The sequence below is a fragment of the Paenibacillus foliorum genome (assembly GCF_013141765.1).
Lineage (GTDB): Bacteria > Bacillota > Bacilli > Paenibacillales > NBRC-103111 > Paenibacillus_S > Paenibacillus_S foliorum.
Genome location: NZ_WHOD01000082.1, coordinates 1 through 186,953 on the forward strand (window position 1 = coordinate 1; position 186,953 = coordinate 186,953).

Annotated in this window: 156 protein-coding genes, 2 pseudogenes, 1 riboswitch and 1 other annotated feature; of the genes and pseudogenes, 38 read left to right on the forward strand and 120 right to left on the reverse strand. The window is 45.0% G+C overall.

Annotated features, from left to right (window positions below; all coding sequences use genetic code 11):
- Positions 1–90, forward strand: a 90-nt coding sequence (locus tag GC093_RS21630; RefSeq protein WP_171653992.1) for a small, acid-soluble spore protein, alpha/beta type, incomplete at its 5' end; no start/stop codon positions are given.
- A 288-nt stretch (positions 91–378) separates the two neighbouring features.
- On the opposite strand, the gene GC093_RS36945 is transcribed toward GC093_RS21630, so the two are convergent.
- The 7 genes from GC093_RS36945 to GC093_RS21665 form a co-directional block, all read right to left on the reverse strand.
- Entirely contained in the window at positions 379–549 is a 171-nt protein-coding gene (locus tag GC093_RS36945; RefSeq protein ID WP_171654120.1) for an S-layer homology domain-containing protein, read from the reverse strand.
- A gap of 56 nt (positions 550–605) precedes the next feature.
- Entirely contained in the window at positions 606–2,702 is a 2,097-nt protein-coding gene (locus tag GC093_RS21640; RefSeq protein WP_171653993.1) for a dockerin type I domain-containing protein, read from the reverse strand.
- Positions 2,703–2,728: 26 nt separating this feature from the next.
- Positions 2,729–4,531 carry an S-layer homology domain-containing protein gene (locus GC093_RS21645; RefSeq protein ID WP_171653994.1) on the reverse strand — a complete coding sequence of 601 codons (1,803 nt, stop codon included), beginning with the start codon at positions 4,529–4,531 and terminating at the stop codon, positions 2,729–2,731.
- Between the two features lie 69 nt (positions 4,532–4,600).
- Positions 4,601–8,914 carry a fibronectin type III domain-containing protein gene (locus tag GC093_RS21650; RefSeq protein WP_171653995.1) on the reverse strand — a complete coding sequence of 1,438 codons (4,314 nt, stop codon included), beginning with the start codon at positions 8,912–8,914 and terminating at the stop codon, positions 4,601–4,603.
- Between the two features lie 610 nt (positions 8,915–9,524).
- Positions 9,525–11,633 (reverse strand): ABC transporter ATP-binding protein, encoded by a 2,109-nt coding sequence (locus tag GC093_RS21655; RefSeq protein WP_171653996.1) that lies wholly within the window; start codon positions 11,631–11,633, stop codon positions 9,525–9,527.
- Positions 11,630–13,468 carry an ABC transporter ATP-binding protein gene (locus GC093_RS21660; RefSeq protein WP_246314991.1) on the reverse strand — a complete coding sequence of 613 codons (1,839 nt, stop codon included), beginning with the start codon at positions 13,466–13,468 and terminating at the stop codon, positions 11,630–11,632. The genes GC093_RS21655 and GC093_RS21660 overlap by 4 nt, the downstream gene beginning before the upstream one ends.
- Before the next feature lie 105 nt (positions 13,469–13,573).
- Positions 13,574–13,900, reverse strand: coding sequence for a hypothetical protein (locus GC093_RS21665; RefSeq protein ID WP_171653998.1), 327 nt, complete (start codon positions 13,898–13,900; stop codon positions 13,574–13,576).
- A 240-nt stretch (positions 13,901–14,140) separates the two neighbouring features.
- On the opposite strand from GC093_RS21665, the gene GC093_RS21670 reads away from it, so the two are divergent.
- Positions 14,141–15,121, forward strand: a complete 981-nt coding sequence (locus tag GC093_RS21670) for a metal-dependent hydrolase (RefSeq protein ID WP_171653999.1) — start codon at positions 14,141–14,143, stop codon at positions 15,119–15,121.
- A 235-nt stretch (positions 15,122–15,356) separates the two neighbouring features.
- Here GC093_RS21670 and GC093_RS21675 read toward each other — a convergent pair whose 3' ends face one another.
- Positions 15,357–15,581, reverse strand: a complete 225-nt coding sequence (locus GC093_RS21675) for an alpha/beta-type small acid-soluble spore protein (RefSeq protein WP_171654000.1) — start codon at positions 15,579–15,581, stop codon at positions 15,357–15,359.
- A 153-nt stretch (positions 15,582–15,734) separates the two neighbouring features.
- Between GC093_RS21675 and GC093_RS21680 the strand changes: the two genes are divergently transcribed.
- Positions 15,735–15,914: a DUF5325 family protein gene (locus GC093_RS21680; protein WP_171654001.1), complete on the forward strand. Its 180-nt coding sequence runs from the start codon at positions 15,735–15,737 to the stop codon at positions 15,912–15,914.
- A gap of 503 nt (positions 15,915–16,417) precedes the next feature.
- Positions 16,418–17,017, forward strand: coding sequence for a ligand-gated ion channel (locus tag GC093_RS21685; RefSeq protein WP_246314993.1), 600 nt, complete (start codon positions 16,418–16,420; stop codon positions 17,015–17,017).
- Between the two features lie 693 nt (positions 17,018–17,710).
- Here the strand turns inward: GC093_RS21685 and trpS are convergent.
- The gene (gene trpS / locus GC093_RS21690; protein WP_171654002.1) at positions 17,711–18,694 is read right to left on the reverse strand and encodes a tryptophan--tRNA ligase; all 984 of its coding nucleotides are present in this window, start codon (positions 18,692–18,694) and stop codon (positions 17,711–17,713) included.
- Positions 18,695–19,133: 439 nt separating this feature from the next.
- Positions 19,134–19,412 (reverse strand) — a binding site (T-box leader).
- 162 nt (positions 19,413–19,574) lie between these two features.
- On the opposite strand from trpS, the gene GC093_RS21695 reads away from it, so the two are divergent.
- The 13 genes from GC093_RS21695 to GC093_RS21755 all read left to right on the forward strand — a co-directional run bounded on the left by GC093_RS21695 (position 19,575) and on the right by GC093_RS21755 (position 38,144).
- Positions 19,575–20,741: a permease gene (locus GC093_RS21695; RefSeq protein WP_171654003.1), complete on the forward strand. Its 1,167-nt coding sequence runs from the start codon at positions 19,575–19,577 to the stop codon at positions 20,739–20,741.
- Between the two features lie 30 nt (positions 20,742–20,771).
- The gene (locus tag GC093_RS21700) at positions 20,772–21,752 is read left to right on the forward strand and encodes a TIGR03943 family putative permease subunit (RefSeq protein ID WP_171654004.1); all 981 of its coding nucleotides are present in this window, start codon (positions 20,772–20,774) and stop codon (positions 21,750–21,752) included.
- Positions 21,753–21,986: 234 nt separating this feature from the next.
- Positions 21,987–22,946 (forward strand): aldose 1-epimerase, encoded by a 960-nt coding sequence (locus GC093_RS21705; protein WP_171654005.1) that lies wholly within the window; start codon positions 21,987–21,989, stop codon positions 22,944–22,946.
- A 328-nt stretch (positions 22,947–23,274) separates the two neighbouring features.
- Complete coding sequence (locus GC093_RS21710; RefSeq protein WP_171654006.1) at positions 23,275–24,045, forward strand: IclR family transcriptional regulator; 771 nt, start codon at positions 23,275–23,277, stop codon at positions 24,043–24,045.
- Positions 24,046–24,344: 299 nt separating this feature from the next.
- Positions 24,345–25,109 carry a fumarylacetoacetate hydrolase family protein gene (locus tag GC093_RS21715; protein WP_171654007.1) on the forward strand — a complete coding sequence of 255 codons (765 nt, stop codon included), beginning with the start codon at positions 24,345–24,347 and terminating at the stop codon, positions 25,107–25,109.
- 63 nt (positions 25,110–25,172) lie between these two features.
- Entirely contained in the window at positions 25,173–26,750 is a 1,578-nt protein-coding gene (gene aceB / locus GC093_RS21720; protein WP_171654008.1) for a malate synthase A, read from the forward strand.
- A gap of 309 nt (positions 26,751–27,059) precedes the next feature.
- Complete coding sequence (locus GC093_RS21725) at positions 27,060–27,896, forward strand: FAD-dependent oxidoreductase (protein WP_171654009.1); 837 nt, start codon at positions 27,060–27,062, stop codon at positions 27,894–27,896.
- Positions 27,877–29,754: an FAD-dependent oxidoreductase gene (locus GC093_RS21730; protein ID WP_171654010.1), complete on the forward strand. Its 1,878-nt coding sequence runs from the start codon at positions 27,877–27,879 to the stop codon at positions 29,752–29,754. Before GC093_RS21725 ends, GC093_RS21730 begins: the two co-directional genes overlap by 20 nt.
- 136 nt (positions 29,755–29,890) lie before the next feature.
- Positions 29,891–31,480, forward strand: coding sequence for a type 2 periplasmic-binding domain-containing protein (locus tag GC093_RS21735; protein WP_171654011.1), 1,590 nt, complete (start codon positions 29,891–29,893; stop codon positions 31,478–31,480).
- Between the two features lie 76 nt (positions 31,481–31,556).
- Positions 31,557–32,462 (forward strand): ABC transporter permease, encoded by a 906-nt coding sequence (locus GC093_RS21740; RefSeq protein WP_246315003.1) that lies wholly within the window; start codon positions 31,557–31,559, stop codon positions 32,460–32,462.
- Positions 32,463–32,537: 75 nt separating this feature from the next.
- Complete coding sequence (locus GC093_RS21745) at positions 32,538–33,365, forward strand: carbohydrate ABC transporter permease (RefSeq protein WP_171654123.1); 828 nt, start codon at positions 32,538–32,540, stop codon at positions 33,363–33,365.
- A 54-nt stretch (positions 33,366–33,419) separates the two neighbouring features.
- The gene (locus GC093_RS21750) at positions 33,420–35,702 is read left to right on the forward strand and encodes a helix-turn-helix domain-containing protein (RefSeq protein WP_171654012.1); all 2,283 of its coding nucleotides are present in this window, start codon (positions 33,420–33,422) and stop codon (positions 35,700–35,702) included.
- 201 nt (positions 35,703–35,903) lie between these two features.
- Positions 35,904–38,144, forward strand: coding sequence for a PAS domain-containing sensor histidine kinase (locus tag GC093_RS21755; protein WP_171654013.1), 2,241 nt, complete (start codon positions 35,904–35,906; stop codon positions 38,142–38,144).
- Between the two features lie 32 nt (positions 38,145–38,176).
- On the opposite strand, the gene GC093_RS21760 is transcribed toward GC093_RS21755, so the two are convergent.
- Positions 38,177–39,937 carry a Rieske (2Fe-2S) protein gene (locus GC093_RS21760; protein ID WP_171654014.1) on the reverse strand — a complete coding sequence of 587 codons (1,761 nt, stop codon included), beginning with the start codon at positions 39,935–39,937 and terminating at the stop codon, positions 38,177–38,179.
- A gap of 34 nt (positions 39,938–39,971) precedes the next feature.
- Positions 39,972–40,451, reverse strand: coding sequence for a hypothetical protein (locus GC093_RS21765; RefSeq protein WP_171654015.1), 480 nt, complete (start codon positions 40,449–40,451; stop codon positions 39,972–39,974).
- A gap of 200 nt (positions 40,452–40,651) precedes the next feature.
- Between GC093_RS21765 and GC093_RS21770 the strand changes: the two genes are divergently transcribed.
- Positions 40,652–40,879 carry an alpha/beta-type small acid-soluble spore protein gene (locus GC093_RS21770; RefSeq protein ID WP_133226880.1) on the forward strand — a complete coding sequence of 76 codons (228 nt, stop codon included), beginning with the start codon at positions 40,652–40,654 and terminating at the stop codon, positions 40,877–40,879.
- 102 nt (positions 40,880–40,981) lie between these two features.
- Here GC093_RS21770 and GC093_RS21775 read toward each other — a convergent pair whose 3' ends face one another.
- The 8 genes from GC093_RS21775 to GC093_RS21810 all read right to left on the reverse strand — a co-directional run bounded on the left by GC093_RS21775 (position 40,982) and on the right by GC093_RS21810 (position 46,052).
- Positions 40,982–41,443: a hypothetical protein gene (locus GC093_RS21775; RefSeq protein WP_171654016.1), complete on the reverse strand. Its 462-nt coding sequence runs from the start codon at positions 41,441–41,443 to the stop codon at positions 40,982–40,984.
- A gap of 70 nt (positions 41,444–41,513) precedes the next feature.
- Positions 41,514–42,740: a cation:proton antiporter gene (locus tag GC093_RS21780; RefSeq protein WP_171654124.1), complete on the reverse strand. Its 1,227-nt coding sequence runs from the start codon at positions 42,738–42,740 to the stop codon at positions 41,514–41,516.
- Positions 42,741–42,744: 4 nt separating this feature from the next.
- On the reverse strand, positions 42,745–43,236 hold the full coding sequence (locus GC093_RS21785) for a cation:proton antiporter regulatory subunit (RefSeq protein WP_171654017.1): 492 nt from the start codon (positions 43,234–43,236) through the stop codon (positions 42,745–42,747).
- A gap of 105 nt (positions 43,237–43,341) precedes the next feature.
- Positions 43,342–43,524 (reverse strand): hypothetical protein, encoded by a 183-nt coding sequence (locus tag GC093_RS21790; RefSeq protein WP_171654018.1) that lies wholly within the window; start codon positions 43,522–43,524, stop codon positions 43,342–43,344.
- A gap of 43 nt (positions 43,525–43,567) precedes the next feature.
- Positions 43,568–43,921, reverse strand: a complete 354-nt coding sequence (locus tag GC093_RS21795) for a hypothetical protein (protein WP_171654019.1) — start codon at positions 43,919–43,921, stop codon at positions 43,568–43,570.
- A 217-nt stretch (positions 43,922–44,138) separates the two neighbouring features.
- Positions 44,139–44,528 carry an O-methyltransferase gene (locus GC093_RS21800; protein ID WP_171654020.1) on the reverse strand — a complete coding sequence of 130 codons (390 nt, stop codon included), beginning with the start codon at positions 44,526–44,528 and terminating at the stop codon, positions 44,139–44,141.
- Between the two features lie 201 nt (positions 44,529–44,729).
- Positions 44,730–45,458: a stalk domain-containing protein gene (locus GC093_RS21805; protein ID WP_171654021.1), complete on the reverse strand. Its 729-nt coding sequence runs from the start codon at positions 45,456–45,458 to the stop codon at positions 44,730–44,732.
- A 201-nt stretch (positions 45,459–45,659) separates the two neighbouring features.
- Positions 45,660–46,052, reverse strand: a complete 393-nt coding sequence (locus tag GC093_RS21810) for a VOC family protein (protein ID WP_171654022.1) — start codon at positions 46,050–46,052, stop codon at positions 45,660–45,662.
- A 174-nt stretch (positions 46,053–46,226) separates the two neighbouring features.
- On the opposite strand from GC093_RS21810, the gene GC093_RS21815 reads away from it, so the two are divergent.
- Positions 46,227–47,483, forward strand: a complete 1,257-nt coding sequence (locus GC093_RS21815; RefSeq protein ID WP_171654023.1) for a methyl-accepting chemotaxis protein — start codon at positions 46,227–46,229, stop codon at positions 47,481–47,483.
- A 399-nt stretch (positions 47,484–47,882) separates the two neighbouring features.
- On the opposite strand, the gene GC093_RS21820 is transcribed toward GC093_RS21815, so the two are convergent.
- Positions 47,883–49,670 carry a M3 family oligoendopeptidase gene (locus GC093_RS21820; protein WP_171654024.1) on the reverse strand — a complete coding sequence of 596 codons (1,788 nt, stop codon included), beginning with the start codon at positions 49,668–49,670 and terminating at the stop codon, positions 47,883–47,885.
- A 156-nt stretch (positions 49,671–49,826) separates the two neighbouring features.
- Between GC093_RS21820 and GC093_RS21825 the strand changes: the two genes are divergently transcribed.
- The 3 genes from GC093_RS21825 to GC093_RS21835 are packed head-to-tail and all read left to right on the forward strand — an operon-like array spanning position 49,827 to position 51,400.
- Positions 49,827–50,021 (forward strand): YycC family protein, encoded by a 195-nt coding sequence (locus GC093_RS21825; RefSeq protein ID WP_171654025.1) that lies wholly within the window; start codon positions 49,827–49,829, stop codon positions 50,019–50,021.
- 3 nt (positions 50,022–50,024) lie between these two features.
- On the forward strand, positions 50,025–50,264 hold the full coding sequence (locus tag GC093_RS21830; RefSeq protein WP_171654026.1) for a hypothetical protein: 240 nt from the start codon (positions 50,025–50,027) through the stop codon (positions 50,262–50,264).
- Between the two features lie 44 nt (positions 50,265–50,308).
- Positions 50,309–51,400 (forward strand): GGDEF domain-containing protein, encoded by a 1,092-nt coding sequence (locus GC093_RS21835; RefSeq protein WP_171654027.1) that lies wholly within the window; start codon positions 50,309–50,311, stop codon positions 51,398–51,400.
- 115 nt (positions 51,401–51,515) lie between these two features.
- Here GC093_RS21835 and GC093_RS21840 read toward each other — a convergent pair whose 3' ends face one another.
- Positions 51,516–52,220, reverse strand: coding sequence for a DUF2225 domain-containing protein (locus GC093_RS21840; RefSeq protein WP_171654028.1), 705 nt, complete (start codon positions 52,218–52,220; stop codon positions 51,516–51,518).
- 41 nt (positions 52,221–52,261) lie between these two features.
- Entirely contained in the window at positions 52,262–52,654 is a 393-nt protein-coding gene (locus tag GC093_RS21845) for a globin domain-containing protein (protein WP_171654029.1), read from the reverse strand.
- A 415-nt stretch (positions 52,655–53,069) separates the two neighbouring features.
- On the opposite strand from GC093_RS21845, the gene GC093_RS21850 reads away from it, so the two are divergent.
- From GC093_RS21850 to GC093_RS21860, 3 genes are all read left to right on the forward strand, one after another.
- Positions 53,070–54,326, forward strand: a complete 1,257-nt coding sequence (locus GC093_RS21850) for a nucleoside recognition domain-containing protein (RefSeq protein ID WP_171654030.1) — start codon at positions 53,070–53,072, stop codon at positions 54,324–54,326.
- A gap of 49 nt (positions 54,327–54,375) precedes the next feature.
- On the forward strand, positions 54,376–56,931 hold the full coding sequence (glgP, locus tag GC093_RS21855; RefSeq protein WP_171654031.1) for an alpha-glucan family phosphorylase: 2,556 nt from the start codon (positions 54,376–54,378) through the stop codon (positions 56,929–56,931).
- 171 nt (positions 56,932–57,102) lie between these two features.
- Positions 57,103–57,930, forward strand: coding sequence for an NAD kinase (locus GC093_RS21860; RefSeq protein ID WP_171654032.1), 828 nt, complete (start codon positions 57,103–57,105; stop codon positions 57,928–57,930).
- A 47-nt stretch (positions 57,931–57,977) separates the two neighbouring features.
- On the opposite strand, the gene GC093_RS21865 is transcribed toward GC093_RS21860, so the two are convergent.
- The 5 genes from GC093_RS21865 to lipA form a co-directional block, all read right to left on the reverse strand.
- Positions 57,978–59,000: a FecCD family ABC transporter permease gene (locus GC093_RS21865; protein ID WP_171654033.1), complete on the reverse strand. Its 1,023-nt coding sequence runs from the start codon at positions 58,998–59,000 to the stop codon at positions 57,978–57,980.
- Positions 58,997–60,073, reverse strand: a complete 1,077-nt coding sequence (locus GC093_RS21870; protein ID WP_171654034.1) for a FecCD family ABC transporter permease — start codon at positions 60,071–60,073, stop codon at positions 58,997–58,999. The genes GC093_RS21865 and GC093_RS21870 overlap by 4 nt, the downstream gene beginning before the upstream one ends.
- Positions 60,070–61,077, reverse strand: coding sequence for an ABC transporter substrate-binding protein (locus GC093_RS21875; RefSeq protein WP_216624752.1), 1,008 nt, complete (start codon positions 61,075–61,077; stop codon positions 60,070–60,072). The genes GC093_RS21870 and GC093_RS21875 overlap by 4 nt, the downstream gene beginning before the upstream one ends.
- Before the next feature lie 241 nt (positions 61,078–61,318).
- Positions 61,319–61,855, reverse strand: a complete 537-nt coding sequence (locus tag GC093_RS36070) for a YutD family protein (protein WP_312886589.1) — start codon at positions 61,853–61,855, stop codon at positions 61,319–61,321.
- A gap of 172 nt (positions 61,856–62,027) precedes the next feature.
- The gene (gene lipA, locus GC093_RS21885) at positions 62,028–62,900 is read right to left on the reverse strand and encodes a lipoyl synthase (protein ID WP_171654036.1); all 873 of its coding nucleotides are present in this window, start codon (positions 62,898–62,900) and stop codon (positions 62,028–62,030) included.
- A 162-nt stretch (positions 62,901–63,062) separates the two neighbouring features.
- On the opposite strand from lipA, the gene larB reads away from it, so the two are divergent.
- Together larB and larC are read left to right on the forward strand one after the other, a co-directional pair.
- Positions 63,063–63,854, forward strand: coding sequence for a nickel pincer cofactor biosynthesis protein LarB (larB, locus tag GC093_RS21890; RefSeq protein ID WP_171654037.1), 792 nt, complete (start codon positions 63,063–63,065; stop codon positions 63,852–63,854).
- Between the two features lie 3 nt (positions 63,855–63,857).
- Positions 63,858–65,012, forward strand: a complete 1,155-nt coding sequence (gene larC / locus GC093_RS21895) for a nickel pincer cofactor biosynthesis protein LarC (RefSeq protein ID WP_171654038.1) — start codon at positions 63,858–63,860, stop codon at positions 65,010–65,012.
- Between the two features lie 72 nt (positions 65,013–65,084).
- On the opposite strand, the gene larC2 is transcribed toward larC, so the two are convergent.
- Positions 65,085–65,573, reverse strand: a complete 489-nt coding sequence (larC2, locus tag GC093_RS21900) for a nickel pincer cofactor biosynthesis protein LarC2 (protein ID WP_171654039.1) — start codon at positions 65,571–65,573, stop codon at positions 65,085–65,087.
- A gap of 244 nt (positions 65,574–65,817) precedes the next feature.
- Here larC2 and GC093_RS21905 point away from each other — a divergent pair, with 244 nt between their 5' ends.
- Positions 65,818–66,855, forward strand: coding sequence for a M23 family metallopeptidase (locus GC093_RS21905; RefSeq protein ID WP_171654040.1), 1,038 nt, complete (start codon positions 65,818–65,820; stop codon positions 66,853–66,855).
- Between the two features lie 52 nt (positions 66,856–66,907).
- Here the strand turns inward: GC093_RS21905 and GC093_RS21910 are convergent, their stop codons facing one another.
- From GC093_RS21910 to yunB, 3 genes are all read right to left on the reverse strand, one after another.
- A complete protein-coding gene (locus GC093_RS21910; protein WP_171654041.1) occupies positions 66,908–67,732 on the reverse strand; it encodes a phosphotransferase family protein in 825 nt (274 codons plus the stop codon).
- A gap of 53 nt (positions 67,733–67,785) precedes the next feature.
- On the reverse strand, positions 67,786–68,571 hold the full coding sequence (locus GC093_RS21915) for a class I SAM-dependent methyltransferase (RefSeq protein WP_171654042.1): 786 nt from the start codon (positions 68,569–68,571) through the stop codon (positions 67,786–67,788).
- Between the two features lie 101 nt (positions 68,572–68,672).
- Complete coding sequence (gene yunB / locus GC093_RS21920) at positions 68,673–69,455, reverse strand: sporulation protein YunB (RefSeq protein ID WP_216624753.1); 783 nt, start codon at positions 69,453–69,455, stop codon at positions 68,673–68,675.
- 403 nt (positions 69,456–69,858) lie between these two features.
- Here yunB and GC093_RS21925 point away from each other — a divergent pair, with 403 nt between their 5' ends.
- Positions 69,859–70,812: an alpha/beta fold hydrolase gene (locus tag GC093_RS21925; protein ID WP_246315006.1), complete on the forward strand. Its 954-nt coding sequence runs from the start codon at positions 69,859–69,861 to the stop codon at positions 70,810–70,812.
- 34 nt (positions 70,813–70,846) lie between these two features.
- Here GC093_RS21925 and GC093_RS21930 read toward each other — a convergent pair whose 3' ends face one another.
- The 18 genes from GC093_RS21930 to clpP all read right to left on the reverse strand — a co-directional run bounded on the left by GC093_RS21930 (position 70,847) and on the right by clpP (position 89,716).
- Positions 70,847–71,650, reverse strand: a complete 804-nt coding sequence (locus GC093_RS21930; RefSeq protein ID WP_312886590.1) for an ABC transporter permease — start codon at positions 71,648–71,650, stop codon at positions 70,847–70,849.
- 34 nt (positions 71,651–71,684) lie between these two features.
- Entirely contained in the window at positions 71,685–72,479 is a 795-nt protein-coding gene (locus tag GC093_RS21935; RefSeq protein ID WP_171654043.1) for an ABC transporter permease, read from the reverse strand.
- A complete protein-coding gene (locus GC093_RS21940; RefSeq protein ID WP_171654044.1) occupies positions 72,472–73,512 on the reverse strand; it encodes an ABC transporter ATP-binding protein in 1,041 nt (346 codons plus the stop codon). The genes GC093_RS21935 and GC093_RS21940 overlap by 8 nt, the downstream gene beginning before the upstream one ends.
- 102 nt (positions 73,513–73,614) lie before the next feature.
- Positions 73,615–73,914 (reverse strand): hypothetical protein, encoded by a 300-nt coding sequence (locus tag GC093_RS21945; protein WP_171654045.1) that lies wholly within the window; start codon positions 73,912–73,914, stop codon positions 73,615–73,617.
- On the reverse strand, positions 73,914–75,131 hold the full coding sequence (locus tag GC093_RS21950) for an MFS transporter (RefSeq protein WP_171654046.1): 1,218 nt from the start codon (positions 75,129–75,131) through the stop codon (positions 73,914–73,916). Before GC093_RS21950 ends, GC093_RS21945 begins: the two co-directional genes overlap by 1 nt.
- Before the next feature lie 594 nt (positions 75,132–75,725).
- Positions 75,726–75,920, reverse strand: coding sequence for a helix-turn-helix transcriptional regulator (locus GC093_RS36075; protein WP_246315049.1), 195 nt, complete (start codon positions 75,918–75,920; stop codon positions 75,726–75,728).
- Positions 75,921–75,961: 41 nt separating this feature from the next.
- Positions 75,962–76,246 (reverse strand): hypothetical protein, encoded by a 285-nt coding sequence (locus tag GC093_RS36080; RefSeq protein WP_246315008.1) that lies wholly within the window; start codon positions 76,244–76,246, stop codon positions 75,962–75,964.
- Between the two features lie 267 nt (positions 76,247–76,513).
- Complete coding sequence (locus tag GC093_RS36085) at positions 76,514–76,684, reverse strand: hypothetical protein (RefSeq protein ID WP_246315010.1); 171 nt, start codon at positions 76,682–76,684, stop codon at positions 76,514–76,516.
- A 325-nt stretch (positions 76,685–77,009) separates the two neighbouring features.
- Positions 77,010–77,555 carry a DoxX family protein gene (locus GC093_RS21960; protein ID WP_171654047.1) on the reverse strand — a complete coding sequence of 182 codons (546 nt, stop codon included), beginning with the start codon at positions 77,553–77,555 and terminating at the stop codon, positions 77,010–77,012.
- 774 nt (positions 77,556–78,329) lie between these two features.
- Positions 78,330–78,671 (reverse strand): hypothetical protein, encoded by a 342-nt coding sequence (locus tag GC093_RS21965; protein WP_171654048.1) that lies wholly within the window; start codon positions 78,669–78,671, stop codon positions 78,330–78,332.
- A 518-nt stretch (positions 78,672–79,189) separates the two neighbouring features.
- The gene (locus GC093_RS21970; RefSeq protein ID WP_171654049.1) at positions 79,190–80,497 is read right to left on the reverse strand and encodes a Gfo/Idh/MocA family protein; all 1,308 of its coding nucleotides are present in this window, start codon (positions 80,495–80,497) and stop codon (positions 79,190–79,192) included.
- Between the two features lie 17 nt (positions 80,498–80,514).
- Positions 80,515–82,035: an extracellular solute-binding protein gene (locus GC093_RS21975; RefSeq protein ID WP_171654050.1), complete on the reverse strand. Its 1,521-nt coding sequence runs from the start codon at positions 82,033–82,035 to the stop codon at positions 80,515–80,517.
- Positions 82,036–82,060: 25 nt separating this feature from the next.
- On the reverse strand, positions 82,061–82,933 hold the full coding sequence (locus tag GC093_RS21980) for a carbohydrate ABC transporter permease (RefSeq protein WP_171654051.1): 873 nt from the start codon (positions 82,931–82,933) through the stop codon (positions 82,061–82,063).
- A gap of 27 nt (positions 82,934–82,960) precedes the next feature.
- Positions 82,961–83,854, reverse strand: a complete 894-nt coding sequence (locus GC093_RS21985; protein WP_281365292.1) for an ABC transporter permease — start codon at positions 83,852–83,854, stop codon at positions 82,961–82,963.
- Positions 83,855–84,191: 337 nt separating this feature from the next.
- Entirely contained in the window at positions 84,192–86,507 is a 2,316-nt protein-coding gene (locus tag GC093_RS21990) for a helix-turn-helix domain-containing protein (RefSeq protein ID WP_171654053.1), read from the reverse strand.
- A 511-nt stretch (positions 86,508–87,018) separates the two neighbouring features.
- On the reverse strand, positions 87,019–88,092 hold the full coding sequence (locus GC093_RS21995; RefSeq protein ID WP_171654054.1) for a lactonase family protein: 1,074 nt from the start codon (positions 88,090–88,092) through the stop codon (positions 87,019–87,021).
- Positions 88,093–88,196: 104 nt separating this feature from the next.
- A complete protein-coding gene (locus GC093_RS22000; protein WP_171654055.1) occupies positions 88,197–88,487 on the reverse strand; it encodes a hypothetical protein in 291 nt (96 codons plus the stop codon).
- A gap of 593 nt (positions 88,488–89,080) precedes the next feature.
- Complete coding sequence (gene clpP / locus GC093_RS22005; protein ID WP_312886595.1) at positions 89,081–89,716, reverse strand: ATP-dependent Clp endopeptidase proteolytic subunit ClpP; 636 nt, start codon at positions 89,714–89,716, stop codon at positions 89,081–89,083.
- A gap of 172 nt (positions 89,717–89,888) precedes the next feature.
- On the opposite strand from clpP, the gene GC093_RS22010 reads away from it, so the two are divergent.
- Positions 89,889–90,626 (forward strand): RNA polymerase sigma factor, encoded by a 738-nt coding sequence (locus tag GC093_RS22010; RefSeq protein ID WP_171654056.1) that lies wholly within the window; start codon positions 89,889–89,891, stop codon positions 90,624–90,626.
- An 89-nt stretch (positions 90,627–90,715) separates the two neighbouring features.
- Here GC093_RS22010 and GC093_RS22015 read toward each other — a convergent pair whose 3' ends face one another.
- The 6 genes from GC093_RS22015 to GC093_RS22040 form a co-directional block, all read right to left on the reverse strand.
- Positions 90,716–91,831, reverse strand: coding sequence for an oligogalacturonate lyase family protein (locus GC093_RS22015; protein WP_171654057.1), 1,116 nt, complete (start codon positions 91,829–91,831; stop codon positions 90,716–90,718).
- A 31-nt stretch (positions 91,832–91,862) separates the two neighbouring features.
- Positions 91,863–93,608, reverse strand: coding sequence for a DUF8769 domain-containing protein (locus GC093_RS22020; protein ID WP_171654058.1), 1,746 nt, complete (start codon positions 93,606–93,608; stop codon positions 91,863–91,865).
- A gap of 109 nt (positions 93,609–93,717) precedes the next feature.
- Positions 93,718–95,292, reverse strand: a complete 1,575-nt coding sequence (locus GC093_RS22025; RefSeq protein ID WP_246315033.1) for an extracellular solute-binding protein — start codon at positions 95,290–95,292, stop codon at positions 93,718–93,720.
- A 65-nt stretch (positions 95,293–95,357) separates the two neighbouring features.
- Positions 95,358–96,254, reverse strand: coding sequence for a carbohydrate ABC transporter permease (locus tag GC093_RS22030; RefSeq protein WP_171654059.1), 897 nt, complete (start codon positions 96,252–96,254; stop codon positions 95,358–95,360).
- Positions 96,255–96,307: 53 nt separating this feature from the next.
- Entirely contained in the window at positions 96,308–97,282 is a 975-nt protein-coding gene (locus GC093_RS22035; RefSeq protein WP_281365291.1) for an ABC transporter permease, read from the reverse strand.
- A 194-nt stretch (positions 97,283–97,476) separates the two neighbouring features.
- The gene (locus tag GC093_RS22040; protein ID WP_171654060.1) at positions 97,477–99,789 is read right to left on the reverse strand and encodes a helix-turn-helix domain-containing protein; all 2,313 of its coding nucleotides are present in this window, start codon (positions 99,787–99,789) and stop codon (positions 97,477–97,479) included.
- Between the two features lie 376 nt (positions 99,790–100,165).
- Here GC093_RS22040 and GC093_RS22045 point away from each other — a divergent pair, with 376 nt between their 5' ends.
- Positions 100,166–100,837, forward strand: coding sequence for a hypothetical protein (locus tag GC093_RS22045; protein ID WP_171654061.1), 672 nt, complete (start codon positions 100,166–100,168; stop codon positions 100,835–100,837).
- 460 nt (positions 100,838–101,297) lie between these two features.
- On the opposite strand, the gene GC093_RS22050 is transcribed toward GC093_RS22045, so the two are convergent.
- The 24 genes from GC093_RS22050 to GC093_RS22165 form a co-directional block, all read right to left on the reverse strand.
- Positions 101,298–102,107: an inositol monophosphatase family protein gene (locus GC093_RS22050; protein WP_171654062.1), complete on the reverse strand. Its 810-nt coding sequence runs from the start codon at positions 102,105–102,107 to the stop codon at positions 101,298–101,300.
- Entirely contained in the window at positions 102,104–102,913 is an 810-nt protein-coding gene (locus GC093_RS22055) for an HAD family hydrolase (protein WP_171654063.1), read from the reverse strand. Before GC093_RS22055 ends, GC093_RS22050 begins: the two co-directional genes overlap by 4 nt.
- 25 nt (positions 102,914–102,938) lie before the next feature.
- Positions 102,939–103,709, reverse strand: a complete 771-nt coding sequence (locus GC093_RS22060; protein WP_171654064.1) for an MgtC/SapB family protein — start codon at positions 103,707–103,709, stop codon at positions 102,939–102,941.
- Between the two features lie 27 nt (positions 103,710–103,736).
- Complete coding sequence (locus tag GC093_RS22065) at positions 103,737–104,903, reverse strand: ABC transporter ATP-binding protein (protein WP_171654065.1); 1,167 nt, start codon at positions 104,901–104,903, stop codon at positions 103,737–103,739.
- A 4-nt stretch (positions 104,904–104,907) separates the two neighbouring features.
- Positions 104,908–106,746 carry an ABC transporter permease gene (locus GC093_RS22070; protein ID WP_312886591.1) on the reverse strand — a complete coding sequence of 613 codons (1,839 nt, stop codon included), beginning with the start codon at positions 106,744–106,746 and terminating at the stop codon, positions 104,908–104,910.
- Positions 106,747–106,790: 44 nt separating this feature from the next.
- Positions 106,791–107,675, reverse strand: coding sequence for a sugar phosphate isomerase/epimerase family protein (locus GC093_RS22075; protein ID WP_171654066.1), 885 nt, complete (start codon positions 107,673–107,675; stop codon positions 106,791–106,793).
- A 25-nt stretch (positions 107,676–107,700) separates the two neighbouring features.
- Complete coding sequence (locus tag GC093_RS22080; protein WP_171654067.1) at positions 107,701–108,939, reverse strand: ABC transporter substrate-binding protein; 1,239 nt, start codon at positions 108,937–108,939, stop codon at positions 107,701–107,703.
- A gap of 60 nt (positions 108,940–108,999) precedes the next feature.
- Positions 109,000–110,226 (reverse strand): ABC transporter substrate-binding protein, encoded by a 1,227-nt coding sequence (locus tag GC093_RS22085; RefSeq protein ID WP_171654068.1) that lies wholly within the window; start codon positions 110,224–110,226, stop codon positions 109,000–109,002.
- Between the two features lie 106 nt (positions 110,227–110,332).
- Complete coding sequence (locus GC093_RS22090; protein ID WP_171654069.1) at positions 110,333–111,544, reverse strand: ABC transporter substrate-binding protein; 1,212 nt, start codon at positions 111,542–111,544, stop codon at positions 110,333–110,335.
- Positions 111,532–112,440 carry a phosphatase domain-containing protein gene (locus GC093_RS22095; RefSeq protein ID WP_171654070.1) on the reverse strand — a complete coding sequence of 303 codons (909 nt, stop codon included), beginning with the start codon at positions 112,438–112,440 and terminating at the stop codon, positions 111,532–111,534. Before GC093_RS22095 ends, GC093_RS22090 begins: the two co-directional genes overlap by 13 nt.
- Positions 112,441–112,556: 116 nt before the next feature.
- Positions 112,557–113,564 carry a LacI family DNA-binding transcriptional regulator gene (locus GC093_RS22100; RefSeq protein WP_171654071.1) on the reverse strand — a complete coding sequence of 336 codons (1,008 nt, stop codon included), beginning with the start codon at positions 113,562–113,564 and terminating at the stop codon, positions 112,557–112,559.
- 148 nt (positions 113,565–113,712) lie between these two features.
- Positions 113,713–115,854 (reverse strand): methyl-accepting chemotaxis protein, encoded by a 2,142-nt coding sequence (locus GC093_RS22105; protein ID WP_171654072.1) that lies wholly within the window; start codon positions 115,852–115,854, stop codon positions 113,713–113,715.
- Between the two features lie 37 nt (positions 115,855–115,891).
- Positions 115,892–116,809, reverse strand: coding sequence for a TIM barrel protein (locus tag GC093_RS22110; RefSeq protein WP_171654073.1), 918 nt, complete (start codon positions 116,807–116,809; stop codon positions 115,892–115,894).
- 40 nt (positions 116,810–116,849) lie between these two features.
- The gene (locus GC093_RS22115) at positions 116,850–117,740 is read right to left on the reverse strand and encodes a protein-tyrosine phosphatase family protein (RefSeq protein ID WP_171654074.1); all 891 of its coding nucleotides are present in this window, start codon (positions 117,738–117,740) and stop codon (positions 116,850–116,852) included.
- A 25-nt stretch (positions 117,741–117,765) separates the two neighbouring features.
- Positions 117,766–119,130, reverse strand: a complete 1,365-nt coding sequence (locus GC093_RS22120) for a sulfatase family protein (RefSeq protein WP_171654075.1) — start codon at positions 119,128–119,130, stop codon at positions 117,766–117,768.
- 351 nt (positions 119,131–119,481) lie between these two features.
- Entirely contained in the window at positions 119,482–120,432 is a 951-nt protein-coding gene (locus GC093_RS22125; protein WP_171654076.1) for a metallophosphoesterase family protein, read from the reverse strand.
- A gap of 706 nt (positions 120,433–121,138) precedes the next feature.
- A complete protein-coding gene (locus GC093_RS22130; protein ID WP_171654077.1) occupies positions 121,139–122,110 on the reverse strand; it encodes a substrate-binding domain-containing protein in 972 nt (323 codons plus the stop codon).
- Positions 122,107–123,885 (reverse strand): cache domain-containing sensor histidine kinase, encoded by a 1,779-nt coding sequence (locus GC093_RS22135; protein ID WP_171654078.1) that lies wholly within the window; start codon positions 123,883–123,885, stop codon positions 122,107–122,109. Before GC093_RS22135 ends, GC093_RS22130 begins: the two co-directional genes overlap by 4 nt.
- Positions 123,882–125,498: a response regulator transcription factor gene (locus GC093_RS22140; protein ID WP_171654079.1), complete on the reverse strand. Its 1,617-nt coding sequence runs from the start codon at positions 125,496–125,498 to the stop codon at positions 123,882–123,884. The genes GC093_RS22135 and GC093_RS22140 overlap by 4 nt, the downstream gene beginning before the upstream one ends.
- Before the next feature lie 193 nt (positions 125,499–125,691).
- Positions 125,692–126,732, reverse strand: a complete 1,041-nt coding sequence (locus tag GC093_RS22145) for an ABC transporter substrate-binding protein (RefSeq protein ID WP_376768672.1) — start codon at positions 126,730–126,732, stop codon at positions 125,692–125,694.
- 103 nt (positions 126,733–126,835) lie between these two features.
- Entirely contained in the window at positions 126,836–127,825 is a 990-nt protein-coding gene (locus GC093_RS22150; RefSeq protein ID WP_171654080.1) for an ABC transporter permease, read from the reverse strand.
- Positions 127,826–127,840: 15 nt separating this feature from the next.
- The gene (locus GC093_RS22155) at positions 127,841–129,340 is read right to left on the reverse strand and encodes a sugar ABC transporter ATP-binding protein (RefSeq protein ID WP_171654081.1); all 1,500 of its coding nucleotides are present in this window, start codon (positions 129,338–129,340) and stop codon (positions 127,841–127,843) included.
- Positions 129,341–130,323: 983 nt separating this feature from the next.
- A complete protein-coding gene (locus tag GC093_RS22160) occupies positions 130,324–131,514 on the reverse strand; it encodes an MFS transporter (RefSeq protein WP_171654082.1) in 1,191 nt (396 codons plus the stop codon).
- Positions 131,515–131,524: 10 nt separating this feature from the next.
- Positions 131,525–132,022 carry an ADP-heptose synthase gene (locus GC093_RS22165; protein ID WP_171654083.1) on the reverse strand — a complete coding sequence of 166 codons (498 nt, stop codon included), beginning with the start codon at positions 132,020–132,022 and terminating at the stop codon, positions 131,525–131,527.
- 145 nt (positions 132,023–132,167) lie between these two features.
- Here GC093_RS22165 and GC093_RS22170 point away from each other — a divergent pair, with 145 nt between their 5' ends.
- Positions 132,168–132,464, forward strand: a complete 297-nt coding sequence (locus tag GC093_RS22170) for a hypothetical protein (RefSeq protein ID WP_216624754.1) — start codon at positions 132,168–132,170, stop codon at positions 132,462–132,464.
- A 40-nt stretch (positions 132,465–132,504) separates the two neighbouring features.
- Here GC093_RS22170 and GC093_RS22175 read toward each other — a convergent pair whose 3' ends face one another.
- The 4 genes from GC093_RS22175 to GC093_RS22190 form a co-directional block, all read right to left on the reverse strand.
- A complete protein-coding gene (locus tag GC093_RS22175) occupies positions 132,505–133,293 on the reverse strand; it encodes a DeoR/GlpR family DNA-binding transcription regulator (RefSeq protein ID WP_171654084.1) in 789 nt (262 codons plus the stop codon).
- 154 nt (positions 133,294–133,447) lie between these two features.
- On the reverse strand, positions 133,448–134,491 hold the full coding sequence (locus GC093_RS22180; protein WP_171654085.1) for a galactitol-1-phosphate 5-dehydrogenase: 1,044 nt from the start codon (positions 134,489–134,491) through the stop codon (positions 133,448–133,450).
- 5 nt (positions 134,492–134,496) lie between these two features.
- Positions 134,497–136,011, reverse strand: coding sequence for a xylulokinase (locus GC093_RS22185; protein ID WP_312886592.1), 1,515 nt, complete (start codon positions 136,009–136,011; stop codon positions 134,497–134,499).
- A gap of 22 nt (positions 136,012–136,033) precedes the next feature.
- A complete protein-coding gene (locus GC093_RS22190; protein WP_171654087.1) occupies positions 136,034–136,888 on the reverse strand; it encodes a class II fructose-bisphosphate aldolase in 855 nt (284 codons plus the stop codon).
- 223 nt (positions 136,889–137,111) lie between these two features.
- Here GC093_RS22190 and GC093_RS22195 point away from each other — a divergent pair, with 223 nt between their 5' ends.
- Entirely contained in the window at positions 137,112–137,789 is a 678-nt protein-coding gene (locus GC093_RS22195) for an HNH endonuclease (protein WP_246315036.1), read from the forward strand.
- Positions 137,790–137,857: 68 nt separating this feature from the next.
- Here the strand turns inward: GC093_RS22195 and GC093_RS22200 are convergent, their stop codons facing one another.
- From GC093_RS22200 to GC093_RS22215, 4 genes are all read right to left on the reverse strand, one after another.
- On the reverse strand, positions 137,858–138,457 hold the full coding sequence (locus GC093_RS22200; protein ID WP_171654088.1) for a TetR/AcrR family transcriptional regulator: 600 nt from the start codon (positions 138,455–138,457) through the stop codon (positions 137,858–137,860).
- Between the two features lie 137 nt (positions 138,458–138,594).
- On the reverse strand, positions 138,595–140,430 hold the full coding sequence (locus tag GC093_RS22205) for a hypothetical protein (protein WP_246315038.1): 1,836 nt from the start codon (positions 140,428–140,430) through the stop codon (positions 138,595–138,597).
- Between the two features lie 28 nt (positions 140,431–140,458).
- Positions 140,459–141,673, reverse strand: a complete 1,215-nt coding sequence (locus tag GC093_RS22210) for an HlyD family secretion protein (RefSeq protein WP_246315040.1) — start codon at positions 141,671–141,673, stop codon at positions 140,459–140,461.
- A 22-nt stretch (positions 141,674–141,695) separates the two neighbouring features.
- Positions 141,696–142,868 carry an ABC transporter permease gene (locus GC093_RS22215; RefSeq protein ID WP_171654089.1) on the reverse strand — a complete coding sequence of 391 codons (1,173 nt, stop codon included), beginning with the start codon at positions 142,866–142,868 and terminating at the stop codon, positions 141,696–141,698.
- A 260-nt stretch (positions 142,869–143,128) separates the two neighbouring features.
- Between GC093_RS22215 and GC093_RS22220 the strand changes: the two genes are divergently transcribed.
- Positions 143,129–143,380: a hypothetical protein gene (locus tag GC093_RS22220; protein WP_171654090.1), complete on the forward strand. Its 252-nt coding sequence runs from the start codon at positions 143,129–143,131 to the stop codon at positions 143,378–143,380.
- 30 nt (positions 143,381–143,410) lie between these two features.
- Here the strand turns inward: GC093_RS22220 and GC093_RS22225 are convergent, their stop codons facing one another.
- The 24 genes from GC093_RS22225 to GC093_RS22340 all read right to left on the reverse strand — a co-directional run bounded on the left by GC093_RS22225 (position 143,411) and on the right by GC093_RS22340 (position 174,105).
- Complete coding sequence (locus tag GC093_RS22225) at positions 143,411–144,181, reverse strand: sugar phosphate isomerase/epimerase family protein (protein ID WP_171654091.1); 771 nt, start codon at positions 144,179–144,181, stop codon at positions 143,411–143,413.
- Positions 144,182–144,210: 29 nt separating this feature from the next.
- Positions 144,211–145,227: a zinc-binding alcohol dehydrogenase family protein gene (locus tag GC093_RS22230; protein ID WP_171654092.1), complete on the reverse strand. Its 1,017-nt coding sequence runs from the start codon at positions 145,225–145,227 to the stop codon at positions 144,211–144,213.
- Between the two features lie 24 nt (positions 145,228–145,251).
- A complete protein-coding gene (locus GC093_RS22235) occupies positions 145,252–146,829 on the reverse strand; it encodes a response regulator transcription factor (protein ID WP_171654093.1) in 1,578 nt (525 codons plus the stop codon).
- A complete protein-coding gene (locus tag GC093_RS22240) occupies positions 146,829–148,619 on the reverse strand; it encodes a sensor histidine kinase (protein ID WP_171654094.1) in 1,791 nt (596 codons plus the stop codon). The genes GC093_RS22235 and GC093_RS22240 overlap by 1 nt, the downstream gene beginning before the upstream one ends.
- A gap of 75 nt (positions 148,620–148,694) precedes the next feature.
- Positions 148,695–149,540: a carbohydrate ABC transporter permease gene (locus tag GC093_RS22245; RefSeq protein WP_246315042.1), complete on the reverse strand. Its 846-nt coding sequence runs from the start codon at positions 149,538–149,540 to the stop codon at positions 148,695–148,697.
- Positions 149,541–149,550: 10 nt separating this feature from the next.
- Positions 149,551–150,450 carry a carbohydrate ABC transporter permease gene (locus GC093_RS22250; RefSeq protein WP_246315044.1) on the reverse strand — a complete coding sequence of 300 codons (900 nt, stop codon included), beginning with the start codon at positions 150,448–150,450 and terminating at the stop codon, positions 149,551–149,553.
- 30 nt (positions 150,451–150,480) lie between these two features.
- Positions 150,481–152,256 (reverse strand): ulvan lysase-like protein, encoded by a 1,776-nt coding sequence (locus GC093_RS22255; RefSeq protein WP_171654096.1) that lies wholly within the window; start codon positions 152,254–152,256, stop codon positions 150,481–150,483.
- A 46-nt stretch (positions 152,257–152,302) separates the two neighbouring features.
- Positions 152,303–153,643: an ABC transporter substrate-binding protein gene (locus tag GC093_RS22260; RefSeq protein ID WP_171654097.1), complete on the reverse strand. Its 1,341-nt coding sequence runs from the start codon at positions 153,641–153,643 to the stop codon at positions 152,303–152,305.
- Between the two features lie 195 nt (positions 153,644–153,838).
- On the reverse strand, positions 153,839–154,534 hold the full coding sequence (locus GC093_RS22265) for a FadR/GntR family transcriptional regulator (protein WP_171654098.1): 696 nt from the start codon (positions 154,532–154,534) through the stop codon (positions 153,839–153,841).
- 200 nt (positions 154,535–154,734) lie between these two features.
- A complete protein-coding gene (gene garR, locus GC093_RS22270; RefSeq protein ID WP_171654099.1) occupies positions 154,735–155,616 on the reverse strand; it encodes a 2-hydroxy-3-oxopropionate reductase in 882 nt (293 codons plus the stop codon).
- A gap of 52 nt (positions 155,617–155,668) precedes the next feature.
- On the reverse strand, positions 155,669–156,559 hold the full coding sequence (gene dapA, locus GC093_RS22275) for a 4-hydroxy-tetrahydrodipicolinate synthase (RefSeq protein ID WP_171654100.1): 891 nt from the start codon (positions 156,557–156,559) through the stop codon (positions 155,669–155,671).
- 32 nt (positions 156,560–156,591) lie between these two features.
- Entirely contained in the window at positions 156,592–157,956 is a 1,365-nt protein-coding gene (gene gudD, locus GC093_RS22280; protein WP_216624756.1) for a glucarate dehydratase, read from the reverse strand.
- Positions 157,957–158,069: 113 nt separating this feature from the next.
- Positions 158,070–158,387 carry a hypothetical protein gene (locus GC093_RS22285; RefSeq protein ID WP_171654101.1) on the reverse strand — a complete coding sequence of 106 codons (318 nt, stop codon included), beginning with the start codon at positions 158,385–158,387 and terminating at the stop codon, positions 158,070–158,072.
- A 106-nt stretch (positions 158,388–158,493) separates the two neighbouring features.
- Positions 158,494–159,555, reverse strand: a complete 1,062-nt coding sequence (locus GC093_RS22290) for a rod shape-determining protein (protein ID WP_171654102.1) — start codon at positions 159,553–159,555, stop codon at positions 158,494–158,496.
- A 349-nt stretch (positions 159,556–159,904) separates the two neighbouring features.
- A complete protein-coding gene (gene glsA, locus GC093_RS22295) occupies positions 159,905–160,849 on the reverse strand; it encodes a glutaminase A (protein ID WP_171654103.1) in 945 nt (314 codons plus the stop codon).
- 485 nt (positions 160,850–161,334) lie between these two features.
- A complete protein-coding gene (locus tag GC093_RS22300) occupies positions 161,335–162,903 on the reverse strand; it encodes a response regulator transcription factor (RefSeq protein ID WP_171654104.1) in 1,569 nt (522 codons plus the stop codon).
- Positions 162,900–164,654: a sensor histidine kinase gene (locus tag GC093_RS36675; RefSeq protein ID WP_171654105.1), complete on the reverse strand. Its 1,755-nt coding sequence runs from the start codon at positions 164,652–164,654 to the stop codon at positions 162,900–162,902. Before GC093_RS36675 ends, GC093_RS22300 begins: the two co-directional genes overlap by 4 nt.
- A 192-nt stretch (positions 164,655–164,846) precedes the next feature.
- Positions 164,847–166,841 (reverse strand): LTA synthase family protein, encoded by a 1,995-nt coding sequence (locus GC093_RS22310; RefSeq protein WP_171654106.1) that lies wholly within the window; start codon positions 166,839–166,841, stop codon positions 164,847–164,849.
- Between the two features lie 374 nt (positions 166,842–167,215).
- Positions 167,216–167,998, reverse strand: a complete 783-nt coding sequence (locus GC093_RS22315) for a (2Fe-2S)-binding protein (RefSeq protein ID WP_171654107.1) — start codon at positions 167,996–167,998, stop codon at positions 167,216–167,218.
- Positions 167,999–168,787, reverse strand: a complete 789-nt coding sequence (locus tag GC093_RS22320) for an ABC transporter ATP-binding protein (RefSeq protein ID WP_171654108.1) — start codon at positions 168,785–168,787, stop codon at positions 167,999–168,001.
- Positions 168,788–168,811: 24 nt separating this feature from the next.
- Positions 168,812–170,533 (reverse strand): nickel transporter permease, encoded by a 1,722-nt coding sequence (gene nikC / locus GC093_RS22325; RefSeq protein ID WP_171654109.1) that lies wholly within the window; start codon positions 170,531–170,533, stop codon positions 168,812–168,814.
- Positions 170,526–171,494 (reverse strand): nickel ABC transporter permease, encoded by a 969-nt coding sequence (nikB, locus tag GC093_RS22330; RefSeq protein ID WP_216624757.1) that lies wholly within the window; start codon positions 171,492–171,494, stop codon positions 170,526–170,528. Before nikB ends, nikC begins: the two co-directional genes overlap by 8 nt.
- Positions 171,491–173,092, reverse strand: coding sequence for an ABC transporter substrate-binding protein (locus GC093_RS22335; protein ID WP_171654110.1), 1,602 nt, complete (start codon positions 173,090–173,092; stop codon positions 171,491–171,493). The genes nikB and GC093_RS22335 overlap by 4 nt, the downstream gene beginning before the upstream one ends.
- Before the next feature lie 198 nt (positions 173,093–173,290).
- A riboswitch (cobalamin riboswitch) is annotated at positions 173,291–173,486 on the reverse strand.
- A 76-nt stretch (positions 173,487–173,562) separates the two neighbouring features.
- A complete protein-coding gene (locus tag GC093_RS22340; RefSeq protein WP_171654111.1) occupies positions 173,563–174,105 on the reverse strand; it encodes a hemerythrin domain-containing protein in 543 nt (180 codons plus the stop codon).
- A gap of 485 nt (positions 174,106–174,590) precedes the next feature.
- Between GC093_RS22340 and GC093_RS36950 the strand changes: the two genes are divergently transcribed.
- Entirely contained in the window at positions 174,591–174,821 is a 231-nt protein-coding gene (locus GC093_RS36950) for a UTRA domain-containing protein (RefSeq protein WP_376768673.1), read from the forward strand.
- A gap of 373 nt (positions 174,822–175,194) precedes the next feature.
- On the opposite strand, the gene GC093_RS22350 is transcribed toward GC093_RS36950, so the two are convergent.
- A complete protein-coding gene (locus GC093_RS22350; RefSeq protein ID WP_171654112.1) occupies positions 175,195–175,848 on the reverse strand; it encodes a M48 family metallopeptidase in 654 nt (217 codons plus the stop codon).
- 209 nt (positions 175,849–176,057) lie between these two features.
- Between GC093_RS22350 and GC093_RS22355 the strand changes: the two genes are divergently transcribed.
- Positions 176,058–176,267: an alpha/beta-type small acid-soluble spore protein gene (locus GC093_RS22355; RefSeq protein ID WP_171654113.1), complete on the forward strand. Its 210-nt coding sequence runs from the start codon at positions 176,058–176,060 to the stop codon at positions 176,265–176,267.
- A gap of 629 nt (positions 176,268–176,896) precedes the next feature.
- On the opposite strand, the gene GC093_RS22360 is transcribed toward GC093_RS22355, so the two are convergent.
- From GC093_RS22360 to GC093_RS22380, 5 genes are all read right to left on the reverse strand, one after another.
- Positions 176,897–177,523 carry an NUDIX hydrolase gene (locus GC093_RS22360; protein ID WP_171654114.1) on the reverse strand — a complete coding sequence of 209 codons (627 nt, stop codon included), beginning with the start codon at positions 177,521–177,523 and terminating at the stop codon, positions 176,897–176,899.
- A gap of 203 nt (positions 177,524–177,726) precedes the next feature.
- Positions 177,727–178,392 carry a VOC family protein gene (locus GC093_RS22365; protein WP_171654115.1) on the reverse strand — a complete coding sequence of 222 codons (666 nt, stop codon included), beginning with the start codon at positions 178,390–178,392 and terminating at the stop codon, positions 177,727–177,729.
- Between the two features lie 3 nt (positions 178,393–178,395).
- Positions 178,396–178,650 carry an RNA polymerase sigma factor gene (locus tag GC093_RS36955; RefSeq protein WP_171654116.1) on the reverse strand — a complete coding sequence of 85 codons (255 nt, stop codon included), beginning with the start codon at positions 178,648–178,650 and terminating at the stop codon, positions 178,396–178,398.
- Positions 178,651–179,804: 1,154 nt separating this feature from the next.
- A complete protein-coding gene (locus GC093_RS22375) occupies positions 179,805–181,511 on the reverse strand; it encodes a DUF4179 domain-containing protein (protein ID WP_171654117.1) in 1,707 nt (568 codons plus the stop codon).
- Positions 181,489–182,079, reverse strand: a complete 591-nt coding sequence (locus GC093_RS22380) for an RNA polymerase sigma factor (protein ID WP_312886593.1) — start codon at positions 182,077–182,079, stop codon at positions 181,489–181,491. The genes GC093_RS22375 and GC093_RS22380 overlap by 23 nt, the downstream gene beginning before the upstream one ends.
- 819 nt (positions 182,080–182,898) lie before the next feature.
- Between GC093_RS22380 and GC093_RS22385 the strand changes: the two genes are divergently transcribed.
- Complete coding sequence (locus GC093_RS22385; RefSeq protein WP_171654118.1) at positions 182,899–183,444, forward strand: DoxX family protein; 546 nt, start codon at positions 182,899–182,901, stop codon at positions 183,442–183,444.
- 182 nt (positions 183,445–183,626) lie between these two features.
- Here GC093_RS22385 and GC093_RS22390 read toward each other — a convergent pair whose 3' ends face one another.
- Positions 183,627–184,178, reverse strand: coding sequence for an SRPBCC family protein (locus GC093_RS22390; RefSeq protein ID WP_216624758.1), 552 nt, complete (start codon positions 184,176–184,178; stop codon positions 183,627–183,629).
- 32 nt (positions 184,179–184,210) lie between these two features.
- A pseudogene (locus GC093_RS22395) lies at positions 184,211–184,495 on the reverse strand (epimerase); the annotation flags it as partial.
- A gap of 271 nt (positions 184,496–184,766) precedes the next feature.
- Between GC093_RS22395 and GC093_RS36960 the strand changes: the two are divergent.
- Positions 184,767–184,847, forward strand: a pseudogene (locus GC093_RS36960) (VOC family protein); the annotation flags it as partial.
- Between the two features lie 896 nt (positions 184,848–185,743).
- On the opposite strand, the gene GC093_RS22400 reads toward GC093_RS36960, so the two are convergent.
- Positions 185,744–186,613, reverse strand: coding sequence for an AraC family transcriptional regulator (locus tag GC093_RS22400; protein WP_171654119.1), 870 nt, complete (start codon positions 186,611–186,613; stop codon positions 185,744–185,746).
- Between the last annotated feature and the right edge of the window lie 340 nt (positions 186,614–186,953).

A 186,953-nucleotide genomic window follows, 5' to 3' on the forward strand; every position in this document is an offset into this window, starting at 1 on the left:
GCTACACGCGATGCAGGAGCAATTGGTGGCAATATCACAAGACGGCTAGTTCAAATTGCAGAACAGAATCTTTCGAGCTTTAAACGCTGATCCAGCTTCATTCTGTTGAAAATATATGAACGAAAAGACTTACATTACTCTTATTCCTCCAAGAGTAACGGTAAGTCTTTTTGGTTAGTAGCCCAAACACTTCCTGTACCGCTAGTAAATTCTGGCATGTAATGAAACGCAATAAACCTATCAGCTCCCCATCCAGTTTCTGTTCAAAGAAAACCTGTCGAACGTGCCCTTCGCTACTCCTTCGATGATATGCTAAGCAGTCATGGAGGCGATCGCTTCCTTCGCCCATGGTTCGAACTTCCCGGCATCCAAGAATTCTTACGATGACGAATTCTTATCCGTTTTTACGATGCCTGCAAAGGTCATAGCCCGGTAAATCATCGCCGCCATTTCTTGACGGGAGATCGTTTGGTTCGGGCGGAACGATTGATCGGCATAGCTTGTACCTGGTCCCCTTTTGGGGTCTTTTGTATTTAATAAATGTGATATAAAAAATCCCTTTCAGCGACTGTTTGCCGGCCTGCTGAAAGGGATTTTTACATTGTCTATTCGATTTTATTTGCCACTAGCTGCAGATCAAGCTCGTTGATGACGTTATCTTTATTGACGTCCGCCGCTTTATGAGCTTCCCAGTTCGGACTGCTGGAAGTAAGGCCAAACAAGCTGGCTGCAATACCGAGGTCGCCGATGTCAACCTTCTGGTTACCGTCCACATCCTCAGGAATTGTTGTGTCAGGGAGCGTTTGCCCCGAGATTGTGATTGCAGCGCTGCCTTGTACGTTCGAACCGTCCTTCGCTCTGGCGACGACCTTCACCGTACCGTTCTTGGCAGCCTGCAGTAATCCGCTGCCGTTGATCGTTGCTTTGTCAGTCGCCGTAACTCCGTCAGCTTCAAAAACAAACCAGTCAACTGAAGCGTTCGTCGCATTGCTTGGCAAGACCGTTGCTTGAAGCTGCAATGTTCCGCCGGCAGCAGAAATCGCTGTTCCGCCTGTAACCGTAATCGAGCTGATCCGAATACTGGATGGAGTCCCCGAAGGCTCAGCGCTTATTTGAGCGGAATTGCCACTTTCTCCATTTGCATTACGAGATGTAATTACATAGTAATACGTTAAACCGTTCGTTACATTCGTATCTAAATAAGTAGCAGCATAGACACTGGAAGCTATCGTTGTATACGAGCCTCCGGATGACATAGCGCGTTTAACGCTGTAATAGGTAGCATCGGTCACTGTGTTCCATGATATCGTTACCTGTCCGTCTCCCGGAACCGCTGTTACTCCCGTCGGAGCGCTTGGAGGGGTAGCGTTTGTTTGACCGGTGATGGTGATAGTCGTGCTGCCCTGTACATTCGAGCCGTCTTTTGCTCTTGCTACAACTCTTACGGTGCCGTCCTTGGATGCCTGCAGTAATCCGCTGCCGTTGATCGTTGCTTTGTCGGTTGCCGTTGTTCCGTCAGACTCGTAAACATGCCAACTGACGGATGTATTCGTCGTATTACTTGGCAAAACATTCGCCTGCATTTGCAGAGTACCGCTCAAGGTCGATATGGTGCTGCCTCCCGAAGAGCTTACCGTGATGGAGCTCACTGGGACAACTGCCGCTTGAGGCCTGGCACTCTTTTCACTTGAGTTCTCACTTTCCCCATTCGCATTTACAGCACTCACGACGTAGTAGTAGGTCGTGTCATTGCTTGCGGTCGTATCCGCATGAAAGGTACCGGTAACGTTGGATACAAGCGTACTGTAAGGCCCGCCCTGCCCTTTGCTGCGCTTCACCGTATAGGAGGATGCGTCTTGAACAGCCGACCAGGATAAGCTAACCTGATTATCCCCAGCTGTAGCCTGCAATCCTGTTGGAGCAACGGGCGCTGTTCCCGGGTTCGGATTCGTGGTTGAAGACGCTGAATCGAAAATTGTTCCACTTGCATTTACAATCTTAACATTATCAAATTTAACCGTTGCATGTGTAACAGCTAAACCTACATTTAATGCTGCTGAAGCCATTGTGGTAGTATCTGCTTGTGTAGCATACGGACTATTGTATGTTACTCCATCCGCTGAGTAGGAAGCAGTGAATGTAGTACCTAACTTTTGCAGCTTCAGATATACCGGTGTTGATACACTGCTAACAGAACTACTATTGCTGTTATTAGCAGCAAAACGTCTGTAATAACCTAAACTACCCGTATTTGGCGTCGAAATCGCAGGGAAATAACTAGCTGCAAACGACGCACTTGTATTTGATACCCCATTTTTAACCATCAAAGCAGCACGTGAATTTGCATTTATAGCTGAATTATCTGGAGGTCCAGCTACCGAAACTAATCTTGCTGTTATAGTGAAATCGCCTTCAACCGGCATATACAAGAAATATACTGTATCTCCGTTTGCAGTTCCGCTTACACTTTGCTGTTTTCCGTCTACAGCTTCAATATCGAATTGTCCGTTACTATAGCTTGACGCCTCTTGTTTCACTATTGAGGTGCCTGTAGACGTCCCATTCATCGTCGTCGCCATCCAGCCGGTCGGCAGTGCGCCAGCAGCCTTTGCTGCGGGAGGAACCGCCAGCTGCCACGATTGCAATGCCATGATGATCGTTAGCAGCATAGCCATTGCTCTTTTATTGATAAAACCCTTCATGATCAGCGTACCCCCTATGAGGTTGTTTAGTTAATAAACTCCGCGTATTGAAGCAATCGTTTCAGTACGACAGCAGCTTCTGCGCGAGTCGCATTCGACGAAGGCTCGAACGACTGCGATGTTTTACCATTCATAATGCCTGCTTCGATGGACTGGGAGATTGCTTCTTTCGCCCAACTGCTCATCGAGCTTCCATCTATTAAGCTCTCAACACGTTTTACATTCGCGGCTTTAGGCTTGCCAACCATTTTCATTGCGCGGCCGATCATTACAGCCATTTGCTCTCGGGTGATATTGGCGTTCGGAGCAAAGCTGCCATTATCAAGACCTTCCACAAGGCCGGCTTTCGCTGCCGCACCCACATTTCCCGCATGCCAGTCAGTAGCGGCTACATCCTTAAATACTGCCGCCGACTTATCCTGAGATAAACCTAGACCCTTCACTAGCAGTGTTGCAAACTCGGCTCTTGTAATCTCCCCTAGCGGAACGAACGATTGATCCGTTCTGCCGTTGACGACAAGCTTGGAAGCAAGAAGCTCAACATCCGCCTTCGCCCAATGACCGTTCATATCAGCAAACGTTTTGCTGTGTTCAATCACGGTATAAATACTATTGCCCGGACGTTTGATCGTCGCTACAGTTACACCACCGGCATTCTCAAATGTTGTTGGAACGAAAGTAAGCTCTCCGGTGGCCGGGTTAAACAGTACCCCTGTCGCTTTGCTGCTGTCGACTGCAGAAGTTAGTTCAATTGTACGGGTTACATATGTACCGCCAAAATTATCAACTGAACTGGACGAACTGCCGCTCTCTACAAAGACATTGAACTTAACTGCACCTCCGAGAAGTTTCACGCCGGATTGCTGCGCACCTGCAGAGACTTGATCCGCATCCTTGCCTGAGACCTTCTCAATTTGCACAACGACCTTCAAATCTTTAACATCCACGTTCATGGACTGAGCCAGCTTCGTGAAGTCAATAGCAGAAACAGGCAGATCATACGTTGAATTACCGTATTTAACCGATACAACCGTTTCCTTTGTTTGCTTCGATGCATCAGCCAACGATGCTGCAGGCAGTTCTACTCGAGCTACAGGCTCGTTACCTTTAACCTCGATTCCAATCTTGCTCCGAGCCGTGCCGCTAGCCAATTCAATCGCTTTAGTAAATGTCTCTGTGTTTACCGACACAACTACCGCTTCTTTGCCGTCCGTCGTTGTCGTTTTCACAGCCTCCGAAAATTTAATATCCGCTCCGCTATTGTTCTTTTCTACAGTAGGCTGATTCGTTACCGTGCTGCCTCCCGAATACGAGTTGCCTCTCGAATGCGAAGTGCCTGTACCAGAATCGATCTGTGTCGAAACCGTTCGAACTGCATTCCACTTGGACTCATGCTCTTGGGAAGAAACTGCTATTAGGCTAATCAGCTTTATTTCAGCAGAACCTGCGGTAAACGGTATAAACGTAATTGTTGCAAGATCGGCATTCCCGCTTATTCCCGCTACCTTTTCCACCTTGGTATAAGCAAAAGTTATCTTGTTTCCGCTGGCTAAAGGGGTGATTGAAAATCCCGAGCCTGAGATAGACGATTTTGCTTCTTTAAAAGAAAGCTTGCTATTGTCATACTCAATGACCGCTTCATATCCATACAAATCCGCTAAATTTTCGCCTTGCAAGGTAACCGTCATTTCCTCATTAACTCTTGATACCGATGTTGATACCGCTAACGAGTAAGCTGAATTGACTTCAGCTCTGGACACTTCCGGTCCTATAGACAGCGAAAGAAGCATGAACATTACTAAGCATGTAATCCATATTTTGCGATTCATTAATGTGCCTTCCTTTCTTAGAAAAACAGGGAAGGGGAAGATCGCTCCCCCCACTGTTCTCTTGGCTGATTACGGGATAAGTTTAACCAAATGCACAAGATCAACAATGTTAATGACGCCATCATTGTTAAAATCCAAATGCTTTTTGTCATTCCATCCCGCTTGACCGGAGTTAAGTCCATAAGCTGCTGCAAGAATGGCAAGGTCGCCTACATTGACTACTTGATCGCCATTCAAATCGCCCTCTATCGGTTTATTTACCTTCACTTTAAACGACTCCAGCGCCGCATTCAGTGTTGCTGCCGCTCCGTCTAACTGCTGCTGCGTCGAGGCTTCGTTCGCCAAAACAGCCTTCGCTGAATCGATTGCGGCCTGCAATGCAGCCTTTGATCCTTCAGGGTATTGGCCTACGCTCGTTCCTTCCACAGCGGAACTATGATAAGCTTCAGCATTTGTAATTGCCGCCTGCAATGCAGTCAAATTCACTCCACTTGCCAGCTGAACATATACAGAGGCTGCTGATGCCTGTGTAATATTTCCGCTGCTTCCCGCAAGCATCACGTTTTGAGCAGTAATCGCTGCCATTGCATTTTGGGTAAGTGATTTTGCTTTCCAATTCAGTTGGATCAAAAGCCCATCCGCAGAAACAGCAGCCGTTTGGCCCAAACTTGCCACTATAAGACGAACTTGGCCCGGCGTATCCTGCTTCACCTGAACAATGGATAATCCAGCCTTTAACGACTCCGCAGATACAAACTCTAATTTGTCACTGTCGTAATGGAGCGTGATGTCTTGTGCAAAAATAGCGCTTGAAACGTTGTTCAAGCCATACTTCGTATTAAAGGTTGTGCCGAATGCAACCGGCTGTACGCTAGGTAGCGATACACTCGGCGTGTTGCCGACAGGTGCCGCAGGCGTTGCACTTACTTGACCCGACGGCAAGCTTTCGCCGTTCGCATTAACAGCTGTTACTACATAGAAGTAAGCGGTGCCGTTCGTTAAGCCTGAATCGACGTAAGATGTCAACGTTACATTAGAAGCAATCGTTGAAAACGTACCGTTTTGGCTAGTGCTTCGCTTCACGGTATAAGACGTTGCACCTGAAGAGGCTGCCCAAGAAAGAGTAACCTTGGCATCGCCCGCTGAAGCAATGACGGAGCCTGGAGCGGATGGTGTCTGCGTTGGCGTTGGTTCTGTTGAATTGCCCCCTACAGATAAAAGTTGAGCTGTGTAATTTTTTATTTTATTCATCAGTGCTGTATTAATGCTATACGATGCGTCATCGATCGAATTATCAAATTCCCAAGTAAAGTCTCCCTTATTTAGGCGTCCAGCTTTTACCGTAACCATTTGTTCAACATTGCTTACGGCATCAATGTTAGCTACATTTACTCCCGTATCGGTCAAGGTATCAAAGTTATTATAAGCTGTTCCACCCTTTAATGTTATGTATGAATTTGGAACCGCTTCACTTCTTGACGCTGCCAGATATGCATCAAATGATGTTGCATTAGCCGGAGCTGTTCCTGCATTGGAATTTGCATAAATAAGATTTCCAGGATCAACAATAATATTATTGTAGGCTTTAATCATACCTCCAGGTTCACCGGAGAATGTGCCATCAGCAACACCATTTTTAATATCCGTGCCTTGTAAAGAAATCATCATTGGATTTTTAGCATTTCTAAAATAATTTGATTCTACAAAGATTGAACTTCCTGTTGTAGCGCCAACACCATATTTTGCGGTTCCATCATAGAAGTTATTATAAACATGAATAGTTCCCGTTCTTACACGTGGATGACGAGAGTCTGAATGATCAAACCAGTTATGGTGGAAGGTTGCAAAAAATTCAGATGATTCACTCAAACCGACTAGAGCAGATTTTCCGGAATCCCAGTAGTGATTGTAAGAGATTGTGATATACGTCGATGCGCCTTTAAGGTCAGTTGAACCATCGCCTTTTGCTTGGTCAGCATCTCCTCCTGCAGTTCCATAGAAAATATCATTATTATGCAGCCAAACATTAACATTACCTGTATCAAGTGAAATTCCATCGTCAGGGAATAACGCCACGCCAAAGTTTCTTATTTCTACATTACCGGCAGCTCTAACCAGGAATCCCCATCCATACGCATAAGCATCTTCTCCGATGCCTTCAAGCGTAACATTCATTTCGTCATAATTTGATTTACCTTTTACTTCAAGATATCCACTGCTGTTAAGTTGTCCACTCATGTCAGAAGCTGTAACTTTTCCAATAAATCGGAATGCAAGCGGTGTTTTATCATAGCCTTTTTGTCTTAGTTTTAAAATTTCACCTATACCAACGCCTTTTGTTACAGCACCTTTGCTGCTGGTTATTACATCAAGGGTAACTGTTTTTGCAGTCGCAGGTGTTACATAAACAACTTGAGCGCCACTCTTAAGTGTACCATCGTTATTGTAAGCACCTGAACCCGTTTTAAATGGTGAGTTTGCTGAAAAAGCAAATCCAGATCTGTCATGCTTCGCTACTGATAGTATATCGGAAACAGCACTTGCTCTTGAACCATCTGACAGTACTGCTTCAACTTTCATTACATAATCTCCAGCTGCAAGCCCTGCAGCGTCAGCTCTCCAATATGCCGCGTAACTGCGGATTAATTGAGTATCAATTTGCACATATTGAGAATCCGATGCGCTTGCAGGTTTAACGTATACATTATATCCCTGAGCACTACCAGGCGCCCATTCCACATAGGCTGTTTCAAACCAGCCTCCGCTTCTGGATAATGCGGGACTAAACGCACCCAGCGGGACAGGAGCAGCGGAGACAGCAGTTGAATTTACACTCTCACCGTCGATGTTGACAGCCGTAACAACGTAGTAATAAGTCGTGCCATTAGTCAAGCCGTTATTCGTGTAGTTAGTCGCTGTCACGCCTGTAGCCACAGTCGTAAAGTTCTGGCCATCCGTACTCCGCTTCACATTGTAGCTGGTCGCTCCGTTTACAGCGCTCCACGATACGTTTACCTTAGCGTCAGCTGCAGTAGCCTTTACACCTGTAGGCGGCAGCGGCGGCGGTGATTGCACCGGTATTGCCTGCACTTCTGTTGTGTCTCCGCTCGGGCCTACATCATTCACAGCGGAAACCGTAAAGTAATAAGTTGTATTGTTGGTTAAGCCTGTTACCGTGTACGAGTTGGATGCAATGCCCGTTACAGGGGTGTAAGGACCTCCGCTGGTCGTTGCATATTTAACCGTGTAACTTTGTGCTCCGGCTGCAGCATTCCAGTTCAATATAACCTGGCTGTTTTGCGCTGCGGCAGTCAGCCCCGTAGGCTTGGCTGGCGGTTGCGGCTTCTGCGGCGTAGCCGTAGCCTGCGAGGAGTCCGCACTCTCCAGACCGTTACTACTAGCGGTCACCACATAGTAATAGGTCGTGCCATTGTTTAGCCCATTGTCCACATAAGAACCAGTTGTAATGCCGGACTGAACGCTGGTGTATAGGCCGCCGTTTGTATCCGAACGCTTAACGGTATAGCTCATTCCACTTATTGCTGTCCAGGACAAATTAACTTTTGCATCCCCCGCCGCAGCCGTTAAGCCGGTCGGTGCGGATGGACGGACGATTTTCGTATACACCTTAATATTATCGTAGTACATGTTCGATGTTTGTTCCGTCGTTGTAAAGCCCGACAACTGCGAAACTTCAGCCGCCGAATTTGCTTCCGTCTCCGAGAATTCGAACTGGCCTGCTGTCAGGTACGCTCCAGTTGAGCCTGCCCGCGCGTACGCCTGGGCTTTTTTGGAATTGGTATCGATTTCAAGCTTAACCTGATACCAAACGTCCTTCTGATAGCCTGCAATAACCTTTTTATTAGATTTGGCGCTGTACAAATAATGTGACAAGTTCGTCCCATTATCGCTGAGCCTCAATTCTATCAGCGCATTACCGGCCTGATTCTCAACCCTCATTACTTTATAGCCGTGGCTGTCCATTGCTGTCTTCTCGACGCGCCAATCGAATTCGACAGTTACAAGACCGGTAGCGGATGAAGGCAGCTTGCGGACAAACTTGGTGTCGCCCGTGGTACCCGCATCCTTCACCAGCAAAACTTTACCCGTCTTGTCATTGTTAACCGTCGGGTTTGCTATGCCGCTCGCATCAATAACTGCTATATCATTAGTAGCCGTTCCCGCATTAGGCGTGATCGCATATCCGTTGGCTTCCAGATCAGTACGACCTGTCATACTTTCATAGCCATCGTTAATGATATCGTTTATTTCGTATTCATCGGCGGCTTGTACTGCCGGAACGAACACAGGAATCCCCGACAATAGTAAATTTAAAACAAGCGCCAATGTGACAACCATACTTAATAGGCGTTTCCCGTTCATTGAGTCCTCCTGTAAGCTTTAGTTTGTTTGCATGTGTGATTTACTTTCACTCCATGCTGCTCCCCTCGAAATCATTCTTCTGACGACTGACAATCATCCCCATGTAACCCCCCCTTCTTAACTTCATCGCCTTTGACTCATTGATTATATAAGCTGGTATTTATAACAACAATATTCTTTTCTTAGCACCATTACATGTCAGAGCAAATATCTGAGGTAATGATTATCGTTGTTACAAAAGGCCCGAATACATAAAAGCCTCACCCCGGTTAAACCGAGATGAGGCTTATCGTACTTACACAATATTACTGGCCTGAGTTGAACTTAAGCTTATGTGCTTTAAGCTCTGCGCCTATATCTTCATAGGTAGGAGAGGATTTCGAATTGAAGATGTGGCTACTATTTATTGCAAACCTGCACCCTTATAAAGCCCATTTGAGACACTCTTACCATTGACTTGTTCATTAAGCATCCATTTATCTCCTCCTGCATAATAACAAGAGGTCCGCCTCAACTTATAGTTGGACGAGCCTCTTGTTATATATTTATTCACTTTTTCATAAAAAATTCTGATGATTAGTAGTGTGTGTGTATCAGGCTCCCAACAACGTCACTTAGCTGCAGGCATAGGCTTCTGTTCCTTATACTGAAGCTCATACAAGCGATAATAATAACCGCGCTGAGCCAAGAGCTGAAAGTGGTTTCCAATCTCCCGCAATTTCCCCTTGTGCATAACGATGATTTGGTCGGCATGCTGAATCGTCGATAATCGGTGAGCCACGATAAGTGTAGTCCGTCCCTTCGAAATGTTATGCAGAGCTTCTTGAACAACCAGCTCGGTTTCTGTGTCGATGTTTGAGGTCGCCTCATCGAGAATTAGAATTTCAGGCCGGAAAGCAATCGCCCTCGCAAAGGATAACAGCTGCCGTTGTCCGAGCGACAGGTTTACTCCGCGCTCGCCGAGAGGGGTCTGATATCCCTGCGGCAAATGCTTAACGAACTCGTCGATGTTCACCATCTTCGCCGCTTCTTCTACCTGAGCCTCACTAATATCATGGTTGTTCAACCGGATGTTCGAGGAAATATCGCCAGTGAACAGAAATACGTCCTGCTGCACAATACTGATGCATCTCCGCAGCTCATCCAGCGGAATATCGCGGATATCAATCCCATCCAGCTTAATGCTGCCTTTTTGAATGTCATAAAACCGGTTAATCAACTGAATAATTGAGCTTTTACCTGCTCCTGTTGCGCCAACGAAGGCAATAGTCTGACCGGGCTGAATCGTAAAGCTCACATCCTTGAGCACCCAGTCTTCTTTATTGTAGGCAAACCAGACATGGTCGAACGTAATTTCCCCACGAACATGCTTCGGTAAACTTTTAGGCTCAGCTGCATCGTTAACTGTCGATTTTTCATCCAGCATATCGAAAATCCGTTCCGCTCCGACCATCGAGGTTTGGATCTGGTTATACTTCTCCGCCAAGCTCATCAAAGGCTGGAAAAACTGTCTGACATAGTGAGTAAAAGCATAAACGATACCGAAGGTGATGCCTCCATCTATAACACTGCCTCCCCCATACCAAAGCAATAAAGCAATGGCAAGGTTACCGAGAAAACCAATGGCAGGCTGGAAGATCGAGTTGATCACCGTTCCGCGCATTCCAGCACGGTAGTATTGGGTATTATGATTGTCGAATTGCTCTTGCTGCCGTTCTTCTCGAATGAAGAGCTGAGTGATACGAATTCCTGATAAATTTTCAGCCAGAAAAGAATTTAACCGAGACAAAATGACACGGGAAGTACGCTGTGCCTCCCTAATAACACTACGGTACCAGAAGGTCAGTACAGCTAGAAACGGAATCACTGCGAACGATAGAAACGCCAGCTTCATGTTCAGCTGCAGCATAATAATGATAATGCCTATAAGCACAATGACATCCTTCACCAGATTAACAACAACTTGGGAGTACAATTGATTCAATGCCTCTGTATCCTGCGTTACACGCACTACCAGTCGTCCAACTGGATTACGGTCAAAGTAGGACATCGGCATGCGGCTTAAATGTTTAAATAACTGTTCCCTTATGTTGAAGATGATAGTTTGTCCTGTATACTGCAGCAGATTGCTTTGCAGATAGCTCAGTATGGCCGCTGTGATTACCGTCAATAAGAATAAAATTCCTAGCTTTAAGAAACCGACATAATCCTGCGTGCGAAACAGCTCCGATGCTTGCTCGTTAAGCTCTAACGCTTCGAAGCTCTGACCCTCCGCTGTGATAAGCGGTTTCCCTCCAGCTTCTGATAGCTTCAACACGGCTTGCTGCGAGGGCAGCCAGCCGTAAATCATATACTCCTTGCTGTCTACCTTGACTATTTGCCGCTTATCCGCCCCAGCTGGAAAGCTCCCTTGCTCCACAGCCTCCGCTTCAAGTCTGACATATTCGCGGTTGTCCCAAGAGGTTGATGAACCATAAGCCTCCAGCATCTTCGCATTACTGCTCTCAACAGCCAGCATTGGCTTTTGAAGCCCATTTATATGTCCGTCAATCGCAACTTTTATCAAATAAGGTCTTGCCAAATCGGCGACAACTACCAGAAAAGCCATAGCTATACACAAGACGATCATTTTCCAATAAGGCTTGGCGTAACCTAACAGCCGGTACAGGAGCTGCGAGTCCTTGTATTTTTTAACGTCTTTCTCTACATGAATATTCATGCGCCCGCTCCCCCCTGCAGTGTATGTACTTTGGTCAGAGGCTCCTGGTCCTGTCCATCCTGCCGTTCCGCTTCTTGATCCAATAATTGCTTATGATACATATCCGCATAAATTCCGTTACGGCGAATAAGCTGCTCATGCGTACCCCGCTCAACGATTCTGCCTTCATCCATAACGACGATCTGATCTGCTGCTTGAACCGATGATACGCGATGTCCGATGATGATCGTAGTCCGTTTGTTCATTACGGATTGCAAGCCTTCCAGGATCAAATCCTCGGTTATAGTGTCTACCGCCGATAAGCTGTCGTCAAAAATTAATATCGAAGGCCGCTTAATAATGGCACGTGCAATACTAACACGCTGGCGCTGCCCACCGGACAGAGAGATTCCCCGCTCACCCAAGGCTGTATCGAACTGTTCCGGAAACTCAAGTATATTGTCATAAACCTGAGCTACCTTCGACGCTTCAATAACTTGATCGTCTGTATAAGGGTGCGGATCGAATCCAATGTTATCGCGAATGGTCGAGGAAAATAAGAACTGATCCTGCGGTACGATCCCAATTTGTCCACGCAGGGTTCGCAATGGAATCTCATGAATATCATGTCCATCCAAGAAAACCGTTCCCTCTGGAGGGTTATACATCCGGACCAACAAGTGCACCAATGTGCTTTTACCACTGCCAATCCGTCCAACAATCGCTAAACTGCTGCCCTTGGCCACCTTCAATGAAATGTCCCTTAAAGTAGGTCGGTCTGCTTCAGGATAAGAGAAGGTCAGGTTGCGAATTTCAATATCCCCATCTATGTGTTCAATTTCCTGATTGGCGACAACATCGTCAACAACCTCCGGCTGCGTCCTGAAAATTTCCATAAGACGAACCTCGGAGGCCTTGCCGCGCTGCAATAGATTGACCACTTTCCCCAAATTTTCGATAGGCCCCATTAGAAGGGAAAGATAAGTATTGAAAGCAACAAATTCGCCAAGTGTAATAATGTTCTTCAAAACCATAACCCCACCTAGTACAATGGAAACCAGAAAGCTAAAGCCTACAATCCCTGTGCTCAGCGAGCTGAACATTGAGTTCGATCTAGCAAATATACGGTTCATATTCACAGCATGCTGATTATCCTTCGTAAAAAGCTTCCGCTCCTCCTTCTCCTGTACGAATGCTTTTACCACACGTATGCCAGCTGTAAATTCCTGCACTCGGCTGGTTAGGTCGGAAACCGCAGCCTGCACATCCGTAGACTGCTTCTGCATCCTTTTATTGAACCGGTAAGCCAATATACTAAGTAAAGGAAGCGGCAGCATCGTTAGCAGTGTCAGCATCGGATTCACTGAATACACCATGGCTATCACTGAAATGATAATCAGCATTATGGCTTCCATAATGTTGAAATACCCCTGCATCGTCACCTCACGTACAACACCCACATCGCTAATCGCATGCGACATAAGATCGCCAATACGCTGATTATTGAAATATTGTGCCGATAGCTTCTCCCAATGCTTGAACAGCTCTCCTCTCACCCGAGTTTCGAGCATCCGTGATAAACGAAACAGATAAATTCGGCTCGTTGACCGGAAAAAGGCGACTCCCAATCCAACTGCAGCCATCCACAATCCAAATGTAATCGTTTCCTTGTAGGTCAGTGTCGAACTCTGCAGTTTGTCTGTAAATTGTCCCAATAATAAAGGAATGAACAGCTGGAGCAGACTGGATATGGACAATAATGCAAAGCCAATCAAGTAAGACCATCGGTTTCTTTTAATATGGTTTCTGAAAATATTCTCTCTCTCCATCCGTTCTCCTCCGCGTGCTTTCAGCATTGAAAGCTTTCTTTTGTTAGCAAAAGCCGTATCGTTTGATGGCTATTGTAAGATTACCGCGATTGGAAGGAACTTACCATGGATATAATTATCTTAGATTATGGACTATCTTACTTTTCCAAAATGCCATATATGGATTTTTGCCACGCCTCCTATAGCCCAATTATGCAGCTCATTCCAATCGATTTTGTCGAACCTTCCGTTATTCGGCTGCTCCTTTTCCTGCTCAGAGGATTGCTTAACACGAGCTTCTTTTAGTACACAAAAATCTTGGTGGGATTGTCCGTTCCAAAGCTCAACAAATAAGCCTGGCTGATCCGTCCCTTCATAAACTTCAAGCTCAGGGTAATTCGCCCTCACCCGCTTCATCCAATCTGAATAAGCTGCCCTATGTTCAGGTGATACTTGATATTCGATAAAAGTAATAGACATTGTTTTTCGCTCCTGTTACTTTATTTTTCAGAAGAATTTTATAGAAGAAAATGATAAACTATTACTACGTGTAGAAAGTAAATCAGCAAATGCTCACGAAGGATACATGGCTTCGCCTTCCTCAAGGAGGAGAGCCTTTGTCAAGGTTGAGCGCAGCTTCAACGAAGCAAACTTTGCTAAAGATCAGTTTATGCTTACGAAGTTAGTTTTCCTAATGGAAAACTCTTAGGAGGATCCCCCATGGACAGCGGAACACATCTTGTGATCGGATTTGGTTTGGCTGGCTTGGCCTACATCGATCCTATCGTTGCAACAGACCCTACGGTCTCCACCGCCGTTCTAATCGGAACCGTTATCGGATCGCAAATACCCGACGCCGATACCCTTCTCCGTTTAAAAAGCAACGCTTCTTATATCAAAAATCACCGCGGCCTTTCCCACTCCTTGCCCGCATTAGCTCTATGGACCGCATTGATTACATTTGCTTTAATGCTGGGATTTGAAGATCTGCCATTGGGACATGTTGCCTTGTGGGTGTTTGTCGCTGTAGCTTTTCATGTATTTACAGACCTATTTAATACCTACGGCACTCAAGCGATACGGCCATTGTCAGAGAAATGGATCTCATGGAACATCATCCATATCTTTGATCCCATTATTTTTCTTTCTCATATCGTAGCTATTTTCATGTGGTCTGTCCACATTGTCCGTCCAGAGCTATTGTTCCCGATCCTTTATGCTTTTTTGGCGGTATATTATATATGGAGATCGTGGTATCATTATTATCTGGAATCAAGGCTGTATCAGAAGGATTCGAGCTACGTACCCGGTGATCGCTATTATCTGATTCCCACCATTCACTTGCGTGCATGGCAGCTTGTAAAAAGAAAGCCGAATGATCACTTCGTATTGGGAGAATATAAGCATGACAGGATTAGATGGGTGGAAGAAGCAACATCCGCCGTTCATCCAGCTGTAGAAGCTTCCAAAAAGCACACCGATGTCGCTGCATTTCTATACCTGAGCTCCTTTGCTTGTGCAGATTTGCGCAGCCATGATTGGGGTTACGAGGTATACTGGGTGGATGTGCGTTACAGTCATCGCAAGCAATATCCTTTTGTAGCCGTTCTGCTGCTCGATAACGATCTAGTGCCGCTTGATTCTTACGTTGGTTGGGTAAATGATTCTCGTCTGAGTAAAAAGCTTCGCGTCAATTTGTGAGCTTATAAGTAATGCAGTTCCTGAATTCAATAGATAAAAATGATGATGGGCTGTTATGGCAGCCCTTTCCTTATGATTAAACTCTGCCCTTCATAATTGGCTTCACTCAACACGTCCTTGAGGGACAAGCACGTGTTTGAGTTGAATAGAAAGTATAGAACATATACTTCTATTCAACTCAAAAAGCCCAAGGATTTCTCCTTGAGCTTCTATGATGAAGCCTACTTTACGATAACTAGCGTTGGCCGCCTGCAAGTGATTGCTCTGCAATTTGCACCAGACGGCGAGTAATGTGACCACCGATTGCACCTGTGTCACGAGTTGCCATATATCCGTAATAGCCATCTTGCGGAATTTGTATACCCAACTCTTGAGCTACCTCATACTTTAATTGGTCTAGAGCTGAAGCTGCTTGTGGAACCACCAATACGTTACTGCTGCGGGATTGTCCTTGTGCCATGATGATCAGCACTCCTTTCAATCTGAATGAATATCTTTGATGTATTTGCAAGCTTGCAAACTTATTATGTGATGTAGGGAAAAAAGTATACGCACATTCTGAAAAATCTTTTTATATTTTCAAATACTCTGTAAGAAAGGCGGACAACCCCCTATGAACAAAGGACTTGCTCTCTTATTTGCCATTTGCGGCACTGCGCTCTTAGCCTGTATAAGCTATTCAATAAGCCTAGGAAATGTGTGGCTTGTATTGCTGTTCTCCATATTATCTATTGCATTCATCGGCTTCGGCTTCATTGTTAAAGCTAAGCTTAGAAGACGAAACGGCGGATAAAAGAATTTAGAAAACCTAATGGGAAACCGTAGATTAACTTCATGGTTAAAAGGACTAGACAGTCAGGTAGAAAATCCGATAGTTTGGGTTACCATGGATCCGCGTTCGAACATCTAGTCCCCTAAAATGGTAAGGCGAGCAAAGCATGTGAAAGCATGTCGAAAAACTCTCATTAAGGAACTCGGCAAAAAAACGAAACTTAAATCGATTTCATCCTATTACAGGCAGTTCAAAACCAATTAATCAGCTATCTTCCTCCTGTTTAAACCAATGTATGGTTAATGGTTGAACCTACTTCATTTGTAGGATATGATAAATAATAAGTCATTCTAACCTTGAGTCGTGAAGCACACGCCACTCGTTCCCACTATTGATGGGGATGAAGTGGCTTTTTGTTTTACTGTTGCAGTCGAAATCTAATTAGGAAGGTGAGTGGAAGCTTGTTCGAATAAGAATATGGGTCATTTATTCAAAAACAAGCAGAAGGGCGTTCAGGTGAATCTTTGCGCCGACTACAGGAAGGACATGGACATGCGGAGCGCCGCTTCTTGGAGCAGGTTTGGTGGCCAGCTACAGGCAGTTTCGATCATCTGCATCCCGAATATGAGGTGCATGACTTCAAGGATGGCACACGGTATCTCGATTTTGCCTATCTCCGATTCCCGATGCGGATATGTATCGAAATCGATGGGTATGGTCCGCACAGCAAAGACGTGTCCCGTTGGCAATTCGCAGACCAGTTGATGCGTCAAAACCATCTAGTGATCGATGGTTGGCGAATCATTCGCTTCTCATATGATGACATTTCAGAGAAGCCCAGACGCTGCCAGCAGCTTATTCAACAGCTTCTCGGCATCTGGTTTGCTGAGGAATCGCAGCAATTGTTACTGTCACCGAAAGAGCAGCAGATCATCCACTTCATGATCCAAAAACAAACAAAATTAACTCCTCTAGAAGTGTCCCAGCATATCGGAATCACTGACCGCCATGCACGAACGCTGCTTCATCGTCTTGTGCAAGCAAAGGTACTGATGTCAGCATCAGGTAACAAACGCATTCGATCCTACAAGCTGAATCCAGGAGCCAAACATTTGTCTTGGTAATTGCTGTTGCTGCTCATCCACGGGATGGAAAGCAATGGTACAGAAATAGAGGAAGTAATTGTTCCGTTATGCATTAGAAGCACGGCCAAAAGGATCGATAAAGGAAGAAATACTTCCTTTATCGATCCTTTTCTTTACAAGATGCGCATAAATCTCACTAATAAAGGAATTCGGACTTCCGCTATGGCCCTAAATTGGCAGTGATAGGTGGAATAACGGAACAAAAGTTCCGTTATCTCGTATTTAATGGCTATTAACGGGCTTCATACTATCAGAAATCCATCCACGGCTTCTTTTTTCCAGCATACAAAACCCAGAGCCCACCATATCGAATTGATCATCCAACCCGAGGTTATCCTATCTAAATTAATTTAATCCAATCTAACCTAATCTAACCTAATCTAATCCAATCTAATCTAATCTAATCTAATCTAATCCCATCTGATCCTATTCATTCTAACCTAATCTAATCCAACCTAATCTAATCCAACCTAACCTAATCTAATCCAACCTAATCTAATCTAATCTAATCTAATCTAATCCCATCTGATCCTATTCATTCTAACCTAATCTAATCCAATCTAACGTGGGGCACTTCAGACTATCTACTTACTGGCCAAGCTTTTTTATTGCATGTCTACAAATCCAGGTTACCATTCAGTTCAATTTGAGCCTAGAGGGCTCCTATATCATTTATAGCACCAAAAATCCCATTTTCTCTTTTGTTGCGCGAAGCATTTTTTCTGCTTGCTCTGAGGCACGCTCTCCACCCTCACGCAGTATGCTGTGAAGTTCTCCTGAAGCGCGAATATCGCGATACCGTTGTTGAATAGGCTCAAGAAGACCTACTACTTGCTCTGCTAAATCCTTCTTGAACGGCCCGTAGCCCTGTCCATCGTACATAGCTTCTATCTCGGCAACTGGCTTTTTCGAGCACTGTGAGTAAATACTCATCAAATTACTGACCTCAGGCTTGTTCTGTGGATCGAACTTAACTTCACGGCCGGAGTCGGTAACCGCACGGCTGATTTTTTTGCGAATGACGTCTGGAGCATCCAGCATCGCGATAGAGCTACCTTGGTTCGGATTGCTCTTGCTCATCTTGCTGGAGGCATCATCCAGTGACATAATGCGTGCTCCTACTTGGGGAATATAAGGCTCAGGAATAGTAAAATTATCTCCAAAACGCTGATTGAATCGATGAGCCAAATCGCGCGTTAGCTCCAAATGCTGCTTCTGATCATCACCAACTGGAACCAAGTCAGCATTGTACAATAATATGTCCGCAGCCATGAGGGAAGGATAAGTAAACAGCCCAGCACCGATCGAATCTTTGCCGGCTGACTTATCTTTGAATTGCGTCATCCGCTCCAACTCGCCCATGTAAGTAAGCGTAGTAAACAACCATCCTAGCTCGGCATGCTGCCGTACATGGGATTGAAGAAATACATTCGCCTTGGACGGGTCAATGCCCGCTGCAATATACAACGCCGTCACAGCTTCACTTTGCTCGCGGAGCGCTGCCGGATCTTGTGGAACCGTAATCGCGTGCAGATCAACCACCATAAAGTAGCAATCATGGGTATGCTGAAGCTCTGTGAAATTTTTCAATGCCCCAATGTAATTACCTAAGGTTAGATGCCCGCTTGGCTGCATTCCGGATAGTACTCTTTTCATTATTGTTTCCTCCGTAATAATTATTTTTATTTTTGCTCTTGCTCTTGTTTCTACCTGCTCGTGCTCGTGCTCTGCTCGTGCTCGTGCTCGTGCTCTGCTCTTGCTTTTGCTCTGCTCGTGCTCTCTAGTAATCCCCCACTTTTCGTTTGAAAAACGTGCGGGGGCCCCTCGCGAGAGAGCCAGCGAATCTCGCCCTCCTGAGCTTTCCTTAGCGTTGAAAAGTGTGATTGGAGGGAGCAAGGGAGTGTGCGGAGAGTTTACGTGCCGCCTTTGAAAACGGGTTATTACCCTAATCGAGTCTAATCAGATAACCCGTTTTCAAGAGCGGCCGCAGCACATCCCTTCTCCCGTAGATCACACAACTTTCAACACTAAGGTTTTAATGTGGTTCCCCGCATCCCGCCCCAAAGCACTTTTTTGAACGCAAAAAGCCCTCCGCCAAAGGGACGAAGGACCGTGGTGCCACCCTATTTCGCTTTCCGCCGGACATCAGCCGCAGCAAAAAACCTTAAGCTCCTGTAACGGGGAGCCCCCGGATCGGCATTAGACTCATCGTGTTAAGCCGTCGTCTGTTAGGACAACGTCTCCCGCACGTATCATGTATCGTTCAACCGTCAGCTCGAGGATCCATTCGACGTAAGCTATCTACCGGTTCACAGCTGCCACCGGCTCTCTGAAAGAATCGCTATCGTTTACTTATTCCTGTCATTGCTTGTTTGTTTTATAATCATAATCAATGCCATCCGTTCTGTCAATTCTTCCAAAATACCGCTCATGCCATTCCCAGGCTTGGGCATTTTTTTCGTTCTGCATGTCCTATGTACGTACTTTTTGACATAAGCTATAATAATAATTACGAATACGGGAGGAGAAATGTCCATTGCATCCGAAAGTCCAACGTATTACGACTAATGTACTCGCACTTATTTGCCTTGTTCTATTGTTCCTTATATTCACTCAAAAGCAGCAGCCAACTTTATCTTTTATAAACAACGACAATCTCCAAAACTTCAAAACCTTATTTTTGAGCATCATTCTCGAAGCCTTCCCCTTTATTCTGCTCGGTGTACTCGTATCAGCCTTGCTGCAAATGTTTGTTTCTGAGCAAACGATACGTAAGCTGGTGCCCAAAAACCCGCTTCTCGGTATTTTGTTCGCCTGCGTAGTCGGTATAATTTTTCCATTGTGCGAATGCGGTATGATTCCGGTAATCCGAAGATTGCTGCGTAAAGGTATGCCTCTTTATGTGGCAATTGTTTTTATACTAGTCGGTCCAATTATTAATCCTGTCGTCTATGCATCTACCTTCATGGCCTTCCGCACCCGTCCGGAAATTGCTTATTCCCGAATGGCACTCGCTTTCATCGTTGCCCTTGTAATCGGATTGCTCATTTACCGCTATTTCAAATCAAATCAGCTACGCGGAACGCTTTCATTGGGACTTGCAGACCAGCACGGACACCACGATCATAACCACAACCACGACCACGGCAACCATAAAAATCATGAGCATCATCAACCACATTTAGTTGACAGCAAGCCGCATCAAACACACAACCATGAGGCTGACCACAGCAGCAACAAACAACCCACTCATCAGCATACTCATCACCACGATCACAGCCACTCAGGCTTTACCGGACGATTGTTCGGAGTGCTTGGGCACGCCTCGGATGAATTTTTTGACATGGGTAAATACTTAATGTTCGGTGCGTTCATTACAGCGGTCATTCAGACACTTGTCGATCGGGAAAGCCTAGTCGCAATCGGGCAAGGTACACTTGGATCTCATTTGTTTATGATGGGCTTTGCTTTTATTTTATCACTATGCTCCACCTCGGATGCGTTCGTAGCCTCTTCCTTCGGCACAACGTTTACTACGGGCTCTCTGCTGACATTTCTCGTTTTCGGTCCGATGCTGGATATCAAAAGCGTGCTAATGCTGCTGTCCACGTTCCGTACACGGTTTGTTTTGGCGTTATCTGGGTTAATCATCGTTGTAGTGTTAGTCTGCTCCCTGTTGTTTGAACGAATCTTTTTTGCCTAATCCACCCTTTCAAAAAAGGAGCGTGCTGTTGTGAGTCCGCGTATCTATAGCTTGCATCATTTTATCAAGGCTACCATCCTGTTTGGCTTTGCCATGTACATAGTCCATTTGGTCAAAACGGATAACATCCTGTTTTATATTGCGCCGCGTATGGTTGATTATGTGAAATGGTCTGCTGTCGCTTTTTACGCCATTGCCGTGTATCAAGTGTACCAAGCCATTCGTGCTTTCTTCGGCTCTGCCGCCGCCTGCGATTGTGATCATGACCACACCCCCTCTTCATCCTTGCTCAAAAACACCGTCATCTACGGGTTGTTTTTCTTCCCATTGCTGCTTGGCTTTCTTCTTCCCGATACGTCGATGGGCAGCAGTCTTGCGGCTAAGAAAGGGATGAACCTGAGCAGCTCGAGCAATGTGAAAAAGGATGCGTCCACCCCTGCTCCTAACCCATCATCTCCATCATCAGGAGCTACCGGATCGGGCAATGGTTCTGCTGCCGTGCCAGGAGCTCCTCTAACACCCGGTGATTCTGCCGGTAAGGCTGCCGCATCATCTACAGGAAATCAAGACGCAATGTTCCCATCTGACAAATTCACAGAGCACTATGCCAAACTTGCTAAGGAATTGTACAAAGCCGCAACAATCCCGGTCAAAGAAGACATGTATATCGAAACATTGACTACTGTAGACTTGTATTTAGATCAATTTGTTGGGAAAAAGCTCGAGCTAACCGGTTTTGTATACCGTCAAGAGGATATGAAGGATAACCAGTTCGTTGTAGGCCGTTTCTCTATCCAATGCTGCTCTGCCGATGCCTCTCCATTTGGAGTCCTTGTGGAATATGACCGCGCCAAAAATTTTGCGGATGATTCATGGGTAACCGTAACAGGCACGATTCAAAAAGCCAAGTTCAACGATATCGATGTAATTATGCTAAAAGTAGAAAAAGTCGCCAAAGCCGAACCAGCTAAAACACAATACGTTTACCCTAACATTGACTTCGGCTCCTAAGACCGCAGACAAATCCACATACATATGCACAGACACAGGAGACTCATTCCATTTTGGAGGATGACATCTATTCCTTCCTTTTGTTACAATAAGAACGACAGTTGTTAGGTTAATTATGGAACTGAGAAAACCTATTTTGAGGTCTCTAAAGGACGAGCGACTGCGATCTAACTGTAAGTTTTCTTGAAACACTTTTATGTTATAAAATACAGTCCTACAAAGGAGCCCAAACTTATGGCTAGACAAATGGATTGGCAGGGAACTCCGGCTTACATACTGGAAAACGATCAATTAATCGTATCCATTTGCCCTGCTATTGGTAACAATGTTTACAGCATTTGGGACAAAAAACTTCAGCGTGAATTGCTTCGCACACCTGAAAGTTCTGCTGCATTGGCAGAACAATTTGTTCAGTACGGCACTCCGATTCTAATGCCGCCTAATCGGATTCGCAAAGGAAATTTCCAGTTTGACAACCGAAATTACCAATTCGACATCACACAGGTTAATACAGGCAACCATATCCACGGAGTGGTCAGACAGCAGCCTTGGACGGTAACTCAGGCTGGTGAGACGGAAGACGGCAAGCTGTTCATAACATCCTCATTCAATTTGTCCGATGATGCTAATGTACAGCGCCAGTACCCTCATGCAGTGGAATTGGAGATCACTTATGTGCTTGATGGCAGTAATCTCAGTCACTCGTTGAAAGCTACCAATAAAGGTGAGGAAACCGCCCCTTTCGGCTATGGCCTGCATACATGGTTTTTGTTGGACGGCAAGCCGGAAAGCTGGAAGCTGCAGCTTCCAGTTAGTGGAATTTGGGAGTTGGATGAGCAGAATATCCCAACAGGTGAGATCGTTCCATTAGGACGCTATGAAGCCTTGATCGAGGGAGATTCTCTGAACGGACATGACATGGATACCGTTTTCCAAATTGGAGACAATCCATGCATCGCCATTCTATCCAGAGATGACGTCGAGATACGTTATAGCGGCTCCGAGCTCTTTAAGCAGTGGGTTATCTACACTAAGGGCGAAGCCCATGATTTCATTTGTTTGGAGCCCTATACTTGGGTCACCAATGCCCCAAATATTGATCAGCCAGCAGAAGTAACAGGTGTTCGCGGAATCCAGCCGGGAGATACTTTGGAGCTGGAAGTTGCCTTAAAGATTGTTTATAAAACGCTCTGAACCAGCTGTAGCTGACACAAGTAATTGCATCTTCAACAACAATAACAACCTTGGCAGCATGCCAAGGTTGTTATTTGTTAGGCCTGGCTATAAATAGCCCTGGCATCCCCCCTCTAAACCATCATTCCGCTCGTAGGCTGCCCTACTATTCCCTGTCCATTAATTTGCTCATTGAAATAGCTCTATAATCCATTGACGTTCCAAGCATCTTTATCGCAAAAGTGAATCGTTTGACTACAATTGAAAAGTGATGATAAGATATCGGTACATTATAATGAACTAATTTCACTATTTAATATAGAAGCTCAGGGGAATGGATGGGACTTGAATGGACAGAAAATATTGGGTGCCGGCACTAGAAAAAGCGCACGCAGTCACTCGGCTTGTGGCAGAAGAGCCTGGCCAACTGAAGCTGACGGATTTATGCAAACGGCTCGAAATTAGCAAAAGCTCCATGTTCTCGCTGCTGCAAACCATGGAAGCTCTCCATTGGCTGGCCCGCGACCGCTCCGATACTTACACTCTCGGCATGCATTTTGGAATGATGGGCAGCGCCTTCTTCCGGCAGTTCGATTTAATTGATGCCTTCCGCAAGGAAGCTCCAGCTTATATGCGAGAGGTTAATGAATCGATACAGCTGGCAAGCTTGGAGGGTAAAGAGATTGTCTACATGGCCAAAGAAGCGGCCCCTTCTCTTGTTCAGATGGTATCGGGTCCAGGAACGCGGCTGCCAGCCCACGCGACGGGGCTCGGCAAAATGCTGTTATCCGCCCTCGATGAAACTCAACTCGGGCTGCTTTATACGGAGGACTCCTTGTCAAGCTTGACTCCGTTTACATTAAGGACTAAGCAGGAGCTGCTCAAGCAATTGGCTGCCATACGGCAACAAGGCTATGCCCTTGACCTTCAGGAAGGGGTTATGGGCTTCAATTGTATTGCAGTGCCCATCTACCAATCAGGCAATAAGATGATAGCAGCAATCAGCTTCTCTATGCCTTTGCATAATTGGGAGGAGAAGCGTGAACAAGCTCTGAAGCTCATCCTCAGCTTGGCAAACAAGCTCTCCTTCAGCACGAATGCTGCAAGCGAGAACAACTAATTCACAAAGAGCTCTCACGTTTGTACTTAGAAACTTGAGGGCTTTTTTTCTACGGTACACGACTTCAACTACGGCGTAACCCCCACACACTAGCTCCTTCCAACGCGCAAACGTAGATTATAAACCACACGGACCCCACTTAAGACTTTATTGTTCTCTCTACGGCTCAGCTGCTATCCCAAAAACATTCTTACCTTTATATTGACCCTGCATATTGAAGGTGATATGATTATTTCATAATTTTACTGAACCAAGTTCATTATATTGAACTTATACTAATAAAGGGAGCTGATGAGCCGATGAAATTCGCCCGTTATCAGGAAAAACAAACTGGCTTAATAAAAAGCGCTGTCCTGAGGGAGCAAACCCTGTATGAAATCGAAGGCAATCTGTTTAACGGCCGGACCTATTCCGGTCCCTCCAACCATTTAAGTAATGTAACCCTGCTCCCTCCACTGGAGCCTCGTTCAGTTATTGGAGTCGGAAGTAATTACATAGTACCAGGAGGCGTTAAACCGGAGCAGCCTCCGCAGATTCCTGTATTTTTCTATAAACCTGTTAGCTCGGTCATCGCTTCTGAAGAACCTATCGTCATTCCTTCCGGCATAGAGGAAGTTAAGTTCGAATCGGAGCTGGCGGTAATTATCGGCAAAACTGCGCGCCATGTTTCTGAGCAGGACGCATTGGATTACGTATTCGGCTACACCATAGCTAACGATGTGACAGCTCCGCAATTTTTTCATCCTAATGGTCATTGGATGGTAGGTAAATCATTCGATTCCTTCACACCTCTCGGTCCGTATATTGAAACGGAGCTTCCGTTGGATTCGATACGAGTTCAAGCCGTTCACAACGGAATTAAGAAGCAGGACAGCGGCATTGATTTAATTATTTTAAACGTCCCTTTCCTCATCTCTTACCTATCCCGCGTTATGACTCTGCAGCCAGGTGACGTTATATTATCCGGTTCACCATCAGGTGCTGAATTTATGAGAAAAGGCGACGAAATCTCTTGCATCATTGAAGAAATCGGCATTTTGTACAACCCTGTTGTTAACGCTTAAAGCTTGACTTGGAAATCAAGTAATGTAACCTTCATAAAACCGACTTGAGAGGGTGTTAATTCGATGCGCGTTGAAATAAAAGGAAAATTAAACCCAGCATTTCAGGAAATTTTGACTCCAGAAGCATTGGAATTTGTAGCCAGCCTACAGCGTAAGTTCGGCCCAATTCGTAAGGAATTGCTGCAAAAGAGAGCGGAAAGACAAGCGAAAATCGATGCAGGAGAGCTGCCTGATTTTCTTGCTGAAACCGCAGCTATCCGCTCAGGTGACTGGACAGTAGCCAAGGTGCCGCAGGATTTGCAGGACCGTAGAGTCGAGATCACCGGACCTGCCGGGGACCGGAAGATGGTTATCAATGCGCTCAATTCCGGAGCAAAAGTGTTTATGCCTGATTTTGAAGATGCTAACTCTCCGACTTGGGAGAATTCTGTACAAGGTCAAATCAATCTACGCGATGCCATACTCCGTTCGATTGACTTTGTCAGCCCTGAGGGGAAGACCTACAAGCTGAATGATGAGGTTGCTGTGCTGATTGCAAGACCCCGTGGCTGGCATTTGGAAGAAAAGCATCTGCAGCTAGACGGTCAACCGGTTTCGGCCAGTTTATTTGATTTCGGTTTGTACTTTTTTCATAATGCGAAGCAGCTATTGAATAACGGCAGCGGTCCTTACTTCTACCTTCCGAAGCTGGAAAGCCATCTGGAAGCCCGCTTGTGGAATGATGTTTTCGTATATGCCCAACAAGCGCTAGGTGTTCCGCAAGGAAGCATCAAAGTTACGGTATTGATCGAAACTATTCTTGGTTCGTTTGAAATGGACGAAATATTGTATGAGCTTCGCGAGCATATTGCAGCATTGAACTGCGGACGCTGGGACTACATTTTCAGCTACATCAAGAAGCTTCGCAACCAGCCTGATGTCATTTTGCCGGATCGGGGTTTAGTTACTATGACCTCCCCGTTCATGAAGGCTTACTCCCTTCTGGCTATCCAAACCTGCCATAAACGTGCTGCACATTGCATTGGCGGTATGGCTGCGCAAATCCCTATTAAGAACAATCCGGCAGCTAACGAAGAAGCCATGAATAAAGTACATGCCGACAAGCTGCGCGAAGCAAGCAATGGCCACGACGGAACATGGGTTGCCCATCCCGGTCTGGTTCCTATTGCCTTGAAAGTATTTAATGAAATCATGCCGCAACCTAATCAGGTCGGCAAGCAGTTGAACGACGTGGTAATTACAGCAGCCGATTTGTTAGAGGTACCTACCGGTCCGATTACAGAAACTGGATTACGACTTAACGTAAGCGTGGGCATTCAATATGTGGAAGCTTGGCTGAGAGGCAATGGCGCAGTTCCTATCAACAACCTCATGGAGGATGCGGCAACTGCGGAAATTTCACGTGCTCAAGTGTGGCAATGGATTCGACATCCGAAGGGTGTGCTGGAGGACGGGAGAAAAGTGACCGTTGAGCTATTCGAGCAAATTCTTCAAGAGGAGCTTGAGAGCATCAAGCAGGCTTGGGGAGAGGATGCTTTCAATAAAGGCAAGTTCGAGCTGGCCAGCAGCTTGTTTGCCAAGATGACCACAGACTCGGAATTCGTAGATTTCCTTACGCTGCCGGGATATCGATACTTGTAATGCAATTCTTCCTTTTAATTATAGCCTCTGTCTATGGTTCGGCACTAAGCCGTCCTATGGATGGAGGCTTTTTTTGGGCATATAACGGATGTGCATTTATCAAAAGAATTTCCATGTGGTGACATAGTTATCAAATGAACATCCCTAAAGGAAATGCAGATTGTCATCCCCTCAGGCGCCTGCTTATACTGAAGCCACATTCGTTGATTCCTTGTCAGCTCCATACACTCTTCACAGATTTTGCAACAAAAGGGCATCGGGTATCTTCAAAGGAAATAACAGCAAATACTTGAACTTTGGGGGGAGAACATGAAAGAAACGATTGAGACGCTCATTATAGGAGCAACCTTCACTGGAATTGGCTTAGCTCACAGATTAGGACATCAAGAAGCGCTGCTTGTGGAACGAACAACCTTGGTTGGTCATGAATTTATTAACTGTTATCGAACAGGCACAAGCTGGAGCCGACTGCCGGAACATCAGCTTACCCGAGATTTCCAGCAGGAGCTGCTGGTGAGACAGCTGCTGACTTCTGACGGTAAGGTTCATTTGGGTGGTATCCCTCCTATCCTGTATAAGCTTTTACTCAAAGCCGGTCTATCGGAAGCTGTCCAATTTATGACGGAGCTCATAGAAATTAAGAAGCAGGCAGATGGTTATGACGTAACATTATTCGATGTGAGTGGTATCCGGACAATACGCGCACATCGGATCGTCGACACAACATCCGATTGCAGATCTGCACCAGGCAGATTTCCCGCTAAGGCCAAGTCGATTAGTGCAGTGCTGCATCATGTTAAACCAGCAGGTGGACAGCTTATACCGGATGTATTAGATAACCGTATGACCGCAGGCGCCTTTGCATCTGAGGCTTACCTACAGCTGCCGCTTCCCGCTTCTGCCGATTGGACCGGGGCGAGACAGACATTGCACAATGTTTGGAAGGATAGACCTGAGGAGCTGAAGGGCTGGACCATCGCTGCTGTTGCGGACGAATTTACCGTTACACCGACGAGCCGCTTCGAGGAGCTGAAAGAAGGCTGGGTGTGGCTCCCCTCCTGTGCTTATGACAACCCGCTGGTTGCAATGGATGCAGGCTATGCATATGGAAAAGGAGGCTACCGACATGATGTTGTACCAACGTGAGCAAGGAAATGTGATAACCAAGCCATCAGAAAGCACAGCCTTCATTCAGACTTATGACGTTATTGTAGTAGGACTGGGCACAGCGGGCGCTATTGCTGCTATTACCGCCGCCAGGAATGGACTGCGCGTGCTTGGACTGGAACGTCTAACCGCAATGGGCGGCGCAGGCACAGTCGGTGCGATTGTAGGGTATTATTACGGCTCAAAGGGTGGTCTGTTTGAGGAAATAGATACTGAAGTACATCATTTGGACTCCGTTGGCTATACAAAAGCCGGAGGCATAAATGCCGAGCTAAAGAAATATGTACTGGATCAGCACGCCTTGGACGCAGGCGTAAGCCTGAAATTTGAGAGTACCGTGATCGGGGTATACATGGAGGGCGCTGCCGCGCAGGGCGTCAGATGGATCGGCCCCTGCGGAGTCGAGGAGGCCCGGTGCCATATATTGATCGATGCGTCAGGAGATGCAGAGATAACAACGATGATCGGAGCTGCCAGCAAGATGGGGCGAGCTATCGATGGCAAGGTTCAGCCTTATTCTAATCCTGTTATAAGCATACAGAACGAAGCGGTCCGTGTTTTCTACACTGACTCCGGGTATGTCGATCAAACGAATGCAAGCGATCTGAGTCAAGCTATTATCCGTTCTGCCTGCATGGCTACCCATCTGCCTGATCGTTTCGAGGAATCATGTAAATTCCTTAAGCTTGCCCCGCAACTGGGAATTCGCGAAGGAAGATTCATCGAAGGAGAGGAGCAGGTTACCTTTGCGAATGTGCTGGAGGACCGACTGTCCGATCAACCCTTGTTTTACGCTTATTCCAATATTGATAACCATGGTAAAGACATTGCTTTCGAAAGCGAGCTGCAGCAGGATTGGGCCGTAGCTGCAAGCATGTGGGGCATTACGATGTCCGTTCCTATTCCACTTGGGGCCATCATTCCCAAAGGTTATGACAATGTCATGGTTGCAGGCCGCTCCTTGGCCATTGACCATGATCTGGCTGCTTGCGTGCGGATGAAGCGCGATATGCAAAAATGCGGTGAAGCCGCAGCGCTAGCCGCGTTAGTTGCTATTCAGGATCAGCTGCCCTTACGCGATATCCCCTACGCGCGCCTGAAGCCGCTGCTGCTGAGAAATGGATGTCTGCGCCCTTCCAATCACGTCCGATTCAAGGAGAGCCTGTCCACTCAGGACGATAGCATTACTTCCTTCGGTTGGCTTACTAAACACGAGGAAATTCATGAGGGATTGCGAAGCCTTAAGCCGGGTATCGCAATCTGGTCATCCAAAAGAATAGGCGCTGCGATCAATGCCACTTTGAGAGGATGGATGTCTCAGCAGGATGATGAGCATTTGCGCAAAAACAGTGCCTTTGCTCTGGCGCTGCAAGGAGATGCCTCAGCCATCCCTGTACTGAGAGAAATGATGCGGGAACGGGACACATTCGTACCCCAAACAAGCCGTAAATACAATCAAGTACGCGGCTATGCCTCCATATACATGCTTGGTAAGCTCAAGGATACAGAAATTGTGACCGAGCTGCTGGACATTATGCTGAACCGGGAGCAGTTTGTAAATCTCTCTACAGATGTAGAGTTTATTAATCATAATGATGAATACTTTTTCCAATACTTCTCCTTCTCCCTTATGGCATTATTCCGTATAGCGGAGCAGCATCCAGAGATTAGGAAGTCTATAGCAGAGGTTATCGTCCCCCTAGTCCAAGACCCTGAATTCTCTATCATGGTCACCTTGAAGCCAACCAAAGACCTGAACTTCGACATGGCGGAAACCGTTCGCAGCATTGTGCTTGAGCAATTAGAAAGATGGCAGACGGAGGCTGTACACAGCTAACTTATTCAGCTCCAAACCAGACATTGTCATGAATTGCAAAGCCTGAGTAGACATTGAATATCGCATTCCAAGTATACCTAAGTATACTTAGAAGAAGGCCTGTATAAAGAAGAAGATAATCAGGGAGGTCTCGAACTTGAAACGAAAAATTGGAATCTATACGGTCCTTGTGGCTTTAACAGGAAGCCTGCTTAGCGGATGCTCAGCCTCTAATCAAACAGACTCTGCAGCAGACAAAGCACAGCAACCATCGAAAGGCCCGGTTAAGCTCACTTATTGGGTTGCGATGCCTGCCGATGCCGCTCGCTCCTTGAAAAGCTTCAGTGAAGCTTTGGTCTATCAAGAAATGGAAAAACGTACAGGCATAAAAGTGGATTTTCAACACCCAGCAGTCGGCAGTGAGAACGAGCAATTTAATCTTATGATCGCCTCCGGTAATCTTCCTGACATCATTGAGAGTGATTTCACCAAATATCCGGGAGGTCCTGAGAAAGCGATTTCGGATAAAGTGCTGATCAAATTGAATGAAATTATAGACAAAAATGCTCCCAACTTAAAAAAATTCTTAGATGAGCATCCCAGCTTCAAGAAAGAAATTGTGACCGACGACGGCAGCATCTATGTCTTTCCTGGCATCGGAATCGGCAACAACGCCGTATCCAGCGGTCTAGTCCTGCGCAAAGATTGGCTTACTGACTTAGGCTTAACCGTACCTGAAACTATAGATGAATGGACGAATGTACTGCGGCAGTTCAAGGAAAAGAAAGGCAGCAAAGCTCCATTTACGATCCGTCTATCTGACTTCAATAAAGAGCTGTTTAATGGCGCATATGGTATTGGGTGGGAGTTTTATCAGGACAATGGGAAAATTAAATACGGTCCTTATGAAGCTGCTTATAAAGATTATTTGACTCAATTGAATGCTTGGTATAAGGAAGGTCTGATTGACCCTGACTTCGCTACTCAGGATGCCAAGTCCCTGGATGCCAAAATAACGAATAATACTGCAGGCGCCCTTACTGCGGCGGTCGGCGGCGGAATAGGCAAATATTTGAACGCCATGCAGAGTAAAGATCCGAAATATGATTTGGTCGGAGCTCCCTATCCCGTGCTTCGTAAAGGCGATGAGCCTAAATTCATCAACAAGCCATATGAATACCGCGGTGGCGGCAGCGCAGGAATAACGCCCTCCAATAAGCATGCTGCTGAAACGGCCAAATGGTTGGATACCTTCTATTCCAATGAAGGCCATATGTTGAAATCATTCGGCGTGGAAGGCCAAACCTACAATATGGTGAATGGATATCCTAAATATTCAGAACTGATTACTAACAATCCAGATAAGCTATCTATAGGCGAAGCGATGTCCAAATATTTGCGTGTCGCCCAACCTTCACCTGGACTTGTCGGGGATGATCGCTATGCCGATCAATATTTTGCTCTTAAGCAGCAGAAGGAAGCTTCCGCCATCTTCAGCAAGCACCAGAAGAATGCAGATGCAATATTGCTGCCACGCATATCCCAATCACCGGAAGAAGCCGGTGAATTATCTTCCATTATGGCTGAAATCAATACGTACCAAAGCGAAATGTTCCTGAAATTCGTCATGGGCGCCGAGCCTCTTAGCCAATTTGATAAATATAAAAACCAATTGAAAAATCTCAAAATTGAACGCGCCATCGCCCTCAAGCAAGCTGCAATGGAGCGCTATAACAAACGTAAATAGAAGGCATGTGGCAGGGCGACCGCACCGGATGCCCTGCCAGCTTGTTTTCAAGATATTTGGGGGTGAACCTGACATTATGAGAAGTTTGCGGCTTGACTACAGAAAGCATAAGTATTTATACCTGATGATTTTCCCCGTATTGCTTTATTATGTATTGTTCCACTATGTGCCGATGTATGGGGCGCTTATCGCCTTTAAGGATTACCGGGTCGCACAAGGCTTTATGGACAGTCCATGGGTTGGATTCAAGCATTTCCAAAGCTTCTTCGACAGCTACTATTTCGTACGCCTGCTCAAAAATACTTTGCTGCTGAATGTATACCAGCTGTTGTTTGCATTCCCGGCTCCTATTCTATTCGCACTGCTGATCAATGAAATAGGAGGCCGTTACTTCAAACGCATGGTTCAGACCATTACTTATCTGCCTCACTTTATTTCCCTTATTATCGTATGCGGAATGATCACTCAATTCGTCGCGAGAGAAGGCGTCATTACCGATCTGCTGGTTTGGTTCGGCATGGAACGCACGGCACTGCTCGCACATCCAGAATACTTCCGCACCGTCTACATCGCATCGGATATTTGGCAAAGTGTCGGCTGGGGCTCAATCATATATTTAGCGGCTATTACCGGCATTAACCCTGAGCTATATGAAGCTGCCAAAATCGATGGAGCTAACCGTTGGAAACAGACCTTGAATATTTCACTGCCCGGGATTGCACCTATCATCATCATCTTATTTATCCTGAAAATCGGCCATATGCTCGATATCGGTTTTGAAAAAATTATTCTGCTCTATAATCCAAACACCTACGTCACCGCCGATGTTATCAATACCTTCGTTTACCGCAAGGGTCTTGGCTCTTCGTTCGAGTTCAGCTATGCGACAGCCGTTGGCTTGTTCCAATCCGCAGTCAATTTCTTGCTGCTGATTGTAGCAAATAAAATAAGCCGTAAGCTTAGCGAAAGCAGCCTATGGTAAGGAGGATGACCTATCTTGAACACCATTCGTAAAAGCACCGGAGAAGTGACGTTCTCGGTTATTAATACCTTATTCATGCTGCTGATGGTTGCCATTACACTATATCCCTTTGTTTACGTGCTAATGTCTTCCTTCAGCGATTCCAGGTTGCTTATGTCACATAACGGAGTTCTACTCTGGCCGCAAGGGTTTACCGTTGAAGCTTATAAGCTTGTATTTCAGAATCCAAACATTATCAGAGGCTATAGCAACACCTTAATTATTGTTGCACTCGGCACGCTGCTGAACTTAGTATTAACCTGCATGGGAGCCTACGTGCTATCTCGTAAAGGGGTGCCTTGGACAAACAAAATAATGCTTCTGATTGTGTTTACGATGTTTTTCTCAGGAGGCATGATTCCTTCTTATCTATTGGTAAATAACTGGCTGCATCTTGGCAATAATCTGCTTGCTCTGATTATACCCGGCCTGATCTCAACCTGGAATTTGATCATTCTCCGCACATCCTTCGGCTCGATCCCTGAAAGTCTCGTTGAATCGGCTAAAATGGATGGAGCACAGGATTTTACGATACTGTTTCGTGTTGTGATCCCATTGTCCATGCCTGTCATTGCAGTTATGATCCTATTTTATGGAGTGAGTCATTGGAATGCCTGGTTTTCAGCTATGCTGTATTTGCGGGATAGAGATTTGTTTCCGCTTCAGCTGATTCTACGGGAAATTTTGATCCAAAACAGCACCGATTATATGACCAGTCAATCCTCTGCCGGAGAGGTGGAAGCAGTCGGCGAAAGCATCAAATATGCGACGATTATGGTAGCCACGCTGCCCATTCTATTCATCTATCCCTTTATGCAGAAATACTTTGTAAAAGGTGTTATGATTGGGTCTATAAAAGGATAATGCATAGAACTACGGAGAGTGGTAGCAGTGAACGGTCGAATAACTAACAGTGTGATGAATAGATGGCTTCGCTCATACGCTCTGGTGCTGCTGATTCCCATTGTGATGATGCTGGTGGTATATTTCCAAACGAAACAAGTGATCGAGGACGAAATTAACCGAGCTAATACAGCCTTGCTCTCACAGCTTCAACAAGATATCGACGGTCATATAGATTACACCTACCGCCTTAGCGAGATGATTGCGTTTAACCCCAAAATACGTCAATTGATGCGAACGCCCGAGAATCTTGAAGCTGAGGACCGGATTACTATGGTGCAAGCTCTTACTGATTTCAAGGTATATAACAATACCAACCGGTATGTCGATCACTTCTATGTATATTTTCGGACTGGCGGCTTTGTATTGACGGAGACCTCCTATTATGACACACCCATGTATTATGATCTCATGCTCTCCTCATCCGGTTTGGCTTTGGAAGAATGGAAGCGATTCCTTGAGCAGAAGTACAGGGGACAGTTTTTCAATATGCAGGAAGTAGAGGGGCAAGCAGCAGCTGGTATCCTATTCGCTCAATCATTACCCATTGATGAACGGAATACACCGCTCGCTACTTTGGTCATTGAATTAAATGAAGAACGCCTGCTGTCGGCTATTCAGAACATTCAATCTTATAATCAAGGCAAGGTTTATATTGTCGATGGATCGAACCAAATTCTTGCCTCCTCTGAAAAAAAGAAACAAGGACCGCGCAGCTTTGACCAATTGAACGGAGATCTTGGAGTCGTTCACAGCAGGTGGGACAATGAAAATGTGGTCATTTCCTATATTCAATCCAATCGGACCAATTGGAAATATGTTTACGTCCTCCCATCCCGCCTGTATAGCGAGAAAGCCGAGTATGTCCGCAATTTAACCCTTCTTACCCTTTTCATTGCTTTACTCATAGGTACCGTACTTGCCGTACTGCTGGCTAGGCGTAATTATTATCCGCTCCGGCAGCTTGTCCGTGCATTAGCTGAACGCTCTAAGCTGGACCCGCACTCAGCTCTCAATGAATACGATTATATCGAAGAAGCCATAGAAAACACCATGGACCGTAACAATGAAATGAATCAGATGCTCGAAAAGCAAAAAAATGTGCTGCGTTCGAGTCTGTTCGTCCGACTGCTGAAAGGAAGAATCCAGCATGATTTTCCAGTTCAGCAGGTTATGTCGGAATACAAGGTAGCCTTTCGTTCGGAGGACTTCACGGTTCTTTTGTTCTATTTGGAGGATTTCAGCGGCTTTTTCCGTCAGGATGAAACGGACGCTGAGAAGAAACGTGAATTCGTTCGACTGATTGTTTCCAACATCGTGGAAGAATTGACCTGTCAGCAGCATCAAGGCTGGATGGTGGAAATCGACGAAATGCTGGCCTGCATCGTCAATTTTAAGTCAGGCACGGGGCCTGAGGATGCCAAGCAGGATTTAGTGAGAATTGCCGAGGAAGCGCAGCGTTTCATCGGCACCCGGTTTCACATCTATTTCACCGCAGCAGTCAGCACTCTGCATAGATCAGTCGCGGAGCTTCCGGCCGCTTATCAGGAAGCATTGGAAGCGATGGAATATAAGATGCTGCTCGGAACGCAGACGATCATTTTCTATGACCAAATCAAGAATCAAGGGATGTCGTACGTGTATCCTATGGAGAAAGAACAGCAGTTGATCAATTATGTCAAAGCAGGCGAATTTGATCAGGCCAAGGGAGTTTTGGACGAGGTCATCCATTTCAACTTGTCGGAGGTTAACCTTTCCATAGAGATGGTCCGGTGCCTGATGTTCGATATGATAAGCACGATGATGAAAGCAGCTATTGAGGTCAATTTAGGCCAGTCCGAGCTGTATGAAGAGAACATGAAGGCTATCCAAGATCTTATGAACGGCGTTACCGTATCTGCTATGAAGGATCGAATGACCGTTTTCTTACGAAAAGTTTGCGGACATGTAGAATCTAAGAAGAAGAGCCACAATTTCCGACTCAAGGAGGACATCCTCGACTTCATCAACGATCAGTATCGTGATCACAATCTTTCAGTAAATACAATCTCGGAACGCTTCGGAATTCATCCCTCCTACCTATCCCGTTATTTCAAGGAGCAGGTTGGTGACACATTGACCGACTATCTCAATAAGCTTCGTGTCGAGAAATCCAAGCTGCTGCTGCTAAACGACGAAATATTCATCAAAGATATATGCGATCTGGTTGGCTTTTACAGCATCAGTACCTTTATTCGTCTGTTCAAAAAATACGAGGGCGTGACTCCAAGCTCTTATCGTGAAAGCAGTAAATACTAATAAGAAAAGCCTGAGGCTTCGCCTCAGGTTCCTTTTTGTCTGCGATCGTTATGCCCCCCTCATGGTGCTCAACGTTTATGCCAGTTGTATACACCAAATATTTCTAAATAATAATTATTCAAAGTTTTCATATATGAGAAGGAAAACAGTTCAATTGCTAGAAGCTCTAATTAACTAAGCTTATTTATTAGGAGGATGGTTATGGCGGTTGAGATACAGCTAGCAAGTCAACAATTATTCGTTCAAGCATTTCAATATGCTCCAATTGGCATGACACTATTAGCATTGAATGGGTCCATCCTTAAAGTAAATCCTGCTGCTTGCGCAATGCTAGGATTTTCGGAGAATGAGCTGCTTCAAATGACTGTTTCAGATATTACCCATCCCCATGACGTGGCGGCGGATCTGGCATTCACGAACCAATTAATTGAGGGTTCCCTTGAATTGTACCAATCGGATAAACGTTTATTAAATAAACAGAACGATACTATATGGATAAAATCCACATTATCTTTAATTAAGGGAGAGCATGGAGACCCCTTATATCTTTTATCACAATTTATGGAGGCAAATGATCAAAAGCTGGATGAAGAAGAATATCAAGATGAAGGCTCTGAACGAATCCCAAAAGAGCGCAACTTACAGTACGATATTCAGCACCATAGCTCCTTATTTAATCACCATCCTGATTTGATCTACTCCATGGATTTAAATGGAAATCATGTCTTTGTTAATCAATCCTTTTTGAACACGATGAAATATACATACCAAGAAATCGTTGAAAATGCGATGAACTTTCGTGCCCTCACAGATCCCGAATGCCTTCCGCAGGTGGAATACCATTTCAATCAAGCGACAAAAGGGATTGCACAACGTTATGAAGCTGTAGCTATTAATAAAAATAACAACTATACAACTTTTGATGTGACCAATATCCCGATCATTGTTGACCAACAAGTCATAGGTGTCTATGGAATTGCAAGAGATATCACTTATCAAAAAGAACTGACAAAAAAGCTGGAAGAAACCCAACAATTATACCAGCTCTTTTCAGAAAATGTACAAGATATTATTTCATTTGCAACGCCTGACGGTATAACTCGATATGTTTCTCCCTCTATAAAAGCTTCACTTGGTTATGAGCCTGATGAATATGTAGGTAAAGTAGCGATAGAATTTTGGCATCCGGATGATGCAGCCCCGTTGGTCAATAATTGCCTGATGCAAAATTCAGATATTGATATCTTTATATGCCGAATTCGTCATAAGCAGGGTCACTATGTATGGTTTGAAACAACCGCCACAATCATACGGAATGAAGCAGGAGAAATCATAAACATACTAGCCGTTGGTAGGGACATCACTTCTCGTAAACAAGCGGAAAATGTGTTAAAAGCGGCAAAGGAGCAGCTGGAATCGTTTATTGATCATAATGTGGATCCCATTCTTATTATGAATTTAGAAGACAAAGCAGTCAGAATCAATCAAGCTTTTGAAACTATGTATGGTTGGACAGAGTGCGAGATCGTTGGACGGAATATAACGGATTTACCCATTATTCCATCCAACCTAAAGTGGGAGGTCACTCAAAATCTTGTCCGAATAAAATCCAATGAGACCTCCCAGGGGTACGAAACCGTCAGAAATAGAAGAGATGGCGTTGATCTAAAGGTTACTTTATCAAGCTTTTGTATTCGTGATGAAAATGGCAATATAAGTGGATGGGCCGTTATTATGAGAGATATCACCGACAAAAAGAAAGCTGAGGAATTAATGATACAATCCGAAAAGCTATCCATTGCCGGTCAGCTCGCAGCAGGTATCGCTCATGAAATTCGCAACCCGATCACCGCAATTAAAGGGTTTATTCAGCTTATGAAATCGGGAGTTTCCGAGAAAAAGATGTATTATGATATCATAACCTCCGAAATTGAGCGCATTGAAGTGATTTTAAATGAACTTTTAATACTGGCAAAGCCTCAGGTGGTTCAACTGGAACGTAAAGACATCCGTGTGCTGTTAGCCCAAGTGACTACCCTGTTAGAAACTCAGGCTATCATCAATAATGTCCAGATTATAACGGAATTCGATTCATCGATTCCCCATATTCAATGTGATGAAAATCAATTGAAGCAGGTGTGTATCAACTTTATTAAAAATGCGATTGAAGCCATGCCAAGCGGCGGAACTTTAGTTATTCAATTGACCAGTAAAGCAAACAATACCTTATTGCTTCGTTTCATAGATCAGGGATGTGGAATTCCCGCACATATCCTATACAAATTAGGGCAACCCTTTTACACGACTAAAGAAAATGGAACCGGCTTGGGCTTCATGGTTAGTAAACGGATTATTGAAAATCATCATGGTGAGGTTACTGTATTTAGTAAGGAAAATATAGGGACAACCATCGAAGTTAGCTTTCCAATTGTTCAGGATTAGAAATAGGCTGCAGCAGCTGCAGCCTATTTCTATTATTCTTCCTCAAACAGCCGTTCCCCCCGATATAATCGCCAAGCAATTTTTGCAGTGTGAGGAAGCTCCCTCGCAGTTGGTGCATGAGCCGCTAAATAACGGGTACAGGCAAGTAAAATGGTTTCCTTGGCATATTCAGCAAATGCATCGGAGCGTGTCTCCCAATGTCCGTATTCCGCTACAGCTGCTTCGTACATCTGGAACGTATGAAATTCAGCATCCTCCCGAAGCAAACAGTGGCCTAACGTATTGAGCAGTACTTCCGGGCTTCCCTTAGCGCGTAAGTATTCAGCAACCCAGCTGGCTGCTTCATTGACCTGCTGCCTCTGATCCAGCAGCCCCAGCAGCTCCTCCGGAGAGCCACCGCCACCTCTGCCGTCTGTCTCCTCCTTGTCACTGATCTTAGGCCTGTTCGCCCTAGGGACGTTTAGAAACCGGTCATGGTAAACCGCCATCGCTCCATAGAACAGCGCCCTGTTTAGCAGAGTCTCTTGAGAGCGATGCAGCCGCTCATGCACGGCATGGGCATAAGTAAATGTATGCAGCACCGCTACCCAGTCCCGGAAATCGTTTTGCGTATGGAACCGGACGATACGTTCCGCAGCGGCTACGGTAATAAGTCGGGCTAGACGTACAGGAGCTTCCCCTGCAACAATGAGCTCCACTATTCGTTCAACGGTCTCGATCGGACGATCACTTAATACAAGCTCTACAAATGCCTCCTCATCCAGAAGATCTTCTTGCTCGGAGATGTCCCGCTGCTTCTGCTTCTGAATCCGCTCAAATGCTTGTCTTAAAGGGCTAACTAAATCGACTGGCGCCTGCCAATGGTGCAATTCCTCGCTGCGGGCAGGATCACCAACTAACGGAACAAGCGAAGCCAGAATCCGTTCAACCGAGTCGGCTCCTGTATACTCCAAGGCCTCGAATGCCTTGTTGTGAAAGTCAAAGGTATGCCCGCCGTCCAAATAAAAATGATCGGTCACAGAAATAAGCATCATTTCTGCCAGCCTTTCTATTGGGACGCCGTTGGAGATTGCGGTCAGCAGTACTTTCTCTGCGCCCTGTGTATCCCGGACCTCAACGCAGCTTCTGTACCATTCCAGGAGTCGATCCGCATGAGCTCCTGCTGTTGGCATGGGACCGAGTAGATGGCGGGGAGCGCGTCCGGAGCTGGCTCTGGCAACGTGCACAAGACCATGATACAGGGCAAGAATCTGTCCCGGTTTGTCCAGCTTAGACAATACGCTGCGCATAGCGGTTAGAATCGTCAAGCCTGATCCCCATCCTGTACCTTGTGACGTGCCGAACTCAATCCCAATACGAACGATAGCATCCGCTGGTACACCTGATTCAACCAGTCCTACTACAGCCTTCGCTATTACAATTCCGATGTTCTGCTCCAGCCCTTCCTGCAGCCTGCGCTTTAGCTTCTCTATCGTATCGGTATTCCTTGACTTGGCATTAACCCAAACTTCATTCCCCTCAATCTTAATGTCGTACGCCGGAACATCATCCGCCCATGGATCCAATGTCCCCCCGCTGCAAACATCAAAGCGAGCATGATGCCAGTGACAGGTCAGAACCCCATTGCAAACGCTTCCCAAATGAAGCGGAAAACCAAGGTGAGGACAGCGGTTGTCCACAGCAGCCACCTTATCCTCATGATAAAAGACAGCTATTCCTCCTTTTATCACCTTGGAGCCGCTGGTTTTCAATTCTTCCAGCGTTCCCGCCAGCACCCATTCTGCCGAACTCATTCTACTCGCCACCTTCCAGAAACTTCCTCTTTAATTAGTATACACCTTTTACCAATTGTTCGACCACCTTAGTTGTATCCGTATAATAAGGCCTATATTCCAAACCCTTTACGAAAGACAGGTACTCGAGGGCAATGGGAATAATTTGAGTCTTGTATGCCTCCAATGGAACCAAGTAGGTGCCCAATATTCTAGGCTCTGCATGCTGTCTTTCCTCTATTTCCGTCAGCTCCAGCATTCCTTCATTCAGATGTCGGGCACGAAACGAAAATGCCCTGCACTCCGGGTCACCACAACCGCAACAGAAAAAAGGCATCCGAAAGCAGTCATCAGGCGATGCCCAACGATTCGGTTCTACATCCCGATATATACTGTACAGAAGAGCAGGCAGCCCCACATCCACACATAACGGCTCGTCTATGAGTACTTCCCCATCCACTTCAAGGTATACATCGGCATGAATAATTTGCAGGTCCTTATCCCATGACCAGCCTTTGCACTGTAAAGTAAACATAAGTCACAGCTCCTTTATTTCCCCTCTGGTTCCGTTCCGGTACAAACCATATCCTTCATTATAAGCATACTAAAATAGGATGTATAGCCGCCTTGCTTTTGTATTAAATAACTAAATTTTAATGGATTCATTTTCCATTTTTTCCTATGTGTATATTTCATCTTTTGACACATACTACCTAAGGAACGGAGGTGATAACTATGGCACAAGGACAATCCCGCAGCAGCAACGTTTTGGTTGTACCTCAGGCTTCCCAAGCTTTGGAGCAGCTCAAATACGAAGTAGCACAAGAATTGGGCATTCAAATTCCGCAAGATGGTTACTATGGCTTCATGGCAACTCGTGACACTGGTGCAATCGGTGGCCACATCACCCGTCGTCTTGTACAGATCGCAGAACAACAGCTTGCAGGCAAGTTTTCAAGATAATGATTGGCTTCCATACTTACACGAGGTGACTCCCCAGGGGTCGCCTTTTCCAATTGAAAAGCCCCGCCAACAAAAGCTGTCAGCGAGGCTTTACATCCATTTCTATCTGCTTCCACTTTCCCCATACAAGGAAGTAACCGAAAGAATCTCTATATCTGCCTCTTGGTCGATTGCTCGTATTAAATCATATAGCATCACTTCCTCTAATCTGTAAATCTCCAACCGAAGCGTTTGCACCGGCAATCCCTTGTTGCTCGATTTACTGCCAAGCAATACTGCCCTGCGACCTGTAACGCTTGTAATCGCTTCACTAATCTCAACAATCCGACAGCTGCTAACTCTTAGTATTCGGACTATAGATGAACGTTTAGAAAGTCGGCTCACACAATAAAGCGCAGTAGCCATTGCAATGACATAAGCTGCTACGGTACTCGTTTCCTGCATATGCTCCAGTACCGAGCCCCCATCGATTAGCTCAGTCTCATAGCTTGTTAAAGTAAACAGTGCCTGTTGGCCCAGTCCTACCCCATCCCAATCCCAAACATACTCTTTTAATGTTTTCATCCAACTCCTCCTCACCCACAAAGGAATAGAAGTCAAGTTCCGATTTACTTATTTGAGGCACATGATAGCGTCACTGTGTTTCAGCTTTTTTAGCCTTTTTACTGCCTATGGCCGATATTTTAAATAGAAAGTCCAAGACTGCATAAACGTGCTTATTTTCCTTTGTCAGCAGCGGTCCAAGCACAGCCAGAATAAGAACATACAGTGCTGCAAACGGCTGTATAACCGGCAGTAGATGCCCGGACTTAGCTAAATTAGCCATAATAATGGAAAATTCTCCTCGCGCAACAATTGTGAGACCAATATTTACCGAGGCCTTCGGAGAAAGGCCAGCCGAGTGACCCGCCCACATACCAGCGGCAAAATTTCCTGCAAGCGTCAGCAGCACAGCTCCCAGAGATAACCACACGGCTCCCCCAAGTGAGAATGGGTCAATCGTCAGCCCGAAGCTGAAAAAGAAGATCGCCCCAAAAAAATCACGGAACGGTAAAATCAAATGCTCAATTCGTTTCATATGCTCCGTTTCTGCAAGCACCAGCCCAACTAACAGCGCTCCAATCGCTTCTGCCACATGGATCGTTTCGGAGAAGCCCGCAACAATAAACAGTACAGCAAATATAACGAGTAGGAACAGCTCATTGGAGCGTATTTGCAAGAAACGATTGAGAAAAGGGACGGATTTACGCCCTACTACGAGAACTAGCAGCATAAATCCAAGCGCGATTAACGCTGAGAGAACAACCCCGCCAATCGAGGTAGAGCCACTGAGCACAAGCCCGGACACGATAGAAATATAAATGGCAAGAAATATATCCTCAAACATAATGATGCCCAGTATCATTTCGGTCTCAGGGTTTGCTGTTCGTTTTAAATCAACCAGCACTTTAGCCACTATCGCGCTCGATGAAATGGTCGTAATTCCCGCAACAATCAAAATTTCAAGCATCGGCAGCCCGACAAGCCAACCAAACAATAAGCCAAGCGTGAAATTGATCAGGATATAAATGGTTCCACCCAGAGCAATGGATTTTCCAGACTTGATAAGTCTCCCCACCGAAAACTCAAGCCCCAAATAAAATAATAAAAACAAAACCCCGATTCTTCCGAGAAACTCAATGACCTCAGCGCTTTCTATAAAACGCAAATCAAAATGCCACCAATTAATGGAATGAGGCCCTACTGCCATACCGACTAATATATAAAAGGGGATGACCGAGAAACGCAATTTAGCCGACAGTAATCCAGCAAGCGCAATAAGTCCGATCGCCAATCCTATTTCAAATACCATATAGTTCATACGTTCACCCACGTCCATTCATTAAAATATTTTTAAAATGCTTTTGCTGCCCCCTTTCTCCAGCTACTACTAGGGTAGACTCTGCAGTTATGACAATATCCGGTCCCGGATTTATAACTTTTTTTTGCTTCTCTACAATGGCAATTATCGTAGCGCCTGTGTTTTGACGAACGCGTAAATCGCCAATCGTTTGGCCTACGCATTTATACTCGGATTCCACCCGATACCATTCGATAATCAAATCATCCAACGCAACTTCAATAGTCTCTAGTGCCTTCGGTTTGTAGTTCATACCGCCAATAATACCGGCAACCAGCCGCGCCTCATCATCATCCAGAGTAACCAAAGAGATGCTATCCTCAGCGTTTTGATGATCAAAATGGTAGCATTCTCTTCTTCCATCATCATGGATAACAATTACTAACTTATCGCCTCCTCGCGTGGTCACCTGAAACTTTTTACCAATGCCCGGAAGCTCAATTTCCCGAATATTCATAGATATAAATCCTCCTAAAGGTTCTTCTGAACTATTTGAACTATATAATGCAGCTTCAAAAATTACTTATATTAAGCATGAGTAGGGGATGCCAAGCCAATAAGGCTAACCATTTATGCGCAGCACTAAATAGACCCTCACATCCATGTTTTTTTCAAAAAAACAAGATATAGGCAGCATAAATAAACCCTCATGTCCATTATTTTCGGTTTCAAACAAAGCATAGGCAGCATCAAATAAACCATTGGCTGCATGAAAATTTTCAGATGCAAACAGCTCAAACAGCATGTTCAAAAATGGACGTTATAAGCTTACTGAGGACTAGAAAAAACTACACGTTAAGTGAAGTGAATTTGATGGGGAGCAACAGCATACGAGTTAAACGACGGGCAATCTGGGGGCGAAACGAAGCGCGGGTTGTTGGCAATGCACGTAAAGATAAATGAAGTACAACGCATAACACAAATAATAAGGCGGGGACATAGGAGGCAAATCTTTTACTCTCAGAAACCGTGTTTTTCCGAACAACCAGGTTGGTATTGTACTCAATTCCTTGAGAAGAAGAGGTTCGAACGGTTTCGCCAGCATGAATTTCCAGACTAGGGGTTGGTGTGGTGAAAAGCATAAATACAGCAATCATAATAATAGAAAACAAACGATTGGACGACCTATGAAGAGATATCATTCAATTACACCTCCTTTCCTCGTGTTTTCAATGAAATTATACCATAAATCGTCGTTTTCGGCAAATTTCAAGACTTACATTAGGCAAAAATCACAGATAAAAATATGTAAAACACCCCTCCGCCAGTACCGTCAGCTTAACGCTTCCAAATACCAAGACGAAGAGGTGCTCTCTTTAAATGAATAAGGAATAAGTGCGGAATAATAAAAATTAAACCTTATTTTCTGTGATGATCTCTGTCTTTCCCTTTATCCGTGAAGATACTTGCCATGTTGTAATTTGACTCGAAGGCCACGCTTGTACACAGCTTGTCCTGCCGCTTGGCGAATTCGAACAGGATTTCACCATGACTCCAATTTTTGAGCTTCAAGGATTCCATAGCCGTCATTCTAAACGTCTGCAGCTCCGGGTCCGAAAGCCCCCTTTCCATTTTGTGCAACTGGCTTCCTTTACTCTCAAGTGGAAACGCCCTAACCCCGAACTTGCCAATAACATTGTTTCGGATTTGCACAAATACTGTTCCTGAGGTCAGTTGAGCCAGCTCCTCCTTTATTTCCCGGAATACAATCTCAAGCTGTCTGGCCAAAGGTACATTTTCTAATATCATTAACATCCTCCTACCTAGTTTTGAATTATATTTCCTACAGCCTCTAGGGCTGTAGCCCCATTATATGTAATATATTTACTATATTCAACAAAAATTTACAATATTCAGAAAACTTCCTAAATTTCAACATTTAGATACAAAAAGTGACACAAATAACCCCTGCCAGCATTAGCTGCAAGGGGCTCTAATCCTATAATGATCTTATTCAACGGTTATTTCTATTTCAGTTTTTAGTGTTATTTCGTCCTTATAAGCATGATTGAGAATATAACGAGCTTCAACGCCTATCTTGTAAGTACCTGAAGGTAAAGTGGTTGGGAATAAGCGTGTATCCTCGATCCTGTTATCAAAATTATGATAATCAAAGTTATATTGCTGCAGTAGCCACAGTGGAAAATTTTTTTTATGTTCAACGCCTGGCTTTAATACTGAAGGAAACACCGCAAAGGTCCTTCCCAGATCGCCCCGATTTCCTTTCTCATCCTTAATATAGAAGCTAGTAATTTGACCTGTATGTTCAATATCGAGATCCGAGTTGCCTTTATATCGCAGATTGGCCCAAATATTCATAAATTCATTCTTCTTGTAAGATGTTTTATCTGAAAAGAGAGACAGGGTGAAAATATCGTTTTCATTATTTGAATGCACATCTGATTTAACTTCTAATAGCGATGGAAATTGAACGTTAATCGTTTTGGCCGCTTCATCATACGCAACATAGGAGCCCATATTTTCTGCTAAAAAACGTGTCGGCACATAAGTATCTCCATCGATATTTAAAGTCTTATAATTGGATGGAAGCTTTCGTTCCGTGCCATTAAATGTGTACTTTACTGGGAATAAGATAGCTTTAATCGATTCAGAAGCATAAGCAATATTACAGATAGAGATAATTAAGCCGCAGCTTAGTCCGATAATAAACTTTTTCATCCAAAACCTCCATTGGGTAATCATGCGGGGACCACACTAATATTACCATAATTTGATTAAATTGTTATCCTCTTTCAATGACTAATAGTGCTCGTGATGAGCGATTACTGCAACGCATACATTTCTGTAATGACGCAAAACTAAAAAATCCTAGATCATCGATCTAGGATAAATTGTAAACTACAGTTCTATTGCACCATCTTATTCCCCATCATACTGCTCCGCATTGAATTCAATGATATTCCGGTCCGGATCGAGCACATAGATTTGCGGAAAGCCTGCTTTGGCAAACGGTCTGGCCTCATACGGAACACCTTGCCGGTCCAGCCAAGCAATCGCCTCTTTGTAGCTGCCAACCCGAATCGCGAAATGTCCATCACGTGTATTAATCTCACCTTGCCGCAGCGTTTCCCCTTCATGAACAATTAAATGCAGCTGCTGACCACCCTCGCCAACCGCATACCACGCTCCAGCAAAATCAAAGGGCGGACGCTCAATTTCGTTTAAGCCAAGCACTTTTGTATAAAAGGCTTTGGCACGCTCCAGATCCCGCACGGTCAAACTTACATGATGAATTCCTGAATAAGTAATCATAGTCCACATCTACTCCATTCGTTATTAGTTTTTTGCATCCAAAGTCCTATTGTGACTAAAAAGGTCGAAGCATGTTGAAGTATCGGGATTCGGACTATAGACCATGGTACTATTGGGTGATATAATGCTGACATAAGTAAGATTTTTACATACATTCCAAAAGGGGATATGCTGATGAATTTTCAAGCCTTGTCATTTAAAAAGAAGCTGCAATTCGGTTGTTACGCGATATTCGCTCTTTATTCTATCGCATTAATTATTATGATTACAAAATCTCCTGATCTTATGGTTTTAGGCATTATCTTCTTGGTGGTCATGATAGGACTTAGCTTTCCTTTTATCAGCTGGTTCGAGAGAGCGCTTACAGAACCGATAAGTAATATCTCCCGGATTGCATTAAACATTTCTAAAGGTGATTTTTCACAAAAGGTTATCGTTCAATCTGACGATGCATTAGGCGAGCTGGGTACATCCTTTAACAAAATGATGGACAAGCTTCGTGAGATTTTGCAGGATACAGGTACGATGTCGAAGCATGTTTTTGACTCAAGCCGAGATATTTTTTTCAAAAATGAAAATTTAAAGGTTGTTTTGGAGCAGGTTGCGGTTTCCTCTAATGAGCTCGCATCTGGTGCTAACCAAATTTCTGAGGAAATTTCAGATATCTCTATCGCAACCAAAGATATTGAACAGAAAGTAACAGGCCTAACGGCTTCAACACAGGAAATGAATTCACGATCCGGGCAGATGCTTTCTTTAGTAGAAAAAGGTATCCAATCCGTTGAAAATCAAGGAACTGGTATGAAACGTAACGTAGAAGCAACCTCTAACGTTTCACGGACAATTGATCAGCTCGCTTCCAAGGCTAATAATATTTCCCAAATTACACGATCCATTTCTGAAATTGCGGAGCAAACCAACCTGCTTTCACTTAATGCCTCTATTGAAGCGGCTCGGGCAGGGGAGCATGGAAAAGGTTTTGCCGTTGTAGCACAGGAAGTGCGTAAGCTGGCCGAGGAGTCCACAACCTCTACCAGAGAAGTGTTCGAACTGGTACGCAGCATCGAGGAAGGTATCCGCCAAGCACTGACGCATATCGCCGAGAACGAACAAATCGTTAACAGACAAACGATATTGATCTCTGAAACGGAGACTGTCTTTGCTGAAATCGTTAGCAGCGTCAAATTTATTTCAGAGCAGATAGCCTCATTTGCGAGCGAAAGCCAACAAATGCTGAACAGTGCCCAACAGATTTCCGGCACTATGGAAAGCATTTCCGCCATAACTGAGCAATCGGCCGCAGGGACTCAAGAGGTTTCAGCATCAATGAATGAGCAAATTCATGCTGTTCAAGACATTGTTGATCAATCGGAGCAAATGACTAAGCTGGTTACTAAGCTACAGCAGACTATGCAGCTCTTTAAATTGTAGAAATTTGTCCAGCTTTTGGAAGAAGTTCGCGCTGCCGCGGAAAGGGATGTACCTTCGGTCCCTATTGAAGCCGTGTTCCTCTGATTAGACTAGTTGGCTGGAACACGGGCTTCAAAATGGGACTCGTAAACTCTACGGTACAATCCCTTTCCGCTCTGCGCTCGCTTCTTCACAGGTAAGCCTGACAAATTTCCTCTCATTGGTAGAAAGAAGGCCGGGGGCTTGGTAGCCCCGGCTTCTTTTTTATTTAGGTCAAGAGCCTAGCCCATAGACCATTAACCCATAACCCTCATAAACCTTAAACCTTAAACCTTATACCTGAACCTGAACCTGAACCTGAACCTGAGACCTGAAACCTGAGACCTGAGACCTGAGACCGTAAACCTTAAACCCTACCTACTACTCCGTCAAACGAAGGAATTCTACGACATCTTCCACAGACAAGTCCATAGCACGCTGCCAGAAATCAGGCTGGCGAAGGTCAACTCCCAAATGCTTTTGAGCCAGCTCCTCTACAGTCATACGACCGGTATCACGAAGCAATGCGACGTATTTCTCTTCAAATGCGTTACCTTGACGCAACGCTTCTGCGTAAATCCCTGCGCTAAACATATAGCCAAATGTATACGGGAAGTTGTAAAATGGAACTTCAGTTATATAGAAGTGAAGCTTAGAAGCCCAGAAATGCGGGTGATATTCCGCTAGAGCATCGCAGTAGCCTTGCTTCTGCGCCTGCACCATCAGCTCATTCAACCGTTCCACACTGACTAGCCCTTTGCTGCGCTCCTCGTAAAACTGAGTTTCAAAAATAAATCTAGCATGAATGTTCATGTAGAAAGCTACAGACCTTTGAATCTTATCTTCCAGGAGTGTCAATCGTTCTTCCTCGCTGGAAGCCCCTTTCATGGCTGCATCAGAGACAACCAATTCGGCGAACGTAGAAGCCGTTTCCGCAACGTTCATGGCATAGTCCTGAGCTAGAGCAGGCAGGTCATTCATTACATGCTGGTGGTAGCCGTGACCCAGCTCATGCGCCAAGGTCGCCACATTGGAAGCCGTGCCGGCATAGGTCATAAAGATGCGCGTTTCCTCCGCAATCGGAAACGATGTGCAGAACCCGCCCGGCCTTTTACCTGGCCGGTCTTCGGCCTCGATCCAGCGCGACTCGAACGCTGCAACGGCGAAGTCCGCCAGCTTCGGACTGAAGCGGCGAAACTGCTCGACGATTAGCTGCGCGCCTTCGTCGTAGCTGAAATGCTTGCTCCCCTGTCCTACGGGAGCATCCACATCGTACCAGCTCAGCTGCTCGATTCCGAGCAATTTGGCTTTACGCTGCAGGTATTGCACGAAGATGTCCTTCCCTCGGTCGATCACGCCCCACATGGCGTCTAGTGTCTCCTTGGACATCCGATTAATCGCCAGCGGTTCCTTATGTATGCCTTCCCAGCCGCGGCGCTCATACAGCTTCAACCGGAAGCCTGCCAAATGGTTCAAAGCATCGGCGCAATAATCCGCGTGATCCGCCCATTTGTCCTCCCACAGCTTGAACAACTGCTGCCGGACGGCGCGATCTGGGCTATGCATCTTGTTCGCAGCCTGCCCAGCGGAAAGTTCAAGCGTCTTGCCGTTGTCCTCGAACAGAATACGGAACTTGCTGACCGTAGTGTTGTAGGCTTCGCCCCATCCATGATAGCCGTCGATGGCAAGCTCATTCGCTAGCGCTTCCTGCTCTGGTGGCAGCTTCTCTGCAGCCAAAGCTCGTCGTTCCTCGAGCGGGAAAGCAATTTCTTGCAGCTGTGGAGATTGCAGCAGCTCTTTCCATACATCATCGCTGATTTCAGTCAGCTGCTGATCGAACCTCGTCAAAGCCGAGGTATACGCTGCCGATAATGTTTTGACTCGGCCCGCCAAAATGACCGCTTGTTTGTCAGCCTGATTTTCAGCTGCTAAGCAAGCTACGAACGAGTCAGCTTCTCTGATCTTTTTGGCGATGGACTGCAGCAGCTCCAATACCGGTTGTAAATCCGCTGCCTTTAGGATTTGCTCTGCTTTCAACTCATGAAGCAGATCATTAAAGCTAGCTACATCCGTTCCAAGCTGCTCCAAAAATGCCCGAAACGCCTCCGAGGTGCTTCCACCCGGAAAAAATACAGATAAATCCCATGTTTGCTGCAATTGCTTCTGCATGTAAACATCGCACCTTTCGAAGAAATTATATACAATCTAATTAAACCATAAATTAAGTCACAGCCAAAATCCCAAATCCCCAAATTTTGGTTGTATTGTTACAGCCCATATGATTAAATGGTGACTATAGATCTATTGACAGGAGTTGACAGCAGCATGAAACCTTTACAGATCTCGCCTGAAACTGCACAAAAGCTAGCCAAGCAGTTAAATATCCCTTTGGAGCATTTGATGCATATGCCTCAACATATTTTATTACAAAAGTTAGCTGAGCTTGCCAAAAATACACCAGCTCCATCCGAGCAAGCAAACCATGATTCTAGCACGGATTCACCCAAGCAGGAGTCTTAATTTATGATTCCATTCGATTGTACTTGGCCTTATGAATTGATTCAGCAGGATGTATACGTGCACGAATGTCCTTTCTGTAATCAATCTAATGTTCTTCTCCCGCTGAAACGCAAAGATTTACCCGACATTAGCAGAGGCGCGAAGCGGCTGCTCGTATTTCCATGCTGCCACAATAAGATTACGCTTGTGGACGCTGATCCGGATTATTTACTTGCCAGTAAACCATTAAGAACCCGACGCTGAGAATCTTCAGCGATTGCCGGCTTTTATCAGGAGTGGAAACAGTCATGTACCTTATACCGTTTGCCAATGCCTGCGTCTTAATTGCACTCAGCTATATCGCATTGAAATTAAAAAACAGGCTGTTTATGGAGCGATACGAATCTGTTAGCGCTCCCCTCTTAACGGGCTTGGCATGCGTCATCATGATGCTCCAGCCCAACCCTAACTACGCATTGGCAACTGACTTATCTTTTGCTCCCATAATAATGGCGGGTTTACGCTTCGGATGGCTGATATCACTTCTGTCAGCCATTATTCCCTCCCTCTACATCTATGCGATACAAGAAACCTATGGGTGGATGCGTATTGCGCAGGATTTCATCATCCCTGCCATTATTAGCTCCATGTTCCACCGTAAGGAAAATGAATCCGGCTATGCAATCATTCCCTTTTGGGACGGAATCAAAATATGCACCCTTCTAGCGATTGTCCATATAGCCATTAGCGGGTTCATACAGCCAAATGTATTGTCTCCTTCCTTTTTCGGAACACATCTCATTATTCTTATGCTTTCAGCTTTAGCCGTAGTTATCTTAATTGTTATGTATAATGATGAGAATCGCACTTGGATGCTCCAACGCCGTTTAGAGCTCCAAGCCAATCAGGACGGTCTAACCGGTCTTCCCAACCTAAGAAGCTTTATGAATATTGCTAGCAACACTGTACGGTTCAGGCCGGTTACCATCATGATGGTCGATATTGACAACTTCAAGAAATATAATGATACCTTCGGACATCTTCAAGGGGACCTGCTGCTGCAAGAGATCGGACAGACCCTAAGGACTACCATTTACGAGCACGACTATGTAGCCCGTTATGGCGGTGAAGAGTTTATTATTATGAGTCAAATAACGGACTATTCGGAGTTAGAACACTATGCCGGAAAGCTATGCCACGCTGTGAAAGCATATCAATCCACTGGTTTGGAAGAAACAACTACGACGATATCCATCGGTATCTCCATCTCAGGGAGCAAGCATGACGAGCTTTTGCACATTATATCTGAGGCCGATGAAGCACTGTACTTCTCCAAAGGAAATGGAAAAAACCGCCACACCTTTTTTAGTGACATTTTGGCAACAGCAAAAAACACTTGATGCAGGATTCCATCGCCGGAAGCTGTAACAAGTGTTTTTTATATGTATGTACCTAATAATTGTACCTAAGCATGTCCTAAATAAGTGTTATGTATGATTCAGGCTTGTCCTATTGCTACTTCTTCTCACTAAGCATTTCTTCAGGCAGCTCTATTTGTCGTGCCAGCATATCTTCTCTGGTTGCAACCCACTGCTCTCGAGAAGCACGAATCATAGCCGCGTCCATAATCCGTTTATCATTGATAACTCTGCCGAACCATTTTACCGCATCTTTATAGTTTCTTACCCTACGGTTCAGTTCACCAATTAAATACATGAGACGCGCATTGTTAAGCTCCCCAGCTTCTGTTTCAAAAACACGCGTATAAGCATCCAAGGCAAACTGCAGAAAACGCAGCTCCTGCTCCTCTTGTTCACGATAACGGTACAACCAAGCGATATGATGCAGCAGGCCAGCGATTACGCGCCCTTTCTCGTTTCGAATCTGGGCACATACCAGCGCGAGCTTGTAGGTCTGCATGGCCTCCTCCCAGGAACGCTCATTGCCAAAGTCCTTCTGGACCCAGTTATCCGTAACCTTCTCACGAAACTCCAGTTCTTGAGCATTAGTGAGCTTGGTGGTTGAATTCTCCGAATCGGCATATCCGCAAAAGGGGCATACGCGAACTACATAATAGTCGGGATTTATTTCCTTGTAGTGAATGCAGAAATCAGTGTCTGTATGCTTGGCCTTTTTAAAGCTGGGTCTAACTCTCGAGGTTTGGTAAGTAGTCTTGCAAAATATACACTCCACTTTCACATGAAATAACGGTTCGACCATTAGCTCACTTCCTTATGATAAAAGTAATTCCATCTCTAGCCTTAATTATCCGTATTCACAAAATGATACGCAGGAGCTTGCAGCCGCTGAAGCAGCAGATTTCTCAATTCAGGCTCTATTCCGATGTTGCTAAGCGCCTGCTCCATGCAGCCAAGCCAAGCGTCAGCACGCTGCGCCGTAATCTCAAACGGCATATGGCGGGCCCGCATCATGGGATGTCCATATTGCTGAGAAAATAACGGAGGTCCTCCAAAAAACTGTGTTAAAAACAAATATTGCTTCTCCATTACTGGATCTATATTTGTGGGAAATAATGGCCCGAGCAATTCATGATCCTGAACCAGCGGGTAAAATGCTTCGACGATGCGGCGGACTGCTTCCTCCCCACCGATCATTTGGAACAATGTATTCTCATGCTGTGAATTTTCGGACATATCTTTTTTTCACCTAACTTGTGCATATATTTTTGAAACAAAAAGATGCTAATGCCTCGGCGATTAGCATCTTCTAATTAGTGAAACAAACCTACAAGCTTGCTTCTTACAAATCCTCCTCGCCGGAGGTCATCAATGTTTCCTTAATTACATATACGAACGCACATACGAGAATCCCAGCAATTACACCCATCACGAGGATCAACTCCTATTCTCATATTGGTACTATTGTACCATAATCATTCTGATAATTCAGCAAATTTACGGCAATACGCTATTTTTTTATGCCTGTTCGTCCTACTTCGTCAGGCATGTCTATATAGCCTTGTACATATAGTTACGAATGAGGCTTTAAAGCCTTGAAAAGATTCAGGACGGTCTCAAGCCCTGCTCATGAACTCTCAGGAGGACACCCATGCTATTAAAAAAGTTTCCAACCGTATATGCAATCGCCTTTGTTGGTCTCGGGTTATTAAGCTTGATGTTATTCTTCCCAACAGAATCATTCCATGCATCGCTAAAGGGGCTTTCCATATGGTGGGAGGTGTTGTTTCCAGCCCTTTTTCCCTTTTTCGTTATTTCCGAAATGATGCTAGGTGTCGGTCTTGTCCATTTCTTTGGCACACTGCTCGATCCGATGATGCGTCCTGTGTTTCGGATTCCCGGAATCGGCGGCTTTGTTATGGCGATGGGGTTCGCCGCGGGCTATCCCGTAGCTGCCAAGCTTACGTCTCAGCTCTGGGAACAGCGGCTCATCAATCGTGAGGAAGGCGAACGCCTCGTCGCATTCACTACTTCCTCCGATCCTATCTTTCTGATCGGAGCCGTATCTTTAGGCTTTTTCCACGATGCCAGCTTAGCCGGGATTTTAGCCGCCGCTCACTATGGAACAGCGGTACTGCTAGGCTTACTGATGCGATTCCATGGAGGAAAGAGCGCCGTCATGACCCCGGAACCACTCCCGATCATGCAGAAGGGGAACAAAGCTTCTCGTAGCATTTTGATCCGAGCATTCGATGCGATGCACACAGCCCGTATGCTGGATGGTAGGTCATTGGACGAAATGCTGCAGCAGGCAGTGCGAACAGGGCTGCAGCTTAATTTAGTCGTAGGAGGGCTCGTAGTATTCTTCTCTGTTGTGATGGAGGTTATGACTTCCGCGCATATTATGAGTATTTTTTACATAGGCATTAATTCGGTGCTGCAGTTGTTTAACGTGCCAATTGAGCTATCGAAAGCAGTTGCTAATGGTATATTCGAAGTGACTCTGGGGGCCAAAGCTGCTGGAGGGGCTGGTGCCCATATCGACCTCGTGTTCAAAACAGCAATCGCCGCTTTTGTCCTATCATGGGCTGGTTTATCTGTACATGCACAAATCGTCAGCCTGCTGCATCATACCAATCTGCGCTACCTCCCCTTCATTACAGCACGATTGCTTCACGGGTTGATGGCCTCGACTGCGGTGTTCATCCTGTGGGAGCCTATGCAGCCCTATCGGGCTACTGTAGCAGCTTTCATCCCCCAAATAGACGTTACATCACCAGTATCCACCTTGTGGCGTTATACGATTCCCTGGGGGATCGCTTCGTTTGCCGGGGCATTCATTGTATTGGCACTTTTATATCTTTTGCATGTCATCGTGAAGCAATGTATGAAGCCGTTGGGTAAATAGGATAATAAGAACCAAAAGATTATTCCAAAAGGTTGGTGGAACAAAAACCATGACTACCATGTTTTCTTATCGAAATATGAAGCTGCCGCAGACCATTGAACGATTGCCGGAACTGGCATACAACATGTGGTTCAGTTGGAATGATGACGCCTTGGAATTGTTCAGCAAAATCAACAGAGAGCTGTGGGATCAGTTTCTCCACAATCCTGTCCGGATGTTAGCTGAAACCCACCCTGATGTATGGGAGCCTCTGAGCAAGGATACTGCTTTCGTAAAGCAGTATGAGAAGGTCATCCAGCAGTGGGATGAATACTGCAGCGGAACAACATGGTTTCAAAGGACTTATCCCGAATTTCTTAACCATCAAATTGCTTATTTCTCAGCGGAGTTCGGCTTTCATGAGTCTCTGCCCATCTATTCGGGCGGGCTTGGCGTGCTTGCCGGTGACCATTGTAAGTCTGCCAGTGATTTAGGCATCCCTCTGGTTGGCATTGGCCTTTTATACAAAAAGGGATACTTTAATCAAAAGATTAACAAGGAAGGCCAACAGCTAGCCGAAGCTGTCAGCTATGATTTCTCCAAGCTTCCGATCCTTCCCGCCTTAGATGGCCAGGGACAAGAATTAATCGTGCCCATCCAGCTGGCAGACCGCACGGTACAGCTGAAAATCTGGCAGGTGCAGGTGGGGCTCGTCAGTCTCTACTTAATGGACGCCGATATTGAAGGAAACAGCCAATGGGATCGCGATTTGACGGCCCAGCTGTACGGCGGCAATCAAGATATCCGCATTGCACAAGAGATTCTGCTCGGTATGGGCGGAGTCAAGGCTCTACGAGCTCTGGGTGTGACAACGGCCGTTTATCATATTAATGAAGGTCATGCGGCCTTTCAGGCCTTTGAACGGATAAAGGAACAGCTGGATGCAGGCCTGCCATTCCATATAGCGGTGGAAGTGATCCGCGCCAGCTCAGTCTTTACAACCCATACCCCTGTTCCAGCTGGTCACGACGCGTTTCCAATGCCCATGGTGGAGCATTATTGCAGTGCGTTACTGTCAAGATGGGGCGAGCACAAGCAAGCATGGACTCAGCTTGGACTGGATCCAAGTAAGCAGCTGTTTAATATGACCAATTTGGCGCTTAACACCTCGGCCCTGCGCAATGGCGTGAGCAAACTGCACGGTCAAGTATCACGAGAAATGTTCCGTTCATTCCATGGAAACATTGCTGCCAATGAGGTGCCTATCGCTCATATTACGAATGGTGTTCATATGAACACTTGGCTGGCTCCTGAGCTTAAAGAGCTTTACAACCGATTTCTTCCCGGGACATGGGCAACGAATCAAACTAATGAAGATGCGTGGAAGCTGCTGGATATCATTCCAGTAGAATCTCTATGGGAGGTCCACACCCATCTGAAGGAGAAGCTAATCCGCTACGTCCGTTCCAACCTTCGCGAACACCGCTGCAGAAACGATATGCCGGCCGATAAAGTGGAAGAAGTGCGAAGTTACTTATCCGCTAAAGCACTAACAATTGGCTTCGCCCGACGGTTTGCCACTTATAAAAGGGCTAACCTGGTATTCAATGATCTGAATCGTTTGGACCGGCTCGTTAACAGCACCGATCGGCCTGTGCAATTCCTATTCGCCGGCAAAGCTCACCCTGCTGACCTTCCCGGTCAGGAGATGATTCGTGAGATTTATCGAATTTCCCAGATGGATCGTTTCCGCGGTAAAATCGTTTTACTAGAAAATTATGATATGAATATGGCACGGTATCTGGTCCAAGGAGTAGATGTCTGGCTAAATAACCCACGTCGTCCTTATGAAGCAAGTGGCACAAGCGGTCAGAAAGCTGCAATGAATGGGGTCATTAATTTTAGCGTTCTGGATGGATGGTGGGAGGAAGGCTACGACGGAACTAATGGTTGGAGCATTGAAGGAAACAGTGGCGCTGACGGGGATATTCAAGCACGCGAAAATACAGAGTCCATATACCGACTGCTCGAGCAAGAGATCGTCCCACTCTATTACAATCAGGGTAAGCTGCCAGCACAGTGGGTGTCGCGCATGAAACGTTCGATCGGGACGCTTGCTCCTGTTTATAACACAGATCGAATGGTTATGGAGTACACCAACACAACCTATATTCCAACCATAAAACGAACGATGTCTCTTGTCGCTAACCAATATGATCTGGCTACCAAGGTCGCCGACTATAAGAATTTTATCAAAGCGAACTGGCACTTTGTTAAATTTTTGGAGGTTAATGATGGTTCGGTAAAAAGACCCCTTAATTCTACTGACCGAATACCCGAATTAAGTCAGTTAACCAAGGAAATCACTTCTACCCTTAAATTCGGACCGATCTGGTATAAAGATACAGTTGTAGAACTTCTCTATTATGTAGAGCAGCCCAATCATCAGTGGCAGCAGGTTACGGTTACCATGAATGCTGTGAAGGAGCTTGATAACCGTGTTGTACAATACAGTGCTACCGTCCCTGCCCATCTACGTCATGGGTCCCATTTCTCACTCCGCGTCCGGCCAGTCAGTCCAAATTTCGCTACATCCTTTGAAATGCCAATCGTAACTACTTTTTAAAAACCGTCAGCAAATCGCTCCCTGTACAGCCAATAAGGCTGTTAGGGGGTATTTTTGCTGTTATAATGTCCTGCTATTGTTGTGTTATTGGGAAATATTTATTATGATGGAGTTAATATTATTGTCTAATGATATCGAAGACGCAAAAGCAATGCTTAGGAGGATTCCCCCTTGAAATATAACGTTGTACATCGCGGTGACGATATATCTATCCAATTGATGCAAACCTTCCACCGCCTCGTTCAGCAGCACGGCTTGATTCTAGAGGAGGAAGCCCCGGATATCGTGCTTTCTATCGGCGGTGACGGGACATTGCTTCACGCTTTTCATCAATATAAAGAACAGCTGGACACCGTCGCTTTTGTCGGCATCCATACCGGTCGGCTCGGATTTTTTACCGATTGGAAGCCTGATGAAGTAGAATTGCTGGCTGATATGATGGGAGAAAGCGCAGCGGTTAACGACCTGCGGGTTGTAAAATATCCGTTGGTTGAGATTCAAATTACAACAGCACAAGGAATCGAAACGCAGCTGGCTCTCAATGAGTTTACTTTAAAAGGCGTCGACGCTACCTTGGTGGCCAAGCTTCACATTAATGACGAGCTGCTGGAAACATTCCGCGGCGACGGCATCTGTATCTCCACACCTATGGGCAGCACAGCTTACAACAAAAGCTTGGGTGGAGCTATCGTCCATCCTTCTCTTGATGCCATTCAGATAGCCGAGATTGCTTCAATCAATAACCGCGTATTCCGTACTTTGGGATCGCCGATTATATTGCCCAAACATCATCATTGCGATATTTATCCAAGAGCTAATCAAAATATATTGCTATCCCTTGATCATGTTTACTTACAGCGTAACGACATCTTGTCGATTAGAAGTATGGTAGCCGCCGGAAAGAAGGTTAAGTTCGCCCGTTTTCGCCAGTTTCCTTTTTGGAACCGGGTACGTGAAGCATTCATCGGCTACGAACCGATTAACGAAAACAGATCCTGACAATAGTCGGGGTCTTCTTTTTTTTGATTACATAGCTGCCTCTCCCTCTACCTTCGGGTTAGCAGATACAGAAAGTAAGGAGCACCGATACCAGCCGTCACAATGCCAACGGGAATTTCAACAGGCTGAGCAATAACCCTTCCTATCGTATCTGACAAAAGAACAAGAATAGCGCCAATCATTGCCGAGGCCGGGAGCATTACCTTGTAATCTCGTCCTAGTATTTGAATCGCCAGGTGGGGAGCAATGAGTCCGACGAAACCAATGCTTCCGGCAACTGCTACACAAGAGCCAGCCAAACCAACTGCTATCGCCATTAGAACGATTCTTTCCCGCTGAACGGAAACGCCTACCCCTTGGGCAATTTCCTCCCCCATAAACAGCAAATTGATTCGGTGAGACTTATATACAGCTACTGGAAGGAGTACGACGATCCAGACTAGCACAGCTAACACATACTTCCAATTAGTCCCCCATATGCTGCCTGATAACCATATTTTCACAAAATCATAATTATAGGCATTCATCCGATAGGTCAAAAACAACATACCCGCACTTATGCCTGCACCTGCCGCTATACCAACCAGCAGTAAACGAACCGGCAGCAGCTTGCCGTCTTTATACGCCAATGTAAAAACAAGCAGCGCTGCTGCCGCCGCCCCCACAAAAGCTGCAATAGGCAGCATGTAGACAGGTGCGAACTGGATCTTCCCATAAAAATAAGCGATATATACGACAACGGCTAACCCTGCCCCAGCGTTAATGCCAAGTATACCCGGATCGGCCAAGCCGTTCTGCGAAACTCCTTGCATAATTGCTCCCGTAACGGCAAACCCCATTCCTACAAGAATGGCAACCGTTATCCGAGGCAGCCTGATGTCAACCAGCACAATGGAGGAGGGCCCGCTCTCGATACCGAGAAGAGTTTGAATCACTTCTACAGGGGTGAGCCGGATCAAACCGGAGTTCAAGCTAATCAACACAGCAGCCACGAAACATATCGCAAGCAGCAGAAATTTACTCGTAATCGTTTTCGTATAATTCCGCTTAAGTCTAATGTCCGTTTTCATAGATTTGCTTTGCCATCCTTTCGAGCCAAATACAGAAAAAAAGGCACCCCAAGCAGAGCCGTTATAATACCAACCGGTGTCTCCTGAGGAGGATTGACCAACCGTGCAACGGTATCAGCCGTTAATAATAGCCAGCCTCCGAATAGGCCCGAGCAAGGAATGACCCAGCGGTAATCCACACCGATCAGAAAACGAGTAAGATGTGGAATAATGAGCCCAATGAAGCCTATCGGTCCTGCTACAGCAACAGCAGCGCCTGTAAGAGCGAACACAGTAAGCGCCCCAAAGAGTTTTACCCGTTTCACTCGTTGACCTAAGCCTGCCGCAACCTCGTCACCCAAGCCAAGCAAATTTATATTTTTGGATATAATGAGTGCGAGCAGAATACCCGCTATTGCCCATGGGAGAACAGATAGCACATCAATCCATTTCACTCCGGCTATTCCTGCAGCGTACCAGTACATAACCTCTTGAGCGATGCCAAAATATATTTGGATCCCCTCGGATAATGAAGCCAGGAGCGCACTAACTGCCGCACCTGCTAATGCCAGCTTTACATGTGAATAGTGTTGAGCAGCCTTATAAGATGCAAGAACACCAATCCCATAAACCGTTAAAGTGCCCAAAGCGGCTCCGAGGAAGGAAACGCCTATCATCTGGTGGTAAGAGAGCTGTGGATAGAAAGCAAAAGCAAGTACAATCCCAAAACGAGCGCCAGAGGATACACCCAGAAGACTCGGGCTTGCAAGAGGATTGCGAGTCATCCCCTGCATGATTGCACCGGATATGGCAAAGCACGCTCCTACAATTACAGCAGTCAATGCCCTGGGAAGCCGTACCGCCATCACGGTATAATGCTGAACCTGTGATTCATTATAATGCAGCAGAGCTTCAATAACCGTATGGAGGCGAATATCGGCGGCTCCCGTAGTTACAAACAGCAGGATACCCGCTATTATTCCAACGCTTAATAGCAAAATAAGAAAAGAAGGTCTTAGCCTTCTTTTCTTTGCTTCGGTAACGGCTGCTTTCCCAGAGCCTTTACTCACACTAAGGCTTGAGTCCGAGATCATGAGCCCAGCAGTTCCTTTTTAATCTCGTCTACAAATACGTTGTACATGATTAAACCGAACCCCGTTTTCGTCCCTCTAATAGGTTTCATATACATGTGCTGATTTTTTACAGCCTTCAAATTTTTCCATAAAGGTGTCGCGATAGCTTCTTTCATCTTAGCCTCATAGTCAGGTACGTTCGTATCCAGCAGGAAGATGTGGTCGGGGTTGATTTCCGGTAATTTCTCAATGGCCAGCTTTATTTCTCCGTCCTCTTCAGGCAAACCAGCCGGATACTTGAGTCCTAATTGCTCGTAGGCGATTTTGCCTAGAGGGCTTTTGCTCCCCATTACGCGGGTATCCTTATCTGTAACCTTGAAGAAAACAACTGTCTCGTTCCCTATCTTAGCAGCCAGCTTTTCCTTCAGGCCTTTGGTTTTCGTATCAAACTCCTGCAGCTTTTCTTTGGCTAATGAACCCTTGCCGACGGCTTCCCCAACACTTAGAAATACTTTGGTCCAATCGCCCTCCATGTCTTTGGTGGAGTATATGAGGGTTGGAGCCATTTTGGACAGTGCCTCATAGGGCTTGGAATGATTCTTTTCTTCACCAAAGATCAGCTCAGGCTTCAATTGGAGCACTTTTTCCAGATTGGGGGCAGACGACTGACCTACCGATTCCGTCCCCTTCAACAGGGCTGCTGTATAAGGCTCAAAATCCCCTGCTTCACGCACAACAGAGCCTACCGGACGAATTCCCAATGCCAATAAATGGTCGGCAAAATGAGGGGTTAAAGCTACAACGCGTTCGACCTTCTCCGGTACCACCGTTTGCCCCAAGGCATGTGTGATGGTTTTCTTCTCTGCAGGAGCCGCGGCTGGTGCAGCTGCGGACCCTGTTTCTGTCTTCTTGGCTGTTGTTGCCGGTTCTGTCACTGCATTCGGCTTGGAGCTGCATGCGCTTACTGCAATGGAGAATATCAGGATCATACATAAGGAAATAAGCGTTCTCTTTTTAAGAAACATAAACATACCCCTTTAATTATAATTGATTTACATTGATAATGATTATCATTATTAGTAGTATATGATTGAAAGCCAATTAATGTCAAGACTTATTCCTATGAACCTTCAAAAAATAAGCCTTGTGCAACTTGGAATGCGCGTCAGAGATTCGCTAGGAATGAAGAATTTAGGAACAACAAAAAAACTTACACCTATGTAAGCGTATAAGTTTTAGGATATGCTTTTAATAATGGCCGTTTTCTTATTTCGTATTGTTACTGGACTGCTGCTTTGATGAATTGTGATGGGGCTTGCGATGCGGACGCTGCTGGCGGTTATTCTGCTGTTCCTGATGCCGCTGCTGATGGCGCTGAGGTCTAGGCTGATGCGATTGGGACTGCTCTTGCTTGGACTCTTGTTTCAGCTCTTGCTGAACCTGCTGTTCAAGCTCAATTTGATCCTGCTCGTCCAACTCAGTCAAGATGTCCTCTGAAACACCATTTTGCTGATCGCCAGGCTGATGCTTAGATGCGATCCGTTCAATAATAAAATACGCGCAGCCAAAATTGCAGTACTCATTCAAGTAATCTTGCAACGTGGCGATGGAAGATTCCTTCGTCGCTTTGGGATGAACCTCCTTGAAAAAACCACGTAGGCGAAGCTGATTATAGCCCCAATCCCCCACGATGTAATCATACCGTTCCAGCACCTCGCTGTAACGTTCTTTGAACGCATCTGGCTTCCAACCGTTTTTATGGTCAACTACCACTTCGTATGTTTTATTGGCAATGTGGATCACTCTGTTATATCCCTCCTAAGAGTTTCGCTTTAGCGAAACTGGCGTCGTAAGCATGTGCTGGGTTTGCGTAAGCAAAAACCGGCGTAGTAAGCATAGTCAGGACTTTGCAACAGCAAAGTCCCTTCCATATGGTTCAGCCCATACTCTATGGGGCATGCTAAGGTAATTCAGCTTAAGCCTGCTGAGCGGATTTCACTTGCTCATGTGCGTGGTAAGAGCTGCGCACGAGCGGGCCCGACTCAACATGTTTAAAGCCCCGCTTCATTCCCTCCGCTTTTAGCTCAGCGAATTGCTCCGGTGTATAGTACTTTTGAACCTTTAAGTGCTTGAGTGTTGGCTGCAGATATTGGCCGATTGTCATGATATCGCAGTTAATCTCACGTAAATCATCCATGGTTTGTATAATTTCTGCCCATTCCTCTCCTACTCCGAGCATGATGCTCGATTTTGTAGGAATCCCTGGCGCAATTTGCTTCGAGCGAGCAAGAAGCTCTAACGATCTGCGGTATTTCGCTTTGGAACGCACCTTATCGGACATGCGCTCTACGGTTTCCACGTTGTGGTTCAAAATATCCGGCTTCGCTTCCAATACCGTTCTGAGCGATGACTCACTGCCCAAAAAGTCCGGGATCAGAACTTCCACACTACAGAGTGGCAGTCTTTTCCGAATAGCCAATACTGTCGCCGCGAATATAGAGGCTCCCCCATCCGCCAACTCGTCCCGAGCCACAGAAGTTATAACTACATGCTTAAGTCCCATCTGCTCCGCTGCTTCTGCAACGCGCTCAGGCTCTTGTAGATCTAACTCCGTCGGAAGTCCGGATGTTACCGCACAAAAACGGCAAGCACGGGTACAAATATCGCCTAGTATCATAAAAGTAGCGGTACGGTTGGCCCAGCATTCATGAATGTTGGGACACTTCGCTTCTTCGCAAACAGTATGCAGCGTTTTATCGCGCATCATATTTTTTAATTCCTTGTAATTTTCACCTGTTGTCAGCTTAATTTTTAGCCACTCGGGCTTACGCTCTACTGGAGTAGACATTCATTTGTACCTGCTTTCTGCTTCATTGTCCATACTCTTGAAGCTATTATATCAACCAAAGCCATAACAATCCACTTTCCTTTTGATTTATGATAAACTAGGAAAGTATATGAAATTTTAACGGTACTTCTATGTACACCGTTTCGGAGGAATACGCCTTATATGATTAATTTAGAAGCTATCCTAAAGCTTGTTCGCACTGGAGACTTGGATATTTCCGAGGCTCAAAAGCACATTGACGAGCTAATGAATAAGAATAACGAACAATCTTTCCGAATTGAGGATCTTGGCTTTGCTCAATTGGATATTGACCGGGAGCGCAGAACCGGCTTTCCTGAAGTTATTTATGGGGAAAGTAAAACTGCAGAGCAAATTATTTCTATTTATCAAAAACTGATGGAGCATTCGCAAAAGGTATTGGCTACTCGGGTAAGCCAAGAAAAAGCCGCTTTGATCCAGCAGCAAATCGCCGGCGTTACATATAATGAAGCAGCGCGAACGCTAGTTTGGTATCAAAATGAGGAAGCGCGTTCATCCAATAGCAATACCTATATCGCTGTCGTTTGCGCAGGTACTTCCGACCTTCCGGTTGCAGAAGAAGCCGCTATTACTGCGGAATACATGGGCTGCCGTGTAGAAAGGGTTTACGATGTAGGCGTGGCCGGTATCCATCGGCTATTTCGCAGGCTCGAGCTCATTCGTGGTGCGACAGCGATAGTCGTAGCCGCTGGCATGGAGGGCGCGTTGACCAGTGTTCTCGGCGGACTTGTGGACAAGCCGGTTATAGCCGTGCCAACGAGTGTCGGTTACGGGGCAAGCTTCCACGGCGTAGCAGCTCTTCTAGCTATGCTTAACTCCTGTGCGCCTGGTGTCTCTGTAGTAAACATTGATAATGGATTTGGTGCCGGATATAACGCTGCACTGATACATAAAACCATGGTAGAGAGGGATTAATCGATGAAAATAGCTTACTTGGACTGTTTTTCTGGAATTAGTGGAGATATGACGCTGGCCGCGCTTGCAGATGCTGGGGCAGATCGGAATTATATCGAGGAAGAGCTTCGTAAAATTAAGATCGATCCTTTCACATTGGAGTGGAAACGGGTTAACAAGAAAGGGATATCGGCATTAAAAATGGATGTCCTGCTGGACCCCAACACGCCCCCCACCCATCATAGACATTATTCAGAAATTGTGAAAATTATCCACGGTTCCGGCTTCAATGATCGCGTTATTAAGCTTAGTCTTGCCATCTTTGAGAAAATCGCGATTGCCGAAGCAAAAATACATGACGTCCCTGTGGAAACGGTTCATTTTCACGAAGTCGGTGCAATTGATTCCATTGTTGACGTAATTGGAGTAGCACTTGCTCTGGACTCGCTGGAAGTAGAGAAAGTCTTCTCTTCCCCAGTAGTGCTGGGCTCCGGAACGGTTCGCTGCGATCACGGCATATATCCCGTTCCTGCCCCTGCTACCTTGGAGATGATGCGTGGACTTCCCATTGCACCAACCAATTATTCATTAGAAATGACAACTCCTACGGGTGCAGGAATTATTGCAGGTGTGGTCGATGAGTTTACCAAAGGCTACCCACCTATGATCGTAGAAACCATCGGCTATGGCGCTGGTACACGTGACCTGCCTAACCAGCCTAATGTACTGCGTGTTGTAATCGGCAAGGCGGATCCGTTCGCACATAAGTTCCAGGTTCAGCATTTTGAAACTATTCATTCGCACACTCACCATTCCGAGCATGAACAGCATCATCATCATGAACATAGCCATAGTGGTGGGCATGAACATAGTCATAGCCATGATCACGATCACAGCCACTCTCATGACCATGGACATAAACACGATCACGATCATGACCATACCCACTCTCATAGTCACAGCCATGCTCACGATCAAGGTGGAGCAGATCAGAAGCATGAGCATACTCATACTCACGAACACAGCCATGCTCACAATGACCATGACCACGACCATGATCATGATCATCACGGACATAAACATGACCATCAGCATGAAGAGCACGTACATAAGCCGCATACTCATGATCATCATGTTCACGATCACAGCAACCATGTTCCTCCCGGCCTTAAGCAATAGCTAAGGGAGGCTCAAAGAAAAAGGACACTGCTAATCCAGTGTCCTTTTTTCTTTGCTATTTAAAGTTTGCCATCATTTATTGATGCCGCCTTTTTGTCCGTTCAAGAATAGCCTTCTGACCTCTTCATAAACCTTCTTCAGTGGAACCCCATATTGCCTCGCGGCTTGCTCGCATTCTTTAAATTCTGGGGCAAATTGCACCAAACGCCCTTGGTGGTAGCCGACTTTCACATGTATTCCACCCCATGGTGTCTCAACTTGCTCGAATTCGCGAGCCAGTCGATGGCAGGACGCATGCAAATAACGCAACCCAATTGTAGTTGTTTCACGAAAAATAACTTCTTCCATCAGCTCAAGTCCTTTTTCATCAACAAGCACATTCAGCATAACGCCCGGGCGACCTTTTTTCATAATAATCGGTATCCAATATACGTCGTTTGCCCCAGCTTCAAATAAACAATCACTGACATAAGAGCATAATTCCGGATTCATATCGTCAATATTAGCCTGCAGCAGCAGCATTCCTTCGTCAACATGCTCTTCCCTATGCTGAAATCCCATAGTTCAACCTCCACCCGTTACCTTCTAGTAAAAAATTTTGCTTCAAAAGCAATTCCTTACGCATTATAAGTTATTCCTTTACGCATCATAACAAAAAATCAAACTGCTGGATACGCACCCTATTTTCGAGCTGTCTTTTGGATAAAAATAACTCGTATTTCACATGCTAGTACTATGTAAAAAGTAGATCTAAAAAAGCATGGACACCCTAGCTATGATGGCCAACTATGGAGGTTAACTGAGCATGGCAGCACAATGGAAGCGTTCGATCCTCACTCTATCGTTATGCGGAAGCATCCTACTCGGAACCGTGTTACCGGTGCAAGCCGCCCCTGCTAGCAAGACACCCCCAGCAGGTACATACAGCAAGACCATGAAAATCATATTTACCGAACGAAAGGATATATTTGACAAGGTTAGCGCATTAACAGGAATGCCCTGGTACTATCTGGCCGCTGTCGATCAATACGAACGAACAATTAATATAGCCAAAAAGCGTTCGAGCACAGACGACTATATAGGTATACACTTCACTGAGCTTCAATGGTGCGGCATGATGAATCCTGACCATGAGGATACCAATGAAATGAGCATCCAACAATTTGGAGGTGTAGGCAGAGACGGCTCCGGGGACGGTATCGCGGATCGGAAGAACGGTCTTGACGTACTATATTCGATGGCCATGCTCTTATTAAAACACGGAACCGCCCAAGAGGATCTCCGAATCGGTCTGTGGGAGTATTATCAAAACACACGAAGCGTTGAGAGAATCGAGCAATTTGCTTCTATCTATTCTAAATTTGATACTTTGGATTTGCATGAGCATACCTTTGTTATGCCTCTGCGCGCCGATTACACTTTCCGCAGTACGTGGGGCGCAAGCCGCGGCTGGGGAGGCTTCCGTATTCACGAAGGTACCGATATATTCGCTCGTCATGGGGTGGCTGTTCGAAGTGCTGTCTATGGCATCGTTGAGATTATGGGTTGGAACCCTTATGGGGGCTGGCGAATAGGGATTCGCGATTTGAATAACGTTTATCACTATTTTGCTCATTTATCGGGGTATAGTAAAGAGATTAAAGAAGGAGATCTTATCAAACCCGGTCAAGTAATCGGCTGGGTCGGAAGCTCAGGGTACGGCAAGCCGGGTACTTCGGGTAAATTCCCTCCTCATCTCCATTATGGGCTTTATCGCGATAATGGTTTAACCGACTGGTCATTCGATCCTTATCCTCATCTGCGAAAATGGGAGAGGGAGGAACGGATGCGAAGTAAAAAATAGCATTCGGTACTAAGCAGAAGAACCGTCCAATTGACCGGACGGTTCTTTTCGTTCAGAAATCCTGAGGGATTGCTTGTAAGCGTTCTCTAACCAACGAAGTCAACGCATCTTTCTCTTCCTCGGGGATCCATTCTGTTAATCTGGCCGCAGCAACAGGCAATGTCCACTTATCGATATCGTCGAACTGGAGATCCGAATAAGAAAGATATTGTTTGATATACTCATCTCCCATTCTGTCCCTCATGTGAAGGAGAGCTTCCCTTATGTGGCTCGGTGTGCCCTCAGGCAGCGTACCCAAACGAAATAAGAGCAGTGTGCGTGCAACATCCCCAGCAGGATTGCCCATCATCCCAGTCATCCAATCGATGATCCATTTCTGCTCTCCGAGCATAGCGTTATCCGGGTGGAAATCTCCATGACAGAGATAATTACCGTTCGGCAGCTTCTCTAAATAACTAATAATCGCATTTTTTTCATCGTTCGAAAGCGCAGAAGCCTTATGTATGTTTTGTGCCAGCACTTCTTTTTGTTTCCGAAAATGAATGCCAACATCCTCTGTATTTATTCCATGTGTGTGAATTTGGAAATGCATCTCAGCCAGCATGTCGGTGAAATAATTTAATTCAAGAGGATTTTGTACAATCTTTTGAATGAGAGAATTACCTTCGATGTAGTGGAATATAATTCCAGCCCTTTCCTCAAGCTCTATCAGCCCATAAACCTCAGGTACAGAAATGCCGAGAGAGTGTACAAGTTTATTTATCTCAAATTCGTACTTGATAGCATCCTTCGGGAATCCGATACGATAAAGCTTTAGCACCCTTTCATCTCCATATTCAAATATTTCTGCCGTTCTTCCTTCAGCTATAAATTTCATTTGCCTACTCCCCATTCTCATCACAGATCTATAAATACAGCAAACATTTGACTTCACTTCATAGCAGTAATAACAGATACCGACAGCTCTTCAGTAAACACACCAGCAGAATTAATTTCTAATAAAGCTGATCTTAAATCATTTTCAAATCGTTCTAAGTTATCGCCAAAAAGACGTTTAGAAGCAAAAGATGTGGAGTAGAGATTTCCAATAATCGAATCGATTGTCCATGTGTAAGAATAACTAGGTAAAGCATGTCTTTCTACATTTTTAAAACTTGATTTCGCTACGGTAACCTCGAACCTTTCTTTCGGAGGAGTATAAGTGCTGTTGCCTGCTATTCTTTCGTCTCCCAGCCATCGTTTCACAACTTCATTTACCTTGAGCTGCCAAATTGACGGTTCCTGATTTTCATTATTAATAATAGCTATACCGCCATTATCATCACAGCTGTTATATAGGATTTCAAGAATCAACTCTCTGTCCATCCAATGAAACGCCTTTGCTATTATTATGAGGCCAAAGGAACCCCAGTCAGCTGCTCTCTCTTCCGCTCTTCCCTGTACCCAAGTCACATTGTCCACCCTGTTGTCATTGGATAAGCGATTTGCTTCTTCCAGCATCTCGGGTTCCGTATCTATACCTATTATTTCTTCAAACCAATGATTAAAATTTAGAGCTAATTGACCCGTACCACATCCCAAATCAAGCAACCGCCCTTCACCATTAAGCGAAAACTTGTTCACCAAAAACCGAATAAGCGATGAGGGATATAGAGGTCGATATCTAGAATAGTACCAAGCCGTTCCTTTAAATAAATCTGCACCATAGTCGCTCATGCTCTACCTTCTCTCAAATAAATATAAGAGTAAAAAATATTCGCCGCCGCGACTTTTTTTCCTTTTTTTAGAAGGTAAAAAATTTAATTCAACAAATATAATCACTTCTTATCCTGTTTGGTCTGACCTTCATCATGCGGTGGGGCCATATTTTGTATCTTAGGCACACTTAGCTGAGGTAGAGAAACTCCCGGTGGAAGTGCCTGACTATTTCCGGCAGGGTTACCTTTTCCATCAAAATAATAAGTTGGGACGTCACCAACAACAAGCGCATAAGAGATCGGCACCTCGGTTTCTACAACCTCTGGTACAGTATCCAAAGGAATGATTATGGATACCTCAGCAGTGATCCGTATATAAACCTCCACTAGAATCATATTAATCCCCGCATTTTGATAACGAGTATCCAAATCCACCTTAACAGCACCCGCCGGTACTAGCCGGATTGGAATATCGGGACCGAAAGATGCCAGAATCGAGCTGTTCATCGCCTGCCCCAGAGGGATATGCTCGGGAATGGTTTTCAAGCTGTTCAGTTGATTTTGGACTGTTTTAATCGTGTCTGCTGTAATTTTCATATGCTCCGCATAATTAAGCATGAAGCCTGTAACCTTGCCGTTACGGTCGGTTTGCCAGTCAATCAGCCGTTCGAAATTAGTGTAATTCGCAATCCTATCGGAGATGGCCGTGTTGATGGACTGTGTCGCTATCTGCTTCACACGAACTTTCGCCAAATTCATCAGCGGTGGCTTTAAATTTTTCTCAAGATAAACGAATGATTGCATGACAAACAAAAGCACGATGAAAAAAATCAACACAGCATTACGCTTGAGCTTCTTAGTACCTGTAGGCCGGCTTCTCCACCTTCGTCTAAGCACAATCATGTTTGTGGCTCCTTCTAAGAGTTTTGCTTTAGCAAAACTTACTTCGTAAGTGTCTGCCGAGTATCGTTCCCGCAAGCCTTACTCCGTAAGCACCTACTGTGTTTTGGGCACCCAATGAAATTAATTTCATCCTCAGCCTGTACGTTACAGCTTATGCCGAGCTCAACTAAATAATCCCCCCTAGAAGTGACGGAATCCCCTGCAGTTAATTGATCAGATAATTTTCCCAATACAAAAAAACCGGCCTTAGGCCAGTGACTTATCTACTCTCATATACATTTATTCGTGATGGAGGAATCTGGGTATGGGATCACCTTTGAAAAATCGGGCTTATTATGTGATTTTAACCAAAACGATCATTGGGCATATAGTGATGTATCCAATTTTAAAAGGAACGTGAAACATGCGACAAAATGATAAAGAATTGAATTACACTTATTACCGCCCTCTTGCCGAACAGTCAGCTTATCCTGCTTATCCGTGGCCTTATTACCTCACTCCAGTCTATTCTGCCGAGATGCGTTGGGATCAAACCAATTATCCACACGATCCATCCCATTTGCCTACCGCCCCCATTGCTCCTTCGGGATTCATAAATCAAGAAGATTATTGGGAAAGGCAGCAGCCTCTTACCTTTGTTCTTATCCATGGTTCATGGGCTGACTCCAGCTTCTGGAACGGAATAGCCAATGAATTGCGTAAAAAGGGCCATACCGTTTACACACCTGAATATCCGGGACATGGAGCTGACCCTAATAAGGATGTATCGCACTCCATGATGACCAAGTCCATTGCTGACTTCATTATCTCGAAAAATTTGCACAACGTCATTCTCCTTGGACACAGCTTCGGAGGTACATTAGTTCAAAAGGTAGCTGAGCTCGTACCGGATCGTCTCAAACGGTTAGTTTTCCTAAATGCCTTTGTTCTGAATGACGGCCAGAATCTTGGAGATGAGTTACCGGCTCCCGTTCGCAATGTCTTTGTGGGGCTCGCTCAAAACTCTAAAGATAATACCATTATGCTCCCGTTTCCTCTGTACAGGGATGCATTTGCCAACTTAGCAAGCTTAGAGCTCGTTCAGCAAATGTACAACGAGATCTCTCCAGAACCCGCAAAGCCACTTCTAGAAAATTTAAATCTAAAAAAATTCTATTCCTTGAATATTCCCAAGAGCTATATCTATCTTACAGTGGATAACGCGTTACCCCAAGGTGAAGGATTTGGCTGGCACCCGCATATGTCCAGTCGTCTAGGTCTATTCAGACTCATTAAAGGGCATGGCGATCATATGTCTACAGTAAAAACCGAGCCTAAGATGCTAGCACAAAAAATTTATGAAGCGAGTAGAGATTGAATCGTTGCAATACAGAATAAAAAAAGAGCGGGTATCAGCTTCCCGCTCCTTCGTACTGACTCAAACCTTTTCTAAATATAGCTATGCCGAGAACCACACAGTAGATTGCAGCCAGTGGAGTCAGCAATCCTATCCAGCCCCAGCCCTGCTTGTCGAACAAGAAGGCCGCCGGGAAAAAGCTTACAAATGCATACGGAATAATTAAGGAGAAAAACAGCTGTACACCGAACGAATAGATCGTAATAGGAAATTTCGCGAACTCGGCCAAGCTGCTTACCATCATCGGCAATGCATTATTAGGGGCATGCGTCCAAAAGGCAAGCGAATTAGATATAAGATTAATTGCAGTACGCGTAACCGTAGCTGAGATAAATAATACAACGCCCATAAGCGCCTTATCCCAAGTCCAATCGATATGAACATAACGAAGAGCATTTACAAGCATAATACCTCCGACCACCATGTTGCCTAAACCGTTCATTCCTACAGCACCGCTTAGCACCTGAAGCACCGGCGATATGGGGCGAAGCAGCATCCGGTCCAATTCCCCCGAGTTCACCAGAAATCCGATCCGCCATGTCCCTTCAAAAAAGAACTGAGAAACGCCTGTCGTAAAATTAATGATCGCATAAATAAAAATAACTTCCCAGAAATCCCAACCGTGGATTTGAGGTATTTTCTGATAGATGACCCATATAAAAATAAGTCCCATCGCTTGCGTCAACCCCGCCGCAATAACCAGAAGCAAGAAGTCCGCCTGGTATTCCAATATGGCTTTCAGTTGCTGGCTCATTAACCGTACATACAAATACATGGATCGAATTATTTTTCTTTTCACCGGCCACCTCTTTCCCTTTTCAACTTCCTTTCCTTTATCCACCGTGTATCGTCACTTTTTTCACCGCTATACTCCACAGCAGTTTACCAAGCAACCACAGCACCACGCCCCATACCAGCTGAACAGCCACCATGCGGAGAGCTTCCCATGATGAAGCCTGTCCCAAATAGATCGAAGCCGGAATGTGAACGATACCTTGGAAGGGAAGTAGCAGACAAAGCGATTTCAACCAATCAGGGAAAAATGCCAGAGGAGCCAACGCTCCTGATAACAGGTTGGTGATAGCTGCTCTCGCCAGTGAAATACCGTAGAAGCTGTCCGTCCAAAAGCAGCATAAGCCCGCGAGATAGACCACTCCGAATTTTACGAGCAGCGCGGCCAGCAAACTTACTGCAAATAATAACCAGGCGATGAAGCCTACAGGCATTTGTACTCCCGAGAAAAAGGCGAGCACCGAGATGGTCAGCAGAATGGTCACCGTTCCCTCAAACAAGCTCGTCCCCAATGTTTCGGCAAAACGTGCTTTTTGAAAGTCCAATGGCTTCAATAAATCCAAGGATACGCTGCCATCGCGTATTTTCCCAGCAATACGGCCCTCCGAGGTAAAGGACAAAACAGAGTTTGAAATAAACGTTATTAGTAAATACGCTTTCATAGCTTCCCAAGTAAACCCGCCTACCTCAATCCTCTCGGCATAAATCGCCTTCCATAAATACATCATGGATACAAGGAGGAGAAGACTACCTACAATATTGATGATAAAAGAACTGCGGTAAGCAATGCTATTCTGCATGGACATCTGGGCTAGTGTCACATATTTTCTAATCATTCGCCACCATCGCTTTCGGCGGCTCCGAAGCTGTTAATACAAGCTCTCCTTCGTATACCCTGCGAATCACATGCTCGATCTTCGGTTCATCTATGCGGAAGTCAATCACTTCACCCAACCGCATGACACGGCTCACTACTTCACTTGCCGATACCTCAAACCGGTCAAAGCGAATCGCAATGTGCTGGCCATCCTTCTGTTCTACGAAGGCTCCTGTCCAATCGGTTAACGCGGGTCCAATGCCGGTTAGCGGCTCACTCAGCTGGAAGTGAATTGTCCTCTCACGAGCAAATGCGTCCTTAACAGCCTGTAGGCTCCCATCATAGATGATCCTCCCCTGATCGATAATAACAAGCCTGCGACAAATATCCTCGATGTCTTCCAAATCATGAGTCGTTAAAATAATCGTCGTCCCCTGCTCACGGTTGATCTGCTTAATAAACTCACGAATTTTTACTTTCACCGCAATATCCAAACCGATTGTAGGTTCATCTAAATAGACAATTCGAGGGTTATGTAGCAGAGCAGCAGCTAAATCAGCTCTCATCCGTTGGCCCAAAGACAGCTTGCGGGTAGGTAGATGCAGAAATTCATCTAGTGACAGCAGCTCTGTAAAACGGTCCATATTGAATCGGTAAACCGCTTCCGGAATCTCGTAAATATCCTTAAGCAGAGCAAACGACTCTATAATCGGGAGATCAAACCACAATTGAGTCCTTTGGCCGAATACAGCTCCTATTTTGCGCGCATTGTCCGTTCTTTGTTTATGGGGAACCACTCCATCAACCTTTACACTGCCCGATGTCGGCACCAAAATGCCTGAGAGCATTTTAATGGTGGTGGATTTCCCGGCTCCATTAGGCCCCACATAAGCTACGGCTTCCCCTTCTTCAATACTCAGGCTAATACCGTTTACAGCCTGCTTCTCCCTGTATTCCTGAGTAAACATGTGTTTAACCGCACCTAACAAACCGGGAGCTTTGACCGCTTGCCGGAATGTTTTGGTTAGGTCCAGAACTTCGATTAGACTCATCCGTTCACCTGCCATCCTTATTGTGCTTACAGCACACTTGGTTATTTTTCCATATTATAGAATAATACCTTAAGGATGGATATTTCGACAATCATTATTATTTCATATGAAAAAAGGCAAAATAAGCAGCAGCAGCGCTATGTATAGTAGTATCAGCGTAGTTCGCTTCGACAATTTACGATTGACCGGACTTTTGAACCACCCTGAGAATTGCAACCGATTGTGGTAAACGATAAGCATAAGCAGTACATTAGCTAGCCCGGGCATCCACCATAGGCTCCCCAGCATCTGGATTCCCGCCGCTTGGTACAAGACTTGCTCCAGTTCGCCTAATAAGATAAACCCAAGCATAAATATTATGAGGAACCTTATAAACTCCAATAAGAAAGTTACCCCTTTCATCAATGTATGCTCGCCCCCAATTGTTCATCCTTTTGCTTAGCACGCCGTGAGCTTAAGTACACAACAGTGCCGGTCCCAATCAGAGTCATCCCTGTTACAACAAAGATCCAGTGGATGTTAAGTCCAATCCCTAGCACACCGCCGATCAACGGTCCTGCCATTGCACCGAATTGGTTAGCGCTTGTTGTCAGTCCGAATGAGCGTCCCCGAAATCCAGCATCTGTATTATTAATCACCATGGTATTAATGGAAGGTGTGACCCCAGCCATGAAAAATCCGAATATAAACTGCACCACCGTAAATAACCACAGCTGCTGCACAAAATATTGAGTAGAGCCAACACTACCAGCAATGAGCAGACAAATACTTAGGATGATGGTGTAGCTGTACTTTTGACCAATTCTCCCCCAGAAGGGCGAAGCGACAATACCAGCAATGCCGATAATGGAAAATATAATGCCCGAAGTAAGCACGGCCCCCTGGAGCTTCCCTTGAAGTGCCGCTATGTGCAGTGTGAGAAACGGCTGGATCATGTTAATGGACAGTTGGAAAACAAACAGAAGCAGCAGCATAAGCAGAAGGGTTTTGTTTCGTGATGCTTCCTTCCACGTTTGCAGTACGCCGACTCTCGCATTAGTTGTTGTATTTCCGGTTTTCCCTTCATCCACCCAGATGATGACAGCAATAGAAGCTAATAAGATAATACCCGCAGCTACGACAAAAGACATGCGAAATCCGAACCACTCCGCCAGAATCCCGCCGAATAGAGGTCCTAAGATGCCACCGGACATCGTCCCAGCCTGCATCATGCCAAGGCTCCAGCCCATATGCTGTTCTGGAGTTTTCGAAGCGACGATTGCCATCGAGGCTGGAACAAAGCCGCCGACAAACCCGTGAAGAAGTCTTGCGCCAACCAGCTGCCATGGGCTTTGTACAATGGAGAACAAAGCGTAGATGACCGCAATGCTCAGCCCTGCGCGAATAACCATCTTCCGCTTCCCATAACGGTCAGCGAGCGAGCCCCAGAAAGGCGCCATAATGGCACCAATTAAAAAAGCCGAGGAATATACGATCCCCGCCCACATATTAACGCTTCCTTGATCCACGCCGAGGTCGAGCAGAAATAACGGTAGAAAGGGCACCGACATCGTATAGCTCGAACTGCAGAGAAGCACTCCTCCAAATAATATCCACATCGTACGTTTCCATGGTTCCATGCTGACCACTCCGATACGTTATATTAATTTATTGTTAATGGTACCCCTTTCATTGGTAAAATAAAAGATCGTTTCTAAATTGTTAGTTAGTTACCTTGATGTTAGTATGAGACAAGTATTCAACGAAAAATAAGTGCGGGCCGACTGCATCCTTGCAGCCAATCTACACTTAAAACGCCCTTTTTTTGGTTCAACCTCAAAATCAGCGCTTAACCCTCCTCCGATCATCAGCCTGCAACAATCCTGCAAACATGCAGTTATTCTCTACTGAATTTGCTTGTAAGAGGAAAAAACTGCAAAAGTACAGCAATTGAATGCAACACGGTCCGGTTTCAGCTAAGAATGTAAAAAGAACTGCACATTTGCATGAATTCACCAACACTGCCGATAAAACGGCCAAAAGGCTGTATACATGCAGGATTTGAGGGCAGCGAATAGCTTCGAATGTCTCGTGCGCTGTCATTGCCGTTAGTAAGGTCTTGTCAAGCGCTGAGCTGGGAATGGAGCCGAAATCGTATGATTTCGTCAAGCGCTGATTTCAGTTCTAAGCCCCTTTTTTAATGCTAAAAACGGATAGGGTAGGGAATTCACTTGTTATTTATCTAATGTCTGCCTGTAGTGACCTGGTGTTACTCCATAGGTTATTCGGAAGCTGCGGATAAAGGCGCTTATGTTCTTGTACTGCAGCTTCTCTCCGATTTCTGATATTTTCATATCTGTCGTCTCTAACAATACCTTGGCCATATTCATCCTGTAATTAGATAGATAATCGTTAAAAGGGACTCCCATCTCTTTCTTGAACACACGGCTTAAATAAAAGTGGTGGAAATTCAAGGTAGATGCGCAATAATCCAAGGTGATATCTTGATCGTACTGGGATGAATCATATTCACCATCCGATGTGCAATGTTGATATACTGGGATTCCGCTCTCTCCGAAAGAATCCTAATAACTGGGGCAAAGAGTCTGGATTGAAACCATAGCGTAATCTCTTCTCGGTTTTGCATTCGCAAAAAACGCTCCATGATTCCTACCCCATCCAGTACTTGCCTCACAGATATTCCTTGATCCTGCACAATATGCAGGATTCGCGATAACAATTGAAGCAGTATCATTTGCTGCTCATGAATGAATGAAGCCGTCTTTACTTAACACGGCATCCAAATATTCCTCGAACGCTTCTGTTGCCGTACTGAACTGGTTCTCCCTCAAAGCCTGCAAGATATGTTCCTCTTTGACTTAAATGGGAATAAACCTTAGTTCCAACACCGGAATCCTGATTCTCGATATCCTCATAATGCACGATAATATCAGGCCCTAGATTAATGCGGCATTTCAGTGCGGTTAAGCTTTCTCCATAAGCTTTAACGGTATCAGTCAGACTATGGAAGGGCTTGCTGATGCCTAATGCTCACTTGAAGCTGAAGATATTGCTCTACCTTCGACTTAATCAGCTCTGCTGTCTGATAAAACTCCGCCTTAATGGCTAGAGGATCCTCTTCATCTGAAGTCAGAAGCGTAACCTGTGATTGCCCCCGCATAACTCCACCCATTATAATCAGAATATCGATAGGTTACGCCTACCTTCTCCCCCAATCTTCTCTATGATCCTTCGATTAATTTCACTATAACTATCCTTCTCTGCCTCTGTAAAAAGGAAAGGGAAACCGCTCTCATCCAATATGTAATGCTGTCCAGATTTTTGTTTTGAAATCATATCTCCCCCAAGGTTTGATGGGTCCATTTGAAGTTCAGCAGAAAGCTATTGATGATTTACACTTAATTCTTTAACTTATCTGCTCGTTTATTGATATCGTGTATATCCAAAACGTCAAAACCGCAGCCCCAATGGAGCTGCGGTTACGAAAGGGATTTAGATTAAGCGTGTATGGGTTTGTGTTTATTACCCTTTCCAGTTGTTAGGTCTGTAGGATTTTTCTTGTGTGTAAACAGCTTGCGAAGGTAGGGCATCAGGTAATGGTCAATGCCGAATCTACCGGTGTTCGCACCCGCCATGAACAAGATCCCGCCGATAAGAATGAACCAAGGATTCGTGCTTACGGTACCCGCGAACATGAACATGAAGTTCATCATGAGTCCAAAGAATGCTGCCGCAGTAGTCAAAACACCTAGAATCAAACCAAGACCGACTAAGAATTCGCCGAGCGGAATCATGATGTTTATTATTTTAACATTCGGCAGGGCAAAGTTTTGTATGAAAGCGGTGAAGGTCGGATACACAAGTTCATTAGTTGCCTTGTCAATCACCGGTTTGGCGACTGCGTTATTTAAGAAGCCACCGGCATTAAATCCACCCATTAACTTTTGCCATCCGTGTGTGAGCCATTCATATCCAAAGTATAACCGTACGAAAAGCAGGATTCCTGCTGCATATTTGTTTTCTCTAAGCCATTTTCCTAGCATGATAATCAGCTCCTATTTTAGTTAGTGAAAACATTCACAATGTTATTCAAAAAATATGGAGTAATTTATTTAGGCCAAGATCGAGATCGTTTATGAGGTCTCATTTTACATCAAGTCCTTCCGTTTAATGTCTTACCTCTCTTACATCTTTAATTTAACACGTCGAGAATCAAAAGTAAGTGACTAAAATCACAATCGGCATATATAGATTACGGTGAACCAGTTTACGTGTAGGTTAAAGATGTAAAGGATATAACCAAAAAGATAGTCACATTAAAGACGGAATTTGGTGAATTTATTCCCGGGAGGATTTGGGTATGGATTAAATGATCTCCCAAACGATCTCAGAAGATTTGACTCGGATGAAATTTCCCTTTGTCTCGGGCCTGCAGTTTTTCGCAAATTTAATAGGGACCCCCGCCAGCTAACGGAGATCCCTATCGCATTCCAGTATTCAATTTTTATACTCCTTCCTGATACTCATGGATACCCGCGCTCTACACGCTTCGACTTACGCTTTCCCATTGGACTATCCCCTTCCGATCATTGGTTGGTTGTGAACCGACATACCCGTTAACTGGATACGCTTCGCCTATCGGTGGCCCATCGGAATCCGTCTCCCCTCGTCTAAGTTGCGGTTAGTTTAAACTTAGCTATGGTCCCATTCTGGTTACCTCCGTTTTCTGTGGGCTGTTGTTTCATGGCTTTATATTAACATATTACTATTATTTTTGCAATATTCAGAATATTCTAAAATATATTCAAACTTCTGCTTTAACGATAGCCCTCACTAGAGTTCTTATTCTGTAGCTTGTGATGTGTGAATGTCCACAAAAAAATCCAACCCGTAGCGCTATGGCCATGGATTGGATTTCTGCTTGGTGCTTTTATGTGCTTCTCTCCGCTTTTTAATAAATTGCAAGCCGACATTTCCATCGACTTCAAGTTCTCCTCTACTCCCATCTGAGTTTGGATCAACAACTGCATCTTGCTCTCTCTGGCATTCTCTATAATATCCTTTGATGCACTATAGTAGGATACAATACCTATGAATACAGTGGGTAGCCCACCAAGAAGTAAACTAAATAAAATTAACCTCAGCATATATTTACTCATGTATTAGCTCCTTTCGTAAAACTGAGGTAGAATAAGCCATTTGGCAAAGGCAATCTCTAAGTCAAAACAATTTACCTTAGATTTCCTGCTGATAAGTTTATCTTACAACATTCCATCTTGTATTTTACAAAAACATCAATAACTCTCTGATTTTCGACATTTTTTTAATACACATATGGAAATTTTTACCACTAGATTTCTATATCGTGAGGACGAATTCCGCCTGCTAAAGGCTTGTGCTCCTATTATCCATTCGGATCTTCATGTATGACTATACCTATGATATAACTTCTTAATCATTTTCTTAATGAAGAGCTGTGTATCCGGTGATAGCTCCATAATAACTTTATATGCAGCACCAAATAATTACTGACGCGTAACGTCTGAATATGTCGATATTTCCCGGGAAACTATTTATACGCTTTCAGATTCAATTCAACGCAAAAAGAGCTTCATGCCGTAATCAGCATGAAGCTCTTTCATCCTTATATGCAAGCTATTAATGGGAAAAGGTTACCCTAGCTTTTTATTAATTCAAGCTTACCTGACAATACTTCGTCTATGCGTACAGCTCTTTTTTCCTTAACGGAACGCCATACCGCTTCGCCGGTTCCGATAGAATCCGCGCCGTCCTCACTGCCTGACAAGATGGTGTAAGGTCTCTTCGGATCGGGTCCAAGGAACAGATCCTCCAGCAATACCGGATCGCCGCCGCCATGTCCGCCTTCGCGGTGAACAACATGGATCGTTTCCTTCGAGCCGAACATCGGGAAGTAATCGATGGTTTGCACAGGAGTTGGGAAAGGCACCCTTGCTGGCATATGGAACTCCGTGGTTTCCAATCTGCCTTTGGTTCCGTTAATAGCTAAACGATAACCTTCATATGGAACTGAGAAGTTAACGGAATAGCTGAGCAACGCTCCTTGATCATACCGAATCGTAGCAGTATACGTATCCTCGATATTGATCTCAGAGTCGTAAATACAGGCATCCGGACGGTAGTTGCTATAAGCTTCCGTAGGTCTCATATTGCCCAATGCTCCCAAGTGATCATCCTTGATGTTCATATCCCTGCTGCGGGTGGACCAGCGTGTATAGTAATTGCAATCCTGCTTCACATCACAAGTGCTGCAAAAACGGCCGTCCTCTTTCTTAGGGTTCAGCTCGCCTTCTGGACCATAATAATTTAGTGCTCCAAAAGCAAATGCTTCAACAGGCTTTTGACCGATCCACCAGTTTACCAAATCAAAATGATGCGAGCTTTTATGAATGGACAAGCCGCCTGAAACTTCACGAACTCGATTCCAGCGTTTGAAGTAGCTTGCTCCATGATAGGTATCGATATACCAGTTAAGGTCAACGGATGTAATGCGACCCAGCTTGCCTTCAAGAACCATTTCCTTAATCTTTGTATGGATCGGTGCATAACGATAGTTGAATGTAACGGTTACTTTCCCTTTGCTTTTAGCTTCGGCATCCATAATTCTGCGGCAATCTGAGCCAGTTGTAGCCATTGGCTTTTCAGTTAGAACGTCTAAATCATGCTCCAGTGCGCTGACAATATAGCCAGCATGAGTGTCATCTCGTCCTGTCACAATAATGACATCCGGTTTCGTCTCTGCAACCATACGGCTAAAATCATCAGGTCCGTATTGTTGAACAGCGGCCAACTCGGGAAATTTCTCTTTACAAATTTCATGACGCTTCGGATCAATATCCAACAATCCTACTACTTCCGTATGATTGTTAAATGTTTTCAGCATAGGTCCGATAAACATTCCCATTGCTCTGTTACTCACTCCGCATATAGCATATCTTTTTTTCATTTTAGTTCCACCTCTTATTAGTTATATGGTTTGTTTTCCAATTTATTGTAATCTGCCTTATACTCTTCCATTATTCTGGAGCCGCCTGCTTGCATCCACTTTTCGATTTCGGCCTTCCAACCGGCTTCATCAATTTTACCCATTATGAATTTCGTTTGAGCATCCCAGATGATTTGCTCCAAGTTCTTGCCATGCTCGGAATAAGTCTGAGACCATAAATTAAGCGCTGGATTAGGAACTAAATATTGGAAATTATTCTCAGCGATTTTTTGACTCTTCTCACCCAGCAGCGTATCCTTCAATTCCGCTACATGATAACCCTCAATCTGCGGCAAGTTATCACGGTAGGGCTTCACTTCTCTTTGGAAGGCGGTAAAATTTAAATACTCCGTTTTATCCCCGGATTTCACATAGTGCTTATTCTCAATCCCTCTAAGAAGAAGCGTAGCCATCGGGGGGTCCATCATTTGGTCTAAGAAGGTAAGCACCTTCCTTACTTCCTCCTCGGTCTTAACAGAGGATTTAGGAATGACATAGAAGCCGTTATTGCCTGTTTCACCAGCAACTCGGATGCCTTGCACCCCTCGCATCGGCTCAACATCTACAATTGACTTTGGATCCGTCTTGGATAAGCGATCCTGCTGGCTTTTTGCGTTTTGGGCAACCGCTACGCGGATACCCACACGACCTGAATCGTATAGCTTCTCCGCTTCCGATAGGTCGAAAACAGCGAAATCCTGATTGATCAGCTTTTCACTATACAGCCTTCTGAAAAGCTTCAGCATTTCATTATATTCTTTGGACATGAATTCAGGTACGAAGCTTCCTTTTTCAATAGACCATTTATTAGGGGCACCGAGACTAACTCCCATACGTGTGAATAGAGAAGCTTGTCCTTCGTTGTACTTTTTATATAAGACCATGCCGAATGTGTCGTTTTTGCCGTTTCTATCAGGATCGTTCAGTGTCAATGCTTTGAGCACCTCATACCACTCATCGATAGATTTCGGCTGCTGCAATCCCAGGTTGTCCATCCAGTCCTTCCGGTAAATGAATGCAGCTCGACCCATTTCTCGAAAATTAGGGATACCGAATATTTTCCCATTCACAGATACATTCTCATAATATTGGGTGTTCTGAGCGCTGAGATTTTTATAATCCTTCAAGAAAGGTCCCAACTCCCAAAACAACCCCGTTTGAATCGCCCCGATAATAGTCGGTGTACTCTCTGCTCTTAATAGCTTTGGCATCTCATTGGATGCAATTATTACATTGATTTTATCGGTGTAAGCTGCGTTCGGAATCCACTGAAAATCAAGCTTCGTATGGGTATATTTCTCAATGAGCTGCTCAATTTCGTTTCCTTTATCTGGGATATCCCCGACTTGAGGTATAGCAATAGTGAGCCTCATTGGAGAACTGCCCTCATTTACTGAAACCTCGGCCTGTTGAACAGGAGATGTTTCGCCACAAGCGGCAAGGGATGCCGTTGTAACCAAAATTGCGCACCCCATAGCCATCCTTGACTTTACACTCATTCCTGAACCTCCCTACCTTAAGAGATCAGCCTTTAACCGAACCTAACATAACTCCCTTGGCAAAATGCTTTTGCAAGAACGGATACACCAGCATAATTGGAACTGTTGCGAACACGATAACCGCCATACGAATAGTTAAAGGTTGAATCTCTGATTCCTCGAAGCCTGTGTCACCGATCCGGCTTTGCGCCAAGATTACGATTTCACGAAGAAGTACCTGTACCGGCCATTTGTTGTTGTCGTTAATATACATAATAGCGTTAAAGAATTGGTTCCAGTGCGTCACCGCATAGAACAGACCGAATGTAGCCATAGCTGGCAGTGACAAAGGAAGCACGATTCGGAACAAAACGCCTACGTCGCTGCAGCCATCGATTCGAGCGGAATCTTCAAGTCCATCAGGTATTTGTTGGAAAAAGTTTTTCAGAACAATCAGGTTAAATGCACTGATAGCATTAGGAATCATCAGCGACCATAAAGTGTTCGTTAATCCCATAGCTTTAACAACAAAATAGGTTGGAATCAAACCGCCGCTGAATAGCATGGTGAACAAAACAGCCATCATGATCGTTTGACGCCCACGCAATGTTTTACGCGCCAATGGATAAGCCATAAGTGAGGTTAACAACAAGTTAATTGCCGTTCCTACCACTGTGATGTAGATCGAAACCCCTAAGCTTTTAATAAGCGTGCTTGTTGAGAAAATGTATTTGTAGGCCGACAAGGAAAACTCTTTGGGAAATAAGATGAATCCACCCTTGGCCACTTCATGCGGGCTCGTAAAGGAAACAGCAAGAATATAGATAAATGGAAGTATGGTTATAAGACTAATTAGAGTAAGCACTGTGTAGTTAACGCCGTCGAATATTTTATTGCCTAATGTGTTGTCGTGGTTCATACGTTTTATCCTCCTTACATCCTATTTTTAGTAGACGCCTTCTTCACCGAATTTTTTGGATAGCCAGTTAGCACCCATAACAAGAACTAAACCAACAACTGATTTAAATAATCCAACCGCGGCGCTATAACTGAACTGCGACTGCGTCAAACCTTTTACATACACGTAAGTATCGAACACTTCCCCAACCTCACGGTTTGTAGGGGTCAACATCAAGAAGATATGCTCGAACCCTGAGTCCAAGAAGGAACCCAAGCGTAGAATTAGCAAAATAACAATTGTGCTTCGGATAGCTGGAAGTGTGATATGCCACATCTGTCTCCAACGGTTGGCTCCGTCCATCCTTGCAGCTTCATACAATTGCAGGTCAACACCGGATAAAGCAGCCAAGAAGATAATCGTTCCCCAACCTACCTCTTTCCATATCGATTGAGTAACAATCATGGTACGGAACCAATCCGGCTCCAAGAGGAATGCTATTTTTTCACCCGTAATAACGAAGAGTAATTCATTAAGAATACCGCCTTCCGTGGTAAGCAACATGTAGAAAACACCTACAACTACAACCCAGGACACGAAATGGGGCACATAAATCAATGTTTGTACAAAACGCTTGAACTTCTCTCTTCTAACCTCATTCATCATCAAGGACAATACAATGGGAAGCGGGAAAAAGAAGGCCAAATTGTAAACTGCAAGCAAAGCAGTATTTCGGAACAAGTCTAAAAACTGCGGCTCACTGAAAAAGCGGGTAAAGTGTTTTAAGCCTACAAAAGGACTGTTCATCATACCTAAATGCGGTTTGTAATCTTGGAATGCAATGATCAAACCATACATCGGGACGTATCTAAATATGATAAAAAACAGCACCCCCGGCAGTAACATAAAGTACATCCATTTGTCCCTAATAAGATCTTTCATCAAAGGGCTGCGTTGTTTAAGCTTTACTTTTGCTTTTGTATCATTAACTAGTAAACTCATAATCTGTCCTCCCAACATGCTTTGTTCTGATTTAACTTTATTATCACACCTCTTTTCAGAACAGGCTATCGCCTTAATTAAACTTATTTCAATGCGGTGCCTTTACTTATGAATAATGGCGTTTTTAAAGCCTTCTAAGGGCATTTTAGGAGGGGCAATAGCCGAATTTCAACCTGTAATCGACTTTATTTAACTTTATTCCCCCTTGTAAAATCAGTATATTTAGGGATTAAAATGCAAAAAAAAGATCCGGGAGCTATCTCCCGAATCTTCAATTTCATTGCTCTCTATTGTACTGCTCCCGATATTGCCCTGGTGTCACTCCAACAATCTTCCTAAAGGTACGGATAAAGGCGGTCGTATTTGTGTAGCTGAGCTTCTCCGCAATTTCCGAGATCTTCCAGCTCGTGTTCTCAAGCCACGTCTTCGCCATATTCATCCGGTACTCCGCTAAATACTCGCTGAAGTTGATCCCCATCTCTTTCTTGAAAACCCGGCTTAAATACACCGGATGGAAGTTGAGAATGGAAGCGCAGGCTTCGAGCGATATTTCCTGATCATATCTTTCATGAACCAGCCTCACCATCTGAGTTGCAATATTTAAATACTGCGATTCAGCTTGTTGGTTCAAGAATGAGATAATCGGTTCGAAGAGTATGATCTTAAACCATTTGATAATATCCTCCAGCGTGTTCAGCTTTAGGAAATGCTCGATTGAAGCTTTATCACCAAGTACTTTTTTTACAGCTCCACCCTGTTCCTGAACAAGTTGAAATGCTTTTGAGATGAGCTGCATCATCAGCACCGGATATTCATTAAAGTGAATGTCTTTATTCACAATGGCTGTGATGTATTTATCAAAAATTACATCAACACGCTCTACATCACCCAGCTTCAAAGCATTAACCAATTGATCCTCCAGCAGCTTCAGCTGAGTGTACACCGTAACTTCCATTGGCTGCTTGCCCGCATCAATATCCTCGAAGTGGACAATAATAGTATGACCCAAGCTCATTCTGCACTTAAGTGCCTCCAGACACTCTCCGTAGCCCTGAACGGCTTCCGTCACTTTATGGAAGGGCCGGCTAATCCCTATGCTAACCGGAAGCTGTAAAAATTCATCAATTTTATTCTTAATGAGTTCGGCTGTTTGATAGAAATGTACTTTTAGCTCATCCTCATTTTCCAAGTCACTAGCTATCAAGGTTACCTGCGACTGATCTAATAAGACAGGACTAAATCGTTTATTTTGCGGGACGAGTTCACCTACAATATTATTGATGGCGAAGAGCAGAAGCTCCCTATCATGCTCCTCATAACGGGTTTCATCCAGCGAATCTATCTGTACAGTCAGCACTCCCAGCCTGCTCCATTCGGTAGGAAAGCCATACATCTGAGAACGGTAAGCGAAATCATTATCCGATAGCTGTCCAGTGAACAGTTTAAGTACAAAAAACTCTTTTAGCTGCGTGAACTGACCGCTAACCTGCTGCTGCAGCTGCTTCTCTGTACTAAACATAGTTCGGAAACGTTTCTCTAGTGAAACAAATTCATCTCTATTGTCTTGCCCTTCAACATGAATGTCTTTCGTAAACTCTGACAATCTTTTTATAGGAGAATACATTTTTCGACTTCCATAGAAAGCAAACAGAGCAATTAATGCGAACAAAATCGTACACACGATAAACGTAATCCAAGCTATTTTCTTAGATTGCTTCGTAATATCCTCAATGGATACAGATGAAACATAGATCCACCCATTATAAGGAGAGGACCGATAAGAAACTCCCAGCTCTGTACCATTAACCTTGGTATTAAAAAATCCGAATTCATCTTGGCTTGCGTGAACCTTTTGTAGAACAAGCTCGTGGATGGCCTTGTTATTTTCCGACTCGTTATTATCTGCCAAGAAATTATTGCCCTCTCGGTCAAGAACAAACACATCTCCAAGCTTCTTATTGTTAGAAAGCAGGCTGCTCACCTGGTTGTTTAATATTTCAACGACTAGCAGCGCTTTGGGCTGACTCAGTGTGGGAACAACAGGAATTTTGTAAACCATACGAATAGCGGGAAGCGCAAATGATTCCTCCGCAGCTCCGGCCGAAGAATCAGCCGTTTTATCGTTTTTCCCAGTGCCTGTGTCCCAGAATAAGCTGGTGTTAGGTCTCTTGGCGTATTCCGCAAACTTATCACGTTCAGCAAATGTGCTGTATTTTCCAAAGGTGGAGAAGCTAATCATCCAGTCCTTTTGTATATTAACAAAATAAGCTTCTCGAACACTTGTAAAGGTTTGCAAATTGTACAAGCCCGTTGATAAGCTCCGTACCTCCGCAAAGTCATCAGAGGTCAAGTTCGCATTCAAAGCATTAATGACCAGCGGTGAATTGATATATTGCAGCGAGGTCAGCTCCAACGTCTTCAATACTTGCTCCACACGCATTTGCGTCTGCAGCAGAACCTGCATATTCCCTTCCTTTACTTTCTCTTCAATATCATTGGAGGATATAAAATAAGAAATAATACCAATGGAAATAACAGGGATCGCCGCAAGAATAAAGGTAAAACTAAAGAGGCGCATTAGAAATTTTGGCATCGGATGACTTTCCCTTCTTGTAGGGGCTGGCTTATTTCCTTCTATTTCAAGCAAGACAAGACAAAACAAACAAATTCGGGGAGGTGGAACCTTCCAGCCATCTTTATCTTTTTTATGAGTATCGCCCTAGACAAATCATGCACTCGGCGGTTACATAGCAATTCCTATAATATTTGACAATAAGCGATAGTTCGGTGTTCATTATACAGCAAGGTATTTCTTACTGCAAACAAACATACGAATCGAATTGGGCATAATGGTTAATTTATACATATTTTTGACATACCTTGTCTACAACCATCCATCTGAGGATTGGGAGAAAATAAGGGACAAAAATACGTATCAAATGCAAAAATGGGTTAAGAGCAAAATGCCTCTCAACCCATTCTTTCAACGGCCCCTGCGGACCAGATACCGATTTGGTCCATACTGAGACTTAGACCGGTACTATATTACTAAGGTGCTGTGACTAGTGTAAGTTTACCTTTTTCCAGAGGAAGCCCTGCTTCGTTCACAATGGATAGAATCGTACGCATGTTGGCTGCGATATGCTGATATGCTGACCGGTTGAACTCAGCTTGCCGCTTTCTGGATCTACCTTAAATAGCTGAACCGAGTCGGAATCTTTATTGGCTGCGAACAAATAACGGCCGCTTGGAGTCAGGCTGAAATGACGAGGATGACTGCCCAATGTAGAGGTATGATCAACGAGTGTCAGCATACCGCTTTCTGGGTCAATAGAAAATACAACAATACTGTCATGTCCGCGATTGGATCCGTATAAAAAGGAGCCGCACGGTGAGACTTGTACTTCAGCAGTGCTGTTATCAGAGCCTTCATAGTGTTCAGGAAGCGTATTGACGATTTGTACCGGCTCCAGCTTGCCTGCTTGACGATCATAGGATAACACGGTCAAAGTTGAGCTGAGCTCCTGTATGACGTAGGCATAGTCCAATGTCGGGTGAAACGTCAAATGCCGCGGCCCCGATCCAGGTGTTAAGTGAACCTCATCATGTGGATGCAGCTTGCCTTCTGCTCGATCCAATCGGTACACCATGATTTTGTCCATACCAAGGTCAGGAACAACTACGAATTGATCGGTCGGATCTGTGTAAATCGAGTGCGGATGCGCGCTTTCTTGACGCTTAGGTGTGATGCTGCTGCCCTCATGCCTAACTTGATCAGACAATTCGCTAATTTCGCCGTCTTCACCCAGCGGAAGCAGGGAAAGTGTACCTCCTGAATAGCTGACCAGCATCAAGAATTGCTCGGCGTGATCTGTGTTGATGTGAGTCGAGCTTTTATCTGCCGTTAGCTGCTGTCCCAAATAAGTAAGCTTGCCTGTGCCCGCTTCAATCCGGTAAGCAACCGCAGCCGACTTTGCTGTATCCCCTTCTGCCTGAGAGAATGCATAAAGAGTCTCATGCTTGGGGCTTAGTTTCATGAAGGATGGATCCTTCAAGCCCGATACGAACTCTATGAAAGACAAATCCTCATTTTCTTCGTCAAAATGATAAATATAAATGCCCGGCGTCTCTTTACCCGCATAGGAACTGAAATAAGCTATGTACTTCGCTGCTTCCATACTTTCATCTCCATTCTTCTTACAATCATCCCCCTTATTGTATCCTAAATGATTGCTAAATAGGAACTCTGTATTCGAATCCTCTCTTGCATAAATCTATGGGATTAATGATTCTTGACAAGATCTTGACTGCAGTCGACATAGAAAGGGTAAACTAGCGTTTGATCGCGGTCCGTTGCCTTTTGGGATTGAGACTGGGACTGGGATTGAGATTGAGACTGAGATTCTTCTACTAATATGGTAATTTTTTCGTTTTCCAAAGAAGGAACGGTTTCAATATTTAGAGAAAGAACTTTTTCATTACCTTTTCTTACAACATCCATAAATAGAATCAGCATTAAGCCAATAAATAATACCACAATTCCATAAATCACTAGCTTCTCATGAAGTATCATTAATTAGTCCTCCTTAGAGTTTCGCTTTAGTGAATCTTTCTTCGTCAGCATAGTCCTTAGAGATAGGAGTCGGAAAAGTTGAGGGGCGGGCGTCTATAAATCTACTCTTTTTAATAGATTACCTATTAACTAGTAAAAATGTACTCGAAAGCCGCTGTCAATATCTGACTTTTATTGTTTATAAATCGAATAATAGCATCAGACATCACTGATAAGCGATACAACTCTAATCGACGAAAAAGAACGCCTTGAGGCGTTCTTGGTGTACAAGTTGCGTTTGTGCTTGGGTTCATGCTATCCTATTTTCCTGTAAAATTGTACATCAGATATCCAAGATAAAAATTAACTGGAGGAATTCCCTTTATCCCATCGCATTTCCTTCAGCGGCCATCGATAATCACAATCTCCTATGAAGAAAAATCTCCTGCTTCCTGTATAGAGCGCAAAAAAGCTGTGGTTACTACCGCTGCCCCGCCATTCGCTACTTGAGCCCTAAAAAAACACCGCAAAAAAGGGGTAAGCATTCGCCCACCCCAAACCCTAAATTCAAAACAATCTTCTCTAGCTTTTTATATTGATTCGAATAGCTATGTCTACAAGGAGGTAATCACCTGATCGATGATTCCGTATTCTTGCGCTTCCTGAGCCGACATGAAGTAATCGCGATCCATATCTTTCTCGACCTTCTCAATCGGCTGACCGGTCCGTTCGGCTGTGATTCGATTCAGCCTCTCCCGAATTCCGACAATCCGCCTGGCTGTGATGGCAATGTCACTCGCTTGCCCCTGCGCACCGCCATGCGGCTGGTGAATCATGATCTCGCTGTTCGGCAGCGCGAAGCGTTTCCCTTTGGCTCCTGCGAGCAGCAGGATCGCCGCGAACGAAGCGGCAAATCCTGTACATATGGTATGAACAGGAGGCTTCACGAACTGCATCGTATCGTAGATAGCAAACCCCGCCGAGGTAGAGCCGCCCGGACTGTTGATATACATCGAAATTTCTTTTTCCGGGTCCTCTGCCGCCAAGAACAACAATTGAGCTATGATGCTATTAGCCAGGTGGTCATCGATTTCTGCTCCTAGAAACACGATCCGGTCCTTCAACAATCGGGAGTAAATGTCGTAAGATCTTTCACCACGGCCGGTTTGCTCTACCACATAAGGAACATAAGCACTCATCTCTTCTACCTCCGTTTTCGTTGATTCATCACTTTCATCCTGTAAACGAATCGAAGCTGCCAAAAGATACGGTCCATCACTTTCTGATGATATAATGGAGAAAACGGAGTGGCCGAAAACTTTTTCTGAAATTTGCGTATCCTTTAATAAGCTTTATTCGTTTCCATTTAACAAGGATAAATTTCATTGTCATCAATAGGAACATGGCAAAGGAGAATGAAGGATGATCTTAACGGAGTCGCTAGCAAACACTGGGATTACAGAAAACAAGGAAGATGATAAAAGCCTGGAGCAGCTTCAAGCCCTCGTTAACCGCTACTGCCTATCACTCACCGGATCAAATTGGGATGCCGAGGACTTGGCTCAGGATACATGGCTAAAAGCGATAGAAAGTTTAAAAAGCAGTGGACATACGAACCCCGAGGCCTTTTTACTGCGAATTGCGAAGAACACCTGGATTGATCAAACACGGAGAAATAACGTCTTGGACCGGATTTTAAAGAAAGATCAGCCCAAGGCAACTATGCCGGATAACGGTCCTTTTGAGATCGAAATGGCTTTCCAATCCTTAATGAAGCATTTGTCACCTCTCCAGAGAACTGTTTTTTTGCTGAGAGATTTATTCGGGTTTTCAATAGGGGAGACGGCCATCCTGCTTAATACGACCGAAGGCGCTGTAAAAGCCGCACTCCATAGGGCTCGCCATGCTCTTGAAGCCGTAAAGATTGATCTGGAACAAGGCGCGCTTCCGTTGCCTGAAGAAGAAGATTTAAGGGATTTCCTTCGTGCCATCGCCACTGCCTACCAGATGGGGGATGTTGCCACACTAATGGAGCTCTCCCTGCGAGGTGCGGCTGCACCTGCTGTTGTCATCGGAATCGTCCAATACAAGCTGCTCCATAGCTACCGTTCCTCCATACCGCGTACCAATACCCAGCCTACTGCACGGATGGCGGCATAGCTTAGTAACTGAGAGCTTGCACCTCAATAAATACAGCAAACAGAAAACGGCCCTTTCGTATTCAATACGAACGGAGCCGTTTTCATGCTTTATTCCAAATCTACTTTATAAATGCAGGGAATGCCTTCCATATCTGATGTGAAAATAATAAACGAGCCGTCTGGAGCAAAAGCGGGATGCGGATGAGCGTCTTGGGTATTTCCATAGGATTTCCAGCTTGTTCCATGGGAGCATAGCCTTTCTTCGCGCCGCTGCTGCATATCAATCAGATATATAAAATGCTGCTCCCTAAGCTGACCATCCCCTACGATCTTTGAATTATCATAATTAGAAATGAAATGACAATATTTAGAGCTATCCATCCAAATCTCCTCTTCCAGAGTGAATGGATCCATAAACCGGATGCTTTCGTGCAGCTCATAATCCTTGTGCCTGTATACAAAAGCAAACTTGGAACCGTCTGCAAGCCAATATTCATGCGTGATCAATTCGTCATGCGTCTGCGGTTTGGCGCAGCGCAGGTTCGTTCCGTCTGCTTGAATGAGCCACAGTCTGGCATCAATCCGGTGGCCGGGACCTTCATGGCAGAATAGAATTGTCGCTGGATCATGCGGTCGAAGCTGCGGATGCCCTAGCCAGCAATTCAACTCCTCATGAACGATATGACTGGTCTGACGCACCATATCGACATAGACGATTCGACAGTGCGGCTCATTCGCCCACTGAGGCTCGAAGGTCGACCAATCCCCTTTATTAGGAACGACATCCCCCTCATTCATTTCAACCAACACCAAAAACTTGTCGTCCGAGCTTAGTCCGGGATTCGCATTTGGCTTCCAGCCATCCGGCGATTCGTAGAAGGCTTCCTCCGTCAGCGTATCCATATCCAATCGAATGATCTGTTTGTCTCGGCAATAAATCAGATAGCGGTCATCACTTGTGAGGCTGCAGCCAAAATCATGAACACCCGCTCCTTCAGTTAGTTGCAAGGCTGATCCGTCGCGCAAATCCATTCGATATAGATTGCGCTGATTATTCCTCTCGCTTGCATAGATCAGAAAACGGTTATCATTAGTGATCATCTTATAATAGAAATAAGGGTGATGGTTCACTTGCTCTGGAGCCGTAAGCCGGGTCAGTATTTTTCCGGTATATGGATCCTTGACCGTGTGAAATTCATTGTTTATAACAGAGCCCTTGGCCATGATGACGCCGCCTCCTATCCTTAATTCCTACTTATCGCAACCGCATCATTTCTTGTTTGGCCGCTGGCTTCAGCGGTAATTCCAGCTTCAAATTGATTCCGTTGACCGTCCGAAATTCAGCATGCACCTCATTGGCTTGGGTGGACCCGTCAAGGGCAGCATTCGCCTCGTCATCAGCATAACCAGCCGAAGCATCCAACATTCCTCCATCCCCTTCGCTTAAGCGGAAGGCAAATACCAGCAAAGCCTGCTGTATCGAGCGGAAATCGAACGACTTCCTCTCCCCTGCATACAGAACATAATCGAGATACAGCTTCTGCTCGTCTCGTGTAAGCTCCCAACCTAGCTGTTCTCCATCAAACGCGGCAAACAATGCTTTCACATTCATCGTTGAAGCTGCGACTTGCACTGTTATTGATTCCGCATTGGTTTCAAAGTTTTGAGCCTCTACCTGCTCCAAGCTGCCTCCTATTTCAAATCGAAGTCTTAGATCTGACGTTTCTATCACCCCGTCAATGAGATCGAGACTGATATGGGTATCCCCTCCATTGGTGCAGAAACCGATCCCGAACAATATGTCCCCCTGCTGCTGAGCGCTTGAATAAATCGCTGATGAATAATCATAGCCGTCATGCAGGAACCGCAGGTGAATATAACTAAAGCTCTCGCTATTCTGGACATAGCCAAGCAGATTACGACGTTGATTCCACATCACGTCCTTACTGAAAGTGCCCACGCTTATGGGGCCGTTCATATAAGTAGTAGCACCGTTCACTGTACGGCCCGACTCGTCTTTATGGATAGCTTGCAGGATCGTTGATGTTTCTGTATGTTGAAAAGCAGGCAAATACATTTCCGGGCAATGAATCTCATTGCCATACCAGTCCAAATTATAAATAATATCCTCGTTGGCTCTTAAAGAAAGGACACCTCCGCTCGCCATTTGCAAGAAGGATAACACCTCCGGTGTCATCACCGTGCTGTAGCTGCGACTGTGCGGCCCGGACCATTGCCGGCTCGGCGCGTGGAAATGCTCTGCAACCATGCGCCATGCGACATCCAGCATGCCAGCGCTAAGCTCCTTCGCCTCTGCAAGGCTTGTTGCAGTATGGATGCTAGCCAGCTCTTCAATCGCTACGATCGTATAGGTCGGGCTATTATACTCCTGGAACGTCCCCAGCTCCTTCGTATAATCGCTGAATTTGCGCAGCCTTTCAAGACCATAATCAGCATATGGCTTGTGCCCATATACTTCCCCTGTAAGTAAGGTGACGAACGCGCCCATGATGGCGATATTCGTGTAACCGGGACCGACGTTGCGTTTAATGATCGCGTCGCAGGCGCAGAAGAGAGCATACCGAATCTGCTCTCTTAAGGCAGGGCTGAGCAGCTCGGAATGCCTCTGCTCGGCGAGTACCAGCCGCTTTCCGCAGAAATCGGCCCAGTTCCAATCAGGAGGAGCCATCATGGTGAGCGGCTCCTCCATGAACCAGGACCATATACCGAACGTGGAGTTCTCACGATTCTGATCCTGAAGCCCGATCACCTTCTCCAGAATCTCAGAAGCCCGCACAATATTGTCCGGCAGCCCACTATCGAGCAGGGCCAGCGCGTAAATAAGTGCCTCACGTGTTGGATGGGTATAATCCACATTTTTCAATGTACTGTGGTAGCCAGGGGTGCGGAAGGGCTTGCGAACCATCTTTACCTCAGGGGTATATTCCTTGTGCCAGCTGTCCAACCGCCTTAGAAGCATTTGTTTATGATCGAAAGACATAATTGAGTACTCACTCCTTATTGGGATTATTAAAACAGATCCAACAGCTCACAAACAAACAAGCCCCCTGCTCCTTTTGGAGCGGGAGGCTCCGCAGAACTTCTAATGCTTACTTGCCTTTCACATTCTTCTCATACCATTGCTGTGCCAGCTTATCGACATTATCTCCGCCGAGACGCTTCCATTCCTTGCGCAGCTGCTCAATACCCCATTGAGCATTGTACTGGCTGCCGCCTGTGATGACCTTCGTTTCGATCTCCTCGGCTAACGGCGTGAAGGAGGTTGCCGTCTCGCTAAGCTCAGGGAACGTCGGGTTGAAGGGAATATCCCGCCTGAATTTATTTTTCATCGCGACCTTAAGCGATTCACCCTGCACCTTCGCATAATCCTGAGAAATAGCATCCTGCGCGGCCATAATCGGGAAGTCCTCCGGTTTCGGGCTCCATTGGTCAAGCACTGCATACTCAGGAGCGTAGATGGTTTCTTTTTTGTTTTTGTCCGCATCAATCGCCTGCGGCACTCCATTCACCAGCTTGTAATGGACTCCCTCTTGACCAAATCTGACATCAAACCAGTTTTTCTCGACCATCCAGTCCAACAGCTTCACAGCTGCTTCGGGATCTTTCATGTTCTTGTTAAATACAATCAGCTTATTAGCCGGAGGCTCTTGAAACAGCCCGAACTTACCATACTTCGTAGATACAGGCTCCAAAGGAACAAGCTTGGAGTCGGGCACATTTTGCTTCAGCTCGCGATATTCAGGTGAAATGTTCCAGCTCGCCATATACACACCGGCTTTTCCCGTAACAAACAGCTGTCTTTCCTTTTGATAGTTTTTGTCCGTAATGTATTCCTTGTCAACCAACCCTTCGTCAAACGCCGTTTTCAAAAGCGCCAAGACATCCATATAGCGGTCGGTAAAATTACCTTTTACCATCTTATCGTTCTCCAGATACCACAATCCGCTGTGAGCGGCATACATCGCCTGAATAATACCCGTGTAGTTAAAGTTAAAGGCTGCGCCAAGCGTATCATTTTTTCCATTGCCGTCCGGGTCCTTTTCCTTAAATGCCCGCATGACAGTCAACAACTCATCCATGGTCGTGGGCGCTTTTAAACCCAGCTTATCAAGCCAATCTTGGCGTATCCACATCCCATGGTTAGCAATCGCATCAATACCGCGGGCACTCGTAGCAATATAGGTTTTGCCGTCAAATTGTGTATAAGGCTTCAATTCTGGATGCGCTTTCAAATAGCTTTTGTAAGAGGTGCTGTATTTCTCAATATAATCGTCTATCGGTTGTATCGCCCCTTGGTCCTTCAAGGTCGACATATAGTCGCGGCCAAATTCCCACATCAGATCCGGCGCTTCACCCGCAGCAATCAATGTGTTAAGCTTCTTTGTTGATTCTGTCCGTACGACAGGTACCCATTTCACGTTAATACCTGATTTCTCATTAATATACTTGGTTGTCCGGTTGCTTTCGTAAGTCCCTTCGTCACTTGCCACTTGACCTCTGTCCAGGATCGAAACGCTAACTTCAAGCTTCTTCTTTTTGTCGGTCCCGCCGTCCTTCTTGCCTGTATCTCCGCTGCTGCCCGTACCGCCGTCTGAGGAGCATGCTGCAATTGTGAATAGAGCAGCCACTAGTATTAGCGCCATGTTTTTTCGTTTCAACATCATCGTTCGCCTCCGAATATGAATTTGGAACCGTAACAGACCGGCTGGCCGCCTGGTCGGCATCCCCTCTAACCTTTTATGGACCCGATCAATACACCTTTAACAAAGTACTTTTGCAAAAATGGATAAATACATAAGATCGGCATGACGGAAATGATGATAGCTGCGGCTCTGATTCCTTCCGGTGTGACCAGATTTTGCATCGTGGCTCCTTCGCCACCACTCGTAGCATTCGAATTGAGAAGATTGAGACTGGTCGTATCAATCATCTGCAGCAGCTTGACCATAAGAGACAATTTGCCTGAGCTCGTAATGAACATCAGCACATTCATATACGAGTTCCACCAGCTTACCGCGTAAAATAATGTCAGAGCCGCTATGATCGGCATCGATAAAGGCAGAATGATTTTCCAAATAATAACTAAATCATTAGCGCCATCAATTGCTGCCGATTCTTCCAATTCCGCGGGCAGGTTCTCAAAGAACGTTTTCATAACGAAAAAATTATACGTGCTAAGCAGCCCGGGAAGCCAAAGTGCCCAGTAGGTATTCATAATCCCCAAAGTTTTGATCAGAATGTAATTAGGAATCAGCCCACCGCCAAACAGCATCGTGAAGGTAATGATCATCAGAATGAGATTTCTTCCCTTCAACCGTTTCCGGCTTAAAGGATAGGCTGCTATGATCGTTGCCACAATATTTAAAGCTGTCCCCACCACAGTGATCAATAGAGTATTTTTCATCGCATTAAACAACTGACCATCATCAATCAAATTAGAAAATGATATAAAAGTGATTTCCTTTGGCCATAAAAACACTTCTCCGGACATGATAGCCCGAGAGCTGCTCATGGATGTAGCCAGCACATGAATGAACGGAAATAACGTCATCATGGCAAGCACAGCCAATAGTACATATACAAGGCCGAAGATCAGCTTTACCGTAAACGACTGAGTGCCGGACATCGCATTCCCCTCCTAAGAGTTTTCGTTAGAAAACTTGCTGCGTAAGCATAGACTTACCATAGCCCGTTTTCACCCATGGCTTTAATAATTTTATTAACACTTACGACCAAAATAAGACCAATAATCGATTGAAACAAGCCAAGGGCGGTAGTGTAGCTGTACTGTGAGCCTTCCAGACCAACATGATACACATAAGTGCTGATAACGTTGGAAACTTCATAAACGGCTTTATTCTGCATAACAAAAATATGCTCAAAGCCGACATCCATCATCTGTCCCACACGCAAAATGAGCAGAATAGCAATCGTGCTGCGGATACCTGGAAGCGTTACATGCCATATCCTGCGCAGCTTGCTGGCCCCGTCGATCTTGGCCGCCTCATACAGCTGAGGATCAATCCCTGCAATTGCCGCGAGGTAAAGAATCGTACCCCAGCCGGCATTTTGCCAGATTCCTGATAAAATGAAGGCGATTGGCCACCAAAAATTACTGGCCATAAAATAAATTGGCTCAATTCCTAGCAGCTTGACAAGCACAATATTAACGACGCCCGTAGAAGGGGACAAAAGCGCAATGACGATACCGCCAAGCACAACCCATGAAATAAAGTGAGGGATGTACAGCAGGTTCTGGATCGTCCGTTTGTACCACTCGATTCGAACTTCGTTCAATAGGATTGCCAATACAATCGGAACCGGAAAAGCGAATACGATGCTGTAGATGTTCAGCAGCAGCGTGTTTTTTAATACCTTGAAAAAATCAGGACTTGTAAAGAGCCTCTCGAAATGCTTAAGTCCAACCCATTGACTCCCCCAGATTCCATCGGCAAACCGATAATTTTTGAAGGCAATGATCTCGCCGAACATCGGGGCGTACTTGAAGGTGAAATAATACGCTAATATAGGAAGAAGCAGCAGGTACAAATATTTATCCCGCTTCAGGTATTTCCATACCAGCTTCAGCCTGCTCGGCTGCACCGATTGCCTGATTCCTGCTTGCGCGGCTGCCCCGCCCATTTGTGATTTCATAGCTACACCTCCCTTCTGTTCTGCTGCTTACAACCTTCATGGTAGCCGCAGCAGTACTGCTTTGGAAATATTCCCTTTTTATGCTTTGATCCATTTTTAACCAAATGAGTATATTCAATTTTTATCCTCTTCACTTTTTTTAAGATATTGGGGGCTCCCCCGAAAATAATTGGTATACACTGCATAGGCTCTCATCACTTTCGGGGGACTTTGTTATGGTTTTCCCTGAACTCCCCTGGCGTTTGCCCGGTATATTTCTTGAAGATACGAATAAAGCTTTGCGTACTGTTGTAGCCTACACTTTCGGCAATCGCATTTACCTTCCGCTTCGGATCGAGCAGCAGCTCCTTGGATTTCTCCATACGGAATTGAATTAAGCAATCCATAAAATTCGTTTCTGTTGTTTCCTTGAACAGCTTGCTCAAATAAGGAACGCTTAGCTGGAACTGCGAGGCTAACAGATTGAGCGACAGGTCACTATCCATGTAATGCTGCTCCAGATATTCCATCACCTGCTTGATCGTATCGTTATTACCCCTGCTTATCCGTTTCTCTTCCGTGCGAACAATCAATTGATGCAGGAAGGCGGAGATGTAGCTCTTGATGTCGTCCACATTGGCGCAGGATTCGATCCGGTTATAAATATTTTCTTTAGGGTCCAGAAACTCCTTAACCTCCAGTCCTTTATCCGATATGACTTTAATTGATTTCATAATTAATTGCATACACATTTGCTTGATCATTTCCGGAGGGACGTTGCTAGCTATAATTTCTCCGAAAATTTTGTCCAGCTGCGCCTCCAGCTTCACCTTATCGGTGTCACGAATGAAGTTAACCACCGAATCGCTCATCCCTGAAATGCGATAAAATTTATCGTTATGATTGTTACCTGCAATATCATCAATCGATACAACCGAGTTGTCGCCCATGATCAGCTTGTATTTCAGAGCATTTAACGCTTCCTGATACGAATTATGAATCCCTTCGAGATGTAATTGAGGACGGCCTACTCCAATCGTAACTGTTTGCTTGAAATGGCCGGCCACGTAATCCTTAACAAGGTCAGCCACCTGCAGGGCTTGTATCTGGTTGCCTTGGCTGTCATCCTCTTCAAAGCTCATGATCAAGGCCACTCTTCCATCCGTTAATTCCACCGACACTCCTTTGCATACACCAGCAACCAGCTCTTCCGCAACATTGCTAATCGCATAAGTGAATAGATAGACGTCACGCGGGGTCGCTATATCCTGAATGCGATCCAGTTCAATGACCAGCACAACAAAACGTACGTCATACAGGTTAATGCCAAGCATGTCAAAATACGGCTTCATCCGGCTATAATTGGTCTTATCCCCCATCAATAAGCTCATAATAGAGCGCCATTTTAGGGCGGGTAAGCTTTCATTCATCTGCTTTTGCAAGGTTTCATTATCTGAAATAATTTGTTTGAAAAACTTTTCCATATACGTAAGGTCGCCAGGACGGCCAATCTTCTTCTCAGTAAACGAACGGAAGAACAGCTCCAACGGACGGAATGTGTAGTTGCTTACTGCAAACACAAGCGCGATGGCAAGCAGAAACATCCCAACCGCAATGGTCAGCAGCAGATTACGTATGATTTGCAGCGGCCGGTTCATCTCCGGGTTCGGGATAATGCTCACATACTTCCAACCGTTATAAGCGGAGGTCAAATAAAACGTAGTATAGCTGCCGTTATCCGTATTTTGGGTTAAATAACCGCTATCTGTTAGCTGATCTAATCTCGGAGCCCCTTCAATGCTGCTAACAGGCTGAAACAGCTGATTCTTGTTTTGGGACGATATGATCATTCCCTGCTCGTTAATAACCAAGGTTTGCCCAGCCCTTTGTTTATCCACATTCTGAATCAGGTTGGAAACTGTATTCTCAGCTACATTGACAATAATTGCTCCTTTGCGAAACTGCGGCATGCTGATGAGCGGGTATGAGCGGACGAGAGTGATAACATTTTTATCAATATGCAAGCCAGAGCTAATCTCTGTAATTTTCCTGGTGTCGAGCCACTTCTGATAACTTGTCATAGATGTAAAAGCCTCACGCCATTTCATATCATAAAAGTCAGCTTCGTCGGAAAAAGTAGTATCGGTCAGCAAGCTTTTGTTCTCCAGAGAATATAAATAGAAGGATGAAATATTGCTGTTAGCGAACATCAGAGCCTTAAATCGGTCATTCAAAACCCGAAAATGGTTAAACCGCAAATCGTCATTAGCGTAACGTCCATGTAGAAAAAAGGAGACATCCGGCGCTTGAATAAAGTTAATCGTATTCGTATCGATTTCCCGAAGCATCATCTCGATTTTTTGCTGAATCAAATTGAGCAGCGCGACATTCGTGCTTCGCACTTGATCCTCCAGACTTCCTTTAGAGCTTAAGTAGGATAGCCACACGGTTGAAGAAATAATTAACAAGAAAAATATTCCATAGATCACTTTAAACCTTGCAGAAATGTTCCCCTGTAAAAAGTGCATGACGATGGCTCTCCTTTCAAATAAAGTCGATGTAAGTTTCAAATTATTTATGGACAGAGTCTTTGTAAGCGCATTCAAATCGTTTGATTTTGTTGTTATCTTTGTTATCCGATTTATTTATTTCTTTAATTCCACAATATAACATCCGCATAGCATACTCAACCAGAGTTTATTGAAACCATCGGCACACAGGAAAAAAACTGTGAGTGTTTAGAAGAATCGAGCCCTAATGTGGGGTTCGACTGCCCACCATGCACCCCTCCCTTGCTTGACTGCATTCACTGCCTTATAATAAAAGCAAGTGACGAAGAACGTCCCCTTTCCATTCCGACGAGTGGAGAGGGGACGTTCTTTATTTTTCTGGAGGGATGAGAAAATGACTTTAAAAGAAGCGCACGACGTATTTATCCGTCATCATCTAAAAAGCAGGTCAGGGGAACGCCGCAACCGACTGGAGAGGGGACATCTTCATGGAGAATCGCTGTTTCTAAAAAATGTCTGGTGGCCGCTCCGGGGAAGTTTCGATGATCTTCATCCAGAATATGAAGTTCTGGATTGGCGGGGCAGGTCTTACTTTGCCGATTTGGCCTGGCTGCCGGGATTCGTGAAATTATTATTTGAAATAAAAGGCTTCGCTGCTCACGTGCGGGATATGGACAGGCAAAAATACAGCAACGAATTGAATCGTGAAACGTTTCTTCATGCGATGGGATACTCCGTTATTTCCTTCGCTTATGACGATATCGAACAGCGTCCCGATCTTTGCATCGCATTGCTTCGCATGGTGCTGAGCAGATATCAAACTAGCCAAGTGCCGATCTCTCGCGCATTGATTGCTGAAAAGGAAATCATCCGACTCTCAGTTCAACTTGCTCAGCCTATTCGACCGAAGGATGTGGAGCGTCATTTTGAGATCGATCATAAGACGGCCGTCCTTATGCTGCAAAGGTTGTGTACAAAAGGTTGGTTGCGTCCTACTTTTCGCGGTAAAGGAGAAAGGATCGTCCGGTACGAATTAGCTCGTGGTGTACTGGATTACTTAGATTAAAGGGAAAATATCCAGTTAATTTTTTGCTTTAATTATATTTATAACGAATTAACTGGAAACAATCCCGTTAATCATAACGAATCCGGTCCATTCTTGCACAAACACCCATTTAGGTGGAGGATTTCCAGTTAGTCTTACATTTTTCGATGTAAAGGCCTCATTAGCTGGAGGGTTTCCCTTTAAATGAATTCTCCCCGTAGCAAGCTGAGGGGGGAGGGGCCATCTTCAGAATTAAAGCAGGGATCATCGCCGGATTTGGAGCAATCGCTAGCAATAGGGACTCCGATCGTTACAAAAACATTTTGTTTGGTATCCATTATTACTATATTCTTCTGGACAGCAATAACATTTATCCGGTATCCGCAACACTCTAATTCTATAATCTCCAAGACAGAAAAAACCTGCCACCACTAAACGTGGCAGCAGGTTGCTGATGAAGCTTCTTCCGTATACTTAGCTCTTAAATGCCCAAAGGCTTCAACGTTTGCATCATAGCATCATGAATGTTACCGTTCGTACCGACAATATGCTTCACCGTCAAACTGTAAGGATTGCCGAGCGTATCGGTCACCGTTCCTCCTGCTTCCTCGATGATAAGTACCCCTGCAGCGATATCCCATGCGTTGAGGCCATATTCCCAGAAGGCTGCCAGCTTGCCTGAAGCAACGAAAGCCAGATGCTGTGCGGCCGAGCCAAATGCACGAATGGTACGGCATTGAGGGCCGATCTCCTGCAAGCTTTTCATAACGGCATCACGCGTTTTCTTTTTCGATGGGAAGCCGGTTGCAACTACACTTTGTGCCAGCGTCTCTACACGAGAAACCTGGATCGGCTTCCCATTTAGTGTGGCTCCCTTGCCTCTCTCCGCCGAGTACATGTCATCCCGGCATGGATCATAAATGACTCCGACCATAATCTCTCCGTTGCACGCAAGAGCTATAGAGACCGTAAAGCCCGGTATGCCCTGCACGTAATTGCTAGTTCCGTCAATCGGATCCACGATCCATATGAAGTGCTCGGATTTGGCTCTCTCCAGCCTATCTTCCAGCAGCTCCTCATTGGCAAACGATTCTTCCTCTCCCAGAAATGCATGGTCGGGGAACACCTCAGCCAACCGCTCACGAATTAACTGCTCAGAGGCCCTATCGATTTCTGTAACGACATCGAATGCCGAGCTCTTTTCCTCGGTAACAAAGTCTGTGTCCATCTTGGACTTGATCATGATACCCGCTTCTCTTGCAATCCGTTCAGCTGCCTCCAAATAACTCATGCTAGCTCTCTCCTCTTTTCCTTAAATTCCCCAATAATAGCTGCTATAGCATGACTTTCATGATGGACGGTCACGGCATCTGCTGCATCCGTTAAGAGCGGATGAGCATTTCCTACAGCATAACCCAGGTCGGCCTCTATGATCATGGTTAGATCGTTTAAGTTATCACCAACCGCTACCGTATATAGCTCGTCTACTTTCAACAGCCTTACCAGCTCCCGAAGAGCCGTCCCCTTCGTAGCATGCTGCGGCAATATTTCCAAGTAATTCGACTCAGAATAGACCATTTCGCAGGGCAAGCTACTATCCCTTACGGCCTGTTCAATTTCTTTAGCAGCTTCAATCCTTTCACTAATAATAAGCAACTTAGTAACAGGTCCGAGCATAAGCTTGTCTTCAAAGGTCAAGCATTTCACTGCATCCTTAAGCTCATGCTTTTCTAATAAGGCATTCCGAAGCGGAGCATACACTTGACCTCCTTGGTAGACCAACAATACCAGGTCATCCGATAGGCGTCTCATAATAATGTCCCACAAAGCCTGCGGGAACGTTAGCTTCCGCTCATAAAGCACCTTGTCTGTAACCGGGCAATAAATTTTGGCTCCATTATACAGAATCACAGGCAAGTCCAGACCCAGCTTATGGATAAAGGGCATAACCGCCTCCTCCATACGTCCCGTTGCTAAGGTAAACAAGCCTCCTTTTTCAATAAAACGTTTAATCGCTAATTCATTTTCCGAGCTAATTTGCTGTGAAGCATTCAGTAAGGTTCCGTCCAGATCAGAAATCAGTAGTATATTGTTCACATGCTCCAACCACCCAGCTACTAAGTTATGTGGATAACGTACTCTCTTTTTGTCCAAAGCTTTTCATTGCAGATATATGGTTCGACTCCATCGAAAGAACCACATCCATTGCGGCGATTTGTTCCAGTGCGGCGACTAGCTTCTCCTGCTTTTGTATCTTAAGACTAAACTGCATATGCATGGAAGGGGCTTTGGAATGATCTGCTGTATCCACTTCATCCGAGCTCATTTTCAAACTCACAATTTGCAGATCATAATTTCCAAATATCGATGCGATCCTGCCTAGAGAGCCCGGATTATCAACAATTTGTATCTCCACCTCATGGTATCTCCGATTTCGCAGCAGATGCTTTTCCCATTTATTTAATAAAAATAAGCTGATCAACACAAGAAATGTAGCGAGGAGCGCACCTATATAGAAGCCTGCTCCTACGCTCAGCCCAATGCCAGCCACAACCCAGACGGAAGCTGCTGTCGTTAGCCCTTTGATCATATTTCCATTGCGCAGAATCGCTCCTGCGCCAAGGAAACCAACGCCGCTTATTACTTGAGCAGCCAAACGCGCCGGATCCATACGGACGTTGCCTTCGTTGACGAATTGTGAGAAACCATAGATGGATAGCAGCATAATGGTCGCAGATCCCAAGCATACAAGAATATGAGTACGGAAGCCCGCGGCATGATTGCTCCATTCCCTTTCAATACCGATCAAGCCACCCAATACCACTGCCAGAATCATCCGCAGCACCAATTCCCAATGCGTTATTTCCCATACACTTAAGCTAGCTGTCCCCATACATTTCTACCCTCCAACACCGACACGTTAAAATGATGATGCACCCAGCTTAGCTCCAAGATTAGCTGCTGGTGCCGATGGTGCAGAGCCTTCTCCGTTGCCCCGCTCTACAAGCACCCCCGTCTCCTTGTCATACACATTTACCTTCTCGAGCGGGAACGTCACCCATACCATTTTGCCGATTGGCAAATCCAGCTCCCCGATAACCTTGGCCAGGATCAGGTTCTCACCGCTGGTGGTCAGCTGAAATAAAGTTTCTGATCCGGCTGGCATAACCGAATATACCGATAGAGGTATGCCTCCCTCGACCTTTTCCGATGAAATTTGGATGTCCTCAGGGTAGATAGCTAAGGTTACCTTTCCGGAAGGAGGCTGCGTGCAAGGAACCACAAGTGCCCCCAGCTCCGATGTCGTAATTATCATCCCGTTGGAATACTTGCAATCAGCATCGACGAAATTAATTTTGGGATTACCGATAAAATCCGCAACACGGATATCTATCGGATGCCGATAAATATTACGCGGTGTATCGACCTGAACCATATTGCCCTCGAAGAAAATAGCAATCTTCGTGGATAAGGTCAAAGCCTCAACCTGATCATGGGTAACATAGACGATCGTTGTTTTCAATTCGCGGTGCAGCCTTTTCAGCTCCGCTCTCATCTCTAGGCGCAGCTTGGCATCGAGGTTGGAAAGCGGCTCATCGAGGAGCAATATCCTCGGCTCCGTTACTATTGCCCGGGCAATAGCAACACGCTGCTGCTGACCGCCGGATAGCTCTGAAGGATAGCGGTCTTTATATTTGCTGATCCGCATTTTCTCCAATGCGTTTTCCACCTTCGTACGAATCTCCGCCTTAGGCATTTTGTTAATCGATAGTCCAAAGGCAACATTGTCGAACACCGTCATATGCGGCCATAACGCGTAGCTTTGAAACACCAAGTTCAACCCACGCTTGGACGGGGGAGCGTAAAAGCCCTTGGCCCCGTTAATCATTTCCTTGCCGTTGATGGTCAGAATCCCTTCTTCGGGATTCTCCAATCCAGTTATAACCCGCAAAGTGGTCGTTTTACCGCAGCCGGATGGACCGAGCAGCGTCATGAAGTCTCCATCCTCAATATACAAATCGAGGTTTTTTAGAATATGATTTTTATCAAAATATTTATTGATTTTCTCAAGCTTGATTCCACTCATATGGTTAGCCTCCTATGCCCTTCGAAAGATCTGCTTTGCCGTACTTGGTTGCCACAAAATGCGTGATCATAATCAGCGCAATAATAACAATGACGATGGCATTAGCGTATTGCTGATAACCCTTTTCCGCATAGCGGAACGTAAGCGTCGTAAGTGTGCTCGTCTTGGGAGTCACAAGCAGTATAATCAAGTCCAGCTCCTTCATTGCGCTTATAAACAAGAGCAGGAAGGCGCTAATTAATCCCTTGCGGCTCAACGGCATCATAATGCTGAAGAATCTTCGCGGCCATGAAGCTCCATGAAGCTTCGCCGCTTCCTCCAGTTCACCGCTGATTTGGAGCATGGTGCTCGTACCTGAGCGTGTTGCGAAAGGCAGCTCTTTGACTATCGTTATGAGGATGACGAGCGCCAAGGTTCCATAGAGAGCAGGCAGCAGAAATTTAGGCTGGGCAAACATGGACAAGTAAATCGCTGCAAAGGAAATGCCTGGAATCAGATAAGGCATGAAGGACAACTGCTCGACAAGCTTTCCGGAAAGCGTTTTTCTTCCCTTCGAGATTACGTAACCGAATACAAGTCCCATTACAGCAGCTATAGCAGCAGCTACAAACGCAATAGTCAATGAATTTTTCAAGCCTAGCAGGATGGAATCATTCTTCAGAATTCCCACTTCACCGGAAGCGATACTGAAATCTGAATCCCCAAACCAATAATGCGTAGTCAAATTGCTTAAGCTGTAATTGCCGTCCTGCAGCATAAACGTTTGCCATAACAGCAGTAGAAGTGGGAATATACCGGCCAAAAACATGAACAGGAATACAAGAACAATGGCCGGAACTTTCCATACACCAAGCGGATTAAGATTTTTCCTTGAATCCTTGCCGCCTATGGTTGCGTAGCTTTTTCTCTTGCCAATGGCACGCTGGTTGAAATAAATAGTTAACGCAGAAATGATAATCAGAATCAAGCTTAGTACATAAGCATCGGAGATCATCCGGTTCTTCATACTGCCGTACAGCATCGTTGCAATTGTGTAATACTTAACTGGCAGTCCAAGAAAGGCGGCGGCTCCGAACGTCCCCATACTTTTGGAGAAGGTCAGAATCAGTGCGGACAGAATGGCCGGCATAACTAACGGGAACGTAATCTTTTTCAAGATCGTAAAGCGGCTTGCTCCCAAAATATCGGCTGTTTCCTCCAAGCTGCTGTTGATCGAACTTAGTGAAACGGCGATAAGCAGGTAAAAGAAAGTGTAATAGTGACCTACAAGCACGATGGAAATCGGGAAAAATCCGTAAGAAATCCAATCGGGTGGATTGATGCCAAACAAGTATTGCAGCATGCCCTGTGTGCCGCCGACCCGGTCATTCTTGAAGACGATCAGCCAGGCAAATGATTTAATCCAAGAAGGCAGCATATAAGGAATGATGGCTAGAAAAGCAAATGTCTTCTTGAAAGGCAGATCGGTACGAGTAACGAGCCAAGCTAGCCCACCTCCGACAACCATGGAGAAAAAGGATACAAACAGCGCAATGTTGAACGAATTCAACAGCGGTTTATAGAAGATCGATGAGCTTATATCACTGTACAAGACATGCAGCCAGTGGTTCAGGGTAAGATCCCCCGGTACCGCTTGGGGATTAGCCCGAATATCCTCGGGATGCCAGGTCAACGTATGCGAGATGATTTCCCACATTGGGATGACAATCGTATAGCCTAAGAAAATAATGGCAATGAGACTGATTAAATGCAGAGGATTCGTGAGGCTGCTCTTGATCATATTCATTAAACGAACCAAAGTGAATTTGGAGGCGGATCGGTTAGTATATTCGATGTTGTTCACCCGCTATTCCCCCCTTCTAGTTCCGGTTCGACTAGGATGTTGTTTCATGTTGTTGCCTCCTTCAATCGTTGAACGGATGCCAGCACATGCTCGCTGAGGGATCTGTCCTTATCAAATTTATCCATGGTGAGCTCCAAATTATATACACCTTGGTATCCAGCACGCTGCAGGCTTCCAACATAGTGCTCCAGGGGCAAGCTTCTCGCTTGAGTCAACGGGTTGTGCGTACCGGTTAGTCCGAGCCCGTGAATATGCGTATGATAGACTCTTTCTAAAAAAGAGGGAGGCGGGAGATCCTCCATGTGTACCTCGGGTGCAGCTTTCAGACCGCGTTCATCCATTAGGTTTGAGTAATAATGACCCATATCCCATGTGATGCCCACATAAGGACTCTCAACCTCATTCACTATCCGCTGTACACCGCCTATCGAATCTCCCGGATCTACCTTGCTTGTTTTCTTCCGGTTATTTTCGATGCCGATTCTCAGCGGAAGCTGCTCCGAATCAATCACTGCGACCCATTCGTGCAAGAGCTTGACTGTTTGCTGATGCAGCTCTTCCTCTGACCCCGACTTGGCGTCAAAAGCGTGCAGCGCCATCGTCAAGCCATCTTGATACTTATGAAAATGGTTCAATATATAACTCATGGAAGGGTAAATCTCTGAGAATCGCGTACCTGGATGCTCCCCGGCCACATGACCGTGAACCGTTAGCTTCAGGCCCGCGTCCCAAATCTGCTGTATAAGCCCCCGATACGCCTGTTCATCGGCTCCGCGTGGAAGAATTCTAACCTCGATCGAGCCTACGCCTGCTGTCTTCAAGGCATCTAGCAGCAGCTCCACCTTTTCATAATGTGCGATCAGATCGTTGGTGCTTTCTCTACTGAACTTGCCTAAGAATACAGGACTTTGCAATGAAAAGCCTAGCATGGTTTCAACACTCCATTCCGAATGGCTACTGATTTTTTATCCAAAAATTAACGACATCTTGATAAACCTTATAAAACTTTTCGCTGTCATACTGCCAAATATTAAGCTCATTGATGTTTTTCGAATTTTTATGCTGGACATCCGATCGGGTCATCCAGGAACCGATTTCATTAAACGGTACCGTTCCCTCGCCCTTGCCGTCCGTTTCTCCAGCCATCCAACGAACTAACAGCTTTGCAGCATTCGGGTGAGGCGCTTTATTGCCTACAAACAACAGACCTTCGTCGGCAACGGAAAGCTTGGGCTTCATATCCCAGATGATGTCTGCCTTTAAGCCCTTTTCCGACATTTTGCGAATATCTCCAGATACTCCGATGAACACAGGCGCTGGTTTGTTGGGAGCAGCTTTGCCTACAGCATCCTGACCGTCTCCGCTGCTTTTGACAAGAATCACATTCTTATAAAACTGCTGCAAAAATTCATAGCCTGCGTTTTTCGTGCCGTTAAGGACGATATCTTTGCCGAACTTCTCCTTGTACGCTTTGGCCATATCATCGGAATTGACGACGAAGGCTACGAACATATCCATTTGGGCCGGTGACTGCAAAGGATCGACCATAAGCACTCTGTTCTTCCACTCAGGTGTGGTCAGATCCCACCAGTTTGTAACCGGCGGCGTTTTATTCTGCTCCGTGTTATAGAACAAGGTGCGGAATTCCATGTAAGGTACAAAAGCAATGCCTTCGCTCTTGTAAGGCTCATGGATCTTGGAAGCAATGTCGCTCGGCAAATACTTGAAGAGCATTCCTTTCTTGACGAGCTCTTCTTCAATAGCGCCTCCCACTTCTTTGGTCAACACAAGATCGGCGTTGAATATGCCTGCGGCTTGCTCCCGGATCACTTTATCCATAATGACATTGGACTTGAGATCAAATGCCTCGATCTCGACGCCCGGATACTTTTTCTCGAACGTTTTCTCAACATCGTTAATTCGACCTGAGGTGGAGTATACAGTCACTTTGCCTTCTTTTTTAGCTTTTTCGTACAGCTCATCGACGGTTTCAGTTTTGTATAATCCTGCGCTTTCGGCCCATTCGGATTTTACGGCTCCTGCTGGACTGGCGGCTGCGCCGGCGACCTTTTTATCGGCTGATGCTGGTGTTCCTGTTGATGTCGGTGATGGAGTTGGAGTTGAACTGCTGCAGGCTGCGAGTACAATGGTGAAAGTTAGTAATAATGCGGAAATATTCCTCACTTTTTTCATCTAACTACCTCTATTCTCAACGAATTAGTACTGCGTTACATCCTTCATTCCATCTCACCATCACTGCATCTTTAACCAGAACTCTCTGAACTTAACGAAATTTTTATAAAAATAATCGGAATCATAATCCCATACGGAAAGCTTGTCGATAGCCGGTTGATCAGTACGCCCATTATCGATTCGGGTGGACCAGGATCCCATAACATTAAATGGTTTGAAGCCATCTGCTTTCCCGTCAGCCTCTCCTGCCATGTAACGGATCATCAGCTTAGCTGCATTAACATTCGGTGCTTTATCCGCAACGTATAAGTAGGAAGGACCCACAACTGAAATTTTGGGCTTAACATCATACGTAGCTGCAATGCTTAGCTTTTTCTCAATGACATCCCTTAATTTACTGGAAGCACCAATGCCGATAGGCGGTTTGCCTTGGGTTGATACTCCTACTGCCTCAACAACCTCATCGCTTGACTTCATGAGTACCGGATCATTTTTCAGAAATTGCTTGATGAATTCATAAGCCGCGTTCTCCGTGCCATTTAGGACAATATCCTTGCCGAATTTATCCTTGTACGCCTGCTTCATTTCATCTGAATGCTGCACCATAGCCAGGAATAAATCCATCATATCTGCGGAATCGATCGGATCGTTCAGCAGCACCTTGCCCTTCCATTCCGGCTGAGTCAAGTCCCACCAATTGGTGATCGGAGATGTTTTGTACACATCGGTATTGTAAAAGATCGCTCGCAAGCTAAAGTACGGTACCAAGCCACTGCTCTTGCTCTTATACGGCTCGACCATTTTATCGGAAAGATCCTTTGGAATATACTTATGCACCAGCTTTTTCGTAGTCAGCTCAGTTGTAACAGCTCCGATGGCATCTTTGACGAAAATAACATCCGCATTGTAGATTCCTGCCCCCTGCTCTCGAATGACCTTCTCCACGATGTCGTTGGTGGACATATTAAAAGCCTCGACCTTCACACCCGGATATTTTGCTTCAAAAGTGGCCTTAACATCTTTAATCCGACTTGATTGGGAATAGACCACAACCTTGCCTTCACCCTTCGCCTTAGCGTACAGCTCGTCAGTTGTTTCCGTCTTATTCAGCCCGTTCTTCTCTGCCCAGTCTGATGCTGCTGCTACATTACCTTCTTTGGCTGCAGGCTTGTTGCCTTCAGCCGTAGTAGCGCCGCCTCCCGTTGTCTTACTGCTGCACGCCCCAAGCATAACCAGTAATCCAAGCCCGACTAAAAGCGAACTGGCTGCCTTCCCCTTTTTCTTCATTTCCATAAAACCTCCGATTTGGTTGTGATTTAGAAATCATCAATATGAAGGCGTTTTCATGTTGTTTTGTAAAACAAAACTTTAGTAAGGGAAGTCCTAGTTATCACTACTGCTGCTTCAACCAAAAGTCACGTACCTTAGGAGAATTCTCATAAAAGTATACCGGATCGTACTTCCATACATTTAGCTTAGATAGCGGTAATTCTTCCGCCTGTGCAACATCTGAACGCGTTGACCATGCGCCTGCAATATTGAATGGCTTCAAGCCTGCAGCTTTTCCGTCCGCTTCGCCTGCCATCCATCTAATTAATAATTTGGCTGCATTAGGATGCTTCGACTGATCGCCTACATATAACAGAGCCTGCTCAACCTGAGAAACCTTAGGCTTCACATCATAGGAAACACCCAGCTTCAATCCTTGGCCTTGTGCTTCTCTTAGCTTTGTAGAAACGGCTAGCCCGATTGGCGGCTTCGCTTGACCCGTTTTACCTACCGCTTTGACAATATCTCCACCTGAATTAGTTAGAATAAGGTCGTTTTTAGAAAGTCTCTTAATAAATTCGTAGCCGGCATTAGGCGAGCCATTCAGTTCGATATCCTTGCCGAATTTGTCCTTATAAGCCTGTTTCATATCATCCGCATTTTGAACCATCCCTAGAAACAAATCCATTGTATCGGCAGATTTCATCGGGTCGCTCAGCATCACTCTGCCCTTCCATTCGGGTGTCGTAAGATCCCACCAGTTGGCGATCGGCGGCGTTTTGTATACTTCGGCATTGTAGAAAATGCCCCTAGCTTCAACATAGGGTACTAAGCCTTCAACTTGACTTTTATAAGGCTCCGCCATTTTACCGACGATATCACTTGGCATATACTTGTGTACGATACCCTTTTTCAACAGCTCCATTGTGAAAGTGCCGCCCGTATCTTTGGTGAAAACAACATCGGCATTGTAGATGCCGGCTCCATGCTCTCTGATCAGCTTCTCGAGCATATCGACGGAGCTGATGTTGTAAGCCTCCAGTTTAATCCCCGGATATTTGGCTTCAAAGGAATCCTTGACATCACTGACCCGGCTCGACATCGAGTATAGAACAACAGAGCCCTCACCCTTGGCCTTGGCATACAGCTCATCCGCCGTTTCCGTCTTATTAAGGCCGGCGCTCTCCGCCCAAGACGATGACGCAGCACCGGGTGCTGCTGCTTTCTTATCCCCGCTGCCTGTTGTACTGGAGCCGCAGGCGCTCATAGCTAATACGGATGCGCACAAGCCCATAATAACCGCCGTTCTACCAATAGTTCGCTTTACGTGTTGCATGGATAGTTTTCCCCCTTTTCATTAGCAATCCATTCGGTCCATGAGACTGTATATCCATCTCCAATATTGCTTACACAGTATTCATAAAATTGCCTTACATAGGTTAATCGATCTACAGCAGCTTGATATTTATAGACGTCCTTCGGATCCATTCTCTGAAAATCTCTGCCCCCAATTTGCATTTGACGCCTAGTATGATCCTCAAAGCCTACTTCATCCGCATTTCTCATCATATCGTACATACAAAAGAAGGTACTGGCTCGCCCAACGCCGCCACGACAATGAAAGTGAAGCCAAACGTCGTCAGGAAGCGCTTTCACCCATTCGATAAAATGATCCACTTCTTGATCCAAAGGACGATGGTGGTCGGTAACGAAGAACCGCTTATACTTAAGCCCCTCCGCCTCCGCAAGCTCCTCCTCGCTCAGAATCTGCTTTGGATCCTGTACAGGGCCGCCTATATCGACCGACTTGCCCTTCAGTTCATCAAAGGTGATCGAAGGCTGATTTTTTAAACCGTTCAACAATTGCTGTTCCTTGATGATAACCTCATCATTGCTTAAACCTTTGTTAGCTCCGTTATGCAAACCAAACCAATTGACCGCCATTCCATTGACAAAGCCATGATTCTCTTGCCGCAAATCAACAAGAATGATGGGCAAATCACCGATAGCTTCTTTCATCGACTGCAATTCACGCTGCGAGTATTGTCCGCTGGCTGATGCCTTCAGCTCCACGAAGCCTTTCAGATCCGGGATTTGAGCATTTACTTCGTCAACGATTACGGCATCTCTTGACATTCGGAACCTTTTTGGCAGCTCGCTGCTGTCATTATTTCTTTCGACCACTAAATGAATGGGTGAAGCTTCAACTTGTTTATCAGCACTTTCTAGCATAAGGACCTCTTCCCCCTCTAATGCTTTTCATTCTAAAACAAATTCTGCCTCGCCCAAACAAGTATGCGCTATCATTATGTTTATATCCTGTGCTTTTTCAGCATGGATATCTCTTCTTATATTTTTGCCTCCGAGCAGGTTTGCCGGATGATCAGCTGAGTATTTAGAAGGATGGAATCAGCTGTCAATCGGTTATCCAACAGCATCTGCATAAGCAATTCAGCTGCTTTGCGACCCATCTCCTTGCGAGGCTGCGCAACTGTGCTTAATTTAATCCAATGAAGATTGCTTACTTCCAGATTGTCGAAACCAATAACGCTCATTTGCCCGGGTACGGAAATATCGTGCGCGGCCAGCCACTCCAATGCTCCGATGCCTAGAAGATCGTTAGCAGCGAATACAGCTGTCATAGCTGGATACTCTTCCATCAGCCTGCCCATGGACCGAGATCCACACTCCATTGTTCTTCCATCCCATATGACGCCCTTCGGGTTAGGCTCGAGCCCTCTCTTCTGGAGGCTATCTATATAACCACGGTATCTCTCCTTGCCTGTGAAGGAATACTGAGGCATTCCAATAAATCCGATTTCCTTATGTCCCAAAGAGAATAGATAGTCCATAGCGTTACAAGCGCCTTCATAATGATCGACATCGACGAACGGCATTTCCAATCCTTGCGGCGGCCGTCTGCGAAGAAAAACCACTGGTATTTTAAGTCTTTGCAGCAGCTCAATACCATCCTCATCAAGAAAATCCGGTGTTACGATGATACCGTCCATTTTCCGCTCTAGCACGCTGGTCAGGAACCTTTTTTCTTTATCAGGGCGACGGGAAGTATTCACATAGATGACCAGATACCCATTATCCGATAACACTTCTTCAACATCATGAGCCATAGCGGAGAAGAAAGGATCCGTAATATCCGGAATCATCAGTCCGATCGTATTCGATTTGCGTTGAATCAGGCTTCTTGCCAGAGCGTTGGGCGTATAGTTGATACGCTTCATTGCCTCCAAAACTTCCTGCTTCGTTTCTTGCCGTATATCTGGATGATTATTCAATGCTCTCGAGACAGTTGATACGGATACTCCCAATTCCTTAGCTAAATCTTTTATGGTTGGCATAGTGTTAAATCTCCTTTGGTAACGTTTCCGGTAACGTTACCAAAATCTTATGACAAATCATCTTGTTTGTCAATTGAAACTTACTCGAATTGGCAAAATGGCTTGCCCCAGCACCATAGCAAACAGCATAGGTTCAAGCAGCAACAGTTCATACGATAAAAGTCGCCATGCTTTGCTTTAACTGCTTCGACTGCTCATCCAAATACTGCGCCGAGCCCAAGTTCTCCTTCGCTGATGCAACTTGGCGTGACGAGGTCTCAGACACCTGCTCGGCACTTGAGGCTGTCGATTGGGCAATAGACAGCATCTCCTGTAAATCATGGGCAACCTCATCCGTCCCTGCGGAGAATTGTTCACAGGTAGCCGAGATGCTCTGGATGAGTCCGGAAAGCTGCCCAATAGATTGCAGAACGCTCTGAAATTGATTGCCGGTCTGATGAACCAGAAGGATGCCCTTCTCGACTTCAACAGTGCCCTCCTTCATCTGCATCGCTGTTGATACCGTTGCCTGTCGGATATCCTGAACGACTCTTGTAATTCTTTGGGCAGCCGATGCGGATTGCTCCGACAGCTTGCGCACCTCTGAGGCCACGACAGCAAAGCCACGGCCATGCTCGCCAGCCCGCGCAGCTTCAATGGCGGCATTAAGAGCGAGCAGGTTGGTCTGCGCTGCAATATCCCGGATATCACCGACGGATTTACCGATATCAGCCGAGCCTTCTTCCAACGCCTTAATCATAGCTCCCAATTGGCTTATAGATTCTTTTATCTGATTCATTTGCTGAACGGCATCATTAATTGACTGATACCCTGTCTCTGCTTCATGCGTTGTTTTAACAGCTTCCTCCGAGGCAACCGTCGTGCTTTCGGCCATATGCTGGATGCCCTCAGCCATATCCGCCATTTGAACAGCAGATTGCTTCGCGCAACCCAACTGCATCTGGGCTCCCTCTGCGATTTGGTGAAAAGCTGCTGCTGCGTCCTTGCTGCTTTCTGACGAGTCGGAAGAACCCGCTGCAAGCTGATGCGCCAAAACCGACATTTCTTCCGCAGCCTTGAGGTTGGCTACAATGATTGTTGCAAGTGACTCTGCCGTTCCATTAAACGCGGCACATATCGTTCTAAGCTCATCCTTTGTCTCCAAAGGCACACGAACGGTAAAATCGCCGGAAGCTAATTTCATTGAACCAACCGCCATGAATCGGACAGTTCTGCGAATTGACACATACAGTGACACAAATAAATAAACATTAATGGCAATAAAGACAATCGCAACGGCCAGCAGCGAATTTTTCTTCCATTGATACGTTGTAAGCTTAGCTTGAACACTTCGCTCCAACTGAATCAGCACAGCTTTATACAGCTCCACATCTGTCTGATAGGCACGCTCGCCCAACGCCGTCAAGTCATTTCCCATATCAAATACAGGGCTTTTGTCTTTGGACAGCAGTTGAAGCTGTATGTTATCGACAAGCGCGGTGTTGCTTTGCTGAAAGGCTCCATGTAGCGCTTCCAAGGAATTTACCGTATTTTTGTTCATTTTTTGCATATTGGTCTTGATCGCCTGAAGTCTTTTAAAACTTGCTTCTTTGGCAAGAAGTCCCCGATTAGCGTCAGACATTTGACTGAGAGTTACTGTACTTTGCCCAATCGTGGATAGCAAATTCGTACGTTCCGTTTGATTGAAGAGCTGTGTAGCAGTATCCAGCAATAAATGAACCTCCGAATGAGCATCCAGATTCAATAGAGAACCCTCCGCCACCGAATTCCAATAATCCTCAATATCTCTTATTAGCTTCTTATGCGCATCTATTCCTTGTTCATACCCTGCATTATAGATTTGCAGCTTAGTGTAGTACCAGTCCTCCTGAAGCGTCTTCCATTTATCCTTAGTGTCGTAGTTAGCGCCATGTGCATCATTCCAAGTCTTTAACGCGCTCATTTTTTCTTCGACGTTCGCTTTCTGCTCATCCATCTTTACCTTCATTGAGGTAGTACCATTCAAATAAAGGATGGACTGACTCCGATGCGCTTCAATTTCCATTTGGAGCTCCATTAACAGCTTGACCGGAACAATGCCTTCCGCTTCTTTAGTCGTAAACTGTATATTCTCCGACACATCCGAAATAAATAAGTAAGCCGATACAACAATCGGAATGATGAAGATCAAGCCCACAACCATAAACTTCTGTAAAAAATTCAATCCGTTCAAAAATTTCACTGCGGGAATAAAGACCCTTGAGATCCGAATAGGATTCATATCTGCGTTCGCGGATGCTTCTGTTCCCATACAGCACCCCTCCATCATCATTTTTCCAGGACAGCTCCTACATCCCGCGTTTGCTTCCGACAGGTCGGATATGAGCCTGCTTTACTCTTCTTATGGATCCGAAAATACAATCGTAAGGCTCGAACATTCCTGAGCATTTATCCATAGTAAGCTCTAGATTATAAATCCCGTCGTAACCTGATGCCCGTAGAAGATCCATGTACATTTCAAGCGGCAAACTTTCTTTTTCTATTAAAGGATTATGCAGGCCATTGGAGGCAACTCCATGTAAATGGGTATGGGCGACCCGCTTCATAAAAGATGGAGAAGGGAGTTCTCCCCCATATCTCTCTATGGGCAGGGAATGACCGCCGAAGATGCGCAGCTGCTCAGCATAATAAGCTCCAAGATCCCAACAAATACCGACAGAAGCGCTTTCCACCTCATCTACGATACGAAGCATTCTCTCTAATGAGCATCCGGGAATAGAGCCATAGGAGCTGCAATTCTCTAATGCAAAGGTAATGGGAAGTTCCTCAGCAGAAACAATCTTCGTCCAATGACGAAGCAAACCAACCGTTTGCCCGTGCCATTCAGCAGTCGAAGCGTTAGCAGTCTCTGCTTCCCTAAACGGAAGTGTCATCAACAGGGCTGATTGGTGCTTGTGAAAATGGTTTGAGATGTAGGACATGGATGGATAAATCTCGGCAAAACAAGATCCCCAGGTATAAGCACTGGCTTCCCCTTGAATCGTCAGCACAAGCCCCATACTCCATATGAGCTCGATAATCTCGCGGTAAATCCGAGGATTCGCCCGACGCGGTAAATACCGAAGCTCGATCGATGTGATTCCGCTTGCTTTGAGCGCATCCAAGAACAGCTCGATGCTTTCATAATTTGCAATCCATTCACTGCTGCTATCCTTACCGACACCCCCGAAAAAGGCGAGGCCTTGTAATGAAAAACCCAGCTTCATAATGGCTCACTTCATTTCTTTCATGTTAAGATGCGGACTTCTAGCCCTCAAGCCACTTAGACCAGTTCCCTTCAAACCCCTCTTGAACATGGATACAGTACTTGTAAAAAGAATCAATAAAATCCAAACGCTCCATAGCAGGTCCGTATTTAAACGTATCGTTTGGATCAACACTCTTCATATCTTTGCCGCCAATCTGAATTTGACGCTGGATAATATCCTCCTTGCTCACCTCTCCCGAATTCCGCAGCATATCATACATCAGCATAAAGGAGGTTGTGCGTCCCACGCCTCCGCGACAGTGAAAATGGAGCCACGTATCCGAAGGCAGCGCTTTCACAAATGCAATGAATTGATCGACAACCATATCCAATGGGCGATGATGATCCGTTACAAAAAAACGTTGATAGCCTAAGCCTTCTCCTGTAACCAGCTCCTCCTCCGTCATAATTGTTTTTGGATTGGTTATTGGCTCAGCCAACTGAACCGATTTCCCCTCCAATTGATCGAAAATGATGGATGGAGACGCAATCAAACCGTCCAGAATAAGTCTTTCCTTATCCTTAGCCTCGGTATCGACCAATCCTTTATTCGTACCATTATTCGGACCATACCAGCTGACTGCCATTCCATTAACAAAACCATGGCTCTCTTGCCGCAAATCAACTATCGTAATCGACATGTGTCCAATCGTCTGAGCCATGCATTGCAGCCCTTTTTGAGAAAACATACCACTCCCCGATGCCTTTAATTCTGCAAGTCCAGCCAGATTCAGCGAATCCCCGTCAACGGATTGGATGGGTGTAGTTGTCATGCGGAACCGTTTCGGAAGCACATGGATGTTATCCACATCAATTAATTGGTTCACCTTTAGCTTACCTATCTCACTCGTACCGGCTTGGCCAGAATTCTGATTATGCTCATTTGTCATATGTGAATGCCCCTTCCATCCCTCACTAAAATGGATTCGTACGCACCGGCAGCGTATTTTCTGTTTGAATCAACCGCTGCAGCAGCTCCCATATCAATTTATCGCGAATCTTTTGATAACTTGAGTCGCTCCACACATTGTTTAATTGAAGAGGATCCAACCTTAAATCATACAAGACACCCTTCTCTTGATTGCTCCAAACGGTTAGACGGTAGTCTCTATTGCGAAGTGTTTTTTCGAACACCTCTGCCGTGTCGATTCTAGACACCTCAGAATTCAGTTCAATCAGTGCAAAAGGAGCTCTTTCAGGATCTTCCTCGCCTCTGAGCAAAGGCAGCAAGCTCCTTGCTTGCATGGAATGTGGCTTCATACTGCCAGTCAGGTCGCATATCGTCGGCGCCAGATCAAACAGCTGCACGATGTCATCGACTACTCTGCCACCGCCCTTTATGTTCGGCGCTTTTACAATCATCGGGATGCGGATGCTTTCATCCTCTGATCTTCCCTTACCCCATCTTCCCCAATCGCCTAGAAACTCTCCGTGATCGCTCGACAACATCACCGCCGTTCGCTCGCTCAGCCCCGATTCATCCAGATAGTCAAGCAACTTCCCTATACAATCATCGACATGAGAAACCAGAGTATAGTAAGCCGCTTTCTTTTGCCGAATCATAGCTTCGTTCTCTGCAGTAATTTCACAATTTCTCGGGAGTGAGAGAGCATTGGGATCATAACGATCCAACAAATCCAAAGGTACGATAAAAGGCGAATGCGGGTCAAAAAAGCTGGACCAGAGCATAAATGGAGACGAACCAAACTCTTGTAAAAATTCGATCGAAGCTTCGCTTACCCAATGGCTGTGCGAGGCTTTAGCAGGAAAGCTGCCATTTCCGGAAAGATGATCCGTTTGATTCCTCACTCTTGTCATACCCGGCTCAATTCGTATCGCATCCGCATATTCAGGATGGTTCCGTTCAACCCATTGTGTGTAAGGATCACGATAGGTTCCTCGCTCATCCGTCACCTGAAGTGTTCGATATCCATAGCTTGGATGCGGAGCCGTATGATCGCGATACGTGTGATTCTGTACGTGAAGCTTACCGATATGAGCCGTATGATAGCCTCTTTGGCTCAATAATTGCGGAAACGTCACCTCCTGCTCTGATAATCGCACACCGCCGCCACGAACCCCATGAGCATGAGGGAAGCGACCTGTCAGCAGTGAGGAGCGTGCAGGCATACAAGCAGGAGCATTAGTAAATGCATGTGTAAACCTCACACCTTCCTTGCCCAGCCTATCGATATTTGGCGTCTCGATCTCCTTATTGCCAGCGCAGGCAAGTGCGTCCCAACGCAGCTGGTCTATGGTTATGACGAGGATGTTCATCATAAGATGCCATCACCTCCTTCTTTTGACAAATCTACTTGTTGAGGGTAAGCGCTTTCTCTAAGGGTAAAAATAAGTTCCCTCTAAAGCTCAGGAAATGTGCAAAATCATTATACAAAATCATTCAGTATGCAAAGCTAAGTAGTAATAGTCAGTTGATGTATAGCCTTCATGTACAACGAGCGTGATTTGTATTGAAGCATCCGAATCGTTCAGGTGCAGCAGCCTCAGTTACATTATCACATCCTCTTTTCATTTTGGTAACGTTACCGGAAACGTTACCAAAATTGTAAAATAATATCCCCAATTTGTCAATTCACATTTTTCTAAGGCTTGACCTTATTAAGGCAGGGCTTATCTCTTCCCACTCGGATCAACTAGCTCTGGGGGATGCTCTACTGGATTAATAATTAGGCTGCCGTCCTCAAGCCGCTGCCACGTCTCGAAATGCCGCTCCCCTTCAGTTAAACGAATAATGCGAGCCCCACGCAGGAAATCATCCGGCCCTTTAGCGTTAAAACCACTTAACCGGGAAAAACATAGCCGGATACCATGCAAATCACCGTAATAATCATTCAGGTGTTCATGACCTACGAAGGTCCCCATCACATCTCCCATCTCAAACATGGCTGCAAACATACCTGTATTGATCTTAGGACAGCTGACTCCCTTGTTATTGCTTCCATAGCAAACGCCATAATCCCATATTTCATTATATTCCGGCAGCGGAATATGGAAGAAGGCAAGCGCTGGCAGCTGTGTGCTCCCGTATTCCTCAGCCATTGCAGCTGATTGGCGAATATACCAATCAATCTGATTGCGGTGAAACCAAGCTGAACCGCCAAAGGCATGCTGAGTTTTGGCTCCTGAATCCAGCATATACAGGGCAGCGCCAATATCAGTGGATTTGCTCGATTGTATGCGCAGCACATAGTTAGATATTCCTTGAACTGTCTGGGGGCCTAGTTCAAACAAGCAGTTAGGCAGCTGCTCCAGCAGCTTGGCAAGCTGGTTCGGATCAATCCCGGATTCATATTCGTGGTTCCCATAAACAAACGCCCAAGGAATTCCACATTGAACCACGGTTGAAACAGCATCATTAAATGCAGCTAATGGCTCATTGGTTTCTTTCTTGTGAATTACGTCTCCGGTAATGACAATTAAGTCGGGATGCTCCGCATCAATGACATGACTCATAAATTGCTGTGTACGCAAATCGTTGCTATCCCCGTTATACCAGTGCAAATCAGTGAATTGCACGATCGTAAAGCTTCCGTCCTCGCCAAATTGCAGCGGAAAAGACATAATAATGACCTCCCAGCAGTTCTAAATACATATTCCGGTAACGTTACCAATATAACTAGCTTATATCCTAACTCATGTGAATTTCGTTTTCAATACATGCTGCAAAATTATGCAAAGAAGAACTGCCAGCGCAAATTGATATTCCCCCTTTAAACAGACTGTGTTAAAACGCGACACTAAAATCATCCTAATGATCCACCAATATTGCCAAAGTAACCTACGCTTCTGCAACTCTCCGAGATTCATGCACGCTATGTTCATCGTAACTGTTAGCTGTTATAGTCGTGCTCCATTGAATGGCTGGCTTGCATCAGTTGGAACATGAGCTTCAGTCGCGGGTAAGTCAGCTGTCATAGTAAAGTAATGCCACATCCATGGAGCTAGAGAACAATAACGGAAGCACGCGTTCCTTTATCGCATGGAAAAATCATCAAACAGGGAGATAACGGAACAGCTAGTTCCTTTATCTCCCTGTTTAATGTGCTTAGTCTCATATTTGCCTAGAATAACGGAATTCCGACTTCCGCTATTGCCTAAAATTGAAGGAGATGACTTGAATAAAGGAACTCTTAGTTCCGTTAAGACCCTCCATTCCCTCCAAACCCTCCAGTCCTTCAATTCCTCTTAAGTCCTTCTGCCCCCACAACACAGGTTGACCCAGCCATATTAACAGTAACAAGCCATCCGTACGTACCCTCACTTCTCACTATTTATCGACAAAAGGAAACAGCAGCTTCTGATTTTCATGCGTGTACATGTCTTTCTTGGTAATGACCTCGGATCCGGTATCGATCCTGCTGCTGACCTTCTCCCCATTGATAACCTGAACCGCGGTTTTAATGGCAAGATAGCCCATATTAAACGGCTTTTGAATCACAGTGGCTTGTAAGATCCCTTCTTCTAAAAAGGAAATTTCGTCCATAGAGCTGTCGAAGCCTATTAAAGGAATTTGAATCCCGGCTTCCTTTATTGCTTTGGCAGCACCTACTGTCGAGGGCTCATTAAGACCAACAATTCCTCCAAGCCGCGGATGGGAAAGCAGGAGCTTTTGGGTAATAGCATACGCCTTTTCCTCGGAAGCATCACTGTAATACGTATCCAATACTTGAAAATGATCTGAATCCTTCAGGCTATCCCTTACCCCTCTTTCTCTCTCCATCGCTGGAGCCGAGCCTTTCACGAAATTAATGATAGCGATAGTGGCACCTGGTTCAATCCGCCGTTGGAGTGCTTGCCCTACCTTCTGACCTGCTGCATAGTTATCGGTAGCAATGAAGCTGGCTGACAAATCGCCCATCAAGTCGGAATCAACGGTGATTAGCTTTATTCCAGCGTTGACAATCTTTTGTGCAACGGGAACAATTCGATTGTAATCGGTTGCTGCCAGTATAATTGCCTTAGGTTTATCCAAGATTGCTTGCTCCAATAACAGGATTTGACCTTCAATATCGTCCTCGGTTGAGGTACCGACAACCTTTACTTCAGCACCATATTCTTTGGCGGCAGCAAACACGCCTTGATTCATTACCTGCCAAAACTCCGTTTTTTGACCAAAAGATTTCGGTACGAACAGGATAGGCTTGTTTTTGTCGGTGAATCCCCCCGATGATGTTTGGTAAATCAGGATAGAAGCAGCAATGATGACAGCAGCAAATGCTAGACCCGCAATCCTTCTCATTGCTTATCGCCTCCTTCCATAATAGCCGGAATTCGCAGTATCGCTGTGGTGCCTTCTTCCTGCTCGCTTTCAAACTCCAAGCCATAGGGATCACCGAAATACAGTTGAACCCGTTGATATACATTATGCAGCCCAACACCTTTGCCTGCCTCCGTTAAGTTAACATTCGACAACAAAGATTTGACCTTCTCAGGCTCCATTCCAATTCCGTCATCAATAACCTTGAGGATAACAACACCATTCTCTTGTTGTCCGGTGATATGAATATGCCCCGTATCGGCCTTATGCTTGATTCCATGATAAATCGCATTTTCGACCAAAGGTTGGAGAACGATTTTTAATATTTTACAGTCAAGAATAGACGGATCGACATCGATCGTATACGAAAACTTATTCCGGTAACGAATATTTTGTATGGTCAAATAATTACGGATATGCTCCAGCTCGACGGAGATCGGTACCAGCTCTTCCCCCTTACTGATACTGGAACGCAGCAGCTTGGACAAGGCCGATGTCATCTTCACCACCTCCTCCATCTTGGACATCTCTGCCATCCAAATAATTGAGTCCAGCGTATTATATAGAAAATGCGGTTGGATCTGGGCCTGCAGTGCCTTCAACTCACTGATCCGCTTTGTTTCCTGCTCCTGTACAATCTGATTCATTAAATCTTTGATTTTGCCAATCATCAGGTTAAAAGTACGCGCCAGCTTCCCGATCTCATTCGTGCTTTCGATGGCCGCCCGGATATTAAAATCTCCTTTTTCCACCTGCTTCATGTGAGCATCCAGCTTCTTGATTGGTTTGGTTAAAGTGAAGGATAGAAGGATAGATATAGCAAGGGCAATGATTAGGCATACAAACCCCCACAATGCTGAGGAGAATTGGATTTCCCGCTTGTTGCTTACCAATTCATCGAGATAAGTAACGCCTACGATCTTCCAGCCGAAGCTCGTTGTACGAATCGTATACATTTTCCGTTCGCTGCCTTCGCCAATAACGATCGAGCTATCCTGCGAGCTGAGAATCATCGGTATGTTCTCGCTTTTCAACCTTGTGTAGATAATCTGCTGCTGCGGATGATAAATCAAATCGCCAGCCGGATCCAGTATAAAGACATAACCCCTTTTCCCAAGGCGAATCTGTTTGCATAAGTCATTGATCAGGTTATAATTCAGATCGACTAGAAGCACACCGGATCGGGAATCCTCTGCATGGCCCGTCAGCTGCCGGCTGATCGATACGACCCAAGGGTATTCATTACGGAACACGTGCTGCACATGAGAGGAGGAAATAGCGACACGCCCTTGTGTTAGCTGAGCTTCCTTGAACCATTCCTGATCCGTTAGCTCCCCATAAGACTTGAGCTGGCCAGAAGCTCGATCCGATAAGGCCCTGCCGTTGGAACCTACAAACAGTATGGAAGCGATATCATTTCTGGAGCCGACTATGGATCGAAAATAATTGCCAAGCTGCCGCTCCAGCGCAATCCCTTCATTTGTGTTTGGATCATTAAGCGACAAATACCGCAGCAGATCACCATTGCTAAGCGCAAGCGCGGAGATGCTCTCCATATTTCCAATATAAGTTTGAATGTTAGTATTGACTTGTTCGATGAGCTCTGTTGTATACTCCAACGAATTTTTGGTTACCGCGTCCGCCGACAGCCGGTAAGAATTATAGCTTAAGATGGCTGTTGTACAAAGGATTAAACAGGAAAATGCGATGGCAATATTCGTATGAATGCTTTTGAATGAGAAGCTCCAGAACTTCATAGAGAGGGATTTCCCTTCTGCTCCAATCGATATTCTTTGGGAGTCACCCCGGTATGCCGTTTAAAAATCACACTGAAATACTGCGGATCTCCATAGCCCACTCTCGATGCAATATCATAGGTTTTAAGCTGGGTAACCGCAATTAGCTCCTTGGCTTTCTCCAGTCGAACCCTGGTCAAATATTCAACGAAGGTTACCCCTGTATGCTGCTTGAACAAAGCGCTGAAATAACTGATGCTCATAAAAATATGGCTGCATACCTGATTCAACGAAAAATTTTCATCACTATAATGCTCCCGTATGTAGGCTTCTGCCTTCTGCATCTGGGATTCCGTTACATCCGTTCTTCTCTCGGATAAATAACTAATGATATGATGGCAAATACCTTCCAGCCACAGCTGCGCATCATCCAACGTTCTCATTGTGGAAATCTGTTGGAATGGACTGCTCCCAAATACCTCCGTATTATCGAAGCCGGTTTCGACCACCAGATTCATTAACGAAGCGATCAGCTTATGGATCGATCCGTAGCATTTCTCAACCGAGGAGTAGGAGTGCTTCATCTCCTCTATTCCATCGTGCAGCACGAGCGAGACCTGCTGACGGTTACCCGTCTTCATAGTAGCTAACAGTTTCCTCTCCCAAGCATCGTAGCCTGCTTTATCTACCCCTTTTCCATACTCCAAGTCATTGATGGAAATGATCCTGTTCTTTCCAAGAAGAAATCGGTAATCAAGCGCGGACAGCGCCCCTTGGAACGACTTCGATATATACGGAAGCTCCGTACAAACTCTGCCGATACCGATGGATACGGTTAGCCTCAAATACTTCTGTACGCTGTGCCTGGCATGCTCCGCCAAGGTCTGCGCCTGAACTTCAATCTCCTCAATCTTCCCAGGAAAGATCACAGCAATCTTATCGTCACGCGTTCGGAAAACAATGCCTCCGCTTTCCTTCTCAAAAATTTCCTGCATAATATTAAAAGCAGCGAACCTCAGCAGCTCTACTTCCACATCCTCACTAGGAATCGAATCACGCATAAACCCATCGATATCTCCGACTAAAGCAAGATATGCAGGACCGCTCAAGGACAGCTGAAAATAGTTGAATTTACGTTCAATTTCATCCTTTTTAATAACAGTGGCCGCCAATCTTTCCAGAAACCGTTCCTTTAGCAGGGGAAGGCTTTGATTAAGCTGAAGCTGCAAATGGCTCAGGTCTTCCTTCTCTTGCCGCCCAGCATCCAGCTCCTGCTTCAGTACATACAGAAAGCTTGTAAACTCCTCGGAGTTGATTGGTTTGAGCAGATAGTCCTTAACCTTAAGCTTGATAGCCTGCTTCGCATAATCAAACTCCTCAAACCCGGTAACAATGACAACCACGATATCCCGGTATTGCCCCGCTACTTGCCGAGCTAGCTCCAAACCATCCATAAACGGCATACATATATCGGTTATGATCACATCCGGCTGCAAGGATTGAATAGAATCTAGCGCGTCACGCCCATTATCAAAGGTTCCTGCCAATTCAAAGCCACATGCGCCCCAATCGGTTTTCAGCTCAATACCCTCTCTTACTTCGTCTTCATCGTCTACAAGGATGATCTTATACATAAACGCTGCCCCTCGGGAAAAGTTATCGATTTGAAATCATGACGTCTGAAACAATCAGCTAAAGCTATTATCGCGACGATTTCCTGAATTCATCATACACAGACCTACATTCATAGAGCAACACAAACTTAGGAATAAATGGAAATGCAAAAAGAGCATGGGATTTTCATCTCACAGCTCTTTTTGCAGACGGTTAATTGTAAAGAAGCGGCTTAATCTGATCGGAATCGATGTTAGTCTTATCATACCAGTGGAAGCCCGTATCAATGTTTTTCTTCACCGATTCTCCCTTGATGGCTTGCACAGCCGCTTTTACAGACCAGTAACCAATACCTATCGGATCCTGAGTGATCGCTCCGGCCATCTTGCCACTGCGAACTGCGTCGATTTGTTGTTTACCGGAGTCATAGCCGACAACAATTATTTTGTCCTTCTTCGATTCTGTCACTGCATTAAGAACGCCGATAGCTGAGCCCTCATTGGCACCGAAAAATCCTTTAACATTCGGATGAGCTTGGATAATTGCTTTGGCCAGATCCGTCGATTTCAGCTGGTCACCGCCGCCGTACTGGATATCCACAATTTTAATATTAGGGTACTTCTCTTTAATTCGGTTAACGAAGCCATCACGACGATCAATTCCCGTACGGCTCGTTTGGTCATGTACAACTAACGCTACCTCACCCTCGTTGCCTATAAGCGCTGCCATTTTGTCAGCAGCCAAGCCAGCAGCAGCAGCATTATCGGTAGCAGCAGTTGTGATCGGTATGTCACTATCCACACCGGAGTCAAACCCTACCACTGGAATATTCGCCGCTTTGGCCTTCTGCAGCAGCGGGATCGCCGCTTTACTGTCAAGGGCAGCAAATGCGATAGCTTTCGGATTTTTACCTAGTGCCGCTTGCAGCATCTCAATTTGTTTGTCTACTTGGGATTCGGTCTCAGGACCCTCAAACGTAATTTCAACCTGAAATTCTTTAGCCGCCTTTTCAGCTCCCTGCTTAACAGCCTGCCAAAACTGATGCTGGAAGCCTTTGGAAATGACTGGAATGTAAATTTTATCCGTCTTTTTTGCATCGGGAGCTGGCGCGGGGGCAGCTGGTGCTGGAGCAGTCGTTCCTCCTGTCTGCGGCTTCGATGTCGGGGCCGGGTTGCTGGCCCCACAAGCACTGAACACGGTTGTTGCAAGCAGCATTAATGCAGCGGTAAACATGAATCTTTTACTTGTTTTCAAATCGATCTCCCCTAACTATTAATTTGAGTTGCTATTAAACTCCTTGGATAAGGAGGAAACACCTTACTGGTGCGAGATCAAAAGAGAGTCTTTTAAACAACCTCTACTGCTTGCGGCGGCGCAAAATATCCGCATATACGGCCATGATAACAACAAGCCCTACAATCACTGTTTGCCATTCCTGCTTGACGGACAGGATACGCAGCCCATTGGTCAACACACTCATGATGAGAGCTCCGATAACAGTCCCAAGAATCGAGCCCTTTCCCCCGCTGAGTGAAGTGCCGCCGATGACAACAGCTGCGATGGCTTCCAGCTCATAGCCCTGCCCCAATGCCGGCTGGGCCGAATTCAGCCGCGAAGCCATCATGACTCCGGCAATACCGCTGAAAACACCAGTCAAGGTGTAAATAATAATTTTCCAAAAGTTGGTGTTAACGCCGGAAAGACGTGTTGCTTCTTCATTGCTGCCCAGTGCAAAGTTATAGCGTCCGATGATTGTTTTGGACAATATGATGCTGGCAATTATCGCAACCACGAAGAAGATGAGGACAGCATTAGGAATTTCCAAGCCAGGGATAATATAGCTAATAACCGAGCCCATTGAAATCTGATCAAAGCCCGGAGTATCGTTAAAGTAAATGGGCTTCGTTCCAGAGATAACAAGCGATAAGCCCTTCGTTATCATCATCATCGCTAAAGTTGCAATAAATGGAGGTATCTTCATCTTGGCAACCGCCAAACCACTAATGATTCCGCAAACCGCCCCCGTTGCAATGCCACCCACGATACCCAAAGGCATGGGCAGATGCCATACGGTAATAATGACCCCTGTCATTACGGAAGAGAAGGTCATCACTGTACCGACCGCCAAATCAATACCAGAGGTAATGATGACAAAGGTGGAGCCTAATGCCAAAACGCCGATCACAGCCGTAGAAAGCATAATGCCTACGATGTTGTCGAACTGAAAGAAGTTGCTCGATGACAAAGAGAAAATAACAACAAGTATAATTAAGCTGGCAAAAGCTAATATTTTTTGCGTTGCCCCAGTTTTAATCGCTACCTGCGGTTTAAGTACGGATAGTTTCATGATGACGGCGTCCCCCTATTTACGTATGGTTGCATATTTCATAATGGCTTCCTGCGTTGCTTCCTTACTGCTCAGCTCACCTGTAATTCTGCCTTCGCACATAACCAAAATACGGTGGCTCATACGCAATATTTCCGGCAGCTCCGAGGAGATCATAATGATGGACTTGCCTTGGGCTGCTAACTCATCGAGCAGCTTATAAATCTCACTTTTTGCACCTACATCGATGCCTCTTGTTGGTTCATCAAAAATCAAAATGTCGCAGTCGCGTACCAGCCACTTACTGATAACCACTTTCTGCTGATTGCCTCCTGAAAGGTATTTTACAAACTGGTCTATGCTTGGAGTTCTCACCTTCAAGGCCTCAACAAAATGCTCGGCACTCCGTTGAATGCTGCTGTCTTTCATCCAGCCCGATCTCCGCCTGAATTTCCGATAAGAGGAGATGGCTATATTCGTTTTCACGTCCATATCCACCATAAGCCCGAATCTTTTACGATCCTCAGAAAGGTAGCCTATGCCATGCTTTACTGCATCATGAGGTTGACTAATCCGCACCTTTTTGCCGAACACCTGGATCTCTCCCGAATCATAGGGGTCCGCTCCAAAAACAGCACGCGCCACCTCTGTTCGTCCCGCCCCCATCAGACCCGCAAATCCGAGTATTTCCCCCTTTTTCAAGTAAAAGCTAATATCCTTCAACGTAGAGCCCTGATTGAGATGCTGTACTTCAAGCACCTTTTCATTGCCAGCCTTATCCGTCGCAGGTTTGGAGGCATTATAAATCTCGCGCCCTACCATCATGGAAATTATTTGATCAATGGATGTCTCAGCGGTTTTGACCGTGTCAATGTAACAGCCATCTCGCATGACGGTAATGCGGTCGGTAATCCGCTTCAATTCCTCCATCCGGTGAGAGATATAAACAATCCCCACACCGTTCTCACGCAGCTGCTGGATGATCCGAAAAAGCTCATCAATCTCAGCGTCCGTTAGCGCAGCCGTAGGCTCATCCATGATCAGCACCTCGGAGTTAAAAGAGAGCGCTTTCGCAATTTCAACCATTTGTTGCTTGGCAACCGTTAACTCCGATACCAGCATGCGTGGGTCCAGCTGGAGATTCATCCGATCAAAGAGCAGCTGCACTTTTTTATTGAGCGTCTTTTCATCCAAAAACAGCTTGAACGCATGACGTGGCTCCCTGCCGATATAAATATTTTGCGCTATAGTTAAATCAGGCATTAGATTAAGCTCTTGATGAATAATGCTGATACCTAATTTTTGTGCTGCTCTCGTATGGGGGATTTCCACTTCTGCCCCTTTATAGAGAATGCGGCCCCCATCCTTCTGGTAGACTCCTGTTAGCACCTTCATAAGCGTTGATTTTCCAGCACCATTCTCCCCTACCAATGCATGAACCTCGCCGCCTGCCAATTCGAACCGACATTGATCAAGAGCGTGAACACCTGGGAAATACTTATCGATACCTTCCATTAAAACCAGCGTTTCGCTCATTCTGCCACACCTCGGATCGTTATTTAATGCTAATTGTATATCTGAACCGTTAGGGAAAGAATGGAAAAACCTCTTTAAAAAAGTAGAAAAATCTCCGAATAAAGTAAAGCTGAACCTGCTAGGAAATTTGTAAAAAGTAAGTAACTCTTAAACTCGAAAATTCTAATCCCTTTCGCTGAGGATCTATTCGTGTATTAGCGGTAGCTTTTAAGGGGAATGCTTCAGGTTCAACTCCACTGAAAACTGCCTATTACCCCTCTAAAAAAAAGGCGCCTTTCGGCGCTTTTTGGCGTGCGATCTGCGTTTGAGCGTTTTAGAGGGATCGATGTGATTTTACAGCTGATGTTGTAGTCATGTTTATTTGATTAGACTAGCTGATAGAAACATAACTTCAAAGGCGGATGGGGTTCAACCACCGCCTTGAAACATGGAACGCCACAACGCGCACTTGAGGTTTCTAACATTTTCGTTAGTTTCTCATAATTCCAGATGATAGCGGAAATGAAAATTCCGTTATTTTAAAAAAAGTGCAAAATATGGGTAAATAGAGGAAGCATCCGTTCCGTTATCTCCCTGTTTTTAGTGTAAAGTACCTGCATTATCACGAATAACGGAACTGCGGTTTCCTCTATTAGCGAGAATCTGAAGAGCCGAATTGAATAAAGGAACTTTCAGTTCCGCTAAGCTGCTTCAGAGCTTATACCATGTCACAAGATGAATCAGTTTGAGGAGTTCGGGGTTCGGGGTTCGTCGTTCGGGGTTCGGGGTTCGTCGTTCGGGGTTCGGGGGTCGGGGTTCGGGGTTCGGGGTTCGGGGTCTGACCGATTTTTATTATTTTCATACATGAGTGCTGTAAAGTAACCCTTTCTGGATTGGGTTTAAATAAACTACCACTTATCTAGAACCCACACTGTACCTCAAAAAAAAGACGCCAATCACGATAATCGCGTGATCGACGTCTTTTATATATACTTTTCCATCCCTCACATTTCCACCCTGTCCGTTTGACGAGTGATTGCTGTCGCACCTTTTTGCGAAAAGAACGGAATGAGGAACGCACAAACAAGGGAAAAGCCAAGCAGCGCAACGAATATCCCGCCATTCAAATCCTGAACAAACAGAATGAGAATCAACATCATAATGCGCGTAATATTTAAACACCATTCTCTCCAAAGCAAAATCCGTGCTTGCTCTATCGAGGTATGTCGGCTAATAATGCGGAACTGATCGCTGTTCCAGACGGTACCGAAATAGAATAGCCCTACTGTCGTTAGTATGTTGGACAAAACCAGGAAAACTGAATGCTGCAGCAATGCCACTAAAAACCCTACGGAGATGGCGATCATACCAACTTTCAACCATATGCCACCACTTATATTCAGCCTCCGGTGCAGCACCATAGCTATTATCGCTGAAACAGCATAAAGCACGTTCAACAGGGCGATAACCAGCTTGTCGCTGGAGACCGAGAACGTAAATATGAGAGCAAACAGACCTTGAAACTGTAAAAATACCCCCGCGGCTAAACACGAAGGGACCATCCACCGAATTGCGGGATAGGAGAATACAGTTGAAAACCGCATATTCTGAAATAACGGTTTCTTTTCCCCAGCCAAGGTTATAGGAGGAATCATAAACGATACCGTCATAAGTATGGCTACAAACACAAACATTAGAAGAAACGAGCCCGAATACCCAATCCATTTAATAATAAGCGCGAACACAACCGGATTTACAATAGAAATCGTTTGGCCGATAATAGTCGCGATTGAAAAATATACTTCAAAGTCTTTACCTTTGCCAAACGCGGACAACGTAATATTTTGCGAAGCTGCATAAAATCCCCACATGATACCGACGGGAACGGCAATTATGGCTATCCATAATAATCGGTTATCCAGTGTGAGTGAAGTAAGCAGCAGGAATGTCAAAGCACCACAGGAAGCTGTCATTCGAATGAGTACACGCGTCGTGTAAATCGTCAGTAACTTCGAGCCAAGCGCAAATGCCAGACTCCAAGTAATGAACAATATCAGGTTAAACCACGTAACGTCAAATATGCTGTGCCCTTGCTCCCAAATGTATAAATTCACAAATATACCGATATAGTTAAATATAATATTGGAGGACGCATTCATTAAAAGCACTTTTCGAATGGGCGCTGTGATCTGCATGATGCTCTATTCAATCTCCCTCGACTGCATATTCAAAATCATCCATATCATACACCTGCACTGGAACTTCAGCCTCAATCAGTCTATCCACAAATTCTGGTTGATCGGTAAGCATTGGGACCTTCTCATGCAGGGAGGTCAATATTAGATCGGTTTCTATGGGATCGAATTGCTCGCCATATTCCGCATTCTCCACTGCATAAATAATAGTAAGCGTGACTTTACTGTTCAATGGCAGAGGTGAGCTTTTGGCCCAAGGGACTGATAGCGCTCGCTCAATCTTTTTGCGGTTAAAAGGCTCCTCGGTCATATTGATAAGCTCATTAATCTTCGTCCGTACATGGAGTTCATCATCAGCGTCCGGCATAATAGGCTCCTTGCTCTCTCTTAGCTCGTATAGCTCCTGTATAGTTGAATAGGGTACAAGATACTCCACTTCCCTATCCGGAACCAGCATCTCTCCATAAATAGTAAGCATGACTGCCTCTATAACCAACCGTCTGCGCACTACCACACACTCCTTACGAATTCAATATATGCAATAATTCCCGCTAATTTCCTATGATTCAGAGGGACTCACATTCATCATAGATGCTGAAAGTTTATTAATCAACTAAAACCATATATTCAGTCCAAAAAACATAAATTTATTATTGTGGGTAGACGATTATCTGGATCTCTATAATTATGCCCGCAAGCTTGGCGACACCGAATGGCAGCAGCAGATATTGCAAACCTTAAACAATAAAGACGAATTGCGCGAAACGCTTCAATATAATCTATGGAAAATGTTCGATACGATTAATGGTAAAATGTTGGAGCTCTACGAACAGCTTCGGAGGAGTAAAGATAGCAATCAGATCGAAACTTTGAGGGAACAGGTTTGGGAGCTGAGGAATCAGAGGATTGTTATTTCGAGAAGAATTAAAGCAATAAGTATAAAACGATAGGAATTATTTTTAATTCCTACCTATATCCTCAACTAATCCTTCACGCAATAATAACTTTGATTCCTCTCTCACGAAGCTGATCAATGACATCGGACGGAGCATCCTTATCCGTAATTACAATATCAACCTTATCTATGTTAACAATACGGTAAAATGCCACTTTATTGAATTTACTGGAATCCAGCAGCGCTACCACCTGCTCGGCATGATCGATAATTCCTCGGACAACTCTGGCCTCTTCCATGCTTGGAGTCGTTAGTCCCTGATCTATACTGAATCCATTAGCTCCAATAAACGCATATTCCACATATACGCCATCCAAGGCTTTCTCAGCAGTTTCTCCAACAAGCGCAAATGTTTGGGGACGGATATTGCCACCCGTCAAAAAAACTTGAATACTGTCAAGTCCCATCATGGCTGTTGCGATGTTAATAGCATTGGTAACTACGGTCAATGATGTGCGATCTTTAATCCGGGATGTTATCCGACTAATCGTAGTGCCCGTCGACAACGCTATCGTCATTCCATCCTTAATAAATTGGGCAGCTTCTTCGGCAATAGCCGACTTCTCCGCTGTAAATTTATCTTCCTTCTCCACGAAAGAGGGCTCAAGGAACAAGTGCTCATTGACCACAGCCCCCCCATGACTTCGAAGCAGCAGCTTGTCACGCTCCAGCTTCTCCAAATCCTTGCGAATCGTGACTTCCGAAACCTTCAGCTCCGAGCTAAGAAACGAAACATCCGCACTCTTATGATGCTTTAAATAGTTGATAATGAACTGATGCCTTTCCAAGCCTCTCATCTTACGGCCCATGTGCTCTTTTTCCATTAAAGCTCCCTCACAAATCTCTATATATTCGTTTCGTTATATTCCGATTGATTTCGTTTCGGTGTACACAGTAGTATAATGAATTCCTAAAGAAAAGACAATCGGCTGCTTTGTGAGGGAGACTTGAGATTATGGGTCAATTTTGCTTGAATGTTCAACGATTGAGCAGCATAATTTTACCTTTCACCGCACCTGGTTCTCGATATAAGTCGAAAGCTTCGTTGATCTGGTCGAGGTCCAATCTTTTGAACACGATATCTTTGAAATTCAATTGGCCTTTACGTAGAAAATGAAGCGTAGTCTCCCATTCCTTGCCCGGAAAAGGCGCACTGTAAGACATCCATGAGCCTGTCAGCGTAAATTCTTTGCGATTCATCAGCTCAAACTGCTTATGCGAAAAAGTCAAATCACGCACAGGCGTTCCAACAAAGCAAACCTTCGCTTTATTTGCAGCTAAATCAAAGCTCTGTCTCATGGTTATGTCGGAGCCTGCTGTTTCCATGACTACCCCAAAGCCCTTACCGCCTGTTATGCTTTTCCATTCCTTCTCGGATCCAGAATTCAAGGAATTAATGACATGATCGGCTCCCAATAATTGGGCGGTTCTCAATCTCTGTTCATCAATATCGAACACTGTGACTTCTCTAGCTCCCCAAATTCTGGCCCACTGCAGAACGAGTAAACCAATATTGCCTCCACCTAGGATGGCCACATGCTCTCCGCCTTGAAACTGAATTAATTGCAGGGCATGCAGAGCTACTGCCGATGGTTCCACCAGTGCAGCCTCTTCAAAGCTTACATCCTCACCGAACAGGATCGCGTTGTCTTCGGGAATCGCAACATATTCCGCCCAGCTTCCATTGACTCTGGAGCCAATGAAGGAATACTGCTTGCATTGAGCGTAATTGCCGCTGCGACAATCATCACATTGCCTGCAAGCCTTTAGCGGTACCCCTACAACTCTGTCGCCTACTTTTACTCGGGTGACATCGCTGCCTATTTGGTCTACGACCCCGGCAAATTCATGTCCTAGCACGATAGGATAATGATGAGCGGCTTCTCCCAAAACTCTCGGCAAATCCGAGCCGCATATTCCCGTTGCTTTCACCTTCACTAATATTTCATAGGATTCCAAGACAGGAATATCTATTTCTTCTACTCGTATTTCGTTCGGCGCATACAATACGGCTGCTTTCATAAGGTTCACCATCCCATTCTCGGAAACAAATCTTTTAGTCTGCTATAGGTTTCCAAATAAATATCATAAACCATCCGGTACATCTGCTGGTTATCCGAATTAGGGATCTGCTCACGATTCATGCGTACCGTCCTTGCTACCGCATCTTCATAATTCCGATAAATTCCCGTTCCCACACCTGCCAAGATTGCTGCCCCCAATGTGGTTGCAGAGTCGGACGAAGAGACTTTGATTGTTTTCTCGGTCACATCCGCCTTGATTTGAGTCCAGAGCGCACTGTTAGCTGCGCCTCCTGTACTATGCAAGGTGTGAATCCGAGCTCCGCTCTCCTCAGCCGTCCTAAGATTGTGCTGCAAAGCGAAAGCACTGCCCTCCATTATAGCCCGAGCCATATGCCCTCTGGTTTTCTCATAGGATAAGCCAATGAAAACACCTTTGGCTTCAGGATCCCAGATCGGTGAACGCTCCCCTGCCATATAAGGCAGGAACACAAGTCCTTCGCTCCCTGCCCGGATTCGCATGGCTTCTTCATTAACTTGCTGGAAGAAATGCGTCGAATCCTTGCTTTCACCCGCAAATTCTCTCCTCAGCCAGTTCAAGCTGCCTCCACCTACCGTTCCACCCTGCAGGATCCACATGTCTTTTACAACATGACAGCTAAGTATTAGCTTCTCGTTCTTAATAGGCCGGTCCATCACTATGCTCATGCCACCAGCCTGGCCTCCTTGCTCCTGCACCTCTCCAACCTGAATAGCACCGGCGCCCAGCGTCGCACATGCTGCATCCAATCCACCCGCTACGACGGGTGTTCCAACTGCTAAGCCGGTTTCGGAAGCTGCAAGAGGCGTCACTCCGCCAACTATATCACTGCAATCATAAGTAGGAGGAAGCAGCTCAGGGGCTATCCCCATTTGCTCGGCAAGATTATAGTCCCATGATTTCGTTTCAATATTAAAAGCATGCAGACCATTGCCTTGCGACACATCCTGGGAATATTCCGCCGTCAGCTTATATACAATATAACTATTACATTGTAAAAATTGGGTTGTTCTCTTGTAAAGCTCAGTTTCGTTCTGCTGAAGCCAACGTATTTTGCCTGTGACATAGGAGGGTGCCATCGGATTTCCCGAAACCGCAAACAGCCTCTCCTGATCAATCGTTTGAATCAATTGTTCACATTGCGATACCGCCCTGCGATCCAGCCAAATGATCGCATTCCTCAATGGCCGTCCTTGTCCATCGACCGCAATCGCAGCACCGCTCTGTCCATCAACCCCGATTCCCTTAATCTGACTGGGTTGTATACCGGTTTGCTTAAACATAGTTTGGAAATTAACACATACTGCGCGCCACCAATCATCCGGGTTTTGCTCCGCATACCCAGGCTGTGGATAATGTGTTTGATAAGGCTCTGTTCCTTGAAATACAACGGTACCCTCCGTATCGAACAGGGCGACCTTACAGCCAGAAGTACCAATATCAATACCGATTAAATATGTATTCAATATGTGAACCGCCACCTTTTCACAGCCTCCGGCCAGTTTAAGCTTTATTAGTGCATCCGCAAAGCTCCATCTTTTGTAACGCCAATTGTTTAACTACCGTTTTGGCAATAGACATGTATGAACGTGGGTCCAGATCATTAGGATGCTCGACAAAAAATCGCTGCAAAGAGTTCGTAAATGCGTTCTTTAATTCTGTCGCTACATTCATTTTGGCCATACCTAAAGCTACGCATCGTTTCACCTGCGCTTCCGGGATACCAGATCCTCCGTGCAGCACGAGCGGCACTTCAACAATACCCGCAATAGCCTCAATTCGTTGAAAATCAATGTTCGGTTCGCCCTTGTATATCCCATGTGCAGTACCAATGGCAGGAGCTAATGTCGATACCCCCGTCAACTCAACAAAACGCTGGCACTCATTGGGATCTGCAAGAGATGCCATATCTTCATCAACATGTATATCGTCCTCTACACCGCCGACTTTGCCCAATTCAGCCTCCACATTCACATTCAACGCACGAGCTACCTCAACCACTTTCTTGGTCATCTCTACATTTTTCTCAAAAGGATGCATCGACTGATCAATCATAACTGAAGTGTAGCCGGCTCGAATGCATTGGATAATGAGTTCGAAGCTTTGACAATGGTCCAGATGAAGCGCTATCGGTATTCGCGCCTTTTCCGCTGCAGTTCTTGCCGCATTTGCAATATATTCAATACCCAAATGCTTCACAGTTCCTACAGTGGTTTGCAAAATAAGCGGTGAACGGCTCTCCTCCGCGGCGTCAACTACTGCTTGCAGCATTTCTAACGTATGAACGTTAAAGGCTACAATCCCATATCCTTGCTTTCTTGCCTGCTGCAGCATAGGTGTGGATGATACTAATGCCATGAGTGCTCCTACCCTTCTAATTTTACTATAAAATGAAATCAATTAATTTCGTTTAGTTATTTATAAGTTTCGTTTTCTTTCAATATAACATATTTCGAATGACTCTTTTTGTCAATCCCTACTATATATTTCATTGCGCCACTGCATGATTACGGAAAAAAAACTTTTTGTTGTACAATAGAGTTAATCTATCCCGTAACAACACATTTTTGAGGTGGTCATATTGGAGCAAAATCAGCAGGATTTAGCAATCCAACCCATTATAGAATCGGATAACCATCGCTATAAAGAATGCACTTGCTGCAAAATGCCAAGGCTGCTTTCTGACTTTCTCCGCAGGACTGGCAAACGTTCCGGAAAAGAATCGCGCCGCGGCACGTGTAAAGCTTGCCGCAAGCTGCTAAAGGACAATAAAAAATCCCCAGGCTCGCCATCGCCAGAGCTGCAATCCTCAGCTCCCAAGCGATTGGTTAAGCGGCCGCTTCCCACCCCTCCGCCAAAGCTGGAAGGGCCCGATGCATCCATACTTGTCCCGAACCGACAAGGTATCCTAAGGATGCGCGGCAAAACGGATAAGGGACGCCGCTGGCAGCAGGAGACAGACCTGGAAACGGCGGTTACCCTCGTACGCGAGCATGCCGCTGTAGTCGTAAACCGCAATACGGTACGACGCGTGTACAGCAATAAGACATTCCGGCGATATATATTGGAGCGCGACCAATGCACCTGTTATTTTTGTGGAGAATACGGCGATACTATCGATCACCTGCTGCCTCGTGCCAAGGGTGGTCATACAACTCCCGTCAATTGCGTATGCGCCTGTATGCTATGTAATCAGAGTAAAGCGGACCTCAGCCTCGATGATTTTATCCATTCCAAGGGCGGAACTACTCCCACTTAGCTAAACAAAAAAAAGAAGCTGATTCGCAAGAATCGCTTCTTTTTTGCATGATATAATCAGTGAGTCTCTCACAGCTTTATTGACTTGTCCGTCGTCAGTCCATCCGAAACAAACAATAGGATATACTCCCTAATTTGCTCCTTACTGAGCGGTTCCCGCTGCTTCGATTTGCCCCATTCCGTAGTCAGTGAGAGATAAAGCTTCAGAATAACGAAAGTGAGAATTTCCGAATCGTAAGCTTTGATTTCCCCTTTTTGTATACCCTTGTCAATTTCCTGCTTTAAATAATCTATGACCACGCTCTCCAAGCGCTGCAAACCTTCCAATGCCTGCTGCGTTCCGATATCACGGAATTCTTGAGCCAGCTTAATAAAGAGCTCATGGCATGCCCGAAATTCCAACAGCAAATCGAGCATCCTGAATAAATTTTGGAAAAATGTATCTTCTTCACGCATTCCCTTGTGTATAGCATCCTTCATTTCTTGCATAGCATCTTGCAATATGGCTTCGAACAGTTCTTCTTTGGTTGTAAAAAAGGTATAAATCGTGCCTTTCCCTACATTCGCAATTTTTGCAACCAAATCCATAGTCGTAGCCTTGTAACCAAATTGAGAAAACGATTGTGTGGCCGCAGCCAGTATTAATTTTTTCTTATCAACCTTGGACACCTGCCGTCTCTCCCTTCGCTACCATTCTTTAAAAATTTATCACGATCCCGCATGGATTGCAATTCTATTGACGCATAGCTTGCAGTGGAATAGGAGACTCCCATAAGATCAGCACTGTAAGTCCCCCTCCATCACCATCATTGCTTCAATATGCCAACCAGTCTTTTAGCCTCTCCTGTTGGTGTAGCCATAACCTCATACATCTGGATCGTCAGAGGATACTCTTGTTCGTCTGTGCGAAGATTATCGAATTTAATGAATTGTTTGCCGCTGATTATACGGTTCGTACCTGTAAATGGAAGATCCTTAGCACCAATCTGCTTGCCTGTAGGATCAATGAGCTCCAAGCGCAGCTTGGCAAAGTTTTGATCGACAGTAACCTTTTCATTGCGTTCTATATCCATATCCATCATCAGCCTGTATGTGTAAGTGATAGGAGATGTAGTAGAGCCATAGGTTTGTGCGTTTAGAGTCCAAGTATTTAATTTTACATTAAATGGATAAAAAGACATCTCGCTTGCGGTCGGATCTGAAGCTTGGAAGGAAACCTTGTACGCTCCCAAGGGGGTGCCAGTAACTCCTGTTGTCTTGCCGTCTGAGAATGCTACGACCATCTGATTATCTTCTAATTCCGAAGGCAGATTGTAGGAATAACTGATTACATAGCTGGAATGAGGCATGATCTCCGATGCGGTCGCTGCTTGTCTGGTCCCACTGTACTTCAGTCCTTGCTTGGATAACAGCTTCGTTTGGAACACAGGAAGCGGTATCGGAATATCCCCGTTATTGGTCAGCATGTATTTGGCAATAGCTGTTTGGTAGCCTTCGCCTTCGTTAAGGTATTTATGAAACTCTACTAATGAAATGGACATATTCGGGTCAATTGCATTCGAGATTGGGTCAAAGCCAAATGCCGTTTCCGCTTCATAGACGGGAGCTTCGGCATATTCAGTCGAAATGCCGTTACCTGCCGGCCATTGAATGTTATATCGTCCCACATTGTAGGATAAGGCGTTCACTTGTCCCTTAGCATCTACCTGCCGGAAGGTCTCTGTTGTTAATACGTTAAATGAGTTCAGAATCGTATCCTTATCGGTTGGTATTACGAAATGAAGGTACTTCCTCCCTTTGGGCTCCAATATGATTGGCCCCTGCTCTACTCTCTTTCCATTGAAAACCAATTTATTGGAAACGCCCGGTTCAGCCTTGCCGTCTAAAGTGAAGTCAGGTACTGTCCTATCGCTATCGGATGGATTCTCCGCTAGCAGCACGACATTATTAATTGGACCCTCCGGTCCAAAGTCTTTGCTTACGGATACCGGGGTGTATTGAATAGGAGAATCGATGACAGCCGGAAGCACGAACGGCTCCCCCCAGCTTCTGCTATCCGCTGGATTCTGCAGAACAGAATTCTGGCCGTTCCAGCTGACTCCCGGAACAGGAATCGATAATTGAACGCTCTCTTTCTTCGGATAGGAATACCAATCTACGGAATACCAAGTCAGATCCGTAAGCTCAAAAGCATCGTTGCGATCCACGGTCACATAGTAATTCAGCTCTTCGACTGTTTGGGTACGAATGACATGCGCGTTGAGTGTACTAGCCTGAAGGGTAATCTCCTGATTGTCGGCAGTTGTAACCCGCAGATCGAGATCTGGAATTTTAACAGTCTTGGACGCCCCTTGACTCTTAATTCGGATCACTGCTGCAATACGCGTTCCTTCGCTGGTCTTCTCATTCAGCAGGCTTTTTACCTCAACCTGCAGCGAATCCGTTAATGCGTAAACCGCTGCAGCCTGTTGTTGTACGATATCCGTAGGCCCCACTGCCAAGGCAGCTTTCGGAGCAGAGATCGCAGCTGTAAGTAAAGATGCTGTAAGCAGCACAGATACAAGAGAGGCCTTCCGGCGGGATAAGTACCTTTTTTCCCTACGGATAGAATCATTGTTGAGTCGTTGATTTGTAGTAAGCATGTGAATCACTCCTGTCTAATTTGTAGGTCTAACGCTTGTTATCAACTTCATTGATATGTACATCAGCCGTCATGCCCGGCAGCAGGTTATCGCTTTTGTCAATATATACACGCACCTGAAAGGTATTCAGATCGGAAGTGCCTTTCTCCCGGCTCATTCGCAATGCCGCAAACTGTGGAGCCGCAGTCACAAAACGAATAACTCCGTCAATTTTGTCCTGTTGTGCTGCAAAATGTGTAGGAACAATACCCTCCGGTTTAAATTTGCTAACCTGAGTTTCATCTACGTAAAGATCGTAATACATTTTACCAGTTTCCAGTACAATCACCGGTGCCCCCGAGCCTACATTCTCTCCAAGCTTAGGAAGCAGCTTTACGACTTTCCCAACGGAAGGAGCCCTTAGGGTCAATCGGTCCTTCTGAATTTGCAACGACTGTATGGCAATTTGCTGCTGCTCCAGCTGTTTGTTCAACGCATCCAGACCTATTCTTTGGTTATCAATATCACCTTGAACCAGCTGCTGCTGCTCAACCGTTGCTTGTGCACGTTCGGTTTGTATACCTGCTTGCTTACGTTCCTTATCTGTCGCTCCATTGAGCATTTTATCAAGCGCCGCTTGCTGCTGTTCCTTGGCATTGGCGAGCGCTGCCACTTGACTCCTCGTATTCTCTACAGCATCCCGATGATCTTTATACGAATATGGATTCGAATCGTAGGTTTCTTCCATATTTAGCAATTGATTTTGAAGCTTAACCGCATGAGTATAGGCCTCCTCTGCACCTGCGACTGCCAGCCTCTGCCGTTCAATATCTTCCATGCGGGCTCCTTCCTCAACCTGCGCTTGCTGGGTTTCTGCTTGAGCGAGTCCAATCCTCGCTTGCTTGACCGCATTATCAAGCTTACTCAAGGCAACGTCAATGCTGTCCTGACTCTGCTTGATTTTTAAGGTCGTAACTTCCACATCCGTCTGCGCCTTTCTCAATTGCAGATCCAAATCAGTGGAGTCGAGGATCATAAGCACATCCCCCGTCTTCACCTTCTGTTCTTCTATGACTTGAACATCGACTATTTTGCCGCCTACCCCTTGAAAGGAGATGTTAACCTGTTCCGCCGTTAATATACTGCTTTTGCTTGCACCGGCTAAGGTCACAGCATCTTTCCCTTGAGCTTGAAGCATCCAGCCTCCGGCCCCAACAGATACAACTAAGGCTAATACCACTATCATTTCCTTCTTCAATTTCATCTATAGTTCCCCTCTCCTATGGTCATACGGTCACATTATTACTTACTTCGTTCTTCGGCGGCAGCAGCAGAGGCGGTTTGGATGCCGCATTCGCATTAGCGCTCGCCTTCCTGCTTTCTCGCAGGATAAGTAAGATCAATAGCACAAGAACAACGCTTATCATGATTAGGAAGGCCGCTATATCCTCCATGAAATATTGCAGCTCTCCTCCCCGCAGCCCCATTCCCCGAAACAGCTTAAAGTACCAGGTTGCCGGAATAATATTACTTAACATTTGAACATAGCTTGGGAACAGCACGATAGGGGACAAGACCCCCGATAATAGAAAAGCAGGTGAAATCAAAAGCTGTGCCCGACTCTCTGCTTTCGTCTGCGTTGCCGCATTCCAGCCGACTAGCATAGCAAACCATGCGTTTACGATGCAGAACAGGCCTAAGGGAAGCAAAAATTCCAACACGTTACCATCAAAGCGCAAGCTGCCAAATTGCTTCAATGCCCCTAACATGACTACCATAGAAACAAAAAATACCACTGTGTAAGGTAGCACCCGAAGCAATAAACCGACAGGCTGCTTCAACTCCTCAGCCAACCTATTCTCTTCACGCAGCCGGGCTACAATCGATAGGGTAGGTTTATACAAAATACCCAAGGAGACAATCGTCACGTACCCAATAACCAATATATTGACAAGGTTATTTGTCGGATTAAACAACAGCCTCTGTTGAAGAGTAATACTCGATAAAGTACCGTTAATTTGCTCATCGTTCATCCCAATTGCCTTTAATTTACCTAAAGCAGGCGCACTGGAATTCTCATATCCCAACACCTCGGATACTCCGGTTCTCAAGTTGGCTGTTGCGGAAGGTACCGTATAGTCGATCAAGAAGCCCACATTCGATGGTTTTCCTTGATATCGGTTTTCTTCCAATCCATGAGGCAAATATAAGACAGCCATGTATTTCTCGTTGTACAGCAATGTTTTCGGATCTATATCTTCATGAAGAACAGCCATAACATCAGCATACTGGGAAGCATTTATTTTATTAATTAGCTGCTGACTGTAGAGGCTATTGTCTTCATCAATAACAACAATCTTGCTCTCGTTCAGCTGATTCTGACTGAATAAGTATCCGAAAACCAACGCAAGTATTAATGGAGTGATTAATGCCCTTCTTATGTATTTTCCACGTAACATTAAGTTCCATTCTTCTCTCAGCGAATTCAATTCCCATCACCTTCCATTACATACTAATTGACTAATATAGTATTTTAGTCAATTTTATTCAAAAAATAAATCCTCCATGAAGTGAGGAAACATAAGAAACTTGCACACACAATCTGCAGTGAATTTTATAAATTGACTAAAAATACATTTCAGTCAATTAGTCATTAGTAAATATATCATGTTAATCCTTTAACTTCAATAGGTGATGGCAGTTCTACACAAAAATTTGTTTGTACACGGAACCACCATTCTCCTCCCACTCGAATGGGATTTTTCCACCCGATAAAATCGTTCGGCAGTTCAGCAGAAAAGAGCAGGATGCCATGGCTGGCTACCCTGCTCTTTGTGAGTCAATTAAGAATGTCGTTCGGGGACTAACAACTCGATTAATTCTTGGTTTGAAGGATCATCCTCCACTAGAGGTGCAACTAGAAGATCAGATCCAAACATGTACTCGTGCATCCACGAAGTCTGCTTTTTAAAACGTTCCTGCACATTTTTTATATTAAAACTTAAGCTTCTTCAATGCCATATTGACGAAGATTATGAAAGCTGAGCTCTAAACAATCAAATGCGTTTTTGCCGTAACATTGATCCTGCTCCACGGCCCCCCATTCTACTCCAATCTCCTTACAAGCTTCCAAAATACGCTCGAAGTTCATGTTTCCTTCTCCGACCTCCGCATAGCGCTGCTCCCGTTCGCTTGTCACCGCCATGTCTTTGAGGTGCACAACCTTCATGCGGTCCTTAACTTTGCGAATCCAGTCAACTGGGTCTGCTCCCCCCGCTTGAACCCAGTATACATCCAATTCAAAATCGACTACATCCGGATCTGTTTCTTGAAAAAGAATATCCATACCCGTGATGCCATTATATTTAGCGAACTCAAAATTGTGGTTGTGATAAATGAACTTGAGCCCTGCGCTCTTTAGTTGACGACCGATTTCCGATGCCTGTTTAGCAAAATCCAGGTATCCTTGTTTGCTGGATCGCTGCTCCAGAGGCATAGCACCTAAACCGACATATTTGCAGCCCCACAAATGGTGCTTTTCAATGACCTCATCCAGCTTATCCGTCAAGTCAGCATAACTGATATGGGTCGCGCAAATGTCCAATCCTTCGCTGTCCGTCATTTCCTTCAGGACTTTGGGATCAATTGGGCCTAATCCGGAAACTTGGACTGCATTGTACCCAATTCCCTTAACTTTCTTAAGCGTAGCCTCAATATCTTTAGTTGTTTTGAGGTAATCTCGTAATGTAAATAGCTGAGCTGCCAACTTCATAACAAACACTCCTTCAATTCCTTTAGTTACTAATCTAAATTGACAACAGCTTTAATCACGCCGGTATCCGGCATCAGCCAGGAGTCGTATGTCTCAATCATCCGATCAAAGTCAACGCGATGTGTAATATATGAATCCGTATCGATTACGCCTCTTCGGATGCTGTCCATTACTTGCTCAAAATCCTCAAGTGTGGCATTTCTACTGCTGAGGATGCTCATTTCTTTCCGATGAAAGTCCGGATCGTCGAAAGCGATCTTCGATTTGACCAATCCCACATAAATCAACCGCCCTGTATGCGCGACATATTGAGGTGCCGATTCCATGGAAGCCACATTGCCGGTAGCGTCCAAAACAACGGTCGGCATATTCCCTTGCGTAATCTCTTCAATGGCCTGCAGAGGATTGTTTTTTGCATTCACAGTCTCATCGACAGGAACCCATTGCCGGCAATAGGCGAGGCGTTCTTCATTTATGTCCAGCGCAATCACCTTCGCTCCGGCCAGCTTTGCGAATTTCATGACCCCGAGCCCAATCGGACCTGCGCCTATGACCAAGACGTATTCCCCTGGAACAATGCCTGCTCTGCGCACTGCATGAGCGCCGATGCACAAGCATTCGGTAATCGCCGCTTGCTCAGGCGTCAAACCGTCGGCTTTGATGAGGAGGCTTGTAGGAACAGCGATATATTCCCTCATCCCCCCATCCTCGTGAACGCCAAGCAGCTGTAATTTCGTGCAGCAATTCGTCTTCCCTTGTTGACAGGCAATACACGTTCCACAGTAGCGGTATGGAGACACGATCACCAAGTCACCACGTGATAATCCCATTTCATTAGCGCCGATTTCTATAATCTCCCCTGACATCTCATGACCCAAGATACGGGGATAAGTAAAATAAGGTTGGTTTCCTTTATACGCATGTAAGTCCGTACCGCAAATACCGATCCTCTTGATCCTCACCAGGGCCTCCCCTTCATGGGGCACCGGCTTCTCTGTATCCTTCATCACAAAACGGTTCGGTTCCTCACATATGATCGTTTTCATATTCAAGAGCACCCCTTTTCAACATTAAGATCTATGCTTGTACTCTACCGGCAGCATGCCTTTGAACTTCCTAAACGTTCGGATAAAGTAGCTTTTGCTCTCAAAGCCGAGCATATCCGATATTTGTTCAATACTGTGATGACTGTGCTCCAAATATTCACACGCTTTTTCCATCTTGAGTCTAATAACAAAATCCACAAAATTTTCATTCGTTTCTTTCTTAAACAACCGGCTGAAGTAAGTCGAATTCAAATGAAGCTGGTCTGCAAGATCCGACAACGATATCTTTTCATGCAAATGATCAATAATATATCGCTGAGCCTCAATGATTTCACGCCGCTTCGAACCTGAATTGAAGCTGCTTATTACTCGAAGCAGTTCAACCAAGTTATTCCACATCGTATCTTGAAAATGCTCCAGTGTTTCTGTATGCAGCAGGTTTTGATGGACTACCTCTTCAGAAAACTTGGTTTCAAAATATTGCAATGACTTTATTTTCACTCTCAAGTCAAGTAAAATTTTTAATCCCCATTCCCGGACAACCTGCGGCTTGTATTTCTCTTTTTGGATCGTGGCTATCCATTGTACCAAAGCAACCTTAAGATACATCTCATTTTCTTTCAGGATAAGATCTTGAAATTGCTGTGTGGCTTCCACATATTTAGCAAAAAGATCTTCATTTGAATACGAGAAATCAAGGCTTTCCAGATTAATAATGGAGCCTTCCTGGATATAAAAGCTTCGTTCCTTGGAATCCAGAAGCTGCTTGATATATGCTTTCAACTCCAAGGAATCCCTGGATCTGGTTCCGATAATCAAGGTGACGGAGAATTTCAAATAGTTCTTTAACGACTCACTAACTTTATGTAATAATTCATGCAGCGTGTCGTAAACATTCTTCTTCAGAAAATCCTGATAGGGAAACAGCAGCACCGTCTCTTTCCCGTTGTAAGAAAGATGAAGAGTTCCATTTTCTATCTGCCTCTCAATAATTTCATCTATGACATTCTGCACGGAAAACGATAATAAATTTTGTGTAGAGTATCTTTTTTGAGCGACATAATGCCGATTGATGCAGCACAGTACCGGTATATAATTATTTTGATGAAAATCGAGTCCTATATGACTAGCCTGTTCAATCCAGGTAGCTTCGTTCAGTATCGGGTTTTCCGTTAAAGATGAAATCAGTTCTTTTTTGATGAGTTGCTGCTTAATTTTTTTATCCTCATCCAAACCTTGTTTAATCTTACTCAGCAAGCTCGTCAGCACTTTAGGATCAAGGGATTCTTTGAGGATGTATTCCACAACATTCAACTTAATGGCTTCCATGGCAAATGTAAATTCGTCATGGCACGACAAAATGACGGAACGAAGATTATCCTTGTGTGCAGTTAAACCATTGATGAGCTCTAACCCGTTCATAACCGGCATACCGATATCCGTAATCAAAATATCCGGCATTTCCACCATGGCTTTATCATATGCCTTCTGTCCGTTATCGTAGCTCCCAATCAATTGCATGTCCAAGTTTTCCCAAGGAATCACTTTTTTTAAATATGCCAGAACGGGAAAATCATCATCGACCAACATGACTTTATACATTATTGGCCACCTCCCGAACGCGTTGGAATAAAGAGTGTAATCTTCGTGCCCTTGTCGGGTGTACTATCGACCTTTAACTGGAATGATTGACCGTAAATGAGTTTCATTCGTTCGTACACATTTTTCACACCAATTCCAGATAGTCCACTCATTCTCTCTTCGGTTTCATCCGAATCGGTTTCCAAACGATCAATTAACGCTTGTCGCTGTTCGGCGGTCATCCCCTTGCCATTATCCTCGACTGTTACGACCAGGAAAAGATGATCCGAGTTGACCGAAATAATAATTCTGCCTCCCCCTTCATGAAAACCATGGGTATAGGCATTTTCAATAAAAGGCTGGATGAAAAATCGGGGAACCTCCTGAAGCAGTGCTTCCTCCTGTAAAGCCACTTCGTATTGAATCGGATCCTCCTGTCTCATATTCATCAACTCGATATAGCTCGTAACGATATTTACTTCCTGATACAAGGGAATAAACTCGTTCTTTCGATTAATGGTCATCCGCAATAAAGAAGATAATGCTTGAATCAGCGAAGCATTTTCCTGATCGTCCTTCATCAAAATTTTCAGACGAATTGAATTCAATATATTAAATAAAAAGTGCGGATTGATTTGCGCTTGGAGCATTTCCAGCTCGATTTTTCTCTTTTTCGCTTGCTCCATCACCGTCTGTTTAATCATTTCCTCTATTCGGTTAAGCATCTTGTCAAACGATCTGCCCACTTTCCCTATCTCGTTATTCCCTTGAATCCCTGATCGTACAGACAGATTACCCGATTCAATCTCTGCTGCAACCCTTCCCAAATGTCCCAAAGGCTTAGTAATTTGTCGGACAAGGAAAATCAAAATCACTAAAAATAGGGAATAAAATAATACTTGAATGAGCAGGTTGGCACGTTGAATAAAATTAATTTTTTCCGTAGCTTCTTTATACTGGGTCAAGCTGACAAGAGACCAATCGGAAAAGGAGAGCTTATGGCTAGCCACCAAGTATTCTACGCCATCAATTTTGATAAGACGGGCATCGTCTCTGCTTAATGAAATGTTGTCCGCGTATGGAAACTTCCCACCAATCTTATCCGGGTCTTTATGAGATAATATCTTCCCATTGGAGTTGACCATCATAATATCTTGATTTCCGGACAGCTTTTGGAAAGATTCGTGAAACTCCTTTTCTTTCGCACTAATAATGACATATCCGAACGGTTCGGATGAATATTGGATCGTTCGAGCAATCGTCATCAGGTACGGATTACTTTTTTGGGTAGATAAAATGTAGTTTGGCTGGCTTCCCAGCCAATACGTTTCATAGGCATTCAAGCTCTTTAAATTACTGAACCAGGGTTCTTGGTAAAATAATTTATAATTGTAATTATAAAAGGAATAATTCGTATAGCTATTCTGATCTCCTACCAAAATCGTTATATAGAGATCACTCAGCAGGTTCGTGATGCTGTTCAGTTTAGCGGTGATCTTGGCTTGATTAAGTGCTTGCTCGCTTTCGCTTTGAATTTCTTTGCCTTCTTTAATCAACGAATTCATTTCACTGTCGAATTGAATGTAATTCGTAATATAAAGCAAATTATTCATCAAACCGGATATATTCAATTCAACCATTTTCATGGTCTCTTGTGAATTGCTTATCGCATTGTCCTTAAGAACATCTTTGGCCATATAATTAGAGACAGCCACTGTGATCATTAACGGGACGAGCAAGCAAATTATCGAGGATAAAATCAGCTTTTGGCGAAGAGACATAATCGTATATTTCTTTAGCAGTCTGCTCATAGGGTTCCACGATCCTTTGGGTTAAAATAACTTATCCTAACCCATCTTAACAAAGCTATCAACGAGTGCATAGGTTTAACCTTTAACCCCGCCTCCAGAAATCCCTTCAATAACATGCTTCTGCGCGAAAATGAAAACAATCAGAAGCGGAATGATGGCTGATACAGCACCGGTCATCGTTAAGGCGTAGAACTGACCCTCCGCATCGGAGAAGTGACGCATTCCGATTTGAATCGTATACAGTGCCTCATTACGAAGGAAAATCAGCGGTGATTGATAATCATTCCAAGTCCATATAAACCGAATAATTGCATATGTAGCTATAGCCGGGCGAACCAGCGGAAGCGCGATGCTGGAATAAATCTTGAAATATCCGGCGCCATCCATCTTGGCCGATTCGATGAACTCGGGATGCACCCCCATAAAAAATTGTCTTAACATGAACGTTCCAAATACACTAAAACAGTGCAGAATGATGATGCCAAAATGGGTATCGTATAAGTTCAGCCATTTGAAGGTGAGAAACTGAGGTACCAAAATGGCTTGTGCCGGAATCATGTACATCATCAAAATAAGTACAAACAGAAAATTTTTACCTTTGAATTGAAGCTTGGCAAAGCCGAATGCGGCCATACTCGAGAAAATAACGGAAACCAGTGTCGTTAATACAGAAACTTTGATTGAATTTATATAATACAAGTAGAACGGGAATTTGCCGAACCATACTTCCTTATAGTTCTCGACAATGTTCCACTTGACGGGCAGCCATTCGATCGGAAAGTTGAATACGTCTTGCTCCATTTTAAAGGAGGTCACCAGCATCCAAAGGAAAGGAAGCAAAAATACGATGCCCATTAGGAGCATAATCACAGTGAGAATCAATTTCCGAATATCGATTTGCTGCATAGTTTGAGTTTTCATTGTGATCCCCCTAATAATTTACCCATTTCTTTTGGCCGTACCATTGAATTAGGGTTATTAAAAACACGAACAACAAGAGAATTAACGCAATTGAAGAAGCATAACCCGACTTTAAGTTTAAGAATGCCGTATCGTATAAATAATATACGGCCACCGACGTGGAGTTGGATGGACCGCCACTCGTTAATACTGCAATAAGATCAAATGCTTTAAACGTGCTGATAATACCGGTGATCAGCAGGAAAAAGGAGGTCGAAGATATCATGGGCAACGTAATATTTCTGAATTTCCCCCAAGCACCTGCTCCGTCTATATCCGCAGCTTCATAGAGATCTTTCGGGATGTTCTGCAGGCCTGCCATAAAAATAATCAATTGAAAACCGATATGAACCCATATCATAATCAACATGACCGAAGGAAGCGCAAAAGTAACGTCGGATAACCATTTAGGTGGACTGTCCATTCCTAAAGACATTAAAAACTGATTGATTGGCCCATAGCTGGGGTGGAATAACACTTGAAATACAACCGCCACAGCGACAACACTCGATATATAAGGCATAAAATAAACGACTTTGAAGAAATCTTTGAAATACACATGTTTATTAATGATAAGGGCTAACAACAGCGAGACCGCCATTCCGATCGGGACGACAAGCATCAAAATCATGTTATTTTTAATCGAAACCAAAAAAATATCATCTTGGAAAAGCTCAATGAAATTGTCTAAACCGACAAAATGGATATTCTCAAGACCAGCTACAAAATTCCAGTCGGTAAAGCTCAGTAGTATCGTGGCCAGCACAGGGAAGAGCACAAGTACTATCACTCCGATTAACATCGGTCCGATGAACATATACGCAGCCATTGTTTCCCTTAGAGCCGACTTATTCATTTTTCTATTAGTCATCAATATATTCACCCTCTTGCTATCCATTTGCTATACTACCAAAATGCTTACAGTAAACTCGTACGTGCCAGGTAACACATTGTCCATCGTCCATTGCATCGGTGTACAAATGACGGCAGGAAATACCGCTGCTATTTTCTCTTCCACCTGTTTCTCATTCAGCATGAAGGCCGAACCTTCCCCTTCGATGATAACTGTCGTTCCCGCTGTACTCATTTGTATTCCTTTGCTGCCCTTGGACAGGGAAGTGTTAGACTGTATAACGAATGGTTCGATAATCGATAATCGATCCATTGGAAACTGGATATCGAATACATACTTCTTTTCCACCTTATTATCGAAAAAACGATAATGAATCGAGTATTGTGCCCTGCTGTCTACTGGAATGGGCTGCTCTTGCGGCTTCAATCTGCCATACGCGTAAAGTGCAGTCTGCTCAATGTCCGGAGCTATTTTCGCTTCATATTCATAAAGACTCCCGTATTTCGTTCCTTTAATTACGGCTTCAATCCTCGGTGTCGTTGTCCCTTTATACTCACCTGGGAACTCCGGCATATTAAATACTTCAGCCCGTTCATAAGTTGTGGCCGACCCAATTTGTACCGGGCCTAACTTTTCATGCCATAAATAAGAGATCGTACCGCCGGTAGGAGCGTTATTCGCGCCAAAGCCAGTTACAGTAGCCATGAAGCTTTCCGTACGGACATGATATGTATTAAGCGAAGGGTAGTGTTTTATTCCAAACTTAAGGTCAGATGGGATTTGTACTTTTTCCTGAGCCTGTTTTCCGTATACGAGAGCTACAGCGAGAGCATCTGCACGGTTAAAGGTTGTATGAATGCAGGCCTTTTCGAATATATCCCTGTGTCGAGGGCCATAGCCGACCATCCCTTGTTCATTCACACAGCTTGCCAAATAGTTGACATTTCTGCCTGCAGCTTCGGCAAATGCGGATTCCTCGTCACATAACATCATGAGTGCCATTTGGCAGCCATGAGCCGTTTTACTACCGTAAAGCGTCCATTTGTAGCCCCTACTACCAAAGGAATTATCCATGGAACCATCCGGGTATATCATCTGAACATGAGCCTTTAGCACTCTAAGCGTTTCTTCTTTAACGTGCAAATCCCCCGTTAATAAGTAATACTCCGCCATAGCCCCTATACTCATATCCATGTTATAACCAATGTCAATATTGTCATGCGGTCTATTCAGGTATTTTTTCTCACCCGTAATAAAGCCGTCTTTATTCACTTTTTCAAGTGATTCATACATCAATTTCTTTGCTTCCTGAGCGTAGCGAGGATTATTTAAAATTTGAGAACACCACTGCAACACAGCAGCAGTCGTAATAAAATAATTAATATTGGTGTGAAGGATTCCACCCTCGCAGAAAGCCCATGCAATCCATCGGGCTGCCTTTTCGATCATGCCGAGCAATTCATCTGCTTCATCTGCTTCATCCGATTTTTGCAAAAAATCATACGCATGACACAGAGATAACGTTTGAAACACAGTTGTTCCTTTCCAGACAGACGGCTCGTCATTCAGCCAGGAACCATCATACAACTGGTTTCTTTGCATAAACTGAACGAGCTTTCTTGCAGATTGTTTATATCGTTCTTCACCCGTTTCCACTGCATTATAGTACATAGGAAATATCGCGTCCCCGCATCTGCCGTGAATTCTTTTGCAAGCGGGACAGAGAATCCCACCATCCCATGAGTCAATTAAGCCCTCCACTTGATAATGCTCTACAGTATTGCAAAATTGCTCGACTAATTGCTTCATTTTTACATAAGGCATAGTAGGCTTCCTTCCTTTTGAGGGGCCTTAGCCCCTCGCTCCATTATTATTTCTTATTATTAGAAGAAATAATTTTTTGTACTTTCTCTTGAGCCTTCGATAATGTAGTGTCCAAACTTTGTTGTCCTAATAGATACAGCTGCGATTCATCCACGTAAGCTTTTTCCGCTTCCGGTCCATATGAAGGAGGGATGACCATTTTTGAGCCTGTCGTTTTATTTAACACATCCATGAGTGTCTTTTTGTCAACCGCACTCGGTTTTTTCGTGCCGGCAACAAGCATATCAACCGCCTTGCTTTGATCAGCTTTTTTCCATCCAGGCAAGCTTAACCCTTGCTCTTGAATCCCTTCCGTGCTGAACCAACGTACAAATTTATAAGCAGCCTCTTTGTTTTTGGAGCTTTTTGCGATACCGATGGTGTCCCCGGATGTTCTTCCGTAGCTGGTAGACTCGGATGCCGAATTTTTCGGATAAGGCGCCCATGCGATTTCAAAATCCGGCGTGAAATTGCCCCATTCTGAAATCATCCAGCTTCCTGCAATCAGCATGCTTGCTTTTCCAGTGAAGAACTGCTGACGGTAGTCCAGTTTTTGCGAAATCGTGTCGTGAAGAGGAACGGCTGACTTGTCCACATTTTCCAATTGGTTACGCAGTTCTAACGATTGCTTAAATAAAGGACTACTCAAATTCGACGTGCCATCGTCTTTGACGATATAGCTATCCTGTGGTAATCCGCTTACAATCAGAGAATTGTGCAAAAATTGATCGCGTAAAAACGTACCGTATCTTTTCGTAGCGCCTTCACCCTTTGTTAGCGCTTTCGAATAATCCGCAAACTCTTTCCAAGTCCAATCTTTCGGAACTGGTAATCCGGCTTCATCCAAATACCTTTTATTCAGCATGACCATAGCAATAATGTATTTAGCCGGCAGACCGTAATACTTGCCATCAATCTTCGGATCGACAAGGTATTCCTTTGAAACATCGACTCCATCCTTACTCAGGTATGCATCAAGCGGCTCCATCATACCAATCTTTACCCGCTTGGCAAATTCCCCCGCATCGTGAAACATGACAACATCCATTGACTCACCTGAAGCAGTCATGAGATCTAGCTTCTTCAAATATTCAGGTGCACTCACATTGTCTACGAGAGGAGTTGATTTCACTTTGATCCCAGGATTCTTGTCTTCGAAAGCCTTAATGACCTTCTTCCAATTTCCCGTTTCCTCGTTGTACCAGTGATAAAAATTAATTGTAACTTGCTCTTGCTTACCTCCACTTGCTTGAGAAGCCGTCGACTCTTGTTTATTCGTGCATCCCTGAAGTATTGCAGTAGCTGTTAGTGCAAGACACATGCTTACTACCAGACCCTTTTTTCTCATTTCATGCCCCTCCTTAGTAAGTTAGTTCTAACTCTTCTATAGTCTAGCATTCGTCATTCACCCTCAACAATTCACTCACTCTACTTTATTGAGATTATTTTGACTTCCTCTCTAAGTAACAAAATAAAGTCTGCTTGATCTCCACTTCACAGTCGCGAGGGATTAAGCAGACTTTTTGATCTAACCGTAATGCGCTTATTCGTATTGCTGAAGCAGCTTATTTCGGACATAACTAAGATGCCGATACATATGAGTAAACGCTTCATGGGGGTCTCGCTTAATCAGCGCATTATAAATATCTGTATGGAATTGGACCGTAATATCACGTTCCCGCTCCCTAATTTGGCTATCCATTTTGTCATGAGTAATAATCAGTGGATCTATCATGCCTTCAAGGATCGTATTGTTCGCACTCATCGCAATAATTCTATGAAATTCCTTGTCCAATTCCCCATAGTTGTTATCAACGCTGCCTGCTATTTCTTCAATGGTTTCCTTTAAACGTTTTAACTGAACACTCGTAATTTTTTCTGCAGCCATGGAGACAAGTCCCAGTTCTATTGCCATTCGTGCTTCGATTAATGCTGGAAGGTTACCAATGGACAAAGCCAGCATCAACGAAAACGGATTGCTGCCTATTTTATTGTTAAAATGGGTACCTTCATGGGTTTTTCGCGTAATCACTTCAAGTGCTTCAAGCGAGCTTAACGCTTCCCGCAGAACGGTCCGGCTCACGCCTAACATATCGATCAGCTTCATTTCAGACGGCAGTTTATCACCAGGTTTAAGCTGACCGCTAATCAGTAGCTGAACAATACTGTCAACGACTTGCTTGGACAACGTGTTTCGTTTAACGGACTCCAATTCTACGCTCCCTCTAAGGTCTATCATATTTGCCCTTCTTTCTTAGCTGACTAAAACGAATAATCGTATTGTAGGACAACTTAGATAAAATAACAATGTAGTGATCTAGCAACGCTCTTATTTCTGCTTGATCCAATGCCTATCCATCTGGGTATTTTACCAAGGCTGCATGAATGAACTATTCAGTTGACTCCGTACTTTGATCTAGTTCCCTGGGCCTGCGTACCTTACCTATTAACTTCTATGTTTGCCAATTTCTCATAGTAGCGAATCAAACTGCTGTGGTCGCAATCACCCATTCCATCAACCGCCAATGCCTGCATCATTTCCATGACAGCAGACGTAAGGGGGAGAGGTACGCCTACTTCGCGTGAGGTTTCCAAAACGTTGCTCAAGTCCTTTATGTGCAGATTGATACGGAAGCCCGGATCAAATTTACGGTCCATAACCAACGGCGCTTTAGCATCTAAGACGGTGCTGCCAGCCAATCCGCCACGGATCGCCTGATACACGAGCTCCGGCTGAACGCCTGCCTTGCTAGCGAGTACAAACGCTTCAGACATCGCAGCAATGTTAATGGCAACCACAACCTGATTGGCCAGTTTAGTCACATTCCCTGATCCGATGTCTCCTGTATGTATGACAGAGGCTGCCATTGCTTTTAACACATTGCAGCATTTATCGAATACTTCTTTCTTTCCGCCAACCATCACCGAAAGAGTTCCCTCGATCGCCTTAGGTTCTCCCCCGCTCACTGGAGCATCAAGCATTTCTATCCCTTTTTCCGCCAGCTTCCTCGCGATTTCCTGGCTGGTCAGAGGCGCTATCGAACTCATATCAATAACGACGGATCCCGATTTTGCCCCTTCTATCACACCATTCGGGCCCAAAACCACATTATTTACTTCCGGTGAATTCGGCAGCATGGTAATAATGACATCCACCTGTTGAGCCAAAGCTCTTGGTGTTGAGGCTGTCTGGGCTCCAGACGCTGCAAGCTCCGAACTATTTTTACTTGTATCGAGAACAACTAGTTCATAACCCGCTTTTAACAAGTTTATACTCATGGGTTTACCCATAATACCCAATCCGATGAATCCTACTTTCATATCACTTGGACCTCCTGATAATAAAATATTGAAATCATAAAGCCTGCTTGGATTAAAGAGCTCCCATTTGCTTCAAGATGTCAGCGAGCTTGCTTCTATTGATTTCAGAGCAACTCGTATTCGGTAAGATCGAGTTTCCCACTTCAAGACCGATGAGATTCATGGCCTCCTTGGTCACGACTGGAAAACTAGCGAGATTAAAAGCCATACGAAGCGGGGACAGCTTAAACTGGGCTTCCAGAGCACCTTGAAGATCGCCGGCCATGAACTTCTCATAGATCTCAACGACAAGTGCAGGCACAATATTCGCAGTCGATGCTACACACCCAACCGCACCGTATACCAAGGAGCCTAAGATCATGACATCCCTTCCCGCCATGACCTTAAATCCCCTATCTCGTGTTCTGCGGATATATTCTGCAGTTAAAGTTAAATCCCCACCGCTATCTTTCACTCCGATGATATTGGGAATATCCGCAAGACGTTCGATCAAGTTAGCAGAAATATTATTCCCTACGCGATCTGGGTTGTTATAAAGAAGTACCGGCAAGGCGGTCGATTCAGCTACTTTACGGAAATGTTGATACAATTCTTCTTCCGAAGGCGTCAGAAACATGGGAGGCAAAATAGTAATCGCCTGGGCATTTAGTGATTCGCCCATTCTGGCTAACTTCACACACTCCTTGGTCGTGATAGCACCGATCCCCATATAAACCGGTACCCGACCTGCAACCTGCTCGATCGTAATGCGAACTGCCCGTTCTTGCTGCTCATGATCCAGTCCATAAAATTCTCCGTTGCTGCCCAAAGATAGAATGCCGTGCACACCTCCTTTAATAACATGCTCTATGACCCTACGAAGCCCCTGTTCCTCCACACATTCTTCTGCATCAACCGGTGTAACGATCGGCGGAATAACTCCCTGAATAAAACTAGTATCCATTTTCGACTCTCCTTCGTCCTATTTCATCCTATTTATCTAACAAGGCAAGGCTGTTTGTTATCGAATTTCCAGCCTGGAATCAAACACTGCATCGCAATCGCATCATCGCGCGCTCCAAGCCCTTCCTTCTTGTAAAGCTGGTGAGCCTTCTCGATTTCAACCATATCAATCTCAATGCCTAGGCCCGGCTTATTCGGAACCGCTACCATACCTCCGACAATTTGAAACGGCTCTTTGGTGAGACGCTGCCCGTCCTGCCAAATCCAATGTGTATCGATTGCCGTGATTTTCCCCGGTGCTGCGGCAGCGACATGCGTAAACATTGCGAGCGATATATCAAAATGATTATTAGAATGCGATCCCCACGTCAGCCCCCATTCATGACACATTTGGGCTACTCGGACAGAGCCCTGCATTGTCCAGAAGTGCGGATCGGCAAGTGGAATATCGACCGAATTCAGTTGAATGGTGTGTCCCATCTGTCTCCAATCGGTGGCGATCATGTTCGTAGCTGTCGGTAGTCCAGTAGCACGTCGAAACTCAGCCAGCACCTCGCGTCCAGAATAGCCATTTTCAGCTCCGCAAGGATCTTCGGCATAAGCAAGAACATGGTGTTGATCACGACAAAGGCGAATTGCTTCAGCCAAAGACCACGCACCGTTGGGATCCAGCGTAATTCTTGCTTGCGGAAAATGTTCTGCTAGCGCGGTTACAGCCTCGATCTCCTCTTCTCCACGAAGCACGCCGCCCTTTAGTTTGAAATCGTTAAATCCATACCTCTTGTATGCCGCTTCAGCCAGCTTTACTACAGCTTCTGATGTGAGCGCTTCCTCATGACGCAATCGTGTCCAATCATCCGTGGCATCCTGCCCACTCAAGTAAGGAAGCTTCGATTTTTTACGGTCGCCGATATAGAACAAGTAACCCAACATCTCTACGCGGTCACGCTGCTGACCTTCGCCAAGAAGTGCAGCAACAGGAACACCGAGAAATTTCCCCAGAAGATCTAGCAGCGCAGCTTCCAAAGCTGTAACGGCGTGAATAGTGACGCGCAGATCGAAGGTTTGCAATCCACGTCCTCCAGAATCTCGATCAGCAAACTGCTTGCGTACTTTGGTAAGAATGTTATTGTATTGACCTATGGGTTGACCTATGACGAGCGCCCGTGCATCCTCTAGTGTTTGACGGATCTTTTCACCACCTGGAACCTCGCCAACCCCCGTCTGGCCAGTGTTATCTTTAATAATAATGATGTTGCGTGTAAAGAAAGGAGAATGTGCTCCGCTGAGATTAAACAGCATGCTATCATAGCCTGCCACAGGGATTACCTGCATGTCCATAATGATCGGTGTGCCTGAAAAACTGTTTTTCAGTTGCTCTTGTGTCATATTCTGCATAAAAGTGTTCTCTTCCCTTCAACTAATAATATAAAAACAAAGAAATGATTTGTATATATGTCATATTGTAAGACAAATTAAATTGTACGTCAATTTATTCTCTCATGACCAGATTAGATCACAAGATGCGTAAGAACTGTCTTGACTTCCACCACTCTGATAGGGACCCATCCGAACATTCCTTCCAGCAGCTCGCTCCACTCTCTCTCCCCCTCCTGCCACGGAACACATCCAGCACGGTATTCCACTCTGCCGTTAATGATATCGCCTTCCATCGGCGCTCTTCCGGCAAACCAAGGCTCCAGCATGCCTTCAGGCAGGCTGTAAGGGTGCCGCTTAATTTGATCGAATTCTACACAATTCGGCCCGCCGCCAAACAGAAAGATCAGCGGGTGTCCTTCGTAAAGAATCCCGGTTTCAGCCGCATACACATGATCTGGAATATACTGTAAATATTGTTTGAAGATTTTAACTTTCTAAAAAAATAAAGGAGCTGCAGCTGCAGCTCCTTTATTTTTTACATCTTTAGACAATACCCTACTCCAATTCCCTACTCGCTGCTACAGGCTCCTCCGGTTGGTACACTCGCTGATTGGTCGTCGTGCGCTTGCCTCCGTACTCTCCCAGCATCATACCCGCCCCTAGCGCGGTGCAGTCAAGTGGATCCTCCGCGATATGTACATGAACTCCTGTTTCCGCTTGAATGCGTTTATCGATCCCTTCCAATAAAGCGCCTCCTCCGCATAACAGTATGCCCTGCTCAATTACATCTCCCGCAAGCTCAGGAGGGCACTTATCCAACGTTGTCCTAATGGCTTCGACCAGCGTTTTGAAAAAATCATCCACCAGCAAGTAAATTTCTCCAGAGCTTATTCGGACTGATCGGGGCAAGCCACTAATCATATCACGTCCTCGAATATCGAGTGTTCGTTCTTCGGCAGAGGCATTAGCTGTTCCTATCTGTTTCTTTATTTCTTCGGCCGTTCGTTCTCCAATCTCCAAGCTGTACTGCCGTTTCACATAATCCATAATGTCCCTGTCTATTGACAAACCTGCCCGATGTACCGTATGACTTGCCACAATACCGCCTAACGACAAAACAGCTACTTGGCAGGTACCTCCGCCTATATCAAGCACCAAATGTCCGATTGGCTCATCAATTAAGAGTCCCGCTCCCAGCGCAGCGGCCAGTGGTTCTTCAACAGCAACAGCTCTTCTGGCCCCCTTATGGATGATGGTTTCCTCAACAGCCCGCTTTTGCACATTGGTTATGCCGCAAGGCACCGATATATATACTTGGGAGCTTCTTAGCAGCGACTTGCGTCCTTGGATTTTTTTGATAAAATGCTGCAGCATCCTGCTTGTCATGTCAATATTAGCGATAACGCCATTCGTTAAGGGATAAGTGATATCCACATAGCCGGGAGCTCGTCCAATCATCGCCTGCGCCTCAGCACCTACAGCCAGCAACTCACCCGTATTTTGGTTAACCGCTACTACAGACGGTTCGCTTAACACGATACCCTTACCCTTCTCATATATAACTGTGTTAGATGTACCAAGATCAATACCGTATAACTTATCAAATCGTTTTAACATACTAAATCTCTCCTCCCTCGTTCGAATACCGAAGCACGGCTTGGAGGCTGCTCAAACGGTTATTCTATAATATTCTTCATAACACTCCGTTTTGAGGGGGAGCTAGCCTTAATTCCCTGTATATTCCAAGAACATTTAACTAATCGACATGAATTTAGAAGCCTCAAATCTATCACAAACATCAAGCACCTAAGTACCCAGAAAGGGGCTTTCTCCAAGTTTCCCATGAAAATCAAATAACCTTAGCCCCGTGGAAATACGGACTAAGGTCTCCTATTTATTAGTATCTGCTTGTGGGGGAATTTCCGCTTCCGAGTACCGGACGGTTTACCAGGATGGAGGTTTCCTTTTAAAATAAACTCCATTCAAACTCGCCGGACAATTTCTCCAACAGATTCACACCTGCTACACTATTGCCCTTTTTATTTAAGGCAGGACCGACTACTCCAATGCCGTACCGACCGGGAACAATCGATAAAATACCACCTGACACACCGCTTTTGGCCGGTAGACCCACGTTGATTGCGAACTCGCCAGAAGCATTATACATACCGCATGTAGTCATAAAAACCTTGGCAATCTGAACATACCGTCGCGGGATGATTGATTTTCCTGTTGAAGGATCGATCCCCCCCAATGCCAATACCAGAGCCATTCGCGCCAGATCCGAGCAAGTGACCTTCACAGCACAATGACGAAAATAGATATCAAGTACATCCTCCACATTATCGTTTAGTATGCCTTTATCTTTAAGATAATAAGCCAATGATCGATTGAGATGCCCTGTATCCGATTCGGACTGATATACATCCAGGTCATAATCAAGTGTATCATTGCCAGCCAGCAGACGGAAAAACTGTAAGATCTTCGATGACCTTTCGTGAGGGCTATCCCCTCCGATTAACGAAGTGACAGCTATTGCCCCTGCATTGATCAACGGATTAAAGGGCCTGCTCGGCGCCACTAATTCCAGCTTCAGCATCGAGTTGAAATTATCTCCGGTTGGCTCCATCCCCACCTTGGAAAATACCGCAGCTTCCCCGTGTTCCATAAGCGCAATTATCAAAGTGAACACTTTCGAAATGCTCTGCATCGTAAATGAAAAGCTGCAATCTCCTGCCGCGACCGAGCCTCCAGCCGTATCCATAATGTAAATTCCCAATGTATCCCTTGGCGACTTGGCCAGCTCTGGAATGTATGCTGCAACCTTGCCTTGTACTGCCAGCTGCCGGCTCTCTTCAACCCATTGCGGAAGTAGCGATTTTATTTGTTCTAGTTCAATGGTATTCGCCATATTCGACCTTCCTCCTTATGCCGGCTTCATTTATTTTTAATAATAATGAAATGGAGCTAAGGAAGCAACGTCTTTATATCGTAAGCATTTACACATAGAAAAAACGGATAACTGAAAACAATCATAATATCGCATTAACTCCCTCACAGGTTTCTACGTAAATTAGAAGCTCTTTACAAAACAGATGTATCTAAGGAAAAAATGGCTGTGATGATCGCGGAAGAGAATTTAAAACTAGAGGGAAGCATTTAACGCGCAGATAGTTCCTTTATCGCCAGGGAAAGACAAAAAACAGAGAGATAACGGAAGTGCTAGTTCCTTTATCTCTCTGTTTTTTATAAATGGGCTTCTATTCCCCCAAATAAAGGAATTCCCACTTCCGCTATCGCCTTAAATGGGTGCCCGGAGATTGAATAAAGGAACTCTCAGTTCCGCTCAACCCCTTCCTTTATGTGCGGATCGGCTTGGTAACTAAGAGGTACTAATTATTTAACCGTCGTTTCTTTGCGGTATTGAAGTGGCGGGGTGCCTGTCTGCTTTTTAAACACTTTGCTAAAATAGTTCTCATCCTCGTACCCGATTTGATTGGAAATTTCATGAACTGACAGATTGGTATGGGATAATAGCGCTTTCGCCTTTTCGATTTTCATATCGGTCAAATAAGCTACTATCGTAGTATGGAACGTTTCCCTGAACTTCTTGGAAATGTACTGGGGACTGAAATGAAACTGCTCCGTAATTTCTTTCAATGAAATATTCTCGTGAAAATGGTTGTCCAAATAAGCGCGGATTTCATGAATATCTCCATTGCCAACGGAGGATGGCCTCATTTTATCGAGCAGCAGATGGATCTGTGAAATAAAGATTCGCTCCCATTCGCCCACGTCGCAGACCCATAGCGGTATGGACGGGGCTTTCATTGCTCCTGCCTGGGATGTGATCATCTGGCTGTAGCGGCCCAGTAACAGGTTGGCTTCCATCGTGCAGCGCTGAAGATCTTTAAGCAGCAGAGTCCCTCGGAACCTAAGCGCCTCAGCATGCTGCTGCACAATATCCGTCGCGAAGAGACGGTTGCCTGACTCGATGGCTCGTCGCAGCAAAATCTCATGCGACATCAAACTTGGCAGCGGCTTCTCGCTGCCTTCCGTACCTTTACTATCGCCAATATTCAGATGCAGCAGAGCATTCTGGGCTTCGCCGATCGCCTGATGAATATTTGTCAGGCGAGAAGTTCTCCCTTCGGCACCGATCAGGACATCCAATTGAATCGTATGCTTCCATGCCCGCTTCAGCCGCTCCAAATAAAACTTGAGATCCTGCTGGCCCGATCCCTTATCCGGAAAATCAAGCAGAAGCACCCATTGATAAGCATCCAATCTGCAAATATAGTGAACAGCCTGGCCGCTTAGGGAATACCCGGCTATGTTATCAATGGCGAATAAAAACAACTCGTCATCCATCATAAATCTCTTGTTCAGTACATGGGTCATATTCTGAGGAACTAGAATCAAACAACTAAAATCATATTGCCGTATACCGGTCTTATCGAACATTCTCTTGACCGTCTCTGTTAGCGGAATTTCATTACGAAAATAAGAAGCCAGCTTCTTCTCATCCAACAGCGCATCCGCTTTACGAACCAGATACTCCTTCTCTACATCCGCTTCTTTTGACTTTACCTTCTCCTGCCAAGCTGAGACTGCCTTGCTGAATGCTTCCTCCACATCCTTTTTCCTAAATGGCTTCAAGATATAATCGATTCCGTTCGCTTGTATGGTGGCACGTGTATACTCAAAATCATTATAGCCACTGATCACGATAACTTGAGTGTTCAGTCCCTCTTCTCTTATTCTTCTTAGCAGCTCCGTACCATTCATCACCGGCATCCTCATATCACAAAACAAAATATCAGGCTGATGTGCGGTCATAATTTCTAGCGCTTCCATCCCGTTCTCTGCCATATATTTATCCGTAACGCCAAATGCCTCCCAATCGACCGAGAGATCAATGCCTTCCCTTACGTGCTCTTCATCATCCACGATCAACACTTTCATTGCCTCTCCTCCTCTGTAAGGGGTAAGCTTAAAATAATTTCCGTTTTCTCATAGGGTTTGCTCGTTACAGTCCATCCGAAACGGTCTCCATACCTAATTCTTAGACGCTGCAGCACGTTAATCAAACCAATTCCCTCCTCCTCCTGAGGACGAAAGCGTTCTTCATTATACCTCTTCTTCAGCTTCTCTACGGTATCCCTGTCCATCCCTTGTCCATTATCCGCAACGCGGATCACAAGCACAGCCCCGACAGAAATCATGATGTCGATCCTTCCTGAGCCTGTCCCCTTTTCAATCCCATGAATAATGCTATTTTCTACCAGAGGCTGCAAAATCATTTTGGGAACCTGGATATTCAACGCTTCAGGTTCGCTAGTTATATGGAACGCCAGCTTGTTCTTGAATCGTCCTTCCTGTAGAGACAAATAATGCTCCATATGCGCAATTTCCTGCCTTAAGGGAACAACCTCCGTGTTGAAATCCATGCTGTATCTAAGAATCGCACCCAACTCAGATATCCTGTCGCTGATTTCCTCTATTTGATGACGCAATGCAAGTGTGTTAATCGATTGCAGCGCATTATACAGAAAATGAGGGTTGATTTGTGCTTGCAGCATTTTTAATTGTGCCGTCGAAAGCTCTATTCGATGCTGGTAATCCCGGATAATATATTCATTCAAGTTGCTGGCCATTAATTCAAACCGTGTTTCAAGTAGGCCTATCTCGTCCTCCCTGTGAGTGGTAGCCTCCAACCCGAAGTTTCCTGTCTCCACCCGGGCCATGTTGCGGACCAGCCGTTTGATAGGCACGATAGTGGAATAAGCGAGCAGGAATGCAAAGACAATGATTACTGCCAGTGCAGCAAATTGAATAGCTATGGACTGCTTTAACGTTTGCTCTGCTGCCCTATTAATAGAAGCCGAAGGAATAAATTTAATGATCGTCAGCGGATTTTCCAGAAACTGATCGGTTACATAAATAAATACGCCAGCCTCTCCCTTCCAATTGCCGAACCAATAGCCTTGCTTCTCACGAATGGAGCTCAATCCAGGGTGAATAGTTTCAAGCGATATTTGAGATTCTCCCTCCACTTGACTTGAAGTAAACAACAGTTGGTTTTTTTGGCCAAAATACATAAAATCAATCTCATGCTTGGGATCAAACATTTGTCTGTTCAACCGTTCAATTTCCGATAATGAGAAATAGACAGACACTAATCCGAACCAGGTCGGGCGAGGGAAATCCATCAGTTTCTTATGAACCGTTAGAAATCGATCGTTACCGATTTGTTTTACCTCAAAGCTGGGTAAATCATACCAATCCTCCTGCTTGCTCGACGGAAGAGAGGCTTTCCATGGAGCGTCGTACAAAGAAAAAGGAAGCTGATAATATTGTTGACCGGAACCCCCTGCGTACAAATGGACAATGCTGATTTCTGAACGTTGACTGTATAACGAGGCAATTTGCCGGTCGACGTACATATCCTGAGCGATATTGCTTTTTTCCTGCCGAAGATATTCCATCAAATCCGCATCATAATACCAGGAAAGAGAAATTTGATTTAGTTCTTTCAAATACTTCTTTATATTTTCCATCCCGATGGTCATCGAATTCTGATTCAGCTGAATATGGCTTGCTTGAATGGACTGGGAAGTGGAACGATAGGAAATGACATTGGAGAGTAAGAACGGTACAGCCGTGGCTAGAAGCATTAATATCAGCAGCCTGACGAACAAACTTTTCTTATACACGTGCTGTTCACCAACCCGTCATCAAAATTAGTGGAGATTTGATAGTTATATCAATAAAGACGGTTCCGGTAAATGGACAATATGAATGTAAACAAGGAATAATTTCTCTTCTTCCCCCAAAACACATAAATTATACGGCAAAAAGCGGTCTGACCCAAGGGTCAAACCGCTCTCTCAATAAATAACTACCGACTAATTCGGATTTTCCTCACCGCTCGCGTTTAAGCTTCCATCTATATCCTCATCGACAGGAGCTTTCTCGACGAATTCTTGATTATAATTGGGCAACACATTCTGCTGTAGATACGGTGACCCAATATATTTAGCCAAATACTGCTTACCGAATAGACCGTCATATTGCAGCTGCCTATATTTATCGACGTCTTCCTTGAGTGAATCGGGTACTGCTGGGTATAAATTCTGATTCGCATCCACTACCAGATTCCGGAGCATGCCCGGCATTTTCTGGGAAAGCTCTACATTGTACGCAAGCGTCTCTGGAAGCTGCATGCCCATATGGCTCAACATATACGCCCCCAGGAAGGAATTACTAAGCACTGGCAATTGCTCTTGAGGCAGATCTACATTAGACCATGTAACGAATGGCACACTATGCATCTTCTTCAATTCTTCAAGCGTCCAGTCCTGCGACTTGCCCGTCTGAATAAATCCGGCCTGAGTATACACATCATAATCATAACCAAGCATAGGCAGATGATCCCCATAAAAAACGATTACTGTAGGTTCACCCGTTTCATCGAAGTGATCAATCAGCTTTTGCAGGCTCGCATCCGCATCTTGAACGCCCTGTGTGTACGTTTCAAGAGTATCTTTTGCCTCCGGGGTTAGATTGCCCTCGACTTGAATGGGATTACTGCCGTAACGCTGATCATCGTATGGACCATGGTTTTGCATCGTTACCGTGTAGATGAACATCGGTTTATCCGTGCTGTCCACCTGCTGAATAATACTATTAGCTACCTCATCATCGGAGATGAAATCGCCTTTATATTGCGGATTGCTGAATTGATCTTTACTCATGAAGCTTTCAAAACCCATTTCTTTATATACATTCTCCCGGTTCCAGAACCAGCCCTCATAGGAATGAATGGCCATGCTTTTATAACCCTGCTCTTCAAAATATCCTGCAAGACTAGGTAACGGTTGGGAAATATATTGCTGGTAAGGTACAGAGCCTGCTGGGAGAAAGCTCATGGATTGCCCGGTTAGCACTTCATACTCCACGTTACTCGTACCGCCTCCGAATTGTGGTGAGAGCAGGTACCCGGATGTGGATTCCTGCTGCAGCCTGTGAACTGTAGGCGCTGGGTCTTCACTAAATGTCACATTTGGAAGCAGAGTTGGATCCCAGAAGGCTTCACTCATAATAAAAATAACGTTCGGCTGCTTCCCGTTAAATGGATCTGCTTTAGCCGATGCCGTCTGCAGCCCAGACTGATTCATCATCAGCATCTGCGCCAAATTCGCCATAGTTGGCTCATCATAGCCAGCTGGTTTCGGAACGATCGCATTTTTCACATTCATCGTAAAAGCGAGCGCCATCCCATTATTCCCATAATTTTCGGACTGATTCCACACAATCTCGTTTGCACCCATACGGTCCATGAAGCGGCTGGCCCAAGGTGCATTAACTCCAAAGGAGTAAACCGCAAACACCGCCACCAGACCAACTGCCACACGGGTCTTTATCCGCAGACGCAGTCGCGGCAACAAGAATGACATTAGGAGTAGCACAAATACTGCGCCCAGCATAGTTCCGATTCGCAGCAAAGCCGATTGGTTCGTTACCAAGGGCAGTACGTTCATACTCTCTTTATTAAGAAAAATGTCCCATGGAAAAAAAGGCTCTCCGATCAATTTTACCTTGAAATAGCTTATAAACGACATTGAACATAGCAACAGTATGGACAACGCGACCGAGGGCAATAAGTTACCCAACAGTGCATAAATCAATAAAAAAACAAATAAGTCCAGTAGAGCATTCATTGTAAACAGTTTGGGGTTCTGGATTAACCATGCCCACGTTTCATGTAAATTACCTCTTTGAATAAATTCCACGCCAAAAACCAAAACTAAAGGTACTACTGCACAGGCTAATACTATAAAGAAGGTACTCCACAGTCGATTTAGCGCAGGCCCTGCTTGCTTCCGCCTTCTTGGACGCATAGGTTTCTCACACTCCTATCCCGCGGTTCTCTTTCTCTATTTGCGGATAATTTTTGTTCATAAATCTAATTCCAACTCTACACCGAAGCTTCGTTCATTCGTTCTTATCATGTTTTAATAATTTAACGAATTGGCCCCGATACAAATAAGCAGCTGCCACATAGCCGCTTTTTATTCTTTTAATGATAACCAAGTAAACTTAATAAAACCTTAATATTTGCTGAATGTGAACTTAAAGTTGCCAAATAAATCACGTCACCCCTTGACTGTAAGCTTCGCTCATACCTAACAAATACATACATATTAATAGGAAAAAGGACTGAAGATCAATCGGGTTGTCCCTATTGATTTTCAATCCTTTAAACTATTTCGAGTTATGCTTCCCTTTTGGCTTGCCGTCCCTCTACACTTAAACGAGGACACGTATAGCAGTAGCCGTGAGAGGTATCCGTCTTATAAGCTAGACAGCACGCTACCTTCTGACGTATTAGCTCATCTGGATGCTGCATATGCTCAATCCAGTGAAACTCCAAGTCAAATGGGTTCCGCTTCAATCCGAGCTTCTCCACATTCAATTCATTCAGCAGTATTGCAAAGTCCTGTTCAATAACAGGCCGTCTTTCCGGTAATAAGGAAGCCTTTTGTAATAAGATATCTTTCTCATTATAGAGTCTTGTCGCGAATTGGGCCCACAGCTGGTTTTCTTTGGTAAGGGATGCGAGCGCAAGACCACCCATTATCGGACGCACAGTCTGTTCGTAAAAGGAGTTCAACACTTCGGAACGGGATGCCCCAGAAGTCTCTATCGACATGTCAGCACTGACAGCATCCCGCAGAACAAATGATACCTTCCTTCGTCCCTCCACCATTATGATTTGCAGCTTTAGCCGGTCAGGAGACAGTAGCAATACCGTATCATAAAGCGATAACGAGGCTTGCACAGCCGAGCAAACCATGCCGAACCAGCTGGACATATGATACGCCGCAATATCGGGCTTATCCGCGCGAATAATTAGCATAACCGCCTGAATAAGGCGCTTTGCTTTCTCCTCATCCAACAAGTCAGCGAGACTTGCTAATAATACCGACTGTGGATGCTCCTTTGTCATGAAATTATACTGCTTGTCGAGAAAGGCATAATCCATCCTATTATTCATTTAAATGACATTCCTTTCATTAGAGACATCCGCTAATTCCATAAACTCAGGAAATACAGGAGTGTCCGCGAGCAGTGATCTTGTATACGGATGCTTTGGATGATGAATAAGCTCATACACACCTGCTTCCTCTACAATCACTCCATGCTGAATAACCAATACTCGCTGACATAGCCCTGCCACTACAGCAATATCATGGGAAATGAACAAATAACTGACTTGACGATTGTGATGAAGCTCTTGAAGCAGGCTAATCATTTGAGCCTGAATGGAAACATCCAGAGCGGAGAGGCATTCATCCAGCACAAGTAGCTTCGGCTCTGGAGCAAGCACACGCGCCAGGCACACCCGCTGACATTGACCGGTGCTTAATTCATGCGGATAACGGTCCAAGTAATCGGTATTTAGTCCAACCGATAGAAGCAAGCTTTCCATTTTTCCAATGAACCCCTGCTTGTTAATACTCTTATGAAACTGATGAAGCGACTCCAACAAGCTCCTTCTTACCGTCCATGCTGGGTTTAGACTGTTTCGAGGGTCTTGAAATACCATTTGTATGTCTTGATGCGACATCCGCCTTACGGCTCGTTCCTTTAACGATCTACCATTCCAGAGCAGCTTTCCTGCATTCGCATTCTCCAATCCTGCCACGCAGCGGGCAATAGTGCTTTTTCCCGATCCCGACATCCCAATCAAACCGACAATTTCACCGGGACTGATCGAGAAGGATACTGAATCCAGCACTTTTTTTCCTTGATAGCTTTTTTGCAGACCTTCGATTACAAGCATTAAATCCTCCCCTTCCGCTACGTTTCAGGTTATTTTTCGGATATGAGATGGAATGCGCAATGAGGGAATAGCTTGCAGCAGCTGACGCGTATACGCTTCGCTCGGATCTGTAAATACCGAACGCACATCCCCTTGTTCAACGATTCTCCCCTTCTTCATCACGCAAATTCGGTCTGCGATCTGCGCAACTAACCTTAAATCATGGGTGACGAAGATCATCGCCACTTTCCGTTCCTTCTGTAGATCCGCGAGCAGCTCCATAATTCGAGCCTGAGTACTGACGTCAAGCGCCGTCGTCGGCTCATCGGCCACAATGATTTGCGGTTCGTTGATCATAGCCATAGCTATAACGACTCGCTGCCTCATACCTCCGCTCAATTGATGAGGATACTGTTGATAGGTCTCCTTGGGGAGGCCCGTTTGTTCCAACAGCTTCACCACCTGCTCCTTCAGCGCCGCTTTATTCAAACCTACTTTCTTATGAGCAGTCAAGCATTCCCGCAGCTGTTCCCCGATGGTAAGGACCGGGTTAAGCGAATCCATTGGATCTTGCGTTATATAAGCGATCCGGCTGCCGCGCACCTTGCGCCAATCGCTCCATTCCCAGTCCTTCGTATCCGCGCCTTGTAAACGAATCGTTCCTTTGGTTTGCTCAAGCGGAGAACGGAGCAGCCCCATGAGAGCAAGCGCAAGCGTGCTTTTCCCTGATCCGCTTTCACCAACAAGACCCAGACATTCTCCAGGATGTAATTCCAATCGGATATCTTCCAATATCGGTTTGGCGGTATTCTGTTTACCTTCCACTGCTGCAACGAACAGTCCCTCTACCTCAAGCAGCTGCGTTGAATTCTTATAAGATTCGTTCCGTTGGCGTTTGCGTCTGCTGCGGAAAAGCCTCGGCATATTCAGTGATCGTGGCTCTAAGGCATCCTTCAGCGTATCGCCCAAATAATTAGTTCCCAATACAATTAGGAAAATGGTCAGCCCTGGCGCAAGAAACAACCACGGTGCTTCCTCAATGTAAGCTCGGCCCTCATTCAGCATCGCTCCCCATTCCGGCTGGGGAGGGCGAATGCCCAATCCCAGAAACGACATCGAAGCTATGCTTAAGATGATGCTTCCGATGTCCAACGTTACCAGCACAAGTATGGGACCGACGATGGATCCGAGAACATGCGTACCGATGATTTTCCAAGCAGGAATGCCTGATGCTTTTGCGGCCTGTACGTAGCCTTCATTGCGTACGGTCAGTACGTAGCTTCGAAAAATTCGCGCGAAGGATGGCCACGACACGGCAGCAACCGCGATCATCAGACTGCTGAGTCCTGGACCCATCAACGAAGCAAGCGCTATAGCTAACACCAGCTGCGGGAAGGAGAAGAGCACATCCATCAATCGGGTCAGCACCATATCAACCCATCCGCCGAAATATCCTGCGGCAAGCCCGATAATCAGACTTAAGGAAATGATTAGGGTCACCGCCATAATCGAAGCGCCCAGAGAAGCAACTCCCCCATGCATTAACCTCGATAATACGTCTCTGCCGAAATTGTCCGTTCCGAGCCAATGATCACCGGAAGGAGGCAGAAGCGCCTGCTTGTAATCTACTTTGACCGGATCGTAGCTAGAAAACCATGCCCCACCGATTGACATCACAATAATGACCACGACAATTGCCAATAAAAACATCGCCAGCGGGTCTGTCTTCAGTGAGTAGAAGAGACGTTGGCGAAATCTATTATCCATGCTGTCCCTCCTGCTCCAATCTGACCCGCGGATCCAGCCAACGGTAAATAACATCAACAGCCAAATTCAACACGATGTAAACAACAGCCATCAGCAGAGCAAAAGCCTGAATAACCGGGTAATCTCTTCCTGTTATCGCATCGACCACATACCGTCCTACACCCGGCCATGAAAAGACAGTTTCAATAATGACGGTTCCACCGATAAGCCCCCCTATTACAAGCCCGAACGAGGTCAAGACCGGCAGTAGCGCATTAGGCAGAGCATGCTTGAAGAGAATGGTCCGCCAATGCAGCCCCTTAGCTTCCGCCAATATGATATATCGCTGTGAAAACACTTGAAGCAGGCTTGTTCGCAGCAAGCGCGCCGTGACTGACGATAGTCCAATGCCCAGCGTCAGGGCCGGCAGGATCAGGTGATCGCTCCCGCCTCTTCCCATCGTCGGCAGCCAGCCCAGCTTCACAGACAGGATGTACATAAGCACCAAGCCAAGAAAAAAACTCGGTACCGACACGCCTATCAACGCAATAACCCGTGTTGCATGATCCACAGCCTTACGATGGTATATGGCTCCCGCAATCCCCGACGGAATCGCAATTACAAGCATGATGAGCAGCGCAGCCCCGGCGAGCTCCAGCGTCGCCGGAAAGCGATGCAGCAGCTCATCGAGAATCGGCGTTTTGCTGCGAAAGGATACGCCCAAGTCGCCGCGAACAATTTTCCATAGCCAGCTCCCATATTGAACAGGGAAAGGCTGATCAAGACCCAGCTGCTTATGTAGAACCTCTGCGTCCTTCTCCAAATCACTCAGATTCGTGCTAGGATCGAACATCGTAAGCAGAATGGCTCGCGCTGGGTCTCCTGGTATAAAACGAATCAGAGAGAAAATAAGAAGAGTAATTCCTAACAAAGCCGGCACTGTAAGAAACACACGAAGGATCAAATAGCGGATCAGCTTCATTTAGAAATGTACATCCCGGGGACGATTTTCGTTTGTAAATTTTTATCGATGCCTTTCACTTTATTGTTATAGGCAGCGCCCCAACGAGTGTTATTGAACAAATAAATGATCGGAACATCTTCCTGTACGAGGGTTTGAATCTGTTTGGCCAAATCTACTTGCTTAGCAGCATCGAATTCAGAGGTCAATTGGCTGATCAGCTTATCCACCTCGGGATTACTGTATCCACCATAATTAGATGCGACACCTGACTGGTAATAGGAATATAGTTGACCGCCAATATCGCCGGTTGCCGTACCGCAGGAGCAATAGGTAGCCGTATCAAAGTTGCCGTCCAGCATCATCTGGTTGGAAGCCGTTGTTTCGACCGGATTCAACTCAATCTCGACGCCTACATTTTTAAGCTGCGATTGCAAAGCTACTGCCAATGGCTGAAAAACCGTGTAAGTCAGCATTTTCATCTTCAGCTTTTGTCCGTCCTTAACGCGGATTCCATCAGAGCCTTTCTTCCAGCCAGCTTCATCCAGAAGCTTCTCGGCTTTGGCCTTATCCGTTACTGCTCCTGTGTTAATCGAATATGGAAGTCCCGCAGGGAAATGTCCTGTTGCATTGGATGCAAATCCACGACTAACACCTTCGATAAGCTCCTTGCGGTCAACAGCTAAATTCAGAGCAATCCGAACATTTTTATCCTGAAGCGCAGGTACCTTTTTCATATTCAACCATAGATTAGTCGTTTGTCCGATCGGGAAATAAGTAGCGAATTTCGGATCCTTCTCGTACGATACCCGCTGTTCGACTTCCACGTTCATATCCGCATCAGCATCGCCGTTCTTCAATGCAAGCAGACGCGCTTGTGCGTCAGCCCCTAATCTTGCTTCCAGCCGCTGCAGCTTTGGCTTCTCCCCCCAATAACCAGGAAATGCTTCAGCAATCAGCAGCTCCCCTGGAGTAAACTGGACGGGCTTCATAAAGCCAGTCAAGTCAGCTTGCGAATTAAACTTATCTCCGAGACGATTAGCTTCCTCTGTATTATGTATAGCAAATCCGTTTAATTTGAAAATAAAGTTAGGGTCTGGCTTAGGTGTTTTGAGCTGCAGATGTAGACTGTCTTTTACGATAAACTCTACACCGCCAATTTGTGAGGGACCTCGCTTATTCAGCTTTTGATGACGTTCCAATGCCGCTTTTACCGCAGCAGCATCCATTACTGCACCGCTCCAAAACTTTACGTTAGGCTGTAATTCCACTTCCCAAAGCGTGGGCTCCAGGTTCTTCCAAGATTTAGCCAGCCAGGGTCTGATAGACCCGTCATCATTCAGCATAACGAGCGGTTCCGCAATGCCGTCAGAAGTAATTCGCTGTGCATCGATATGGACAGGGTCCAGAGAACGCGGCATATTTAAGGTAATGTATTTTAAAACCTGCTCCTTGGCTTCACCAGATGGGGATGCAGCTTTAGTATCTGCGGACTGGCCGCTGCCATTTGACTTGGATGATGAGCTTTGGCATGCCGATAATGTGACTAAAATAATAACGAGAATAAGTGCAAGAAAACCACTGAACTTTTGACGACTGGCTCTGGATTCGGATCTCATAAAAAGGTTGCCTCCTGATTTTCTTTTAATAGTAATAATTACAATTAATATCTTACCCATACTTCTTTGCTTCGTCAATACCATTTTCACAACAAAAAAAGACATCCCTACCTCAGAAAAAAAAGGTAAAGATGCCCTGTTTATATGATTGAATAAACGACGGTCGTCTCAACACTTCCCTATCTTCCGTAGGTCAAAGCAGTGTTGTCAGAACAGGCAGGTCTCCTGGCTCCGGAATTCACATCATCAGCGGCCTTCCCAATCCTTGTGCACAAAGATCAGTGGCATTGTCGCTGTGACTCCTCCGTTACAGTGGCGGGACCGCGTCGGTTTTACACCGAACTTCCCTTTTAAGCTTCAGCAAGCTGAAGCACCTTGTTCCCACAATATTTAATTAACATATGAACGTAAACCACGATTCAAGTTATTGTAGCACAGTAAATAATGGAAGTCATCCGATGACTGCAAATTTAATCATAAGAAAAATATGAAGTATCAGTGGATACTTGCTCGGTCAGTGGATAAATGAGCTTCTCCTCCTGCTCCAAATGCTTGATTAGAATACGGCATGCATAAGTTAAATAGCTTGCCGCTTGTTTCATAGGCATGGCCTCCGAATCCGATTTCAGTGCATGCACGGCTCTCAAGAAGGTATCCATGTAATTCATCGCCAGTTCATGATCCTTCTCCAGATCACATAGAGTCGGTGTGGCAGAAAGAGTGTTATGCCCCTGGCAACAAATGTTCAATAACGGGAATAACTCCCGTTCCTCCCACTCGGAGTGCCGATTCAGTTCTTCCTTGAATCCTAAGGTCCAGAGCCTTAGATGCAGTAGTGAAACCATCGCATGGTTTTTGTCGGCTTCCCGCTCCGTCTGACTCGCCTGGTTCTCCAAATCCATCAGAACCTGCAACAATTCGGCATGGTCTTGCTTCAAACGATCCAGCAGCTTAGGTAACTCCGCTTCAGGAGCAATCTCCGAATTAGCCTGTGACTTGCAGGGCATACTCATCTTTGTGCCTCCAATCAACCTATTATTTTCCTTATACCATACAGATTACTCTCCTACCCCTTGTTTGTATGTATAAAATATCACAGCATTTACTATTTAAATCCTTAAAATGTACGAAATGATTCGAGCAAGTTTTTTCTATCAGCTTGTACCCCCTACATAAAATAGTAACTTTTGGAACATGCTATGCAAAAACGGGGTTGTGGTCTTATTCATGAGAGTTCTTTACTCCGGTAGCCTCTGATTGGAGTGGCATTTTTTCCTGTGGGAATTACAATCCCGCCAAATCCTTGAATGCTGTTGGTTGATGGTCATAAACGGCAAACTTGGTAAAATGCTTCACGTTAATAGTAACGGTTCCATCCAGGTTTACCATTCCTCCGAGATGGACCCAGCGTTGCTTTGGGGTTGGCCGGACGACGATTCGTCTTGCTTTAAACCAATTGAAATTAGAAGGGCATATTTAACAAGGAAAGGGTATCTTCATATCTCTCCCCAAGGTCGAAGAATCTGTAGCTCCATATCGCAGCTATAGGGAATATCTCAGGGAACTTGGTCTACAAGTAGAGACGAAGGTCGTTCAGCTTAACGTTATTTCCGCCGACAAGCATTTGGCCAAAATGTTGAATATTGCTAAGCAAGATGCCGTGTTTCGACTGGAAAGGCTTCGCTTAGCAGCTCACATTCTTGCACCATCAAGGCTTGCTTTAAAATGACATTGGCTTACTCCACGATCAGAGGTTGCTTTTTATACAGATAGTGGCGATGCCGCTATAAGCCCTGACGGATTTTAACGGAACTGAGAGTTCCGTTAATCAATCTGTGACCTCCAATTTGGAGCGATAGCGGAAGTCGTAGTTCCGCTATTCTCGGCAAATAGCGGCTCTACACGAAAAAACAGAGAGATAAAGGAACTTGCTGTTCCGTTATCTCTCTGTTTTTTGTGCTTTCCAGGCAATAGGGGAACAAATACTTCCTCTATTGCGCCCCATTTCCGTGGATGAAGCAGTATCGCCAGAAGCTTACATACTTACTGGTTTACCTGATCATCCTATGTTTCCCTCACCGTACAGCTTAATCCAAAAAATTTTAAAGTGTCATAGACTGCCCATGCCTTGCTAAGAAATCTTGCTTTTCCTTATAATCCGGCATAATACTTCCTACTCGTCTCCAAAATGATCGATCATGATTCATATGAAGCAGATGACATAGTTCATGGATGATTACATAATCTATCACTTCAATTGGAGCCATTGCCAGACGATAATTAAAGGTCAACTTTTTATCCGAGCTGCAGCTTCCCCACTTGGTACTGGACTCTACTATATCAATGGTTTTGGGTTTAACCTTCAGCTGTAATTGATATCCAGATATTCGATCTCCTATAATCTTCTTGCAGCTTAAGAAATAGAACTTCTTGAGATTTTTTTTAAGCTCCTCTTCATTCAATTCCCCCGTCTCTATCAGCTCATGCAGATAATACTCTTTCCCAAGATGAAGGAACTTTCCTTGATCCTGATATTCTCTTGCCTTAGGGATTTCTCGAGCCTTCGCAATGTTTTGTGATTTCTCCAGTATCCATTTCCCATGATGCTCCACAGCGCTTATTATAATTTCCTTACTTGTATCATTTGGGGCTTTTACTGTTATGAAACCTAAAGAGTCTATATGAATTGAAAGCTTCTTTCTATTTCCATATTGAACATTAAACTCTATGCTGGTATTTTCAAATTGAATTTTCATATCCACCATCGCTTCTGTAAAAAATAAATCTAACTCTTATACCTTATTTCATTTTTAACAAAAAATAAACTCCTGATTAATCACAACTCTTTTACCGCAGCATTCAGAAAAATTTCTTTTTCTTCGTGATACTCCCCTAATTTACCATGTATAACCCAGTTATTTCATCGAATACTACTAGTACACCAATGAAAAGGAGTGACTACCAAATGGCAAACAATAATTCTTTAGTCGTACAACAAGCACAGGCAGCAATCAATCAACTGAAGTATGAAGTGGCCCAAGAGTTAGGTATTCAATTATCTCCAACCGGTTACAATGGCAACCTTGCTACACGAGATGCAGGAGCAATTGGTGGCAATATTACAAGACGTCTAGTTCAGATTGCAGAGCAGAATCTTTCGAGCTTCAAACGCTGATCCATCCCTCCCAATTTAGATATGCAAAAGACTTACATCACTCTTGTTCTTAAGAGAGTGGTGTAAGTCTTATTCGTCATTCTTCCCAAATTTGATATGGGCGCTTAAATTTTGATCAAATGCCGAAACCTATTATTTCCGAATCCGGCGTCTTCTCATATTCCAAAACTTGATCCATAAGTCCATATTATCATCCCTAAACAGACGAATTCCTACGAATTTAAACGGTGTCCAAATTTCACTAAAATAGTAATGGGGCATATCATTCCGTCCTTTATTTTACTCGCTCTTTGTGCCAACATTTTCAGCAAAACAGTTAGCAGCCTCGCAACATCCAGAAATATCCAGAAATACACTATTCAGTTTAGTGTCTGTCGGAGCCACTTCGCCTATAACAAATACCGCAAACTGGGCATTGTGATTCACCTCTAGTGCTACTCCCTCCTACTTTAAGACTATTTCAACAAAAAAAAAATCCCCCATATGGGGGGTAACACGATTTAAATAGGGGTACTCCTAGTACCGTCATTAATTCTTTGGCACGCTGTAGCGCTTGTATTTGATTGTTTACTCCGAGCTTTCTGTACACAATTTCAACCTTTTTAAGGACGAATTTTTACTTTTTGAGGTCACGCTTGTAAATAATTAAAAATCGAATTTAATACATTCCTATAATAGGATGATTCATGCGGAACAAATCGATCTTTCCCTACATGTTCATTAAAAAACACCCTATCCCCAACATCATCCAATACGAAACCTTCGACATGTATTTCATCTTTATCATTTAGATAAAGTGCGTGAAAATCACTAAACTTAGCCCTCAAAATTCCTGCTACTTCTTCTTTTTGCAACGTAAAATCATGAAAAGAATGGCTTGATTCATACAGATAAACGTGAGCGAACTCTTTATCAATGAGCTCTTCTCTTGTCACACAATAATTAATTACACCTAATGATATAAGTTCTGTTATCGATACATCAATACCCACTTCTTCTCTAACTTCCCTGACTCCGTCTTCTATCGTTTCATGAGCTAAGATATGTCCGGCGGCTGTAATATCAAACAGGGATGGATAGTCTTTTTTTGTATCACTTCGAATCTGCAAATAAATAAAATCCTCACCTGCTTCTTTGCAAATAAACCAGCAGTGGAAGGTTTCATGCCAGTGCCCGATTCTATGAACTTCATTTCTAGTAGCTATACCAATTGGGTTTCTATTATCATCAAATATTTTGAATACCTCATTTTCCATTATTAATTCCCCCATAGGCTACATTCATCTTATTGCGACCATCAATCATAACAAAATTAACGAGCCGTTCACTTTGCTTATCCAAATATATTGCGGAAATCTATACGCTTGTGCGTTGGAGGGCGCGGATTCAGGCCACGACCTTTAAGTCCTTTTGTATCCACGTTTATAATGGCCGAACAAATAAGGGTACTACCCTCTATTCAACTTCTCGCTTCAAGAACCCATTCATGAGACGGATAATTGGCATTATGTCGTTGTACGCTTTCTTTAAGCATTCGCGCCTCTTCTGGAAGAACTGATTCAAGGTCGCTCCAGCCATTCAAAATGATCTTTCTGCTGCGAATATTTTTGCATAGCAGTAGTTCTTCTTCGAATGCAGACCAGGTTCTTCCGTAATTATTTCTACAGTAAAGAGCTCTTTGGATAACCTCATGAAGCTCCTGAGCAGTTTGTACTTGAGACAACCGAAAAATCGCTTCCTCATCCTGCTGCCACATGGTCATACGGTTTCCGTCCAAATCAGCAAAGACAAAATAACGACAATTCCAATTAATATCCCCATGAAGCGTAACTCCATTATCTTTCATAGCTTGGTATGCATGTGCAAGATCTGATGTTTCCCAAATGAAAATTGAATGCGTAGAAGGAACATGATTTTCTACCTTAGAAAATCCAATATTCAAATTACCTGCGTGTAGCTTGCGTGCGTCGAAATCAATTCCAAGATGCAATGAATACCACATCCTTGCTTGTTCAACATCCCGAACTGGAATAGTCGCGACAATAATTCGGCTGATACTTGGAATGTTTGGCTGGTGCTGGATCTCCATTTGGTCATTCAGTATGTATACCGATTGATCTTTCATTTTTTACGCTCCTTCTAGAAAATTATAGGGCTTATTTTCGCTCCCAATCCTATAGAGACTACATAATCGAAAAACCCGTCGCTTCCGCAAAAATGCTTGCAGGAAGGTTTCCTGTGACGCGTCTTCAGCTAAGTGATAATCACCCAGGACACCGTAGGCTACTGAATAAACTGCACTTTTATACTGAACCACGATAATACGATACGAATCCAAATCCCCTGCTCGAATTGCGTGGATCCACCTCAACTCTTCACTCACTCTTCTTCATCCTGTACATTAAAATTTATTCATAGTTAATAAGTATTCGTTAACATACAAATTTTTCCTCCATACTTATCCAGTTAATCTACTGTTAACGAAAGAAGGCTACCGATCCGGTGCTATCGGTAGCCTTCTGATGAAATTCATTGAGCAGAAATTGAGGCTCAGAACGGAAATCAGTGCTTGACGAAATCACTCGACTTCGGCTCTTTACCCAGCTCAGCGCTTGACAAGACCTTACGAACGGCAATGACAGCACACAAGACATTATTTGAGCTATTACCTACCCTCAAATCCTGCATCTATACAGCCTTTTGGCCGTTTTATCGGAAGTCTTGGTGAATTCATGCAAATATGCATCTCTTTTTCATTATTAACTAAAACTGGACCATTTTACATTAAATTTCTGTACTTTTGCAGTTCTTTCCTCTCACAAGCAAATTTCGATAGATAATAACTGCATATTTGCAGGCTTATGCAGGCTGATGATCACAGGAGGTCAAGCACTGATTTGAGGTTAAACTGAAATTGAGAAGAAAATTTAAAAGCATGAAAATGAGTTGATCTCTCTTAAATTAATTCCAAAGATCACCCAAAACCTACCGGTCCACCTAAAACCTGAAACCGAAACGCGTCCGACAAAAGTTGGGTAAAACCAGAAGCGGCTCCCATTATTAAGCCAAACAAAGGTGTTTCGATACAAGCAACGTGAAATAGATCGGGGGTCAACAGCAAAAGCAGAAATGGTTGGTTCAAAATGTGGGGGTGGGAATGTTGGTCCATGTTGTGGGCCGTGTTGCGGGCCATGTTGCGGTCCGTGTTGTGGGCCATGCGGCGGGCCATGTTGTGGGCCGTGTTGTGGGCCATGCGGCGGGCCGGATGGTGGCATAAAGGACATTCGATGTCACTCCTTTTCTAAAGTGGGCTAATATAATGTATGTAGGAATGAATCCTTCGGATTGGGCCCTTACCTAATTTCCCGAAGTTGTAAAAACTGTTATTTCTGTGTAAACATGAAAAAGAACTGCGCTGCCGCAGCTCCTTCGTTGTACAGACAATCAGATACCCTTTATTGAGTGCGCTAAACTGTGAAATAACTTTAGAGTGCTGCCTTTCTTTTATCCAAGTATATTTGGACTTCATTCCATGTTCTATTTGCTATCTTCCTTTATAGGTACAGACCAATCCACATTAGTATACAGCCGATCCACTACCGTCCGAGTCAGCTGAAGCCGATCCGGTATCTCCGTAAGGCCCTGAGCGCGGAATTCAAATAGACCACCTAAATTCGGTCCGCCGAGTTGAATATAACCGTCTTTCCATCCAGAAGCTCCTTCTGTTGTCGAAGCGCCGCGCATAGAGATTGTATACTCTTTGCCATTGAGTGCTTTTAACCTCCATTCGCTTTGCGAATACTCATTCCGCAGCTTTCCGTCTAGATGCAAGGCACCCTCCACTTCTTCTCCATTCGTATTCGGCGGGGATTCTACAGTGAAATCTCTTAACATGAGTTCATCACCATCAGAACGAAAAGGAACCGGTTGAACTTTTAGCTTGGACGGCTCAAACTGGACCGAAGCATCGTCACGCTCGGAGACGAAATAACCATCAAATACGAAGGTGTAGGGGCTGTCCCGTGGCAAATATTCAAACGTATAACTCCAATGCATCAAACCGGGCTTGTCCCCAGGGTGATGGGACTGGGTCATTACAAAACCCGGTGCTACTTTTCTCGCGTTAACGCTTTGAATCACCCCTCCCTGCATGTCCTCTAAATGAAACTTCAAGCCTTGCTGCTTCCATAATTCGCCGGGAGAACGGGCTAGCGCTTCCTCACTGAGTTCGGTGTCGAGTTCTAAGCGAACACCCTGCACCATCCGGGTCAACCGCTTCAAGCGAATCGTCATTCCGTCCGGAGCAGTATAGCTTCCCTTCAGCGGAGTAATGGTTGTCTTTTTATTAGCTTCCTTCATATCGACGGAAAAATCGAAATTCCATCTCCCTTTTTGAATGGGAATATTTACGCCTTTATTGCCCAGCTGAGTAAGATTGCCTTCTATCGTAATTCGGTCGGTTTGAAGGGGTTCTGAGAAGAAGGCTACGAGATAGTAAAAATCGTTCGTCGCCCCTATATCGGACATATTTCCAACGATTTTTCCCTGATCGTCTTTAATCTTTATGCTGTTCTCCGGACCAAAGACCAACCGATTTCTGTCATGCTTTCCATCCGGTCCGAACAACTGCAGTGCCACTACCACTCGGGTTGGGTCTGCTACCGCTTCGTTTATCATAACGGTGTAGCCATTATCCTTTACCTTAATGTTTGGATGCTCCACCAGACCGAACTCTTGTGCCCGAAGAAGCCCAATATCGATGTTATTATGCGTAAATAAGGAACGGAGCGTCTCCGCTAACGTTGGCACGGAATACAAAATAACAGTGCTAAAAAGAATCAATAGCGAAGCTACTCCAAGCGTTAGCTTCCAAAAGATTGCACCTTTTCGATGAAACAAGCCTTTTTCGACTAAGGTAGATGGAGTTTTGCTGACTTTCACAGCTATACTGCCACCTTCATTTTGCTCCATATTTATTGCTGCCATAGTCCCTATCATTGGATCTTTCTTATCATCAAACACCAACTCTTCTTGCTCAAGCGCAGCCATTACTTTGGTGGTAAACGAATCGGGCAAGGCTTTTTCAAACAGTTCTTGGGACCACAGTGCTTGCTCTTCCAGTTGTTCCTGATAAAGCGATCGGCAGCGGAGGCAAGTTACGATATGCTCGGCCACTTGCTGTTTATGGAACGTAGGATCGTCCAATATGTATTGTTCCATCTCAACGGGACTTAAGCAATGCATCGTTCCTCACCTCCTCGATGGTTATCATTTGTTTTAATCTCTTTTTTGCCCTATAAAGGTCATTTTGGATTTTGTTCAATGGAACATCCAATACTTCGCTTATTTCTTCATAGCTCAAATCGTTCGTATAGCGGAGCAGCAGCACTATACGATAATTGGGAGGAAGCTGATGGATTAGGATCTGAAGCTCCGTTCGATGCTCTGTCTGCAGCAGAGTCTCTTCCGGGTCATAGCCGACTGAAGGATCCGTAGGTGGATCGGCTAGCCGTTCCGTTTGACGTGTTTTTCTCCAGAGATCCTTCAGTAGGTTGGCAGCGATTGTATATAACCATGCGGCAAAACTTTTACTTGGGTCATGCGAAGCTAGCTTGCGATAAGCCTTAATAAAGGTCTCCTGAGTCAAATCTTGGGCGTCCTGGTGATCGGCTCCCATTCCCCGCAATACTCCGTATATTTTATTTTTGTATCGGTTCACCAGAAAGGCGTAATCCTCCTTATGGCCTTCAAGTACACGAAGAATCTGTTGCTTTTCATAATTTTTCTCATTTCTATCTACACATTCCTCCACTACAAAGCCTCCTTGGAGTTCTATACTATATAGACGAGAAACAATCGAGAAACTCTCACACGTGAGATAAATCTTTGCCGATGATTTCTGTGCAGCTGAATACATAAAAAACCACGCAGCATCAAGCCTTCGCGGTCTTTGTCGATGAACAAAAAATTTATAGACAGTCGTATTCAAGTATCTCTCCGCATTAGCTTGGTGCATCCAACCAAAAATATCCTTAACAAGCCTAAAACGGGGAATTCGTTTACCGCGGTAAAGCAATAGATAAATAAACAGTTCCACGCATTTCCGCGAGATCCACTTCACACGGACCGATTCGTTGCTCACGGTGACGTCGCCGAGCGCCGTTATGACGATCCTACAAGAACCTGAGGAAGCTGGAACCGACAGTAATGGAGAATGGATGATCCGCCGGTTGCCATAAAAAAACGTAATACATTAAACTTATTCTTTTCCCCCTACAAGTAACGGTAGCTATGGACGTCAAAACAAAGTCCCCTGACTACCGCTATTCTATTGAACTACTCCCTTTTGTAATACGTTTTTCCGCATTGATCCTAACTAATCTACCTATCCCGCGGTTTTAAGGGTTAATCCAGACTGAAACAATTTAATACTTTGTGATTTTAATCACATGAAAAAACTTTAGTATATGGTACATTATAGGTGTAGAGGGGAAGTAAACATTTCTAAGACGAAAGGAAGATATGCCATGAAAAAACAAAAACGATCCCTTTCTTGGCTGAAATAGATAAAGCTTATTTTTTAGTACATTATGTGAAAAATTTCACCAATGAAATTTAGGAGATGATTATCATGTTAGGAAAATGGCTTAGAGAAAATAAATATGCAGCAGTTATTCTGCTTTTCGTAAGATTGTATTTCGGATATGAATGGCTCACTCACGGATGGCAAAAGTTAACCGGCGGATTTGCTGCCGAAGGATTTTTAAATAACGCGGTCACTAAACCGGTAATCGACAAAGCAACCAATGAACTTGTTTACCCGACCTTTACCGCATTCATACAACAGTTTGCTTTGCCGAATGTTAAAATAATTAATTTCGTGATTCCACTCGGCGAATTCTTAGTTGGTCTCGGTTTAATTCTTGGTGTTTTGACTACCGCGGCAGCATTCTTCGGACTTCTCATGAACTTCATGTTCATGTTCGCGGGTACCGTAAACACGAACCCATGGTTCATTCTTATCGGCGGGATCTTGTTCATGGCAGGCGCAAACACCGGCAGATTCGGTTTAGACCACTACCTGATGCCGTACCTACGCAAACTATTCACACATAAAAATGACAACACTAACCGCACAGCAGGAACGGGTACAAATCATACGCAAGCACATGCCTAACCACAGCAAAACAATTCAAAAAGGATCCGCCGCAGCGGATCCTTTTTGAATTTATATTGAACTATCTTCCCGTAATAAATTCATCGATTTATCATTCCTATTCGGGTCGTACCTATCCTCAAACTATTGGAGGATATAGTGATAGGTGTCTGTCGGCCTCTTCCATTAATAAAGGATACTTATTAGTTGGCCGTCTCGGCAGTCTTCTTGAGGTCGGCAAGCCAGGCATTGAGCGAGGACGTTAGTGCCTCGCGCATGCCATCGGGGTCAGCTGCTACCGGTGGACCGTCCCAGGACTCAGTTGTATGCACGACGACTCCTTTGGCGGTGGGAGTGATGGTCCATACGTGGACGCCATCAATGCCTTGTGCTGGCCCCCCAAAAACGATGCGTCTCATGGGGTCGACCTCACGGATGGTAGAGACGATGGATAGCCCTTGCGTCTGCCACTGGAAGGCGCTGCCCACAGCAATTGGACCGGATAACTGTGCCTGGGCGACGTTTTTCTGCCAAGCTGGCCACTGATCAATACCAGTCTGTATCCGCCATACAGTTTCCTGTGGAGCATCGATTTCGATAGAAAGGTCGACTATGACCTGGGCGTTTCGGTCGACATCAATGCTAGCCCGTTGGGAATTATCAAAGCAACTAGCAAAAATGATCCCACCCATCAGAACGATTATCAGTAAAAGAAAGCTCATCGTGAATGTTTTTAACTTGAATGATCTATTCATCCTATCCATCCCCTTATTTATTGATTAATTAATTACTTTTGTACATAAGATGCCTTACTCTCCTGTAATGCCATCACAGTCGCGGTAATACCTTCCAGGAACGGCGTCGCGGTGATCGGTCCGATAAACCGTTTGTATTTTTCTCCACTTAGCGTCAGCGGCTCTTCGGTTAAATAAAGCATATCGATGATTTCTTTCATCACGGGCACGCTCATACCAATCAACGATAAACCTAATTTTTTCAAGGGAATGACCGGTTTAACTTGGCCGCTTGCCTTTTGCGCAATCCGTACAATCTCTCGCCCCGATATAAGCCCCGTCCGTCCATAACCTGCTGGACCTGCTTCAACAACGCTGTATTCGCGCGAAAAGTACGCCTGAACTATGAACGGATGTTGTTCAGCAAGCACCTAAGGAATGAGATCCGCAGCTTTCGGGTAGAACGGATTCTGGGCCGCTTCTCCAGATAAACTCGAGACGGACCAGAAACCGGCTACGAAAAGTAGGGGGGTGTACCATTCTTTGTATATTTACCTGATACTGCCGTATATTTTATGTTTTCAGTCATTTTTACTCCTCCTTTAAATTGAAAACGCGGTATCAAGAGGAGCAAAAGTAAGGGAACCGGTTATGAACTTTGTTTCAGGTGATCGATTCGGAAGTATATTAGCAACTGATAGGTTCAAAGCCTAGCAGCTCTTTGAAATAGCGATATCTGGTTTCACTGGTTTCAAGGGAGACAAACCTGCGGTTTGCTCGATTCCGCATATTCATCTTTCCAGACAACAAACGTTTTCCATTTCGCTTAATGAACCTTCATATTCATAAACTCAGTACGTCCCCTGACTTTCCACCGTAACGGAGCGTAGGTCAGACTTGCGAAGGTACTGGACAGCGAAATCAGTCATAGAAATTGTGACGCCGCTGAAACAGATAAGCTGGTTCGTCTTTACGGCGGCGATGAGATGAAATCCCTTGCGATTGCAGGCATTGATGACTTTTTCAATGGTATACCAGCTACCCTCGAGAACGTAAACCTGTTCATCCTGCGTAGACGGAAAGGCTTCGATCATCTCGAGGGCAAGATCGTTCTTGCTTTTAAATGACAGGTCGTGCTCATCGCAATACGCTTCACGGTAATAAGAACGGAAGTCCCAAGCATAGGAAGTGCCTTCGCTTACAACGTGGGCAGTGACAACACAGTAGTGGCCATCGACAGCAATATTTTTGCAACAGTCAAGTTATTTAGTTAAAACAGGTGGTATTTATATAACCACTAAAAAATTTGGCTCAACTTCAAAATCAGCGCTTGATGATGAAGCTCAAGACAATGGCTAGATCTGTAACGATCAAAAACATCGTTACAGATCTAAAAGCTCAAAATAATGGCTCTAATACGATGAAAAACATCGTATTAGAGCCATATATAAGGAAAAATCGACAAAATCAGGTCCGCTGAATGGACAGTCAATGAAGTCGTCAAGCACTGGTTGTGGCATAGAGCCAGAAAAAGTCATTACTGAAAAGAATTGCGCTCTCAACTTGAAAAAGAAGGCAAACGCTGCTTATTTCTTTTTAATAGGTATCCATATTTCGCTTTTAAATTGCGGCGATGCTACATCTTTGTGCTCATTCCAGAGCATTTCCGGCCCTTCGCTTAGCTCATATTCCGAGGACGGAAACCATTCGGAATAAATGCGTCCCCAGATCTCTTGAAGCGCACTCGAAAAAGGGCCGACGGCTGTGAATACAGCCCATGTAGAGGCTTGCACCTCCAGCTTGGCGAAGCCATCTCCATCTTTCGTTGTGGCCGCCCCGATGTAATGATCGAGCTCTCCTTTCTCCTCCATCCGCCCTTCACTGAAATTCGTGGAAGCACTGATTAGTCCTGAAGGTTGTACATTCGAAAAGCCCTTAATCTTATCAATCATTTCTGGGGTGAGTCCTTCAAACATTGACGCAATCTCCGGATTCACCCCTTGAAATACTATTGGCACTCTTTTTTTGATCCCCACGATGCGAAAAGCCTCTTTGTCTTCAATTCGGTAGTTCATTTCACTTCCTCCTTTGATAGTCAGTTGAAACGTCATCCGCGGGAAGGCTTTGAGGGACTGTCCATGGATCCGGGCTTCCGAGGGAGTAATCCCATGCATGCTTTGGAAAGCCCTAGTAAAGGAATCCGGCGAGGTATATCCGTATTTCATCGCAGCATCGATGATCTTGATGTCACTGTGACTTAGCTCGAGTGCTGCCAAAGTTAGGCGTCTTCGGCGGATGTATTCCGACAGAGTAATGCCTGCAAGGAATGAGAACATCCGTGTAAAATGATATTCCGAACAGCAGGCAATTTTCGCTGCCTCCTTATAGTCCACACGATCAGTAAGATTCTCCTCAATATAGCTTAAAGCTTTGTTCAGTTGCGCCAGCATATCCATGATATCGCCTCCCCTCGTTACTCAAAGCATAGCAGAGAAGGTAATTCCCTTCCCGACATTTAGTGCACAATCCTGTAGGGTCTATCTCAGCTCAGTGAACAGCAGACAAGTCTGGTAGGAATGCCGTGTGCTCCTGTGTTGTCTCTTTGAAGTTGGCTGGCAAATCCGTAGGATTGGGTACACGGAAAACTTGCTGTAGAGTAACAGAAAAAACAATGAGTAGCTGCCGCGGCAGACTACTCATTGTTTTTTCACTAACGTTTCCCGTTAGTTCAACCTAATAGTCATTTTCCTTTACTTGTATCAATTTTAGCCTTTTCAATTATTTGTGTTATAAAGG

Bases quoted from the DNA above. Each gene is read 5' to 3' on its own strand.
- GC093_RS22045 (WP_171654061.1), top strand. From the start codon at position 100,166: ATGACTTTAAAAGAAGCGCACGACGTATTTATCCGTCATCATCTAAAA.
- garR (WP_171654099.1), bottom strand. From the start codon at position 155,616: ATGAAAGTAGGATTCATCGGATTGGGTATTATGGGTAAACCCATGAGT.
- GC093_RS22100 (WP_171654071.1), bottom strand. From the start codon at position 113,564: ATGCCAACCATAAAAGATTTAGCTAAGGAATTGGGAGTATCCGTATCA.
- GC093_RS21780 (WP_171654124.1), bottom strand. From the start codon at position 42,740: ATGAACTATATGGTATTTGAAATAGGATTGGCGATCGGACTTATTGCG.
- GC093_RS22240 (WP_171654094.1), bottom strand. From the start codon at position 148,619: ATGAGCAGACTGCTAAAGAAATATACGATTATGTCTCTTCGCCAAAAG.
- GC093_RS36085 (WP_246315010.1), bottom strand. From the start codon at position 76,684: ATGGGTGGAGTTATGCGGGGGCAATCACAGGTTACGCTTCTGACTTCA.
- GC093_RS21750 (WP_171654012.1), top strand. From the start codon at position 33,420: ATGAATAGATGGCTTCGCTCATACGCTCTGGTGCTGCTGATTCCCATT.
- GC093_RS21800 (WP_171654020.1), bottom strand. From the start codon at position 44,528: ATGATATTAGAAAATGTACCTTTGGCCAGACAGCTTGAGATTGTATTC.
- GC093_RS21830 (WP_171654026.1), top strand. From the start codon at position 50,025: ATGATTCCATTCGATTGTACTTGGCCTTATGAATTGATTCAGCAGGAT.
- GC093_RS21710 (WP_171654006.1), top strand. From the start codon at position 23,275: ATGGACAGAAAATATTGGGTGCCGGCACTAGAAAAAGCGCACGCAGTC.
- GC093_RS22155 (WP_171654081.1), bottom strand. From the start codon at position 129,340: ATGAGCGAAACGCTGGTTTTAATGGAAGGTATCGATAAGTATTTCCCA.
- GC093_RS22205 (WP_246315038.1), bottom strand. From the start codon at position 140,430: ATGCTTACTACAAATCAACGACTCAACAATGATTCTATCCGTAGGGAA.
- GC093_RS21935 (WP_171654043.1), bottom strand. From the start codon at position 72,479: ATGATTAGAAAATATGTGACACTAGCCCAGATGTCCATGCAGAATAGC.
- GC093_RS22000 (WP_171654055.1), bottom strand. From the start codon at position 88,487: ATGATACTTCATGAGAAGCTAGTGATTTATGGAATTGTGGTATTATTT.
- GC093_RS22290 (WP_171654102.1), bottom strand. From the start codon at position 159,555: ATGTTAAAACGATTTGATAAGTTATACGGTATTGATCTTGGTACATCT.
- GC093_RS21740 (WP_246315003.1), top strand. From the start codon at position 31,557: ATGAGAAGTTTGCGGCTTGACTACAGAAAGCATAAGTATTTATACCTG.
- GC093_RS36080 (WP_246315008.1), bottom strand. From the start codon at position 76,246: ATGATACTGCTTCAATTGTTATCGCGAATCCTGCATATTGTGCAGGAT.
- GC093_RS22375 (WP_171654117.1), bottom strand. From the start codon at position 181,511: ATGCATTGCTTAAGTCCCGTTGAGATGGAACAATACATATTGGACGAT.
- GC093_RS21825 (WP_171654025.1), top strand. From the start codon at position 49,827: ATGAAACCTTTACAGATCTCGCCTGAAACTGCACAAAAGCTAGCCAAG.
- GC093_RS22065 (WP_171654065.1), bottom strand. From the start codon at position 104,903: ATGAGTGGAATCAAGCTTGAGAAAATCAATAAATATTTTGATAAAAAT.
- GC093_RS22135 (WP_171654078.1), bottom strand. From the start codon at position 123,885: ATGAAGTTCTGGAGCTTCTCATTCAAAAGCATTCATACGAATATTGCC.
- GC093_RS22235 (WP_171654093.1), bottom strand. From the start codon at position 146,829: ATGTATAAAGTCATGTTGGTCGATGATGATTTTCCCGTTCTGGCATAT.
- yunB (WP_216624753.1), bottom strand. From the start codon at position 69,455: ATGATTGTGCTTAGACGAAGGTGGAGAAGCCGGCCTACAGGTACTAAG.
- GC093_RS21965 (WP_171654048.1), bottom strand. From the start codon at position 78,671: ATGAGTAAATATATGCTGAGGTTAATTTTATTTAGTTTACTTCTTGGT.
- GC093_RS22250 (WP_246315044.1), bottom strand. From the start codon at position 150,450: ATGACTAATAGAAAAATGAATAAGTCGGCTCTAAGGGAAACAATGGCT.
- GC093_RS22095 (WP_171654070.1), bottom strand. From the start codon at position 112,440: ATGCTAGAAAGTGCTGATAAACAAGTTGAAGCTTCACCCATTCATTTA.
- GC093_RS22130 (WP_171654077.1), bottom strand. From the start codon at position 122,110: ATGAGAAGGATTGCGGGTCTAGCATTTGCTGCTGTCATCATTGCTGCT.
- GC093_RS22180 (WP_171654085.1), bottom strand. From the start codon at position 134,491: ATGAAAGCAGCCGTATTGTATGCGCCGAACGAAATACGAGTAGAAGAA.
- GC093_RS21995 (WP_171654054.1), bottom strand. From the start codon at position 88,092: ATGGAAGCAGCGAAGTACATAGCTTATTTCAGTTCCTATGCGGGTAAA.
- GC093_RS22355 (WP_171654113.1), top strand. From the start codon at position 176,058: ATGGCAAACAATAATTCTTTAGTCGTACAACAAGCACAGGCAGCAATC.
- GC093_RS22225 (WP_171654091.1), bottom strand. From the start codon at position 144,181: ATGAAGTTGGCAGCTCAGCTATTTACATTACGAGATTACCTCAAAACA.
- GC093_RS22190 (WP_171654087.1), bottom strand. From the start codon at position 136,888: ATGGCATTAGTATCATCCACACCTATGCTGCAGCAGGCAAGAAAGCAA.
- lipA (WP_171654036.1), bottom strand. From the start codon at position 62,900: ATGTCTACTCCAGTAGAGCGTAAGCCCGAGTGGCTAAAAATTAAGCTG.
- GC093_RS22310 (WP_171654106.1), bottom strand. From the start codon at position 166,841: ATGCGTCCAAGAAGGCGGAAGCAAGCAGGGCCTGCGCTAAATCGACTG.
- GC093_RS21915 (WP_171654042.1), bottom strand. From the start codon at position 68,571: ATGAGCGACTATGGTGCAGATTTATTTAAAGGAACGGCTTGGTACTAT.
- GC093_RS22105 (WP_171654072.1), bottom strand. From the start codon at position 115,854: ATGGGAACAGAAGCATCCGCGAACGCAGATATGAATCCTATTCGGATC.
- nikB (WP_216624757.1), bottom strand. From the start codon at position 171,494: ATGAAGCTGATCCGCTATTTGATCCTTCGTGTGTTTCTTACAGTGCCG.
- GC093_RS22360 (WP_171654114.1), bottom strand. From the start codon at position 177,523: ATGGAAAATGAGGTATTCAAAATATTTGATGATAATAGAAACCCAATT.
- GC093_RS22350 (WP_171654112.1), bottom strand. From the start codon at position 175,848: ATGAAAATTCAATTTGAAAATACCAGCATAGAGTTTAATGTTCAATAT.
- GC093_RS21865 (WP_171654033.1), bottom strand. From the start codon at position 59,000: ATGAAAACGGACATTAGACTTAAGCGGAATTATACGAAAACGATTACG.
- GC093_RS21980 (WP_171654051.1), bottom strand. From the start codon at position 82,933: ATGAACCACGACAACACATTAGGCAATAAAATATTCGACGGCGTTAAC.
- GC093_RS22020 (WP_171654058.1), bottom strand. From the start codon at position 93,608: ATGTCTTTCGATCATAAACAAATGCTTCTAAGGCGGTTGGACAGCTGG.
- GC093_RS21715 (WP_171654007.1), top strand. From the start codon at position 24,345: ATGAAATTCGCCCGTTATCAGGAAAAACAAACTGGCTTAATAAAAAGC.
- GC093_RS22335 (WP_171654110.1), bottom strand. From the start codon at position 173,092: ATGAGATCCGAATCCAGAGCCAGTCGTCAAAAGTTCAGTGGTTTTCTT.
- GC093_RS22120 (WP_171654075.1), bottom strand. From the start codon at position 119,130: ATGATGAACATCCTCGTCATAACCATAGACCAGCTGCGTTGGGACGCA.
- GC093_RS22210 (WP_246315040.1), bottom strand. From the start codon at position 141,673: ATGAAATTGAAGAAGGAAATGATAGTGGTATTAGCCTTAGTTGTATCT.
- GC093_RS22385 (WP_171654118.1), top strand. From the start codon at position 182,899: ATGTTAGGAAAATGGCTTAGAGAAAATAAATATGCAGCAGTTATTCTG.
- GC093_RS21975 (WP_171654050.1), bottom strand. From the start codon at position 82,035: ATGAGTGTAAAGTCAAGGATGGCTATGGGGTGCGCAATTTTGGTTACA.
- GC093_RS22245 (WP_246315042.1), bottom strand. From the start codon at position 149,540: ATGAAAACTCAAACTATGCAGCAAATCGATATTCGGAAATTGATTCTC.
- GC093_RS21810 (WP_171654022.1), bottom strand. From the start codon at position 46,052: ATGATTACTTATTCAGGAATTCATCATGTAAGTTTGACCGTGCGGGAT.
- nikC (WP_171654109.1), bottom strand. From the start codon at position 170,533: ATGGATAATAGATTTCGCCAACGTCTCTTCTACTCACTGAAGACAGAC.
- larC2 (WP_171654039.1), bottom strand. From the start codon at position 65,573: ATGGGATTTCAGCATAGGGAAGAGCATGTTGACGAAGGAATGCTGCTG.
- GC093_RS22365 (WP_171654115.1), bottom strand. From the start codon at position 178,392: ATGAAAGATCAATCGGTATACATACTGAATGACCAAATGGAGATCCAG.
- GC093_RS21820 (WP_171654024.1), bottom strand. From the start codon at position 49,670: ATGCAGAAGCAATTGCAGCAAACATGGGATTTATCTGTATTTTTTCCG.
- larC (WP_171654038.1), top strand. From the start codon at position 63,858: ATGAAAATAGCTTACTTGGACTGTTTTTCTGGAATTAGTGGAGATATG.
- GC093_RS22040 (WP_171654060.1), bottom strand. From the start codon at position 99,789: ATGCACTTTTTACAGGGGAACATTTCTGCAAGGTTTAAAGTGATCTAT.
- GC093_RS21705 (WP_171654005.1), top strand. From the start codon at position 21,987: ATGGCTAGACAAATGGATTGGCAGGGAACTCCGGCTTACATACTGGAA.
- dapA (WP_171654100.1), bottom strand. From the start codon at position 156,559: ATGGATACTAGTTTTATTCAGGGAGTTATTCCGCCGATCGTTACACCG.
- GC093_RS22015 (WP_171654057.1), bottom strand. From the start codon at position 91,831: ATGGCCAAGGGCTCTGTTATAAACAATGAATTTCACACGGTCAAGGAT.
- trpS (WP_171654002.1), bottom strand. From the start codon at position 18,694: ATGAAAAGAGTACTATCCGGAATGCAGCCAAGCGGGCATCTAACCTTA.
- GC093_RS22060 (WP_171654064.1), bottom strand. From the start codon at position 103,709: ATGGGGACAGCTAGCTTAAGTGTATGGGAAATAACGCATTGGGAATTG.
- GC093_RS22230 (WP_171654092.1), bottom strand. From the start codon at position 145,227: ATGAAAACGATCATATGTGAGGAACCGAACCGTTTTGTGATGAAGGAT.
- GC093_RS21795 (WP_171654019.1), bottom strand. From the start codon at position 43,921: ATGATATCTCTTCATAGGTCGTCCAATCGTTTGTTTTCTATTATTATG.
- GC093_RS22340 (WP_171654111.1), bottom strand. From the start codon at position 174,105: ATGAGTATGCCCTGCAAGTCACAGGCTAATTCGGAGATTGCTCCTGAA.
- GC093_RS21950 (WP_171654046.1), bottom strand. From the start codon at position 75,131: ATGGAACCATGGAAACGTACGATGTGGATATTATTTGGAGGAGTGCTT.
- GC093_RS22400 (WP_171654119.1), bottom strand. From the start codon at position 186,613: ATGGATATGCTGGCGCAACTGAACAAAGCTTTAAGCTATATTGAGGAG.
- GC093_RS22090 (WP_171654069.1), bottom strand. From the start codon at position 111,544: ATGCAACACGTAAAGCGAACTATTGGTAGAACGGCGGTTATTATGGGC.
- GC093_RS21940 (WP_171654044.1), bottom strand. From the start codon at position 73,512: ATGAGTCTAATCGAAGTTCTGGACCTAACCAAAACATTCCGGCAAGCG.
- GC093_RS36075 (WP_246315049.1), bottom strand. From the start codon at position 75,920: ATGGGAGTCCCTTTTAACGATTATCTATCTAATTACAGGATGAATATG.
- GC093_RS21680 (WP_171654001.1), top strand. From the start codon at position 15,735: ATGAACAAAGGACTTGCTCTCTTATTTGCCATTTGCGGCACTGCGCTC.
- GC093_RS21990 (WP_171654053.1), bottom strand. From the start codon at position 86,507: ATGCCAAAATTTCTAATGCGCCTCTTTAGTTTTACCTTTATTCTTGCG.
- GC093_RS22265 (WP_171654098.1), bottom strand. From the start codon at position 154,534: ATGATAGACCTTAGAGGGAGCGTAGAATTGGAGTCCGTTAAACGAAAC.
- GC093_RS21745 (WP_171654123.1), top strand. From the start codon at position 32,538: ATGCTGCTGATGGTTGCCATTACACTATATCCCTTTGTTTACGTGCTA.
- GC093_RS21640 (WP_171653993.1), bottom strand. From the start codon at position 2,702: ATGAAGGGTTTTATCAATAAAAGAGCAATGGCTATGCTGCTAACGATC.
- GC093_RS21650 (WP_171653995.1), bottom strand. From the start codon at position 8,914: ATGAACGGGAAACGCCTATTAAGTATGGTTGTCACATTGGCGCTTGTT.
- GC093_RS22160 (WP_171654082.1), bottom strand. From the start codon at position 131,514: ATGCAGATCACAGCGCCCATTCGAAAAGTGCTTTTAATGAATGCGTCC.
- GC093_RS22215 (WP_171654089.1), bottom strand. From the start codon at position 142,868: ATGTTACGTGGAAAATACATAAGAAGGGCATTAATCACTCCATTAATA.
- aceB (WP_171654008.1), top strand. From the start codon at position 25,173: ATGCGCGTTGAAATAAAAGGAAAATTAAACCCAGCATTTCAGGAAATT.
- GC093_RS22075 (WP_171654066.1), bottom strand. From the start codon at position 107,675: ATGCTAGGCTTTTCATTGCAAAGTCCTGTATTCTTAGGCAAGTTCAGT.
- GC093_RS22085 (WP_171654068.1), bottom strand. From the start codon at position 110,226: ATGAAGAAAAAGGGGAAGGCAGCCAGTTCGCTTTTAGTCGGGCTTGGA.
- GC093_RS21660 (WP_246314991.1), bottom strand. From the start codon at position 13,468: ATGCTGAAAGCACGCGGAGGAGAACGGATGGAGAGAGAGAATATTTTC.
- GC093_RS21775 (WP_171654016.1), bottom strand. From the start codon at position 41,443: ATGAAAACATTAAAAGAGTATGTTTGGGATTGGGATGGGGTAGGACTG.
- GC093_RS22320 (WP_171654108.1), bottom strand. From the start codon at position 168,787: ATGCTTGTAATCGAAGGTCTGCAAAAAAGCTATCAAGGAAAAAAAGTG.
- GC093_RS21785 (WP_171654017.1), bottom strand. From the start codon at position 43,236: ATGAATATTCGGGAAATTGAGCTTCCGGGCATTGGTAAAAAGTTTCAG.
- GC093_RS22115 (WP_171654074.1), bottom strand. From the start codon at position 117,740: ATGACAAATGAGCATAATCAGAATTCTGGCCAAGCCGGTACGAGTGAG.
- GC093_RS21905 (WP_171654040.1), top strand. From the start codon at position 65,818: ATGGCAGCACAATGGAAGCGTTCGATCCTCACTCTATCGTTATGCGGA.
- GC093_RS21645 (WP_171653994.1), bottom strand. From the start codon at position 4,531: ATGAATCGCAAAATATGGATTACATGCTTAGTAATGTTCATGCTTCTT.
- GC093_RS21970 (WP_171654049.1), bottom strand. From the start codon at position 80,497: ATGAAAAAAAGATATGCTATATGCGGAGTGAGTAACAGAGCAATGGGA.
- GC093_RS21845 (WP_171654029.1), bottom strand. From the start codon at position 52,654: ATGTCCGAAAATTCACAGCATGAGAATACATTGTTCCAAATGATCGGT.
- GC093_RS21835 (WP_171654027.1), top strand. From the start codon at position 50,309: ATGTACCTTATACCGTTTGCCAATGCCTGCGTCTTAATTGCACTCAGC.
- GC093_RS22315 (WP_171654107.1), bottom strand. From the start codon at position 167,998: ATGAATAATAGGATGGATTATGCCTTTCTCGACAAGCAGTATAATTTC.
- GC093_RS21910 (WP_171654041.1), bottom strand. From the start codon at position 67,732: ATGAAATTTATAGCTGAAGGAAGAACGGCAGAAATATTTGAATATGGA.
- gudD (WP_216624756.1), bottom strand. From the start codon at position 157,956: ATGCAGAATATGACACAAGAGCAACTGAAAAACAGTTTTTCAGGCACA.
- GC093_RS22050 (WP_171654062.1), bottom strand. From the start codon at position 102,107: ATGAGTTATTTGGAGGCAGCTGAACGGATTGCAAGAGAAGCGGGTATC.
- GC093_RS22140 (WP_171654079.1), bottom strand. From the start codon at position 125,498: ATGTATAAGATCATCCTTGTAGACGATGAAGACGAAGTAAGAGAGGGT.
- GC093_RS21725 (WP_171654009.1), top strand. From the start codon at position 27,060: ATGAAAGAAACGATTGAGACGCTCATTATAGGAGCAACCTTCACTGGA.
- GC093_RS22300 (WP_171654104.1), bottom strand. From the start codon at position 162,903: ATGAAAGTGTTGATCGTGGATGATGAAGAGCACGTAAGGGAAGGCATT.
- glsA (WP_171654103.1), bottom strand. From the start codon at position 160,849: ATGGCGAATACCATTGAACTAGAACAAATAAAATCGCTACTTCCGCAA.
- GC093_RS22255 (WP_171654096.1), bottom strand. From the start codon at position 152,256: ATGCCTTATGTAAAAATGAAGCAATTAGTCGAGCAATTTTGCAATACT.
- GC093_RS21675 (WP_171654000.1), bottom strand. From the start codon at position 15,581: ATGGCACAAGGACAATCCCGCAGCAGTAACGTATTGGTGGTTCCACAA.
- GC093_RS21815 (WP_171654023.1), top strand. From the start codon at position 46,227: ATGAATTTTCAAGCCTTGTCATTTAAAAAGAAGCTGCAATTCGGTTGT.
- GC093_RS21760 (WP_171654014.1), bottom strand. From the start codon at position 39,937: ATGAGTTCGGCAGAATGGGTGCTGGCGGGAACGCTGGAAGAATTGAAA.
- GC093_RS21665 (WP_171653998.1), bottom strand. From the start codon at position 13,900: ATGTCTATTACTTTTATCGAATATCAAGTATCACCTGAACATAGGGCA.
- GC093_RS22010 (WP_171654056.1), top strand. From the start codon at position 89,889: ATGATCTTAACGGAGTCGCTAGCAAACACTGGGATTACAGAAAACAAG.
- GC093_RS22110 (WP_171654073.1), bottom strand. From the start codon at position 116,809: ATGAAGCTGGGTTTTTCATTACAAGGCCTCGCCTTTTTCGGGGGTGTC.
- GC093_RS22030 (WP_171654059.1), bottom strand. From the start codon at position 96,254: ATGTCCGGCACTCAGTCGTTTACGGTAAAGCTGATCTTCGGCCTTGTA.
- GC093_RS21790 (WP_171654018.1), bottom strand. From the start codon at position 43,524: ATGCTGTTTGAGCTGTTTGCATCTGAAAATTTTCATGCAGCCAATGGT.
- GC093_RS21730 (WP_171654010.1), top strand. From the start codon at position 27,877: ATGATGTTGTACCAACGTGAGCAAGGAAATGTGATAACCAAGCCATCA.
- larB (WP_171654037.1), top strand. From the start codon at position 63,063: ATGATTAATTTAGAAGCTATCCTAAAGCTTGTTCGCACTGGAGACTTG.
- GC093_RS21870 (WP_171654034.1), bottom strand. From the start codon at position 60,073: ATGATCTCGGACTCAAGCCTTAGTGTGAGTAAAGGCTCTGGGAAAGCA.
- GC093_RS22390 (WP_216624758.1), bottom strand. From the start codon at position 184,178: ATGAATAGATCATTCAAGTTAAAAACATTCACGATGAGCTTTCTTTTA.
- GC093_RS21925 (WP_246315006.1), top strand. From the start codon at position 69,859: ATGCGACAAAATGATAAAGAATTGAATTACACTTATTACCGCCCTCTT.
- GC093_RS21840 (WP_171654028.1), bottom strand. From the start codon at position 52,220: ATGGTCGAACCGTTATTTCATGTGAAAGTGGAGTGTATATTTTGCAAG.
- GC093_RS22125 (WP_171654076.1), bottom strand. From the start codon at position 120,432: ATGTCTTTTCCGCTGCAATTTGGCGAGGACGGAAGCTTTACGATCGTG.
- GC093_RS21960 (WP_171654047.1), bottom strand. From the start codon at position 77,555: ATGCTAGGAAAATGGCTTAGAGAAAACAAATATGCAGCAGGAATCCTG.
- GC093_RS22025 (WP_246315033.1), bottom strand. From the start codon at position 95,292: ATGATGTTGAAACGAAAAAACATGGCGCTAATACTAGTGGCTGCTCTA.
- GC093_RS22080 (WP_171654067.1), bottom strand. From the start codon at position 108,939: ATGAAAAAAGTGAGGAATATTTCCGCATTATTACTAACTTTCACCATT.
- GC093_RS21850 (WP_171654030.1), top strand. From the start codon at position 53,070: ATGCTATTAAAAAAGTTTCCAACCGTATATGCAATCGCCTTTGTTGGT.
- GC093_RS22260 (WP_171654097.1), bottom strand. From the start codon at position 153,643: ATGAGAAAAAAGGGTCTGGTAGTAAGCATGTGTCTTGCACTAACAGCT.
- GC093_RS21655 (WP_171653996.1), bottom strand. From the start codon at position 11,633: ATGAATATTCATGTAGAGAAAGACGTTAAAAAATACAAGGACTCGCAG.
- GC093_RS22035 (WP_281365291.1), bottom strand. From the start codon at position 97,282: ATGAAATCACAAATGGGCGGGGCAGCCGCGCAAGCAGGAATCAGGCAA.
- GC093_RS21945 (WP_171654045.1), bottom strand. From the start codon at position 73,914: ATGAAAGGGGTAACTTTCTTATTGGAGTTTATAAGGTTCCTCATAATA.
- GC093_RS21670 (WP_171653999.1), top strand. From the start codon at position 14,141: ATGGACAGCGGAACACATCTTGTGATCGGATTTGGTTTGGCTGGCTTG.
- GC093_RS21985 (WP_281365292.1), bottom strand. From the start codon at position 83,854: ATGAAAGATCTTATTAGGGACAAATGGATGTACTTTATGTTACTGCCG.
- glgP (WP_171654031.1), top strand. From the start codon at position 54,376: ATGACTACCATGTTTTCTTATCGAAATATGAAGCTGCCGCAGACCATT.
- GC093_RS22150 (WP_171654080.1), bottom strand. From the start codon at position 127,825: ATGAAACTATCCGTACTTAAACCGCAGGTAGCGATTAAAACTGGGGCA.
- GC093_RS21755 (WP_171654013.1), top strand. From the start codon at position 35,904: ATGGCGGTTGAGATACAGCTAGCAAGTCAACAATTATTCGTTCAAGCA.
- GC093_RS22175 (WP_171654084.1), bottom strand. From the start codon at position 133,293: ATGGAAAAAGAGCACATGGGCCGTAAGATGAGAGGCTTGGAAAGGCAT.
- GC093_RS21765 (WP_171654015.1), bottom strand. From the start codon at position 40,451: ATGTTTACTTTACAGTGCAAAGGCTGGTCATGGGATAAGGACCTGCAA.
- GC093_RS21805 (WP_171654021.1), bottom strand. From the start codon at position 45,458: ATGAAAAAGTTTATTATCGGACTAAGCTGCGGCTTAATTATCTCTATC.
- GC093_RS21770 (WP_133226880.1), top strand. From the start codon at position 40,652: ATGGCACAAGGACAATCCCGCAGCAGCAACGTTTTGGTTGTACCTCAG.
- GC093_RS21875 (WP_216624752.1), bottom strand. From the start codon at position 61,077: ATGTTTCTTAAAAAGAGAACGCTTATTTCCTTATGTATGATCCTGATA.